Below are 230,686 nucleotides of genomic sequence, written 5' to 3' on the forward strand. Positions count from 1 at the left end.
CCGACCTCGATGACCTCGCCCATGTTCTCGTGGCCAAACGTGCGTCCAGTCTCGAAATTGGTGCGTCCTTCATACATGTGCAAGTCTGAACCGCAAATATTTGTCGCCGTGATGCGCACGAGAACGTCAGTGGGACGTTCGATCTTGGCATCCGGAACTTCTTCGACGTTGACCTCGTTGGGGCCTTTATAAACGACTGCTTTCATTTTTTTCACTCCCTGAATTTGTGACCGTGTAAGACGGAGGGTCCGTCTTCACTTTCGGAGGTATTGAATGGATGAATGCCCGACAGCCTCAGGCTGTGCAGAAAATGNGTACGAAAATTAATGCCCGGGCACTCTTAAGGCGCCCGCAGATTGCGCATGATTTATGTCTAACACCGTTCCATGTACACCGCCTCACCGCCGCAATTATTGCGACGCCCACGCCAGACATCACCTGCCAGTATCCGTCTCCTACGACGAGACCGGCAGCGCGCAGTCCGGATCAAGAGAACCCTCTCTGTCGACCTTGTATAGAGCGTGGGTGCGCTCGACACTGCTGATGAGGGCCCGCATCCCTGCCACCCAAAAACTAGGATCACCGCCGCCGTCGCGAAACCACCACGAGGTAAGGAGAGCGGCGCTGCGGCCTAATGACCACAAACGCGGTCACTCACGGCGGTCAGCAGCGCAGTGCTACTCGCAGTTGTTGCACGGTCACCTCATCTGCTGCAAGCAGGTCGATAGCGGCCGAAACACTGCCGACAGAGGCCATTCGCAGCGGATCACTCATAACGGTCACCTCAAACTTGTTACCGATTTGATATACCAGCGCAATCACCCTTGACTCTCCCGCGTCCGACTCGTGAACGACCATCCACTCCCCTTCTGCGCCAGCACTGACCGTGACCACACCACGCCACAGAACAGCGTTTCCCCACTGCCCGCTCATTGCAGAGTCACCGGTTGCGAGACGCTGTCGCTGTTATCCGCACCCGCTTCGGAGGCGGAAACGGCCATCCACACAGCGCCCAACGCGTTGCCCCGAGCAGGCAGGGTGAAGGTGATGAAATCCATCGCAGAAAGAAGGCTGCCAAAACTTGACTCCGTGAGCGGAGCAGAAACCGTTGTCACCTCGAAAGTGTTGCCGACGCGGACGATGAAACCAATAATTTTACTGCGCTGATCCGTCGGCCAGTCTTCAATACCCAGTGACCATCGACCGTCGACTAGGGGTCGCACCCACAGCGGCCCGCTGCACCATTCATCGCTCATAGCAAGCACTTCAGGCTCCGCTCAACAGATCCCAGTACACGAGCTAACCCAACTGTCATGGATTTTCTCATTCGACTTGTGACCTGCCGCGGATATGTCGTCACAAACAAACGGTAGCGCCACCACTCTTTCCCGCACCAGGTATCCAGCAAGGATGGTCGCGCGATTCTCACATCAACCCCGATGACGGCTCTCCACAAGATCTCGAATGAGCCAATCCTGCAGCCCGCCTGACCACCCCTTGGAAGTCACGAACGGAAACATAAAGGAACCACTTACGACTGCGAACCGCGGCGGCATTTAAGCCGTCCAGCGCGAACACCTGATCCCGCTCTGCAAGATAGCTTGCCAAGCGCTTCGAGAGTCGTGTCACTCCAAGTGGCCGAATTCCAGTGTGCGGTGTGCGGACCGTCACGAGTCGCATATGGGTCTTCCCGCAGTGTCAGGCTTGCACATCTCCGCGCCATCCGACATCGTCGATTCCTTTCGCCTCGATGAACTCCTTAAAGTTCTTGAGGTCTTTCTTGATGGCGTGGTCGTCGATACTGAGAGCGGCCCCAGCCTTCTCAAGCAGCCCTGTTGCCTCCCAATCAAGCTGAACCGTCACACGCGTCTCGTTCGCAGCTAACTTATGGAACGTGACAACGCCCGCGTGGTCGACTTGGCCGCCGGTGCTGTTCCAAGCAACGCGCTCGTCGGGGTGCTGCTCAGTTATCCGAGCCTCAAACGTGCGCTCCGCGGCGCCGATTTTAATCTTCCACTCGGTGAGAGTGTCCGTTATTTGAGTGATGGATTCAATAAAACTCAGAAACTTTGGAAACTCCTCGAATTTTGTCCACTGGTTGTACGCGACGGTAACGGGAACGTTGACGTCGACAGTCTCGATGGCGTTGGGCATGATGACCTCCTAATGCGAATCGGATGAAATAGTTTCTACAACCCCATTCACAGTACCGAAGGCGACTCCACGGTCAACCCGGGTAAAGAAAAACTCGCAGGAACAGGAAGGTATCTGTGCACGGAACCTCGGCAGCGTGAACAAGCGATGGGATGGGCTAAACGACGGGCGAGGGTGGGTCTTCAGAATCTCTCTCGGTGCCAGGGCGTAGCGCGACCAAAATGCGCTTCAGATCGATCACGATCGCGGCCGTGGGGCTGAGCGATGTCGTCCCGGCACCCAACTCTTGCATGCCGTGCAGAATCGCCTCGACTGCCACTACGGCAGCATCAAAGGGTGCGCTATCAGGCGGGCCGTCGTCCGTGGCACGCAAAGTTTCCGCGACCGCGTGCAGGGCAGCGCTCAGAACCGGCCGCAGCTCGGGCGGCAGCTCAAGGGGAATAGGTTTACCCCAGATCATGCCCGCAAAAACCTCAGTCAGGTTGCGCACGTGAAAAGTGACGTTCTCCAGAGCCGCGAGGTCCTCATAGTCGGCAACAAGATTTCTGCGGTTGAACCGAGCGCGAGGGTTCCCCTTNATTGAATGGATGAATGCCCGACAGCCTCAGGCTGTGCAGAAAATGAGCATGTCTCAGTAGTATCACGATCAGACGTGACCTGCCACTGTGCCCCAGCAGGGGGGCTGGAAGGGCGGTGACCACATTCAGCGCACTCCGCCTGGCCGGAGTGCGCTTCGGAGAAAAAAGTGGACGGCGTCACAGAATATCGAGCGGTTGTTTGCTGTGGGGCACCGGAAATGCGCTATCCAGTGACAGACAATCCGCGGCGTCGAGAACCACCGCGCCCGCGCCGACATTTTGCTGCACGTGCTCGAGGGACGAAGCTTTGGGGATCGCGATGACGCCCGGTTGCCGGATGACCCAGGCCAGCGCGATCTGGGCACCGGTCACTCCGTGCCGCTCTCCGATTTCGGCCAGCAGTGGATGCTCGAGCAGGGCCGGCCCCTGACCGAGTGGCGAATAGGCCATGAGCGGCATGCCCGCGCGTTGTTGCCAGGGCAGGAGATCAAATTCAATGCCCCGACTGCCGAGGTTGTAGAGCACCTGATTGGTGGCGCATCCGTCGGGCGCTTGCTTCAGATCATCCCGGTCGAAATTCGATAACCCCCAGCTTCGAATCTTGCCTGCCGCACGGAGGTGTTCGAACCCGTCGACGGTCTCGGACAGTGGAAAACTGCCGGACCAATGCAGTAGGTAGACATCGAGACGATCGGTGCCGAGCCGGCGCAGGCTGCGCTCGCACGCCGCCACGACGCCGCTCCGGCTCGCGTTGTGTGGGTAGACCTTGCTGACCAGCACGACGTCATCGCGTCGGCCGCGGATGGCCTCGCCGACCAGTTCTTCCGAGGCGCCATCGCCGTACATCTCGGCGGTGTCGATCACGGTCAGGCCGGCATCGATCCCCGCGCAGAGGGCCGACACCTCGGTTTTTCGCTTCGCGGCGTCCTCACCGAGATGCCAGGTTCCCTGGCCGATCACGGGCACCTGGACGCCGTTGAAGAAGTCGGTTTCGCGCATATAGTTCCCTACCTAGTGTGTATTTCCAGACGGTCTGGCTTACGTATTCAGAAGACTGAGAACGATCTTGCCCAGGTGCGAGTTGGCGGCCATGAGATCCTGCGCTTGTTGAACTTCGGTCCAGGGCAGGATCCGATCAATCGATGGGCGCAGCGCTTCGAAAGCCGGCTCGACGTCGGACAGCAGCGCGGCGACGATGGCGGCTTTTTCCGCAGCGTCACGGGTACGAAAGGTGACCCCGATGATGCTTATTCGTTTGAAGGCCAGTGCTTCCAGATCGAGATCACCGTGGGCACCGCCGAGGCGGCCCACACCGACTATGCGTCCCAGGAGCGCGGCGCAGCGAATATTCTCCGCAAGATAGGGGCCACCAACATGGTCGACGATGACGTCGACCCCGCGGCCATCCGTCAGTTCCAGAACCCGATCCGCAAAACCGGCCTCGCCAACCTCGATTACGTGATCGGCACCCGAAGAACGGAGCAGGTCCGTTGCCCGGTCCGTGCGAACGGTGGCAATGATCAGTCCAGCGCCCAGGTATTTTGCCAGCTGTACGCACTGAAGCCCCACCGTTGACGCAGCCGCATGAACGAGCACCGTGTCGCCCGGCTCAAGCTCACCCGCGGTGCGGAGCGCGTTGTGCTCAGTCATCAAGCCGAGGATGGCAGCAGCACCCTCCGCGTAGGTCCACGCCGGCGGAATCGGTATAACCAGCGCAGCGTCGACAACGACTTCCTCGCTCAAACCTCCACTGACGATGGCCATGACGCGGTCCCCGACGTGAACGCGCGTCACCTCGCTTCCCACCGTAACGACGTCGCCCGCGGCATCGAGCCCCACGACGACCGGAGCGCTGCCTGGGCTGGCCGGCTGGTGGGTTCCCGCGCGCTGACCCAGATCGGCACGGTTCACCGATGCATTCCGCACACGGATCTTCACCTGATGCGGGCCCGGTTCAGGGCTTGAGAGATCCCGCATGGACAACACGGATCCGCCCGGTTTCTGGTCTACAACAATTGCTCTCATATCTTTTAGTGTGCCCCTAAACGGTTACGTCCTGCTGAAATCCTGGCTTCGTGCCGGGTTTTTTCTCGTCGCGGGCGAGACGAATCTTCACTCGATCAAGGTCAATAATGACCACTCGGTGCCGGTGTCGCTCCCGGTGCCGGTAGCGGACACGGACTGCAACAGGGGCGTGAGTGCGGATCTGGTGCGGTTGGCGGATCGGGCTCGCGGCGGCTGGCGAATAGGATTGGAGCATCCACCCCAATGCGTATCGGAGCACCATGTCTGAAATCACGGCCGAGCAGGTTGCCCATTTGGCATACCTTGCTCGGATCGACCTCAGCCCCCTCGAGATCACCAGTCTCACCCGTGACCTCGGCCAGATCGTCGACTCGATCGCCAAAGTGTCTGAGGTTGCCACAGCCGATACACCGGCTACGAGCCACCCGATGCCGTTGACCAATGTGTTCCGCGACGACGTCGTCGTGCCCTCGCTGACGGTGGAGCAGGCCCTGTCTGGTGCGCCAGACCGCGCCGGGGACAAATTCCGCGTGCCCGCCATTCTGGACGAGGAGTAAACATGACCTATCTCACCAAGCTCTCCGCCGCTGCTCTCAGTGAACTGTTGGTCAGCAAGCAGGTCAGCGCCGTCGAAGCGACCCGCGCCCACCTCGACCACATCACGGCAGTCGACACCGACCTGCATGCTTTTCTGCACGTCGCCGGCGACGCCGCCCTTGACGCCGCCGCGAAGATCGATGCCCGCCGCGCTGCGGGTGAAGTGTTGAACCCGCTCGCTGGTGTTCCGATCGCGATCAAAGACGTGCTCGCCACCCAGGACATGCCCACCACCGCCGGGTCGAAAATTCTCGAGGGCTGGGTGCCGCCGTACGATGCGACCGTCGTCGCGCGCCTGCGTGCGGCCGGGCTGATTCCGCTCGGCAAGACCAACATGGACGAATTCGCCATGGGGTCCTCTACCGAGCACTCCGCCTATGGCGTCACCCGCAACCCCTGGGACCGCGACCGCATCCCCGGCGGCTCCGGTGGCGGTTCGGCCGCGGCCGTCGCTTCCTTTCAGGCGCCGCTCGCCCTCGGCAGCGACACCGGCGGATCGATTCGCCAGCCGGCCGCCGTGACCGGCTCGGTCGGCGTCAAGCCGACCTACGGCGGAGTCTCCCGCTATGGGGCTATCGCCCTCGCGTCGAGCCTCGACCAGGTCGGCCCGGTCTCCCGCACGGTCTACGACGCCGCCTTGCTGCACGACGTCATCGGTGGGCACGACCCGCTGGATTCCACGTCGCTGACCGACAGCTGGCCCTCGATGGCCGCCGCGGCCCAAGCCGGCCTCACGGACGGCGCCCTCAAGGGCGTGCGCGTGGGCGTCATCAAGGAACTCGCTGGCGATGGATTCCAGGCCGGTGTCACCCAGCGCTTCACGGAGACCCTTGCACTGCTCGTCGCCGCCGGCGCCGAGATCACCGAGGTCTCCGCCCCAAACTTCGAGTATGCCGTCGCGGCGTACTACCTGATTCTGCCGGCCGAGGCCTCGAGCAACCTGGCCCGCTTCGACTCGGTGCGCTTCGGCATCCGGGTCAACCCGGCCAGCGGCTCGCTCACGAGCGAGCACGTCATGAGCGCCACCCGTGAGGCGGGTTTCGGCGACGAGGTCAAGCGTCGCATCATCCTCGGCACCTACGCCCTGAGCGCTGGCTACTACGACGCGTACTACGGCAGCGCGCAGAAGGTGCGCACGCTCATTCAGCGTGACTTCGCCGCCGCGTTCAGCCAGGTCGACGTGCTCGTCTCGCCGAGTGCTCCGACCACCGCATTCAAGTTCGGTGAGAAGCTCGCCGACCCGATGGCCATGTATATCAACGACGTGACCACCATTCCGGCCAACCTCGCCGGCATACCCGGCATGAGCATCCCGATCGGTCTGGCGCCCGAAGACGGCCTGCCGGTCGGCCTGCAGATCATGGCCCCCGCCAAAGCGGATGCCCGCCTCTACACCGTCGGTGCCGCCATCGAGCAGCTGCTCGAAGCGCGCTGGGGGCGCACTATGCTCAGCCAGGCACCAGCCCTGACCCCGACCGAAATGTTTGCTAGTAAAGAGGGAGCCGTCTGATGCCCAACGCAGAAATGAAGAACCGGGCCGAATTGATGGACTTCGACAAAGCACTCGAACTGTTCGAGCCGGTGCTCGGCTTCGAGGTTCACGTCGAACTCAACACCAAAACCAAAATGTTCTGCGGTTGCGCCAACGAGTTCGGCTCCGGCGCCAACACGAACACCTGTCCCACCTGCCTCGGCCTGCCCGGCGGGCTGCCGCAGGTGAACAAAAAGGCGATCGAATCCAGCATCCGCTTGGGGCTGGCTTTGGGGTGTGAGATCGCGGAACACTCACGGTTCGCCCGCAAGAACTACTTCTACCCCGACACGGCGAAGAACTTTCAGACCAGCCAGTACGACGACCCGATCTGCCACGACGGTTCGATCACGATCGAACTTGAAAGCGGCCGTCTGGTCACCGTCGAGATCGAACGCGCCCACATGGAAGACGATGCGGGCAAGCTCACCCACATGGGTGGTGCCACCGGACGCATCCAGGGTGCCGACTACTCTCTTGTCGATTACAACCGCGGCGGAGTGCCGTTGGTGGAGATCGTCACCCAGATGATCGAGGGCGCCGAACACGACGCCCCCGAGATCGGCAAGACCTATGTCGCGGCCATTCGTGAGATCGCTAAGGCGCTCGGCGTCTCCAACGCCCGCATGGAAGAGGGCAATGTGCGCTGCGACGCCAACGTTTCCCTGCGTCCGCGCGGGTCGAACGTACTCGGCACCCGCACCGAAACGAAGAACGTCAACTCGCTGCGCTCGGTCGAACGCGCCGTGCGCTATGAGATCCAGCGCCAGGCCGCCGTGCTGGCCGGCGGTGGCACCATCACGCAGGAGACCCGGCACTGGCACGAAGACACCGGAGTCACGAGTGCCGGTCGGCCCAAGAGCGACGCCGATGACTATCGTTACTTTCCCGAGCCCGACCTGCTGCCGATGGCGCCGTCGCGCGAATGGGTCGAAGAACTTCGCCTGACCCTGCCCGAGCCGCCCGCGGCCCGCCGCAAGCGCCTGCAGGCAGCGTGGGGTTTTGCGAACCTCGAGTTTCAGGACGTCGTCAACTCCGACCTGCTCGACGCGGTCGAAGCGACCGTCGCTGCCGGGGCATCCGCTCACGCCGCACGCAAGTGGTGGACCGGCGAAATCGCCCGGCTCGCCAACGCGGCCGGGGTCGCCGCCGACTCGCTCGTGACACCGGCGCAGCTCGCTGCGCTGATCGAACTCGTCGAGGCTGGAACCCTCACCGACCGCCTGGCCCGCCAGGTACTCGAGGGAGTCATCGCCGGGGAGGGTACCCCGGCCGAGGTCGTCGACACCCGCGGCCTCGCCGTCGTCTCCGACGATGGTGCGCTCGTGGCGGCCATCGATGCCGCGCTGCTCGGCCAGCCCGACGTGCTCGCCAAGATTCGGGGCGGTAAGCAGCAAGCCGCCGGAGCGGTGATCGGCGCGGTCATGAAGGCCATGCGTGGACAAGCGGATGCCGCGCGCGTGCGCGAACTCGTGCTCGAACGAGCCCAGGCGATCGAGTAACGCATGAGTGGTCAGAGCGCTGTCTTCGGAGTGGGCGTGCAGGTCATCGTTCGGCTCGATCGCACCCGGTTTCCCGAGTCGCTCCTTGACGACCCGATCGGCGTGATCGTGGCGGCGGGGGAGTCGGAAGGCTCCGGGCTCTACGCTCCGACCGTCGTGCGGGAAAAATTCTGGGTCGTTCGATTCGAGGAACCATTCTTCGGCCTCGACGGCTCCGGCCCGCACGATTCCGCGCGCATCCCGCAGAGCTTTCTGGAAGCAGCGCCGGAAGCGTGAACGCGATCACTCCAGGGCCGGGCGAGCGCACCCCGTCGACCCGCGAGATACGTCGGTGGCGGCAGTACCTGGCTGACGAACAGGCCGAAGCCGCCGTGTATCGCGACCTCGCGAACCGTCGTGCGGGCGAGGAGCGCCAGATTTTGCTCGCCCTCGCCGATGCCGAAGGACGGCACGAAGAACACTGGCGGCAACTGCTCGGCAGCAATATCGGCTCACCGAGGCGCGGCGCGCTGCGCACTCGTTTTTTGGCGCTGCTCGCTCGACGGTTCGGGTCGGTGTTCGTGCTCGCCCTCGCTCAACGGGCCGAGGGCCGCTCGCCCTACAACGCGGATGCGGACGCGACCAACGCCATGGCCGCTGATGAGACCGTGCACGAAGAGGTCGTGCGTGGCCTCGCCGCCCGAGGCCGCAAACGCCTGTCGGGTACCTTTCGGGCCGCCGTGTTCGGTGTCAACGACGGGCTGGTGAGCAACCTCGCCCTCGTGCTTGGCATCGGGGCGACCGGGGTCCCGGCCGCGACGATTCTGTTCACCGGCATCGCCGGACTCCTGGCCGGGGCGCTCTCGATGGGTGCCGGCGAGTACGTCTCGGTGCGCTCCCAGCGAGAACTGCTCGAAGCTTCCACCCCCGCCGCGCCGGCCAAGAGCGTGCTCTCCCACCTGGATCTCGCTGCAAACGAGCTGACCCTTGTCTACCGGGCCCGGGGCATGTCCGAAGACGAGGCGGAGGCGCACGCCCGCGGGGTACTCGCTACCGCCTACGCGGCGACCGGACCGATCTCGGCGGTCAGCCCGCAGGCCCCCACGCATGACGAGCACGAGGCCATCGGCACCGGAACCGGAGCGGCCCTGTCGAGTTTCTGCTTCTTCGCCTCGGGCGCGCTGCTGCCGGTACTGCCCTACCTGTTCGGCATGAGCGGCTACGCGGCTATCATCGTCGCCACGATTCTTGTGGGCGTCGCCCTGTTGGCCACCGGCGCAGTCGTCGGCCTGCTCTCTGGCGGTCCGCCGCTGAAGCGTGCGCTGCGACAACTCGTGATCGGCCTGGGCGCGGCCGCGGTCACCTACCTGCTCGGGCTGGTTTTCGGCACGACGCTCGGCTAGCTGCCCGATAAAACGTGTCGTCCCGTCGCATAACTCCTGCAGATTGCGTGACGTGATTCACGGCTCCCGCGAAAAGACGCGGTCCCGACATCTTCCCGCAGTGATTTGCAGGAGTTATGCCGTGGAATTGTATTTTCCCTCTGTCAGTAGTGCATATGAGCCGGATCGGGTTAGGGTTTTTCGGTGGGCAGACAGGATGGCAGCGGGCGGCAGATTTCGGCGGACGACGTCGACGACCGTTCGGCGACGGTGCTGCACGTTGATCTGGACGCGTTCTTTGTTTCGGTCGAGTTGCTCTCTCACCCTGAATTCGCGCATCTGCCGGTGATCGTCGGCCACCGCGGCGGCCGTTCGGTCGTCACGGCGGCCAACTACATCGCTCGAAAATACGGTGTGAACTCGGCCATGCCCATGTCGCTCGCGTTGCGCCAGTGCCCGAACGCGATCGTACTCGAGCCGCACATGGGACAGTATCGAGACTTTTCCACCCGAGTGATGAGTATCTTCGACGACGTCACGCCACTGGTGGAACGGCTGGGCATCGACGAAGCGTTTCTTGACGTTGCCGGCGCGACTAATTTGTTCGGTTCACCGGCTGTGATCGGCGAACTCATTCGCGCCCGCGTGTTCGCCGAAACCGGCCTCGTCTGCTCCGTCGGCGCGGCGTCGACCAAGTTCGTCGCCAAACTTGCCTCCGGCCTGGCCAAACCCAACGGTCTGCTCGTCGTGCCGGCCGACAAGACGGTGGAGTTTCTGCATCCGCTGCCCGTGACCGCACTCTGGGGCGTGGGGTCCGCTACTGAGCAGATGCTGACGCGCCTCGGCCTGAAACTCATCGGCGATATTGCCCGCACGCCCTTGGACGTGCTGAAAAAAACACTGGGGGAGGCCTCCGGTGTGAAGCTGTTCGAGCTGTCCTGGGGGCGTGACCCACGCTCGGTAACGGTCGAGCGGGAAGAGAAGAGCGTCGGCCACGAGGTGACCTTTGAACACGACGTGACCGATATCGACCGACTGCACAGTGAGTTGCTGCGGCAGTGCGACCTTGTAGCGGCACGGCTGCGGCGCAGCGATCTCGTGGCACGGCGCGTGGCACTCAAGCTGCGCTACACAGACTTCAGTACCGTTACCCGGTCGCGCACCCTCGCTGAACCGAGCAATGTCGGCCGGCGAATCTATGAGGAAGCAGTCGCTGCCTTCGACCTGCTGGCCGCGTCGGGTATTCGGGTGCGACTGATCGGGGTGCGGGCCGAGCAGCTCGGTCCAGCGTCGGGATCGGTTGGCTTATGGGATCCCGACGAGGACTGGCGCGGGGCCGAGCTGGCAGTCGATTCCGTGACCGAGCGATTCGGGGCGGGAACAGTGCGTTCGGCCTCCTTCTTCAAGCCTCGCCCATAAGGCACGAGTCGGCTACCCTGTTGGAATGACCAGCCTCCCGGAAAAACTCGCAGAAACCTTCCGTTCCGCCGGTGTGAAATCGGCTTACGGTGATCCCGTGCAAATTGACGGCGTCACCCTCATACCGGTGGCGCTCAGCTATTACGGTTTCGGTGGCGGTGATGCCGGCGAAGGCGGTGCTGTCGGATCCGGTGGGGGCGGCGGTGGCGTATCGCTGCCGATCGGTGCCTATGTCAAGTCGGGCGGCACCGCTCGGTTTGAGCCGAACGTCATCGCCCTGCTCGCCGTCGGTGTGCCATTCCTTCTGGTCGCCGGGCGCGCCCTGGCCCGAATAATCCGAGCCCTCAAGAAGTAGCTTTGCTCTCTAGGCGGGGCCCGGGCCGCTGGCCCAGTCTATAAACTCAGCCCGGTTCCCCCATTTGGGCCCGGGCGCGCGCGGCGGGGGCGACGAGCAGAACGGATACGGCGGGGCCGGCGCGGCCGGCGCGCGAACCGACGGCGCGCCCACCGAGGCACCCTGGGCCGCAGCCAGGACGGAAAGTGCCACGGGCCGCTCACCGGCAATCCCTGGGCGATACGCCGACGCCGCATCAGGAACCGACGCATCAGCAGGAGATACAGCGCCGCCAACACGAGCAGGATGCTGATACTCATGTCGTGATTCCCATGCCGCAAGTCTAGGCGGGGCGCTAGAATTGGCGGTATCACGGGAGTCCGGTACACCGGGCTGAGAGGAAGCTGACCAAGCTTCGACCGTCGAACCTGATCTGGATCATGCCAGCGCAGGGAGGCTTCTCGATCCCGTGCCCTGTATTCACCTACGGAAAGGGCACGAACAGTGCACGCTACAACGTCTTCACTCCGTCAGTCCACTCGCCAGGCTTCGAGGGCGAAGAAGCCCCGCAACTTTCGCTGGCGCGTGGTCGACATCGTCGTCGCGAGTGTCATCGGCGTTGCGAGCGGCGTCATCTTCTGGGCCTGGGGCCTGGCCTGGTCCCCGCTCAGTGCGATCCTCGCGTTCACGCCCGGCCTCGAGGGTCTCCTCGCCGGTGGCTGGCTGTTCGCCGGAGTGCTCGGCGGTCTCATCATCCGAAAGCCCGGCGCAGCCGTGTACACCGAGGTCGTCGCCGCTGTCGTGTCGATGCTGATCGGCACCCAGTGGGGCTTCTCCACGCTCATCTGGGGCGTCGTCGAAGGCCTGGGCGCCGAAATCATCCTCGCGCTGTTCCTCTATAGCAACTGGCGACTCGGTGTCGCCCTTCTCGCTGGCGCGGGCGCCGGCGTGGCAGTAGGTCTGCTCGACACGACCTTCACGAGCTATGCGGCATTGGATTTCGGCTACAGGGTCGTCTATTTCGTATCCGCTGTCGTGTCGGGCACCGTGCTGGCCGGCCTGCTGTCCTGGCTGGCCGTGCGCGGCCTGGCCCGCACCGGTGCGCTGAGCCGGTTTGCTGCCGGTCGGGAAGGGTCGCGAGCACCCTCCGCCGCGATCAGCTAGCGGATGTTGGACACCCCGCCGTTCCCGGCCGGTCACGGCGCGCAGATCCGCGCCGTACAGATTCGAGCCCGCGACTGGGGCTGGCGCCACGCCGGGCGCCACAATCAGGCGGTGTCCGGGCTTGACCTGCAGGTCACGCCCGGCGAGCGGGTTTTGCTGCTCGGTGCCAGCGGTGCAGGCAAGAGTACCCTCATGCACGCGTTGGCCGGAGTGCTCGGCGATGCCGAAGACGGCGACGAGACCGGCAGCCTGCTCATCGACGGTCGCCGCGCGGCCGAGGCGCGCGGGCGGGTCGGACTCGTGCTGCAGGATCCGGACTCCCAGGTCGTGCTGGCCAGGGTCGGAGATGATGTCGCATTCGGCTGCGAGAACCTCGCCGTCCCGCGCGCCGAGATCTGGCCGCGGGTGCGGCAGGCTCTTGCCGAAGTCGGCCTGGACCTGCCCCTCGACCACCCCACCTCGAGCCTGAGCGGCGGGCAGAAGCAACGCCTGGCTCTGGCGGGCGTGCTCGCTATGCGGCCGGGGCTGTTGCTGCTCGACGAACCGACCGCGAACCTCGACCCCACTGGTGTCATCGAGGTGCGCGACGCCGTTGTGCGCTCCCTCGATCATTCCGGGGCCACCTTTGTGGTCATCGAGCATCGGGTCGAGGTCTGGCAGGACGTCGTCGACCGCGTCATCGTGCTCGACCCGGCCGGCGGCGTGCTGGCCGACGGCCCCACCCGCGAAATCCTGTCAAGGCAAGGTGAGCGATTGGCGCAGGCCGGCGTCTGGGTGCCAGCCCTGCCCCCCCGGTTTCCGGCGCGCTCTCCAATCACTTCGGTGCAGACCCTGCTGCGGGCCGAGGGGCTCGCGTTGGGTCGCGTTCCGTTTGGACGGCGTGCGGCATCCGTTGTCGCCGCTGGCATCACCCTCAACCTGCGGGCCGGCACCGCCACCGTTGTGACCGGCCCCAACGGCGCCGGAAAATCTACCCTCGCCCTCACGCTGGCCGGACTGCTGAAGCCGGCCGGGGGAACGCTGCAGGCAAGTGACACGTTTGCGGCCGGTATCGTTTCCGAGCCGCACCGCTGGCGTTCCCAGCAGCTGCTGACCCGCATTGGAACCGTCTTTCAAGACCCGGAACACCAATTCCTGGCCGCGACGGTGCGGGCCGACCTGCAGATCGGCCCGCGCGCCCTCGGGCTCAGCCAGGCCGAACAGACCAGCCGCGTCGACGAGCTGATGCACCGGCTGCGACTCGACCATCTCGCCGACGCCAACCCGTTCACCCTGTCGGGTGGCGAGAAGAGGCGGATGTCCGTCGCCACCGTTCTCGCGACCCGTCCCCGCCTGCTCGTGCTCGATGAGCCGACCTTCGGGCAGGATTCTCGTACCTGGCAGGAACTCGTGACCCTTCTGGCCGAGCTGCTCGATGAGGGCATCGCGCTCGTCGCGGTCACCCACGACGCCCAGTTCGTCAACGCTCTCGCGGACGAGGAATACCGGATTGGTATGCCTGACCCGATCCGGCTCGGGACGGGAGCGCCATGAGTCTGCTGACCCCGACGATCCGCCCGAGCGTCGTCGCCCGACTCAACCCGGTCGCCAAGCTCGCAGTTGCCCTGATCGTGAGCTGTGCGCTGCTGCTCTCGATCGACTGGGTCTCGGCCGGAGTCGCCCTGCTGCTCGAGGCCGGACTTTTGCTCTGGTGCGGCCTGAGCGCCCGACAATTTTGGCTGCGAACGGCACCGGTCTGGATTGCGGCCCCGATGGCTGCCATCACGACGGTGCTCTATGGCGAAGACTCCGGCGCGCTGCTGTGGCAGTTCGGATTCATCTCGGTGACCGAAGGCTCAGCCCAGCTCGGCCTGGCCATCGGGCTGCGGGTGCTCGCCATCGGTCTGCCCGGTATCGTGCTACTCGCCACGACGGATCCGACAGACCTCGCCGATGGCCTCGCCCAGGTGCTGCGGCTGCCCGCGCGGTTTGTGCTCGGCGGTTTGGCTGGTCTGCGACTCGTAGGTATGTTCATCGAAGACTGGCACTCGCTCACGCTTGCCCGTCGGGCCCGCGGGGTCGGCGATGGCGGTGGGCCGCGCGGCGCCGCTCGCCGGTTCTTCGGCCCGGCCTTTTCCCTGCTCGTCATTTCGGTGCGTCGGGGCAGTAAACTCGCCACGGCCATGGAGGCGCGCGGATTCGGCAGCGACGAGCCCCGCACCTGGGCACGACCGTCGCGGGTCCGAGCGGCCGACGCGGTCCTGGTCGGCATCGGATTCGCCATTGCCGGTATCGCCATTGGCGTTGCGGTGTGGGCTGAAACCTGGAGCTTCATTCTTGCCTGATACCGATAGCAGAGAGGCCGTACACGACGATATGGTCTTGCTGGCGCCGTTACTGCAGGCCGTGGCCGCTGCCGGCTCGAACCCCGTGGTGCTCATCGACGGTCCTAGCGGTGCGGGGAAGAGCACCCTCGCGGACGCATTGAGAAGGCACTGGCCTGGCCCGCACACCCCTCAACTGGTGCGGATGGACGACATCTATCCCGGCTGGGATGGCCTCGACGCGGCCGTCTGTCACCTGCACCGTTACGTTCTCCAGCCACGACACCGAGGTCTGCCGGCGGCGTGGCAGCGCTACGACTGGACTGCGAGTCAGGCGGCGGAGTGGAATCTGCTCGACGCGGCCCGCCCCTTGATCGTGGAGGGCTGCGGAACTCTCGCGGCCGCACACGAACCGCTCAGTCACGTGCGGGTCTGGCTCGCGGCCGACGACGCTCTGCGTAAACAACGTGCGCTCGATCGCGACGGAGAAGCATTTCGCACTCACTGGGACCAGTGGCAGCAGGAGTGGGCGACCTATCTCAAACAGGAGGGGCCTGAACCTCGCGCGACCGTTCGATTACGGGCGGGCAGCTCCGGCCGCAGAGGACTAGATTGTTTGCCATGAGCAATACTGACAGCGCAACCCCCACCCTGTACGTCGCCGAGTTCATCGATGGCCCGCTCGAGGGTCAGATCGATTCCCGGGCCCTCGTGCGCGGCAAACACGAGGCACGCATCAGCATGGTGGCCGCCGTCGCCGGACTGGAATCGGTGTTCTGGTACGACGAGGTCGATCAACGAGACGTGAGCGGGCAACTCCGCGTGCGCTACGCCTTCGACCAGGGCGAAAGCGATCCGGTTGACGCCGAGGTCGATCCGATCTAGTTACTGGTCGAGCAATGCCGAGATCATCATGACCGGATGGAGCAGCCGCCAGCCGACTCCAGGGTCGTTGATGGCCTGGTCGAGTTTCAAGGCCGCCGAGAGTTTCTCCCCGGCGACGCTGAGCTGTACCTGGCCGATGTTCGCACCGGTGCGGGCCGTGGTGAAATCCTTGAGCGTGACCGTTGCGGCCTCCGGGCTGGCGGCCTGCCAGGCATAGCGCGTGCGCGAGACGCCGACCACGGCCGAGGCGTCATCACCCCATGCGGATTCGAACGTCGCGTATGCGTCACCGGCGGCCAGCACCGGTAACGGGCCAACTCCAGTGCGCGCGCTCGCCATGAGCGCGGTCAGATCCGCAGTGAGCGCATCGTAAGAAGGTTCGCCGATGTAAGCACCCGAGAACGTGAAGCTCGAGGCACCGTCACTGATCTCGGCGGTGAACAGAAAACAGACGCCGGCTGCATCCGTGTAGCTGCGTGAAATGCCCGTGATGCCTTCCTCGGGCAGGTACGACGTGGTGTTCTGCACACCACGGCGGTTTGCCAAAGCGGATGCGGGACTCTCCAGCATTGCCGAAATGATCGGGTCGATTGCGGCGAGGCCGGCCAGGCGGGCCAGGTCGGTGGCGGTGCCGGCGCTGGCGTCGTGCAGCCCGGTCGCATCCACGACGGCGGTATCCGCTAGCCCGTTGTGCGCCAGCCAGGCGTTGGCGGCGACCACGTAGGCGTCGACCGACCCGAACGCCCAGCGGGCCAAACTGTCGGCGTGGTTGTTGCTCGATCCGAGCAGTAAGCCCTGCAACAATTCGAGCTCGGTCCACTGTTCGTCAGCGAACACAGTTACTGAGCGGGCACCGGCCTTGTCGTAATCGAGATAGCTCTGAAAGTCGGCGGCTGTGAGCGTCACAACCGGGCCGCTCTCGCCCGTCACGATCGGTTTTTCATCAAGAACGACCAGGGCGGTCACGACTTTGGCAATGGATGCCATGGGGAGCGCCTGAGTGGTTCCCGCGACCGCGAGGGGCTCGGGAATCGCCGTGCTGGTTGTAGCCGTGCTGGTTGTGGCCGTGCTGGTTGAGGCCGTGCCCGTGGAGATCGTGCCAGATGCGTCGCTGGTCGTCGCAGCGAGGACGGCGATGGCGCTTGCGCCGTTGGCGGACAGAACGGGGGGAGTAGGCGCTGCGGTTGTCGAGGCAGGGATGACGGTGGTGGCGGTGACGCGCGGAAGGGGGCCCAGCAAAGTGGCGGGGCCGTAAATGCCGAGGCTGAGGATGACCACCGTTCCGACCGAAATTCCGACGAGGCGGCCGGGACGGAAGGAACTCATGACCCAAGGTTAGACCTCTGGAGGCTAGCCCCAGCCGAGCTCGTGCAGCCTGTCGTCATCTATGCCATAGAAATGGGCGATTTCATGAACCAGGGTGATGTGAATTTCATCGTGTAGGTCGTCAAGGGTGTCGCAGATCGCCAGTAACGGTTCCCGATACAGCACAATGCGATCTGGCATCTCGCCAAAGCCGTACTGACCGCGCTCGGTGAGCGCGACCCCGTCATACAGGCCCAGAATGTCCAGGGTCCCGTCTTCGGGACGATCTTCGACCACGAAGATTATGTTGTCCAGTCCGTCGACCATGTCGTCCGGCAGCAGATCCAGTTCATCAACCACGAGGCGTTCGAAGGCGACCGCGTCGAGTTCTACCATGCGGCTTCGATCATCGCGGCCTGCTTTCACCGACACTGCAACGGTCAGAGACCGATGTGCAGTGTTTCATTGGGGTGAGTAACGGGGATTGAACCCGCGACCTCCTGGACCACAACCAGGCGCTCTGCCAACTGAGCTATACCCACCATGCGTCCCACGTCTACAACGCAGGGCAACTCCGCAATCCTATTACACCTCGGAGGAGAATAAGTGCACAACTTCGGCGGCGTGCAACTTGGCCTCGTCGCTGGTCGGACCGGGGTCGGCCACGAACACTGTCTGGCGGTAGTACGCAAGCTCGCGAATCGATTCGAGAATGTCGGCGAGGGCGCGGTGACCGCCGTCCTTGGCGGGGGCGTTGAAATATACCCGCGGGTACCAGCGTCGGGCCAGTTCCTTGATCGACGACACGTCGACATTGCGGTAGTGCAGCTGGTTGTCGAGGCGCGGCATGTAGCGGGTAAGGAAGGCGCGGTCGGTACCGATGGAGTTTCCGGCAAGCGGAGCCTTCTGATCGGCCGGGACGAACTTCAATACGTATTCGAGAACCTGAAACTCGGCTTCGGCGACGCTGACACCATTCGGAATCTCGGTGATGAGGCCCGATGAGGTGTGCATGGTGCGTACGAAGTCGCCCATGTTCTCGAGGGCCGAGTCGTTGGGCTTGATGATGATGTCGAGGCCCGGCCCCTGCACATTGAGGTCGTAGTCGGTGATAACGACGGCGATCTCGACGAGTTCGTCACGATCCAGGTCGAGTCCGGTCATTTCGCAGTCGATCCAAACCAGGCGGTCGGGACTCTTCGACGTCGGGGAAGGCGCGGGAGAGGTCGTCGGTGCTGTTTCCGTCGTGCTATTCGTCATTCTTTCAGTCTACCGGTGGGCTCAGACACGGCCTGTAAACTTATGGCCTACTGCTCATTCACGCGCGACCTGCGAGGCCCTCATGGAATTCACACTGTATTCGTCGTCATTCTGCGAGCCGTGCGTGCAAACGCGAGCGGTGCTCGCCGAGGCTAAGCGGTTGGTCCCCGGGGCGACCGTGCGCGAAATCGATGTTGCCGGTGAGCCGGAGCAGGCCGAGACGTTCCTCATTCGCAACACTCCCACGGTCATCATCACCAATGGTGCCGGCACGGAGGTTTTTCGTGCAGCCGGCGTTCCGACCCTGTCGCAGGTTCTCGTAGCAGCGGCCAAGGCGCTCTGACCGGGGGGCTGCCACGGGTTCTCGTCGCATGTCGATCAGAGCGCTGGAAGCGCCACGCCGCAGATCAGTTCGCGCAGATCAGTACGCGCAGATCTGCACGGTATTTTCCGCAGCACCTCTGGTCGGTCTTCGTCGGACCAGCCGAACCATAGGGGCACACACATGAGGTCATCCATCCGGCGCAACATGTTCGTCAGCATTGCGACAGTCATGGCCGCGTCCATGGCCCTGGTCGGTTGTTCCACCGGCTCGGGCACGACCGACGCGGAAGGTGGCACCGCGTTGACTGTTGGCCTGCTGGCCACGCCCGGAAACCTCGACTACACCACGACCGCCGGTGCGGCGATTCCGCAGGCCCTGCTCTACAACGTCTACGAGGGGCTGGTGAAACTCAACAATGACGGCACCATCATTCCCCTGCTCGCCAAATCCTGGACCGTCAGCGACGACGGACTGGTCTACGACTTTCTGCTGCGCGATGGAGTGACCTTCTCCGACGGTTCGCCATTCACTGCCGAGAGCGTCAAATTCAGCCTCGAACGCGTCAAGGACAACTGGACCGCCAACGGGCCCACCTACCTTGACCCGATCGCGAGTATTGAAGCCGTCAGCGATACCGAGGCACGCATCACCCTGTCGAAGTCGAGCAACAGCTGGCTCTTCAACATGAGCGGTCCGGTCGGCACGATGTTCACCGAATCCGGTATCGCTGACCTCGCCACCGCTCCGATTGGCACCGGACCGTACACGGTCAGCTCGTTCAAAACCGGCGACAGCCTCGTGCTCGCCGCCAACGCCGACTATTGGGGCGAGGCGCCCTATATGAGCGACGTCACCCTGCGTTACTTCACGGATGCGACGGCGCAGACCAACGCGTTGTTCAGTGGCGATATCAATCTCATCTCAGGCATCTCGCAGTTTCAGCTCGTCGATCAGTTCAAGGCCAATTCCGACTTCCAGGTGCTTGAAGGCGCCAGCACCGGCGAGGTCACGCTGTCGATGAACAATGCCAGCGATGCGTTCAGCGACATTCGGGTTCGACAGGCGGTCATGTATGCCATCGACCGCCAAGCCATCATGGACACAGCGAACAGCGGTTACGGCCTGCTGATCGGATCCATGGTGCCACCGACCGACCCCTGGTATGACGAGAGCCTGGCCGATCTCTACCCGTACGACCCCGACACGGCTATCGAACTTCTCGACGAGGCCGGGGTGAGCGACCTGACCGTTGACTTCAAAATTCCCAACCTTCCCTACGCCGTGGCCGGCGCCCAGGTGGTGAAAGACCAGCTCGCCAAGGTGGGCATCACCGCCGACGTGACGACGCTCGAATTTCCCGCCATCTGGCTGGACGAGGTCTTCTCCGGCCACGACTACGACATGTCGCTCATCATGCACAGCGAACCGCGCGACGTGAGTGTCTTCGCCGCCGCCACCTATTACGCGGGCTACGACTCGCCCGCGGTGATGGCTAAATTCGTTGAAGCGGATGCCGCCGACCCGACCAGCTACACCGAACTGATGAAGGAAGCCACGCGGACCATGGCGGAGGAAGCCGCCGCCGATTGGCTCTACCTGCAACCGGCCATCTCGATCGCGGACGCCGATCTGCTCGGTGTGCCGAGGAACACGCCGAGCCTCGCGTTGGACCTGTCGACGATCGCACGATAGGGCGGGAATAGCCGGAACGCGTACGGTTGTCGTTTGAGCGATTGCGCGGCGCTCGTCAGTGTCGTGCCAACCGTAAATCGGTCAGAGGCGTGAATCAGTCAGAGGAAAGTGTCGCTATGGTCCTTGTGGTTCTGCGGCGCATTCTAGTGTTCGCCACCACCGTCGTGGTGGCGTCGATCGCAACGTTCCTGATGCTGTCGATTCTGCCCGGCAATGCCGCCCGCATCGCGCTGGGGGTGCAGGCAACCGAAGCGGATGTCGCGGCGCAGGCCACGGCCATGGGGCTCGACCGCCCCGCGGTCGTACGCTACCTGGACTGGTTCGGGCACGTGCTCATCGGCGACTTCGGTGACTCTACGGTGTCGCGTCAGCCGATCGGCCCTGAAATAACGGATGCCCTCGGCATCACAGTGATCCTTGTGCTCACCAGCGTGGTGCTGGCACTGCTCTTCGCGGTCCCGTTCGGAATCCTGACTGCGGTGCGGCAGCGCAGACCCGACGGCGCCGTTTTGTCGGGCATCAGCCAGATCGGTGTTGCCGTGCCCGGTTTTCTGGCCGGGATGCTGCTCGTCACGGTGTTTGCAGTGACGTTGCGCTGGCTGCCAGCGGGCGGCTGGGTCGACCCGGGCGAGGACTTCGGCGGATTCCTGGAACATCTGATTTTGCCGGCGATCGCCCTCGGTAGTGTGCAGGGCGCTGTACTCAGCCGCTACGTGCGCTCCTCGGTTTTGGAAGTGATGCGGGAAGACTTCATCCGAACCGCCAGGGCCAAGGGCCTCGGCGCGGGGCGGGCCCTGCTCCGGCACGGGCTGCGTAACGCGGCTGTTCCGGTGATGACCGTGCTCGGCGTGCAGATTGCCACTCTTCTAGTCGGCGCGGTCGTGATCGAGCGGGTCTTTAGCATTCCCGGCCTCGGCAGCCTGCTGCTCGACAAGGTCGCTCTTCGCGACTTGCCCGCCGTGCAGGGAATCGTGCTCGTGCTGGTCGTCTTCGTGCTGGTGCTGAACTTTCTCGTTGATCTTGCCTTCACGGTGATCGATCCCCGACTTCGGAGGGCTGGATGACCACCATCGGTCCCGGGGTCGGCGCCCCCACCGGGCTACGCCCCGCACCGCGCCGCAGGAACGGCGGCGGCACGCTCAGGGCCGGCTGTGTGCTCATTGGACTCGTCGTGCTGGCGGCCGTCTTGTCCGCATTTTGGACTCCGTTCGACCCGGAGGGGGTCTTCTCGGATTCGATCCTGCGCCCACCGGATGCTGCGCATCTGCTGGGCACCGACAGCTTCGGGCGTGATGTGCTCAGTTCCATCCTGCGTGGCGCCCAGATCTCACTGCTCGTGGGCACGGTCGCCGTCGGGATCGCGGCGGTGCTCGGCGTGCCCTTCGGTATCGTCGCCGGTATGAATCCGGGCCGGCTCGACCAGTTCATGATGCGCGGCAATGACATTGCCCTCGCCTTTCCCGCCCTGCTGCTCGCGATCATTTTCGGCGCCATTTTCGGAGCCGGCACCGTCAGTGCGATGGTCGCGCTCGGTATCGGCACGGCACCCGCGTTCGCCCTCATCGCCCGCAGCGGAACCATGCAGATCATGAGCCGCGAGTACGTGCAGGCGGCCCGCGCCGCCGGCAAGAGCGGAGTCTTCGTCGGGGTGCGACACGTACTGCCCAATATCAGTGGCATGCTCATCGTGCAGGCGTCAGTCTCCTTCGGCATCGCGGTTCTGGCCGAGGCCGCACTTTCCTATTTGGGGCTCGGCACGCCGCCACCCACACCGTCCTGGGGGCGCATGCTGCAGGATGCCCAGGGGTACCTGTTCATCGAGCCGTTGCTCATCGTCTGGCCGGGAATCGCCATCGCCATTGCTGTGCTCGGGTTCAACCTGCTCGGTGACGGCCTCCGAGATCGTTTCGACCCGAGAATGCAGGTGCAACGATGACCATGAGCGCACCAACACCCACCCTCAGCGTGCGAGGCCTGCGGGTCGGTTCGCCCTTCACAGAGCTGCTGCACGGCATCAGTTTCGACATCGCGGCCGGTGAACGCGTCGGTCTGATCGGAGAGTCAGGGTCGGGAAAGTCGCTCACCGCGACAAGCGTCATGGGGCTGCTTCCGGAAACCCTGACCGCCACCGGCACTGTGTACTTGAACGGGGTCGCCGACGACCTGCTCACCGCACCCGAACGCCGCCTGAACCAGTTGCGTGGCAACACCATGGCGATGGTGTTTCAGGAACCGATGACCGCCCTGAACCCGCTGATGCGGGTCGGAGCGCAGGTAGCCGAGATCATGACGGCGCACCATACCGAAAACGGTCGACGCCGTGCCCGGCAACGCGCAGTCGAACTTCTGGCCCTCGTCAAATTATCGAACCCCGCCGAGACTGCCCTCGCCCTTCCACATCAACTCTCCGGCGGACAGCGTCAACGGGTCATGCTGGCCATGGCCATGGCCAACGACCCCGAGCTACTGCTCTGCGACGAACCGACCACTGCGCTCGATGTGACCGTGCAAGCCGAGGTGCTGAAGCTTATCGGCAACCTCGTCGCCGACCGTGGTACCGCGTTGCTGCTGATCACCCACGACATCGCGGTGGTCGCCGAGGTATGCCAGCGGGTTCTTGTGATGTACCAGGGCGAGATCGTCGAGGACGGGCCGGTCGGGCGCGTGCTGACCGCGCCGCAGCATCCGTATACGCAAAAACTGATCGCGGACTCGGATCTCTCCTCGGTCGACGACCGGGGCCGGCTGCACACCCGGCCTGTCATCGGCACCCCGCGTGTGGCAGATTCCCGGCTCAGCCGCGTGCATACGGATGCCACAGCCGTGCCGATCCTGCCGCCTCACCGCGCCGCTCACCAGCGCCTCGAATTGGGCGGTCCCCGGGTCATCTTCAATGAGGTGGCCGGGGCGCCCACCATTTCGGTACGTGACCTCAGCCGGCAGTATCGGCGACACGGCGGCGGCGTGTTCGCCCTGGCGCCGACCGTGCACGGTTTGCGTGACGTGTCCTTCGATATCGCCGCGGGGCAACGGTTTGGCATCGTGGGGGAGTCCGGTTCTGGTAAATCCACCCTCATGCGTATTCTCTGCGTCCTCGACCAGCCGACATCCGGCACGGTCGACGTGCTCGGCCAACCGATCAGGGGAGCGTCCGAACGACAACTGCGCGACTTTCGCAGCCGGGTGCAGATCGTGTTCCAAGACCCGATGGGGTCGCTGGATCCGCGCATGCGCGTGCGCGACATCGTCGCGGAACCACTGCGCCACGTCGGTCGGACCGAGACGCTGGCCCGGGTGGAAGCCCAACTGGCGGCAGTCGGGCTCGACGCTGACGTGATGCATCGGTATCCGCACCAATTCTCCGGTGGTCAGCGGCAACGCATTTCTATTGCGCGGGCGCTCATCACCAGGCCGCGGGTTCTGGTGGCAGACGAGGCGGTCAGCGCACTGGACGTGTCGGTGCGTGCCCAGGTCTTGAACCTGCTCGCCGACCTGGTCGACGAATACCAGCTCACCCTCGTGTTCGTCTCCCACGACCTCGCCGTCATTCGTCACCTCTGTGACACCGTTGCCGTCATCTCCGACGGACGCATCGTCGAATGCGGGCCGACCGCCGACGTCTACGACAGCCCGCTGCACCCGTATACGCAGCAACTGGTCAGCGCGACGCCGTCGGTGGACGCCTTGGCCCGGCGCAGTGTCACGTCATCTTCGTCCGCATCACGTGCCCCAGTAAAGAAGCCATGACCGAGACCGTGCCCATCGAATCGTTGCCGGCCACCGAACTCGTGGCGTGTCCCGGATTTTCGATCGTGGAGGCCGGCGCCGTTCCGCGCTGACACCCGAGCTGTAAGCGGTGGTGACCGGATCGCTGCCAGCGGCCTGTAACCTTGAGTAGTCCCGCCCCCGTAGCTCAGTGGATAGAGCACCGGCCTTCTAATCCGATTGTCGTAGGTTCGATTCCTACCGGGGGCACCGAAAGTAGACGACTGTAACGCGCTAGCCCGAGTGGGCGTTCCACAGTTGGGCTCCGCATCAATGCTGGTCACAGTCACAGTCACAGTCACAGTCACAGTCACAGTCACAGTCACAGTCACAGTCACAGCGCAACAGATGCTCGCCACATTTGACTGTCTTAGTTGCGCCAGTACGGTTCGGGGCTGGGGGTGTTGGCGCGGTGGCTGTGGGCGGGGCGCCAGGTTTGGGTGGGGTCCCACAAGATGGGCCCGCGTACTTGGGGTTTGNGAGGGTGCCTCGAAAAATAGTCAACCGCTCGACAGCCGTGCCGATAGCAAGAGGCGGCAAAATTAGTAGGTTGACCAAAAGTCCCACCACTATTCCCAGACAGACTTGGGCGAGATAACCGGCCGAGTAATCATCGGCTTCCGGGCCGCCGATGATGAGAACGAAAAGAGCGGTCAGGGGTACTTGTTCCCCGCCGACACCAAGCCATCGCATTCCTCCGATAAGAGAGCCGGTTGCAGCGAAGCTGTCGCTGGACGAACTATTCGACCAAGAGCTTGGCGAACTGTTCGACCAAGAGCTTGGCGAACTGTTCGACCAAGAGCTTGGCGAACTGTTCGACCAAGACCTTTCGATGGGTTTGTCCGGTACTGCTGCATCCACAGTGAAAGCGGTTCAATAGCCGGCAGCTATCGGCTGGCCAATTTCTGGTCTTGGACAGGCTGGAGCGGCGAGGCAGAAACTGGGTGAAGCGCATCAACCGGGCGCGACACCTGTCAGACCGGCGTCTCAGAAAGAGGCCACATGGCCAAGATTCTCCTCGTACTCTACCCGGACTCCGTTACCGGGTACCCGCCGCAATATGCGCGCGACACCCTCCCGGTGCTTGACGGTTACCCCGGCGGTCAGACGTTGCCAAGCCCTTCCGCCACTGATTTCACCCCGGGTGAACTCCTGGGTTCGGTCTCCGGTGAACTTGGCCTGCGCAAATTTCTTGAATCGGCCGGACATGAATTAGTTGTCACTTCGGACAAAGACGGTCCGGATTCGGTGTTCGAGCGGGAGCTTGCGACTGCAGACATCGTGATTTCCCAACCGTTCTGGCCGGCCTATTTGACGAAAGAGAGGATCGCGAAGGCACCGAACTTGAAGCTCGCGATCACGGCCGGCATTGGTTCAGATCACGTCGACCTGGACGCAGCAATCAACCAGGGGATCACCGTGGTCGAGGAGACGTACAGCAACAGCATCAGTGTCGCAGAGCACGCGGTCATGCAAATCCTCGCCCTCGTGCGCAACTACCTCCCGTCCCACGAATGGGTTGTCAATGGTGGCTGGAACATCGCCGACAGCGTCGAGCGCGCGTATGACCTCGAAGGAATGAACGTCGGTGTCATCGCGGCCGGCCGCATCGGGCGTGCCGTCTTGCGCCGACTCGCACCGTTCGACGTCCACTTGCACTACACCGACAAGAACCGGCTGTCGCCCGAGATTGAGCGTGAACTCGGCCTGACTTTCCACCCGGATGCTGCCTCTCTCGTGCAAGCCGTCGACGTTGTATCGATCCATGCACCGTTGCATCCGGAGACATATCACCTCTTCGACGACGCTCTGATCGCGTCGATGAAACGCGGCTCTTACATCGTCAACACGGCCCGCGCCGAGATCACAGACCGTGACGCGATCGTACGCGCGCTCGAGTCAGGGCAACTCGCCGGATATGCCGGCGACGTCTGGTACCCGCAGCCACCGGCGGCCGACCACCCCTGGCGCACGATGCCGCATAACGGCATGACCCCCCACGTTTCAGGTTCGACTCTTTCCGCTCAATCTCGTTACGCCGCGGGCACCCGGGAGATTCTCGAAGACTGGTTCGCCGGTCGACCTATTAGGAAAGAATATCTCATCGTCGACGGCGGGCAACTTGCTGGCGTTGGTGCCGCCTCCTACACGGCCGGCGGTGAATCGAGCCCTGGTAGTGGCGGCCAGTAAGGACAGTTGAAGTACTACTGGATGAAGGAGGTTGCGGTGACTGTAATGCCGCTGGCGGCCTGCTCCGCCCCCACCAGGCAGCCATGGCTGCTCTGCACATCACAACCGTAACAACGGAGTTTCCTTATGAGTCGCCTCGATCGAGAACGCACCATCGCCCCTCCCGGGTTCAACCGTTGACTGATCCCGCTGGCGGCCCCCGCAGTAGCCCCACGGCACCATCATGAACGGCTGTGAGTAGGTCTGCTGCACAGTTCCCGCATCCGGTTCGTCTCGGTCACGGTTGCCGTTCGACGCTGCCGGTAGAGCTGCGGGCAGCACGTGCGCGCGGGCAAAGAGTCCTAGAGGTGACGCTGCGGCTGCGAGTCTTACCGCTGATCCTGATCCGCTCCTTCACCTCACCCATTTCACTCTGCGATACGTCGTGCCATCATCCCCGTCGTCGACGCTATCGCCCAGCCACAAGCCGCGAATGACCCGCCCTGTGCAATCCACCGGATCCACAAGGACGGCGGGTAGCTGACCGCGAGGATTCACGCCGACGAGAACGAAAACCGGCCATCGCGCAAATCGGCGTCGTAATGTCACGATCATTTTACTCACACCGCTCCTTGAGCAACCAGGCCTTTTCCCAAGATTATGTAGCCCCCGAGGAACAGCAATACCCCCGTTCGGGCACTCGTATCTCTGACCAAGACAAAACACCAGCGAACGGGATCTCCCCCTCAACACCGCCATCTAAATCCGACAGCCCCAACCATCGGCTTGCTCTGGCTGCTTGACTATCACCATGAACGCCGCATCATTTTCTCCTACTTTCCTACTTAGGCCCTTGAGTTGGCGAGAGTAAATCATCACGGTTAGGACAGATTCCTTCTTGTACAGCCCCGCTCCTTCGGTAGATACCCCATAGGACTGCCCGCCTCCGACGTAAATGGGTGGCTATCCACGTGGAGAATTCCCGCGAGGGGAATGTAATTCCCCTGGGCAAGGCTCGTAGCATGGTCGTCTTCCCCGACCCGGTGGACCTCACAAACTCGAACGTCTCCCCCCGCCGCACGAGAAACGAGATGTCAGCTACCGGCGTGCCCGAAAAATTGATACGAAAATTCTCGGTATGGACAAGGGATTCATTTATGGCGACCATGCCACATCTCTGAGGCTGGACCTCCGTACGCTGCTACAGTAACGCCATGTCCGATATAAAGAAGATCACTCCGCAGTCGCTCTCCGGTGTCGTGCTGTTCGTCGTAATCCTAGGTGTCAGCATCGCGATTGCTCTCCTGTCGGACCTAAACCCCGTCGCTCGTGGTGTAATCGCAATTGCGGCCGGGATCGTTGCCGCAGCTGTGTCGTATGCGCTGCTCGCTTCGCGCCGGAAGAAGCTGGGCGGGTAGGCAGAGCCTTCAGCGCGGCTGCGTCAACGGGGCTCACATTTCTCTTTGCGTCAGGTGCATCTAGCTGTACGTAGCCGACACGTTGGTGACAGTCGGTAGTTGAAATAGGGAGAACCTCCGGTTGTGATGGTGATGTCAAAGTCGCCAACTAACACGGAGGTTCTCGTGTCCCACGCTAATGCCCGATTGAACCATCACGGAAGGGCCTTGCTCGTTCAGCGCGTCATCGGTGGTCGTTCGGCTGCTGGACCGTCGCGGGCCGTTGCGCATCGCCGCCACGACCGGGGTCCCCGCCCGGACGGTGTCTCGGATCGTGACCCGATAATCAGCTACCGCCGTTAGCGTGATTAAATCCGATGACCGGGGCCACGATCGGCGCCGGCCGCGCGGCGGTGATTCGGTTTGAACGCGCCACGCCGGGTGGACTCGTGCATGTTGACGTAAAGAAGCTGGGCCGAATTCCCGACGATGGTGGCTGGCGAGCCCACGGCGGCAGCGAAGCGGTCCGTGGTCGCCGGATCGGTTTCGACTACGTCCACGTCGTCATCGACGACGATTCCCGCTTGGCCTATGCAGAGATCCAGCCCGATGAAAAAGGTGCGACGGCCGCCGAAGTCCTCACCCGCGCTGCCAGTATTTCGCCGACCACGGCATCCGCCTTGAACGCGTCATCTCCGACAACGCATTCGCCCATCGAAAACTCAGGTCTTCAAAAACGCCGTCGCCGCGCTCGGAGCCGTGCAGAAGTTCATCAAACCGCACGGACCCTGGACCAACGGCAAAGTTGAACGACTCAACCGAACCCTCGCCGCGGAATGGGCCTACCGGCAGAAATACACCAGCAACAACCACCGCGCCCAAGCCCTTGCGCCCTGGCTCGAGTACTACAACACTGAACGCATTCACACCGCAATCAGAGCAGCCCCCACCAGCCGACTTTCACCAACGTCCTGACTCAGTACATCAGAGTCAAGGGCGGCTGGCTCAATTCCACGAGGCCAACGCGAACCGCTCGGATCAGCACGTGCAAACGCGTACGCGAACCCCACTTGGCCATTATCTTTGCTAAACGCATCTTGACTCCTGCCTCGGAGAGGTGCAGCCCCTGCGCGATTTCCGCATTCGACATGCCCTGGGCTAGCAGTCGCACGACCGACAACTCAAGGTCCGACAAGTGCTCGTCGGCCGACAGAGCATCAAAGTTCGTCTTTTCAGGAACAGCCAAGACGAACGCGATCAGATCAAGGGTGGCGCTCTGAGACAAGACGGTGTCACCGCCATGTACCTCGCGGATCCGAGAGAGCAAGGCTTCGGGCTCTTCGTCCCGCATCACGAACCCCCGGGTTCCGGCTCTCAACGCCATCACGGTGCAACCCGCTGAGGTCGTAACGCCAGTAGCCCCCGATCCGGAATTCGTTAGAGCGAGAACCCGGGCACCGGGATCTGTCTCCCGTATGCGGCGGATTGTCTCAACACCGTCCTCGCCTTCCACCAGACTAACGATGACGACGTCGGGTTTGAGTTGAGCATGCAAATGCACTGCGATCCCCCCTGTGCGCGCCTCGCCGACGACCGACATATCGTCGGCCCCGTTGACGAACGATTCCAGCGCCCTGCGCACCAGCGTCTCCTCGTCAGCAATTAGTACACGGATGTGGTGCGGTCGAATCAATTTTCCCCCCCCGAGTTCGCGAAGTGCCGTAAACGAAGTGAACGAAGAGGAATCGACGGCCGCCGGCCTCTTCCATGGCAGTTGAACCGTCCCATATCTGGAACGGCCCGGTTTCTTGCCCATCGTCCTCTATCGACCCCCTCGGTACAGCGTAGTGCTACATTCGCAATCCCTCAGGTGAATTCTGCTAGCGAGGACGACAGGGGACAATATCTGCGACCGCAGCAAGGGGCGTACGCGTGGGCATGCCAAGTCCACACGCACCCCAGGTGATCGCACCGCTCAAGAGCCCCCGCTGGTTGGCAGCGGGTCGAATGTATAGAGCCGAAGACCCAAAGGTTCTTCGAGCTCTATTCGCACGAAGGTTATGGCCGAACGGCTCGAAAAGTAGGTTAGCTAAGTCGGTAATAGACCGACAGGACCTTTATGGTTCTGAACTAACAGAACGGACTAGAAACATGGTTGGTATTGTCCTGAGATTCATTGCATATGTTTTCACCCTGGTGTGGAGGTGGGGCGTGTCGCGCGTCAACGCTATCGTTAGGTGGATCCGCGCGAACGCTAAGCTGGTCCAGCTTTGGCTTGAGCGCGGTGTAACATATGGCACCGTCATCGGTTGGATTCTTTCGTGGTTGGGACTCGGCTAAACCAGCTTTCAGGGCGAGCATATTCGTTTGAGAACGTGTATGCTCGCTTAGGCGCCGGCCATAGATCGTGAGGCTGCGGGCCATAGTCCGGAGCGTCGATCAGACTTTGGAGCGACCATGTCGAACTTCGCCGACAATTCTTCTCCTCGAGTGCGGGCATTTGGCGAGCCGGGCTCCGATCGCCTGCCGAACGAAGCGCTTCGGTACCTTAACGCGATCGACGCGGCAACGGCTCTGGTAACCGCTTCGGCCGTGAGCATTGTCGCATGGTTCGTCTTCGAGCCCCTTCGCGTGGTGATTCTCACCGTGATAATGCTGGGCGTCGCGGCGGCGATCGCCTTTGAAATACAAATCATGAACAGACTGCGCATGCGCAACACGTCATTCACCGTTACTGGTGACGAGATCTACATTGTGCGAGGGCTCTTCTTTCGCCGATTTACGTCCATCGCAACATCTCAGGTGCTCAATGTCGAGATCACCGAGGGGCCGGTCCTTCGAAAGTTCGGCCTAGTGAAAATACGCTTCACTTGTATCGTCGCCGTCGAGCCCCTAGGGCCAATCACGCCTGCCGTGGCGACTGCTATTCGCAGCACGGTCCTCCTCAAACAGACGCCGGCCTGTCGTGGCGTCTAGCACCAACGGCGTGCTTTCGACCAAGCTGCCGAACTCCTACGTGCTCGCCGCATACGTTCAAACGATTCCCCGAACGGCCGCACTCCTCCTATGCGGATTCGTGCTGTCCACTACTCCAGGAATATGGCCTGGAGTCTGGGTCTGGATTCTTGTCGGACCGCTTATCCTGGCCCACGTCGTCGCGCCCCTATATACGCGGGGAACCTATCACATCCTCGTCACACCCGACGAGGTTTCCATACGCACTGGCTTGTTCACCATTCATACGAGAACACTCGAATGGCAGTCGGTGAGCGCACTGGACGTAACTTCACCATGGGGATTGCGCCTATTCGGCCTGTCGCAGGTCACGCTCGGTCAAGCCGGAGACGGCGCGACGCGCTTCGAGTTCCCTGCCCTTGATGCAGCGACCTACGCGGAAGTCCGGCGCGCGTGGGATGCCGCAAAAGACCACGATCGTCTTCCTGCTATTGCGGCTGCGGAACTCTCGACCCACGAAGTCATCTATCGCTCGTCGATTGTGGATCTGCTCATCGCTAGCATCGTCTACGGACAGTTCGCGCTGGCAGGTGGTGCGCTCGCACTATCGGCATCTGACCTGCTCAACTCTGTCGGACTTAGTGCCGTCGCACAATCGGTAATTACCGTGTCGCCTGTCGTCTCCGCACTTGCCATCGCCGCCGTCGTCACAGCTGGCGGTCTCGTCGTCTCGGCGGTCCGGTTGCACGGCTTCATCGCGATCAAGAATCGCGAGGGCATCACCATTCGATATGGGTTGATCAACACCAAGGACCGCACCATTCATTCCGACGCAGTCTCTGGCGTCCTCCTAAAGCGCAACTTGGTCGAGAGCGTGATCGGGCGCGTTCGACTTTCGCTTCTCACCCGAGACTCGGCGACGGGGCTCGGGACAAACCTTATCCTTCCATCTCTGCCACACGCCATCGTCACCAGAGTCCTGACTGAGACGTTGATGCAAAATGCACCTACTCGCTACGCGCGGGTGTCAGGCGCGCAGGCCGCGACCTGTTCGCTCGTCTCGATGCTTCTCGTCGCAGTCCCGCCAATCGCCGTCGTCGTCTGGTCGCTATATGACCCCTCACTACCTCGCTACTTTCATCTCCTTTTTGGCGGCGCGCTCGCTGTCGTTCTCTACTCGATCGGCTGGCTGAGTACCGCGACGATTTCTCTCGCGCCGGACGGACGTGCATTCGCCGTGAGTTCTCCCTTCATTTCAGAGCGCGAATGGCATTTGGCGCCTTCCAGCATCCATGTGCTTTCAACGGTCACACTCGGCAGTACGCCACTTTTCTCCCGTCTTCACTACTACGCCGGAAAACCACGCTCGGCATGGTTCGCCCGTATTGGCATGACGGACTTGCATCGACTGGCCGCGAGCGCGAGCACGCGAGACGTCGCGCAGACTCAGCCCACAAAAAGAAACCTAGAGGCGAATTGATAGAAATCGTGAATGTAAGCAAGCATTTCGGAACGCGAGAGGTGCTCTCAGAGGTGAGCTTCACCGCGCGAGATGGGGAGGTTACGGGATTCGTCGGGCCGAATGGAGCGGGCAAGTCCACGCTTCTTAAAATCGTTGCCGGGACAATCATTCCAACCGCGGGCAGCGTCAAGATCGACGGCGGGAGGTACCGAGACGCCGTCCAACCCGGTGCTGTGTTAGGGGCATTCCTGTCGGCCGAGCTCGTTCCCGAACATCTGACCGCGTCGTCATATTTGGCATACATCTGCGACGTTCAAGGGCTTAGCCGCCGAAGCGTCAACGACGCACTCGAATTAGTCGGCCTGTCCGCTGCAAGGAAACAAAAGGTCCGAACCTTCTCTCTCGGAATGCGACAGCGGCTGGGCATCGCGTCGGTCGTCGTCGGCAACCCGCAGAATCTCATCCTCGACGAGCCCATCAACGGCCTCGATCCGGATGCCATCCTCTGGCTGCGCCACTTCGTCGCGAACGCCGCACAAAAGGGCAAGACCGTTCTGCTCTCGTCCCACCACATGGCCGAATTATCTATGGTCGCAGACAGCATCGTGCTCCTCAACGGCGGCCGTGTCACGCTTCAGGGAGCTCTTGAGGCATTCCTATCAGCTGATGCGAAACAGGTATATTTCGAGGCGTCGGATGTCACGGGAGCTGTAGCCGAATTGAACGCCTCAGGATTCCGTGCCACGCTCTTCGAATCGGGCGCGATCGTGACCGACGCAGAGGCTGGTGACGTCGGACGAGCCGTCTACCAGTCGGGGCGAGAGCTGGAACACTTGAGCGTAATCAAACAGACTCTCGAGGAGACGTACTTCAAGACGCTCAGCGCCGCTTCCGGCGCAGGCCAGAAAAACGAGGTTCAACAATGATTGACACGGCTGAACCGCAGAACATAACGACCGTCCCAGCGCAGTCTGTTTCCGTCGTTGCTCGGGCAGAGATCGGACGGCTAATCCGGCAAGGCGGGATGATTAGAGGGCTCATCGCAAGCGCTGTGGTCGGCATCGCCTCCGGAGCACTATCCATCTTGCTGCTCTCGTCCATCGCCGACGCAGCGGACTCTCAGGGCGTTTCGGTGACCGGCTCGCTTGAGGTCGCGGCGATCACGACCGCTCTAAGCGTCTCACTATGCATCTGCACCGCCGTCGGACGGGACATCTCGTCCGGCTTCTTGGAAACAATGGCCGTACTCGTTCCATCGCGCCGCCGACACCTCCTCGCTCGCTGGCTTGGTGTCAGCGCTGTGGTCGCGATGACTGCACTTGCGGCCACGGTTGTCACCTCAGTTCTGATCTTTGCCCGCGCCGGGTTCTCTGCGGAGGTGCTCGCGGTCGTCGTCGCCAGCCTGATTGTAGTGCCGTTGTGCACGGTACTATTCGGCTCGTTGGCATTCTTTATCGCGACTCTGACTCGACGTCCCCTGCTTTCGGTACTCGTACTTGTCGGTCTATATATCGTCTTCCCACTAGCCGCCGCCTTCCTGCAGGCCCCCCTTCCTGTCGCGCTGACGCCCGCGATCAACTGGCTTGTAGAAACGAGCCCCACGCTGCTGTTCCTCAAAGCGGTCGGAGTGTCAGCCGTTGAAGATGGCGGCATCTGGCCGATTTCATCGGGAGCGCTCGGACTGCTGGCCTGGGTAGGCACCTCGGCAGTCTTGGCCTCGTACGCTACCTTCCACCGAGAAAGATAGCGTCGCTATCTGACGGGTTGAGGGTTGCCGTGGTTCCTACGTGAAGTCGAAGTCAAGACCGGCAATCGGCGCTTTCGTTAGGGTCAATGCGTCGTCATTTGAACCCGACGTGTTTCCCGTGCCACACACGTGACCCGGCGACCCGTGACCTGATCGCAGGAGCTGCCCAGCGTCCCCCGGAATCTGGCCGGAATCGATTATGCACTCGAAGCGGCGAAGGTGTCCAGCACGAACTGGCCGTAAAGGGACAGTCCGCCGGAGCACAGCTGGAAACGCGCCATATTTCGAGGTTCCGGGCCGCGGCTGGAACCCACACTCCGGTATGCCCGCCCGAGAAGATGCCTGCGGGGAACATCTGGACAGAAAATCTACGTCGCTTCACGGTTTCATCATCCAAATTCCGACTTAGTACCCGACCTTCACGCTCCGAGTTGGGAGATCCTTAGATAGAGAATGGCGCGCGACATGCTCAGATCTCGAGCAACCTGGGTGGCGGATTCGCCGGCGTTGACTAGGCGACGGGCATTCAGGATCTGGCTTTCAGTGAATCGCGGGCGGCGCCCGCCAAGATCCTGCCCGGCAGCCCGGCGCTTGTTAACGCTGTCCACGATATGTTCGCGTTTGATGGCCAGCTCCATCTCGGCCAAAGCCGCCAAGACGGTGAACACCATGCTGCACATCGGCGCGCTCGTGTCCACGTCTCCCCCGCCCAGGTTCAGAACGCGAAGCGCGGCACCGCGCATGCGCAGTGAGTCCGCGAGATCCAGCATGTTGCTCGTCGACCGGCCCAACCGGTCAAGCGTCGTGACGACGAGGGTGTCACCCGCCTGCAATGCGTCCAGTGCCGCGTCGAATTCGGGCCGCCGCGCGCGACCTCCACTGACACCGTGATCGACATAGACGTCGTCGCGGCGAACGCCAGCAGCGAGCAGATCGCTGACCTGTCAATCCGTGGTCTGGCTCTTGGTCGAGACTCTCGCGTACCCAATCAGCTTCACCATTGACGCCTCCAGATGTCTCGCAACCATCCTTGCCTACCTGAATACTATTGACTGGAAAAGAAGACACGTTGCGAGACACACCGAGTCGCTCGTTGTCTTCGGACGACGATGGCTACACCACGGTCATAAACCGGGATATGGCATGCGATGCCCTAAAAAACTACGCCCGGCACTTCGATCTCGTCATACTGTCTCGCCGCCCACGGGTTGTGAGACGCGTGCTCAACCACCCTCGTGGCGATTGGCCATGGGCGCGGCCATCCAACCATGTCGGGATCGCCTTCCTCACACACGTGCATCGCCGCGCATAGCCTTTCCGCCGCATTCGTGGGGTAGCCTGCCCTTTAGAGTTTCAAGGTAGTCTTTACAAGTAATAGGCGGCCATCTTAGGAGAACCCATGAGGACCTCCCCGACGGTCGAAACAGCGGCACTGACCCGGGTGTTCTCACGAGGAGTCGTGCGGGAGCTGGGTGAGACCGGACAGTCACCACTGTTAGCCCGTTTGCTTCAGCAGTCAGGAATTCCTGATTCCCTTCCAGCAGATGCGAAATTGGCGGATGCATTTGATCTGGCGTTCTCGTCATTGCGCAGAATCGGTAATCGAGACGATTACGTCTATAGAGTCGCTGTGACTCAAAGGATCGCTCTCGGCCGCCACAACCTGCGGACTGCCACGATCGTAAATGAATTGCGTGCGAGAAAGTCTAAAGCCGATCTGGTTATCCTGAACGGGACGTCGACGGCATATGAAATCAAGTCAGAGCGAGACTCTTTTAGCCGACTCGCGGGGCAGATCGCCGACTACAGAGCAGTCTTCGCTAGCGTTTACGTGGTCACCAGTCCCATGCAGGCCTGCGCGGCCCTAAGCATTACTCCCAATGACGTGGGCGTTCTAGTATTGTCCTCAAGATTCCGACTTCAGGTCGAGCGTCAAGCGATTGATCAGCCAGAAAGGGTCGATCCACTCTCGATTCTCGACACGCTTCGCGTACAAGAAGCCATCGACGTAGCAAGTGATGCAGGGATCGATTTTCCTAACGTGCCAAATACACAGCGGTGGCACGTACTTCGGGAAATTTTCGCGAGCCTCGGCTCAAGGACAGTTCACGATGCGACGGTTCGAGTCCTACGGACTTCGAGGTCACGAGCCGAGTTGGAACCATACCTGAAAGAGCTGCCGTTGTCATTGCGTGCGGCCGCATTGGCTACCGACCTATCCGTCACTGCAAGACAGAACTTGACCGCAGCGGCGTGGCTCCCGCTCCGTACCGCCCTTGCCTGGAGTTAGGAGCAACATGTACTATCCGTTCTTTCGAGGGAAGCAGTTTGAGCTTCTTGCAATACGTGAATCGGCCGAAGTGATCTCTAACGCAGGCTTTATCCCGATAATTGAGCCCGTCCGCGAAGTCCTAAGCAGCCTAGACCGCGCGTTGCGAGAGCTCGTGTCGCGGGGGGCATCAGCAGCAGTCATCGTCAACCCCCGCTTGGGCGATCACCGGCACGACGGGGACGGGCTCGCTGCTTATTTAGAGGAAAGTTTTGGAGATAACGATGCTGTTCTCCCGGCCTTGCTCCTCACTAACCTTATGACGGTTGAGGACGCCATGAGAGCGATCTCGCCTTACGAAGATCGACCGTTGATGCTTGTCCACGCGGGATTTACAGATGGCAAAGGTCTTGCGGCCCAACTGACGGCGACTCAGCTGACGCATGTATTTTTGGATGCTCGCAACACTCTCTATCGTCGACCTTTTATAGGCGGCCACCGCATCTTGATCGAGGACGGTTTCGAGCGCAAGAAGAACGCTGATTACTCCCTCGTCGACCGATTCTCGGACCTTCACATAACCTATAGCGAGCTCGGTGCAAACGGTTACGGGGACTTTCTGACTGTCGGTGACTATTACGCGGAAGGTGGTGGACCCGCTTACGCAGTTGCTATCCACCTAACGTATATCGACACGGACCAAGACGATGCCATGTTTGTTTATCATTTTATTTCCGACTCGAACGACACACCAGTCGATCCGGCAGGCAAGTTTTCCCAGGCCCTCTCCAAGCTGATTGCACAGCTGGATAGCGCAGGGTCGTGTATTGAAGATACTTCGGCTGTCCAAGAGTTCCGCGAACTGCACGCGCGCGGCCATTTCCCTGGCCTCGGATACGTAAAAAAACTCTCCATCAAGCACCATCTAGAGACCCTCGCTGCTTTTCAATCCCCTGGCTGAGCGACGGTGCTGCGCCGCGTGTTTCGGTGATATTCAGATTCGTAACGAATACATCCCTCAGTGCGATCCTGTTCGGGCGACCTGCGGCTACTGCGGCGCTCCAAATGCGGAAAGCGTGCTTCCGGAACGCCTCGCACAGTGGTTCGAGGCGCTCATGGCCTCCTACGAAATCGTCGATGACGGGGAGTCAATCATCAAGTTGCTAACTGATGAGTGGAACTTCTTCGACGGCTCAGGATTGAAGCCAGCCAGCGCAAAGGAATTACTCGCTGACGTATTAGACGATGGCGAGCTGGTGAGAAAGTCATTCGCCCCGATTCAATACTCGGCGGGTGGGAATCTCCGTCGCTGGGAAGACCTGCGTGATGAGATGATGCACCGCAACCGTTGGTTCCTTGATGACCCAATGGATATGGATCGAATAGCCGAACTCCTCGGCCAGCTGATCGCAAGTTCAAAATCATTCGATCAGTCGACCTGGTACCGGGCGCGACTAATGAGCAGTGACGATCCATATCCGCTCAGCGAGATGAATGCACCTCCTCGGCATCTTGCTGGCCACGGACGAGCAAATCCTGCCGGAATTCCGTATCTTTACCTCGGCTCTACGCCAACGACGGCTGTCGCTGAATTGCGACCTCATACGGGGGAAAAAGCGTGCATTGCGGAGTTTGAATTGCCGGAGCTGAAGTTTGCCGATCTAAGGAATCCGCGAAAGCTAACGTCCCCTTTAGTCGGAGACGAGTCCGAAATTATTCGGCTGCGCGCCGACCTCCCCCTGCTAGAACGACTCGCCGACGAGCTCACCCGTCCTGTCCACCCGCGGGGCGCGCCCTATGAGTACATTCCCACTCAATACCTTTGCGAGTTCATCAAGTCGTGCGGATTCGACGGAGTCGTCTACCGCAGTTCCGTCAGCAGTGACAACGGGATCAATTTGGCCCTGTTCAACCCAGAAGCATTCGAAGCGTTGCGCGTCAGTCAGGTTTTAGTCGAGCGAGTAAGCGTTCAAATTGGCAAGTAGCTCGCCGTCGCTCTGCCCCCACCTTGGACTTCGCAGGTTGCACTACCCAACGGGTCAAAAGCTCCTTGGATTGAGTTGGGCCATCGCCGGGAGCCGAACGTACTCGGCCAGAGGGGAGGAGCCGACCATCCGTCTTGTCGTTCTCTCGTGACACAATCACGTTATGAGTTCCGAGCGATTCCTCCCCTTAGCGCTCAAGCACCTCGCGCTCATCGCCTCACTCGCGGCAGTCGCCCTTGCAGTCTTGCGTGTGTTCTTCTTTTCTGGGTTTAGCGTTCCCGTTGGCCTCGCGGTCTTGGGCGTTGCTGATCGCACTTCAATTCTCGCCTCCACCCTGCTACTCGTTGCGGTCGCATTCGTTCCGGCGTTTATGGGCTTGGAACAACCTCGAGCATGGGTCTTGGCGGGAAATGCAGATGGCGCGGCTCTTGCCGTTAAGTTTCGAACGGCTTTAATCTGGCTCCCACTCTCTCTTTTCATCATGAGTGTCGCTCCGGTGTTAGTATTCGCCGGAGTCTTGCTGGGCACCATCCTTGGCCATCTTCTTAGTCGTTGGTTGCGACGCGCGAAGAAGCAGGATCAGGCTCAGCGACGGGCACAAGCTGTGGCCAGGCGAGCTGGATGGGCTTGGGCAACGGTCACGGGTTTGCTCCTGACTCTCGTGCTCCAGCAGCCTTGGACGCCGGTCGAACGCATTCAGCTGTCAGGCTCGAGCACTGATTTTGTGGGCTACGTGGTGGGCGAACAACTCCAGTTCACCCTTTTACTAGACCAGAAAAAGAGACCGGAATGGACCGAGTCCGAAGACATTCTCAGGCGCGAGATCTGTATTCCGGGCTCTAGGAATTGGACCTCAATGACAGTCGTCGAATTGCTGAAATCTTCTGCTGGGCTGCGGCTGCCGACGTGCCCATCTGATGCACCCTAGGACCTGAGTGCTAAGGACCATAAGGATCTGCCCAATGGCGGCCACGGCAAATTCCCGCTGGTGGCTATGAAAACTGCCCGCTCATGGCCGACAGATCTGCCCACCAGGAGTTCGGCGGCGTTGGCCATTCTTGGAGCGAGTGTTAGCTCATAGGTGTCACGCCTTGCCCGGCTAGGGCCTCCGTGAGGTGGATCGATTCGCCCGACGCCTGAGACGTAAGCGTGGTGCAGGAGCACGTCGACGGTCGCTCTGGCGAGGGTTTTGGGCATGAGCTCGTCGAATCCGGCAGGATACAGATTCGACAAGACGGCGATAGTCCAGTTTTCATCGGCTGCGTCAATGAGGCGATAGGGTCCTTCGGCCGCGTCCGTCCCGACGGCGAGCAGCCCGATGTCACGATCACGATGAGGTCGGAGCGGAGGATGCGCGGACGACTCAGGTGATGCTGTCGTCCGCGCGGTGGGCGCGCATGAGCGCACCGAGGTCCTCGAGGCGGAACCACGCCACGCGCATGCCGGCCTCGACGACTTGCTGGTCGAGGGCTTCGAAGAAGAACGTTTTTCCGGTGCCGGAGTGCCCGTAAAAGACAAGGTTCTCTTTCCGGCTGATCTGGGCCGCTGTCGTTAGCTGGCCACTGCGGCGCTTCATCGCCAGGGCCTGACGTTGTCTACGGTCGGAACGCCCTGACCGACAGTGTCTCGCGCAGGATCTCTGGGAGCTCGGTGTCATCGACCGTGCCGCCAAGAAGTAAGGGTACGAATCGGGATAGGGCGTCGAAGCCGCCTTCCAGCGAAACCTCCGCAATGGGGGTGTGTAAGGGAGATGTTCCCCTCACCGCGTGAGGTCGCCACCTGGCGGCGGCCGCACCCGGTGTTGGCGGCTCGGTGGCATCGTCTCGGAGGACCTTGGGGCGACCTGTTGTGATGAGAACTATCAGCGCCACCAGCGGTGAACAGGACGAATGGGTGCCCCCGGCTCATTTCGCCAGCGTCGGCCAACAATCAGTTCATGCAGCTCCTTTCCGTCACCACCCTTCGAAACGACTCGCCGTTCGCCTGCCGGAGGCAGCGGAGGCACGTGCAACTTGCTCGTCAAGGTCATGCTTGGTCGTTCGAAGGCGTACCGGAACGCATTTCCGAGAATCGCTTGATTGAGGTCAAGAACCTCCGCAACAGTTAGCTCCTCAGATGCGTCCAAAAGAACTGGGACATCATGCCGGAACATTGCAAGAACAGCTGTCGGGGCTAAAGGCAGAACGATTATCGGAGCGTTGGCCGCTCCGAAGCTACCTGTATCTGCTCCGAGATAAGTGTCGAGGGCGACCACCGGCTCGTCGCACGTCACTAGCCTTGCAGGAGTGCGGTAGACGACCAGCTTTCGACTGGCTAGATACGGGATCAACGATGACGCCATACTCGCCGAGTGGGCGGGAGGAGAGTGGATCCAGCACAATCACTGACGATCCCGAGGTGAGGTCATGGGCAGCATCTACTCGTATCTGACGAAGGCCGGTAAGCGCTACCGAGTCGTTTATCGCAAGCCGGACCACGATCAAGCACAGAAACGCGGCTTTACGACGAAACGGGATGCCGCGCTCTTTCTCTCAACGGTCGAAGTCACCAAGGCGAACGGCGATTTCATCGAGGCCTCGGCTGGTCGATTGACCATTGCGACATTGGGTGCTCAATGGCTCCACCACCAGTCACATCTCAAGCCCTCCAGCCTTCGCCCGGTTGAAATCGCGTGGCGCCTCTACGTGAAGCCAGCTTGGGGCACCCGAACTGTGGGCGAAATTCGTCACAGTGACGTTCAGTCGTGGGTGACTGAACTTACCGCGGTAAAGGGCGCGACGACTGTCCTCCGCGCCTACGGCGTCCTCGCTTCCACCCTTGACGTTGCCGTCAAGGACAAGCGAATCACCTCGAATCCGGCGCGCGGCGTGAACCTGCCTCGCAAGATTGCCAAGGAGCACACCTACCTGTCACACAGACAGGTCGCAGCGCTGGCGACCGCCTCCGGCGACCGTGCAACTCTCGTTCTCATAATGGCGTATTGCGGCCTCCGCTGGGGCGAAGCCATCGGGCTTCAGGTCAAGGACATCGACTTTCTCAAACGCAGAATCAACGTCAATCGCAACGCTGTTGAGGTCGGTTCGCAGATAGAGGTCGGAACTCCGAAGTCCTACAAAGTGCGCTCGGTGCCCTTCCCCGCGTTCCTGGTCCCCGGACTGAGTGACGAATGTCGCGACAAGCCGGCAACGGCACTCGTCTTCGCCGATCGATTCGGAAACCACCTCAAACGCACCCGGGTAAGCCTGGGCACGCGGAGCTGGTTTCTGACGGCACTTACGACGGCAGGCATACCACGGATGACAATTCACGACCTCCGCCACACGGCCGCAAGTCTCGCTGTGAGCGTCGGCGCCAACGTCAAAGCGGTGCAACGGATGCTCGGTCATGCCTCCGCAGCGATGACCCTCGACACCTACGCGGACCTCTTCGATGACGACCTGGACGCCGTTGCAGACCGTTTGAATCAGGCCGCTATTTTTTCAAATGTTGCCAAAATGTTGCCAAAACAGAATTTTGGGGCAAAGAAAAACCCCTGACTCCCAGTGTTTATATGGGATTCAGGGGTTCGCATGGCTGCGGAGACGGTGGGATTTGAACCCACGGTACCCCGTAAAGGGTACTCCACCTTAGCAGGGTGGTGCACTAAGCCGAACTATGCGACGTCTCCTTGGCATCTGCTTGCGCAAACACACTCCCTCATCTTAGCCGTACCACGGGTATCCACTCTCACCATGACGACCGGGTCAGAAAAACGGATGCCGCGCCCGGCTACTGGTTCTCGAGCGTACGTCCCCTGGTGCAGGTATAGTCGCCGGCGGTCTGGCCGGTCACCGACTCCGATAGGACGACTCCGGGGGCTTCCGTGGCCACCGGCGCATCGGTCGCGGCTGGAACATCGGTCGCGATGGGGTCTGTGGTCGCAGCCGGGGCGGGAGCGGCTTCGACGGGAGCGTTGGGGTCGGCGACGGTGCCGCGGCCGGTGGTTCCGCTCAGCGCGAGGGGTTGATCGGCAGCAACCGCCTCGAATAGGTTGTCGAAAGATGGCTGGACGGCCTTGACCCCTCCGGTCGTGCTGCCGGTCGGCACCTGCGCGAAGACGACCTGGTCGAGGTCGATGTCTTTCAGTGCCACGGCGATCGACGCGAGGGTTGTCACGCTGTTGAGACTGTCGGAAAGCCGCATATTGCCTGTCACCGCCTTGGCCAAGGCGTACACCTTGGCTGGGTCCGAGAGGGTGTCAGCGCTCTTGATCGTGCGCACCAGCGAGGACATGAACAACTGCTGGTTGTTGATGCGGGTCAAGTCACCGCCGTCGCCGACGCCGTGGCGGGTGCGCAGAAACTGGAGTGCGTCGTAGCCGGCGAGCATGTGCTCGCCCGGGTCGAGGAACGTTCCCGTATATTCGTCTTCGATGCGGCTGGCCACGCAGACCGGCACGCCACCGACGGCGGAGGACATGGCCATGACTCCGCTGAACTGCACCTCGGCGGCGAACGGGATGGAGAGGCCGGTGAGCTTTTCAACGGTCAGCACCGTGCAGGCGAGCCCGCCGTAGGTGAGCGTGGTGTTGATCTTCTGGCTGCTCATGGCGCCGAAGGAGCCGCCCTCGGGGTCGGGGCAGGAGGGGATGGAGACGAACATGTCACGGGGAAAGCTGATGACCGACGCGTTGCTGTGATCTTCGGAGATGTGCAGCAGCATCGTCACGTCGTTGAGATCGCCGGTGGAGTCTTCCGGACCGAAGGCTGCGTCCTGCCCGACACGGCTGTCACTGCCGACGATGAGCATGTTCACGCCACCGTCGATGGCGCCGATCGATGGGACCGGACCGTTGGTCTCATTGGCAAGGTGCACGCTCGGCTGCACGCTCGCTGCAACGTCATAAGCTGCGATCGCGCCGACCGAAAAGCCGCTGACCAGGACGACGGCCAGGCTGCCGGCAAGAAACTTCGCGACCGTGACGGCAGCATTCGACTTCTTCAGGCGGCCGTGACGCGCAACGGTTTTGAGGTTCTGCGAACCGTTCGAGCGGGGGCGAAGTTGGTCGCTCACTCATGTCCTCTCATCGGGTTGCTGGCCGGACCGAACTGAAGCGACAGTCGCTGTACGCCGGTGGTTGTGCATTTCACAGGTGCTGCGGAGGGCGTGGGATTCGAACCCACGAGACATTTCTGCCCACCAGTTTTCAAGACTGGCTCCATCGGCCGCTCGGACAGCCCTCCCGGTTGCCCGTGCCCCCACGCAAAATGCAACGTAGAAACAATTGGGCGAACTGGCCCGATTCTAGCCGATGGCAGACTGCTCAGGCTGACAGAGCCGGCTGAAAAACGACTGGATGCCCGTCAGAGCGTGCGCAACACCGTAGCGAGGCCATCGATGGCCACGTTGCCGGTGACCTCCGATCCGGCGGCAAGAACGTCATCGGGTGACTCCCCCATGGCCACACCGCGACCGAATTCGCCGGCCCATTGCAGCATGTCGATGTCGTTGCGACCATCCCCGACGGCCATTACCCGGTCGCGGGGGACACCAACAGACACCCGCACCCGCTCCATCGCCGTGGACTTATTGACACCGTCGGGAGCGATGTCGAGCCAGGCAGTCCACCCGATGGCGTAGCTGACCCGGTTCAGCCCCATGCGCTCGACCACCTGGAGAAAATCCTCCATGTCGTGGTCGGGGGAGATGACGACCACGCGGGTTGCCTGGTGCTTCAGAAGCTCATCGAAATCGACCCGTTCGCTGTCCATGCCGATCGTGGCATCGGGGATCGGCTCGGTATAGCGGTAGAAGCCGTGCTCGTCTTCGACGGCGAACCGCGCCGACCCGAGGTGCGCCCGAATCGATATGAGCACGTCGCTGGGGTCGAAGGTTTCGACCCATTCACGGCGGTAGCCCATGGGCGCTGAGGCGTCGCGGTGCATGGTGATGGCGCCGTTGGAGCAGACGACGTAGCGCGGTGAGATGCCGAGTCGGTCGAGCACCGGCAGGGCTGCGGCGGCGGAACGCCCGGTGGCCAGCATGACCTCGTGTCCAGCGGCGGTGAGCCGGGCGACCTCGTCGATCACGGCCTGGCTGATCGAGCCGTCTTCGTGCATCGTGGTCCCGTCGATGTCGAGGGCGACGAGCCATCGCTCGGTCATGGACACCGCGGTCACTTCGTTCCTTTCACGGGGAGCGGCGTGAGTACCTCGAGGCCACCGAGGTAGGGCTGCAGCGCGCTCGGAACGAGCACCGAACCATCCGCTTGCTGGTGCGTTTCGAGCATGGCCACGAGCCAGCGAGTGGTCGCCAGCGTACCGTTCAGGGTGGCGACCGGCGTGGTCTTGCCCGATTCGGTTCGATAGCGGATGTCCAACCGGCGCGCCTGGTAGGTGGTGCAGTTGCTCGTGCTGGTGAGCTCGCGGTATGCATTCTGGGTGGGAACCCATGCCTCGATGTCGAACTTGCGGGCCGCGCTCGAGCCGAGGTCACCGGCAGCGACGTCGATGACCCGGTAGCTGAGGCCGAGCGACTGCAGCATGCCCTCCTGCAAGGCGACGAGGCGATCGTGCTCGGCCTCGGCGTTCTCGGGCAGAACGTAGGTGAACATTTCGAGTTTGTTGAACTGGTGCACGCGAATGATGCCACGGGTGTCTTTTCCGCCCGAGCCGGCCTCACGGCGGTAGCAGGTGGACCAGCCGGCATACCGTAGTGGCTCTTCGGAGAGGTCGAGGATCTCGTCTTTGTGGTACCCGGCGAGCGCGACCTCGCTCGTGCCGGTGAGGTAGAGGTCGTCGGCGGGCAGGTAGTAGACCTCATCATTGTGTTCGCCGAGAAAGCCGGTGCCGTCCATGATCTCGGGTCGCACCAGGGTGGGGGTGATGAGCGGCACGAAGCCGGCTTCGAGCGCCCGGTCGAGCGCCATGTTCATGAGGGCGATCTCGAGCCGGGCGCCGATGCCCTTCAAGAAATAGAAGCGGGTTCCGGAGACCTTGGCGCCGCGGGCCATGTCGATGGCCCCGAGCAGTTCGCCGAGCTCAAGGTGGTCGCGCGGCTCAAAGTCGAAAATCGGGGCTTCACCGTGGGTGCGCAGGGTCGCGAAGTTTTCTTCGGCGCCGACCGGTACGCCGTCGATGATCGGGTTCGCGATGGTCTTGACGACCGCGGTGAAGCGGGCGTCGGCCTCGCCGGCGATGACTCCAGCAGCCTTCACCTCGGCGGCGAGGCTTTGCGCTTCTGCAACGAGGGCTTTTTTCTCAGCGCCAGGCGCCGCAGCTACCCGCTTGCCGAACAGGTTTTGCGCGGCGCGCAGGTCTTCGAACGCCGTGATCGTTGACCGCCGTTCCGCGTCGGCAGCAAGCGCGGCATCGACCGCCTCAACGGAGTCGCCACGGGCCTCCTGCGAACGCTTGAAGAGGTCAGGGTTTTCGCGTAACAGCACCGGATCAATCACCCGGCCAGTCTACAAGCGACTCCCGTCGGGCAATCGCGAGGCCAACCCAGTAGCCTAGGCCTCGTGAGCGCCTCCGAAAACCTCGCCCAGCATGCTGCCGTCGTCTACAACCCCGTCAAGGTCGACCTCGCTAAGTTGCGGGCGAGCGTGGCCGAAGCGGAGCAGTCCGCCGGATGGGGTACGACGCAATGGTTTGAAACAACTGTCGACGATGTCGGCCAGGCCGCTACCAAACGGGCCCTCGATACCGGCGCCGCTATGGTGGTCTCGGCCGGCGGTGACGGCACGGTGCGGGCCGTCGCCGAGGCGCTGCGGGAGTCCGGCGTGCGCATGGCCATCGTGCCATCGGGTACCGGCAATCTGCTCGCCCGCAACCTGCTGCTCCCGCTCGGCAGCATCGACGCCGCGACATCGATCGCGTTCAGCGGTGTCGACAAGCCCATCGACCTCGGCGTCGCTATCGTGACCACCGATGCCGGCGCCGTGGAAGAGCACGTTTTTCTGGTCATGGCCGGGCTCGGGATCGACGCGCAGATGATCGCCCACACACGCGACGACCTCAAGAAGCAGATGGGCTGGCTCGCCTACGTCGACGGGGTGGCGCGGGCGCTGCCGAAAGCGCAGCCTTTTCGCATCCGCTACAGCGTTGCTGGACGCACGGACCGGCCGGCGCAGGTGAGCGCCATTCTCGTCGCCAACTGCGGGCTGCTGCCGGGCAACCTGCAGTTTTTACCGGACGCGCGCCTCGACGACGGCATTTTGGACATTGCCGTGCTGCAGCCCAAGGGCATGCTCGGCTGGCTCACCATCTGGCGGCGGGTGACCTGGGAGAACGGGGTATTGCGCCGCTCCGCGGTAGGGCGACGCATGATTGCGGCGACGGAGTCGTCAAATGAACGGGTGATGACGACCCTGCGCGGGCCCGACATTCGTATCGCGCTCGAGCACGCGCAGGATTTCGAACTCGACGGCGATGAGTTCGGTCTGGTGCAGAAGGTGCGCCTGCACGCCGATGCGGGCGCGCTCATCGTGCGCGTGCCGGCCTGAGCCAGATAGCGGAACTGACTATGGGCGCGACGATCGAAAACGCCACCGCAGGGCGTGGAAGAACAGCAGGCCCACAACGGTGACCAGCCCGGTGGAGATCATCGCGGGTGCGAAGGTGTAAATCAACTGCTGCGCCACCATCTCGATCGGCACCTCCGCGTTCGAGGATCCCGAGAAGCCGGAGCTGAAATAGGTGCTCGTAATCGTGCGCACCTGCAGGATCAGCCCGCCGATAATGAGGGCTGGCCCAATAATCCACAGGGCAATGATGAACGGATTACGCGGCTCGAATTGGTCGAGGGGCTCGTCGTCGTCAGCTGCACCGTCTGCAGGCACGGGGATCGCGCCCGAGTTGCGCGCGTCTGTTTCGACGGATGCTTCTGGCTGGTGGGAAGGGGTGGGCGCGAACAGCTCGGTCATCGCCGCGCTCGTGGAATCCGCCGAGTCACCGGGCTCATAGCCGCGCTGATAGCGGGCATCGTGCTCCGGGTCAAAGCGCGGCTCGGTCATTGGGCGGGCTCCCCCGCGATCAGCCCGCGCAACCAGTCGCGGGCCTCGATGAAGATGCCGTCGTCGTAGCGGGAGGTGAACTCGATCTTGCGCTGGTCTGCCCGCGGATAGGACCCGAGAAAGATCACCTTGGGGCTGAAGCGGCGAAGTCCGAGCAGTGCGTCAGCGACGCGCTCATCCAGAATATGGCCGTCGGCGTCGACCACGAAGCGGTACCGGCCGAGGGAATCCCCGATCGGCCGGGACTGGATGAGGCTGAGGTTCACGCCGCGGGTGGCAAACTGCTCGAGCATGTCGAGCAACGCGCCGGAGCGGTCGCTCGGCAGCTCGATGATGAGGCTGGTCTTGTCGGCTCCGGTCGGCGCGGTGAGCTCGTTGCCGCGGGCGACAAGCACGAACCGGGTCACCGCGTTGGGGTTGTCACCGATTTCTGACGCCAGGACAACGACGTCGTGGTGCTTGTCGATGCCGGGCGGGGCGATCGCGGCATCCGCTTGCGTGTTGTCCAGGAGGGACGACGCGGCGGCGACGTTGCTCGACGCAGGGATGTGGCCGTGGCTCGGCAGGGTGCGTTCGAGCCAATTGCGGCACTGCCCGTAGGCGACCGGATGCGCGTTGATGACGCGCACGTCATCCAACGTTGTGCCGGGGCGGGCGACCAGTACGAAGTTCACGGGCACCAGGTACTCGCCGATGATGCGCAGGTTAGGCACGCTCGCGAGGGCATCCTGCGTGGCCGTGACTCCGCCGTCGACGGAGTTCTCGATGGCGATCATTGCCGCCAGGCTGCGGCCACTCACGACATCGGCGAAGGCCTCACCGACGTTGTTGACCGGACGCCAGATCTGGCCGCGGGCGCCCGGCACCTGGGCGAGCGCCGCTTCGGTAAAGGTGCCGGCCGGGCCGAGATAGCTGTAAGTCTGGGCTTGGAGCGGATTCGGCGAGTCGGGCATGGCTGACAGCCTACCGGGGGTGCCAGACTGTGCTCATGAGCCAACGAGCAGGAACCCGCGCCCTGGAATCTGATTTGATCGACGTTGATGGGCTGGTCAAGGCCTATTACGACCTGAAACCGGATGTCACGGTGCCGGCCCAACGGGTCGTCTTCGGCACCTCCGGGCACCGTGGCAGTTCGCTGAACACCGCGTTCAACGAGGATCACATCAGTGCCACGACGCAGGCGATCGTGGAATATCGCGCCGGTCAGGGCATTACCGGCCCGCTCTTCATCGGCACCGACCCGCACGCCTTGAGCGGCCCGGCCTACACGACCGCCCTCGAAGTGCTCGTCGCCAACGGCGTGCGCGTGCTCGTGGACGAGTTCGACGACTACGTGCCGACCCCGTCCCTGTCGCACGCGATTTTGGCCTACAACCGCGCCGAGCACGGCGACCTGGCCGACGGCATCGTCGTCACCCCGAGCCACAACCCACCGATGGACGGCGGCTTCAAGTACAACCCGCCACACGGCGGTCCGGCCGACAGCGATGCCACCTCGTGGATCGCTAACCGGGCCAACGAACTCATCGCTCATGGTCTCGATGGCGTACTGATGAGCGAACCCAGCGCCCTGGAAACCTACGACTTTCGCGGCAACTACGTGAACGACCTCGAGAACATCATCGACATGCAGGCCATCCGCACCAGCGGAATCCGCATCGGGGCCGACCCCCTCGGCGGCGCAAGCGTGGGCTACTGGGGCGCCATCCGTGACCGTTATGAGATCGACTTGGTCGTGGTCAACCCGAAAGTCGACCCGACCTGGCGCTTCATGACCCTGGATTGGGACGAGAAGATCCGGATGGATCCCTCGAGTGCGTCGGTGATGGCATCCGTTGTCGCCCACAAGGATGAGTACGACATTCTCACCGGCAACGACGCTGACGCCGACCGGCACGGCATCGTGACGCCCGACGGTGGCCTGATGAACCCGAACCACTTTCTGGCCGTCGCCATCGACTACCTGTACAGCCACCGCGAAGGCTGGAAGCCCGACGCTGCGGTGGGTAAGACCCTCGTCTCGTCGACGATGATCGACCGGGTGACCGGCTTTCTCGGCCGCGACCTGTGGGAGGTGCCCGTTGGTTTCAAATGGTTCGTCCCCGGCCTCATCGACGGGTCTGTCGCTTTCGGCGGTGAAGAGAGCGCCGGAGCGAGTTTCGTGCGTTTCGACGGCAGCGTCTGGACCACCGACAAGGACGGTATTCTGCTCGCCCTGCTCGCCTCCGAGATTCTCGCGGTGACCGGCAAGACCCCGAGCCAGCGCTACGCGGAACTGACCGAGCACTTTGGTGCTCCGTCGTATGCCCGAGTGGATGCCGCCGCCACGCCCGCGCAGAAGGCCGCCCTGGCCAAACTCGACGGCTCGATGATCACGTCCACCGAGCTTGCTGGCGAGAAGATCACCGGAGCGTTCAGTGTCGCCCCCGGCAACGGCGCTGCCATCGGCGGCGTCAAGGTGACGACCGAGAATGCCTGGTTCGCGGCCCGGCCGAGCGGCACCGAAGACGTCTACAAAATCTACGCCGAGTCTTTCCTCGGCCCGGAGCACCTCGCCCTGGTGCAGGCCGAGGCCAAAGCCATAGTCGACGACGCGATCGCCTAGGGAACACTCCAGTAGTACGCAGTGCCGCCCGGGTGTTCCACCGTGATTGCTGTGTCGACCGAACGATAGTCGGAATCCAAGGTGTGCCCGGCAAAGAAGATCGAGACGGTGTCGCCTGCTTTTTCGACCTTGGTGACGATCCCGGTGTGATCGCGGTCGCCGGTGTTGTCCCAGTCGAATTGCGCGATGTCGCCGACCTTGACCTGGTCGCGCTGCTGATCGGTCAGGGCTACGGCCTTGCCGGTCGCCGCGATGTACTTCATGAAGGCGGTCGAGCTGCGCCAGGCCGCTGTGGAGTCGTACGCGTTGCCGTTCTTCGGACTCGACCAGACAGCGTCCATGGTCCAGCCGCGGGCGATCATGGCCTGGCTGGCGAAGTTGACGCAGTCATTCTCGCCGAGCACTCCCCACTCTGCGGAGTTGTAGTTTTCGAGCTTCCAGTGCGTGAGAAGGTAGTCCAGCTGGGCCGTTACGGCGGCGCCCACAGCCGGTGTTACCGCGACCGGCGCCGCGAGAGCAGACTCGGTGGGGGTGGGGCGAGCCGGTTGCTTTGTTCCGGCGGGAGTGGCGGCATCCGTGGCCTCGGCGGTCTTCGCAGAGTCGGCGGAACCCTCGAGGGCCTGCACGACGAGCGCGGTCGCGCCGACAGCGAGTACGGCTCCGACGGCCGCAGTGAGGCCGAGTAGCTGCCATCGGGTCAGCTGCACTGTGTACTCACTTCGATTTTTCTGGGAATGGTGGACTGCCTAGGCATTGAAAGCGGCACTCAGATAGAGCCCGATCGCCGCGAGGGCGACGAGCACTCCGACGATGATGACGCCGATCAAAAACCGGCGGCGGAGACGCCGCTGGTCGGCCTCCGTGGGTTCGTTGTTCTGCAGCATAATTCGAGCTTAGCTGCGACGTTTATCAGAGTTCTGGATACGGCGTGCACAACTGCGAAGAAATGTGGCAAGAATTCCTCTTCTACCCGCGTGCAGGCCTGTTTCGACCGGATGTCCGCGCTGAGGCACGCAGGCTTCGCAGGGAAGGTACAAAACGTTGGTCGGAGGCCGCGCGGCAGGATAGCGTGACGTCATGTCGCAGACCGCACCCACACCGTTCCCCTGGCCGCACGGATTTCTCTGGGGGTCGGCGACGGCCGCCGCGCAGATCGAGGGCGCCGGCCATGCCGGCGGCAAGGAAGACTCAATCTGGGACGCGTTCGCGCAGGTTCCCGGCGCCATCGCGGGCGGCGACGATTTGGAGACCGCCGTGGATCATTACCACCGGATGCCCGCCGACGTGGCGCTCATGGTCTCACTCGGCCTCGACTCCTACCGTTTTTCCACCAGCTGGGCGCGGGTACGTCCGGGCGACCGCGCCGTGAACCCGGAAGGGCTCGACTTCTATTCCCGGCTCGTCGACGAACTGCTCGGCGCGGGTATTCTGCCCTGGCTCACCCTGTATCACTGGGACCTGCCGCAGGCACTGGAGGAGAAGGGTGGCTGGGCCAACCGTGACACCGCCTACCGTTTCGTCGACTACGCCACGGATGTCTACTCCGCGCTCGGCGATCGAGTCACCCACTGGACCACCTTCAACGAACCGTTCTGCTCCTCGCTGCTCGGCTACGGATCGGGCGTTCACGCGCCCGGCCGCCAGGACGGCCGGGCGGCGATCGCCGCCGTGCACCACCAGCACCTCGCGCACGGGCTCGCGGTCAACGCGCTGCGCTCAGCGGGCGCCCAGAACCTCGGGATCACGCTCAACCTCACCAACGCCGTGCCGCGCGATGCCACCGACCCGGTCGACATCGAAGCGGCCCGGCGGCTCGACTCGCTGGCCAACCGCATCTTTCTCGACCCGCTGCTGCATGGTGCCTACCCTGAGGACACCCTGCGCGACCTCGAGCCGTTCGGCCTGGCCGAGATCATCCACTCGGACGACCTCGAGATCATCGCCGCCCCGCTCGATTTTCTCGGCGTCAACCACTATCACGACGACCTCGTGAGCGGGCACGCGGATGCCTCGGCGAGCGACTCGCACGCCGGCGGCGCTACGCGTTCGGTCGGGTCGCCGTGGATCGGGTCGGAGTACATCAGCTTTCCCAGCCGCGGACTGCCGCGCACCGCGATGGACTGGGAGGTCAACCCCGACGGACTGCGCCTGCTGCTCGTGCGGCTCGGCAAAGAATATGACCGGCTCCCGCCGCTCTATGTCACCGAGAACGGCGCCGCCTACGACGACGTGGTGAGCGCCGATGGCGCCGTGCACGACGCCGAGCGCACGGAGTACATCGTGGCGCACATCAACAAGGTGGGTGAGGCCATCGCGGCCGGCGCCGATGTGCGCGGATACTTCGTCTGGTCGCTGCTCGACAACTTCGAGTGGTCCTATGGCTACGAGAAGCGCTTCGGCATCGTGCGGGTCGACTACGACACCCTCGAGCGCACGGTGAAAGACAGCGGAAGCATGTTCGCGGCGCACATACGAGCGGCGCACGCGGGCTGAGCGGCCGCAGGCGAGCGGATGCCGCCCGTTGGCGGCATCCGCTTCTGGCGGCACTCGTCAGCCATAGCGGCACTCCTCAGCGATGGCGGCACTCGTCAGCCATGGCGGCACTCGTTTGCGATGGCGGCACTCGTCAGCGATGGCGGCACTCCTCAGCGACGGCGGCACGCTGAGGTAGGGGTGCCAGCATCTCTAACGAGTGCCGCGAGCGTTGCCGTCATGCGTTACACCCTGCCGGGGCTCGGTGAGACTGCGGCACCATAGTGGTTCTCCGCGGTTGTTTCAAGAAATTGAACGTCGGAAACCGGCGCGAACCGGGCGCGCATGACGCTGAACGCCTCCGGGTTCTGGTCGATGAGCACGAAGCGTCGGTCGAGCGCGGCAGCGACCGCTCCGGTGGTGCCGCTTCCGGCGAAGAAGTCGAGCACCCAATCCCCTTCGCGGCTGGACGCCTGGATGATGCGACGCAGAATTCCGATCGGTTTCTGCGTGGGGTAGCCGGTTTTCTCCTTGCCGGTGGGAGAGACGATCGTATGCCACCAGACATCCGTCGGCAGTTTTCCCTTGGCCACTTTTTCGGGCGTGACCAGGCCGGGCGCCATGTACGGCTCCCGGTCGACGGTCGTGGAGTCGAAGTAATACCGGGCCGGATTCTTCACGTAGACCAAAATCGTGTCGTGCTTGGTGGGCCACTTGTTCTTGGATTTCGCACCGTAGTCGTAAGCCCAGATGAGTTCGTTGAGAAAGCATTCCCGGCCGAACAGGGCGTCGAGCAGCACCTTGGCATAGTGCGCTTCGCGGTAGTCGAGGTGCAGATAGAGCGTGCCGTCGTCGGCGAGCAGGCGCCAGGCCTCGATCAGACGCGGTTCCAGAAAGGCCCAATAATCTTCGAACTGATCGTCGTAGCCCAGCAGGTCACCCTTGATGCGCTCGTAACGCTGGCCCTTGAACCCTGTGATCGTACCGACCGCGTGCGAGCCGTCGGCGGAGACCGACCGTACGGAGGTGGTGCTCTGCCGTTTCTGCGAGCGACCGGTGTTGAACGGCGGGTCGAGATAGATCAGGGTGAAGGCGCCATCGGGCAGGCCCGGCAGCACGTCGAGGTTGTTGGCGTGGATGACACGGCTCGGGCTGGTCGGTGTCCACGCGTTTGGCATGTACCCATTCTTTCAGCCTGCGCGCCGCTCATCGGTTTAGTCTGTCGGGATGACTGCTGAATCGACGACCATCCACTCGCAGAACCTGGCCGATGCCGGGACTGTGGAAGTACGCCACGACCCGGGGCAGAGCCGCTACACGGTGTGGCTCGACGACGAGGCCGTGGGACGGGCCGACTACACCACGACGTCAACGGCCGTGCACTTCACCCACACCGAGGTCGATCCGGCGCAACGCACGCACGGGCTCGCCAGCATTCTGGTCGAGCAGGCGCTGGGCGACGTGCGCGTTCGCACCACGCGAGCCGTCGTGCCGGACTGCTCGTACGTGGCGCACTGGATAGACACTCACGTTGACTACCAAGACCTGCTGACGCGCGGGCGTTAGTGGCGGGTGGATGCTGGCGGGCGCGCCGCGAGCATCCGTTCGTCGCGGTTCACGGAACCCGGGCCAACCAGGCCTCTGTGCTGAATTTGTTCGCGACGAGCTCGGTGGCCTTGGCGTATTCCTCGGCGGTGACGTCACCCTCGCTGGCGCCGTACAGGCCGGTGAAGGTTTCTTTCATACGGTCGATGATCGCAGCGCGGGTAAGACCGGTCTGGCTGCGTAGCGGGTCGACGCGTTTGGCGGCGCTCGTGATGCCCTTATCGCTGAGCTTTTCGCGGCCGATGCGCAGCACCTGCACCATTTTTTCGCCGTCCATGTCATAACTCATGGTGACGTGATGGAGCACGGCTCCGCTTCCCAGACGCTTCTGGGCAGCTCCGCCGATCTTGCCCCCGGGACTCGTGATGTCGTTGAGCGGCTCGTAGTGCGCGTCGATGCCGAGGGTTTTGAGAGCGGTGATGACCCACTCGTCGAGAAAAGCGTAGGAGTCGGCGAAGCTCATGCCCTGCACGAGGTCGGTCGGCGCGTAGATGGAATACGTGATGACCGAGCCGGCTTCCATGAACATGGCGCCGCCGCCGCTGATGCGCCGCACCACGGTGAAGCCATACTTGGCGGCATTCTCGGGGTCGACCTCGTTCTTGAGCGACTGAAAACTGCCGATCACGACGGCCGGTTCGTTCCACTCCCAGATACGGAGTGTGGGCTGTCGGCGTCCCTCCGCAACCTCGGTCGCGAGCACCTCGTCGAGGGCCATCTGCAGCACGGGTGCGACGGGCTGCTGCGAGTGGATGATCTGCCAGTCGTAGTCCCGCCAGGTGCTCGCCTGCGCAAGCGAACGGCGAATCGCCACGGCCACGGCCTCCGGGGAGAATCCGAGCAGAATGGCACCGCTGGGGAGCGCACCACGCACCGTAGCGGCGATCGTGGCCGTCGCACTGCCGACGGGGAGGCCGCTCACCGCGGAGTTGATGTCTTCGAGGGCATCGTCGGGCTCAAGAAAGAAGTCTCCGGCCAGACGAAAGTTGGTTATGACGTCATCGACGACATCGAGATCAACGACGACCAGTTTGCCGCCCGGAACCTTATATTCACCATGCATACAATCAGCCTACGGCGGTCAAGCGCTCGTCGAGCCAGTCCACGAGGTCGCCGATGACTTCGTCGCGGTTAATCTCGTTGAAAACTTCGTGCCGAGCGCCCGGGTACACGATCAGGCGCACGTCCCAAAGCCCAGAACGCTGAACGTAGGAGTTCACCAGCTTGAGCGCACTGCGTTCCCCGCCGACGGTATCGTCACCGCCGACGAGCACGAGCAGCGGCAGGTGACCGGGAAGGTCGCGGGCTGGGCGACCGAACAGGCGCGCGGCCTCGCGAATGCCGAACAGCTTGGCGAGCGGCGTCGCCGTGGTGAGTGGGTCGGCCACGAAGGTCGCGGCGACGGCCGGGTCACGGCTGAGCCACTCGACCCCGGTAGTACCCAGCGCCTTGTGCCTGCGGTTCAGGTCGCCGCCATCGAGGTAACCGGGCCAGCGGTAGGCGGTTCCGGAGAGCACGATGGCGTCGTACTCGGCCGCGTGCTCGTTGACGATCATCTGCACCATGAACGATCCCCAGCTGTGCCCGAGCAACACGAGGGGCAGGGCCGGCTGCTCTGAGCGGATGATTCCACTCAGCTGGTAGACGCCGGCTACTGCCGAGCGCAGCCCGCCGGCGCCGAGCCGACCAAGCTTGGTGTGATCGCCGCCGTGCTGAGCGAGTCCGGTCTGGCCGTGACCGAGGTGGTCGTCGGCATAGACCGTGTAACCGGCCCGATTGAGGTCGGCGGCGAGCGCCGCGTAGCGCTGGGCGTGTTCGCCGACACCGTGGGCGAGTTGAATCACGGCTCGGGGGGCAGGGACCGGCCAGACGTAGTAGGTGATAACCAGGCCGGAGGCATCCGTATATGTAGGCACGAGGCTAGTCTGCCCCGTTGTGCGGGGCACGCTCAAAGTAATAATGTACTTAGCAAGGCTAATTTGTTATGCTAATGATATATGGAATCGCGAATACACCCGAAAACCGCAGCCCTGGGAGTCGTCATGGCACTGCCGTCGGTAACCCCTGACCAGGCGGCGACAAACACCTCGGAGATCAGCCACGAATTTCGGCTGGCCAACGGGCGCTTAGCTCGCCGTCTGCGGCAGGAGACGGCCGAAAACGAGTTGGGCAGCGGCCAGTTTTCGGCACTCGGCGTGCTTTACGTGCACGGCCCGCTGACGCTCACCGAGCTGAGCGAATTCGAACGGGTCACCCCGCCATCGATGACCCGCACGGTCAAATGCCTCGTCGATGCCGGCCTCGTGACGCGCACCGATTCCGCGCTCGATGGCCGCAAGATCGTGCTCACCACAACGGATGCCGCGCGCGAGATGATGACCGAAACTCGCAAACGGCGAGACGCCTGGCTGGTGCAGCGCGTCGCGCGGCTCAGCCCTGAACAGCACCGCGCTCTCGCCGCCGCGACGCTGATAATGAAGGAGCTCGCCGACAGTTGAGTGCTATGTTCCGCTCGCTGAGCGTCGTCAATTACCGCATCTGGTTCGCCGGAGCTTTGGTGTCGAACATCGGCACCTGGATGCAGCGCACCGCCCAGGACTGGATCGTACTGACCGAGCTCACCAACTACAACGCGACCGCGGTCGGCATCACCATGGCTTTGCAACTCGGCCCGATGCTGCTGCTCATGCCCTGGTCCGGGCTGATCGCCGACCGGTTCAACCGGCGCAAGCTGCTCATTCTCACCCAGACGCTGATGGGGTTGCTGGCCCTCGGCCTGGGTATTCTGACCGTGCTCGAGGTGGCCGAGCTCTGGCACGTCTACCTCTTTGCCTTCGGCCTCGGCATCGTCGCCGCGATCGACGCGCCGGCCCGCCAAGCTTTCGTCTCCGAACTCGTCGCTGAAGACCAACTGTCCAACGCCGTCGCACTCAACTCCGCTTCATTCCACGGTGCACGCTTGATCGGTCCGGCCGCCGCCGGACTGCTCACGGTTGCCGTCGGGGCCGGCTGGGTGTTCATGATCAATGCGGTTACCTTCGCCGGGACCGTCTTCGCGATGACCCTGCTGCGCACGCACCAGCTGCGTCGCCAACCGACGATCTCCCGCGAGCGTGGGCAGCTCCTGGCTGGCTTTCGCTATGTGCGCGGTCGTTCCGACATCGTTGTCGTCATGATCGCGGTCTTTCTGATCGGCACGTTTGGCATGAACTTCGCCATCTTCACGTCGACCATGGCCACGATCGAGTTCGGCCGGGGGGCTGCGGAATTTGGCCTGCTCAGTTCGATCATGGCCATCGGCGCCGTCATCGGCGCTCTGCTCTCTGCCCGGCGGAGTCGCGCCCGGCTGCGCCTCATCGTGCTCGGCGCCGCTTTGTTCGGCATTGCGTGCGCACTGTCGGCGATCATGCAAACATATGCCACTTTCGCCATATCTCTCACGCTGGTCGGTCTATCCTCACTCACTCTGATGACGACCGCGAACGCGTACGTGCAGACCACGACGCGGCCCGAGATGCGCGGCCGGGTGATGGCGCTCTACATGGCCATTTTCGTCGGCGGCACTCCCCTCGGCGCGCCGCTCGTCGGTTGGGTAGCGGATGCCTTCGGCCCGCGTTGGGCGCTCGGCCTTGCAGCGATGTCCGGCTTGTTGGCGGCGGCCGTCATATTGTTCTGGATGGTGCGCTATCGGCGGTTGCGGGTGCAGCTGCATCCGTTCTCGTCACCCAGGGTGCGCGTGCGGCATTCCGGCGACGGGCGCGAGGTGCCTGCGACCAAGCACAGGGGCGCCAGGCCGACGCTGCGCGAGCACGAGGACGCCGCCCTGGATATTGCCCCAGACCTGGATCGCGAGCACGCCGCCGAACGCAACCGCGAAACCGCGACGCGAGAAATCGCCATCGTCGAGGCCACAGTGCCGCGTTAGAGCTAGGCGGGCACCATTGCCGGGTGCCGGCCCCGCACCGCCGATTTCGGCGAGCGGCAGCTAGCGCACCCCGCCCATCAGGCGCAGCACCGGGCGGGCGATCAGGGCGAGCATAAGCCCCAGCACGATCGCGATGCCGCCGAGAACGCCGAAATAGAGTCGCTCGGGCGCCGTCGCATACCAGGCGGCGAGCACCCCCGACACGGCAGAGCCGAGCGCGACCGAGAGAAAGAACAGCGCAACCATCTGCGTTTTGAACACCGCGGGCGCGAGTTTGGTCGCGATGGAGAGCCCGACCGGTGAGAGCAGAAGCTCCGCGACCGTGAAGACCAGCAAAATACCAATCATCGCCAGCAGCGGCGTCGAATTCGCCGCGCCGCCGGCAAACGGCAGAAACAACAGGAAAGCGGCCCCCATGACCGCGGTTCCGACCGCGAACTTCATCGGCGTAGACGGCTGCCTCGAGCTCCACTTGGTCCACACAGCGGCGAAGATGCCGGAGAGCACGATGATGAAGACGGGATTGATCGACTGCACCCACGACACCGGCATCTCCCAGCCGAACAGGGCCCGGTCAAGCCGCTCGTCGGAATAGATCGTGACGACCGTGAACTGCTGCTGGTACAGCGACCAGAACGCGGCGCTGGCCACGAAGAGCGGGATGAAGGCGTAGACACGTTTGCGTTCTACCGGAGTGATCTGCCGGTTCGTGAGTATCACCGCGAAATAAGCGACCGTGGCGATGACGGTCAACCCAATCACGATCGTGACCAGATTGCTCGCGGTGATCACACCGGTCAGCACGAGCACGACGATGACAACGATCATGAGTGTTGCCACGTAGGCATAGCCGCGCCACCGGGACTGCGGGAGGGGATCCGGCACCAATCGGGCAGTATCCGGCAGCCGTTTGCGGCCGAACGAGTATTGGGTCAACCCGATCGCCATGCCTACAGCAGCGAGTCCAAATCCATAGTGAAATCCGATCTTGGTCTGCAACAGCCCAGTGAGGATCGGACCGGCAAACGCGCCGAGGTTGATGCCGAGGTAGAACAACGAGAAACCGGCGTCGCGCCGGGGGTCATCCGGGGCGTAAAGCGAACCGACGACAGACGTCGCGTTGGCCTTGAGCCCACCGCTGCCGACGGCAACCAGGACGAGGCCGGTTACGAGACCGCCGACCCCTGGCACGACGGCCAGGGCGATGTGACCGAGCATGATGACGATGGCGCTGTAGAACAGCACCCGCTCGGAGCCGAGAAGACGATCGGCGATCCAGGCACCGAGAATGGTCGACAGGTAGACGCCACCACCGTACGCGCCCACGATGCCGGCTGCCGTGGTCTGGGCAATTCCGAGGCCGCCGTCGGCGGCCGAGAAGTACAGGTACAACAGCAGGATGCCCTGCATGCCATAGAACGAGAAACGCTCCCACATCTCGACGCCGAAGATGTTGGCGAGTGATCGCGGCTGCCCGAAAAAGGCTCGGTCCTCGTGGACAGCAGCGCGGCCAACGATTTTACTCATTAGGCAATGGTACCAACCACGCCGGCTACCGGCCGGAGACGAACACCCGAGAGGTGGCCGGCGCGCACGGGCGAAGTAGGCTCGGGGGATGAATCCATTGCTGGTCAGCCTGCCCGATTCCCTCCTGCGCAAGGCGGTCGGTGAACTGCCTGCCGGCGTCGAAGTCGTCGAATGGGCGCTCGACGGCCCCGCTCCCCGGCCGCGGTTCGACATCGTCGTCACGCCGTATATGGGCGGGACCGACCGACTCGCGCACCTCGCCGGTGTCGAGACCCGATTAGTACAGAGCCAGTCCATCGGCTACGACGGTGTCGATCAGGTCATCCCTGCCGGGCACGTCTTCGCCAATGCTGCGAGCGTGCACGAAGCCTCCACCGCCGAGCTCACCCTCGCCCTCATCCTGGCTTCCCAGCGCGGCATCCCCGATTTTGTGCGCGCCGCCGACGCCGGCGAATGGGCGCCGGCCCATCACCCGAGCCTCGCCGACCGCACGGTGTTACTACTCGGCTACGGCGGTGTCGGTCAGGCCATCGAGAGCCGGCTGCTCGCCTTCGAGACCACGGTCATCCGCGTTGCGCGCACGGCCCGCAACGATGAGCGCGGCGCGATCTACGGCTTCGATTCCCTCTCCGAGATGCTGCCACAGGCCGACATCGTCGTCGTCGGCGTTCCACTGACTGCAGAGACCACCCACCTGGTCGACGACGCGTTCCTGACCCAGATGCGTGACGATAGCCTGCTCGTGAACATTGCCCGCGGCCCGGTCGCCGATACCGCCGCGCTGCTCGCGCATGCGACGAGCGGCCGCCTCAGGCTCGCACTCGACGTGACCGAGCCGGAACCGTTGCCGGCGGGGCATCCGCTCTTCGCCCTGCCGAATGTGCTCATCTCACCACACGTCGGCGGCGCCTCGAGCGCCATGCTGCCTCGCATGGCTCGGCTGGTGCGCGAGCAGATAGACCGGATGCTGCGCGACGAGACCCCGCTCAACGTCGTGTTGAAGAGTTAGTCGCTGCATCAACCTGTTCAGCCGTCGATGGCCGCGTTCGCACTGGCTTGCGCGGTGCGCAGGGCCTGGTCGACTGGAATACGACCCAGGAACATTTCGGCGAAGATCGACTCGAACGCGTCGGAGGCCTCGGCCCATCTCGCGCCCTGCGGCGCCTGCACGGTGCCGTTCTCGAGCACATCGATGAACGCGGTCACGTCGATGCCCCGCTGCTGCCACGCCTCGACATAACTGGCCTGCGCACCGATGACAGCCGGCGATGCCGACCCGTCTTCGCCGATAGCCGCGCTGCCCGCGGTGCTGCCGAGCCACTCGAGTAGTTTGCGGGTCTGTCCCGGATGCTTCGAGTCGGCGTTGCCAGCGGCGATGACGCCGTTGGTGACGCTGATCGCGCCGGCCGGACCCGACGGAATCGCCGCGACACCCCACGTGAAGCCGGCGCCATCGCTCACGTTACTGAGGTTGTAGACGCCGCTCTGGAACATAGCCATCTTGCCCTGCAGAAACTGGTCGAGCGCGAAGTCGCCGTTGAGGTTGGTGTCGGCGGCCGACGGGGCCACGTGATATTTATTCATCAGGTCGATCACGTACTGGAACGACTCCTGCCCCTCAGCCGTGTCGAAGACGAACTCGTCGCCGTCTTGTAGGGCTGCGCCGTTCGATCCGAGGTAGTTGAGGTAGATGGCATTGAGGTCGTTGGCGGCGTTGTAGCCGTACTGCACGATTTGCGAAGGGTCGAACGCTGGACTGTCGGCGGTGTTGCCGTTGGCGTCGACGGTGAGCTTTTGCAGCACGGGCAGCAGGGTGTCTTCGCCGGTGGCCGGATTCCAGTGCAGGTCACCAACGCTGCTCGGGTCGATACCGGCTGCCGCGAGGAGTTCCTCGTTGTAATACAGTCCGATCCCGGGGTCAGCCAGCTGGGGTACTCCCCAGAGCGCACCATCGAGGGTGTACTGGTCGATGACGCTGGTTTGCCAGTTGACCTGAGCGTCGGAGCCGAGGGCATCCGTTATGTTCATCAGGCTGCCGTTGACGGCATAGTCGGCGAAGTTGCCGGCGTTCACCCAGAACACATCGTCGGCGGTCTCGCCCGCCACGTCGACGCGTAGTTTGGTGAAGTAGTCGGCCCACGGTACAACGTTGACGGCGACATCGATGCCCGGATTGGCTTTCTCGAACGCCGTGAACGACTTTTCGTAGGATTGCGCGACCTGTTCGTCCCAGACCCGCACGGTCAGCGTCGTGTCGGAGCCGGTTTGCGGAGTCAGCGCCAGCGCAGTGGCCGCACCGCCGATGGCGACAACGGATGCGACGGTGACCATGGCGATAATGGTTGAGCGTTTGGCGATGGTGTCCCCTGTTCTTGTTGGAGGCTACCAGTTGCAACCCGCTTCCAACACTATTGAGACGCCGCAAGGTGCTCGCCGAAAAACGCTTCGATGCGCCTCCAAGCTTCGGCGGCGGCCACCGGGTCGGGGCCGGCGCTGCCACCCGATCCGTCGGGCAGTCTCAGGTCGATGAGCTGGGACGCAGCGGTCATGGTCTCTCCCGGGTTGGCTGAAACTGTATCCCGCAAACCCCGCAAAGTCGTATAGTTTGTGGTCAGACCACAGCTCGTCGACCGAGAGGACCCCATGACCGCGATCAGCCTTCGCGCCTGGCAGGTCGTGCTCGATGCCGTCGAACTCGACCTGCTCGAGGGACGCCTCAGCCCAGGCGACCACCTGCCGCCCGAACGCACCCTCGCGGCCGACCTGGGTGTTGGTCGATCGAGCGTGCGGGAAGCACTGCGGGTGCTCGAGGTCTTGGGTCTCATTCGCACCGCCGTCGGCTCCGGACCCTCGGCCGGCGCGATCATCGTCGCTCGCCCCGGCGGCGGCATGTCGTCGCTCATGCGCCTGCAGGTCGCAGCCCAGGGGTTTCCGGTAGCCGACGTGGTGAAGACCCGTCTCGTGCTGGAAGGTTCCATCGTCGCCGAGCTGGCCGAGGCGTGCCGCACCAGCTCTCCTGATCTGACCAGCTCCGCGCAAATCCTCACCGCCATGGAAGACCATTCCCTTACCGAAGCCGAATTCCTCGCCCTCGACGCCCAGTTTCACCTCTCGCTCGCCGAAGCGAGCGGCAACCTGGTCATCACCGCGACCATGTCCGGCCTCCGCAGCGCCATCGAGGGGTACGCACGGGCGGGCGCGCTGGGTCTGGCGAGCTGGCCGAAAACATCCGCTCGTCTCATGCTCGAGCATCGCGGCATTCTTCGCGCCATCCTGACCGGTCAAGCCGATGCCGCCCGCCTCGCCGTGCAGTCCCACATTTCGGGGTACTACGCCGAGACCCAGCTCACCGCACACTAGATAAGGACGACCATGATTCAACGACGCATCCCCAAGATCACAGACCTCGCCCCGCTGATGAGGTTCAAGACCCCCGAGCTCAACGCGAAGAAGCGCCGCCTCGATGCGGCGCTCACGATCGCCGACCTGCGGGCCATCGCCAGGAAGCGCACGCCAAAGGCTGCCTTCGACTACACCGAGGGCGCAGCCGAAGCCGAGATCTCGCTGGGCCGGGCTCGCCAAGCCTTCGAAGACATCGAGTTTCACCCGTCGATTCTGCGCGACGTATCGAGCGTGTCGACCGGCTGGGACGTGCTCGGTGCCCCGGTTTCCCAGCCCTTTGGTATCGCACCCACCGGCTTCACCCGAATGATGCAGACCGAGGGAGAAATTGCCGGGGCGCATGCCGCGGCCCGGGCCGGCATCCCCTTCGCCCTGTCGACCATGGGCACGACCTCGATCGAAGACGTCAAAGCCGCCAACCCGAACGGGCGCAACTGGTTTCAGCTGTACATGTGGAAGGACCGCGACCGCTCGATGGCGCTCGTCGACCGGGCCGCCAAAGCCGGGTACGACACGCTTCTGGTGACCGTTGACGTGCCCGTCGCCGGCGCCCGCCTACGCGACAAGCGCAACGGCTTCTCGATTCCGCCAGCGCTCACCCTCGGTACCGTCGTCAACGCGTTACCGCGCCCGGAGTGGTGGATCAACTTTCTGACCACCGAGCCGCTCTCCTTTGCGAGCCTTGATCGCTGGAGCGGCACCGTCGCCGACCTGCTCGATTCGATGTTCGACCCGACCGTCGACTTTGAAGACCTCGCCTGGATCAAGGCGCAGTGGCCCGGCAAGGTCGTCGTCAAGGGTGTGCAGAACATCGACGACGCCAAGCGCCTCGTCGACCTCGGCGTTGATGGCATGATCCTTTCCAACCACGGCGGTCGCCAGCTCGACCGTGCGCCGATCCCGTTCCACTTGCTACCGCGGGTCGCCCGCGAGGTCGGCGCACACACCGAGGTGCACCTCGACACGGGCATCATGTCGGGGGCCGATATTGTCGCGTCGATCGCCCTCGGCGCCCGCTTCACGATGATCGGCCGCGCCTACCTCTACGGCCTCATGGCCGGCGGTGAGGCCGGAGTGGACCGCACGATTGCGATTCTGTCGGAGCAGGTGGCCCGCACCATGCGTCTGCTCGGCGTGAACGCGCTCGAAGAACTGAACCCCGGCCACGTGACCCAGCTCTCCCGGCTCCAGCCGGTGGCCGCGCCCCTGGTCGATGCCGCCCTGACGGTTCCGGCGCGCAGAGCTCCCGTGCGCACGGGCGCTCTGCCCAAGCAGACGGTCAGCGCATCCGCTGTCGTCACGAGCGCTCCGGTGAAGCGTGCGCCGAAGAAGGCGGCTCCGACAGAGTAGGCGAGACGGAGTGCATACGCCAGCAGGCCGGCATCTCGTACAGGGAACGCGCACCGCACGGTCACCTGACGTGCGTGGTCGACCTCCAGGTACTGGCGCACGCGTCAGGCGAGGCGCTCACTGAAGGCCCGCAGGGCGAGAGCGTCGTCTTCCCAGGCACCGCCCTCGTGCCCGTTGTACGGCCAGACCGTGATCTGCTTCGGTCCGGCGTAATTGTTGTAGGCAGCGAACACTGTTGACGGCGGGCAGATCGGGTCCATCAGCGCCGCCGTCATCGTCACCGCCGCGGTGGCGCGCTTGGCAAAGTTGACACCGTCGAAGTAGGCCAGTACGTCGTGTACCTGTGTCGCCCTCAGCCGATTGGTCGCGAGGTACTGGCCGAGCTCACGATACGGCAGCGCATCCGTGATGACGGATGCTCTCGGAAAGTCACAGAGAAACGGGACGCGCGCGACCACGGCGGCCAGGTCGGGCACGAGCCCAGCCACAGCGAGCGCAATACCGCCGCCCTGACTGCGGCCCACGACGCCCACTCGCGCAGAGTCGACCAGCTCGAGGCTGCGGGCCGCCGCGACGGCGCGCACCGCATCGGTGAACAACCGACGGTAATAGTAGGTTTCGCGGGACTCAATGCCGCGAGTCATAAAACCGGGTACCTGCGGTCCGCTGCCCGCATCGTCGTCCGTGTCTCCGGTACTGCCGCTGAATCCCTGACCGCGCAGGTCCATGTCGAAGTGCGCGTACCCGGCGGATGCCCACAGCAGGTTCTCGAACGCCTGCCCGCGCCCCCGGCCGTAGCCGTGAAACTGCACGACGGTCGGCAACGGAGCGCCAGTGCCAGCAGGCAAGCGCAACCAGGCTTTGATCGGCTGCCCGGCAAACCCCGCGAACGTCACGTCGAACACGTCGAGCGTGCTCAGCCCGCAATCGACCCGCGTGGCGATGGCATTGAGCGGATACCGGTCGGCCTCGGCGAGCGTGTCGGCCCAAAACGCGTCGAAATCAGCGGGGTCGACTTGTCCGCTGCGATAGGCGCGGAGTTCGGTTTCGGGCATGTCGGTGTACATGATTGCCAGCCTAGAGTGCCTGGCCGCCGCGCCCCGGCCAGTCGTCACATGCCGACACTCCCTGTCGGCCTCCCCGCCGCGTGGCCGGGCAGCAGCTGGCGCGGGGTGGGGCCTACTTCGCGGCGGCGAGGTCAGCGAGCACGAAGCGCAGCTGCTCGACGGCCCAGTCCACGTCCTCAGCAGACACCACGATCGGCGGCGCGAGTCGAATGGTCGACCCGTGCGTGTCCTTGGCGAGCACGCCGCGGGCAAGAAGGGCCTCGCACACCACCCGGCCCTGGGCCAGCGACGGGTCGATGTCGATGCCGGCCCAGAGCCCCACACCGCGCACGGCGATCACGCCGTGGCCGATCAGCACGCTGAGCCCTGCGTGCAGGCGCGCACCGAGTTCGGTCGCACGCTGTTGGTAGTCGCCGGTGGCCAGCAAGTTCACAACGGCCAGGCCGACGGCCGCGGCGAGTGGGTTGCCGCCGAAGGTCGAACCATGCTCGCCCGGGTGCAGCACTCCGAGAACGTCGGTGTTGCCGACCACGGCCGAGACGGGAACGATGCCGCCGCCGAGGGCCTTGCCGAGCAGGTACAGGTCGGGCACGACGCCCACGAGGTCGCAGGCAAAGGTCGATCCGGTGCGACCGAGGCCCGACTGAATCTCATCGGCGATGAACAGCACACCCAGGCGTTTGGTGATCTCGCGCACGGCCGGCAGATACGACGCTGGCGGTACAACGATGCCGGCCTCGCCCTGGATGGGTTCGAGCAGCACGGCCACCGTGTTCTCGTCGATCGCGGCCTCAAGGGCCACGGCATCGCCGTAGGGCACGGTGCGAAAACCGGGCGTGAACGGGCCAAAATCGGCGCGGGCAGACTCGTCATCGGAGAAACTGATGATGGTGGTGGTACGGCCGTGAAAGTTGCCGGCGGCCACGATGATGTTGGCCAGGTCGGGCGCGACGCCCTTCACCCGGTAGCCCCAGGCGCGGGCGACCTTGATGCCGGATTCAACGGCTTCGGCGCCGGTGTTCATCGGCAGCACCATGTCTTTACCGGCGAGTTTGGCAAGCGCGGTCACGAACGGGCCGAGCTGATCGTTGTAGAAGGCCCGGCTGGTCAGGGTGATGCGGCCCAGCTGAGTGCGGGCGGCGTCGAGCAGTACCGGGTTGGAGTGCCCGAAGTTCACGGCGGAGTACGCGGCCAGGCAGTCCAGGTAGCGGCGACCAGCGACATCCGTTACCCAGGCGCCGTCACCCGAGGCAACGACGACCTCGAGTGGGTGGTAGTTATGCGCGGCGTGCGCGCTCTCCTCTCTGATCAGGGCAGCGGCAGCAGGCGAAACGGATGCGGCGGCTTCAGTCTTCGCGTCGGTCAGGTTCGGGGTCATAACGTGCTCCTTCAGATTGACGTTTGCGGTGTTAAGGGGCGCAGTGTCATCGGCGCAGCTCGAGCGTGCAGCACTTGACGCCGCCGCCGCCCAGCAGCAGCTCGGACAGGTCGACGCCGATCGGGTTGTAACCGCGCGCGCGCAGCTGGCGTTCGAAGTCCTTGGCGCGGGCCGCGATGACGACGTTGTAGCCGTCGGAATACGAGTTGAGGCCCAAAATGGCGGCATCTTCTTCGGTGACGATGACCGCGTCGGGGTAACGCTCCTGCAGAATCGCGAGGCTCGGCGCGTCGAAGGCGCTCGGCAGGTAGGCGATGTTGGTGTCGTCGAGCACGGCGACGGCGGTGTCGAGGTGGTAGAAACTCGGATTGATCAGGCGCAGGGTGACGACCGGGCGCCCGGCGATGGCCGAGAGTTCGGCGTGGCTGTTGGAATCGCTGCGAAAGCCGGTGCCGGCCAGGATGACGTCGCCGACCAACAGAAAGTCGCCCTCGCCTTCATTGGTCTCGACCGGTACGCGCACGTCGAAGCCGTTGGCGGCGAACCAGCCCATGTAGGCGGGGCCCTCGGGCTGGCGCTCGACGTGCGTGAATTTGGCGCCGTAGGCCTGGTTGTCGATGACGAAGCCACCGTTGGCCGCGTAGACCATGTCGGGCAGGCCGTCGATCGGATCGATCAGCTGCACGTCGAAGCCGAGACCGACATAGGTGTCGTACAGGGTCTGCCACTGGGCGACGGCGAGCGAGGTGTCGGTGGGCAGGGCCGGGTCCATCCAGGGGTTGATGCGATACACCACGGTGAAGAACTGCGGCTTGCACATCAGCACGGTGCGCTTGGTGGCGATACGCAGGGGAACGGCCAGGTCTTCGGCAAGGATGGGGATGACTGAGTTGATCGACATGGGGCTCCTTCGGGGATCCGCGGGCCTGTCGACCCTCGGAACTCGGGTGAATGGCGGACCAGGTCGCTCACGTGAGCCCGGCACGAACAACAGCGATCGTTCCGGGACGCCGTTCTCAGTCTCACACAGCATGATTCGACGTTTCACGCTGATCTGCGCAAGAAATCTTCGAGATATACGGTATTGACGCAATTTTACGTATAACCGCCCCCTAGACTCGCCCCATGGACAACCTTGATCACAGTATTCTCGATCTGCTGCGCCAGAACGCGCGCGCGGGCTATGGTGACATCGGCTCGGTGGTGGGGCTGTCGGCATCCGCTGTGAAACGTCGCGTCGACCGCCTGGTGGCCGACAAGGTGATTCGCAGCTTTACCATCCAGGTCGACCCGGCGGTCGACGGCATGAGCACGGAAGCCTACGTCGAGCTGTTCTGCCGCGGCACGGTGGCTCCCGACGAATTGCTGCGTATTCTCTCGGGGGTGCCCGAGGTTGTCGATGCGGGAACCGTCACCGGCAGCGCCGACGCCATGGTGCACATTCGCGCCCGCGACATTCCCGGCCTGGAAGCGGCCCTTGAAAAGGTGCGCCTCGCCCCCAACGTCGACCACACCCGCAGCGCGATCGTGCTCTCCCGCCTGATCCATCGCTCAATCGAGTAGCCGGATTTTATCCGGGCAGCGGCTTCTGCTGCACCGGAGAGATCAGGTGAAGCAGGGTGACCGCGGCGATCGATCCGGCACAGAGGATTCCGGCGAGCACGACGATCTGAAACCGACCAGCCTCGAGCGGTGAGGCTCCCCCGAAGATCGCTCCGACGAACGCTCCCGGCAGCGTCACCAGCCCCGTGGTCTTGGTCTGGTCGGTGGACGGAATGATCGCGAAGTAGACCGCCCGCCTGGCCAGGTCGCGGGTGGACTGCCGTGGTGTGGCCCCGAGCGCAAGCCAGCCCTCAACCTCGTCCCAGTGATCACCGACCGCCTCCGAGAAGCGGCGCCCGCTGAGCGTCGCGATCGACATGGCGTTGCCGATGATGATCCCGCCGATCGCGAGCACGTAGCGCGGCGAGAACTCGATCGCCCCGGTAGTGAACACGATGGTCAGCGTGATGCCCACGCCGAGCGCCATCGCCGCAGCCACGCGCACCAGATGCGGGCGGCTGAAGCCGATGCGGCGAGTGACGGTCACGACGGCCGCTGCGAACATGACGAGCAGTCCGACGCCAACCCAGAGCGGATCGTTGATGATGCCGCTGAGAATGAGGCTGATCGCGGCCAGTTGCAGGGTTCCGCGCAGCAGTGCGAGTGCCGGGGCGAACGGATGCTGCGTGCGATAAACACCCAGCACCGTCACGACCACCGCGAGAAGCAGCACGACACCGACCAGGGTCGGCAGTAGCCCGGCCAATTCTGCGGGGAGGTCGGCCGGAAAAGTCATGGTTCGAGCCTACGCGGCCACGCGAGAGCGCAGAGATGGTTGTTTCGCTGATGCTGAAGCAACTCGTTACCCGATTCTGCGAAACATCTCGGGAGAACGTACCGTGGGTATGCTGTTGCAGCTTTCGTTGTAGCGAGGCAAAATTGCTCATGACGTCGAACGGAGGGTCCCATGCCCACATCCTTTATTGCCATCGATTCCCGATCGAGCACGCCGCCGTTTGAGCAGTTGCGCAGCCAGGTCGTTGCGGCCGTGCGCTCCGGCGAATTGGCCCACGATACCCGCCTGCCCACTGTGCGCGCCCTGGCCGCCGAGCTTGGTCTGGCCACGAACACCGTCGCGCGTGCCTATCGCGAGCTGGAGCGGGACAGTGTGATTGAAACGCGGGGCAGATTCGGATCTTTCGTCGCCCCCAATGTTGATTCGGCAGAACGACACGCGCAGGCTGCTGCCGACGCGTTCGCGGCACGGATCGAGCAGCTCGGCCTGAGCCCGGCCGCGGCGCTCGCCCTGGTCACCGATGCACTGAACCGCCGTTCCGACGCCTGACCAGCGGCCTTGTATCGCGCATTTTGTATTGCTACTCTGGTACAGAATTCACACAAAAGGGAGGTTTTGTGGACACGGTCGTACTGATTCTGGCGGCGCTGGTACTGGCGGGTCTTGGCATCCGTTTAATTCATAGCGCACGAGCCGAACCACGCAGGCGGATGCTGCAGGCGTACTCACGGCAGGTCGGGCTCGCGTTGGTTCCTGAGATCGTTCCCGAGCTGTCGGGCCGGATCCATCGCCGCGAACGCGCAGGGGTGCTCGGGTCGATGGTCGGACTCGTTTTGAGCGTCGCGGCGCTCGTCGTGACGGACGGCAACCAGAACTTGGGGAACGGGTTCCTGATCGTTGTAGCAATGACGGTCGGATCGACTGTCGCCCTCATCGGTGACGATTCCCGCTCGGCGTTCGCCCCTGTCGCTGAGGCGCCACGACTGGCGCGCAGCGCCTTTCCCGGGCTGACCGACTACGTCACCCGGCTGCACCGCGCGTTCTCACTGGGCCTGCTGGGCCTCGCCACCCTGAGCTACATCGCCGTGCTTGGGGTCATTGCGATCAACCCGGATCGGGTGTTCGACGACGTCTCGGTGCGCACGATTCTCTGGCCGGCCGGGCTGCTGTTAGCTCTCGCAACCGCTGCGAGCCTGGTGACCTGGGCGGCGGCGAACGCTCTGCTCGGCCGCGGCCAACCGGCCGACACGTACATCCAACTTGCCTGGAGTGATGCTTTTCGCAGCACCACCCTGCGCAGCCTCATCGAGATTCCCGGGATCATCGCCGCCACGAGCTCCTGCGTGTTGTTTCTCTCCTTGAGCGAGGCGATCAGCCTGCCGGTGCCCGGCTCGATCGACGAGATTCTGGCCGGCTCGTTCACGATTATGGGCCCGGTACTCATCGTCGTGCTGGTCAGCTGGAGCCTGACGAGCATGCGCAACCGCAGCACAATGCACTTTCTGCGCAGGCTGTGGCCCCAGACGGCCATCGAACTCGACCGTCGCCGCACGCGCGCCGCTCCCGGTGGTGGTGATCGGCCCGATGATAGGGCCGACGATCAGGCCGATGATCAGGCCGACGATCAGGCCGGTGATCGGCCCGATCCGGGCAACCGAACCCAGGCTTCCGCATGATGCTGCTGGTCGATCCGCGGTCTGCGACTCCGCCCTACGAACAGTTACGGGTGCAGGTACTCGCCGCGGTGCGCTCGGGTGATCTGGTCCCCGGTGACAAGCTGCCAACGGTGCGCAGGCTTGCCGAAGATTTGGGGCTCGCCGCCAACACGGTAGCCCGCGCCTACCGTGAACTCGAGCGTGACGAGGTCATCGAGACGCGGGGCCGGAACGGATCCTTCATCGCCGCGAGCGGAAATGCCGCCCAGCAACAGGTCCAGGTTGCCGCCGCCACCTTCGCCGGCAAGGCGCGACAGCTCGGCGTGGAGCCCGAGGAAGCGCTCGGGTTTGCGCGCGCGGCCCTCGGCATCCGTTTGTAGCGTGAGGCCCCCCCTTCGCGCGCACGAGACGCGCTAACCGGACGGGGCCCGGGCCCCGTCCGCAGTGGTGGGGGTGGTGGGGGCTAGGAGCCGGGCGGTAGTGGGCGGCCAGGCGGGCGAAGCCCTCGTCGAGCGACACCTCGGGGGTCCAGGCCAGGTCGGCGCGGGTGCGACGCTGGTCGAACCAGTGTGCGGTCGAAAGCTGCTCGGCCAGAAACCGCGTCATCGGGGGCTCATCCGTTCCCGGGCGAGCGCGCCAGATGGCCTCGATGAACGAGCCGGCGGCGCGGGCAGCGGATGCCGGCACCCGCCAGGCTGGCGCGGGTACGTTGGCCGCGCCGCAGATTCCCGCGAGGAGTTCCGCAATCGGGCGTGGTTCACCATTGGTGATCACATAGGACTGCCCGTGCACCCGCTCGGCGGCATCGAGCGCTGCGTGGATCGCGGAGGCTGCATTGTCGACGTAGGTCGTGTCGATGAGCGCCGCACCGTGTCCGAGCAGCGGCAGCCGCCCGTGGCGGGCACGATCGACGATCCGGTCGATCAGCTGGGTATCCCCGGGGCCCCAGACCAGGTGCGGACGCACGGCGACCACGCTGAATTCGGGAGCGTCGGCGGCGAGCGCGAGCAGTTCGGCGCGTGCCTTGGTGCGGGCATAGTCGCCGCGAGCCTGCCCGGGCGCGGCCGGCAGGGCGTCAGAACCCATGATCGAACGGCCGGCATGGGCAACGGACGGTGAGGAGACGTAGACGAAACGGGAGACGCCGGCATCCGCTGCGGCCTGCACGACGGTGCGCGTTCCTCCAACGTTCACCGCCTCGAACGCGGCCGGGTCGCCGGTGAGCGATACCTTTGCCGCGAGGTGCACGACCGCGTGCATACCGCTCACGGCGTAGGCGAGGCCGGCATAGGGGGTGTCGGCGGGCGTCGTGATCGAGCCGTGCACATCTTCGACGCCGGGCACGCCGGATGGCCGGCGTTGAAAGGTGCGTACCTCGTGCCCGGCCGCGCTGATACGGGCAGCGACGGCACGGCCGAGAAATCCGCTGGCACCTGTGACGAGCACTCTCATGGCTTGACCCAGCGACCGCCAGAGAGGATTCCGGTGGCCCAGCGCGACAATCGGCTGCGGTCGATCTTGGAGTTGTGCCGAATGTCGGTCGGCAGGCCCGGAACCACGAGCACTGCAGCGACCGGTGTGCCGACCATCGAGCGCACGGCAGCGGCGAGCGCCTCGGGTGCCCGGTGCGCGCGGCGGGCAGGCGGCACGGTTTCGAGCACGGCGACCTGCTGTTGGGTGCCGAGAGGGCCGACTCCGACGAACGCCGCACGAGAAACGTCGGGCAGGGTTTCGATCCGCTGCTCCGGACCGACCGGGGTGACCACGCCGTCGGCCGTCACGATGACGTGCGGCAGGCGGCCCTCGACCCAGAGGCGGCCTGCGCTGTCGAGGTGGCCGACGTCGCCGGTGCGGTGCCAACGTTCGCCCGGCACTCCGCCACGCCGCGAGCCGCGCTCGGTGAGCCAGAGGCGGTCGTAGTGGTCCTTCACGTGCGGCGCCGAGACCACGATCTCACCGGTCACGTCGGGTTCCTCCGAGAGGTCACCGACGGATGCCCCACTCGCGTCGAGCGCGCTGATACGGATGCGAGTGGTCGCGGTCGACCCGCCGACACAGACTCCCCCGGCCGGGTTCGCCGGGTCTGGCGGTGCCGGGACCGACTCGCCGTCGTGCGCTACGGCCTGCACCGACTTCGATTGTGCGACACTCGCAGCCGCGGCGCGGATGCCTTCGAGCGTGATGTCGGCCATGAGCAGGCCCTCGGTCATGCCGTATGGCGTGTGCGCGGTCGCTTCCGGCATGAGCGCCGCGGCCTGGGCGAGCAGGCTCTCAGAGATCGGCGCACCGGCCGAGAGAAAACGCTGCACCCCGGCGAGGGCAGCATGGTCGGCCGGCGTGAGCGCAGCGGCGGTCGCGACGACGTTCACGAGGGCCGCGGGCGAGAGAAAGACGACCGTCGCGTCGATCGCGGCGACGGCAGACGCGACGGCAGACGCGGTGAGGGTCTTCGGCGCGGTGACGTCCATGTCGGGGGTGACCGAGCGGGCACCGAGGGCCGGACCGAGCAGCGCGAACGGGGCGAATCCGGCGACGAGGCCGGTGCCGACACCGACGCCGTACTGCAGAAAGAGCGCACGGCTCACGGCCGAGAGCTGGCCGTGCGTGTAGACGACCCCCTTGGCCGGGCCGGTCGAACCCGACGTGAACAGCACGGCGGCCGCATCGCTCGGCGCGGGTTCGGGCGGAAGCCCGTCACCGGCACTGAGGCGGGCCTGGCCCAGGCTGATCAGTTCGGCGAGGGTGTGCTCGACGCCGATCAGCCGGGCCATCGGGGCCGGAAAGCCTGCGACCGAAATTTTACGTCCGGGCCAACCGAGCGCCCGGGCGGCCAGGAGGCCGGGAGCGGCCCCGATGACGAAGTCGGGGCGGGCGCCGCGCACGGCGCGAGTGAGGCCGGCCAGGCCGAGGCCGGCATCCGCTACGACGACGATGGCGCCGATGCGTACGCAGGCATAGAGCACCGCGGTGAGGGCGGCGCTTGGCGGCACGAGCAACGAGACTCGGTCGCCGGGTTTGACGCCGATGTGCACGAGTCCGGCGGCAATCTGCCGAACGCGCAGCGAGAGCAGTCGCCAGCTAACGGCGCGAGGGGCCGGCTGCATATCAACGAGGGCGGTGTCGTCGGAGGCCTGTAATTCGTCGAGGTAATGCCAGAGCGGATGCGTGCCCGCTGCCGCCCACGCGGCAAGGCTCCCCGAGACGGCCGTCTCGCTCGGCTCGACCGAGCCCGATACCGATACCGCGCCCGCGCCCGAGACCTCGAGGGGAGCGCTCACGAGCGCATCGCCCAGCCAGAGCAGCGCGGCGGCGGCGTAGTCCGCATCTTCGGCGAGCAGGTGGCCAGCGCCCTCGAACCGGTGCACGCGGGCGTGCGGCATCCGTTCGACCAGGTCGTCGAGGTAGCGGTCGCTGAAGATCGGATCGCGCGGACCCCACAGCAGCAGCGTGGGCACCGTGAGCGAGCGCACGCCCTCGGCGATGCGGTCGAGTTCAGCCCGGCTCTCGTGCGCGAGGGCTACCGGGATATCGGCGACGAAACCGCCGATACCGCCCCGGCGAGCGCTCGTTCGGTACGGCGCGCGGTAGCCGCGCTTCACCGCGGCAGACAGCGGCGGATGCGCCAGGGCCAGCGTCGTAGCGAGGAAGGCGGGCGTGGTCACGGTTGCCGGTCCGAGGATGCCGCGCCCGAGCGCGAGCCGCAGCGGCGACGGAATCGGATCGCCGGCCGGCTGGTGCACCGCGGTGTTCAGTAGCATGACGCCGGCCAGCAGCTCGGGATGGTCGACGGCCCAGCCGAGGGACACCACTCCGCCCCAGTCGTGGCCGAGAGTGATCACCGGACCAGCCAGTTCGAGGGCGTCTGTCAGGTCGGCGAGGTCCTGCACCCGGCGAGCGAGCGGGCGAAACCTCCCAATGCGTGCCGAGAAGCCCATATCGAGCTGGTCGACGGCGATCACGCGCCAGGCTGGCGCGCCCGACGCCGCGGCCTCCGTTGCCGAGGCCAGCAGACCGCGCCAGAGGTAGGACCAGGTCGGGTTGCCGTGCACACACAGAATCGTGCCGACCGGAATCACGCCGAGCGCGTCAAGCTCTGGGCCGTTGTCGAGCAGGTGCCAGCCGTGGGTCACACCGCCAGCACTGCCGCTCTCCGTGACCTCGATCAGTCGCGACCACACCGGGTTCAGCCCGGGCAGGCCTGCCGGTGGCAATGCGGCCGGGTCCGAGGTGGCGACGGGAAGGCGCCGGGGGCCCACCCTCACCAAACGAGTTCCATCATGGCGGTGTTCAGGCCAGAGCCGACGCCCATGAGCAGCACCCGGTTGCCCGATTTCAGCGTCGAGGCCTCCTGCGCGAGCGTGATCGGAATCGACGCCGGGCCGACGTTGCCGAGGGTGGGAAAGGTCAGCGGAATCTTGGTCTTGTCCATGCCGGTGGCCTTGATGATGGCGTTGGTGTGCACGCTTGAGACCTGGTGCAGGATGTAGCGATCCATATTCGACCAGCTCCAGTCCCGTTTGGCTTCGGTCCAGGCCGAAACGACGAGTTCCATACCGCCCCTGAGCAACGCTTTCGCGTCGGTGAACATGCCGTCGACACTGCCGACGCACAGGTCATTGAATTGGGTTGCCGCGCGGGTGACACCGCCGAGGATGCGGTGCCCGCCGGGGTGCGCGTCCGCCGGGCCGAGCACTGCGGCGGCTGCGCCGGAGCCGAGGGTGAGGCTCGCGAACTCGCTCATGAAGTCTTTGCGCTTGATGCCCGGGCGGCCGAGGCGTTCGATCGTGTTGGACTGGATCTCGTCGGCGTCTTCGCCGTCGATGATCACTGCGTACTTAATCTGGCCGGAGTCGATGAGCTGCGCTGCGAGGGTCATGCCGTTGACGAAACCGAGGCAGGCGTTTGCAATGTCAAAGTTGATCGCCGACGACGGCAGGCCGAGTCCGTGGTGGATCCGCACGGCGACCGAGGGCTCGAGGTGTTTGCGAGTGACCGAAGTGTTGATCAGCAGGCCAACGTCGCTGGGCTTGATGCCGGCCTCCCGCAACGCGATCTCGCCGGCCTTGACCGCGGCGTCGTCGAAGGTCTCGTTCGGGCCCCAGTTGCGTCGCTCGTAGACTCCGGCCACACGCTGCAGCAGCCCGGTGGGCAGCTTGAGGCGCGTCAGAACAGGCTTCAACCGTCGGTCGATTTCTTCGGACGTCGTGATGAGGGGCGCCATGAGACTGGCTACCGACAACAAAGCGACGTTTCGATGCGTCGTCGTCGCATTTCCGTTCAAGCGTCAACCCCTGTCGAATTGTGGACAGCGGTAATTATACGTCCCCTACCAGTTTGCCCCACTAATCACTATGCCAATAGCTCGTAGCCGGTGCGCCCACGCGAGCCGCACCGGCCGTTTTTCAGATCACGCCCTGCGAGAGCGTGCTCGGGTTGCCGAACCGATGCGCGGTGATCGAGATAGCCTGTTCGCGCAGGAACGGCAGCACTTCGATGCGACCGGCCTGGGTGACAGCGTTGGAATACACGGCAATGTCCGGGCTGCCGTTCGTGGCCTCAGCAAGAGCGGATGCCGCCTCCGCCGCGCCCAGCACCGGGTCGCTGCCGATGAGACGCACGCGGCTGGCCGTGATTTTGCCCGAGCGGGCCCGGTCGAGCCACTCCTCGTCACTCTCGATGACCACCAGGGTCTCGCGCTCGGCGAGGATATTGCGCACGGCGGGTGGTACCGGAATGGCGCTGGACACGTCGAAGCTCGATCGTGACAGGGTCGCGGCGGCGATCACGCGCAGCAGCTGGGCGAGCGTGCCGGTTTCCGTCAGGCGCACGGTGACCGGCAGCGCGCGGTAGCGGAACAGGTTACGCTCCACGCCGAGGTCGGTCGCGTCGCGCACGACGTTGAACTCTTCGCGCCAGGCCAGAGCGTCACTCACCGCCGAGCGGCGCAATACGTCGAAGTCGGTGTAGTCGAGAAAAGGCTGGCTGGCCTCGATGATGTCGGTGACGCGCTGCTCGAGGCCGCGCAAGTGCAGCGTCGAGCTGTTGCGGCCCGGTTCGCTGACCCAGCTGCCGAGGCCGAGCAGGTAGTTCGGTCCGCCGGCCTTGGTTCCGGCCCCCACCGCGGAGCGCTTCCACCCGCCGAACGGCTGGCGCTGCACGATGGCGCCGGTGATGCCGCGGTTGACGTAGAGGTTGCCGGCCTCAACAGAATCAAGCCAGAGGGCCAGTTCGTCGGCGTCGAGCGAGTGCAGCCCGGTGGTCAGCCCATAGTCGACGGCGTTTTGAAAGCGGATGGCTTCTTCCAGATTGCGCGCGTGCATCACGCCGAGAACCGGGCCAAAGAACTCGGTGAGGTGAAAGTACGATCCGGGCGCGACGCCGGTGCGGATGCCGGGTGACCAGAGTTTGCCGGTCTCATCGAGCTGCTTCGGCTCGACCAGCCATTTTTCTTCAGCGCCCAGGGTGGTCAGCGCATGCAGCAGTTTGCCGTCGGCCGGCGACATGATCGGGCCCATCTGGGTGACCGGATCGCTGGCCGGTCCCACCTGGATCGAGGTCGCCGCGTCGACCAGCTGGCCGAGGAACCTCTCCGATTTCGCGACCGATCCGACCAGGATCACCAGGCTCGCGGCCGAGCACTTCTGGCCGGCGTGGCCGAAAGCACTCTTGACGACGTCAGCGGCGGCCAGGTCGAAGTCAGCCGAGGGGGTGACGATGATGGCGTTCTTGCCGCTGGTTTCGGCGAGCAGCGGGAGGTCGTGGCGGAACGAGCGAAACAGCTCGGCCGTCTCGTAGCCGCCGGTGAGAATGACCCGGTCGACCGCGGGGTGCGCGATGAGCTTGGCGCCGAGGTCCCGGTCAGGCAGGTTAACGAGCGCGAGAAGTTCGCGCGGAATGCCTGCCTCCCACAGCGCCTCGACGACGACGGCACCGGTGCGTTGGGCTATCGTGGCGGGCTTGACGACGACGCCAGCACCGGAGGCGAGGGCGGCGAGCATGCCACCGGCCGGGATGGCGGTCGGAAAGTTCCACGGCGGGGTGACCACGATGAGTTTGGAGGGCACGAAGATGGCGCCCTGAACGCGGTCGAGGTCTTTGGCACGTTCGGCATAATAATTGGCGAAGTCGATGGCTTCGCTCACCTCGGCGTCACCCTCGGTGATCGTCTTGCCGCACTCGCTCGCCATGACCTCGATCAGGCGGTCGCGCCTGGAAGCGAGCGCCAGTCCGGCGCGATGCAGCACGGCGGCGCGCTCGGCGCCGGTCTTCTGGCCCCACGCTGCCCCGGCGGCCAGCACGCCGTCGATGATGGAATTGAGGGTGGCCTCATCGGGAACTGCAGCGGCCTCAATGGTGGCGGTGCCGAGAACGGATGCCTCGGCGCGGGCCAGGATGCCTCGGCCCCAGGCCCGGTTGGCCGGCAGTGACGGGTCGGTGTCGGGCTCATTGCGGAAGCTCGAGGGTGCTGGCACCGATCCGCGGGTGATGCCGAGCAGGGCTTCGGTCAGCTGCGGGTCGGAATCGGAGGCGGTCTCGCTGCTCTGGCGGCGAGCATCCGGGAGGGCGGCGGCGAGGCGATCGAGGTCATAGCTGCTCGAGCGGTCCTGTACGCGCCTGGGGGCAGGAACCCGGTCATCGAGCGCGTCGAGGGAGGCCTGAAAACGGGCCTTCTCGCGGTTGAACAGCTCCGGGCTGCTGGTCAGCTCGAACACGGCCGACATGAAGTTCTCCTGGCTCGCGTTTTCTTCGAGGCGGCGAATGAGGTAGCTGATCGCCACGTCGAAGTGCGCGGGGTCGACGACGGGGGTATAGAGCAGCAGTTGCCCGACGTCCTGCCGCACGGCCTGGGCCTGGGCGGTGGCCATGCCCAGCAGCATCTCGAAATCGACCCGGTCATCGACGCCACGGGCGACGCTGAGCAGGTGCGCCCAGGCCACGTCGAACAGGTTGTGGCCGGCGATGCCGAGCTTGACGGCGTCGGTATTCTGCGGGGTGAGCGCCCAGTTGAGCACCCGCTTGTAGTTGGTGTCGCTGTCCTGCTTGGTCGAGAACGTGGCGAGCGGCCAATCGTGCACGGCGGCGTCGACATGCTCCATGGCGAGGTTGGCGCCCTTGACGAGGCGCACCTTGATCGCAGCTCCCCCGGCCGCGCGGCGGTTCTGGGCCCAGTGGGTCAGGCCCTGGATGGCACTGAAGGCGTCGGGCAGGTACGCCTGCAGCACGATACCGGCCTCAAGCTGGGCGAGTTGCGGCTGGTCGAGCAGCCCCTCGAACACCGCGATGGTGAGATCGAGGTCGCGATATTCTTCCATGTCGAGGTTGATGAATTTCGGAGTAGCGGATGCCGCGGCGAACTCATACAGCGGCGTCAGCCGTTCGACCACCCGGGTGACGGTCTCATCAAAGGCCCACATCGACAGCTGGCTGGCGATCGACGACACCTTGATCGAGACGTAGTCGACGTCTGGGCGTTCGAGGATGCGCTTGGTGCCCTCGAGCCGTTCGCGCGCTTCCTTCTCGCCGAGCACCGATTCACCTAGCAGGTTGATGTTGAGGCGGTTGCCTCCTTCTTTCAGATGAGCCAGTGCGGGCCCCAGCTTGTCGGGGGTGGCGTCGACGACGAGGTGGCCGACCATCTGGCGAAGCACCATGCGGGCTGCCGGAATGACTACCCAAGGCAGTACCGGACCGAGAATGCCGCCGAGTCCGATGGCGGCGCGCATGGGCACCGGCAGAAAGCCGGGTGCCTTCTTGGCGACCCGCGCGAGGCTGTAACCGGCAACCATCTTGTCTTCGGGGCGCATGACGCCGTCCACGAAGCCGACAGTGAAGTCCAGGCCGTTGGGGTCCTTCAGCACGCCGGCGAGCCGCTCGGCCGCGGCATCCGCTGGGATGGTGGCGCTTTCGTCGAGCCATTTCTTGACGAGCGCGATGACCTCCGCACTGAAATCCTCGTTGGCGGGGCGGGTGGAGGCGTTGGTCATGGTCACGAGACTAGTCTTTCGTTCGCGGATGGGGTGCTCTGGTGTGTCAAGTCTGGGACCAGCCTATATTTAGCAAAAGCAATTGTTTATGCAGGGTATTCGTTATAATTTCTAATGGTTTGGTTTTTGGTGGGCTGATGGGTGTACGGAGTAGCACATGCTGGATGTCAGGCGGTTGCGGCTGCTGCGTGAACTGAAGATTCGCGGCACCCTGGCCGGGGTCGCCACGGCCCTCGCGTACAGCCCGTCCGCGGTGTCGCAACAGCTCGCGCTGCTCGAAAAAGAGGCCGGCGTCGTATTGCTCAAGAAAGTCGGTCGCCGCGTGCAGCTCACCCCGCAAGCCGAGATTCTGGTCGAGCACACCACGCATCTGCTGGAGCGGCTCGAGCTCGCTGAGGCCGACCTGCGTGCCAGCACGACGACCGTGTCTGGCACCGTGCGGGTGGCTGTGTTCCAGTCGGCAGCCCTGGCCGTGATTCCGCGGGCGCTCACCTTTCTCGCCGAGGAATTTCCAGCGCTGCGGGTCGAAGTGACCGAGCGTGAGCCCGAGCGTGGCCTGTTCGACGTCGCGGCACGGGACTTCGACCTCGTGCTGGCCGAGCAGTATCCCGGCCACACTCGCGCGCACTGGCCCGACCTCGACCGGGTGAACCTCGCGACGGACGCATTACGGCTCGCGGTGCCGCCCGCGGAGAACTCGCGCGTTGGCGCCGACAGGCTCGAGGACACCGCCGGCCTGCCCTGGGTGATGGAACCGGTCGGCACCGCCTCGCGCCAGTGGGCCACGCAGCTATGCCGTTCGGCCGGGTTCGAACCCGACGTTCGGTTTGAGACCGCCGACCTGATCGCGCACATCCGCTTGATTGAATCAGGCAATGCCGTGGGCATTCTGCCCGATTTGGTCTGGGCCGGTCGTATGCCGGCCGTGCAGCTGCACGATCTGCCGGGCACACCACATCGCACCCTATTTTCGGCCGCGCGTCGTTCGAGTGCCGGGCGCCCCGGCGTCGTCGCGGTGCGCGGCGCCCTCGACCGGGCGGTAAGCAAGGTGGCCAAGCCCACCGAGTCCGACCCGCTCGAGCCGCCACGCCCGTTCGAGCCGCTCGCGCCGGTGTGACACGCCCCTGCGATCACAGACGGATGCCCCGGGCACGACAGCCGGGGCATCGTGCGCCCCGACCGGGGTGTTGATCGGGATCACCGCCGAGAACGTGGCAATTCCAGCGGCGTTGGCCGCGAAGGTGCCGAGGTTCACCGGTGTGGAGTAGAGCGTGCCGGTGATCTTTTGCCCGGGGTTCAGCCCGGAGACCGTGACGGTGACCCGCTCGCCCGGGGTGAACCCGGCGTCGCCGACCGTGACACTGGCCCAGTCGGTGCCCGCCAGCACGGCGCGGCCAAGCGGTGCCGGGTCGACGAGCACGTGCTGCTCGAAGTACGAGACAGTGGCGGTGAGGTCGGCCTGGCCAGTATCCGTAGCGTTGATTCCGGCGGCGAAGGTCGTGAATTTATCACCGCCCGCGGCCAGGAACGAGTTCGTCGTGACGCGAAAGACTGCGGCCGGGGAGATCGCCACACCGTTCAGGGACATGCCGACGATGTGCTCGCCCTGTGCGGCGTCGGGCTCGTGGTTTCCCACAACGGATGCGTCCAGCTCGGCCGCGAGGAGGGCGTCGATGGTCGGTTCGTCCTGCTGCGAGAACGACGTGAAGGTGGAGGCGCCGATGTTGTCTCCCGCGGAGACGAACAGGGTGTTCGGGTTTTCGGTCTTCGGCTGCGCGACGGCTCCAGCGAGCACGGCAGCGCCGGCCTCCTGGTCCTGGCGTTGACTTCGAGGCGACCGTGAAAGTCGTTGATGCCGGGCACCTGGATCTCGGTGGTGACCGGAGCGACGATGGTATTGATCGAGAAGATCGTCGTGGTTCCGGATACCTCGTTGCCGACGGCGAGCATTGGCTCACCGGTGGGAGACTTCTCTGCGGAGATGAACGTGACACCTTCCGGGCCGAGGTCACCAGCCGCCGACAGGTCGGTGATGGCATCGCTGTGCGTGGAGTTGAAGTACGCGGGGTTCGCCGCGGCGGGGATGCGTTCGAAGTCGTCTCCGGAGCCGAAGGCCTGCGTGCCGTTCGTGTTCCAGATGGAGAACGAGCGCGAGCCGAAGGAGTAGAGCTCGTCCTAACAGCTTTTGGTGTGGCAAGGTCGACGATGGCGACGGCGTTGGCTTCCTGCAGGGCAACGTAGGCGGTGATTTCGTCAATCGCTACATATTCGGGTTCGAGGTTGGCCGAGATCGGGAACGCCGTATTGACCGTCGGGCCGAAGACGCGCACGTCCTCGTGCAACGTCCTGCCGCCATTGGCTTCGTAGGCGTGAAAATCAGCCGTCGTAACGGCAGACTGCGCCGGTGCGGCCAGCGTGCCGGGCAGTGTGACGACGCCCACGGAACCCTCGGGGTCGATCGTGTAGGCGTCGTTCGGCTCACCCTCGTTGGCCACGACGGCGTAGCTGCCGTCGGCCGAGATGCTGACCATGTCGGGCAGGGCTCCAACCCTGACGGCACCGAGAATTGTGGGCGCCGCGGCGGTGGCGTCGAAGAAGACGAGCCAGCCGGTATCCGTTTTGCTGGGCGATTCGATGGCCATCGCGCCGAGGCCATCGGCACCGCCGACACGAGGGGCGCGGCCGACACGAGGGGCGCGGCCGCGAGCGCGGCGCAGGCGACGACGGCCGCCATGGTGACTATGGGAACTCGGTGACTATGGGAACTCGGTGACTATGGGAACTCGGCGTCGGGCTGGGCGTCTCAAGGCGCTCATGCGGTGATCCTCCTGGGAACAGACATTGGATGCCTCTGCGTAGCGGTCCCAGGTGTCTGGCAGGCGAATACAAGGTGACTTCTCGCCCTCGATAGGATCTGGTCATGACGGATGCCGACGGTCACCCTCGCATCGAAACCCAAACCGGTGGGGCCGCTGCGGCGGGGTCAGCGGAGCGGGCGGCCACAACGCCGCCGTGTCCGTTCTGGAGGGCCTCTGACATATAGCCGAGGGGCGCAAAGTGGCCTAGCCTGAGGTAAGACTCGCGTTTCACTCACAGTGGAGGTCACCATGTCAGCCAAGCCCACCGGACGCCTCGTTCAGCGCGAGGACGGCCTGTATCTCATGCTGAATCGGTTGTTCAACGCGCCGATCGAAAAAGTGTGGGCGAGCCTGACCCGCCCGGCCGAACTCGAGAAGTGGATCGGCACCTACACCGGTTCGCCGGCCACCGGGGCCGTCAAATTCAGGATGACGGCGGAGCCGGACGCCAAGTGGGAGTACGTGAGCATTCGGCAGTGCCAGGCTCCGCACCGCTTCAGCGGCGATTTCGGCGAGGGCGAGGATTCTTGGCGCGCGCTGTTCCACCTGGTCGAGGGCGACGGCATGACCAACCTCACGTTCGGGCAACGCTTGCGTTCCCCCTCGGAGGTCGCCACGATGGGGCCGGGCTGGGACTTTTACCTCGATCGACTGGTCGCCTCCCGAGCCGGCCTGCCATTGCCCGAGTGGGAGCATTACTATCCAGCGCACGCGCAGTTCTACAAGGACCTCATCGTTCCGGTGCGCACCGCCTAATCGGTCACTTCGTGCTGCGGTAGCTCTTGGCAGTGGCGAGAAGCGCTCCGCAGAAGTTCCATAAGACGAACCCTCGCTGGGACGCCTGCTCGACGGGTTTCGGATCGTTTAGCGAACGCGAGCATTACGCCGAGGGTTTCAAGCCAGCCAGTCGGAGCACGGCTGAGAGCCCTTCGGGTGTTCCCGGCCAATGCCGCTTGACCGCATCGCTGCCCGCCCGGCGAGTCGCGAATCGTAGAGCGATCGCGACAACGATGGCGTCGTCGGCGTAACCGAGAACGGGTATGAAATCCGGAATCAAGTCGATCGGCGACAGCAGGTAGAGCAAAAGAACCGCGAGCCAGATTCGAACCCCGATCGACACGGTTCGATCGGCGGCGAGGCGTTTGAGTAGCCGGGCGACGTCGGGCGCGAGGCGCAGCAGATCACGAAGTGATGCTCCGCCAGGCTGCCGGCGTTGCTCGATCCAGAGAACGAGAACAAGAACCAGCCATAGCACCAGCAATCCGCCGAGCACGCTCAGGACAACGGTCCACCAGGTCGTCATAAGCTGCCCCCGTTCGAACAAAAGATTCTGAGACCCTCGCGAGCCACGTAATAGACGATGACGTAACCCGCGAGCGGGTCGGCCCACCACCATCCGAGTGCCAGATCGAGTACCAAGCCGAGGAGCACCGCGCTGGCAAGGAGACCGTCGATGAACGCCACCCGTCTTTCGGTAACCAGGACCACCACAGCCGCCACGGTCGCGAGGAAAGCCAGCACGATGACACCAATGAAGTTCCACCCCAGCGTGATCCATTCGAGGGCTTTCCCCCGCCCAACGAGTATCGCCGCACGATCGGTGGAAGTCATGCATTGATTCTCGCAGTCCGCGATCGGATTCGCCTGCTGACGAGACAGCCGCGGTCGCGCTGCAGCGAGGCATCACGGCCGTCAGAAAAACGACCGCGAGTGGAACCTTTCATCGAACTCGTAGGAATTGGGAGATCACCTAGACATCGACACCCCGACTTGCGGACGAATGATTTTGTGGGTCGACAGAAACCAAGTCGGACTCAGCCTCGCAATGGTCGTGCTCTGGTTGGCAAACGCAGTGATCCGGATAATCGTGATCGCCAACGCAGACGCGGGAACCAACGAACGGCATGTTTTTAACCTCGTTCTCGCATTATCGAAAGAGGCCATGAACTTTTACAGTCGCTCTCTCGCCGCCGAAGTCGGGCCGAAAGGCGTGCGGGTGGTCAACGTCTTGCCCGGCTTGATCGCCACTGTCGGCGCCATCGCGCACCACAATGCGATGGCCGCCGAGCGCTGCATTGGTTTTCTGTAAAACGAATCGGTGGTGTTGGACAGGTCCTTTGACGGTGACTTCGTTGGTCGTGGCGGGGTCAGGCGGCTAGCTCCACATCGATATCAGCTCGGTGAAGGCCCTGCTGGCTGCGCTCATGTACGCACCCTGCCTTCTGAGCAGGGCTGCGGTGCGGTGTGGAATAGCAGGCAGCACGGCAACCGGGTTGAGCCCGTGCTGTTCGCGGGCAATGGCTTCGGGCAGCACGGTGGCGAGCTGGCCACGACGAATGATTTCCATGATCGCGCTGACGGAGTTGACTTCGATCGCGATGCGGGGGGCAACGCCGTGGTCCCGAAAATGCAGGTCGATGTGGCGCCGGGTAGCAAAGTCATTACTGAGCAGCACAAGCTCCTCCTGTTCCAACTCCCGCAGGGTCATGGGTGCCTGCTGTCCGACGCGCAGATGGTTGTTGCCGACAACCAGGCTGAGAGTTTCGACGAACAAGGCCTGGGTCTCAATCTCGGACGAACGCACCTCGGCAAATGCGATGCCTAGGTCGAGGGTGTCCTCGGCCAGTGCCACCTCGATGCGGTCTTGGGTCATCTCCTGCAGGCTCAAGGTGATGCCGGGATAGCGGGTGCGGAAGCGTTCGACCAGTGGACCGATCAGGTACGCGGTGAACGTAGGCGTCATCGCCAACCGGAGCGATCCACGGCTCAGGTCCTGCACGTCGTGGATGGCCCGGGTTCCGGCGTCAAGTTCGCGCAGGGCGCGGCGGGTGTAGCGCAGGAAGGCCTCGCCAGCGTCTGTCAGCCGCACGGTCCGTCCGGACCGGTCCAAGAGCTGAACGTTTAACGAGTTCTCCAGTTGCTTGATCTGTTGCGACAGCGTCGGTTGGGAGACGCGGAGCGACTCGGCCGCGCGAGTGAAATTCTGGTGTTCCGCCACCGCGGTCAGGTAACGAATGTGGCGCAACATCACAATTCTCCAACTATAGAAATTACCTATTGATTCCATCATAAATAGGTCTTGGACACTATAGATAGTTTCCGTCATCATTGAGATATCCCCCCAAACATCGAGAGGACAGCCCATGCAAAACATCATTGAAGGCTTTCTGAAATTCCAACGGGAGGCCTTTCCGGCGCGTTCTGAACTCTTCAAGGAGCTGGCCACCGCCCAGAGCCCTGAGGCCCTGTTCATTGCCTGCTCGGACAGCCGGGTCGTGCCAGAGCTGCTGACCCAGCAGGAACCGGGTGACCTGTTCGTCATGCGCAACGCCGGCAACATCGTGCCCGCCTACGGCCCGGAGCCCGGCGGTGTCTCCGCGACAGTCGAGTACGCGGTCGCCGTCCTGGGCGTCACGGACATCATCATCTGTGGCCATTCCGACTGCGGAGCGATGACTGCCATCTCGACCGACATGAACCTGGACCACTTGCCGGCCGTGGCCAATTGGCTTGCCCACGCCGACGCGGCGAAGGCCGTCAATGCCGCCCGTACCCACGCATCGGCCCACGAGTCGTTGAAGGCCATGGTCCGCGGGAACGTCATCGCCCAGCTGACCAACATCAGGACCCATCCCTCCGTCGCCTTGGCCCTGGATCAGAACCGGCTAAACCTCCACGGCTGGGTCTACGACATCGAAACCGGCTCCATTGACACCCTGGACGGTGTCACCGGCCATTTTGTCCCACTCGCGGGCAATGCGCCGGACCATGCCACACCGGCCGTATCCGGCTTGGCCGCCTAACCACCTCGTATCACCAAAAGAAAAGGAAAACACCATGATTCATTCCCAGAACACCCCAGCTCCGCGCGAGGAACTGACCGCCGCCATCATCGACGCCAAGATGCGCAAGGACCTCTCCTGGCAGGAACTGACCGATGGCACCGGTTTGAGCCTAGTTTTCGTCACCGCCGCCCTGCTCGGTCAGCATCCGTTGCCCGAAGCCGCTGCGGAACTCGTCGCTGAGCGGCTGGGTCTAGGCAAGGACGCCGCAATGCTGCTGCAGACCATTCCGATGCGCGGCAGCATCCCCGGCGGCATCCCGACCGACCCCACCGTTTACCGGTTTTACGAAATGATGCAGGTCTACGGCTCCACTTTGAAGGCCCTGGTCCACGAACAGTTCGGCGACGGCATCATCAGCGCCATCAATTTCAAGCTAGACATCAAGAAAGTTGAAGACCCCGACGGCGGTTCACGTGCCGTGATCACCCTCGACGGAAAATACCTGCCCACCAAACCCTTCTGAACCCGGCCTCGCGGCGGCGCGATCGGGGCGCCTGCTGCCCCATGAAAAAACCCTCCAGACACGGACAAATCATGGACTTCATCACTCGGTCAGAATGTCGCGTTTGTACTTGGCGGTATAGGTCCGCCGCCGAACACCCTCGGGAACCTGGGAATCGGGAACTTCTTCCACCACTACAGCCTGCCCGGTCGAGTTGGCGGCCAAGAATTTCCCGCAACCGCACACCCGCACACATTGGCTCGAAGGCTGTACACGTGCCCGCAAGCCAAACCCCTTAGAGCGGCACCTTCCTCTCGATAGCGCTCAAACTCAACTGACGTGCGGCTGAAGAACGACGCAGCAGTGGGGACCCGCTCTGCCAACACCGCCAGCCTCGAACCACTTTGGCGCAGCTGACGCTGCTCGTGGCGCGGTTGGCGCAACCCGTTCAGCTAGTTCCAGATGCTCGGCGCGGGGGCTCGCGTGGCGGGAGCCGCGGCATTGCGGCTCCACTCAAGCAGCCACTCGGGCACCGTCACATCGTCGGGGGCGACACCGATCGCCTCGAGCAGCTCGTCGATCGTCACCACGCCGCCGGTGCGCTTGAGAAAGCGGCCGCGAATGTAGCCGTGGGAGTAGATTTCGGGTGAGCCATCGGCATCCGGTCGCACGAAACGCTGCTCGACGTATACGGCTTTCTCGTCGAAGCCGAGGATGCGCGACTCCACCGTGAACTTCTGGCCGACCGTGAGCGACTTGCGAAAGCTGATCGTCTCAGAAACCACAACCGGGTACCAGCCGCGCTCCTGGAAAATGGCCCAGACGCCGGTTCGGTGCAACATATCGAAGCGGGCCACGTCCATGATCGACAGGTAGACCCCGTTATTCATGTGCCGCAAAATATCCAGGTCGGTCGGCATTGTCACGAAGTTGGTGCGAGCGACGTCGAAGTGACCGAGCCGAGGGCCGAACTTCGACAGCAGGGCATGAAGGAGGGTTCTGAAGAACATATGCACGACTCGATGCTAACGACACCGGCGCTCAGGCACGGTGACTATTGTGGGTGAGCACCAGCATCCGATGCCCCAGCAGGGGGTGATCGCGGCGACCCATGCGTGGTCCTGACCTAGAGTGCAGCGACCGCGCGCGGCGCGACAGCACGCACGAATGCTCCGAGGCGACGGTAGACCTCCTGCGATTCCGGATGCGTGTCGTCTTGCTGCCAGGTGTGCTTGGTATTGACGCTCTGTCGGCCATAAATCAAGGTATCGACGCGAATCTTGCGCGCCCGCAGCGCCTCGATGAAGTTGAGGTTGGCGCGGTAAAAGTAATCGCGCTCCGATGTCGTGACAAAGACCGGCGGAAACCCGCGGTTGAGCCACTCGATCGGCGACATAAAACGTGCGGCCGTGCGCAGGTGCAGTCCCCGCCCCCGATCGGGCAACAGCATCCTGACGAAATTGAGGCTCAGTACAAACCCGCGGTCGAACAGCACCGAGAAATCGGCGATGCTGCAGTGCTGCACCAGGCCGCGCAGGTTTCGCGGGGCGACCGGGGGTGCGATGTCATAGTGTGTGGCGAGTTCTGGCTCGAACGCCGCCGCTGTGAGCAGCGCCGCAATGTGGCCGCCGGCGGAATCACCACCGAGCACGATGCGTGTCGGGTCTCCCCCGTAGGCGGCGATGTTGCGGGCCACCCAGTCGAGCACGGCGTTGCCATCCTGCAACATGTGCTTGAGCTGAAACCGCGTCGCCATTCGATAGTTGGCATTGACGACGATCATGCCTTCGGCGGCCTGGCTCGCGCAGTACTTGGTGAGCGGATCTTTGTCACCCGAGGTCCAGCCACCGCCGTGAAAGTACACGTAGACGGGCAGCGGTTCCGCACCATCCGCGCGTTTGGGAGCGAGTACGTCGAGCCGGTGAATCTTCTGGCCGTCGCCGATGTAATCCAGATCGAGGTCGTACTCAACGGAATCGATCGGGTGCAGGTTGAATTTATGCACCGGAGCCGCCCGTCGCAGCATGAGCGCGCGCCACGCCCAGACCGGCAGGCGGCGAATCCCGGTCTCTCGATGAGCCGACCGGTCGACAGTGACGCCATCAGTGTGTAGACGGATACCGTGCAGCCAGGCCGGTACCGGCGCGGCACTTTCTGGTGTGGTGCGGTTTGGCGTGCTGCGGTTCGGCGTGGTGCGTTCTGGCAATGATGGGGAACGGTGCGGGGGGATGCGACTATCCCTGTCGAACGTGGTGGTGACTTGACTCATTGATTGAGGATAAGTCGACTCCCCCGAATCCTCGCTGGGAACAATCCCATTTGGGGTTGATTTCCGGTTTCACGTGGGTCGAACGCCGGGCGTTCAGGCAGCGGATGCCCCACCCGCGACCCCGGTCGCCTCCAATACTGCACGCGCAAGCGTGTGAAAGTGCAGGTTGAAGCCCAGGACGCCCGGTGTGGACTGCGGGTCGAGGTCAAGCGTTGGCACGTCGAGCGCGTGAACGATGAACTGGTAGCGGTGGGTACCGGTTTCCGGCGGCGGTGCGGCGCCGGAAAATGAGGTGAGTCGCAGCTCATTAGGCAGTACGAGCGAGCCGGCCGGCAACGATTGAACTCCAGCGGAAAGCCCAGTCACGGAGACCGGCAGGTTGGCTACAGCCCAGTGCCAAAACCCCGAACCGGTCGGCGCGTCGGGGTCGAACACGGTAAGCGCGAAACTCAGGGTCTCGGCTGGAAAACCCCGCCAGGAGAGCTGGGGGGAAACATCCGCTCCCCCGGCATCGGCACCGTACTGCGCTGACCGCAACGGACCGCCATCGGTCATGTCGCTGCTAGTGAGTGAAAACTGGGGCACCTCGCCGAAGCGGGCGAGCGGGTCGTTGGTCACAATGGCCTCCTGAATGCGCGTCTGGTTGTGGCGCTCCGTCAGCCTACGCCGCCGGTTCCCGTGCACGCTCAAGAATGCCGCTAGCGAGGGGCATGAAACCGTGGTAGCTTCCGAGCAGTCACCGTTGGAAACGACTCCAGCGAGGGGTGGCGCTTTGCCGTGCGCTCGAACAATGCGCGCACTCTCGTAAAATGAGCCCATGGCCATTCCGAAGATTCTGCTCTTTTACATCTTCACACCACTGGCCGACCCCGATGCGGTGCGTCTTTGGCAACGCGACCTGTGTGCCGGGCTCGGCCTGCGCGGGCGCATCCTCATTTCGAAGGATGGCCTGAACGGCACGGTCGGCGGCGACCTGCCCGCGATCAAGAAGTACATCCGCAAGACGCGCGGCTACCCCGCGTTCAAGAACATCGATTTCAAGTGGAGCGAGGGCACCGGCCTCGACGAGGACGGCCAGAGTCTGGACTTTCCAAAACTCGTGGTCAAGGTGCGCGACGAGATCGTGAGCTTTGGCGCGCCCGGCGAGTTGCGCGTCGACAAAGCGGGAGTCGTCGGGGGCGGCACCAAGCTGCAGCCAGCCGAACTGAACGCTCTGGTCGCCGAGCGCGGCGACGAGGTGGTCTTCTTCGACGGGCGCAACCGGTTCGAGGCTGAAATCGGCCACTTTCGCGACGCGGTCGTACCCGACGTGGTGAACACGCGCGAGTTCGTGGCCGAACTCGACAGCGGCAAGTACGACCATCTCAAGGGCAAGCCGGTGGTGACCTACTGCACCGGTGGCATCCGGTGTGAGGTACTCAGCGGCCTGATGAAGTCCCGCGGGTTCGACGAGGTCTACCAACTCGATGGCGGCATTGTGCGCTACGGGGAGGCCTTCGGCAACGAAGGCCTGTGGTCTGGTTCGCTCTACGTCTTCGACCAGCGGATGTCCATCGACTTCGCTCCCGGCGCTGCCGTGCTGGGCGTCTGCCAAATCTGTGCCGCGCCGACCACGAACATGCCTAATTGTGGGGATCCTTCCTGCCGGGAACAACTCGTAATCTGCTCCGAGTGTGTAGCCCAGGCGTTGCCGGCCTGCGACGCACACGCCGGGTTGCGCCGGGTAGAGAGGGTCGCCGCGGTCAACGAGCTTTCCTTCACCGTTCTGCCGGGTCGGGTCTCTGGGTTTCTCTAGGCCTTGGTCCGACCCCGATCGGCTCTGCCGTGAGCTGCAAAAAAGACGTCACCCAGCCAGACTCCCCCATGAGGGGGGCGTTCCACCCCCGCATGGGGGAGTTTGCCCCTGAGAATCTCTCACTAAGCTCCGATCTGTGCGGTGGTTATCCGGCGGCTGCGAAGAAAGTCAAAGTGAGGCCTCTCTGGTGCGCGCAATAACGAATACCCGCAATTGGCTCTTGGCCATGGTTGCTTCTACGGCGCTCGTTGTGGGCGCTCTCGCAGTGCCACTGGCCGCCGTCGCTGACAGTCGCCCCACGGATGCCACTACTCCCGTGACAGTATCGGCCGACTCGCTCCCCACCGCGCAGATCAATGGGGTCGTCTGGGCACAACTCATTGTGGGCGACACCGTTTACGTCGGGGGGGAATTCACCCGCTCGCGACCCGCCGGCTCAGCCGACGGCGTGAACGAGGTCGTGCGCAACAACCTGTTGGCCTACAACCTCACCACCGGCGTTCTTGTGGCCTCCTTCAATCCCGATGTCAACGGCGCTGTCCGCGCCTTGACCGTCTCTAATGACGGGTCGCGGCTGTTCGCCGGAGGCTATTTCACGAACATCGGCGGCGTCAACCGGTATCGCGTTGCCGCTTTCGCCGTACAGAGTGGCGCTCTTATTCCCGACTGGGCGCCGGTTCTCAACGCGGGCGTCAAGGCACTCACCTTCGCGGGCGATAGCGTATACGTCGGCGGCACGTTCACGTCGGCTAGCGGTAAGTCTCGCGCCAGGATGGCAGCCTTCAACGGCTCCACCGGCGCTCTGCTGCCCTGGTCGGGCACGCCGGCCGGTGGTACCGTCAACGCCCTCGTCGCCTCACCCGACGGCAGCAAGGTCGTCATTGGCGGATCCTTCACGACCTATAACGATAGTTCCAACCCTGGATACGGCATGGCCGCAACGGATGCCACAACCGGCGCGTCACTGCCGTGGAAAGTCAACGGCCTGATTCGAAACGCCGGCAGCCAGGCGGCCATCCTCAGCCTGACCGGATCGGCCGAAGGGGTGTTCGGCACCGGCTACGTGTTCGGGGACGGCGGCAACCTCGAAGGAACATTCCGTGCCAGCTGGGAGGACGGCAGTCTGATTTGGGTCGAAGACTGCCATGGGGACACCTATTCTGCGGTGCCGGCTGGCGACAAGGTCTACACGACCGAGCATGCGCACTACTGCGGCAACATCGACGGCTTCGAACAAACTTCACCGTGGACCTACCATCGCACCCTTGCCTTCAGCATGGATGTCGGCGGCGTCATCACTGCCGACACGCACGGCTACTACAACTTCGAGGGCACACCTCGACCCGATCTGCTGGCGTTTTATCCCGACATCAACACCGGTAGCTTCACCGGGCAAGGCCAGGGTCCGTGGCACGTGACGGCTGATACCCAGTATCTGCTCTACGGCGGAGAGTTCACGATGGTGAATAACAAACGTCAACAGGGCCTGGCCCGATTCGCCGTGCCGAGCATAGCCCCGAATAACGAAGGACCGCGTGTTACCAACGCCTCGTTCGATCCATCGGCGTTCCTGCCGTCGGTCATGTCGTTCGCGAGCGGAACAGCGCGTCTGAGCTGGAAGTCGGCTTACGATCGCGACAACGAGAGCCTCACCTATGAGGTGCTGCGCGACGGCGTCCCCGTCACCAGCGTTCAGGGGCTCTCCTCCGACTGGAACCGGCCGGCACTGTCCTTTACCGACACTGGACTCACCCCGGGCCAGAGCTACTCCTATCGAATTCGGGTCACGGACCCGTTCGGCAATACGCAAACGGGTGGTTCGGCCAGTGTCACCATCACATCCGACACCCTCAGCGACTATTCCGCGAGTGTTTTTGCAGACTCCCCCAAGTCGTATTGGCCACTGAATGAGGCATCCGGTGCCCCGGCTTTCGACTGGACCGGCGGCGCAGACCTGACCCGGAACGCCGGGGTCAGCCCCGGCGTTCCCGGAGCAATCGTGGACGCTGCCATCACGGCAAGCCGTTTCGACGGCACGGCGACCGGATTCGCCGCGACCAACGACGCCCAGAGCTCCTCAAATTCGTTCAGTGTCGAGACCTGGGTGAAAACCGAGACCACACAGGGTGGCAAGATTATCGGGTTCGGCAACAGTGATAGCGGCCAAAGCACCGATTATGACCGGCATGTGTACATGGACACGGGCGGTCGTGTCTGGTTCGGTGTCCACCCCGGCGGAGTGCAGACGATCGCATCGTCCGCTTCGTACAACGATGGCCAGTGGCATCACATAGTGGCCAGTCTCGGCAGCTCCGGCATGTCGCTGTTGATCGACGGCAAGAAGGTCGCGCAGCGCGCCAGCATCACCTCGGGTCAGGACTACCAGGGCTTCTGGCGCGTAGGAGGAGACAACGTCACTGGCTGGCCCAGCCAGCCCACGAGCGCATTCATCGCCGCCGACATCGCCCAGGTCGCCGTCTACTCCGCCCCCCTCACGCAGAAGCAGATCGTGGCACACTTTGTCGCCTCCGGCCGGACGAGTCCCGTCCCTTCGGCTCCTACCGACGCCTACGGCGCGGCCGTCTACAGCGCTGAACCTGATCTGTATTGGCGTCTGGGTGAAGACACTGGAACGAAAGCGAACGACTCATCGGCCTCCGACCAGCCTGGAACCTATTCCGACCCGGTCACCCTGGGCGCTGCCGGACTGCTGAGCGGCACGAGCAACACGGCCGCGTCGTTTAGCGGCGGAATCGTCAGCAGTGACACCCTGATTGAGGCTCCCGGCATCTATGCGCTGGAGGCCTGGTTCAGCACGACGACAACGCAGGGTGGAAAGATCATCGGCTTCGGCAGCGCTTCGACTGGATTGTCGGACAGTTATGACCGGCACGTCTACCTGCAAGACGACGGTCGCCTGGTATTCGGCACCTGGACCGGGCAGGCCAACACCATCGTGACCGGGCTCTCCTATAACGATGGAGCCGCGCACCATGTGCTCGCGCAGCAGTCAGCTGATGGACTGGCGCTCTACGTTGATGGCGCTCTCATCGGCACGAATCCGCAAGCGGGCGCCCAGGCGTATTCCGGCTACTGGCGCATTGGCGGGGACAACACGTGGAACTCGTCGAGCCCGTGGTTCGTCGGCACGATCGACGATGTCGCCGTTTATCCGCGTCCACTCAGCGGCGACGTGATCTCGCAGCACTACTCACTGGGCTCCGCCACAAGCGTCCCGCAGAACGCAGCACCGACCGCTGCATTCACTGTCGCCACCGATCAGCTGGCGGTCTCAGCGGATGCTTCGCCATCGGCAGATTCCGATGGGACCGTCACCGGATTCGCCTGGTCGTGGGGTGACGATAGCGTCAGTGACGGCGTCACCGGGCAGCACACCTATGCCGAAGCCGGAACCTATTCGATCAGCTTGACCGTCACCGACAACGACGGCGCCACCGACACGACTACTCGATCCGTCACCGTCTCAGCGCCGATGCCGGTGCCAACGGGCATCGCGACGGATGCCTTCACTCGCGACGTCAGTTCAGGACTCGGCTCAGCCGATGTCGGAGGTGCGTGGACCACGACCGGCAGAGTCAGCAACTATGCGGTGACCGCTGGCGCCGCTCACATGAGCGTGGCCGCCGGAGGGACGGCGAACGGCTATCTGGTCGGCGTCTCGTCGGAGAGCACCGATGTCACGGTCACCACGTCACTGCAACAGGCGACGACGGGAGCCGGCACCTACGTTTCACTGATCGGCCGACGCGTTGGCACCGACGACTACCGGGCGCGGGTCAAAGTTCTCGCAACGGGCGCCGTGCAGCTGCAGCTCATGCGCGGCGGCACCACTCTGCAAGCGAGCACTATCGACGGGCTGAGCTACGCCACCAATGATCAGTTGCACGTGCGATTGCAGGTTTTCGGGACGGCACCGACGACGATTCGGGCCAAAGTGTGGGCAGCGGGCACCACGGAACCCACGACCTGGCCGCTGAGCCGCACAGACGCAACAGCCACCCTGCAGCAGGCCGGATCGATTGGGCTCGCCGCGTACACCAGCGGATCAGCCACGACACCCATGACGGTCTCCTTCGATGATCTCTCTGCGATCGCGGTGGCGGAACCGTAACCGCAGCGTCGGCTGCCGAATCAGGCCGACAGCTTGAGCGAGTCGATGAGGTCGGTCGCGTGCTGGCTGGTGAGAATGACGCGGGCGAATTCTTCGTCGACGAGGTCAATCACCACGGCGGGGCGGTGACGTTTGATCGACACGAAATCCTTGCCGCCATGAAATTTCCAGGTTCCCGCGGCAAGGACGAGCGGAACGATCGAACCGAGGGCACGAATTCCGCGCAACCAGATCCAGGGATCTTCGGTGATGATCACCGAACGGATATTCTCCCGCTGCACCACGATCGACTCCCTTCGCAGCGCGAGGGTTCTTTCTGCGCGCGTCAGGTGGATCTCGAGCCGGTCAGAATGCACGCTCAGGGAAGCCATTGTTCCAGTCTGCCCGGTTAGGGCCGCAAATCTGTTGTTTGAATCTCACAAAGCAATAACGTCCCAGCGCAGGATCTCTCCAACGGCAGCGGATGTGCCCAGTCGGCCACGCTCATCCGCTCGCCCGGGTCAGCCCCGCGGTGTCGCGGCAGCGGCGGCCTTCGCCGCCGCGGGCAGTGCCTCGAAGATGCGTCCGATGGCGCTCTGGTCGTGCGCGTCGGAAACGAACCAGGCCTCGAACACACTCGGCGGCAGCGACACGCCACCATCGAGCATGGCGTGGAAGAACGGTGCGTAGCGAAAAGCCTCCTGGCGTTGCACGTCGGCGTAGGTGCGCGGGGCCGACCCCTGTGCCTCGTCGCCGAAGACGAAGCTGAACAGGTTGCCGGCTCGTTGCACCCGGTGGGCGACGCCCTCAGCGGTGAGCGAGGCGGAAACGGCCTCCGAGAGGATTATGGCGGTGGCGTTGAGACGGTCATACACGCCCGCGTCGAGCAGGTTGAGGGTTGCGATGCCCGCCGCGACGGCGACCGGGTTTCCCGACAGAGTGCCGGCCTGGTACACCGGGCCGGTCGGTGCGAGAAAGTCCATCACGTCGGCGCGGCCGCCGAGCGCGGCGACGGGCAGTCCGCCACCGATGATCTTGCCGAAGGTGAGCAGGTCGGGCGTGTAGAACTCTTCACCGGCCGACTCCAGGCTTCTGGTTTCCAGCCCCCAGAAACCCGCGCGGCTCACCCGAAAACCGGTAAGCACCTCGTCGAGGATGAGCAGGGCGCCGTTCGCGTGCGCGATCGAGGCTAAGGCCGCGTTGAAGCCGGCATCCGGGGCGACAACTCCCATGTTGGCGGCCGCGGCCTCGGTGATAATGGCGGCGATACGGCCAGGATGAGCCTCGAAGGCGGCCCGCACGGCCTCCAGATCGTTATAGGGCAGCACGAGGGTTTGCGCGGCGGTAGCCGCGGTAACGCCGGCCGAACCGGGCAAGGCGAGCGTGGCGAGCCCGGAGCCAGCCTGGGCGAGCAGGCCGTCGGAGTGGCCGTGGTAGTGCCCGGCGAACTTGATCAGCAGGTCACGATTGGTGAAGCCGCGGGCCAGGCGAATGGCAGTCATGGTCGCCTCTGTGCCGGTCGACACGAGGCGCAGCTTTTCAACCGCGCCGACCCGTTCGGCGACGAGTTCGGCCAGTTCGGTCTCGGCGGGAGTCGAGGCGCCAAAGGACAGGCCGAGCGCGGCAGCATCCTGCACGGCCTTCACGACCTCGGGATGAGCGTGGCCCAGAACTGCCGGGCCCCAGGAATTGACGAGGTCGACATACTCTCGGCCGTCGGAGTCCGTGACATAGGCGCCAGCAGCCTTGACGAGAAACAGCGGAGTGCCGCCGACTGAGCCGAAGGCACGCACCGGCGAGTTGACGCCCCCGGGAATCACCCGGCGGGCACGGTCGAAGAGTTCGTCATTGTGGGTGGCGACGTTCTCCACCGAAGTTGACATCGTGCCGGTCATGCGCGCTCCTCCTTGAGCCAGGTGGCCAGTTCAACGGCCCAGTAGGTAAGTACGGCATCGGCGCCGGCCCGGCGGATGCTCAACACCGACTCTTCGACGGCACGGCGACGGTCAATCCAGCCCTGAGCGGCGGCGGCTTCGATCATGGCATATTCGCCGGATACTTGATATGCCCAAACGGGAATATCACTCATGGCGGCAACTTCGGCGAGCACGTCGAGGTAGCCGCCAGCCGGCTTGACCATGACGATGTCAGCGCCCTCGTCGATATCGAGCTGCGCTTCACGCACGCCCTCACGCCGGTTGGCCGGGTCGAGCTGGTAGGTGCGGCGGTCGCCGACCAGGGTTGAGGCGACGGCCTCACGGAACGGACCGTAGAACGCGGACGCGTACTTGGCCGAGTAGGCGAGCACGGCGGTGTCTTCGAAACCGTTGACGTCGAGGGTTTCGCGCACGGCAGCGACCTGGCCGTCCATCATGCCTGAAAGACCAAGCAGCGCGGAACCGGCCGTGGCTTGGGCGAGGGCCATATCGCGGTAGCGTTCGAGGGTGGCGTCATTGTCGACATGGCCATCGGCCGCGAGCACGCCGCAGTGGCCATGGTCGGTGAATTCGTCGAGGCACAGGTCGGTCTGCACGACGAGCGCGTCGCCGATCTCGTCGACGAGAGCGCGAGTGGCGACGTTGAGAATGCCCGCGGGATCGGTCGCTCCGGTTCCGATCGCATCACGCACCTCGGGTACCCCGAACAGCATGATGCCTCCGATGCCGGCCTCCGCCGCCTCCACGACGGCCCGGCGTGCACTGTCGATGCTGTGCTGCACAACGCCGGGCATCGACGTAATCGGGCGGGCATCATCGCCTTCGCGCACGAACATGGGGAGCACGAGCTCGGCCGGGTGGACACGAATTTCACTGGCCAGACGACGGAGCGCGCCGCTGGTGCGCAAGCGTCGTGGGCGAATAACGGGGTTGGTCACTCCTGTACCCTACGCCGCTCGGCTGTGCGTTTCGTTATCCGGTCGTGACCTGCATGATCAGAGCGCCGGTGCCGCTCCGGCCAGTGCTGTATCGACGAGCGCCTCGATGAGGGACTCGGCGCTGCGCTCGGAGGCGACCACGTCAACGCGCAGTCCGAGAGCCCGGGAGTCCTTGGCGGTCTGCGGGCCGATGCACGCCACCAGGGTGCGTTCGGGAATGTCTCCAAACTGTTCGCGCACCTGACGTGCAACGCTGCCGCTGGTCACGAGTACGGCGTGCACGAGACCGGCTTTGACGTCGGCGACAACCTGGTCGCTGACCGGAACCCCGATGGTGCGGTAGGCGACGACCGACTCCACATCGTGGCCAATGCGGCGCAGTCCCTCACTCAGCAATGGCTTGGCGATCTCACTGCGTAGTGTGAGTACGCGCAGCGGGATGACGCCAGCGGTCGCCGTCTCCCATTCCTCCAGCAGGCCGCGGGCTGAATTGTCTTCGGAGGGAATGATGTCTACGTGGTAGCCGGCCGCGACCAGCGCGGCAGCGGTGGTTTCACCGACCGCTGCGATGCGGGTCCCCGGCGCCACCACAGCGCGGTGCGACGACAAAACGTCGACGGTCGTCGCGCTCGTGATGGTCATCCAGTCGAAATCGCCGGCGGCGAGACGGGCCAGCGCCGCGTCGAGGGCCGGGGCGTCGTCGGTTGCGGCGAAGTTGATCATGGGGGCGACGATTGGATGCGCGCCCTTGGCGCGCAGGTTGGCTGCCACCTGGTCACCCCAGGGTCCGCCGCGCGGAACGAGAACTCGCCAGCCCGCGAGGGGCTTGGTCAGTCGATTGATCACGTGGTCACTCAGTCACTTTCAGGGGAGCGAACTCGGCCGCGCCACCGGCCAGAAGATCTATGGATACTCGTTCGGCCACGTCGAGCGCAGCTTGGGTGAGGTGGAGGGCAGAGTGGGAATCGGGCGTTGCCGCGTGCGAGCTGGTGATCCTGCGCGAGCCGTCCGGGCTGTACACGGTAGCGGTGAGAAACAGCAAGCCATCGTCGACGACCGCGGTCGCACCGATCGGTGCGGCGCAGCCGGCCTCGAGGCGGGCCAATACCGTGCGTTCGGCGGTGGTCGTCGCCTCGGTCGAGGAATGGTTCATGGTCGCCAGCGCCACGCCGAGCAGACGATCGGGTTTGCCATCGCGCACTTCGATCGCGAGCGCGCCCTGGGCGGGTGCGGTCGGCCAGCCGGACAGATCGAGAAATTCGGGCGCCAGGGAATCGAGCCGGCCGAGGCGTCCGAGGCCGGCAGCAGCCAGAACGACGGCGTCGAGGTCCCCTTCGGCGACGCGCCCGACTCGGGTGTCGATGTTGCCCCGAATGTCAACGATCGTGAGGTCGGGCCGACGCTCACGCAGCTGCGCGACCCGACGAGGCGAACCGGTGCCGACTCGGGCGCCCTCGGGCAGGGTGTCCAGAGTGAAGCCGGCTCGTGCCACCAGCACGTCCCGGGCATCCGCTCTCTTGGGCGTTGCACCGATGCGCAAGCCAGGGTGAGGCGCGGTAGGGAGGTCCTTGAAGGAGTGCACGATGACGTCGCACTCGTCGTTCAGCAGGGCTTCGCGCAGGGCGCTCGCGAAGACACCGGTACCGCCGAGGCTCGAGAGCGGCTCGGTCGAGGTGTCGCCGTGCGTGGTGACGCGCACGATTTCCACCTCGACGCCAGCCGAGGCCGCGATGCGGTTGACGATCGTCTGGGTCTGCGCGAGCGCAAGGGCGCTCGCGCGGGTACCCACGCGGATCACGGTCATGGCGCCATTCCCGCGACGGCCGGCTTGAAGCCCAGGCGCACGTTTTCGCAGCAGCCGGGGCGGCACACGTCGTACCAGGGGCCGAGCGTGGTCTTCGCCGGGCGATCTTCAACCGGGGTATCGTTCAGGCGTTCCTCGATCAGGTCGACGAGGCCGTTCACGAAATCGGGCGAGACCCCGGGGGTCGGCACCCGCACGGCGTGGATCCCGAACTTCTCGCTGGTCTCCATCGCCTCGTTGTCGAGGTCCCACATGACCTCCATGTGATCGCTCACGAAACCGAGCGGCACGATGATGACGGCACGGATGCCGCGGGCTGGCAGCAGGGCGATCGCATCGTTGATGTCAGGCTCGAGCCACGGCATGGTGGGTGGGCCGCTGCGGGACTGGTAGACGAGCTGCCACTGGGTCTTCAGCGGCGCCTCGGTAGCGTCCGGTTCCACGAGGGAATCCATGATGACCTGGGCGACGGCGCGGTGCTGCGCCTCATAGGCGCCACCCTCGCCGAAACCACGCTCTGCCGGGCCACTCTTGTTGGCATCCGTCATGGGGATCGAGTGGGTTGAGAACAGAATCTCGACCTCGGTGTCCATATCGATGCCGGGAATGGCTCGTTGAACGTCTTGCAGGCCCTTGGTCACACCGGTGATGAAGGGGGTGACGAAGCCGGGGTGGTCGAAGAACTGGCGAATCTTGTCGATGTGCACCGTGTCGTTCAGGCCGGTGGCGGTCAGCGCCGCAGCGAAGTCCTCACGGTACTGGCGGCATCCACTGTAGGAACTGTAGGCGCTTGTCGCGATCGCGAGCAGACGATTCTGGCCGGCGTCATGAGCGTCCGAAATTGTATCTTTCAGGTACGGTGCCCAGTTGCGGTTGCCCCAGATCACGGGCAGGTCGATGCCGCGACGGGTGAGTTCGACCTGAAGCGCAGCTTTCAGTACGCGGTTCTGGTCGTTGATCGGGCTGACGCCGCCGAAGTGGCGATAGTGGGTCGCGACCTCTTCGAGGCGTTCCTCGGGGATTCCGCGGCCTCCGGTCACGTTGCGCAGAAACGGAATCACGTCGTCCTGGCCCTCTGGTCCGCCGAAACCGGCCAACAGAACGGCGTCGTACTGTGCCATTACTGCAGCACCTCGACGACCTCGGCGGTCGAGATACGGCGTCCGGTGTAGAACGGGATCTCCTCGCGCACGTGGCGGCGCGCTTCGGTTTCACGCAGGCCCCGCATCAGGTCGACCAACTCGGTGAGTTCGTCACTCTCGATCGGCAGCAGCCACTCGTAGTCGCCGAGGGCGAAGGCCGAGACGGTGTTGGCGAGGGCTCCGCGGAAGGCGGCACCCTTGCGGCCGTGGTCGGCAAGCATCTTGCTGCGCTCGTCGTCGGGCAACAGGTACCACTCAAAGCTGCGCACGAAGGGGTAAATCGTGAGCCAGGCCTTGGGGTCGACGCCGCGGAGGAATCCGGGCACGTGGCTCTTGTTGAACTCGGCGTCGCGGTGCACGCCCATGGCATTCCAAGTGGGCAGCAGGCTTTTGAGCAGGCGACTGCGGCGCAATTCACGGTTGGCCCATTGCAGGGTCTCGGCCTCGTCGGCGTGGGTCCAGATCATGACATCGGCGTCAGCCTTCAGGCCGGAGACATCGTAGAAACCGCGCACGGTGACGCCCTCGGCTTCGATCAAGGCCACTACGTCGTCGAGCTCATTGACCGCGTGCGGAACATCGCGGCCATCGAGGTCATCTGGGTTGTGCGGATCTTTTCGCAGAACGGTAAAGAGAGTGAAACCTTGCGGCGAGGCAGCGGGTACCTCGGGATCGGTGGGAGTGGTGGGCTGAACGCTGGGTACTGCCTCTCCGGCAGCCGGGTGAGTCATGGCTCTAGTGTGCTCTTTATTGCGCCCGGCACCAAAATGAACCCTGTGGTTCCTGTGAACCGACCCGGCTCGGTTTGATCGGAACTAGCGGTTCTTAACCACCGCGGAAGCACCGAACCAGACGATAACGCCGACAACGGTCGCCGCACCCAGCGCAATTCCCACGAGGGCGGACGGGCTATCCTCGCCGAGCTGGCGCAGGGCATGGGTCAGGCGACGGCGATTGATGCGCAACTGCTTGGGCACATTGAACTTGTACTCGATAGCATCGAGGGTCGAAGCGAGCTCGGCGCGCGCGTGCCGCGCTTCGGCCCGCAGATCACCGATGCCGCGCTTGTCGCCGCCAGCCCCGGTGAGCTCGAGGTTATTTGTGGTCATATTCGCCAACTCCCTTGAACGCATCAACGTCGTGACGGATGCTCGCGTGCACACCCTCCGGATCGGGTTTCGTAGCCGCCTTCACCCGGTTGACTCCGATGAGCAGAAGGATGACGGCGATGAGCACCAGCGCGACCGCCACGATGAGTGTGGCGAGCCACAGCGGCAGCACCAGGGCCAGGGCGATCACGGCCAGGGCGACGAATACCCCGAGGGCAAAAAAGAGGATAGCAGCGGCCACGATGAAGAGGGCCGCACCGACCCCGAAGTTCTTGGCCTTGGCGGCGAACTCGGCCTTGAAGGCGTCCAGTTCGGCCTTGACGAGGGCGCTGATCTGACCGGGCAGCTCCCCGATCAGTGCGAGCAATGGGCGCTTGCTCTTCGGGTTGAATCCACTGCTAGTCACGGATTGCCTTCCCTGTGCTCGGGTATCGGTGTTTCAGATGTCTGAATTCTACGAGCTGTTGTGTGCTTACTGCGCCGTGAAATCATCGCCCGCCGCGGGGGTCGGCTTGGGCTTGGGCTGCGCTGCACTAGTGCGGCTCGTGGTGGTGCTGGCCTTCGCGGCCGGCGTCGCGGCGGCGGTATCCGTTTTGCTGGCGGCCTGCCTCTTCTTCGCTGCAGCCTGCGAGACAGCTTTTTTACCGACCTTGTACAGGTTGGCGGGAATGTCGCCGACCAGTTCGAGGGCGGCATCGCGCACCTGCGTCACCCGGCGCTGCACGGGCTTGGCGTTCCAGAGATCATTGGCAGCGGCGGCGATCTGGTCATAGCGTTTACGGCCAGCGCGTGCACCGAGCACATAGCCGACGAGTCCGCCCGTGATGAACAGAAGCTTTCCGCGCATTGAGTCTCCACTTTCGTAAGGTTCCCCCAGAGTAACCCGGTTCGCCGTTTCGGTATCAGGCGCTCCGGCATGTCCCCGTGCGATCGTACCAATACAGGAAGTGCACAGTTTGGGTTAGAGGTCGGGAGCGGTGATGGTGAGGCCGAGGGCGGCGTGCCGAATACGGTCGCCGGCCTGGAGTGCATGCGGGATGACGGAGGCAAGGCCGGTTCCGGCCAACCAGGCTCCGGTGATCTCCAGCCCGGGGGTTGCGGCGACGGCCTCGCGCACCCGCCGCGTGCGTTCGGGCGCACCGAGAGTGGCAGGCGACAGGGCGTCGCGCCACTCGGTGCGGGCAAAGGCTCGCACGCAGCCGGCCGGCAGAGGAACGCCGAGCAGCGCAGATGCGTCGTGCAGCGCAAGGGCCTGAAGTTCATCGTCGGTCAGGTCGTCGGTCGGGTTAGGCGCTCCTGCCCGCCCGTAAGAGAGGCGCACGACATGGCGGCCGGGGCCGGCGGCTTCGGCGACCCAGGCCCATTTCGCTGTGACGTGGGTGAGTGCCTTCGCGGTGACGTCGGGAGCATCAATCGACACGAGCACCCCGGTGCCGCGCGGGTTCACATCGAGTGCGGGTGCGTCGAGCACGAGCGAGGTGAGGGTGACGGCGGTCGGGGCCGGCCAGTCGAGTTCGGCGAGCGCGTCGAACTGGGTGCCGAGCGAATTGACCAGTCGCAAGGCCTGCGCCCCCTGGGTCGCGACGATGACATACCGGGCGGTGAAGGTGTCGGTCGTGGACTCAGCCTGTGCAGCGTCTCGGCGGGCGGGGTCGGCATCCGCTCGCCGGGTGACGGTGACGGCCCAGGTGGGCTCGTTGTCGGTGCCGGAACGAGCCAGGCTCCGGGCCGTGGTGCCGGTGACAATGGTCACGTTGTGGTGTTCGAGGGCGGCAACGATGGCGGCGGGCAGGCTGGCCATGCCGCCGAGCAGTCCGCCCACGTTGGAACCGGCGGGTGCGCCGGATCGCAGGGCCGAGACCGCACCGGAGAGCGAGCCGGCCGTGGTGAGGGCTCGGTTGAGTCCGGGGGCGACAACGTCGATTTCGAGGTCGACGGCGCTCGTCGTGTAGACGCCGGAGGCGACGGGTTCGACGAGGCGGTCCAGCACACGCTGGCCCATGCGCTTCTTCACGAGGTCGCCGAGGCTGTGCTCTCGGCCGATCGTGAGGACGGGCATGAGCCGGTCGAGGTAGGCGCGCAGCGCCCCCTTCCAGCCGATGACGCGGCGCACGTCGTCGGCGAGCGGGGAGCCGGGAATTCCGAGCACGCCGGCCTTGGGCAGCGGAACGCTGACCGAGGCATCCGCTTTGCTGTGGGACTGCACTGGGGAACCCGGTTTGAGAGCGGGAAGGTGCAACCAGGCGCCGGCGACGTTCGGAGCGACGACCTGGTCGGTGAGGCCGAGGTCCTCGATGAATGAGGCCACGGTGCCGCCGCGCACGGCGAAGCTTTCGGCTCCGCTGTCGAGGCTGAGTCCGTCGAGAACGTGGCCGGCTACCGGGCCGCCGACAGCGTCGGTGGCCTCAATGATGGTGACACTCAGCCCCACCTGCGCGCATTCGCGGGCGGCGACCAGGCCGGCCACTCCGGCGCCAATCACGAGTACGTCGATCGGTGTGGTCATGTTGCTGCTCCTACTCGGCCGCGCTCACGTCGTGCACGAGGCTGACCAGCCGGGTCAACACATCGGGGTTGGTGTCGGGCGGAACGCCGTGGCCAAGGTTGAGTACGTGCGACGGCGCGGTGCGTCCACGTTCGAGCACGTCGCGCACGTGCGCTTCGAGCACCGGCCACGGCGCCGCGAGCAGCGCGGGGTCGACGTTGCCTTGCAGCGGGACTGCACCGCCCAGCCGGCGGTTGGCCTCGTCGAGCGGCACCCGGTAGTCCACGCCCACGACGTCGGCGCCGATGTTGTGCATTTCTTTGAGCAGTTCGCCGGTTCCCACGCCGAAGTGCACGATGGGCACGTTACGGTCGGTCAGTTCTTCTCCTTGGCCCGGCACTGTGTAGGTCAGGTCGCGCACGTGGGCGATCGCCGCGATCGACGCCGGGGCAACGGATTCCGCATAGTCGACTAATGAGAGAGCTCCGGCCCACGAGTCGAACAGTTGGGCAGCACTCGCCCCGGCGAGCACCTGGGCGCGCAGGAATCGGCCGGTGACGTCGGCGGTCCAGGCCATGAGCTTGGCCCAAGCTTCCGGTTCGGCATGCATGAGGGTACGGGCGTGGATGTGATCCTTCGACGGACCGCCCTCGACCAGGTATGCGGCGAGCGTAAAAGGAGCACCGGCGAAGCCGATCAGCGGGGTCGATCCCAGCTGGGAAACCGCCAGCCCCACGGCCGCGCTGATCGGTGCGAGGGCCGTATCGAGCAGGGCGGGATCGAGGGCGGTGAGTTCATCGACATCCGCTGGCGTGCGCACGGCCTTGCCGAGAACGGGGCCCTTACCGGCCACGATCGACACGTCGACCCCGACGAGCTTTAACGGCACGACGATGTCGCTGAAGAAGATTCCGGCATCGACCTGGTGCCGACGCACCGGCTGCAGCGAGATTTCGCTCGCTAATTCGGGGTCGAGACACACGTCGAGCATGCGCGTTCCGACGCGTAACTCGCGGTATTCGGGTAGCGATCGGCCGGCCTGACGCATGAACCACACCGGCGTCACGGCGGGCCGGGTGCCCTGATAGGCCTGGATCAGGCGGGAGTCGGCGGTGAGGCCGGAGGAGAGTGGATGCTGCGCGTCGAGGATCATCTCGATCATTCTCTCAAACATCTCTGGCGTCGCGCGCCGGAAGCGTACAGCATTGAGTCGTAGAATTGCGTAGTGCTAATTCTTTTGTCCGCAAGTCATAAAAACTCCACCTTCGATGTGTTGGAGAAGTTGTCTGTGGGCGGGGGCTCTTCGGCTACCCGCATGGTGGCACAGCACGGACCGCTCAGCGGTGCCGTCGTCGTTGCGACCTGCAACCGATTCGAGGCCTACCTTGACCTCAATGAGCCCTACGGCGTGTCGCCTCTTCCCGCCGTCTACGCCGCCATTGAGGCCGTGAGCGCCAGCAGCGGTCTCGACGCAGACCTCCTGCGCGACAATCTCACCCTCGTGCACGGCAACGGCGTCGCCGAACACCTGTTCGCCGTGACGAGCGGCCTCGAATCCGTCGTCGTCGGTGAGGTCGAAATTGCCGGCCAGGTGCGCCGCGCACTCGAGCAGGCTCGCTCCAACGGCACCACGAGCCCCGAGCTCGAGCGCCTCTTTCAGCGGGCTTCCCAGACATCGCGCGGTGTGAAGAACCGCACCGGAATCGGCTCGGCCGGTCGCTCGATCGTGCGCCTTGCCCTCGAACTGGCCGAAAGCCGGGTCAGTGACTGGTCGACCGCCCGCGTGCTTTTGGTCGGCACTGGCCGTTATGCCGGGGCCTCCCTCGCCGCCCTGCGTGACCGCGGAGCCGAGAACGTGCGGGTCTACTCGCCCTCCGGTCGCGCCGTCGGATTCGCAACGTCACACGGTATCGAAGCTGTTCCCACCGAGGATTTCGCCGCCGAGGTCGCTCGCGCCGACGTGGTCGTCACCTGCACCCTGCGCGATGACCACGTCATCGATGCAGCCCTGATCACCCGCGGGCGCACCGAAATTGGTATAAACCCGTTCGAGATTTCCGGCGCTACCGCCGATGCCCCGGCCCGCCTGTGCCCGGCCGATGCCGGCCCCGCAGCGCCACCACAGCTCATCATCGACCTGGGCCTGCCCCGCAACGTGGCACCCGATGTCACCCTGGTACCCGGTGTCGAACTGCTCGACCTCGAGACGATCAGCATCCATGCGCCGCTCGAAGAGCTCAATGCCACATCCGATGCCCGCGAGATCGTGGGCAAGGCCGCCCGCAAGTTCTCCGACGTCGCCGAAGAGCAAAGCCTCACCCCGGCCGTCGTCGCTCTGCGCAGCTATGTGTTTGAGCTGCGCGACGCCGAGATCGCCCGGGCTCGCAGCCGCGGCGACTCGAGCGAAGCCACCGAGGCAGCCCTGCGTCACCTGGCCGGTGTACTGCTGCACGCCCCCATGGTCCGTGCCCGCGAACTGGCCCGCGCCGGCGAGCAGGATGCCTACCTCACCGGGCTGGACGCCCTGTTCGGTATCGATGTGACGCTGCCCGCTGCTGGCGCGGCGGATGCCGCCGGCACCGGTGCGATCGCCTCTTAGCCCAGCTCGATCAGGGTGACGCCGGCGGGTGCACCGGAAGTCGACATAGCGGCAAGGGCTGCGGGCGCTTCGGCCAGGGTGATGCGGCGGCTGATCAGGTCTTGCGGGCGCAGCCGACCGCTCAGCACCAGGTCGAGCAGGGCCGGATAGTCGTGAGCGGGCATGCCGTGGCTGCCGAGTACGGTCAGTTCCCGCGCGATCACCGTGCCCAGCGGCACCCGCGGGTCGTCGGCCAGCAAGCCGATCTGCACGTGTCGCCCACGGGTAGCCAGCGAGCGGATGCCGATGGCCACCGTGTTCTCCCGGCCGAGCGCCTCGAGACTCACCTGGGCGCCGTCGGTTGTCAGGGCCCGAATGTGTCCGACCACCTCGTCGTCGCCGAGCCCGGCTGAGTTGACCACGTGCGCCGCCCCGACGCGGGTCGCCGCATCGAGCGCGTCCGCGCTGATATCGACGGCGATGACCGTGGCGCCGAGCGCCTGCCCGATCATCACCGCGCTGAGGCCTACTCCACGGCAGCCGACGACCACGAGCGTTTCGCCTGCCTGAAGGCCGGCCTGGTGTACGAGCCCGCGATACGAGGTCGCGAAACGACAGCCGAGCAGCGCCGCGGCGCCCGCGTTGAGGGCGTCGCCGATGGCGATGAGGTTCACGTCGGCGTTGTGCAACGCCACCCGTTGCGCGTAGGAGCCCCAGTGGGTGAAGCCGGGCTGGGTCTGGTTGCGGCAGACCTGTCCGTTGCCGGCGTCACATTCCGCACAGTCGCCACAGGCGCAGACAAACGGCACGGTCACCCGCTGGCCCACCCGAAACCGGCGAACCAGCGGCCCGACCGCATCAATCACGCCGACCAATTCGTGACCGGGAACGTGTGGCAGGGCGATGTCGGTGTCATGGCCCTGCCAACCGTGCCAGTCGCTGCGGCAGAGACCGGTGGCCTCCACCCGCACGATCACACCGGCCGCGCTGAGCTGCGGCTCGGGCACCTCGCGCAGCACCGGAAGAACACCGAACTCTTCGAAATAGACCGCTTTCATGGTCACAGTCTGCACGACGAGCGCCCGGGCAGGCGTTTTTCTGCCGTTAGGCCCCGCGCAAGCGCACCGCGAGGTAGGCCTCGAGGTCGACGAGCGGCACACGCTCCTGCGCCATCGTGTCGCGGTCGCGCACGGTGACAGCCTGATCGTCGAGGGAGTCGAAGTCGACTGTGATGCAGAACGGGGTACCGATTTCGTCCTGGCGGCGGTAACGACGGCCGATGGCTCCGGCGTCGTCGAAGTCGACGTTCCACAGCTGGCGCAGGGTCGCAGCAAGCTCGCGCGCCATCGGGGACAACTTCTCGTTGCGCGAGAGGGGCAGGATCGCGGCCTTCACCGGTGACAGGCGCGGGTCGAGCTTGAGCACGGTGCGCTTGTCGACACCGCCCTTGGCGTTCGGAACTTCTTCTTCGACGTAGGCGTCGACCAAGAAGGCCATGAGTGAACGGGTCAGGCCGGCGGCGGGCTCGATCACCCAGGGCGTCCAGCGCTCGTTCTTGGTCTGGTCGAAGTACGTCAGGTCTTTACCGGATGCCTTGGCGTGCGTTGACAGGTCGAAGTCACCACGGTTCGCCACACCCTCGAGCTCACCGAACTCGGTGCCGGTGAAGCCGAAGCGGTATTCGATGTCGACGGTGCGCTTGGAATAGTGCGAGAGCTTTTCGGCCGGGTGCTCGAACAGGCGCAGGTTCTCGGGGTTGATGCCGAGGTCGGTGTACCACTTCATGCGGGTGTCGATCCAGTACTGGTGCCAGGTCTCATCGGTGCCGGGTTCGACGAAGAATTCCATCTCCATCTGCTCGAACTCGCGCGTGCGAAAGATGAAATTGCCCGGTGTGATCTCGTTGCGAAAGCTCTTGCCGATCTGGCCGATACCGAACGGCGGCTTCGAGCGCGACGCCTGCAGCACGTTGGCGAAGTTGACGAAGATGCCCTGGGCGGTTTCAGGGCGCAGGTAATGCATGCCGGCCTCGTCATCGACCGGGCCGAGGTAGGTCTTGAGCAGGCCGGAGAAGGCGCGCGGCTCGGTCCAGATGTGGCGGTTACCACAGTTGGGGCACGCGATGTCATCGAGCCCGTTCTCGGGCGGGCGGCCCTTCTTCTCCTCATACTGCTCTTCGAGGTGGTCGGCGCGAAAACGCTTGTGGCAGCTCGTGCACTCGATCAGCGGGTCGCTGAAGACCTCGACGTGACCAGATGCCTCCCAGACCTGGCGCGGCAGAATCACGGACGAGTCAAGGCCCACGACGTCGTCGCGGCTCGTGACCATGGAACGCCACCACTGCTTCTTGATGTTCTCTTTGAGCTCGACGCCGAGGGGGCCGTAGTCCCAGGCGGAGCGGGAGCCGCCGTAGATCTCACCGGCCTGAAAGACGAAGCCGCGATGACGGGCGAGGGCGATGACGGAATCAAGATGAGTGGGCGTCGCCACGGTGGCTCCAATGGTCGAGGGCGCAAAATTTGGGCGAGTGCCCAATTGTCTATTTTACGTGCTCGATCCATGCCCAGTTCCCGCTCGGGGTTTGAGCCATTCTCGCGTCGCGGTAACGTACAGAAGCAGGTTCACAGCATCTGCCTTGGCTCAAGGAGGAGAAATGGGCGCAGCGTCCACCATGTCAGAAGGCACGACCCAAGAACCGACCGCTCTGAAACGGATTCCGCACGACCTCGCGGTCGCCTTGGATCCCCAGGAGCTCGACGCCCACGATCGCCAGTGGACACCCCTCAAAATTATCATCTGGTCTGCTATTTCGCTGCTCGGTGGCCTCAGCTGGGTCATGCTCGCCGTGGTGCGCGGCGAGACCGTCAACGCCATCTGGTTCGTCTTCGCTGCGATTTGCACCTACCTCATCGGCTACCGCTTCTACTCAAAGTTCATCGAGAAGCACATCGTTCGCCCCGACGACCGCCGGGCCACGCCGGCCGAGTACAAGGCAGACGGCAAGGACTTTGCCGCCACCGATCGCCGCGTCTTGTTCGGCCACCACTTCGCCGCCATTGCCGGCGCCGGGCCACTGGTCGGCCCCGTACTGGCCGCCCAGCTGGGCTACCTGCCCGGCACCATTTGGATCATCGTCGGTGTCGTACTCGCCGGCGCCGTGCAGGACTACCTCATTCTGCACTTCTCCATGCGACGTGGGGGCCGTTCGCTCGGCCAGATGGCCCGCGACGAACTCGGCGTGATCGGTGGCACCGCCGCCCTCATCGCGACCCTCGTGATCATGGTCATCATCGTGGCCATCCTGGCCCTTGTCGTCACGAACGCCCTCGCCGAAAGCCCGTGGGGCGTCTTCTCGGTCGGAATGACCATCCCGATCGCGCTGTTCATGGGCTGCTACCTGCGCTTCTTCCGCCCGGGCAAGATCACCGAGATCTCCATCATCGGCTTCGTGCTGCTCATCGCCGCCATCGTCGGCGGCGGCATGGTCAACGGCACCGAATGGGGCCAGACCTACCTGCTGCTCGACAAGGTCACCATCGCCTGGGGCATCATCATCTACGGCTTCATCGCCGCAATCCTGCCCGTGTGGCTACTGCTGGCACCGCGCGACTACCTGTCGACCTTCATGAAGATCGGCACGATCGGCATGCTCGCCGTGGCGATCGTCATCATCCGCCCCGAGATCAACGTGCCGGCAGTCAGCGGCTTCGCCACCACCGGAACCGGCCCCGTCGTCGCCGGAACGCTGTTTCCGTTCCTGTTCGTCACGATCGCCTGCGGCGCCCTCAGCGGTTTCCACGCCCTCATCGCCTCGGGCACCACGCCCAAGCTCATTCAGAAGGAACGCCAGACCCGGTTCATCGGCTACGGCGGCATGCTCATGGAGTCGCTCGTGGCCATCATGGCCCTCGTCGCCGCGCTGTCGATCGATCGTGGCATCTACTTCGCCATGAACGCCTCCCCCGCCCTCACCGGCGGCACCGTGCAGGGCGCGGTCGCGTTCGTGAACGGCCTCGGCCTCACCGGCGTCAACCTCACCCCGAGCATGTTGACCGACATGGCCACCAACGTCGGCGAAGAGTCGATCGTTTCCCGCACCGGCGGCGCACCCACGCTGGCCGTCGGGCTCTCGCACATCATGCAGCAGCTCATTGGCGGTACATCGATGATGAGTTTCTGGTATCACTTCGCCATCATGTTCGAGGCGCTGTTCATCCTCACCGCAGTGGATGCCGGTACCCGCGTCGCCCGCTTCATGCTGCAGGACAGCCTCGGCAACTTCTTCCCGAAGTTCAAGAACACCTCCTGGCGCCCCGGCGCCTGGGCTGCCACGGCTATCATGGTCGCGGCCTGGGGAGCCGTGCTGCTGATGGGAGTGACCGATCCGCTCGGGGGCATCAACACGCTGTTTCCGCTGTTCGGCATCGCCAACCAGCTGCTCGCGGCCATCGCCCTGGCCGTGTGTATGGCCATTGTCGCCAAACGTGGTTTGTTCAAATACCTCTGGGTGGTGGCGCTGCCGCTGGGTTTCGCATCCGTGGTCACCATTTCGGCTTCGTTCCTGAAGATCTTCTCGACCACGCCCGGCATCGGCTACTTCGCCCAGAACCGTGCGTTCGCCAACGCACTGGCCGCCGGCGAAACGAGCTTCGGCACCGCGCCGAACGTGCTGGCGATGGAGGCGGTCGTGCGCAACACGATGGTGCAGGGTGTGCTGTCGATCATTTTCGTCGTGCTCTCGATCATCGTTATCCTGACCGCGATCCAGGCCACCGTGCGCGCGTACCGCCAGCGCTCGAACGCCACGAGCGAGGATGACGCCGTGCAGTCGCAAACCTATGCCCCGGCCGGGTTCATCATGACCCCGCCCGAAAAGGTGCTGCAGGCGCAGTGGGATGCCCTGCCGGCCGAGAAAAAAATTAAGGTCACGGGCCACTAATGACCCTGTGGGCGGGCGTCCGCGCGGGCGCCCGCGGCGTGACCTGGTACCTCAAAGGCCTCCTCGGCGAGGATGCCTACGAGAAGTACGTGGCGCACCACGCCGCCTCCTGCGAAACGGATGCTGCCGGCCTCGACCGCGCGCCGCATCCGCTACTCACCGAGCGCGAATTCTGGCGGGACCAGACCGACCGCCAGGATAAGAACCCGCAGGGGCGCTGCTGCTAGCTCCGTCACGGGCAGCTCGTCTGGGGCGATGACGAACGCGGCGGGGCGGGACGGTTGAGCGCGCTCCGCTCTCACCTCGACCGCCTGCCGCCGTGGGGCCTGGTGCTGGTGATCTGGGCGGTGTCTCGAGTGCTCGTGGCCACCCTGCTCGGCGCTCTGGCCCCCCTCGCGCTGTACCGCCTGCTGGTATCTCGGGTGGGTGTTCACTCGGCGCTGTGGGCGGTCGCCCTGTTCTGTTTTGGGCCGTAGTCGTTCATTTTGCAGGCGGCCTGTGAAGCGGGTCTCTCAGACCCCGTAGATGAGTGCGCGTTGCTCCGCGTAGCGTGCGCGTACGTCGATGGCCCAGTCTCTCGTGGTCGAGGGCTCGAGTTCAGTGGCGATCTCGCGTTTCCACAGCGGGAAGTCACCGTCGAGCGCCCAGGCTGCCTGCCGGGCAGCCCCGAGGGCCACGTATTCGCCGGGGGCTGGCAGCACGACCGGCACACCGAAAACATCCGCGACAATTTTCTGCACGGCGGGCGATTGCGAGCCACCACCGATCAGAATGACCTGCCGCACGGGCACGCCCTGGCCGCGCAACGAGTCGAGCGCGTCAGCGAGGCTGCAGACCAGACCCAGAACGGATGCCTGGGCCAGGTTTTCGGGGCGCATATTGGCTCGGCGCATTCCGGTGAGCGAACCGGTGGCATCCGGCAGATTCGGGGTGCGTTCGCCATCGAGGTAGGGCAGCAGGAGCAGGCCGTCGGCGTCGATCGGGGCGGCGAGGGCGAGCGCGCCGAACCGCTCGATGTCGACGCCGAGCAGGCCGGCCGTCGCCACGAGGGTGCGGGCACCGTTGATGGTCGCGAGCAGGGGAAGCTGGCCGCCGGCAGCGTCGGCGAACCCGGCGACCGAGCCGGAGGGATCCACTATGCGGGCGGCAGTGCTGGCGAATACGGTGCCGCTCGTACCGATCGATACAACAACGTCGCCCTCCTCGGCGCCAAGGCCGAGGGCTGCGGCTGCGTTGTCGCCGGCGCCGGCCGACACGATGACGCCGCTTTGAGTCAGTCCAGCTCGCTCCGACGGCCCGAGCACGCGCGGTACCCGGGTGGCACGGCCGAGGGCGGCCTCAAGCAGATCGAGACGGTACTCATTGCTCTGCACCGAGAAATACCCGGTGCCGGAGGCGTCGCTGCGGTCGGTCGTGGCTTCGGCGGGCCGCCCGAGAATGTTCCAGGTGAGCCAGTCGTGCGGCAACATCACCTGCTCGACGCGCGCGGCGAGTTCGGGCCGGTGCTCGTGCAGCCAGGCCAGCTTCGTAATGGTGAACGAGGCGACCGGCACGACGCCGACCTCCTCGGCCCACATCGAGGCGCCATACTTTTCGGTGAGCGCTGCGGCCTGCGGGGCGCTGCGCACATCATTCCAGAGCAGGGCGTCATGAACGGGCGTGTCTTCGCGGTCGAGGGCGACCATTCCGTGCTGCTGCGCGCTCACGCCGAGGGCGAGCACATTGCCTGCACCCTCAGCGGCTGCGCCACCGCCGGCTTGCTCGAAAGCCTCCCACCAGCGTTCGGGGTTGATGCTCGTGCCATCGGGGTGGGGTGCGCTGCGCAGCTGTAACAGCTCTCCGGTGTCGGCGTCGACACTGACTACCTTGCAACTTTGGGTCGAGGAATCTACTCCGACAACCACGCGACGATTCAGTGCCAACGTATCTCCTTTGAAACTTACGTGTGATCAGCCTAATCGCCAGCAGCATCCTCGACCCCCGAGGTCGGCTATTCGTGCAGCTCCGAACAGCTAGCCCCCGAGCGGCTCACCGAGTTGACGCTGCCCGCAGTAGCGCCGTCTAAACCGGACAGGCGAAAATCGCTGCTGTCGTGATCATGCGGGTTGCTGGTCATCATGATTCGACCGGGCCTTTCTGTAAGTGGTCGTGCACGGTGGCGGAAAAAAGTTGCCAGTGGGCCGCTTGGTCGGAGAGCTCTTGCTGTCCGTCGTCGGTGAGCGAGAAGTATTTGCGGCCCGGTCCCCCTGCGCCCGGTCGCCATTCGCCGGCGATCCAGCCGGCCGCCTCGAAGCGGGTGAGCAGCGGATAGAGCGTGCCACCCTTGATGGCACCCAAGCCCGCCGCCTCGAGCGCCGACGCGATCGCGTAGCCGTAGGTCGGGCCCGGCGCGAGCGTGCGCAGCACGCACAGGCTCAGCGCTGCACGCATCCAATCGGCTGGCCAGGGTTTGGGTTGCATAACTACATAGTCTTACTAGCTAGCCAAACTGTCTACTCGGGATTCCATCCCGCCCTCGTCGAATCCAGCCGCGTCAGGCCAGGGTGCCGTCGACCAGTTTCACGATCATGGAGCAGTCCTTACCGCCGTGGCCCTGGTCGATCAGGCGTTGAAACAGCTGCTGCACATGCTGGCCGATCTCCAGCGGCGTGTCGGTGGCAGCGGCAGCGGCGACCGCCAGGCCGATGTCCTTATTGGCGAGGTCGGTCGTAAAGGTCGGCGCGAAGTCGCGGTTCACGGCCGCCGATGGCACGACGCCGGCAATTGGATACCAGGTGCGCAGCGCCCAGCTATCGCCCGACGAAACAGATGCGATATCCCAAAACACCTGCGCGTCCAGTCCCAACCGATCCGCCAGCACCGCCCCTTCAGCGGTCGCAGCGAGACTGATGAACAGCATCAGGTTATTGCAGATCTTCGCGGCCTGACCGGTCGTCGCGCCACCGGTCGGAATGATATTCGCGGCCATCGGCTTGATGTATTCGGTAGCGTCGCCGACGGCATCCGCAGCGCCTCCGATCATGAAGGTGAGCGTGCCATTCTCTGCACCGGTGATGCCGCCAGAGACCGGGGCGTCTACCAGGCGAAAGCCCGCAGCCGCCGCGGCATCGTGCAGGGCCTGGGACGATTCAATGTCGATCGTCGAGGACTCCACGAGCAGGGTTTTCGGGTCGGCGTGGGCGAACACTCCTTCGTCACCGAAGTACACCGCGCGGGCATGCTCGCCCTTGGGCAATATGGTGAAAACCACGTCGGCGCCTTCTACGGCCTCTTGGATGCTCGTCGCGCGCGTGACGCCGGCGGCCACCGCAGCGTCGAGGGCTTCGACGCTCAGGTCGAAGCCGCGCACGCTGTGCCCGGCCTTCACCAGGTTTGCCGTCATGGGGCCGCCCATGTGGCCCAGCCCAATCCATCCGATGACCGCCATGGCGTAGCTCCTTCGCGTCGGTGTCGGGCGTCACTGCCCGTCACCTCCACGATGGCACAACTTACCCCCAGTTAGTGCACGTACTCCAGCAGGTCGGCCCCCACCGAGCGCATGCCGTCGAGCACCGCGAGCCGGGTCATATGCCGAGCATCGTCGAACACCATCGACACCGCGTACGTCACTCCGGCCCGCGGACCGCGGAGGATTCCCACCTCGCTGCGAACGCCCGTAGTCGTTCCCGTCTTGTTGACCATGAGCAGACCGTGGTCGCTCTCCCGGTGCGCGAGCGGATCCAGGCCGAAGGCACTGGCCACGAGCGACAGGTCGGTGTTGAGCGACAGCCAGCCAATCACCCGCGCGCTGGTCTCAGCATTCACGATCTCACCGCGGGCGAGCGCCGTGAACAGCCAGGTGAGCTCCTTCGCGCTGCCCACTGAGAGCTGCGGCGCGTCGTCGGGGCCGCGTGTGTCGCGCACCAGATCGAGCAGCGCCGTGCGGCTGAGTCCGAGCTGTTCGGTACGGGCGCGCACCGAGTGCAGCCCGACGGCACGAATGAGCACGTTCGTGGCGAGGTTGTCACTCGTCGCGCCAACGAGGGCGGCAAGATCAGCGACACCGAGTCGTGAAGTCTGCAGGTGCTGCCAGACACCGGAATCACTCACGGCATCCGCGCCGGATCGTTCGAGCATCGTGGCCAGCCCGAATTCGGCGTCGTTCAGGCGCGCTGCCACCTCGATCAGCAGCAGCACCTTGCCAACGCTCGCCGTTGGCATCGACACGTGGTCGTCGACCGAGAAGAGCACGCGTCCGGTCGAAAGATCGGTTGCCCGGGCCGAGACCTGCACACCGTTGAGGGCGAGTTCGCCGAGGCACGCAAAGCCACGGGCGAAATTCTCAGGCGAGTCTGTTGTGCGGTGTTTGCCGCCAGGCACTGCCGCGTGGCGGGAACGGCCAGGCACGGCATCCGCCCGGCTGGAAGCAGCACTGGCGCCGTCGGCGTCGCGCCCGGAAACGATCACTCGGTTCGATCCTTTCCTCGGCATACGCCCCGCGCCTGCCTCATCCCCAGCTCAGAAGAGCTTGTTCCTACAGTAACCCGGACGGGGGGACGATCGCGCTACCAGATGGTGACGCGCTGGTCGGGGGCGAGGTAGAGGGCATCCGCTTCGCTAACCTCGAACGCCTCATAGAACGCAGGGATATTGCTGACGATCTGGTTGCAGCGAAACTCGTTCGGGGAGTGCGGGTCGATAGCCAGCAAGCGGATGGCCTCAGCGTCGCGCAATTTCATCTGCCAGGCCTGGGCCCAGGAGAGAAAGAATCGTTCGGCACCGGTGAGTCCGTCGATGACGGGGCTTTCTGCACCGTTCAGCGAGAGCAGATAGGCCTTCCAAGCGATGGAGAGCCCGCCGAGGTCGCCGATGTTCTCGCCGATCGTGAGTGCGCCGTTGACGGTGTGGCCGGGGATGGCCTGCGGCGTAAGGCCCTCGAATTGCGCGATGAGCGCGGTCGTGCGCAGCTCGAACGCGGCCTTGTCCTCGGCGGTCCACCAGTCGGTGAGGCGGCCATCGCCATCGTACTTGGAGCCCTGGTCGTCGAAGCCGTGTCCGATCTCGTGGCCGATGACCGCACCGATCGCGCCGTAATTGGCGGCCGGGTCACGCGCATCGTCGAAGAACGGAAACTGCAAGATGGCGGCCGGAAAGACGATTTCGTTGAATCCGGGGTTGTAGTAGGCGTTGATGGTCTGCGGCGTCATGAACCATTCGTCGCGGTCGAGCGGCTTGCCGATCTTGCCGAGCTCGCGCTGAAACTCGAACTCGCCAGCGGCCTTGACGTTGCTGATGAGGTCGTCGGCTGCGATCTCGAGGCTGGAATAGTCGCGCCACTTCACCGGGTAGCCGATCTTCGGCGTGAATTTGCGCAGCTTTTCGAGGGCTCTTGTGCGTGTCTCCTCGGTCATCCAGTCGAGGGTGCTGATGCTGTTTTCGTAGGCTTGCACGAGGTTGGCCACGAGCACGTCCATGCTCTCCTTGGCGCTCGGCTTGAAGTGACGCTCCACGTAGATGCGGCCCACGGCCTCGCCGAGAGCGCCCTCCACGAGTGAGACGCCGCGCTTCCAGCGGTCACGCAGCTGCGGGGTGCCGCTCAGGGTGCGCCCGTAGAAGTCGAAGTTCGCCTCCACGAATTCACCCGACAGGTACGCAGCACTCGAGCGGATGACCTGCCAGCGCAGCCAGTCCTGCCACGATTCGAGGCGGTCGTCTGACAGGGCGGTCGCGAGCCCCGCAATGAAGCTGGGTTCACGAACGACGACCTCCTCGAAGCCGCCGGCCGGGGCGTCGAGGCCCGCAAGCCAGAGGTCGACGTCGGCACCCGCTGCGAGCGCCGAGACCTGGCCCCAGGTGCGCAGGTTGTAGGTTTTCTCACTGTCGCGGGTGGCTACCTTGTCCCAGTGGTGCGAGGCGAGTTCGGTTTCGAGGTCGAAGACGCGCGCTGCGCGTTCGGCGGCGCCATCGAAACCGGCGAGGGTGAACATCCGCTCGAGAAATTCCTGGTACTTGGTGCGAATCTCGGCGAACTTTTCTTCGCGGTAATAGGACTCGTCTGGCAAGCCGATACCACCCTGCGCGATGAAGACCAGGTAGCGTTCGGGGTTGCCTGGGTCGTTGTCGACGTAGAGGTGGAAGGCTCCGGCGACGCCACCGCGCTCGAGGCGGCCGAGGGTCGAGAGAAGTTCGGAGATGCTGGTGACCGCGTCGACCGCGGCAAGGTCGTCGCGCAGCGGGCTGGACCCGAGCGCTTCGATGCGCTCTTCGTCGAGAAAGCTCGTGTAGAGGTCGCCGAACTTGCGCTCCAGGCTGCCCGCTGGCGCGGCCTGCGCCTCGACGATAATCTCACGCACGGCCTTCTCGGCGTCTTCGGCAAGCATCGTGAAGGAACCCCAGCGGGCCTTGTCGGCGGGGATCTCGCTACGTGCGATCCACTTGCCGTTCACGTGCCGAAAGAGATCGTCTTGTGGGCGCACCTCCGGGTCAAGTTCGTTCTCGTTGATTCCGGATGCACTCGCCAGCTCAGTCATGAGCCCAGCCTATCTGGGCGGAGTCGGTGGAAGCCGAGTGTGCGAATCAATATTCGATACTAAAAAAATGTTGCCCGCCAGCGCCGCATCACTTCGAATAGGTATCTGGGTTCGATTGTTGCGAACGAGACGGCCAAACCGACCCCTCGACGAAATACAATAAGGGATCGTTTATTCGGAGTTGTGAGGAGATAGTCGTGCCAGATTCCCGCGGCAGGCGGGCAGGCGGCTTGCAACACGGGAGTCGACACCGGGGTGCGTCCGCGTGTTGCAGAACTACGCCCTGTTCCCTACTGATGACCGCAAACCACCGGCGTTGCAACAACCCACGGCGCGCACCCGAGAACGGGAACACGATCTCGGGTGCGTGCTGTCGTGGTCAGTCAGATGTCGCTGGCAGTCTCAAACATTGAGACTTGGGGGGCGCTGGCTAGCAATGAGCCCAGTTCGGTCGCACCCGCACCCGCACGCCACTCACGGTAGGCCGCGTCAGCGTCGGCCGACGCCCACCGCTCCAGCAAGATCATGTGGGCGGGATCATCACAATCAAGCAACACGTCAACACCCAAACACCCCTCAAATGCTCGGGTCCCGGTAAGGATGTCTCGCAGCATGGCCGGCGCACCGAGAACGGCTTCCGGTTTCAAGCGAAGGTCAAGAAGTACTGTCAGGGCCATGAAAACTCCAATTCATGCAAGGGAACGGGGGCGGACGTGGTGCTTAGAAGTTGAGGATCTGGTAGCCCTGGACGACGAGAGAACGGATACTCGCTTCGCCTTTGTACTCAGCAAGTAGCGGCCAGCCGCCGGACTCGACAGCGTCGGTAACCCCGTGGGATGCGACGCAGAATGCGCAGGCGCCCCGGATGTTGTCGTGCAGGGCAACGGCGAGCGGGTTCATTTTGTGCTTAGGGTCTGAGATGGCGGCGAGGGATTCAACACCCGATCCGTCGAAAACGACGACGACATCATCGCCAGCATCCTTGAATTCGAGGGCGGTTTTGAGACCGCGATAGACGCGTGAGGTGTCGGAGCCGATGGGCTCATAAATGACGACGGCGATCTTAAATTCAGACATGAATAGTTACCTCCTAGTTAGACCGATCTGGTCACTCTTAACTGTACCGATCGGTCTGGTAATATCAAAGTATGCATTCGTCGACCATCACCCCGATAGTGAGCGCCAAAGAGCGCCTACTCGCGTCCGCGGGCCGCCTGTTCCACGAACACGGCATCAATGCAACGGGAATCGACCTTGTCGTGCGTAACGCGGGCGTCGCCAAAGCCAGCCTCTATAACAACTTCGCCAACAAAGAAGCTCTCGTCGTGGCCTACCTGGAGCAGGAACTAGACGGCTGGATCCGAAACGCCCACGTACTGGACAATCCGCTCTCACCACGCCGGGAGCGGGTCGCCGCCCTATTTGAGGCCGTCGCCCGCTCAGTCGAATTGAACACGTTCCACGGCTGCCCATTCACCAACGCTGTGATCGAACTGCCGGAATGCGCGGCGGTACGCACGGTCGCGCAAGACTACCGCGCCGTCGTTCGCACACACCTGGCCAACCTCCTCGGTGCAGACACTATGTCCACGGCAGTATCCCGCCTCGTCTTGCTCTACGACGCGGCTATCACCGCAGCGAAGGTCGGCCGCGACGCTGCTCTCGTTCGCGAAGCAAGCACCATGGCACAAGAACTCGTCGACGCTCACAAACACGAGGAAACGCAGCCGCCCGCTACCAAGGGAGAACTAACGAAACGTGACGCAGCTGCCCGTTAGCCGGCGGTGGTCAGCGCTTGGTCACTGCCTTCTGACTACCGGTCAGATCCGGCTCGGGTGGTGACCGGCAAAGATTCGGAAACCTCATCGGACGATAGGTCTTTGCGCGCCCAGTAGCTGGCGAGCACCGAACCCGATACGTTGTGCCAGACCGAGAATATCGCTGCTGGCAGCGCGGCCACCGGGTTGAAATGCGCCACGGCCAGGGCGGCGGCGAGGCCGGAATTCTGCATGCCCACCTCAAAGCTGAGAGCTCGGCGACTAGCGACGGGAAGCCCGAACAGACGCCCGATGTAGTACCCCAACGTCAGCCCGAGGGAGTTGTGCAAGATCACGGCGACGACCACGAGCACGCCAATCGATAACAGCGTAGAGGCACTCGCGGCGATGACGGCCGCAACCACGACGGTGATGCCGGCCACCGACAGCAGCGGCAAAACATCGAGAAACCGCTCCACCAGGCGCGGCACGATCATGCGCAGCACGAGCCCGAGCACCACCGGAACCAGCACGATCTGCACAATCGACACGAATAAAGCGCCAGCATTTACGGGCAAGGACTCTCCCACGAGCACCAAGACCAGCAGCGGCGTCAGCACAGGCGCCAACAACGTCGAAACGGACGTCATCGCCACAGACAATGCGGTATCGCCCTTAGAGAGGTAAACCATCACGTTGGACGCTGTACCTCCGGGCACCGAACCGACCAAAATCATGCCGGCCGTCAGCATCGGCGAAAGCCCCAACGCGACGGCAATCCCAAAGCCAAGCAGCGGCATCACAAAAAACTGGACGGCAACGCCGAGCAGTAGCGCCCACGGCCGCCTGGCAATAATCGCAAAGTCAACGGGACGCAGCGTCATACCCATTCCCAGCATGATCACGGCAAGTAACCACGGGATCGCCACGGTCAGGCCTGAAAATGCGTCGGGCACAGCAAGCGCCAACGCCCCCGCAGCCAAAACAATAACGGCAAACCAACGACCGACGAATGCGCTGACAATTCTGATGCGGTACATGATGAAACCATACCCACAATGAACAGGGACCTCGTGGCCGGCACCTGCTGGTTAGGCAGCATCCCCGAGGCACTGCCACTGAGTCTTCGGATTCAACACCGCCAAATCTACCAACTCCCGGAATCGGCGCGAACGCACAGGAACGCTGCCAGTCTCCGGCGCAACGCAACGCTTAATAAGTCAGGCGGCAGCGCGGCTCAGAACTGACCGGCGCGCCCCCGTAGAGTCGAACCATCAATATTTTGCGGGCACAGCCCATCGACCGCGACATTCTGCGGCTCGCCGTGCCCGCGCTCGGCGCCCTCATGGCCGAACCGCTGTTTCTGCTGGCGGATTCGGCCATGGTCGGCCACCTCGGCACCACCCCTCTGGCCGGACTCGGCCTGGCGAGCGCGGTGCTGCAAACCATCATCGGCCTCATGGTGTTTCTCGCCTACAGCACCACCCCGGCCGTGGCCCGCTGGCTCGGCGCCGGCGATACGCGCAAGGCAGTCTCCGTCGGCATCGACGGGCTCTGGCTCGCCGTCGGCCTCGGAATCGTTCTCGCGGCCGGTGGCCTGCTCGCGGTTCCGGTGCTCGTCGGCGCGTTCGGCGCCGAACCGGCCGTGACAGCGGATGCCGCCACCTACCTCAGCATCTCAATGTTCGGCCTGCCCGCCATGCTGCTGGTGTTCGCCGCTACCGGACTGCTGCGCGGCCTGCAGGACACCCGCACCCCGCTCTACGTCGCCGGAATCGGCTTCGGTGTGAACATCGCGCTCAACTATGTCTTCATCTACCTGCTCGGCTGGGGCATTGCCGGATCGGCCATCGGCACCGTCGTGGCGCAGTGGGGCATGGCCCTGGTCTACCTCGTGGTGGTCGCCACGCACGCCAGGCGCCAGAGCGCTACGCTGCGCCCGCACCGAGCCGGATTACTACTCGGCGCCCGCAGCGGAGGCTGGCTGTTTGTGCGCACGCTCAGCCTGCGCGCTGCCATGCTGCTCGCCGTGTTCGTGGCCACCCAGCTCGGCTCCCCCGAGCTCGCGGCCTTTCAGATTGCCATGACCCTGTTCGCGACGCTCGCCTTTGCCCTCGACGCCCTCGCGATCGCCGCCCAGGCTCTCGTCGGTCGCGGCCTCGGTGCCGGAGACGTGGCGCAGGTGCGCGCCGTGCTGCGCCGCTGCCTGGAATGGGGCGTGCTGGCCGGCCTCGTGCTCGCCGCGGTCGTGATCGGCACGAGCGGCGTGCTCGGGCACGCGTTCACGAACTCTGACGCGGTGACCTCACTGCTGCCGCTGACGTTGATCGTGCTGGGGGCATCCGTTCCCCTCGGCGCGGTGGTGTTCGTGCTCGATGGCGTGCTCATCGGCGCCGGCGACGCTCGCTACCTAGCCTTGACCGGGCTGCTCAACTTCGCAGCCTTCGTGCCATTGGCCGCCGCCGTGTTGATCTTTGCGCCGGCGGGCCCAGTTGGTCTCGCATTGCTCATGGCGGCGTTCGCCCTCGGCTACCTCGGCGCCCGCGCCCTAACGTTGAGTTTGCGCGCCCGCAGTCTGGCCTGGATGATCGTCGGCGCGCGCTGACTTCGCGCCGCAGATGCAGGACCGGCCGCGCATCGGCATCCACTGCCTGAACGGCACTAGTGCGGATCGACCGGATGCTCGATGTAGCGGGGGCTTTTCGGGTTCATGACGGAGTTGTGGCGACCGTAGAAGAAGTAGATGACCAGGCCGATGACGAGCCAGATGCCGAAGCGCAGCCAGGTCTCCCAGTGCAGCTGCGTGATGAGAAAGACAGAAGACAGCACCCCGAACACGGGCACCCAGGGCATGAAGGGCAGCTTGAAGGTGCGGGGAACATCGGGGCGGGTGCGTCGCAACACAATCACGGCGACGCACACCACGACGAAGGCGGCGAGAATTCCGATATTGGTAAGGTCGGCAATCAGCCGGATCGGGAAGACCCCGGCCAGTAGCGCCGCGGCAAGGCCGGCAATCCATGTGACCCGGGCGGGAGTTCCCTTCCGGTCGGTGCCGGAGAACCACTTGGGAAGCAGGCCGTCGCGGCTCATCGAGAACCAGACCCGGCTGACGCCGAGGAGGAAGGTCAGCATAACGGTGAGGATCGAGATAACGGCGAAGGCCGAGAGCACGGTCGCGACGATCGGAAGCCCGACGGACTGGAATGCGACGGCGAAGGCGGCGGTCGGGTCGATATCCTGCCAATTCTGCATGCCGGTGAGCACGAGAGTGGCCAGCACGTAGAGCACCATGGCGATGGCGAGCGAGAGCAAAATCGCCTTCGGCATGTGCTTCTTGCCATCTTTGGCCTCTTCGGCGGCGGTGCTCATAGCGTCATAACCAAAGACGGCGAAGAAGACCGTGGCCGCGCCGGTGAAGACCGCGCCGAACCCATTCGGCACGAATGGAACGTAGTTCTGGGTGTTGATGTAAAAGAACCCAAGAACGATGATTGCGAGGATCAGCAACACCTTGAGCCCGACGGCGACGAGCTCAAAGCGGCCGAAGGTCTGCGTTCCGCGGCTGAGGATGAAGGTCACGAGCACGCAGACCACGATGGCGGGCAGGTTGATCAGGCCACCGTCGAGAGTGTCGGGGGTGCCCTGCATCCAGGTCGGAACGTCGATGCCGATGCCGCTCATGAACTCGGTGAAGTACCCCGAGATGCCGATCGCGACAACGGCGACGATCGCGATGTACTCCAGCAGCAGGTCCCAGCCGATGAACCAGCCAATAATCTCACCGAGGGCGACATAACCGTAGGTGTACGCCGAGCCCGCGCGGGGGATCATCCCGGCGAACTCTGCGTAGCTGAGGGCGGCGGCCGCGCTCGCGAGTCCGGCGATGAGGAAGGAGATGAGCACGGCCGGACCGGCGCCTTCGCCGTCCGGGCCGCCGTTTGCAACGAGTCCAGCGAGAGTGAAAATACCGATTCCGATGATGCCGCCGACGCCGATCGCGGTGAGCTGCCAGAGTCCGAGGCTCTTGAAAAGACCGTTCTTGGCGGTCTCGTCGCCGATGTCGGTAATGGGTTTGCGCCTCATGACCGAATTGGAATTGCGCTCGTTCATTTAGCCTCCATTGGCTAGGCTACAACCGTTTCATGCGCGCTTGCACATGATTTCGGGAGGGCTTCGTGCGCACGGCTCGGAGCTCTCACCAGTCCCAAGGGTGGCACATGCGTGAGCTAACGTCATGCAACTCGCGCAAAGAGTAACTTTACGGACTGACTGCCGCACGGGTCAGCGGATGCAGCAGTGCGGCAAGTGAGAGGCTTTCAGACCTGCCGGTAGGAACTCGGGACCGCGGCCAAATCACGCGCCCAGCGGGTAGGCGAGAGCATTCTGGCGCACCCCAAGGGTTAGCCGGTCGCCGATGCGGGGCAGGTCGGGGGCCGCCACTCGGGCTCGCACGGTGAGGCCTGCCGGGAGGGCGAAGCTCACCAGGGCGTCGTGGCCGGCGTAGGCGATGGCCGTGGTGACGGCACCCGTTTGTCGTTCGGTCGATGGCAGAGCCAGGGTCAGCCATTCCGGGCGGAGCAGCACGAGCACCGGCGTTCCGTCGGCGGGGGCGGATGCCGCGCCCATCCAGTCCGCCGGGAGAGAGCCGAGGGCGCACTCCACCTGGCCGTCCCGCCACTGGCCGTCGAGTTCGACGGTGTCGCCGACGAATCCAGCGACCCAGGGGTCGACCGGGCGCTCATAGACATCCGCTGGGGTGCCGAATTGCAAAATCTTCCCGCCGCGCATCACGGCCACGAAGTCGGCAAGGGAGAGCGCCTCTTCCTGGTCGTGTGTCACGATCACGCTCGTGTTGTGCTGGCCACGCAGCAGGGCAGCGACCTCGGTGCGCAGGGCCGAACGCAGCAGCGGGTCGAGGGCCGCGAACGGTTCGTCGAGCAGTATGAGGTCGGGGCGAGGAGCGAGCGCCCGGGCCAGCGACACGCGCTGGGCCTGGCCACCGGACAGCTGCGAGGGGGCGCGATCCACGAGTTCGGCCAGGCCCACGAGGGTAGCGAGCTCCGCGATGCGGGCCGCGCGGCTGGTCTGGCGGCCGCGGTCGGGGCTGATCGGTACTGCAGTGAGGGGGTTCGCGTGCGCCGCTGTACCGGCCAGAACGGACACCGGTCGGGCGCGGTTGGCGCGACCACGCCGGGTGAGTCCGGCCAGCAGTCCGCCGACTCCGCCGGAAGTCTCGCCGGGTTCGCAGTAGAGGTCGTCGTTCTGCTTCGTGCGCGGCAGACCGAAGCCGATGTTTTCGCCCACCGACAGGTGCGGAAACAGGGAGGCATCTTGCGGAACCCAGCCCATGCCGCGCTTCTCCGGAGCTCGCAGCACGCCGGGGCCGGTCACGAGGCGCCCACCAACGGTGATCGTGCCCGAGTCGACCGGCAACAGACCCGCAACCGCGCGCAGGAGCGTGGTCTTGCCGCATCCGCTGGGACCGAGGACGGCCACGAGCGAGCCGCGCGGAATGTGCAGGCTGACGTCGTCAAGCACACGCGTGTCACCATAGGAGACGCTCAGCGCCTCGATCGTTACCCAGCCCACTAGTTCTCCCTTGCCGTGCCGCGAATGCCGGACAGCAGCACCGCGGGCACCATCGCCACGAGCACGAGCGCCGCCGCGTATGGCGCCGCAGCGCCGAACTCGAACAGGGCCGTGCGACTCCACAACTCGGTCGCGAGCGTCGAAATGCCCGTCGGCCGCAGCAGCAGCGTCGCTGGCAATTCTTTCATAGCTGAGATGGCCACGAGCAGTGCGCCGATCGCGATGCCAGGCAGGGCGAGGCGTGCGGTCACCCGCCACCAGGCCTGAAACGGTGACAGGCCGAGCATGCGCGACACGTCGCCGAGGCTGGTCGGTACCGCCGCAATGCCGCTGCGCACGCTGCCGATGGCGCGCGGCATGAACAGAACAACGTAGGCGAAAACGAGCACGAGCGAGGTTTGGTAAAACATTGGAACCGCAGCGAGCGCGAAGAACACGAGGGAGAGGCCCACGACGATACCGGGCAGGGCATGGCCGAGAAAGCCGACGGCCTCGATTGCCGCGACGAGCCTTCCGCGGTACCGGGCGGCGAGCGCGGCGATCGGCAGCGCCACGAGCACCGCGATCACGGCAGCCGCCAGGGCCAGCCCGAGGGTCGCGCCGATCGCCTCGACCAAACGCGACACGTCGATTGCGCGCAGGGTTTCAGCCTCGAGCAGGCGACTGAGCAATCCGACCACCGGAACCGCGACCCCGGCGAGCGGCGCGGCGAGGAGCAGCGCGACATAGACGGGCCAGGTACGGCCGGGCGAGCGCATCGGCATGGTACTGCGACCGGGAACACTGGAGACTTGGCGGCGGCTGCGACGTTCGCCGGCCACAACCACGAGGGCGAGCACGACCAGCACGAGGGCGAGCAGCGCGGCCTGGTTGCGGTCGAAACTCGCACCATACGCGGCATTGATTCCCCAGGTGAGCGTCTGAAACCGTAGCATCGCGACGAGCCCGAAATCGCTCAGCGAGTAGAGGCATACCAGTAGCGCCCCGGCGATCGCGGCCGGGCGAATCTGCGGCCAGGTCGCGGCCGCGAACGCGCGAAACGGGCCACGACCGAGGGTGCGGGCCACCGATTCCAGATCTGCGGATGCGCCGCGCAGCGCCGCCGCGACCGGCAGCGTCACGTAGGGGGTGCAGACCGCGGTCATGACGAACCAGCTGGCCCAAAACCCGTTGAGGTGCGGAAACCAGACCAGCCAGCCGTAAGCGGCCAGGTAGCTTGGAACCGCCAGTGGCAGCGCGGAAACCAGCAATAACGTGCGCTGCAGAGGCAAGCGGATGCGCGTGAGAACCCACGCGCAGACCGTGCCGAGCACGAGGCACGACAGGGTGACGGCCGAAGCGAGCAGCACCGTGTTGATCGTGAGCTGCAGCACGCGCTGGCGCATCAGGGTATCGAGCAATTCGGTGAGCCCTGCCTCGGTCGTGCGCGCCACGAGGTAGACCAGCGGTATGGCGGCAGTCGCCGCGCAGAGCGCGGCGAGCACCAGCAGCCAGGGCGGCGCGCCGAAGCGATGTCGGCCGGGCGCGCGCGGTGGCAGTGGCGCATCCGTTTCGAGCGGTGGAATGAGCAGCTCGGTCACGAGAGACTCCCGGCGCAGGGTAGGGCGCAGCCACCGACCCGAGCCCACAACCGCGCCTTCACTGCTGCAATGTTAGATCAGGCCGTGTTTGCCGAGCAGGGCCTGGGTGTCGGCGAGGGTGTCCAGGTCGGCCAGGTCGAGGTCGGGGTTGACGAGTGAGTCGAGCACGGGCAGTCCGGCCGGGGCGTCGATGCCGGCGATGAGCGGGTACTCGTAGGTCTCATCGACGAAATACTGCTGGGCATCGGTGCCGACGAGATAGTCGATGAACTCGAGCGCGTCGGCATCCGCTGTGGCACCTGCGAGCAGTCCGGCCCCCGTGACGTTCACGATCGATCCGGCATCGCCAGCCTCGGGATAGGAGAGCTGCGCGCGCATGTTGGCCTCGCCGGTTTCGGCGGCCTGGGCGAACCAGTAATAGTGGTTGATGAGTCCGGCCTCGATGACCCCGTCGTTGACGGCGGCGAGGATCGCGCGGTTGTTGTCGAAGATGACCGGGTCATTGGCGGCGACGGCGGCAACCCACTTGTCTGCGGCCTCTTCGCCGTTCAGCACCCGATAGGCGGTGACAAAGGCTTGAAAGCTCGCGTTGGCCGGCGCGATGCCGAACTTTCCAGCCCAGGCGGGGTCGGTGAATGCATCAACGCTTGAAGGCACCTCGGCCGCACTCATCACTTCGCTGTCATAGGTGATCACGCGAGCACGGCCGGTGACGCCAACCCAGGTGTCGTCGGTCGAGGTGAATCCGGCTGGGACCTTGTCGGTGGTTGTTGCTGGCAACGTCGCGAACAGGTCGGCGTTGCTCAGCGCTCCGAGCGCTCCGGCGTCTTGCGCGAGAAACACCTGGGCTGGAGTGGCCTCGCCCTCTTCGAGCAGCAGGGCGCCGAGCTCGGCGGTGTTGCCGTAGCGCACCTCGACGCTGATGCCGCTTTGCTCCTCGAATTGGTCGATGAGCGGCTGGATGAGCGCTTCGTCGCGCCCCGAGTAGAGGGTGAAGGCACCGTCTGCGGAGCTTGCTGCCGGCTCGGCGGCCTGCGTGCATCCGGCGAGGGCGAAAACGGTGGCGCCGGCAACGAGTGCGGCGACAGAGATGGGAATGCGCATGGGACTCCAGAGACGTGGCGAACGATTGCTAAGGTAAGGCTACGCTAACTTTGTCGACGGAGCGAATCGTGTGTCCATGTGTCCATTCGACAAGGGCAAGCCGAGGCCTGGCTGGCTGCGACGCCGGATGCGCGGCGGAGCGCGCGGGGAATAGCCCGAGTCAGCAGACCGTTGGCCCCAATGATCATGCAAGTCGAGTACTCGCTGCCCGTCTCGCCTAATTCGAAGGAATGACTATTGTGGATCTAACTAACCGATACGGCATCATCACCGGAGCAGGGCAGGGAATAGGGCGTGCCCTGGCTGTCGAATTCGGATCGAGAGGCGCCCACCTGCTCCTGGTCGGCCGGAAAGAGTCAACGCTCGTCGCGACAGCCCGGCTGGTCGAAGCCGCCGGCGGCACGGCCGAAGTTTTTACGCAGGATCTCACCCTGCCCAATAGTGTTGACCGAGTAGCTGAGGCCGTAGGGTCATGGGCCACCGTGGACCTACTTGTGAACAATGCCGGCAACGTGCGCGCCGGCCGGCTCGAATTGACCAGCGAGGCCGACATTCGGTCCATGATCGAACTCAACCTCGTTGCCCCCGTGCTTCTGACCCGGGCTCTGTTGCCGCGTCTTCGTACCGGCGCCGACCGAGACAGCATTGTCTTGAACATATCCAGCGGAATCGCCCTCGTCGGCATGCCATTTTATACGGTCTACGCCGCGACTAAGGCCGGCCTCGCTCGTTTCGGAGAATCCCTGCGGCGCGAATTGACCGGAGTGAAAGTGCACGTGACGACCGTCTACCCGGGCGCGACGGATACCGACATGATGTCATCTCAGAACGCCGGCGCCGACTTGGGCTGGGAGCGTCGATCCCTCGACGACGTCATTGCCGATGTGCTGGCCGGACTGGAGGCTGGCGACCACGAAATCAACACGGTCCCCGAAGACCGGCGCGGCATGCAGGAGCTCAACATCTCCGACCCCATGGCCGTCGATGCCGCGATGGCCCCCGGACTCGCAGATTTGGAATCCGCGGTACGAGACCACCGCAGCATCTAGGCAAATCGTTCGGGTGGCACTCGTTGTACCTTTGACCTGTCCGCCCGTCTCGAGTCGAGGCCGTCCGCCCCCATCCAGGAACCGTGATGCCGATTATGGCTAACCCCGCTGACTCCAGCGTCGCTATTGACGCCGTCGGCAGTGCGCGCCCCGCCCTGCTCGGCTGGCGCAATGCCGTCTTCGCGGCGTTCTTTGTGTCAGGCCTCGGCCTCGCGAGCTGGATGTCGCGGGTTCCCGCCGTGCGCGACGGCCTCAGGCTCGACACTGCTCAGGTCGGCGTGCTCATCTTTGGACTCTCCGCCGGCTCGGTCGTCGGCCTGTTGATCGCCGCGGGCCTGCTCAATCGCCTCGGCGCCCGCCGGGCCATGCTGCTCAGCGTCTCGTTGTCGGCCTCCGGGCTCGTGCTCATGGGCGTCGGTGTCAGCGTCGTGCCCTCGGCACCGTTCGTGTTCGCCGCCCTCGCCGTCTTCGGAATCGGCATGGGATCCGTCGACGTCATGATGAACGTCGAGGGCGCCGCAGCTGAACGTGCCATCGGTCGCACGCTCATGCCGCTCATGCACGCCTGCTTCAGCCTCGGCACGGTGGTCGGCGCACTCGGTGGCGCCGCCGCATCCGCTTGGCAGGTTTCGGTGTTCTGGCACCTGATGATCGTGGCGGTGCTCGTTCTGAGCACGATCGTCGTGGCCGTGCGTTTTCTTCCGGCGCCCGTCAACACCACTGAAGCGGATGTCCCCGCGCCAGCCTGGCGCAACCGCCTGCGAGATAGTCTCGCCGTTTGGCGCGACCGTAAACTGCTTCTGATCGGCGTCATCGTGCTCGGCATGACCTTTGCCGAGGGCTCGGCCAACGACTGGCTCGCCCTCGCCTCGGTCGATGGTCACGGCCTCAGCAACACCGACGGTGCAATCGTCTTCGGCGTGTTCGTGGCCGCGATGACCGTGGGGCGCGTCATTGGCGGGCCCGTGCTCGATCGCTTTGGCCGGGTTCTCGTATTGCGCGCCTGCGCGGGAATCGGCATTGCGGGGCTCGCGCTGTTCATCCTCGCGCCGAACACTCCGCTCGTGATCGCGGGCACGATTCTCTGGGGCATCGGCGCGTCGCTCGGTTTTCCGGTGGGCATGTCCGCGGCCGCCGACGACACCAAGAACGCCGCGGCCCGGGTGAGTGCCGTTGCCATCATCGGCTACTTCGCCTTCCTGGTCGGGCCTCCCGTGCTCGGCCTGCTCGGCGAGGCCTGGGGTATCCTCAATGCCCTCTACCTGATCTTGGCGCTGATGGTACTGGCCGGGCTGGCGGCTCCGGCTGCGCGGCCGGTGGCATCCGCCCCGGTTTGACCGAGCGTCTCCCAATAAACCAACTGACGGCCGCGCGTGCGGGTCACCAAGCTGGACCGATGGCCAGATCCGGACTGTCACGAACGACCTGAGGCCGTAAACTCGACCAGTGCGCCTTGTAATTGCGAAATGCTCCGTTGACTATGCCGGGCGTCTCAGTGCGCATCTGCCGCTGGCCACCCGCCTGCTGATGATCAAGTCCGACGGGAGTGTGCTCGTGCACTCCGACGGCGGCTCCTACAAGCCGCTCAACTGGATGAGCCCGCCCTGTTCGGTCACCATCTCCGAACCCGACAGTGATCAAGCGGATGCCGGCATCACCGCCCTCTGGACGGTCACCCACGCCAAGACCGCCGACCAACTCGTGGTCAGCGTCTACGACGTTCAGCACGACTCCGCGCACGAGCTCGGCATCGACCCCGGCCTGATCAAGGACGGCGCCGAATCGCACCTGCAGAAGTTGCTGGCCGAGCATATCCATCTGCTCGGTGAGGGATTCACCTGTGTACGCCGCGAATACATGACGGCGATCGGGCCGGTCGATATTCTCGCGCAGGACGCGAGCGGCCGATCGGTCGCCGTCGAACTCAAACGCAACGGTGACATCGACGGCGTCGAACAGCTCACGCGCTACCTCGAATTAATGAACCGTGACCCGCATTTGGCGCCGGTCAGCGGGGTTTTCGCCGCGCAGACGATCAAGCCGCAGGCCCGCAGACTGGCCGAAGATCGCGGTATTCGCTGCTTGCTGCTCGACTACGACGCCATGCGCGGACTCGACGACACGGCCTCGAAGCTCTTCTAACTCGCCGCGCAGCCCAAGCCGACACATACTAACCGGGCAAAAGCTGAGAAAAAATGGGTAAATGGGGTAACTATACGGTGATCGCCTAGGCTATTTTAAGTGAATCCCACTCTAACGCGCACCTGGAGCGCCATCCTCTTCGACCTCGACGGAACCATCACCGATTCCGCCCCGGCTATCACCAGCTCTCTGGCCCGCACCTTCACGTTGCTCGGCCGCCCCGTTCCCTCGGCTGCCGAACTGCTCGCCTACGTGGGCCCGCCCATGCTCGACGCCTTCCAAGAATACGCAGGCATGACCCCCGACGAAGCCCACGAGGCCATCGCGGTCTACCGGGCCGAGTACCACGGTGCCGCCGCACTGGATACAGCTGTCTTTCCCGGCATTGCGGGCCTGCTCGAGCGCATCCACGCTGCGGGCATCCCCCTCGCCCTGGCCACCAGCAAGCCCGAACTGAGTGCGATCGCCATTCTCACGCACTTCGATCTTGCGAAGTACTTCACGGCAACGGTCGGTGCCTCCGCTGACGAGACCCGCAGCCACAAGTCCGACATCGTCGCCGAAGCCCTGGCACGTCTCGCTGCGACCGGCGTCGACACCAGCGGCGCGGTCATGGTCGGCGACCGCAGCTATGACGCCATCGGCGCTCAGGCCAACGGCATTCCCGCCATTCTCGTGGAGTGGGGCTACGGCTCTCCCGCCGAAGCCGCAGCCGCGACAGCCGTGGTGTATTCGTCCGACCAGCTGGGTCGGTTACTGCTGGGCTGAGACCTCGCCCCTAGAAGTCGAAGCCGAGCCTCCGCGCGTCGAAGCTCGTGAGTAAGACATTATGTTTTTCCCGGTTGTGGTCGGCGCGGTTGAGCGCCCACCGGGTGGCCTGAATTCCAGCGGATGCGATCGGCTCGGCGGAAACGAAAGTGGACGCCCCGCACCATAGCCAGTTCAGTGCGTTCCGTGGTGCGGCCAGCCAGCTGATCGAGTACCACCCGGCGGCGAAGTGCGCCGCGCCGCCGCCAAGACCGGTGAATCCGGCGGCGTAGCTGATGCGCCCGCCGCGAGCCTGCCCGAAAAAGGCGCAAAACCAGGTTGAGGTGTCGATGGCACCGGCCCATTTGTGGCGGAACCGCACCCCGGCGAGATTGGTTGACGACGCTACCGCGGCCTGTACGGCCGTCGCATCGAGACACACCGTATTCTCGTCGGTGCTCTCCTCGTGCAACCACTGACCCTGGTGTTCCTCGATGGCCAGGTCGATGGTTCCGGTGCACTCAAACTGAGCAGTCAAGTCCGAGGTCGGCCACCGCCAGCTCAATGTCGTCGAGGTTTTCCTGACCGAGTTCGATCAGCCGGTCGATCTCCTGCGGCCAACGGCGGCGCCCGTTCTCTTCACCGCGCGTGTTGCGCACGAATGCATTGCGCCGGTTCGCCAGTTCGCCGGTTCGCCAGTTCGTCAGTTCGCCAGTTCGCCAGTTCGCCGGTTCGTCAGTTCGTCAGTTCGCCAGTTCGCCAGTTCGCCAGTTCGTCTCCGGACGGGGCCCGGGCCCCGTCCGGGCTTGAAGGCGGGTGTGGACCTCCGCTTAACGCGACAGTGCCGCCCAGCAGAAGCGGGACGGCACCAGATTAAACGCTGGGACTAGATGATCGCGGCGCGCAGGGCGGCAGCAGCAGCGGCCGGGTCCTCGGCGCCGTAGATTGCTCCGCCGGCAACGGCGACCGTTGCTCCGGCGCGCTGCACCGAAGAGATGGTCGACAGGTTCACGCCACCCGCGAGGGAGAAGGGAACCTTGGCGGTCTCGCCCTGGTTGAGCAGTGTTGCGAGCGAGAAGCCGGGCTCGGCCTGCTCGTCGAGACCGGCGTGCATCTCTACGAACTGCGCGCCGAGCGCGGTGACCTCGCGGGCACGGGTGACCTTGTCGGCGACGCCGATGAGGTCGACGACGATGCCCTTGCCGTGCTTGGTCGCGGCGGCGACCGCTCCGATAATGGTGCTGTCACCAGCCGTGCCGAGTACGGTCACGAGGTCGGCGCCGGCGGCGAACGCGATGTCGGCTTCGAGCTCGCCGGCATCCATCGTCTTGAGGTCGGCGAAGACGATCTTGTCGGGGTGAGCGGCCTTGATCGCAGTGACGGCGCGCAGGCCCTCTGCCTTGATCAGCGGGGTGCCGAGCTCGATGATGTCGACGTGCGGGGCAACCTGGGCAGCCAGCTTGAGTGCTGCTTCGGTGGTCAATACGTCCATTGCTACCTGGAGCTTCATGGGTTTCTGCTTTCTTTTAGTGACTAAGAGTGGAAAGTTTTTGGAAGGGTTCGCGCCCTATTCGAGGTTGGCGTGACGCGGCCAAAGCTGTTCGGCCGTGGCCCCGCTCGCTTGCCAGAGCGTGTGAAACAGGGCATCGCCAACGAGCAACAGGGCCTGCTCGAACAAACCGCCCGAATACTGGGCCGATACCTGTCCGGCATGGTCCTGCTTGGCCGCGGCCGGAATAACCACGGTCACCGCAGCGAGGCGCCCGAGCGGCGACTCGGGAGCCGTGGTGAGCGCGAGAATGTTCGCGCCCACACTCTGCGCCGTCTCGGCGGCTCGCACAATGGCGCCCGTCGTCCCGGAGCCACTCGCGACCAGCAACAGGTCGCCAGAAGCGATCGCCGGGCTGGTCACCTCGCCGACAACGTGCACGTCGAGTCCGAGATGCATCAGCCGCATCGCGGTCATCTTCAGCGCCAGTCCGGAGCGACCGGCACCCAGCACGAATATGCGGGGAGCCGCAGCGAGTGCGGTGGCCGCCTCGTCGAGCGAGGAAGCGGATGCAGACCGCAGCGCGTTCACGACGTGACTGTTCTCGGCAAAAATGAGGCCAAGAGCATCCGCTGCAGAGGGGGTGGTTGTCATTTCGGTCATAGGTCAATACTCCACTCCTTCGAGCGGGAGTGCTGCCCACCAAAAGGACGGTTTAACTATCCAAACGGATAGCTATGAGCGGGCATCAGGGATGGCCCGGGTAGGCTGGACCTATGACGATCTACGCAACCTCCCGAGAGCCCGGCACTCACGCCGCCGGTTCCTCCGGGCAAACCGCGCAGACCTCGCGCACCGCGGCGGCCGAACGCTCCAAACTCATCGCCGACCTAACCGACGCGCACGCAACCACGCTGGAAACCCTGCTGGCCGTGCTGCGCTCGAAAAGCACGAGTGACACGGCCGCCCGCCAGAAAGCCACCGAGCTGGCCGCCGCGGCGATGGTCGCATTGCGCGCGGTGAGTGACCTCGATCGCAGCCTGACCGAGGAACCCGTCGCGCAGGCCTTCGAACGCCTGCGCGACGATCTACGCCCGCTCGTACGTTTCGGCGACCTCGACGTACAGTTCATCGAGCCACCGGTGAATGGGCGCGCCCTTCCCGGTGAGGTCGCCCATGAAGCCCGCGCCATCGTGCGCGGTGCCGTGCTCGCCCTGGTCGAGCAGGCCGGGGTCGCCCGGGTTCGTGTGCAATGGGACTGCGACGGCAGCAACCTGCTCATTCGCATTCGCGACGACGGACCGGGCGATCTCAACGGGGAGGTTCCCAGTGTGCGTCAGCTCGCCGCCCGTGTCGTCGCGCTCAGCGGAACCCTGAACGTCGAGGCGACCGCCGGCTGGGGGTCCGAGCTAGCGGTGTCACTTCCGCTCGACGCGCCCACGGCATCCGTTTCTGCCGCTGCGACCTGGGGGCTCAGCCCGCGCGAACGCGGCGTGCTCGAGCTCGTGGCGTCTGGCGCACGCAATAAAGCGATCGCCGAGGCGCTGACTATTAGCGAGAACACCGTGAAGTTTCACGTGGCCAATCTGCTGCGCAAGGTGGGCGCCTCGACCCGCGCCGAGTTGGCCGCTCTCGCTCGCTGAGCGATTCCCCGCGCTCGTTCATTGCGCCAGCTATCGCTCCTCGCGCCCTCTGAAACTGGCGCCCACCCGTATCTGGCGCCGCGATCAGCGTTATGGTGATGATCGAGGGACCCGGCCAAACAGCATCCCCGTGCCCAGGAACGCGATGACGCTCTCTGCCGGGCCCGGTTCGAGTTCCGTTGGACCGACCCGTTCGCGCTCTCTCTCGACCCAGACACCGCGCAGAGCTTCCACGACGAAACGCTTCCGGCTGGCCCGGCCAAGGCCGCCCACTTCTGCAGCAGGTGCGGTCCCAACTTCTGTTCCATGCGCATTTCAGCGGATGTGCGTGTCTACGCCGAAGAGAACGGCCCTACCAGCCTCGAGGCCATCGAGGCCATCGATGCCGGCGTGGCCGAGAAATCGGCCGAGTTTGCCCGACTGGGCAGCTCGGTATACCTGCCACTCCGGGTGCTGACGACGCGCCAAAACTGATGCTGGCTGGAGGCTGATCGCGCGAGCAAGAGCACGCGCATCCGCCTCCGCCTCCGCGTGCGCATGCGCACGCGCATGCGCATGCTGCTCGGGCTCACCGGGACACGTTTATCTCGTGGAACCGGGCACCACACGGCGCTCTGAGAAAACCTCCCTCAAATTGGGGGTAAACGCCTACTCCACACGCGGCTACCCCGCTCATCGACAAGCGGGCACCATGGTCGTATTCCAACAGTGGAGGTCGTAATGACAACCGGATTCGACATACGAAAACAGCCAACCGCGACAACTGTGATCCACCTGAACGTGCACGTGTTTGGAAACCTCAGCGTTCGACGGGGGCCGGTCGTACTGCACGCTCACCAGCTGGGCGGACCCAAACCCCGCCAGATCTTCGAAATTCTGCTCGTTCACCTCGGGCTGCCCGTTTCCAAAGACCGCCTGATTGAAATGCTCTGGGGCGCGAATGCTCCGGTCGAGGCGCTGCCCACCCTCGAAAGCTACGTGAGTGTTCTGCGTCGGCATCTGCAGCCGGGCGCGGGAAAATTCGGTCCGCTAAAAACCACCACTGGCGGCTACGTATTGGACCGTGACCTGGTCGACGTCGACCTGGACCAGTTCGACGTACTGTTGCAGCGAGCGCAGAGGACCGAACCCACCCTCGCCTACCCTCTGTTGTTGCGGGCGTTGAACCTCGCCGACGCACCGCTTCTCGGCGACGAACTCATTCCGGCCTGGGCGTCAGAAGCCCGAAACCTGCACGCCGCTCGCCTAACCAGCGCCCGCATTCTCACCTCGGAAATCGCCGCCGTCCTGCACCGCATCGATGACGCCCTCGTTTTCGCGAATCTCGCGCTGATCGACGAACCACTGAACGAGCGGGCATGGACGGCCCTTATCCTGGGATTAGAGACCAGCGGGCGTCACGCCGAAGGGCTTCAGGCCTATCACCGGTGTCGTCGTGCGATGCAGGACGAGTTGGGCTGCGCTCCCGGCCCGATTCTGCGCGCCGCCCAGCTGCGGCTGCTGCACGCGACAGCCGATGGGGACGGCGACCTGGCCGACGTGCTTTCCGCCCTGATCACGTTGCACGACCAACTCCGAGTGTCATCCGCCAGCGGCTCGGCCTTGCGCCGTGCCACCACTAATCATCCTCGCCCAGAGCCGGTCGAGGATTCCCTCCAGGAGGCTACTGATGTTGTCACGTCATTTCTGCGACGCGCCGTCGCTCGCGCTTGAGCTGGCCGCGCCTGCGCGCGCCGACCTACCATATGGGGGGGCAAAGAGTAAGCCCTCGACAAAAACTGCGCTTCTCCTGATACTGACTTCGTCAATTGGAAAAGTACGGCGTCTTCCCACGCTACGGAAGCTCACGAACGGGCAGAGAGGTCTCCGCACATGACCGCGCAGATGTCCCCGATCGAACCCAGCGCGCAGGGGACTACCGCTACCGCATCCCTGACCGGTTCCATCCCGGTGGTTGAAACGACGACGGGACAAATCCGCATACTCATCGTCGACGACCACACTACGTTCGCCGAACTGCTCATCGGGTCCCTTAATCGCGAACCCGATTTGTGCAGCGTAGGTTCGGCCAACAGCGTGGCCAGCGGCATCGCCGCCTGTTTAGAGCTGCTCCCCGACGTCGTCGTCATGGACTACCACCTGCCCGACGGCAGTGGCCTCGTTGCGGCCGCCGCCATTCTCGCCCGCGCGCCGAATACCCGCATCGTCATCCTCACAGGCGACCCTGCCCTCGAGGCCCTTGAGCAGTCCGCCGCGATCGGGGTGTGCGCGTTCCTGCCCAAGGACGGATCGCTCGCGACGGTGCTTGACACCCTGCGGCACGCACGTAACGGTGGCTTCATCGTGCATCCGTCCCTTGTCGGGCTGCTCAGCGCCCGACGCCGCCAGCGCAGCGAAGAGATCCCCTTTCCCGAGCTGACCAAGCGCGAGTTCGCCGTGCTTCGGCTCATGGGCGAAGGCTCCGACGTGCGCGCCAACGCCAAAGTTCTTGGCATCTCGGAGAACACCTGCCGTGGCTATGTCAAGGCAATCCTGGGCAAGCTCGGCGCACACTCGCAATTGGAGGCCGTTGTGATCGCGACCAGACTCGGCTTGGTACCGGCCCAGCATGTCTAAACGGCGGCCGGGCTCGTCGCTGCCCAATTGGCACGACGACGCTCAGGCCGCCGAAGGCTCCGGGGTTCGCGCCGCGGTTCAGCGATTTCTGCTCATGGGGCTCATCGCGATGGTGCTGGTCGCTGTGCCGGTATCGCTCTGGGTACGCGCGCAGTCCGCACATAACGCCATGGCCAACGCGGTGCTGCTCACCCACCGGCTGGCCGACTACTCGATCGGGCCGCTGATCACTGATGCCGTCATTGACGGCGACCCCGGTGCGCGTCGACAGCTCGACGAACGGCTCGCCCCGCGCATCGCCGACGGTTCTATGGTGCGCGTCAAAGTGTGGGATACCAACGGCACCATCGTCTATTCCGATCTGCCGCGGTTGATCGGTCAGACCTTCCCCCTGCCCAGCTGGACCTTCGAAATGCTGGCCGATGGCAAGGGTCGGGCCACTCTGGAAACGCAGACATCTCCCGATGACCGACATGAAGCCGATTCGGGCGAACTCGTCGAGGTCTACGTGCCGACAATCGCCTCCACTGGTGAAACGTTTGTTCTTGAGGCCTATTTCAACGTCGATGGTGTGCGTCAGGAACAGAATTCCGCACTGCTCGGGCTCATCCCGGCGTTCCTGCTTGCGCTGGGTGCCCTCCAACTCGCCCAGCTCGTTCCGGCAGTGCAGCTGGCTCGCCGCATCCAAAAGCATCAATCGACCAAGCGTAAATTGTTGCAGCATGCGATCGACGCCTCTGATCTCGAACGCCAGCGTATTGCGCGCGACCTGCACGACGAAGTCATTCAAGATCTGGCCGGTTTGTCTTATGCCCTCGAGGCTGAGGAGATGCACTCCTCGCCCGAGAATCGTCCATTGTTCAGCCAGGCGAAGGCCATCCTCCAGAAGAACGTGCGCACCCTCCGAGCCATGACGACCGAACTGTATCCCCCCGACCTGGAAGAACTTGGGCTGCCCGAAGCACTGGCCCGCCTCACCGCACCGTTGCTCGAGCAAGGGATTCAGGTGAAGCTAACCGTGCCGCCCAATTGCGACCTCGACCGCGACCGGTCAGCGATGTTCTACCGAGTGGCCAGGGAGGTGCTCGCCAACACCGTCAAACATGCCAGGGCCAGCACTCTCGAGCTCACCCTGATGCAAGACGATGACTGCACCATTTTGCTCATTCATGACAATGGCTGCGGCTTTGATTTGAGTGCCGATCCCCCCGACAACCATCTGGGCCTGCGCATCATGCGCGACACCGTCTATGTTGCCGGCGGCTCGCTTGAGGTTCGCTCCTGGGCAGGCCGCGGTACCTCCGTCATGGCTACTCTCGATCGTGCAGCTCCGGTTCGCTCGCGTTAGTCGACCGCCCGGCGCCGCCTCGCAGAAAGCATGACCCCGACCAGCGACGGCTATCGCGGCCGGCTCGGGCTCTGTGGCCATGTCCACGCGGCCTCCACCCGGCGTTCCGGCACCGATCAAGCTGCCATAGTCACCGAGATCATCCATTTCGATCAGACCAAGCACACCGAATGCGCCCAGCTGGAGAGCGTTCCTGCGTGACGTCATGACCTCTCCGCAAGGCTTTCCACTGATGTTCGTTGTACTGCAGAACATGGGGAAAGCCGGCCGGCGACTGAGATCCAATCGCCGGCCGGCTTCGAGTTGTTGCTGGTGTTCGGTTAGAGCGCTGCGCCGGTCGTGAAGGTCCACGTACTCGTTACCAGGGGGTTACCCGCCAGGTCCCGAACGCTCGTGTTGCCGCCGGTAATTGTGACCCGGTATTGAACGTTGGAGCTGAGGCTCACCGAGGGATTGATGGTCAACACGTTGGTGGTGGCATTGAACGCTGCCACCGATGTGACGACCGCCCCGGTGGAGACCTGCGTAATACGAACCGTGGTGGCGTTGACTCCGGTGATGTCTTCACTGAAGGTTGTAATGACGTTGGCGTTTCGGCGTACCGCGACAGCTCCGGGTGCGGGAGTCCTATTCTGGATCCTCGGAGCCGGGCCTGTGATGAAGGTCCACGAGCTAGCCACCATCGTGTTGCCCGCCACGTCACGGATCCCCGAGAGGGTGGCCGTGTAGGTGCGGTCGGCGAGCAGGGTCGCGCTCGGGTTCAGCGTCGCGACCTGAGTCGTGGCGTTGTACGACACCGAGGCGGAGACCGCCGTGGCGCCAAGCCGAAGCACGAACGTCGTGCGGCTGACGCCCGTGACCGGTTCGCTGAACGTTGCCGTCAGGTTGCCGGTCTGGCTGACCGAACGAGTACCCGCTGCCGGGGTGCGCGTTGTCACGGTCGGCAGCACAAACTCCGTGCGCGGCGTGACGACAATCGAGCGAGCCGAGGCTGCTCCGGTACCGACCGCGTTGATCGCGGCAACATCGAAGGTGTACCCGGTTCCGTTCGTCAGTGACCCGATCACCGCGGCGGTCACGTTCGCCACCGTTGTGGTGCCCGTGGCCGTGGCGCCAGCACCGATGAAGGTGCGAACCCGGTACCCCGTGATCGGTTCCGCATTGGCGACCGGTGCCGGGGCAGCCCAGTTCACGGTGACCGACGCATTCCCCGCGACCGAGGTTCCGATCGTCGGAGCTCCAGCCACCTCCTGCACGACCGGCGCGGTCGGTGTGACGACCTCCGAACGAGCCGAGGGCGCTCCGGTACCGACCTCGTTGATCGCGGCGACATCAAAGGTGTAGCCGGTTCCGTTGGTAAGCGACTCGATCACCGTGCTCGTGACATCAGCCACGGTCGTGGTGCCGGTAGCCGTCGAGCCCGCTCCGATGAAAGTGCGAACGACGTAGCCGGTGACCGGCGGGGCATTGGGAACCGCGCCCGGTGCCAACCAGTTCACGGTGACCTCGGCATTACCAGCGACCGAGGTACCGATCGTTGGCGCGCCGGGCACGACCGGCACGACCGGCGCCGACGGTGTCACTACGTTGGACGAAGCCGAGAATGCGCTTGTTCCTTCCGCGTTGGTCGCCGACACTTGGAAGGTGTAGCTGGAACCGTTGGTCAACCCGGTGACAATAAGGTCGACTGCGGTTGCCGGTGCGGAACGCAGCGCACCCACCTCGACTCCGGCCGAATCGAGCACCTTCACCGAGAAGCTGGTGGGGATACCGGTCGGGGAGGATACCCAGTCGACAGTCGCCTCACCGTTGCCGGCGACCGCAGAGACTGTAGTGGGGGTTCCCGGGGCCACGGTGTCACTGAACTGCAGGCGTTCGATGTTGCGCAGGGTGTCGGTACCGTCGGTACCGCGGTTGTCGAGCACGGTCGTGGTCGATCCGGCCGAGCCGAGCGTGCCATCGCCACCGGTGGTGGTGATCGCATAGTCACTGGTCAGTCCAGAGAACCGAGCCGTGTCAATGCCCCCAGATCCATAAAGGATCTCGCGTACCGCCACGATGTCACCCGGGTCGACCGAGCCAGCGAAGACAGCTTGCTGCAGGGTCGGACCGAAGAATCCACCAGCGCCGTCGGAGAGGTACTGGCTGGCCATTGCACTCTGGTTCGTGCCGGTGATGCTGGCACTGCCGATCTCCGTCGCCGAGTCGCTCGGGTTGGTCCGAACGCTCAGGCGAAGGCTGAGGAACGCGTCACCGTCAATGATGTCATCGGCTCCTCGTCCCTCGATCAGGTCACTGCCCCCGCCGCCGAGGAGCACGTTGCCGGCGCCCCAGACGTTTGGACCGGTCAGGATCGGGCAGTCGCCCTGTGCCGACACCGCAACAACGGATGCCAGCGTGGTCGTGAATTCTGGAATCAGCGCGTCGAGGCCCGCGATGCGGTCTACTCCGGCCTGGTCCACAACGTCACAGCCGATAAAGCCGCCGCCGCCCACGGCGCTGGGAACCCGGTCGTCACCGCGAAGGGTGTCATTCAGCTTCCAGCCCGAAAGTGCCTCGACTTCGTTGTACTTGTCGCGGACGCCGACCTGCAGGATGTCCAGCGGAGCGATCGGTAGAGCCAGATCGGAGTCCTGAGCCTGGGGGTCACCCTGGCCAGTCGACCAGTCGTAGCCGGAACCGCCCGCGACCTTTTCAATGCCGGGACCACCGACGCCAATGTCGTCGCCGCCCTCCATGTCGTAGTCGTCGTCGCCGCCCTGACCGATCATGAAGTCGTTCCCCGGCTTCTGTGAGTCGTCCAGGAAGAACAGGTTGCTGCTGTCTCCGATCATGAGGTCAGGCTGATTGCCGCCCTCTTCCCAGTCGTCGCCACCGTCTCCCAAGGCTGCATCAAGGCTTTCACCGAGCATGATGAAGTCGTCATCGGCGCCGCCGAAGGTTGTGTTGGCATTGGCTCCACCGTTCGTGAAGTCCTTGCCTTCGCCACCCATAATGATGTCGAGCCCGGGGCCGGCATCGATCGCGTCGTTGCCAGGACCGCCCTTGGGTACATCGTCTCCGGCGACGTCGGTGATGATGTCACTGCCTTCACCGCCAAGAGCCACATCGGCACCGCCTCCGCCCTCGATGAGGTCGTTACCGAGACCACCCCAGAAGGTGTCGTTGTCGTTGCCGCCGTAGATCCGATCCACCTGGCCCGTGCCGTTATAGACGGCCTGGCCGTTGATGCCGGCGGGGTCGACCGTGTTGCGGGCACGGTACTTGATCGTGCCGTCAGGCATGCGAATCAGAAGCGCCGTCTCGTTACACTCAGATTGCGGATCGTTCGCGACGGTGTTGCCCGAAGCCGCGAACCCTTCGACGGTTCCCGCCAGGTTTTTCAGCTCGAACTTGCAGTCGGCCGTGGCGAAGGGGTCAGCCTTGAGGGTGTGCGCCGTGGTGTTGCGCATCATGAGTTCGGCAAACGAGTTGCCCTCCAGCTGGGTGCGGAGGTTCATGCCGGGCGTGCGGGCGAGGTAATACAACCGGTCTCCGTTTTGCAGGTCGGTCATCTGTTTCTCGAACACATAGTTGAACGTCGTGCCGAGCAGGCCACCGAACGGGGTCGTCATCTCAGCGAGGCCGCCGACCCAGAGGTCGACGTCGTCGAGACCGGTGATCGAGTGCGTGCCCGAGTTCACCCACGCTCCCGTGCTGTTCATGAAGTCCATGGCACCGTCCGGAGAAAACTCTCCGGCCAGGGCGTCGGGACTGACGATCAGTCGGGCAGCATCACGCTTGCCGTCGAGCGTGGTCGCACCGGTAATGGTGGGGAACTGACCATAGGCGGCCACGAAGTTGATCAGCGATTCCGGGTGCTTGAGGTTTTCACCGAAGTCGATCCAGTTTGTGTACGGCCTGAGCGCGCCGTCGTTGGTCTTGTTGAACAGATCGCGACGAAAAACGTTCAACCGCGGCACACCTTCCGAACGTGCACGGGCCATATTGACCGATGCCAGGTCGAGCGGCAGGCCGAGCAGGTTGTTGCGCAGGGTGTCAGTGACGAACTCGTCGAGTTCGTTGCCGACCTGATCACTCATGCCCATGATGACGCTGCCCGCCGCCTCTTCAGAGGTCAGTTGACCATCGGGTCCACCGTCGGTATAGGCGGGTGGGTTAAGGAACCCTTTGAGCAGCGAGACATCGTTCTGGGTGCCCAGAACGTCGTCACTCGTGCCGAACACTCCGTCAGTTCCAGGCTTGTCCTCGTTGCGACGCGAGATGGTTTCGGTCAGCATGGAGTGACCGAAGCGATACACCGCGTGAGCGAATTCAGCCGTGATTGCCGGATTGATTTCGGTCTGCGTGAATGCGAAGGGTTCGAACGGGTTGATACCGGGCTGCACCTTGCGCGCAAACTCCTCGAACACGAGGTGCTGGTACTCCATCTCGGTGACGAAGCGGGCAGCCTGAAACAGGCGGTCGCCGTTCCATCCGGCCGCTCCGCTGGCCAGTTTCCACTCGGCCAAGGCTGCAATGCCCTTGGCGGAGGTGTCGTTGGTCAGGGTTTTCTCAATGTCGCCGATCAGGCGGTCATGCTCCGAGTGGAATACCTGGTGAATGGCGGTCAGTCCGATGTTCTCGTTGACACGACCATCACCGGCGATGAAGTGAGTATCGAGCATCTCATCGTCGTAGGTCCCGGCCGGCTGGCTGGCGAAGTCCGCGGAGGCCGTGGTGTTGCTGTCCGGGGTCAGTCCAGCCTTCGGCTCCGCGTTGTGCGCGATGTCGGTCAGAAATGGGGTTTTGAAATACAGCGCGTTAGCCGGAACGGGCACGGGGCTGGCCGTGTCACCCTCGACCAGACCGGTCGCGGTGGCGTATTGCGGCATACCGCGCGCGGGCCCGGGGATGAACTTGCCGTAGGCATCCGCTGCGAGCATCGGCACGTTGAGCACGTCTTGATCGGTCAGCAGAAGGCCAAGAACATTGGCAGCCTGGGCCTTCGTTGTAGCCCAGGTGGCCATGCCTCCGGCGGAGGGTCCGGTAGGCCCGCCGAGCATCTTGCCAGTGGCAACGGGATGACCACCCTCGGTCACGTACTCGCGCAGGAACACTTGGTGCGAAGGGTGTGAAGTATAGGTCTGGCTTTGGTCGACCCAGGGCGAATCCGTGTTGAGGGCATCCTGCACATCATCGGCACTCTCGTCGGCCGCGGTGGCCGGGTCGTCACCGGTGACGCCGTCGGGGCCAGGCTGGTTCTGTCCCCGAGTCAGCACCATGAAAGCCTGACTTGCGAGTACTTCATCGCCGTTGCCGGCGATGCCGTCGGGGCCGGAAACGCGCAGCGGGTCATCCGCCTTGAGGGGCACGAAGACCGTGCCGCCGCCCTTGACCGTCTGGTCGATACCGTGGTCGAAGAACTGGCCGAAGAGGGTGAACAAAGAGTTGTACGGCGGAGACAGGCCTACATCCGTCGTCACGTTCGGCATGAACAACGTCTCATTAGACGGGATACAGCCTGCGGGAACGCCGAACGGCACGTCCGGGCTCGGGTCGGTCGTGCAGGCCACGACACCCTCATTGCCCTGGGTGCGCACCGGGTTTCCGGCGGCAGCGATGGCGGCTGGGTTGGTCGAGGTTTGGTCGACGATCAGGTTGCTGACAGTGCGCGGTTCACTGTCGAAGATCAGGCCTTTCTTCTGGGTATAAGAGGTCGGGTTTGGCGGTCCGAAGCTGGAAGGAGTGACATCCGCTGGAGAGAAGGTCGGCTTCGCGAGGCGCGGGAAGACCTGGTCTGCGGCACCGAACTGATCCTGGCCAGGCTGCAGATTGTTGCAGGAACCGTCCACGGTGCGCAGTCCGAGCGAGAGCAGCGGGCTGCCGATTTGATTGGCACCGGTACCAACGAGGGCGCCGCACGGGCCGGTAGCCGAGGTGGTGTTGGCCACGTGGGCTTCGGCGATCTTGATCTGTTTGAGAATGTAGGCGAGGTCCGAGGTCGTCACGGTAAAGCCCTGGCCGACCGGCGCGACGACCGCGCTAGCACTGATCGCGGACCCGAGCCCGAGTCCGGCGTAGAGCACGACGGCCATCCCCGCAGCGACGACGCGGGTAGTCGTGCGAAAAGCGCCCTGGGGGGCAGGGGTGGGTCTTTCAACGCCTGGCGAAGATGGACTACCACGCATTCCGGTTATGCCTCTTGTGCTGCGCACGATTTCTTTTATTTTGAACCTGCTCATGACGCACCTATCTCTTCAGGGTGAGTAAACGCTGTAAGAGTGCGATGTAGACCCTATGGAAACCTTGGGCATTCGCCAGTCGGGCTGCCCGTTGATTCCCCCGTTGATTCCGTGCTAATTTCGCCTGATAATGCCTGATCCGTCCGCAGCATCCGCGCGCCCCAACCTCATCCTCCCGCCGGTCGCTCGGCTAGCGGAGGCCCGCAGCCGCGTCGACGTGGCCGACATCGCTGTTCGCCTGTTTCAGGCCCAGGGCTACGAAGCCACGAGCACCACTCAAATCGCCGCTGCCGCCGGAGTGTCCCGAAGTACCTTCTTTCGTCAGTTCCGGTCGAAAGACGACGTGATCTTCGCCGACCACGACGAACTCCTGGAACAGATCGACAGGTACTTCGCGGTCGAGCACGATGATCCTTGGCTGGCCGTCTGCGACGCGGCCGCGCTCGTGTTCGAGCGGTTTCGGGAGCGTCTCGAGATCGTGCGGGTGCGCGATCTGCTCGTGCGCCAGACATCCGTTCTGCGTGACCGCGAAACCGTCATGGTGTCGCGGTACGAAAAAATATTCTCGGCTTACCTGCGGCGCTCGCTGCTCGGGGTCGACCCGGTCATCGCGATTCAATTTGCGGCAGCCGTCACCGCCACGCACAATTTTGAACTGCGCCGCATGATTCGCGCCGCCGACTCAAGTCAGCTGCTCGACACGGCCGGGCTTGCGGCCGAGCTCCACGCGGTGCGCCATCGCTTCGATCCCTCCGCGAGCTCGCGGACCACAGACACGGTACCGGCGGCCAGCGAGCTGCTGGTCGCCGTGTTTCCCGCCTCGGCCCTGCCGGAAGACGTCGCCCGCGTGATCGAGAAGAGGCTTCGATCCACGGTTATTTGACACTTCGTGTCACTTGACCTGAGACTCAGTGTCAGATAGAACTGATGTCACCCCCGCTACCGCGAAAGGCACTGATGCCCGATTACGATGTCTCGGCCCCCCTCGACACCGATTACTACGGCGTTTTTGCCGATGTACCCGAAGCTGATCGAGCGTTCTGGAGCCGGGCCCGTACCTTTGCAGTGGAGACCCTCGACGAGCTGAGCGAAGCCTGGGACAAAGCGGAGTACCCGCTGCACCTGGCTCGCCGCCTGGGCGAACTCGACCTACTCACCGACGGCGTCGAGGGGCCTGGGCTCACCCCCATGTCACCGCTCGCCGCCGGCCTGGTGAACATGGAGATCTCGCGCGGTGACGGTTCAATGGGCACCGTCGTGGCCGTGCAGGGCGGACTCGCCCTGCGCAGCATCGCCATGTTCGGTAGCGATGAACAGAAAGCCACCTGGCTGGTGCCGCTGGCCCGCGCCGAGAAGCTCGGCGCCTTCGCCCTGACCGAGCCGGATCACGGGTCGGATTCGGTGGGCCTCGAGACCACCGCCCATCGCGACGGCGACGAATGGGTCATCAACGGCGAGAAAAAGTGGATCGGCAACGGCTCAGTCGGCGACCTGACCGTAGTCTGGGCACGCGACAACGACGACAACGTGCGCGGCTTTCTGGTGGACCAGTCCCTGCCGGGGTACCACGGCGAGACAATGCTGGGCAAGGGCTCCCTGCGCGCGGTACATCAGGCCCGCATCACGTTGACCGACGTGCGGATTCCGCTCGATGCTGTACTGCCCGGCACCCACACTTTCAAAGACACGGCCGCCATTCTGTTCGCCACCCGGCTCGGTGTGGCGTGGTCGGCACTTGGACACGCCACCGCGGTCTTCGAAGCAGCCCTCAACTATGCGCAGCAACGTGTGCAGTTCGGTAAGCCGATCGCCGGTTTTCAGATCGTGCAGGAACGCCTCACCCTCATGCTTTCTGAGCTCACGTCGATGCAGTTGCACTGCATGCGCTTGGCCGAACTCGACGCGGCCGGAACCCTGCGGCCCATCCAGGCCAGCCTCGCCAAATTTCACAACACCCGCGCGGCCCGGTCCCTCGCCTCTCTCGCCCGCGACATGCTTGGCGGCAACGGAATCCTGCTCGAAAACCACGTCATTCGGCACCTGGCCGATATTGAATCCATCCACACTTACGAGGGCACGGAGAGCATCCAGTCTCTGCTCATCGGTCGCGATCTGACCGGGGTCAGCGCCTTCCACTAGATTCGACGTGTTTTCGCTAAACCCGACACGCTTTTCAGAGAAATCACTTTGCCGGCGGTGTCTGGGTGAAGTTTCTGACAGGGCGTCTGACGTGCTCCCTCTGTATGACGACAGGCGGGTCGAGAACCAGACCTGAATTTGATTCTCCTATACCCAAGCGGCACACCACCGAACGAACTACTCTTACTTGGATGCTGATGGAAGAGACGAATGATCCGGCTCCGGCCGCCCTGCCCGGCAATGGTTTCGTGCGCGTGCGCGGGGCCCGCGAGAATAACCTGCGTAATGTGAACGTCGACGTACCACGGGACGCCATCGTGGCCTTCACCGGGGTCTCTGGGTCGGGCAAGTCCTCGCTCGCCTTCGGCACCATCTTCGCGGAGGCGCAGCGCCGTTTCTTCGAGTCGGTCGCGCCATATGCGCGCCGATTGATACAACAAGGGCATACCCCGCACGTTGACGAGATCACCGGGCTGCCACCGGCCGTCGCCCTGCAGCAACGCCGCGGAACGCCGAGTTCGCGCTCGAGCGTTGGCACAGTCACGACGCTCTCCAATTCCCTGCGCATGATGTATTCTCGTGCCGGCATATACCCGGCAGATGCAGACGGTCGCCTCGAATCGGATTCGTTTTCGCCCAATACCGCTATGGGAGCTTGCCCGCGGTGCCACGGCCTGGGTATGGCCCACACCGTCAGCGAGGAGTCGATGGTGCTTGACGCCACGCTAAGCATTCGTGATGGCGCAATCACTGCCTGGCCAGGAGCCTGGCAGGGCAAGAATTTGCGTGACATCGTAGCCGTGCTCGGCTACGACATCGATGTACCGTGGCAGGAATTGTCCCGCGCCGACCGGGACTGGATTCTGTTCACCGAAGAGCAGCCGGTAGTCGAGGTCGTACCGCAGCGCGATCGTATCGCCAAGCCCTATCAGGGCCGTTTCTGGAGTGCGAAGAGCTTCGTGCTGCACACGCTCGCCGACAGCAAAAGCCCCAACGTCCGGCAACGTGTGTTGCGCTACGTCGACACCGGCCCCTGTCCGGTCTGCGGCGGCAGCGGGCTGAAGCCCGACGCTCTCGCCGTCACCGTGGCCGGGCACTCGATTGCCGTACTGAACACCCTGCCGATGACTGCCCTCGCCGACATTCTGCGGCCGATCGTAGCGGGTGATACGGCGTCGGAGGTGGCCATGACCCTGGCCAGCGACCTGCTGCGCCGTATCGACGTGCTGCTCGAGCTCGGTCTTGGCTATTTGGCCCTCGGCCGGTCGACCCCCACGCTCTCGCCGGGAGAAATGCAGCGGCTGCGCATCGCCACACAACTGCGCTCGGGCCTGTTCGGCGTCATCTATGTGCTCGATGAGCCCTCCGCCGGCCTGCACCCAGCCGACGCGGAGCCCCTGCTTCTCGTGCTCGAGCAGCTCAAGCTGTCGGGCAACTCGGTCTTCGTGGTCGAACACAATATGGACGTGGTCAGCCGCGCCGACTGGGTCGTCGACGTGGGTCCACGGGCCGGTGAAGGTGGCGGCGACGTGCTCTATAGCGGGCCGACCGCTGGACTGGCCGAGGTAGAGACTTCCGTGACGCGGCGGTACCTGTTTGCGGAACACCGCGATCTGGCGCCACGAGCAAAGTTGCGGCATCCGCTGGGGTGGCTGGGCCTGACGAATATCACCCGGCACAACCTGCAAGGGCTGGACGCGCAGATTCCGCTCGGGGTACTCACTGCCGTCACCGGCGTTTCGGGGTCAGGCAAGTCGACCTTGGTCAGCCACGTTCTCGCCGAGGCCGTGGGCCTGCATTTGCATCCGGCTCTCGACGATGAGCCAGCGCTCGACCTCGGCGACCCGGATGCCGCTGGAGAAGCCGCAGCAGAAGCGGCTGCTGATGCGGCGTCCGGTGAGCGAATTTCCATCGCACAGGTCACCGGACTGGAGACCATCGACCGTTTGGTGCAGGTCGATCAAAAACCGATCGGGCGCACACCGCGGTCAAACCTCGCCACCTACACCGGGCTGTTCGATGCCGTTCGGGCGACCTTTGCCGCCACGGACGAAGCGCGTCAGCGCGGTTTCAACGCCGGTCGATTTTCTTTCAATGTCGCTGGCGGTCGCTGTGAAACCTGCCTCGGTGAGGGCTTCGTGGCCGTCGGGTTGCTGTTTCTACCGGGAAGCTATGCCCCCTGCCCCACCTGCGGCGGGTCACGCTACAACCTCGAAACCCTCCAGGTCACCTACCATGGCAAGAACGTCGCCGAGGTGCTCAGCCTCACAGTGGATGCCGCGCTGGTCTTCCTCGCCGACGTCGCCGTCGCCGCACGCAGCCTAGAGACCCTGCGCGAGGTGGGACTGGGCTATCTGCGTCTCGGCCAACCGGCCACCGAGCTTTCCGGCGGCGAGGCGCAGCGCATCAAGCTTGCGACCGAACTGCAACGCGCACGGCGCGGCCACACGCTCTACCTGCTCGACGAGCCGACAACCGGGCTGCATCCGGCCGACGTGGAGCTGCTCATGCAGCAGCTCGGGCGCCTGGTCGACGCGGGCAACACCGTCGTCGTGGTCGAACACGAGATGGACGTGATCGCCGCCGCCGACTGGGTGATCGACCTCGGCCCCTCCGGTGGTGACCAGGGCGGCCGCATCATCTCCGCTGGAACTCCGGCAACGGTAGCGGCCCATCCCACCAGCCGCACCGGACCGTACCTGGCCCGCCGCCTCACCTGACCTCCCCGCACCTCATTGGTTTTCCCGAGGCTAATTCCAATGAATAGTGCCTGAACGAGCGGCGGCTCGGTCAATGCTGGTGCGGCGAATTAATTCACACCCTGCACAACGCTTCACCTGGAGGCGCCCACAGCGAGCCGTCACGGGGCGCTCACGGGGCGGGCCACCCGCTCATTTTCGCACTTCCCCCTTTCGCACGACCCCCTTTCGCACGACCCCCTTTTGCACGACCGTCAGGATCCGTTATGACCACGACAGCAAGCGCGCCCACCACCAAGGCCGACCTGCACCCGGACGCCCAGCGCAACCAGCTGGTGATCCGACTCCTATTGGTCTCGGCCTTCGTTGTAATTTTGAACGAAACCATCATGGGTGTGGCGCTGCCGCACCTCATGGACGACCTCGACATCACGGCGACCGCGGCGCAGTGGCTGACCACAGCGTTCATGCTCACCATGGCCGTCGTTATTCCGATCACCGGTTTTCTGATTCAGCGCTTCAATACGCGGCCGATCTTCATCGCCGCGATGACACTGTTCAGCACCGGCACCCTGATCGCCGCTGTCGCACCCGGCTTCGAGGTGCTTCTGGTTGGCCGCATCGTGCAGGCCACCGGAACAGCCATCATGATGCCGCTGCTCATGACCACCGTCATGACGCTCGTCGCACCCGCTTCCCGCGGCAAGACGATGGGAAACATCTCCATCGTCATCTCGGTTGCCCCAGCCATCGGCCCCACCATCTCCGGCATCATCCTGAGCCTGCTGGACTGGCGCTGGATGTTCCTGATCGTGCTGCCGATCGCTGTCGGCGCGCTCATTCTCGGTGCCTCGCGCATGCAGAACGTGACAACGCCGCGCACGGTTCCCCTCGACGTGCTCTCCGTCATCCTCTCCGCCTTCGGCTTTGGCGGCTTCGTCTACGGACTCAGCAACCTCGGCACTGATCCCGCGACCGGATGGCTGCCGCTTGGCATCGGCGTGTTCGCCCTGTTCGTGTTCGTGTTGCGCCAGCTGCAGTTGCAGCGCACCGATCGCGCCCTCCTCGATCTGCGCGTGTTCACCTCGCGCACGTTCACCCTCTCGATCTCGATGCTCAGCATCAGCATGATCGCCCTGTTCGGCACCATCATTCTGCTGCCGCTCTACATGCAGAACGTGCTCGGCATGACCGCACTCTCCACCGGGCTGTTGCTGCTTCCGGGAGGGCTGACCATGGGCCTGTTCGCGCCGTTCGTCGGCCGCATCTACGACCGCCGCGGCCCGACCATTCTGCTCGTTCCCGGGTCGATCATCGTCAGCGGCGCCTTCTGGGCGATGACCATGATGGGCCAGACCACACAACCGTGGATGCTCATGGTCAGCCACATTGGCATGAGTGTCGGCCTGTCGATGCTGTTCACGCCGCTATTCACGTCGGGCCTCGGATCGCTCCCGCCGGAGCTGTATTCCCACGGCAGCGCAGTTGTCGGCACCATCCAGCAGCTGGCCGGCGCCATCGGCACCGCACTGTTCATCGCCGTGATGACCTCACAGTCGGCCGCTCTCATGAGCCAGGGTGCCTCCGAGGTCCCCGCGACGGCATCCGGTATTCACGATGCGTTCCTGTGCGGCGCGATCATCTCGCTGTTCGCGATTCCAGCGGCGTTCCTGGTGCGGCGTGCACCGCTCGGTGCGCCGGCACCCATCGGGCACTAGCCCGCGCAGCTGCACGGCACAGCACGCCGGTTCAGCGGATGCGCTGGGCCAGCACTGCAGGGTGGTCCGCGGGCAGTCCGTGGCGCCGTCCGTTCCGCAGCAGCGCGACGTTCTTCTTCTCCCAGTCGCGCAGCGCCTGGCGCAGGGGGTCGATCGCGGCGCTCTCGGCGCAGCTGCCGGCCGTGCGCCCGCAGGAACACTTCTGCGTCGCTGAGTCGTGGTGCAGCGTTTCGATGCGCCAGATGCCGGCCATGGCCCAATCGATCTGGCGCCGGGCCAGATCGGTGTTGCGTTCAGCCCGCTTGACCAGGTCGTTCTGCAGCAGACCGCGCACCCCATCGATGCCGGCCGTGAACTGGCCCGCCACAACGGCGCTGAGCTCAGCGACCTGATCGCGCAGTGCGGTCAGGTCGACGTCGCGGGCGACGAGCAGGGCATCCGTTTCGGAGACGAAGTCGGCGTGGCCGGTCTCGGACGCCGCCCACCGAGCGGCCCACAGTCGAACATGCTCGAGATCGCGACGTTCTGATTTCTCGGCCCCCAGATGGTGCACGCACAGCGCGCAGACCACCTGGTCACTCAGCGAGGTGAAGTGAAAGGGCTGCGGCGCGAGGCAGCACAGGCACGGCACCTCGAGGTCGACATGCAGCCGGTGCGCGTGCGTCACGACTGCCCCCTCTCACTGTTGTTCCCTCGAGAATACCGGGTACAGGGCACGGAACCGAGGCACGCACCGGAACATCGGAACGCTACGGTCACTCCGTCCCGCCGCCGGCTCGCAGCGTGGGCCGCCGAAATCACCGACACCCCCGGGGCGACACGGGCGGTTCACGGCAGCCCGGCCTGGCAGACCTCGCGCTAGGGTTTTAGGGTGCCGCCTTCGACGAGTCCCAGCGCCTCACGCGAATTCTTCGCCGGGGCCGGTTTTCTCGGTCGCGGCCTCAAAATGTGGATCACGTCACCACGCCTCATGCTGCTCGGCGCACTTCCGGCGTTCATCGTCGGCATTGCCTACCTCGCCGGCATCGTGGTACTGCTCATCAACCTCGAAGCCATCGCCGTGGCCATCAGTCCGTTCGCAAGCGGCTGGGGGGAACCGTGGCGCACGGGTATGCGGGTCGTAGCCGCCGCGGCGGTCACGGCCGCCGGCATCCTCTTGTTGGCGTACACGTTCGTGGCCGTGACCCTCGTCGTCGGCGACCCGTTCTATGAGCGCATCTGGCGCGCGGTCGAAACCAACCTCGGCGACGCGCCGGTCGAAACCCCGCGCGGCCTGCTGCGTTCCATGGTCGACGCCCTGAAACTGGTCGGCCTCGCCGTTCTGGGCGCTCTCACACTGCTGCTCTGCGGCCTGATCCCCGGGCTCGGCCAACTGCTCGCGCTCGTTCTCGGGGCGCTGTTTGGCGGCTGGATCCTCTGTCTCGAACTCACCGGCTTCGCCTTCGATGCGCGCGGCTTCACCCTGAAACAACGACGACGGATGCTCCGCGCCCGCCGCGCCCGCACCCTCGGTTTTGGGGTGCTCACCTACCTGTTGTTCCTGATTCCCGGCGCCGCCGTCATCGTGATGCCCGCAGCGGCGGCCGGCGCGGCCATGCTCAGCCGGGACCTGCTCGCGTCGAGACGTGCCGCGGGTTAACGCTTCCGGTGAATGATGCGGCCGCTGCGAGCCGCGATTGCACGCACGACCGCCGGACGCACGCCCGCCCAAATTCCGGCCGTGACCAGCAGCGCGGCCACGACGACCCAGACGCCGGTCCATCCGTCATCATTGCGCGCGGCATACATATGGTTGAGGTTTGCACGGGCACCGGTCGTGAGCACGAGCGTCACGTGAATGACAATGAACGCCACAAAGAAGATCAGTACCGCAAAGTGCAGTTTGCGCGCAACAGGCAGAGGAAAGACGCGATCCAGCCGGCGAAACCGGGCGGACAGGCCCGGGGACATGCGCAGGCCGGTCACGAGCGCGATCGGCGCCGCAATGAACACCACGACGAAGTAGCTGAGCATCTGCAGGGCATTGTAGTGCACCCAGCCGGTGCCGGTCGGCCAATTGAGCGAGGCATATTGCAGGCCGGCCGACACCGCGTTGGGAAAGACGTCCCAGTTGGTGGGCACCAGGCGCAGCCATTGACCGGTCGCAAACAGCAGAACATAGAAGAGTATGCCGTTGACAGCCCAGAGGGTGTCGAAGACGATGTGCTGCCAGAGGTTGAGGGTGATTCGAATCGGGGGATTCTTCGTGCGAAACAACCCGGTGTTCGTACGCGTCCAAAAAATGGACGGACGTTTAGTCGTACGCACCTGCCAGCCGGTACGAATGACGAACAGAATGAAGAAGGCATTGAGACCGTGTTGCCAGGCCAGCCAGGCCGGTATTCCAACCGGGGTCGCGGCGAGGTGCGTCGAGACACCGGGGTAGCTACGCATAAACGATTCGACTTGCGGAAGGCCACGAATCCCATTTGCCGCGAGCACAACGAGTGCCAGAGTGACGAGCACGGCAGGCACAACCCAGGCGAGCCAAAACCACCGGTTCGGCCGAACCAGGCTCAGCCGAGAGGCACCCGTCGTCATGGTGATCCGTTCCGCGCTCGGGCGGATTCCCACAGCGTCCTCGTAAGGTTACTTGCCCGTCTGCCTCCGGTGTCGATCACTGACGCGGTAGGTCATATTGTCGGCGACGAGGGCTCTTTGCACGGGGACTGATGGTTCCTTAACGACACAGGGCCTCCGATTTCTCGAAGGCCCTGACTGTTCGCATGGATTGTGCAGCTATCCGCACCCACCCGCAGTGGGTGTTTCAGCTTATTCGGGAGGACGCGCAAACATTGGCCACTTTTCTCACTGCCGAAGCACCGTTCCAGGCTTAGGACGAAATCGTTCCAGCGCTACGACGTGGCGAGGTCGAGTACGTGCGTGGAGCCGACCATTGTTGTCCGGCAGACCCCCGTCGAATCAGGCAGGAGTTCTCCGACGAACTGCGCGTCATGGTCGGAATTGGGCATCGGGGTTCCTCTGCTTTGGGTGTGGCTCGCGCAATAGCAGGAAAGCACGGTGGCCACTCTGACAAGCCGATCCGCCCCGTTTGCTGCGATCACGCGACCGTAGCGAGGTCCTGACCGCGCCGTTCCCGTGAAGGGACAAATCAGAGCCCGAAACTCAGATCTGGAGGCGAGGGCGTGCTGAACGTGAACGTGGTGATGCCGGTTAGGAACTGTAAAGCATTCGCAATCCCGTATGAGTTCATAATGATCGCTCTTAGCTTCACTTGCGACGCATGGGTGGGGCCAAGCCCTGTCTGCGCAACACGTAGGTGATCTGCGTCGCTCAACGTCCGGGTTACGGCTGGCCGGCCGGGTCCGCGTTCAGCACGGTGTAGCGGACGTTCTCAGCGCGCTCATCGTTCACCACGACGCCTTCCTTCCACGTGGCACCTTCGGCACTCGTCGTTGCGATGATCGTTGGTGTTGCGAGACGTTGATCCACAGCGAGAGGGCTTGGAGGCACGAGGGTTCACTGTCGTCGGCCGATCTTGGAGTGCCCGGCTTGAACTGGCGGATCCACCAAATCTGTCGAACTTCCGCCAGGCGCTCTCGCGAGTTCAGGCTGCCGGACTGAGCGTTTCCGAATTGACTGTGACCTCCGCGGCCGATCTGTATGAGCTGGAAAATACAAACAACGCCGACTACCCATTCACGCCAGCCACCCCGCACGAGCTGTTGGATGCCGATGCCACTCGAGACCTCTGGAACCACGGCTTTCGCGTGTTTGGCGCGTACGGCCGCGACGAACTGGTCGGGGCGACCCTCAACACACATCGCGATCGCCACGCGGAGACGGAATGCACGTCGGTGTTGGCCAGTTAGCGAGGCCGCGAAAGCCCTAGCTATGGCGATGGCTGTGCACTTACGTGCGGGCTCCGGCGTGCAGGGCGATCGAGTCGCCGGCGCCCACGGTAGCAGTGAAGGTTCCGTCAGCGGCGACGAAGTAGCTTGGGCCCGAGCAGGAGCCGCCCGCGCCGGGGTCGCCGTGCTGGACGTCGCAGTAGCTTCCTGCGGGCAGGGAGGTCTTGAACGTCTGCCTGATCGCGCCACCCTCGTGGTTGATCACGACGAAGCCCCCACTCCCCCGACCGAAGGCGATCGCGTTGTTGCCGTTAGACCACCAGTTCGTCACCGCGGTGCCCGTCACGGTATTGCGGAAGGCGACCATGTTTGCGATCTGCCGCCAGGCGTGCTGGCACTTCCAGCCGTCGCTGTAGCAGGCGTTGACCGTGCCGCCATTCGGCGGGCCAGCATCCGTGTTGCTGAATTCATAGCCCGAGTACACGTTCGGCGAGCCGTAGGGCCAGGCGAGCATGAAGATGTTCGCAAGCGTGTAAGTGTTGCCGTCCTTGTAGCTGAGGGTCGAGCCGTTGCGCTCGGTGTCCCAGTTGTCCACGAAGACCCGCGCCTTGTTGCTCGCGAGGTAGCCCCAGGACTCGCCCCATGTGTTCAGGTAGGCGATCTTGTCGCTGGTGAACATGCGTTTGAGGTCGAAGGCCCCACGGAATTCGTCGACATCGCCGGTCGAGGTGTATTCGCCCGGCTGGACCGCCTCGTTCCCACCGGCGATGACCTCCTGCGCCCAGTAGACGCTCGGGTTGGTCAGCTTTGCCTTGATGGCGGAGAGGTCGGCCGCGGCCATGTGCTTGGCGCCGTCGATCCGGAAACCGTCGACGCCGAGGGTGCTGAGGTGGTTGAGGTACGCCGCGATGGTGGACTGCACGTAGGTGCTCGCCGTGTTGAGATCGGCGAGGCCGACGAGCTCGCAGTTCTGCACGTTGGAGCGGTCGCTGTAGTTGGTGATCGGGGTCCGGCAGGAGTGGAAGTCCTGGTTCTGGTAGTAGCCCGGGTAGTCGTACTTGCTGTAGACGGTGCCCCCCGTTCCCGTGCCGGAACCCGCACTCATATGGTTGATCACCGCGTCGGCCACGACCTTGACACCGGCGGTGTGGCACGTGCTGACCATGCTCGAAAAGGCAGCCTCGTCGCCGAGTCGCCCGGCGATCTTGTAGCTGACCGGCTGGTAGGAGGTCCACCACTGCGAGCCCTGGATGTGCTCCTGGGCCGGCGAGACCTCGACGAATCCATACCCCTTGGGACCAAGGGTATCCGTGCAGGCCCGGGCGACCGATGCGAAGGACCACTCGAAGAGCGTCGCCGTGACGTCCTTGGCACCCGGCGGACTCGCATCCGCCCGGGGCGTTGTCACTCCCACATCGAGGCCCAGGGTCAGGACGAGGGCCAGGCCGGCCACCGCTGCAAACAACGGACGGGTAGATCTGCGCACGATGAAACTCCTTGTCGCGCGCGCCAGCGGACCACGCCAACGCACTCCATTGGGAACGGGCGATTGCGAGCGGGCCGCGGAAGCGGAACTCGGCAAACGAGGTACTAAACCCCCGGGTCACGCTACTGCAAGCGTTTGCAATGGGGCAAGCGCATGCCGAGGAATTGTGCGCCAGCCCCTCAACACGCGCCCGAGGGCTGGTGGAATCCTTCCGGAACGCCGGCGAGGGGTGCTCTCACCCTCGTCGGAAGTCGCCTGAAAGACGAGTCCGGGGGCGATGAAGCCGAAAGGCCGACCAGACAAAAACGGATTCCAGCGCTTCATCTATCCCACACCCGGCACCTACATGGCCATTGACCGCGCTAACGGGAAGCGAGTGAAACCCCAGACCCCAGCGAGCATCACCATTCCGCAGGATGCTGGAGCACCCGCCGCGAGGAATCAGGACCCGCGATTGGCGCTGAAGCACCTCCAGAAATTCGCGTTCAACGGGACTCCGGGGAGAACCTCTGCCGAGAACGCAGGCGCAAGGAAGCCGCAGGAACACTCTTGATCAGGCACATTGCTCTCCCGGCGCTGGCGCCGCCGCAGTAGCGGCCGCCGTCCCCACATTCCGCTCGAAACCCCCGCACTCGGAACGCTTCAGCCTGCCCACAAGCAGGCTGATTGGCGTTTAGCGGGCCGAGTCCTCACCCAAAGGCCAAATCAGGACCGCGCGAGACCTTAAATGAAGAAGGCCGGCTAGGCATTTCTGCTCAACCGGCCTGTCCACTTGGATTCATGAAAACCATTCCTGGATTTCCTGGAACACCCACAGTGCGCGAGAGGGGACTTGAACCCCTACGTCCTTTCGAACACTGGCACCTGAAGCCAGCGCGTCTGCCAATTCCGCCACTCGCGCGAACTTAGGAATGCTAACACTACGAGAGGGGTCAGCGCCATTCGGGCACCCGTCGCTCGCCCCTGCGGGCCGTATCCGGCGTGAGCGCGCCCGATGCCGGTGGCCGCGCCACCTATACCTGGCGCCCCTGCCCGTAGCTGGCGCGCCGACACCATCGCCGCCAACGGATGCCCGTGCGGCCACGCCCGCCCCCCACAAAAAAGTCCCGCGGAATGCCCCGAACACACGCGGAATTCGGTCAGAGACGCTCCGCGGGTAGTATGACTGTTCGTGCCGTTTGCGCCCCCAAGGTGGGTTGTCACCCGAGACAAGTAACATGCTCATAGCCAAACGGACCGGATCGGGAGACCTGTGGGCATACTGGATAACTTTGAAAAGGGCTTGGAACGCGCCGTCAACGGAGCATTCGCCAAGACCTTTCGATCGGGCTTGCAGCCGGTGGAAATCACCTCCGCGCTGCGTCGTGAGCTCGACACCAAGGCCGCAGTAGTCTCGCGGGATCGCATCCTCGCGCCTAATCGCTTCACCGTGCGTATGTCCCACGCGGACTACGCCCGCATGAGCGCGCTCGGCGTCACCCTTCTCGACGAGCTCACCGCCCTCGTGCAAAAACACGGTGCCGAACAGCGCTACCAGTTCACCGGCGGCATCACGATCACCCTGCAAGACGACCGTAGCCTCAGCGAGGGCATGGTGCAGATCGACTCCAGCTCGGTCAAGAGCAGCGTCACCTGGACCCCGGTCCTCGACATCAACGGCACCAGGCACCCGCTGGTCAAGTCCCGAACCGTGATCGGGCGCGGCTCTGACGCCGATATCACCGTCGAAGATACCGGCACCTCGCGCCGCCACGTCGAAATCCTCTGGGACGGCGCCCGCGCGCAGGTGCGCGACCTCGGCAGCACCAACGGTTCCCAGCTCAACGGCGCTCCCGTCAGCCAAGCCATTCTCGAGCCCGACTCGATCGTGACGATCGGTCGCACCCGCATCGTGTTTCGCGTCCTCGCCCAGGCTTCGCCAGACTCCCATGAGTACCCGCGGGCCGCACCATCGGTCGATCCGGCCACCGAACGCCACGACATGGGCGGATTCTGGGGGCCGACGACATGAACGTCAGTGAACTCACCCTGCTGGTGCTGCGCTTCGGCTTCCTCCTGCTGCTCTGGATGTTCATCTTCGGCATCGTCTACGCCCTGCGCAGCGACCTGTTCGGGCAGCGCGTGCGCAAGTTGAAAACAGATGCCACCCCCGCGCCTGCTTTCCCACTGTCCGCTGTTCCCGCTGCAGTCCCCGTTCCCTCCGCCGCCTTCACTGCGCCGGTGGCGCGCGCCAGTCCGGCTACCGGCGCTGAATTGGCTACCGCACACAACACCACCCGTCTGGTCATCACGAGCGGCCCGAAAGCCGGTACCGAGTTTCCGTTGGGCACCGACACCATTACGATCGGGCGCTCGAGCGACTCCAGCCTGGTGATCCGCGATGACTACACCTCCACACACCACGCGCGCCTCATGCTCTGGAACGATGAGTGGATGTTGCAAGACCTCGACTCCACCAATGGAACCTTCCTGGCCGGCTCCCGCGTCACCGTTCCGACCAAAATTCCCCTGAACGCCACCGTGAAGATCGGCGCCACCAGCTTCGAGCTTCGGCGGTAGGTCATGGCGACGGTAAGTCACAGCGCAGCCGCGTCCCACGTCGGCAAGATTCGCTCCAACAACCAGGACTCCGGCTACGCCGGACGCTCCCTGTTCGTGGTTGCTGACGGCATGGGCGGCCACGCCGGCGGTGACGTCGCGTCGGCGATCGCCACCAAGCGCATCATCGAGGCCGACAAGCCATACGCGAGCGCCCAAGACGCCGAGTTTGCCCTGCAGGCCGCCCTCATCGGCGCCAACGCCCAGCTGGCAGAGACCGTGTTCGAGCACGCCGAACTCACCGGCATGGGCACCACCGTCAGTGCTATCGTCGTCCTCGAAAACGAGGTCGCGATCGCGCACATCGGCGACTCGCGCATCTATCTGCTGCGCGATAACGAGTTGTCCCAGATCACCGTCGATCACACCTTCGTGCAGCGTCTGGTCGACAGCGGACGCATCACCGAGGCTGAAGCCATGGTGCACCCGCGCCGCTCCGTGCTCATGCGCGTTCTCGGCGACGTGGAGGCGAGCCCCGAGATCGACACGTCCATCCTCGCCACCATCGCCGGCGACCGCTGGATGCTGTGCTCCGACGGCCTCACCGGCGTCGTCTCCCACAACGCCATGGCCTCAGCTCTGGCGAGCCGGGCGAATGCGCAGGATGTCACCGACCTTCTCGTTAAAGAAAGCCTCGACGGCGGCGCTCCCGACAATGTGACCGTCGTCATCGTCGACATCGGTGCGGGCGTCGCGCGCACCGATAGCCCGGTCGTTGTCGGCTCCGCGGCGAATCCGCTCGCGTTCGGTGAGGAGCCCAGCCGCAATCGGGCCCTGCGCATCCCGGCCCTCCGCCTCCACCCGGTGCGTGAAACGCATTTTGAGCCCGATTCTCAGGACTACCTGTCCGAGCTGATCGAAGAGGATGCCCGCCGCGCCCGCCGCCGCAAGGGCACCTGGCTGGTCGCTGTCATTCTGCTGGTGCTCAGCATCGTCACGACCACCGTTCTCGGCTACCAATGGACCCAGACCCGCTACTACGTGGGCGCTGACGGTTCCAACGTCGCTATTTATCAGGGTGTGCAGCAGGACATCGGCCCGATCAAACTCTCTGGTGTCTACGAACATACCGACCTCAATCTCTCTGACCTGCGCGTCTACGACCGCCAGCAGGTCGAGCAAACCATCAACGCCGGCTCCCTGGCCGACGCCCTGGACATCATTGAACGATTGAAGGGTGCAATCGTTGAGTAAGGCATCCGCTCTTTCAGCACAACCGGCGACCGAGCCGGTACGTCGCCTGCGCCTGCCGCAGAAGCTGCGCAACCTTGAACTGTTTTTGCTCCTGATCGCGTGCTTCATCAACGCGAGCGCGGTCGTGCTCGTGCAACTCGGTGCGCTCGGCGAACTCGACCCGACCCTCGTGCTGCTCGGCGCAGGCCTGTCCATTCTGGTCATCAGCCTGCACGTCGTGCTGCGGTTCGTCGCCCGCGATGCCGACCCGTTCATTTTGCCGATCGCAACGGTGCTCAACGGCATCGGTATTGCCATGATCTATCGCATCGACATTGCCGACCAGCAGGGCGGCTGGGCGAGTGCCGCCGTGCGCCAGACGGTGTGGAGCGCCCTGGCTATTTTCAGCGCCATCGTCGTGCTGCTGGTTATTCGAAACCACCGAGTGCTGTTTCGGTACACCTACATCGCCGGCCTCGTCGGTGTGCTCCTTCTTTTTCTCCCGCTCATTCCCGGCCTCGGCCAGGAGATCAGCGGTGCCAGGGTGTGGATCCGCTTCGGCGGTTTCGCTACCTTCCAGCCCGGTGAGATCGCCAAAATCGCCCTCGCCGTGTTCTTCGCCGGCTACCTCGTGCGCAACCGCGACAGTCTCTCAATGGTGGGCAAGAAGATTCTCGGTGCCCGCTTTCCCCGCTTCCGTGACCTCGGCCCGATCCTCGTCGTCTGGGCCCTGTCGATGTCGGTCATCATCTTTCAGCGTGACCTCGGCACCGCCCTGCTCTACTTCGGACTGTTCCTGGTCATGCTCTACCTCGCCACCGGCCGCCTCAGCTGGGTCATCATTGGTCTGGGCCTGTTCCTGGGTGGCGCCATCATTGCCAGCCAGACCCTGAACTACGTCAATGGACGCTTCACCAACTGGCTCGATGCGCTCAACCCGGATGTCTACAACGCCAAGGGCGGCAGCTTCCAGCTGGTGCAGGGCCTGTTCGGCCTCGCCAAGGGCGGCCTGCTCGGCACCGGTTGGGGCCAGGGACGCCCGGAGCTCACCCCGGTACCTCAGAGTGACTACATCATCGCGAGCCTCGGCGAGGAGCTTGGCCTCGCCGGTCTGTTTGCCATCCTCGCCCTGTACCTTTTGTTCGTCGCCCGCGGGTTCCGCATCGGCTTCGCCGGACAGGATGACTTCGGCAAGCTGCTCGCTGTCGGCCTCGCCTTCGTCGTGGCCCTCCAATGCTTCATTGTCATCGGCGGTGTCACCCGGGTCATTCCCCTCACCGGCCTGACCACCCCGTTCCTGGCCGCCGGCGGCTCATCGCTCGTAGCCAACTGGATCATCGCAGCCCTCTTGCTGCGGCTCTCCGACACCGTGCGCAATCAACCCAGGCTGGTGGTCTAAGTGAACCGTGAACTCAAGCGTGTCAGCATCGTCGTGATGCTGATGTTCGTCACTCTTCTCGGCTCAACCTCGGTCGTGCAGGCTTTCCAGTCCGACAACTTGTCGGCCGACCCACGCAACACCCGCACGCTCTACGACAGCTACCAGGTCGAACGCGGTGCCATCCTCGTCAAAGGCGAGCCGATCGCGCAGTCGATGCCGGCCGATGATGATTTCAAGTTTCTGCGCACCTATACCAACCCCGAGCTCTACGCGCCGATCACCGGTTATATTCCAATCAATGGCCAACCGACCGGGCTTGAGTTCGCCCTCAATAGCGAGCTCACCGGCACGTCAAACTCCCAATTCTTCGACAAGATCAGCGCCCTTGTCACCGGCCAGGACCCGAAGGGTGCCGCCGTCGAGGTGACCATCGATCCAATCGCCCAGCAAGCGGCGTGGGATGCCCTCGGCGATTACACCGGATCCGTCGTCGTCACCGAGCCCGCCACCGGTCGCATCCTGGCGATGGTCTCCAAACCGGGTTTCAACCCGAACCTGCTCACGGTGCACAACAACGCCGAGGTCACTGCGAGCTACGACGCCCTGGTGGCCGACCCGAACGATCCGCTGATCAACCGGGCGATCAATTCGCTCAACCCTCCCGGTTCAATATTCAAACTCGTCGTCACCACGGCCGCGCTCGAATCGGGCAACTACACCCCGGAGAGTACTTTTTTGAACCCATCCGTCTATATGGCCCCCGGCACAACGAGTGTGATCGAGAACTCCAGCGGAGGAACCTGTGGCGCCGGCGAGACGGTTACCCTCGCGACCGCACTGCGGCTGTCCTGCAACATTCCCTTCGCTGAACTCGGTGTCCAGCTGGGCGACACGACCATTCGTGAGACCGCCGAGAAATTCGGTTTCAACAGCACCCACAGCATTCCCATGACCGTCTCCAAGAGCACGTACCCACGCGGGCTCGATGACCCTCAGACCGCGCAGTCGGCGTTTGGCCAGTTCGACGTGACGGCGACACCGCTGCAAATGGCCATGGTCAGCGGCGCCATCGCCAATGGCGGTGTTGTGATGGCTCCCAACCTGGTGCAGGAGATTCTCGCCCCCAACCTCAGCGCCATCCAAACCTTTGAAGCAACCGAACTCGGGCGGGTGATGAGCGAAGAAACCGCCGCGACGATCACCGCGATGATGGTCAACGGCGTTCAGGATGGTGCGGCAAGCAATGCAAGAATAGATGGGGTTGACGTGGCGGGAAAAACAGGCACGGCGCAAAACGGGTCAACGGATCCGTTCACACTGTGGTTCACCGGTTTCGCACCGGCGAACGATCCGCAATACGCCATCACCGTTCTCGTAGAGAACGGCGGGGGAGAAGGACAAACGGGGTTCGGCAACAAACTTGCCGCGCCTGTCGCAAAGAAAGTACTAGAGGCGGTGCTTAACAAATGAGACCCACAGCAGGCCTCACCTTCGGGGGACGATACGAGCTGCAGTCGCGCATTGCGATTGGCGGCATGGGCGAGGTGTGGAAGTCCACCGACCTCGTCATCGGACGAAGCGTCGCCATCAAGATTTTGAAAGACGAGTACCTCGGTGACCCCGGTTTTCTGGAGCGTTTCCGCGCCGAAGCCCGCCACGCCGCGCTCGTCAACCACGAGGGCATTGCGAATGTCTTCGACTACGGCGAGGAAGATGGCAGCGCCTTCCTCGTTATGGAACTTGTTCCCGGCGAAGCCCTGTCCACCATTCTCGAACGCGAACACGTATTGCCGACCGACAAGGTGCTCGACATTGTCGCGCAGACCTCGGCCGCACTGCACGCCGCCCACGCCGCGGGACTCGTGCACCGTGACATTAAGCCCGGCAACCTGCTCATCACGCCAGAGGGACGGGTGAAGATCACCGACTTCGGCATCGCCCGCATCGCCGACCAGGTGCCACTCACCGCGACCGGGCAGGTCATGGGTACCGTGCAGTACCTCTCGCCCGAGCAGGCCAGCGGCCACCCGGCCTCGCCGACCACCGACATCTACTCGATCGGTATCGTCGCGTACGAGTCCCTCGCCGGCCGACGTCCGTTCACGGGCGAGTCGCAGGTCGCCATCGCCATGGCACAGATCAATGAGATCGCGCCCGACCTGCCGGTAACCGTGTCCGAACCGGTGCGCAATCTGGTCTTCGCCTGCCTGGCCAAGAACCCGGCCGACCGACCGGCATCAGCGGCCCACCTGGCGCGCGCGGCATCCGCTCTGCGCCGTGGTGATGTGGCCGCGGCCGCCGTGGCCGTGCCCTCCATTTTGGGCGGCCTCACGGCCACCAGTGCCACCATGCTCATGCCCGGTGCCGGCGCTGATTCGGCCACGACCATTCTTCCGGCCAACGGTGCCCCCACCACGCGCGCCTCCGCTGCTGCTGCAGAGGCACAGGAAAAGAAGCGCAGCAAGTGGACCTGGCCGCTCATCGCTCTCGTCGCGCTGCTGGTGATCGTACTCACCGGCACGCTCATCGCCCTGTTCACCCAGAACAATGAGACCCCGGTTCCTGCCGAGACGTCGGCGACGCCGTCGCCGACACCCACGCCATCGCCCACGCCGACACCGAGCCCAACGCCGACACCGACACCGACACCGACGAATACGTCGGTCAATCCCGACGACTTCATCGGAAAGCCGAGCGCCGAGGCCGCCGCCTTGCTCGTCGACATGGGATTTGCAGCTGACGTCGAACCTGGCAACGCGGCTGCGACCGAGGAAGACGTTGACCGGGTGTACCTGGTCAATCCCAGAGGCCCCGTTCCGGCCGGCTCGACGATCACCCTCACCACCTACGGGCCGGTTGCCACACCGAGCACGCCAACATCAGCCCCGACCGTCACATCCACGCCCCCAGTGCTCGAAGGAGACTCAGTAACCATAAATTGGGGCGCGCAGACGTGTCCCACAGGCCAGACTATGTCGGGCTACAAGGTCGTTGCTGAAGGTGGCGGAGCAATCGTCGCCGCCGACGGTCTCACCACAGCGACGACCACGTCGACGACCGTAACCGCGGGGAGCGCAAACTTCACGGTGAAGTTCAGCTACTTCTGCGGCCAGGTCAACTCGGAGTTCTCGCCGTCGTCCGAATCTGTAACCGTCACGCCGACCACAGTCGGGTAACCGCCAATTCCGTGCGGTAAAGTAGCGGTCACTGTGTCCAACCCGAATACGGTGTCTGATTGTGGGGGAGTGCGTACGTGGCTGACTCTGGTCGTTTGATCGCCGGTCGCTATCGTGTCGGGGCCCTGCTGGGCCGTGGCGGCATGTCCGATGTGCACATCGGCACCGATTCCCGGCTCGGTCGCACGGTAGCGATCAAACTGCTCAAGTCGACCCTCGCGGCCGATCCCGCGTTTCGCACTCGCTTCCGCCAGGAAGCGCAGGCTGCCGCGCGGATGGCGCACCCCACGATTGTGCGCGTGTTCGATGCCGGTGAGGAGACCGTCACCGATGAGTCGGGCCACGACTCGCAGATTCCGTTCATCGTCATGGAACACGTCGACGGCCGGCTGCTCAAGGACATCATCCGTGAGGGTGCGATCGAACCCGCAGAGGCTGTGCGCATCATCGACGGGGTTCTGACCGCTCTCGAATACTCGCACCGGGCAGGCGTCGTACACCGCGATATCAAACCAGGCAACATCATGATCACCAAGTCCGGTCAAGTGAAGGTGATGGACTTCGGCATCGCCCGCGCTATCTCCGACTCGGCCACGACGGTCGCCCAGACCACGGCAATCCTTGGCACCGCTGCCTATTTCTCCCCCGAGCAGGCCAAGGGTGAGTCCGTCGATGCGCGCACCGACCTTTATTCGACCGGTGTGGTGCTGTTCGAAATGCTCACCGGTCGACCGCCGTTTCGCGGTGACACGCCCGTCGCAGTCGCCTACCAGCACGTCAGTGAGATGCCGGTCAAACCGTCTGCGCTCAACCCGAGAGTGTCGCCGGCCCTCGACTCGGTCGTGCTGCACGCCCTGGCCAAGGACCGATTCGCCCGATATCAGAGCGCCGTTGAGTTTCGGGGCGATGTCGAGACCGCCGGATCCGGCCAGATTCCACTCCATCACGCCGGCGAAGAGGTCGGCGCCGGACTCTTCGGCGCCGCGCCCACCGCCGTCACCGGTTCGGCCCTGGCCCTCAAGCAGCTCTCCGAAGATCCCACTATGGTGCGCACGCAGCGGCGCCCTCCGGTGATCTGGGTGTGGGCTGGAATCGTCTGCGTCGTCGTCATCGTCGTAGCGGTCATGATCTGGGTGGCGAACCTGCAACCGTCGGTGGAACTGCCCGACAGCTCACGAAAGGTGCCCTCACTCACTAGCCAGAGCTACGATGAGGCCCAAAACGCGCTTCTCGACCTGGATCTCGCGGCTACCCGTGCCGAAGAGTCGAGTACCACGGTGCCCGCCGATCAGGTGATTCGCACCGACCCTCCGGCCGACACCATCGTCAACCCCTCGGACGTGATCAAGATCTTCGTCTCCACAGGCCCGGTACCCGTTGTGGTTCCCGACGTCACCAACCAACCCATAGCAGATGCCCAGGCCGCGATCGAAGGGCTCGGTTTCGTTTCCGGATCGGTCACCTCCGAGAATTCGCCAACCGTGGCCGTCGACGTGGTCATCCGCACCGATCCGGCGGCCGCCGCATCCGAGTTCTCCGGCGTCATCGTGAACTACACCGTCTCAAGCGGGCTCGTCACCCTCGGCGACCTGACCGGCCAGTCCCTCGTGGCCGCGATCGACCTCGTCAGCAATGAAAGCCTCATGCCGGATTCGCAGGCAGATTACACCTGCGCCCAGCAATCCGGTTCCCCGATCAAAACCCAGTCGCTGGCGCCCGGTGACGTCCCGCAACGTTCCGAGATCACCTTGACCTACTGCGCCGGCACCTAGCACCTAGTGGACGGGGCCCGGGCCCCGTCCACGGGCCCAGTTTATAAACTGGGCCCGTGGTTATAGGGTGGGCCCCGCAGCCTGGTCCGTCGCCGATACCACTCTATCGGCGTCCAGCGTCTTTCCTGCCTGGGTCAGGGCCAAAACCCATGGGTGCCCGGATCAGGGCTCAAACGCGTGGGGTGGACTCAGGTGAGGCGTAACAGCGGGTGCAGAGACTTCGCGGCCTCCCGCGCACCCTCCAGGCCGGCCAAGGCGAGCCAGTTGCCGAGCATGAGGTAGCCGCCCTCAGTGAGCACCGACTCCGGGTGAAATTGCACGCCCAGAATGGGAGCGGATGCGTGCCGCAGTCCCATAATGACGCCGCCCTGTGTGCGTGACGTCACGATGAGGTCACTCGGAACAGTCGACGCGACGACGGCGAGCGAGTGGTACCGGGTAGCCGTGAATGGCTGCGGTACACCGCCGTAGAAGTCGCTGCCGTCGTGCGTGATGAGCGATGTTTTGCCGTGCATGAGCTCTTCGGCATTGGTCACCGTGGCCCCGAATGCTTCAGCGATGGCCTGATGGCCCAGGCACACGCCGAACAGGGGCACGTCGGTGGTCAGTGCCGCTTCGACGACGGCAATGGACACACCAGCGTCCGACGGCTTACCAGGACCCGGCGAGATCAAAACACCGTCAAAGTCGGCGATGCGGGAGATGGCATCCACTTTTTCGAAGGAGTCGTTGCGCACGACTTCGGTCTCCGCGCCGAGTTCCATCAGATAGCCGTTGAGCGTATAGACAAAACTGTCGTAGTTGTCGATCACGAGAATACGGGTCATGAGCCGCCCACCGTTGCTTCCTGGTTGTTGAGAATGCCGTCGATCCACGGGTACGTCCAAGTGGCGAGTACGGCGAGTACGGCCAACAGCAGGATCAGAACAAGAATAATGCGCATCCAGATTGGTCCGGGAAGAACACGCCACAGTGCTGCGTAGATGGGAGCCTCCTAGCCCTGTGCTGCGATGATCGGTGCGAGTTCGGCGGGAGCGCCGAACGCGAGCGGCTGCCACGATTCGAACACGCCGTAAGCGATGATACGTTCCGCGGTGGAATAGAGCGGGTTGCAGCTGGTCAGGGTGATGATGCGGTCGACGGCGCTCGCGTCGGGACGGTTCGGAACGGATGCCAGCACCTGTACCTGCGAGGGTGCCACGTACTCGGTATCGCGATACCGGTAGGTGTAGTAACCGTCGGCAGTCTGAACGTATATGGCGTCCCCGAGCTGCAGTTCATGGATCAGATGCATACCACCGCCGAAAGCGCTGCGGTGGGCGGCAAGGGCGAAGTTGCCCACCTCCCCCGGCATTTGCGTGCCCGCATAGTGCCCAATGCCCAGTCGATTGCTGTTCAAGACGTCGTGGCCGGTGCCCTCGGCAATGGTGCGGTGATAGTCAGCTCCGAAACGGGGAACGTACAGCACCGCGAAAGCTGTGGCGTTAGCTGGAACGACAGACACGACCGGCTCTCCGTTGTCGCCCGGGACCGGTACGGTACTCGGCTCGGCCGGATCGACGATGGGAACGGGTGTCGGTGTTGACGTGTTCTGCTCGATCCAGTCCTGGCTGATCTCACTTGCAGCCGAGGTCTGTGAGTTCGCCATGATCATGTCATTCCACCAAAGCTGCCAGCCCAGAAAGAGCAACACGAGTATACCTGCGGTGATGAGAAGTTCGCCCAGCACGCCGATGACGGTGATCTTGCCCGATTTGGCGCGGCGTGGGCGCTTGCTGACGATCTCGATGGGATCATCTGCCACAGGACACATGCACCGAGTCTACCGACCTGATTGGCATCCAGCCCCCGCGTCACGTCCACTCAAACAGGCGAAGACGCTAGGATCGCAGAATGGCACGTAAGAATCCTCGCACCCGGTCCGCCCGCACCGATGTTGCCCGCTCGAACGAGGACGCGCCCAACGCCGTCTGGTTCAAGCCGGTCATGTTCGGTTTCATGCTGCTCGGTCTAGCTTGGATCATCGTGTTCTACGTCAGTGGCAGCCAGCTTCCTATCGCGGGGCTCGGTGCCATGAATATCCTGGTCGGGTTTGGAATCGCCTTCATCGGCTTCCTCATGACCACCCGCTGGCGCTAACTCTTCGACTCGACCGACCACCGTTCGCGAACTGTTCATCGAACGCTAATCGCCGGGTCACCGAGGCCATGTATTGGCGGTAATGACACCGGTGTAATTATCCCCATGTGGATAAACCTGTGGATAACTCAAGGTGAAACGGCGAGCTCCCGCCGCCAGCTATCCCACCGGTGCGAGCAGGCTCAAAATTCTGAGTGCGGCAATAGCCACAAAGAGAACGGCAACTGCCGCGATCAAAACAATCTGCACGCCTTTTTGGTTTGGTCGACGGGTGCGCATGAGCACAAACCCGATCAGCGCGCCCCCGACGATGCCGCCGAGGTGGGCTTGCCATGCGATACCGGGAATGAAGCTCACGACAACGTTGATACCGAGGAGCACCAGTAGTTGCTTCGAATTTCCACCCAGACCGCGTTGAATGATCAGGAACGCACCCATGAGCCCGAATAGAGCCCCTGATGCTCCAACGACGGAGGTGAACGGCGCCAGAACCAGAACACCGACCGAACCCGCGAACCCGCTGATCAGATACAGGGCCAGAAAACGTCCGCGGCCAAGCATTCCCTCCAGCATCGGACCGAATAACCACAGCGCGTACATGTTCAGCAGCACGTGAAACGGCAGCCCGCCCTGCGAATGCAGAAAGATACTGGTCAACATGCGCCAGGGCTCAACGATGGTGAGGGCTGGTACGTAGGCGAATCGCTGGGTGATCCCGAGACCCGGGATCCACTGCAGCACGAACATGAATACGGTCAGCGCGATGAGGGCATACGTGACCGTCGGCTGGCCACTGCCGGTCAATCTGGTGAGCACGGCTGGTTTGGTGCGGGGAGCGTTCTTACGCTGGATCTTCATGCACTCAGGGCAGATAACCCCGACAGCAGCCTGAGTTTGGCACTCGGTACAGATGGTGCGGCCGCAACGTTGACACAGAATGAAGCTCTGCCGCCCCGGATGGCGGTAACAAAAATTCGCCGCCGAGACCGGCAGATCATTCATTCTCTGGACGGGGATACTGGTTAGACGGACTCGACAGAAACGCTCTGAATGGAAACATCTTCGAGGGGGCGGTCGCGCCCATCCGTGGCGACGGTGGCGAGCTTGGCGACGATTGCGCGACTGTCTTCGTCTTCGACAGCACCAAAGATGGTGTGCTTACCCTGCAGCCAAGTGGTCGGAACGACGGTGATGAAGAACTGCGAGCCGTTCGTGCCGTGGCCCCCCTGGATTCCAGCGTTTGCCATGGCGAGCACGTAGGGCTGGGTGAAGTCGAGGTCGGGGCTGATTTCGTCATCGAACTGGTAGCCCGGGCCACCGGTGCCCTGGCCGAGCGGGTCACCGGCCTGGATCATAAAGTCTTTGATGATGCGGTGAAAGATGGTTCCGTCATAGAGCGGCGCAGAGGAGGCGGCGCCCGTTGCGGGGTGCTTCCACTCGATTTCGCCGGTTGCAAGACCGACGAAATTCTTCACCGTTTTCGGCGCGTGATTGCCGAAGAGGTTGACCTTGATGGGTCCGAGGGTGGTATTCAGGGTGGCGACAGCGGTGTGCTTAGACATACCCCGATTCTTGCACAGCAATCTCCACCGAATCTGACTCCCTGCGTGCGCTCCCAGTGCATTCGCTGGTAAGACGAAGATTGAGTAGCATGATGGGCACTCAGTGGCAAGATGGATACACATTCGCCACACGACATCGATGGAGGGTCTAGATGAGCCTGTCACGCAAGCGCCGCAAGGAACTCACTCGGCTGCGCAAAAGCGCAGACGAATTATGGAGCCACCAACAAGAGGTTTTAGAGCGGGCCAATGTTCTCGCTCGCCAAGCCGGTCACCACGCCGGCGTTCTCGCGCGCGAAGAGGTAGGTCCGCGCGTTCGCGAGGGCTATGACCACTACGTTCGCCCGAGCGTGAACGCCACCCACGACGCCGCCGACGGGGTACGACGACGCGTGGTCAACGACGTCCTACCCGGAATCGGAACCGCGATCGGAACGGTCATGTCCGTCGGCGACGTTGCACGCGACGCCCGCGTACGGGCTGCGCTCGGCCGCATCCGCTTTCAGAAGCCCGTTGTGGTCGAACCGAAGGGCCCTGGTGCCGGGACGTACTTCGCCCTCGGCCTGGCCGTCGTCGCCGCCGTAGGCGTCGCCTACGCCGTCTGGCAGACTTTTCGCGCCGACGACGAGCTCTGGGTCACCGATGATGAGGTCGAACCGGGTACGCAGGAAGACTAGGCGAACGCCACCAGCTCAAGTAGAGCCCGCATCCATCGGATGTGGGCTCTACCGCGTTAAGCGCTGTATCAGCCAACACGGCTCTGCTGCGGGCTGAAGAGATGCACTACAGGTGGCTGCCCACCGTTGGCGAACGACACCGCGACGCCGCACGGTACACGAAAGGCCCGTCCGAAGACGAGCCTTGTGCCTGAACTGTGGAGCCACGGGGAATCGTTATCTCTAGGTGCGTAGGCACTTTGGACTACATGCGTGACAGAAACCTGAACGAGGTCTATTGTCCGTCGTAGAACATTATCCGTGAGGAGTTCTACGACATCATGCCAATGGTGGCCAAGGCGGTCGAGTTCGACACTCGATCAGGGCGTCGAAGCTGGACCGTCGTGGGCCCCGACGGAATCCCTATTGATGACCTCGAGGCCTACTTGGGCGCGATTCGATCATCAGGACGGGCCAACAACACTGTCAAGTCGTATGCCCGCCATCTAAGCCTGTTCTGGCGCTGGCTCAACGCCGCAAAGGTCGATTGGGAAGAGCTGACGTTCCCCGATCTAACCGACTTCCTCCACGTATACCGCCGAGGGGTCTACCCTCTCGAGCGCGTCGACGGCCGTGAACGAACGCAGTCGTCGACCAGGGCTGTCGCAGCAGCCGTGAAAGAGTTCATCGACTTCCAGAGAACAGAGGGTCGAGGGCCGACCCAACTGATTCTCACCCGAGCGTCGCGCTACTCAGCGCGTCCATCCAGTGCCTTCTTAGCTCACATTCAGAAAAGAGCACCAGGTACACGCAATCGTCTATTGGAAGGCTTCAAGGACACCGCCCACCGGCCAGGGACGATCGATTTTGAGATCGATTTCGAGAAGCTCCTTCAGGCCTGTGAAACATTCAGGGACCGGCTGTTGCTCTCCGCCATGTATGACGGCGGAATAAGGGTCGGGCAGGCCCTGGGGCTCCGTCATGGTGACCTGCTCATCCCTGAGAAGCATATTTTGGTTGAGCGGCGGGACAACAACCTGAACGGAGCGACGTCCAAGACGCCCGACCTTCTTAACCTGAAGATGCCCCGGCGGTTCTTCGACCTCTACACGAACTACCTTCTCAGGGAACTCTTGCCGCGCCAGATAGACAGCGATTACCTGTTCGTCAACATCAACCAAGAACCGCTTGGCGCCCCTTGCAGCTACTCGAACATCTACCAACAGGTGGCATCAATCGGGTCCCGAGCTGGTTTCCCGTCGTTGACCCCACACGTGCTGCGCCACACGCACGCGACCTATTTGGCAAAGGAGGGCTGGACCTCAGCCCAGATCGCCGCCCGGCTCGGTCAACGACATGCCGCAAGTGCGGACGTATATATCCACATTACTGAGGACGATATCGACCAGAAGCTGGCCGAGACGTCTCATCTCATCTGGAACGGAAGCGAGGAGCGACCCGATGCCGAGTAGCCACATTCCCGAGGTTCCATCGCGACAGGCCCCCGGTCCGGGTGCGGAGCAGCGGCCGCCGCTTCCCCTTATTAACGGCCCTTGGTCGCAGGACGAATGGGCGATCCTGGACATCCCCGGACGACGACTGCGGATGTCCAGCGGTGTGTGTGCCGTCGTGGATTGTTTAGGTCCGCGCTACGCAGGAGATGGGCAAGTGTCTCTATGCCATGGCCACTTCTGGCGATGGAAACGAGACAATGAGCCCCCGGTCGGTGACTGGGCCGTGCGCCCTCACCGACCGGTAATGAAGAAGAACCTTCCCTTATCCGTCCGCTCGGTGAAATTTAGTGACCTGCCGCCGGCGGCCGCCGAAGAGATCCGTTATGTCTTCGGGTTCAAGCTCACGAACGGAGACTGGACTCCGATACCGGCGCTTCGAAAATGCCTTGAGCTCCTTTTCCAGCTAATCCTGACCAAAGACGCATGGTCATTCACGGATCGACGTTTCGAGGACTGGATCCTGATCGCCCGCCAGCTGTATCCCGGCGCCAACATCACCTTTGAACGAAGCATTGCACCGTACCTGCGGACTTTCTTCTCGACACTGAACCGAGGGCTGATTACCGATCCCTGGGCTGAGGATGTCTGGCTGTGGAAGGGCATGTTTGACCGTGTGATGGGTGCAGAAGCGTACACGACCCACATGAACATCAACTGGTCTCGGATTACGCAGGACTGGCTACGCGAGCCACTGAAGGCGCATGCACGCCAGAGTCTGCAGGCTTCGACCAGAACTTGGGGAACGATCGGCACTTGGTGCGACGGCTTCTCCAAATTGTCCAGTCACTTGGCGTTGATGAATTTAGCAGAACCCGAACTATTAACGAGGACGGTATTCCTCGGCTTCCTGGAAGAGCAGCGAGCCCGATACGGTGACTCAGGAAATTTGCGGCAGCGCGTCAATACGACCGCGCAGGTGCTCATGAATTTGAAGCTCGAAGGTTTCCAACCGCGCCTCGCTAGTGAGATCTATTTAAGAAGCGGTGAGAACCCCGCGATCCGGATACGCAGCCCGAGGCCATGGCCCAAGGACACAATCACGCAGATCGAGTCGCGCATCTTGGAGAGCGACCGCACCGACCCTCAGATACGGCTCATGCTCCGTTTCTGCCGCTGGGCTGGCCCGCGAGTGAGCGAGCTCGTTTCCCTGCCGATCGATTCTCTGATGGAGAACGGCAAGGGTGGTTACTGGGTCGAATATTGGATGCCTAAAGTCAGTAGAGTTCGTCGTTTTCCGATCGTCCAAGAGCTGGGACAAGAGCTTGCCACGGAAGCGTTGGCTGTCCGATCTCTGTTTGGGCCGACGACGACGCTGCTCTTCCCGAGCCTCAGTCGGTCCAACTTGAGCGCCGGCGTCGCGAGGCCTTGGTCCGCGAGTGGATTTCGAATAAACGTTCGGTCGATCTTCATTGAAAACGGAATCCTGAGTTCGGCAATAACCGGCGAACTCATTTCGGGCGCCGACATCCACAGGTTTCGTCACAACATCGGCACGGAGCTACTCGACGCCGGATGGACCCAAGGGCAGGTTATGGAGTTCTTGGGCCACGACTCGCCAACGATGACGTCCGCATACGCAAAGATCCTTGACGAGACGCTCAACAGGAAAACTGATGAGTTCCACCGAATGGTCCAGGCCGAACGCGCCGCTGCAGGGATCGCTCATACAGATCCACGAGTAGAGCGCCTTAGAGAAATGCTGACAGCGGTGCTGCCAGCTGGATACTGCGCTCTCCCCGCCAACAAAGCGTGCGTGGTCAGAGAGAACCCTTGCCTCACCTGTTCGTTCCATGTGCCAGGCAACGGCGAGTTCGACGCGTCACGAAGCACCTACCGCGCGCAGCTGGAACGCAGGATCGTTGAAGCAACGGATGCAGGTCAGGATGCGATCAAGGAGATCAACACTCGGATTCTTTCAGCGCTGGATGGCTCTGCCCCCTCAATCGACCGAAGCAATCCATGAGTGACGACCGACTTAAACGAGTTTCGAGACTCACCGACGCTGCCAAAGCAAGATCTGTCACGACGTACGCTGCGGCTCAGCGTGCGATCACTTCCCTCGACGCTCGCGGACGACAGGTGACCTTCACTGCTGTGGCCGCCGAAGCGAAGGTCTCGCTGAGCTACCTCTACAAGACCGCAGCGCTCTCAGATCGAATTACAGAACTTCGTGGAAACCGGCGAACGACTCGTTCGCAATTAGAGGCGCCATCCAGCGACAAGAGCTTGCTGACCAAGCTGAACGTCGTAGCCCAAAGAGTGGCTCAGCTGGAGGCAGAAAATGCACAGCTACGACGAGAGAACAGAAGCCTTTTGTCGAAGCTAATGAACAAGCCGTAGACCATTAGATCCACGAAGACCGGCGCTCTCTAGGGTTTTTATCCCATCGATTGGGACGGTGAGCGACGCGTTTGACAATGCGGGCGCAGAGACCGTCCTGGTCCAGTACGAGAACAAAGCCTTTGCAAATAACGCATTCTTCATGACACGGCCGGTCAAGACCCTCAATGACCTTGAAAAACTGACTCTCGACTCGCTGAACTGGTACAAGATGCGGCGGCTCCAAGGCGCCCTAGGAGGCACGAAACCTGGGACGGTTGAGAATCGGTTTTCGCGTGTCCGATCTCATTGGAGGTCTTGAACCTGACCAACCATCTGCCCAGAGTCGCGGCTCCCTGGTGACTGTGCGGATAAGTCGTATGCCGACTGGCAGACAGTCCGCGACGCCGCGAAATCGCCGACGCCTAAACTGCCTCACACTCTCGAAGGACACGAACTGGCACTGCATCGTCAGGCAGCGCGTCGGCGCCAATGACGCCCCAGTCGTCTCCAAGTACCCCATGAAAGCCGAACAGGCAGATGATGCTCACCCAGCGCTTGATGGCGTCCGCGACGGCCGATCGCAGCTCCAGCTCGAAAGGATCGAAGTCGGCCCCATCGAGCACTCGTTGCTCGTGGGCCGAGAGTGATTCGTTGCTGTCAATCGCGACTCGCTCCACCTCTTCCCACATCTCGCGTGATGATCGGGATTTGACCTCTCTGCCGCGGATCTGGTCCAGGTGGTGATAGCGACCGGCAGCCGCGTAGTTCCTCAAAGTGCGAATCACAGCGGCCCAGACCGGGTCGCTGTCCAGAGTGCAGGTCCAAGTCCCAAGGAGCCGCTTGTGCTCCCAGTCTCCCGTGGCCACTGCTTCTCTGAGCGTGGCGCGCAGCCGAGCATCCATCTCGTCCAGCGCGTGGCCCCACCCCGCTCCAGTGGAACCCATGGTCTTCGGCCAGCCCTCACCTCTGGACACCGCTACGGTCCCGAGTGCAAGCTTCATCAGTCGTTCGACTCCGATCGAGTAGGTAGCCAGCACGGCGTCAAGATCGCGCTCCAGGGTGCCGTCCTGACGGAGCAAACGGTCGGCGGATGCGAGCACCCTGCGCGCCGATGTTACTTCGGGAAGCAGCCCGCTTAGCCACTGTTGACTGGTGAACATTGATCCCTCGCGCATGAGACCGAGCCTATCGGCGGGTGCTCGCAGCCGCGTACACCCCCTACCCGCCTCCGCCCATCAAGGTATACCCAAATGAGCAGTTCAAGAATGCATCAAAGTCACGTCAATCAGGGTGGGTTGCCGTGTGACTGTTGGCGCTCTTTGGTGGGGTTCTGTGATCGCTATTTGGCGTTGTCGCTGGTCAGGGTCTCGCCATCAGATTGATCTGGGAGCAGTCCCAAGGCGCGCGCTCGACGGTAGAACGTAGCTCGGGACATTCCGAGGTCGAGCGCGACCTGGGCCGTTGCCTCTCCGCCTTCGATGAGTCGGCGGGCGTTTCGAATTTGGCTGTCGGTAATGATCCGCGGGCGACCACCAAGATCTTTGCCGGCCGCGCGGCGTTTGGCGATGGAGTCGACAACACGCTCGCGCTTGATTTCGCTCTCCATCTGCCCGAGCGCCGCCATAATCGTGAACAGCATGGACCCCATCGGTGTCGCTGTGTCGACGTCGCCGCCGCCCAGGTTCAGCACGCGGAGGCCGGCTCCGCGGCCGCGGAGCTCCTTGGCGAAGTCGAGCATGTTCTGCGTCGATCGACCCAGCCGGTCCAGAGTCGTGATGACGATCGTGTCGCCATCCTCGAGAGCGTCCAACGCGCGATCGAAGTGAGGCCGCGTTGCTTTAGTGCCAGAGACCCCATGGTCGATATAGAGGTCGTCGCGCCGGACGCCTGCGGCCAAGATGTCGGCTTCTTGCCGGTCGGTGGATTGTTGGCGCGTCGATACACGCGCGTAGCCGATCAGCTTCGACACTCTGCTCCTGGGTGTTTCATAACTAACGGTGAGTACCGCCATCCAACGAGTAGGTTATGCGACGTAGTTATGCGAATAACCGTACCCCGAGATTCCGGTACATTCCTTCGATCTGCAAATGGAAAAAACCTACAGTCGTGATACGCCTCATATCCCTAGGGTTTCGATACACATCTTGATCTGGTTGCGGTGCGGTCATGTAAGGCGTCGGTGGCAGGAGTGCTCCCGACGCAGACACTATAACGAGCGAGCTACGGCCCGACAGTCCCAATGGGATACCCCTTGTCGTGCTCCCTCGGCGTACCGAGTTCCGTTCGCCAAAGCACTCGATCGCGGACGTAGTGATAGTTGAAGGCTGGAACGGAAAGGTTCCGAATATCGATCGCTCCTAGCAGCCCGGTGCTCCGGGGCTTGGGTCGACGGCGCTCCTCCTCGTCACGATGCTCGGCCTCCCAGATCAGCTTCGACTTGGGCATCTCCAGAAGCACCGTTTGGCCTCCTTCGATGACCTCGAGACTCGCCTCCTCGATCTCGTTGCCTACGGTGATCTGGATCCAGACCTTGTATGCCGATTGCTTGCCTTCATTTCGGACGGCGTACATGCCGGGAGCCTTCCAGTCGCAATCCCATGTCACGTCGTGCTGCTCGGTGGCCCGTACTTCACCTGCCCGCGCGATGTCGTTAGCTTCACGGGCGATCGTGTTGGCCTCGGTCGAGAGTGTGTTCGCGCCCTTCGCGATGCTGTTGGCGTCCTTCGCGATGAAGTTCGCGCCCGCAGCTGCTTCCTTCGCCTTGTTCGCGTGGTTCAGCCCAACCAATCCCACGACGAATCCAGAGATGCCGAACAGCGCCGCGACGATGACCCCGGCAACTGTTGCGGCGGCCACTACCTCGTCCGGGGTCACTCGAGCATCCGAGACTCGGCGTACGTCAGATCGCGGCGATGGTCATTGGAGCAAACCCATTCATCGAAGGCATAGGGAATCATCGTCGGTCGCTCGTTCTTCGGCAGCGGCGTCCAGCGTTCGCGAGGCTTGACAGCCAGCGTCATCGCCTCCCCGCAGACGTTGCAATCGATCGGCATCATGGTCCGTACCTCCCTTAGTTCAGACTATCGACGGGTGCCGACACCAAGGCTCATCCGTCGACGACAACTCCGTCGACCTTGCTGTCGTAGTCGATGTCCATCGGAATGAAGCTGCCGTGGAAGAACAGACCGGACTTGCGAGGTTCGGTGGTGCCATCGGGTGGGAGGGTCACCGCCTCCCGGTACCCGAGGGGTCGTCCGCCAATCACCTGCTCCGGGAGTCGTCCGATGGCGAGCGTGGGATACGGGGCTACACCCTCCGGCATCTCATCACCGAAGTGGCGCTTCGCCCGAGCGTGGAACATCGCGGCGTAGACGTTCGCGATCATCCAAGCCTCGGCGAGGACCACCGGCACATCTACCCGCAGCGAGATGGCCTCCAGCCCTTGCTTGGGCCTCACATGCGGGCGACTGAGATACGTCAGCATGGGGCGATCGAAGATCGGCACCGATTTTCCTTCTCCGAACGCACTCAGGGGGATCTGCCCAAGTTCGTCCGGCGGGGTGGTTATGAATTCGATGCGGACGTCTCCGCGGGTGCTCACCGCGAGGCCGTGCTTCACCTTGTTGTGCGCCGCGTTCACAGACAGCTCGTCGCCGGTCAGCAGCGAACTCGCGTAGTTCATCCATGCCACGGCGGTCTCTGCTGCGGCGGCCACGTTCTCGTCGACGCGCGTCCCAGGTGTGAAGAGGCATCGCAGGAACAGCTCGTTGCCGGCGCCCAGGGCAGCGACGGTCTTCTGGACTACGTCGATGAGGGCATTGGGGCTATCAGCAATCGCCAGCCACGTGCTTGGTGCGTCACCTTCCTTCGGCTTCGCCGCCGTCACGGCGTACATGAACCGGAGCAGCGCCTCGGCGGCCTGGTGGCGCAGGCTGAGCGCCTCGACCGCTACCTGAAGCCGACGATCCTGCTCCTCGAACACCAGTAAGTGGTCCGTCTTGGTCAGTCCGAGCGCGGCAAAGAACTCGGGCTCGTCAGCCGGCGTAGCGACCGCCAAACTGCGCTCCGCGGTAAGTAGCGATGAGATCCGCGAGGCGAAGTACGCTGCCGGATGGGAAAGAAAGAACTCGTCATCGAGGGCCTCGGCGCGGCCCTCGCTCAGATGGATGCTATCGGCGCGTAGGTAAAGGTGCATCGGATTCCCTCCAAGGGCTCCTCACTATTCTGGCCGCGTCGGGCGACAAGACATTCAGGAGTCGCGGGCTACCGCGGCGTCGGACTCTCGGACCGCCGGAACTAACGTTGGGAGCATGTAGTCCGGTCGAAGTGGCGAGCACGTCAGCGCAGCGAGACTGGTTGCCCGTGGGGTCACGTCCCTTGACTTGGGGGAACTCGTCGGAGGCGGCGATCCGTGCTTTGTCACTAACAGCCCCATTTGGGCTCAAATACCGATTTCAGGGACAGTAGTGCTGAATCATGCGACTCGTGGTGTTCAGTTACACCGATTGCGCCGTCTTGCAATTGCGCCCAAGTGCACCAGACGTGGTGCTTACGGAACCGAATATTCATCTGCCGATACGAACGGTTTCCATCCCTGGCCGGGTCGCTGCCAAGCGAATGTGAGCATCAAAAGTGGCGACGCCCCTCGCCACGCATTCAATCGGAGTGTATTACTATAACCAGAAAAACCGAACCAAGCCCCTAGCCCACAGCTAATAGATGTCGACACCCACCCAGATAGAAGGGTCATCAAGTGCATGAACCTGAGGAAGTCAACCAACTAACCGGCACTGAATCTGGCTGTTGGCGCGTGTTCACACGCGACAGCATTCATCTCTTCGATTTCGACGCACAGACTGTTAAACGCATACCTGGCCCGAATGCGTGGCCCACGTTCAACGACAGGGCACGGCCTTTGCGCTCAATTGACGCGTGCGCAGTTGGTGCCCGCGGTCATTGGACGATGTTCGAGGATGGGTGGTCGGAAACGGTTGAGTTCTACTGGCATGACACGAGCATCATTCAACGCATCGAACAGGTGCAGGTCGAAGCCGATGAACCTGAATAAGCCTGGCGCCGATATTTTGGGGCTCCCTGCGACGTCAATCCTGCACGTGCTCAACGGTCCGACCGCCGAACTGTCGAGAGACCAAGTGGCAGGCGCCGTCCAACCTACGAAGCAGCATACTGAAACTGCCATCCGCCACCTTATTTTGATCGGGCTGATCGCAACGAAGACCCGTGGGAACGCGGCCGTCTACCGGCTGAACCGCGAGCATGTGCTTTGGTCTGCGATCAACGACATTCTGAATGCCCCGGCACGTGTTCAGGCCCGCATCGTGGGCATCGTGAACGCTTTTAGTGCCACGGATGTGACTGTCGCCATGACTATCAACGCGTCAGATGGCGAGCAACTGTCACTGGATGAATGGCTGGGACTCATGATCGTCTTCGCCGACGGAGTGCGGGCCGACCCACGCAAAGCATTCCTGACCGCCATCCGACAAAACCTTCAGGTGTTCACGGGCAATGAGGTGCGGATCTTCGAGACCACGCGAACTGGCCTGAAGGACTTGATTCAACACGACTACGCCGCTGTGCAGTCGATCACTGAGAAGACGATGGCAGCGGCCGGCCCCGACATTACAACACTCCTCGCGTACGCCGCCAGCTCCGGCCCGAAGCCCACGGACTCGTCAGAGATGGATCCGGGGAGTACTTGGGAGACGTCGGGCGAGGCTGACGTCTGGGATGTCCTGGTGAGACAGGACCTTTCTCTTGACGAGGACGTTGAGTCGGGCGCGATCTCGCCCGTCCTCGAAGCGGTTAGCACCGAGCTCACTGACGAACTGATCGCGTTCATCGCCGGTGTCAGCGACGCTCGCATCGCATTTCGGTGGCGGCAAGGGACCCTCGTCCCGAGCGCGTCCGCGCAAGGAAAGCTGCGCTGTGCTCGGAAGGTCGTGACGTTGTTCGAAGAGTTTGACGCCCTTGACGCGGTGGAAAGCTGGCTTGAAGATCTGAACCCAGAAGTTGGCGGCCTTTCACCAGCGCGCCTCATTAGAGAACATGAATCGCCAGAAGTGGAAGGCCTCGTCCTGGCGGCGGCACGGAAATCGCTTGAGGACTTCCTGCGGCCGTGACAATCGCAAGTTCATCATTCATGAAATCAACTCAAATCGATCAATTCGGAGCCCTGAACCTGTCGCAGTTGACGCACCTAAGCGGGATTTCCTTACGCGACAGGTCAAACGGGACGAATTCGCTCAGACGGGGTGCGCGACCCTGTCTTTGCGGGGGCGTTCCCGCATGACGTCCGGCTTATGGGACGTGAAATGTCAGGACCGCGAGCACTGCCGCAGTGAAGGCCGTCGTCGTTCAGAATTCGTAGATCGTGGCGAGCTCATCCGACAGCAGCACCGTGTGCGGAAGTTCGCGCAGTGCCTCGGCGTCAACCGAGATTCCCCTCAGTTGTGCGGCCTCCGCGTACGCTTCCCACGGAAAGGAATCGGGTTTCGCTTCGTCATCCCCCCGCACCTCCATGAGAACTTCCGCGATCACGTCGGCTGCAGAGCGTTTCCAGGAGATGGTCCCGCTGTGCCCATGTTTGAACGAGGACACTCCACGATCCATGTCGAGACGAATCATCGATTCGTCGGATAGGCGCAAATATTGGGTCATTTTCATGCTCATGGTTGGCCTGGAGTTTCCCGGGGCCGGATCATCGAGTTCGCAGATGATGACCAGACCGGTCACTGACAGGCTGGAAATGTCGAACGGCAGGCGTTGAGCGCGCTGACTACCGACCGATCCTCGTTGCATCGGTGCGTATCGACCCCGCTCATTGCTATCCGTCATGCTGGCAGCTTAGGTCCTTCGCTGTTCACGGACGACGCAGCTGGCGAGCCACCCTGTGACCCTTCAATGCGACGTTAACCTGTTCCGCTCATCGTTCCCCTCTGACACGGCCTCAGCGTTGGTTGATCAGGCCACGATCTGTCGCGTTCAAGGTCCGGCTTGCGGGCGTGATCCGGCTCACTGCTGAGACAGTACGGCGTTGGTCAGATGTCGACCGGGCGTGCCAGTTCGGGAGGGCTGCCGATCTCGTCGATCTGGTGGCCGGTGCACGGATGACGGGTGGCCGTTGCGCTCTGGATCCTGGTCAGGTCGAACCAACGGACGCCGTCGCGCAATCTGCACCAGGCGACAAGCATCCACCGTCGACGGGTGAGGGCGAAGATCATCGGCTCAACCTCGCGCCGAGTGCTCTCGCCCTTCGCGTCGGTGTAGGTGAGGTTTATGGTGACCTGGTCGACGGTGGCTTGCTCGAGCACGGACATCACTCGACGGTGAGCTGCCGGACCGACGTCGACCCATACGCGGTTGGACAGTTCAGCGGCTCGGCGGCGGGTCACCGGATCGAGCACGTCGAGCACCTTTCGGATCGCGGCGCGCGCCGAATCGGAGAACGGCGCCTGAGTGCTCGCCGACACTGCCGCGCTGAGGGCCAGCGCTTGCGCTGCTGTGAGATTAACAGGGGGGAGCGAGGACATCTCCGTCAGCCCGTAGCCGCCACCGGGACCGGTTCGTCCCCAGACCGGCAGGCCGCCCGCCTCGAGCGCGGCAAGGTCACGCTTGATCGTGCGGATGGCCACTTCGAACTCGTCGGCGAGCTGCTGGGCAGTGCGGCCAAGAGTGCCCGCTCGACGCAACGACTCGGTGAGGGAATGAAGGCGCTCGGTTCGATTCACTTTGTAACTATCTCAGAATTAGTGACAGAAATAGTGACAAGCTCTTGCCATACGTCCGCAGGAGCATGAATACATGGAACCAATCACACCAACTCTCAGGTCAATCGTACTCGTCCCTGGCTACTGGCTAGGCGGATGGGCGTGGGATGCCGTCGCGGCCGATCTGCGCGACCGGGGCCACCGCGTCATCGCCGTGACGCTGCCGGGCCTCGATCCCGATGACCTTCATCGTGCATCAAGGAGTCTGGCCGACCAGGTGGATTCTCTGCGCTCGGCCGTGAGTGCTGCGGGCGTCGACGGTTCATCCGTCGTGCTCGTTGTTCACAGCGGCGCCGGATTCCCTTCCTCCGTGCTCCTGGACCAAGACCCCACCGCAGTAGCTCGAATCATCTACGTCGACAGCGGGCCATCCACTGATGGCTCTGCCTTCGACGCGTCGCTACCCCACGATCAACGGGAGGTGGTGCTTCCGCCGTTCGAGCAGTTGGCCGCCAGCCTCGACGGGCTGAGCGTGGAAGACCTCGAACTGTTCCGTCGGCGAGCGGTGCCGGAGCCCGGAACCGTCATGCGCGCTCCAGTGCACCTCAAGAACGAGTCCCGACGACACGTTCCCTCGACGATCATTGCCTGCTCCTACCCCTCCGAGGTAATGATGCAGATGGCTCGCGAAGGGAACCCGATGATGGCAGAAGTCGCCACCCTCCGCTACCTCGAACTTGTCGACCTCCCGACCGGGCACTGGCCGATGTGGAGTCGACCAGCAGACCTCGCCGTCGCCATCGCCGACGCAGCAGGCCGCTGAGTGGCGCATCCTTCCCGAGCGCATCTTTCCTGACGCCAGAACACGGCATCACACGGCCCGTCCCGCAGAGGGTTCCCGTGCGGAACATGGACGGGATCTCCAGCCACTCGACCGTCTCGCTACACGAGTGCCATGAGACGTACCTCATCCGTCCTCACACATGGATTTCCCGAACGTGGGGGTGTTCAGAGGTGAGCGCGCACCGATAGCTTTGCGTCGGATTGCCAACTGCACTTGCTGGGCAACATCACGCAGAGACGGACGCCCCATGAAGACCAGACCATTCTCGACCCCGACTTGGCCAGGCTCCCGCCTCATGGGGCTGATCGCCCTCGCGACCGGTCTGGCGCTGGTGTCCACGGCGCTTCCAGCCGTGACCGCCCCGGCCTTCGCTTTGTCGTGCACGATCACGGGGACCGCTGGCAATGATGTTCTCCGTGGTACCAGCGGTGACGACGTCATCTGCGGCGGCAACGGTTCCGACACGATCGACGGCAGTGGCGGAAACGACACGCTCTATGGGGGCGGTGGCAGCGATGTCCTCTCCGGCGGTGACGGGGATGACGTTCTTTCGGGCGAGAACGAGCACGACGTTCTCTTCGGTCAGGCTGGCAATGACACGCTGAGTGGCGGTAGCAGTGCAGACAAGCTTGATGGCGGTGAGGGCGACGATAGTCTCGACGGCGGAAATGACGTTGACACGCTGCAGGGCGGGGCGGGCAATGACGTTGTCAACGGAAGGCTGGGCGACGATGTTCTCGATGGTGGGCCGGGCACTGACCAGCTGATCGGTGAGAACGGCGCCGACAGCATGTATGGCGGCTTTGGGAACGACTCCCTCCTCGGTGGGCTCGGAAACGACGCTCTTTATGGCGGCCCCGGCAACGACAACCTCAACGGCGACAAGGGTAAGAACACCTGTGACGGCGGGGCCGGCATCAACGTCTTCGCAGGCTGCTCGACGACGGTGAACCCGGGCGGCCCGGATCCGGCCGGGGAATGGGCTGACACTGACGCCGACGGAGTCGTTGACGCGATTGAGATCCGGGCTGGTACCGACCTTCTCAAGGCGGACACGGATACTGACGGTCTTGCAGATGGCGCCGAGCTCCAGAGCATCACGGACCCGACGAAGGCTGACACCGATAGGAACGGGATCTCCGACGCAGCCGATGACCCCGATGCCGATGGGCTGACGACGGCGGATGAACTGGGCCGCGGCACTAAGGCCGGCGAACCCGACACGGACGGTGACTCGCTGACTGACGGACAAGAGGTCGCGGGAGGGAGCAATCCGCTCGCGGTCGACTCCGACCTTGACGGCCTCTCTGATTCCGAGGAAGTCGCCTTGGGATCGAACCCGACCGTCGTCGACTCGGACGAAAACGGCATCGCTGACGGTGATGACAGCTTTGCGAAGAATGTCCTTGCCGCCGAATCCGCTGCAAGCTATGAAGCCCGCGGACTCGGCAAGGCCGTGCTGTCTGTGAGCCTAAGCGTCTCTGACGACGAGCGGCTCAATGACGTGCCGGGCCAGCGAGCCCCGCCGATCGAGATCGATGCCCCCCTGGCGCTGGAGCCGGGCACACTCACGATCCCGTTCGACACGGCGGACCTCGACCCGGGAGCCAACCTGGCGGTACTTCGGTTCAACAATGGCACCCAAACATTCGAGTTCCCGGCCGATCAGGCCGTCGACCTTGAGCGGGGAATCGCGACAGTTCAGACCCCCGATGGCGGGATCATCTCGGCGCAACGCTCCGCTCAGACGCGTCCCGCCGACTGGGCCGAGCTCGATAGCGGAGCCGGGATCCCCGAAGCCGAAGCAGTTTCGGGCTCGCGCTTCTCTCAGACGTTGGCGACTGCTGCTCCAGCCACACCGACTTCACAATTCGTCATTGTCGATGTCGACGAGTTCGACGCCATCTGGGCTAGCGAGATAGCGACCCCACGCGGAGGCAATGCGTCAGGGAATATCGACGTAGTCCTCACACTCGACTCCTCGGGATCGATGTCGTGGAATGACCCTGGCGGGGCCCGCAAGACGGCCTCGAAGTCCTTCGTCGATTCCCTGCGGACCGGGGATCAGGCTGCTGTGGTGGACTTCGACTACTCAGCGTCCGTGTATCAATCGATGACCACAGACTTCGACGCAGTGAAGGCCGCGATCGACCGGGTCGACGACAGCGGTGGCACCAACCTCTCAGCCGGCATGGACGCGGCCCTGAACGAACTCGACACTAACAGCGACTCCACACACCAACGGGTCATCGTTTTCCTGACCGATGGGGACGGCTATTACGACGAATCGTCAACGATGCGAGCCGCGGCCAGCGACACCACCGTCTACACGGTGGGCCTCGGGTACGGGACCAACACCGCCCTGCTGAGCTCGATCGCGGCCTCGACCGGCGGCAAGTTCTACTACGTGCCCGACGCGAGCGGGCTTACCGACGTGTTCGCAGGCATCGGCAGTGACACCGGCGAACCCGACGCCGACGGAGATGGGCTCGCCGACACCGCAGAGACCAGTGGATGGCGCGACGGCAGTGGACGCGTCTTCCACACAGACCCGAACGACGCAGACACCGACAACGACGGACTCAGCGACGGCGAAGAAGCCGGGCAGCTCACGACCGGCGGCGCCTTCGGCCGGGGAACGTACTACGGCGCGTTCTCGGACCCCACCCGGGCAGACACCGACGGCGACACCCTCAGCGACCTGTACGAGCGGGCGGAAGGACTCTCGGCGTGGAAAGCCGACCTCGACCATGACGGCCTGAACGACGCCCAGGAAACGCAGACCCACAGCACCGAGGCGTTCAGCGACGACACGGACGTCGACGGTTACACCGACACCTGGGAGATCGATCACGCCAGCGAGGGATTCGATCCCCTCATCCTCGACTACCAGACGAGCATTCTCGAGTACATCGGCGAATTCTCGCGCGGTGCGCTGTGCGGCGACATCACTAATGTGGGCCCCTTCTGTGAGGGACAAAGCCTCGCCTACCTCGCCGGGAACATCTCCAGCGGAGTGGTCTTCATCGGGGACATCCGTGATGCCCTCGCCGGTGTTGTGAACCTGGACTTCATCTCCACCGCGTTCAGCGTCGCCGCACTCATCCCCATCGGTGGCGACATCGCAGCGGGAATCAAGAAGACCGAGAAATTCATCAAGGTCGCGGACGAGATTCCGTCGGGGGCCGCGCTGCGCTCCAGCATGAAAGACCTCGGCAAGTCGACCGCCGACAAGATGGACCTGCTGCGGAAAGTCTCACCGACCGCGGTGACGAAACTCACCACGGCGGGACTTCCTGATGCCGATATCGTCCGCCTCGCCTCGAGGATGATCAGCGCCAAACATTTCGACGACATGGTCAAAGCGGCGAACGATGTCAAGAAGGCGCCGAACACCTACCGGCTCGAAAAAGACGCCGAGAATTTCCTTCGCAGCATTACGCCCGGAGCCCTGCCGAGGCAGATCAGGTCGACCGCTTCCACTGGAGAAATACGCTATTACGACGTTCTGGATCCCGCGACCGGACGCGCGATGGAAATCAAGCATGGTCGAGCACGGGACGTCGGACGGGCCGCCAGCCAGGCGGAGCGAGAAACCATCATGAAGAGCGATTCGAAGAGTGGTGTTGAAATAGTCGAGTGGCAATTCTTCACGAGCTACAACAACACCGTCGGGCCCGACGTCGCTCTGTTAGAGCGGCTTGAGCGTTTGGGAATCCCTTTTACTCTTTGGGTAGCCTGAGATCATGTGGGACACTATGAGCGCCAGTCGCGAAAAACGTGAGGAACTACACGAGCTATACCTCCGGGCACTTAAACCGGCGCAGGCGCATCTTCGGAGTCGGTTGAACGGGCCGCGCGATCCGCAACTCGACGGCAGCGTCGAAAGCCTGGACGCCGTGAACGAGTGGTTCCTGGCCCATATCCAGGAGCGTCACGAAACGCAGCGCGCAGAACTGCCATCCTGGTGGGACCCCTCGAGACCCACTTCCGAGAGCGGTGCCCCGGGGAGCGGCCCGTTCACGTCAGCGCAGCTTGCCCTGATCGATGAGGTGCAGGCTTACTTTGCGGAAGTCCTGACTGCGACCTTCCCCGATGCGGAATGGGTGATCTATAAAGGCCACAAGAATGACTTCCGGAGCGGTTTGACAATGCTCCAGATCGGTAAAGGACGTCCCTTTCCGGTGCGTGACGTGGTTTACAAGGAAGCTCTTGGCGTTGTTCTCTCCGGGCGCGACGTGGCGGTGGACACCTTGTCCCGCTTGGTGCGCGAAGAGTCAGCCGCGCGGGCATGAGCCCGTGCGGAACACAATGAGCGTCGGCCCCGAGAAGGCCGCGGAGCTGCACAACGCCAACCACCAGAACTATAGCCGCCACACCACCACCGCTTTTGGGCCCGCTTGACCGGGCCGAACAACCCGCGACTCGACGGCGGCGTTGAGAGCCTGGACACCATGCATGACCGGGTTCCTACCCGCATCCTGTAACAACCAAGACCCCTCACCTGTGAACAAACTCTCAGGAGTTAGCGCCCGTTGAGGGTTCGGCTTCCGGGATTGCAGCGACAGAAGGTGCGGCGGCAGTGTGAGCGTGAGTGTGAATCGCATTGATAGGTAGCCGTCCTGGCCGGCGCGACCTGGCCGAATTTGCTGGATTGGTACGTTCGCCCGGCGGTAATGAAGCACCGCGCTTGAGAACGTCTGAGTCTCAACAAACACAAGGGTCTTCGCAGTTAATCGCCCGAACTAACGGGCAGGATATCTCGCGCGTGCACGATCGACACGGTGTCTAGGCGTACGTCGTTCACCAGGTGCCGGTAGACGTCGACATCCGCAGCAATGATCACCGAATCGGGATACAAAAATGTGCCCCACGCAAACCGGCCCGCGTCATCCTGGGCAAACTCAGGTACACGATCGTCGCGACTGGATTGGATGAACTTGCCGACGGAGAGGTCGAAGGGATCGTAATCTTCCTTGAGTCGCCGCGTCAGCAGGCCTGAGCTCGTATAGGGCGCATATCCCGCCCAGCGCAGACAATGCAGCACGGTGGTTGGACCAAGCTGATGCAGTGCTTCGTTGACTGCCTGCGCCGTCAACGGGTCGACGTGGCCTCGAGACGGTTCTGGCGGGCTGGCAGACGCTCCCAGCTCATCCGCATACCGATCCCAGACCTCAAACCAACTGATGGAGCCGGTCAATTCGGTTCCATTGACGAGAAATGACGACCACCGCTGGGCACGCCCATTTGCGTCAAAGAAGGGGAGAAACAAGCGCAACATGGGCAACGCACGGTATTGCGGCGGAACGAGATCACGCGCCAGCATCGCTTCACTCATTGAAGTCCCCCTCGCTCAGTAGCCGTGCCACTGACGCTATCGCTCCGAGACCGGTCGCCAATCTTTGAATGCTGCGAGGCCTCCGTCAATTCCCGTAAGGGGTTCCCCTTGCGGACGTCCCGTCTATCGCGAACATTGCGTTCCACTGCAGACCGGGGCGGCCGTGGGACAGAATTGGAATGTCGATGCCCCGCGATCAGCGCAGTAGCCTGCTTTGGTAGGCGTGAGCGACGATTTGTGCCCGGGAAGTGAATCCGAGTTTGGTGAGGATACTGCTGAGGTGAGTTTTGACCGTTGACTCGCCGATGTGAGCGCTGTGGGCGATATCGCTGTTGCTCAGCCCGCGGGCGGCCAGGAGGAATATTTCCCGTTCGCGTGACGATAGGGCGGCGATCGACTTCCAACTAGCGGAATCTGGGTGCGGGCGATCGGGATCAGGGGCGTAGATCTGTGTATCGGCCGCGGCCGCACCCGTGGGAAGTTCGCTGGATGATTCCTGTTCGGGACGCATGGCTGGCACTCGAAGTCGCGATCCGATATGCCAGGCACCCAGCGTCAGCAGAATGCCCACCACCGACCAGGTGACAAATCCTTGAACGACTTCGATGCTGACCGCTTCCTTGCCGTTGATGGTGCCCCACACGCCGGACATCGACAGAAACGGAACGTTCAGTAACGCGCTCACGGCAACGCTGCAAACGATCGACAGGCCCAACAATACCCGGCGTGTGTTGACCCGGCTAAAGGCGCTGATGCCAACAACAAGGAGAACAAGGGCAAGATAGGCAACCCAGCTGACCTGGCTGAAGCGCGCCGGCCAAAACAAGAGTTGCAAGACCAGCAGACCCCCAGTCAATGACAGCGCGGTGCCGGGTCGAACCCGGCAGAGCGCGATGGCCAGTCCGAAGCCCGCCGCAATCAAAACCGCGTACGGATTCGTCAGGAACGTGTCCGTTCGCGACGGCACGTACCCGACAATGCGGTTTGACGACTGCACAAACCACGCAGTGAAGAACAACGCCCCGAGCGCCGGCTCACGGAAACGGACCAACTGTGCACGAATCTTCGTCATGCCTTGACAGTAGATGCCGCAGCAGCGCTTCGACGCACAGGGGCGAGGCTTTCCTCACTCTGGGAGATGCCTCTCCTCCTTCTGGGGGATCCCTCTCCGCCGAAGGAACGAGAGACCGAGGCCTTCCCGTCCCACAGGGGGTTCCCGGGAGTGCAGACGCCTGATGTATCACCAGGCCACAACCGGTGGCGGCCTCAACTGCGCCTCGTTGCTCTTGCTCTTGGTCAGGGCATGGCGTAGGCGGAGCCGGGCGGCACGTGCGGCATAGTGCTGGACATCACCGTACCGTCGGTCAACCAGGTTGCCGTCAGATCGAGAAGTACCGGCGGCCCGGTCTCGTCGACGCCGAGAGCGCCCCAAACCACGGTGTTGAGGCGCAGTCCCTCTTGGGCGATCACGTTGGCTCCCGCGCAGATACTGGACGCGGTCCGGTCGACGTGTTGGATGACGAGACAATATTGACTGGTACCGCGTTGGGCCAGGTAAATTCCGTAGGTCCCCCGCGGCGGGAGTCCCGCCACCCGTACGGTGTTGTAGGCGGGTCCGAGGTCAGCCAGCTCGCCAGCTTGAGGGTCTGCCGGTTGGTCGAAGATCGCGGTGACTGTCTGGATAGCTGCCGCGTCCGGCAATGGGGCGGGAGACGAGGCGGCATTCGCGAAAGTCGCCGTGAAGCTGTGCTGCAAGGCCTGGGCGCCTAAAGTTCCCAGTACCCCGATGGTGATCCCGATGGCCAACACAATTGTGCGCCAACGCACTCGGGACGTTGGCCGAGAGCTATAGATCCCCGTAGCAGCGGATGAGTCAGTCGGTGCGGGGGGTGAGGGTGAACTCACTCCGGCGGTGAGGTCCTCGTCGACCGGCACCACAGCATCCGTCGATTGGGCCAGACCGCGACCGAACCGCGTCACCAGCTGATCGACGGCTGCCGCGCGGGCGGCGAGATGGAGCGTGAGCTGCCGCAGCCGGTGCTCACTTGCAGTGGCACGCACGATCAATCCCGCCTCTATGCGTTCGACCGGCGGCTCGGGTACTGCCGCCCGTGAGAAGACCGCGGCCTGCAGCTCGATGAGGTACACGGCCGGGTCTGTATGGCCGATAGGTGTCGGCTGCAATGGATGCGCCGCCCACCAGAGAGCGTCCAACACGTCCTGGGTACCCCGGCTGGAGCCGTTCAGGTCGGCAAATTCTTGGTCGAGTGCCGCATGAAGGGCATCGTCGCGTTCAGCGGCCGCACGCAATTGGAGCGCAAGATTGTCCATACGCCCCGTCGAATTGTCATCCTCACCCTACCGCGGCTCGACCGCCCAACCTGATGGGTTTGGTCGGCTTGGCGAAGTTGTCTCCGCCGTACTTGGTGTTAGCGACGCTCATCACATCGGGCCACATGCGGTGCCGGGCGGTGGCGGCCTGAAGACCTGAGAAGAACGTGTTGCGCTGGCTGCGGGCGATACCGCTCACATTGACCACCCCGGCGACGGTAGCGACCTTGGTACTGGCACCGGTCATCCAGGTATCTTCGCTTGCGTCGGTGGTTCCGGTCTTGCCGATCATCGGCACCTTCGGAAACGTTGACCTGTTCGACGCGGTGGCGGTACCCCCGGTCATCACGCGTTGCATGGCATAGATCATGCGAGCGACAACCTCCGGCTTGACGGACTGCGTCACCTTGGATGCGGGAATTGGCAGTTCGACGCCGTCGGAGCCGATGATCTTGTCGATGGCCACGGCACTGTGGGTCTCGCCGTTGTTGGCGATGCCAGCGAAGGCGACGGCCATGCTCAACGGGGCAATCTCGTTGGTACCGAGCACGGAGCTGGCGCCTTGCTGCAGGGCGTTGCCATCGGCCCGGTGAATACCGAAGGCCTCGGCGGTTTTGCGGATGCCGCAGAGGTCGAGTTTCTTGGCCATGCCGATGAAGCCGGTGTTGATGGAGCCGAGGGTTGACTGGAGGGCGCTGTAGTTGGTGCCGGACTCATTCGCGTCATTGCGCGGGTTAAAGGGTGGTGTGTCGTGGTCCCAGTTTTGCCTGCCGAGGCAGCTGTCCTGAAAGTTGCCCCAGTTCGCCTTGCGGCGTGAGTCGACGCGCTCATTGAGAGAGTGGCCCTCTTTCAACCACTCGGCGAGGGTGAAGACCTTATACGTCGATCCGGGCTGAAACCCGAGGGAGCCACCGTAGTTCTGGTCAGTGTTGTAGTTGATGCCCGTGTACTTAGTACCAGACGAGGCCAGCAGGGGGTCCTGGCTGTATTCCTTGTTCTGGGCCATGGTCAACACGCGCCCGGTGCCGACCTCAACGCTCGTGACGACTGCGCCCACATCCCAGCCGGCGTAGGTCTGCGGCACGTTCTCGGCCAGCGTTTTGACGGCAGCATCCTGCAGCTCGAGGTCGATACTGGTGTACACGTCGTAGCCGCCCTGGCGAAACGCAGCGAGGCGGGTTTCGGCATCCGCTCCGAAGATCTCATTGTTGAGTAAAACCTTGGTCACGTAGTCGCAGAAGTACGCGTTCGCGCCGGCCGTCTGGCATCCAGTACTCGGCGCGGTGATGGTGGGTTCGATGACTGAGGCGACGGCAGTGTCGTGCTCATCCTGGCTGATGTTCTTGTACTCAAGCATCTCGCCGAGGATGTAGTCGCGGCGCTCTTTGTTGGCCGCATAACCGTTGGCCGTCCCGTTGGTCTCACTGTCGGGGCGGTCCAGCTGATACGCCACCGGGTTGTTCACGGTAGCGACCAAGCTCGCGGCCTGCGGCAGGGTGAGGTTCGCCGCGGTGGTGTTGAAGTAATAGTTGGCGGCGGATTCGATGCCGTAGACGGTGCCTCCGTAGCCGGCAATGTTCAGATAGCCGCGCAAGATCTCGTCCTTTTCGTAGTTCTTCTCGACACCGATCGCGAGGCGCATCTCCTTGAGCTTGCGGTCAACGGTCTCGGTGATCGCGGCCTCATAACAAACGTCCAACTCGGTTTCATCGGAGAGCTCTTCACACTTCTGCACCAACACGTTCTTCACGTACTGCTGGGTGATCGACGAGCCGCCGCCGCCACTGCCCAGGCCCGGGGCAAGCAGGCCAATCGCGGCGCGGGAGGTGCCCTGCAAGTCGATGCCGCCGTGCTCGTAGAAACGCGGATCTTCACCCGAGATCGCGGCGTTTTTGGCATAGTCGCTGATCTGGTCGAAAGCGACCTCCACGCGGTTCTGCTGGTAGAACGACGCCAGCAGCACCCGGCTGCCCACCGGGTCTTCGCGGTTGGTCGAGGCCCAAATATTGCTCTTTTGCGATAGCTGATCGATCGAGAGGTACTCCGGCAGCGTCTCGAAAACGTTGATGGTGTTCGTTACAGCTATGCCGGAAACGGCGACGGCCGGGGTAAGCGCAGCGGCAACGAGCACGCCGGCGACGACGCTCAGGCCGATGAAGCCAGCGAGTCCCCCCAGCGCCCCGATCGTTGTTCGTTGTTTAGTAGACACTGTGGCGAGACTATCGGGTACAACAGCAACGCTAGAAAACATTCCCTGTGCTCGCGAGTGGGAAGCATGTGCAACTGCGCAGGACCACGTCGAGGCCCCATCGAGCTGACAGTAAAATCTGGCAAGGACCGCAAAAACCATGCATACCGCGGAGCGAGACTTTTGCTTGTCGTGAGCCGAGTCCTCCTGTGCTGTTTCATTCACGGTGATCCGGACCGATATCTTCGGATCACCAGCGGGCCCGTCCCGTTCAGCAACTTCGGTATCGGACCTTTCCAGCTCTATTTATACGCCGGTCTGGTCATTTCAGGCAGCCTTCTTATTACGACCGTCTTGGTCGCCAAGAGACGCCGACGCGTCCTGCAACCGCCTCCGCGCTAACGGTCGCAGTTTCGGCCGCGCCTACAACAGCACGACACGAAATGAACTAACCAAAGTCAGCCACGGTCCGGGGGCCATCAGCGAAAGGCCCGAAGTTCGAGTGTCCCGTATGGCGTTCGGCTTACGGCGATTGTTTGGTGCCGTTCTAACTTGCAGAGGACCCACCCGGACGCGAGCGATTTGCCCTGCGTGCCGTCACCAGCGTGATCACCGCAACTATCGCAATCGCGCCGAGCCATATCCATAGGTTCGTGTCGATCCCAACGAGTGACCTTTGATACGAGCCGCAGATCGACGTGCCGCCAGCGGGTGCGTCTGCACACCAGCCTCCGCTGACAATCGGCGCTAGGAAGACGGAGATGCCCAAGCAGGCGAGTGTGCCTAGCCACATTGTGGCGACAACGGTTCTCCGGCGGTGAATCATGCCTACAGCCAATCATTACTCGAGCCCGAGCACCCCCATCGATACTCTTTTGTGATCCCACGAGTCGCAGAGAGGCTCCGCTGCGGCACCGTCCCGTTGACCGTTCGCCTTACGGAGTGAGGCCGTTGTGAAATCAGGCGGCCCAGCCGACGATGCGACGCAATTATTGGAGGGAGAATTCCCTCGTGGTCAAGGAATGCCGAAGGCCCAGGCGCACGGCTGGCCATTCACTTGCAGTGATGGAAAATATGACGGTGTCGCGGAGAGCGCCGTCCGGTCCAACTGAGTGGCTGCGCAGCACTCCATCTTCCTTTGCGCCCAAAGCAGCTATTGCCTTTCGTGATTGGCGGTTGTGCCAGTGAGTACGAAACTCGACGGCAATGCAGTCCAAAACGTCGAAGGCGTACGTCAGTTGGAGGAGCTTGGCCTCTCGGTTCGCGCCCGTACCTTCAGCGCTTCTCGCCAGCCAAGTGGAGCCGATTTCTAATCGCTGCGCATCGGCGCTCGGGTTCATAAAGGTCGTCATGCCGACGATCCGCCCCGTTGACGCGAGCCGAGTGGCCCATGGCAGCATTTTTCCCTGCTCGTGGAGGCTGAGTCGGCGTTCAACCTCCGTGGTCATCGCCTCGGGGTGCGGTATTGATGTGTACCAAGCACGCCAGAGTTCTGCTTCGTTCGCAGCTTCACGGAGCTCGGCTACGTGATCGAATGACAGGGGCTCAAGGGTTACGAGCGATCCTGCGAGCGTGGGCGATTCTGTGAGCTGCATGCTCCGACACTATGGCACCCGGAAACCTCGTGCGCTTCGGGCGGTATGCGCCGCACCAGGGACTGAACCCGGAGGAGGTTCTCTCCTAAGTCTCGATCATCCGTGGAGCGACGGTCACTCGGCTTGCGTCCCGTCTTCAGTTCCGATTCAGTGGAGTCATGACGAATGCTTCTTACCGGTTCTCTGCACGTGCTGGCGATATGGACCGCGAGCAGATCCACGCGTGGTTGAGCCGCGAGGCATACTGGGCGACGGGGCGACCCCGTGCCCTTCAGGATGCCGCAATCGACGCATCCACCAATTTCGGCATGTTCGACTCAGCCAGCGGACGGCAGGTAGCTTATGCCCGAGTCGTGACCGACTCGGTAACATTCGCGTGGCTCTGCGACGTCTTCGTGGACCCAAAGGTCCGCGGACACGGCGTGGGGGTCGCACTCATGGAGAACGTCTGCGCGCTACTCGACGATCTGCATCTGAAGCGTGTCGTACTTTCCACCGGGGACGCCCACGGTCTCTACGAGAAGTTCGGTTTCGAGCCCCTCGCTCAGCCCGAAAAATGGATGGCAAGGACTGCAGCGACACCAGAAACCTGAACTGAGGGCAATCCCGTAGAAGGTTCCCCTGCGACACAGCATCGGTCCACCCGACCGCCGGGTAGTTTGGCCCCAGATGTGTCGCTCTGGTCGTCAGATTTGCGGGCGACAATCATCGGCCCGCCCACGCCGGCACTCCTTGGATCTTGACCGATTTAGGCAGGTGACTCTCCCGATGGGATTCGTAGTTCAGGCTCTAGTACTTCAACGGCTCGAATGAGCTCTGCCACGGTTTCATATCGCGCTGCGACGTTGCTGTCAGTTGATCGCTGCACTACGCCACTGACCGCGCCAACGGCACTCCCAAGCGCAATCCGTCCGGAGAAAATGTAAGAGACAAGGACACCAGCTGCATAGATATCGTTGGTGACCGCAAAGTCCTTGAAGGAATCGAGCGCCGGGTCGATTATCGATCCCTTTAGCTCGGTCGTGACGGCCGTGAATTCAGAGTCGGGATGTTTATGGAGACCGAAGTCCGAGAGCTTGACGAGAACAGCGCCGCGATCGAAGTGCTGCACCAGCACGTTGTTTCGGCTGATGTCGCGATGGAGGATGCTCTTGGTGTGCAAGTAGTTCAGTCCGTAAAGAAACTGGAGAGCGATTCGCTTCCGCGAACTCCAAGAGAGGGTCTGATTGACTCGCTGTATGTAGTTGCCGAGTGTTTCGTCACAGAACTCCATCGTGAAGCTCTCACGGGTGGCGTCATAAGCATAAGCGCGGACGATGTACGGGAAGTCAAGTTCTTTCATCACTTCGAACTCCTTGCGGAACCGCACCAGGTCACGGTCTGCGATGCCGGGTTTTGCACTCTTGACAGCGACCCTTATCCCATAGGTGTCATCGACGTAGCGGTGCACGAACCCAAAGGAACCCTCCCCCACGAGTACAAGCTGCTGAGGGGCTGGGGCGACAGCTGACTTGGGCGCCCACTCGGTCGTACCAAAGATCGGCTCGAATCGCTCAGTATCGATCTCGGACATGTCATCAGGTATCGGGCTACCACCCGACGAGAGAAGAAACGCACGACACGTATCGAGCAACTTGGCGTAGTCCTCGCGAAGGGCCATTTGAACGCGCGCGCGCTTGAGGTCGCGACGCATCTCGTTGATGGATTTGATGAGCTGGAGGAGCTGCCGGCTGTCCTCTGCGTTGAAGTGACGACCCATCCGCATCTTCGAGTTCATAAACTTGAAATGCTCGTTAAGTTGTTCCTGCAGCGTGGCGAAGACTCCTCCAAGTTGGCTCGGATAGCCCTCATAGAGGCTCTCGTACTCTGGAGACGCGGTATCGAATTCACTTGCGTATCTAGCAATAACCTCATCCGGTGTCACCATGACTTGATACTACGGTGAGGCGTAATCTCACGAAGCGACAATGTGCAGGGCCGCCCTAGCGATCTGACATCCAATGGATGAAGAGCCGATATACCCGACCAGAAGCAGGCTGGAAGCACGCGGCTAGCAGCCTGTTTGATATAGCCGTTCCGCCGAGCGTTCGCTGAGCGCTGAGCCGTTGGATTAGCAGCATGGATCTCGTCTGGCTTCTGGTCGTTGCGAGCAGCAGCATTACCGGTGCATTGCGATTTATCCTAACGGCCACCGAAAAGGCTGCCGCTGATCTGAGAGCTTTTCTGGGTTGAGTCCAGAAGGCCGACATACGTCCGTAGAGCTGTTCCTCTATTGGTGCAGTCGTGCTTCAACAGCAAAGTCGTCGAGGGCTACCGCGACGTCTCCAGCCACCCAGATCCGGTTGCGTCGCCCTTCCGTGATCTGAGTCAGGATGCCGGCGTCAACAAGCCGATCGATGGCGATCTGGGCATTGACGGTTGACACGCCAAGCTCGCCCGCGGCCGCCGCAGCGCCGACCACGGGCTGGCGAAGAAGAATGTCCAAGAGCCGGTGTACTGCTGAGCCGTGCCTTGCGGTGATGCGCCCTTGCCATTCGAGCTGCACGGCTTGCAGATCTTTCAGGAGGGCGTGACAAAGGTTCATCGAGGCAAATGCTCCATGCGCGACGCAGGCAATTATCGGGGCGATATTCCCTGCCCGGTACTCACTCAGCGCATCGAAATAATGGCCAGTGTCGTGAAGGAGACCGGCCGAGATCGGAACAGGAGCGTTTCGCGTGAGTCTTCCACCCCGCCACATCGATTGGATGACGGCGCGACCAACCCTTCCGTTCCCGTCAGGGAACGGGTGGATGGTTTCAAACTGAGCGTGCACGACGGCTGTTTGTGCGAGCAGAGGAAGATCGGTGCGATTGGCGAACCCAACAAGGTCGTGCATCAGCGCGGGCACACGATCATGATGCGGGGGCACGAAACGGGCGAGGTGGGGCCCTCGGCTCCCTCCCCCGATCCAAACTTGCTCCTGCCGCCAGCGACCAGCGATCTGTGGGCTACTGCGCTCGAGTAGAGCGCGATGTATTTCTAGGATGGCGTGGCCGCCGATGGACTCGGACTGTGCCTGAGCTTCGTGCATTGCTCGGATGTTTGCAGCGATGAGCTGCGCATCGTCCGATGCCCGACCGCCGAGTTCAGCCATAGCGATCTCCCGTGCGCCGCTGCGGAGGTTCTCAATTTCTGCGCTTGCAGCGCTCTCAGCACGCAGCAGGACCAACGCAAATGGTGCAGGAAGATGACCGACTTCCGCATCAAAGCGCGCCATCTCGCTCGCAACATCTTCCGTGAGCGCGTTTAGGTCACCATTCAACGAGATGTCGAGATCCGCGATGAAAGCGGGCACCGAGGCTGAGTACGGCCCCAAAGCCCGCCGGCTCTGTGGGCGTGGGCCGAATTCATCTTGGACGCTGTGCCATGGCAGTGCTTCGTAGCCGACCGCCGGCCAAGGCGACTTCAACCCTACGGTGGTCATGGGGTGAGCATACCAATGCTTATCTGCATAGGCATGGGCATGTCTCCTCATTATTCTGACTTATCGCATAGGCCGGCCGGGCTAGGCAACCACGCCCAATAGCCAGCGCTGCATCACTCAGCCTCGTGAGAAGAAACGAATCTTGCTCCAATCCTCAGAATTCCCCTCGGGTCGTACCTTCAAGGCGTACGTAGAGAATGTATTCGTTGACGATGTCAACGGCGATCCACCGCCCACGAGCGAGGCCATCCAGCTCGGCGCCAGTCAGCGTCAATGCGTGGGCGTCGTAGCGTCGACCAAAGAGGAAAAGGCCGTCCCTGTCGAGTCTCGGGCGGCGAACAGTGATCCTCTTCGCCTCACCCCTCGAGTGCATCCCGGCGCGGTCCTTGTTTGCTTCGCTAGGCATCACGAGTCCCCAGCGGTCGGGCCCGCAGTGTCCGAAAACGGTTCAATCGCCGTCACGTCCGTGGATCGACGGGTTGTGCGCATCACCCCAGACACGTGCAGATCGATGATCAAGTTCATAGGCCGGCCAATTGAGCATTCAACAAGAGAAATGAGGTCGACGGACTGGCCATCGCGGCGCAGGGACCTGTCCGCACTCATATCCATCGCAGGCAGCCTGCTCATCATCAACCGGTCGAGGTCAACCAAGTACACCGATCCGGACTCGGTGGACACAAAGTACCGGCCCGCTGTCTCGCCGTTCAAAGTCCACATTTTGGCCGCCTGTTCCACTCGGTAAGATTTTCTCTGCGGTTATACTAATACGCGTCTCGGGTCTACGGTCGGCGAGAGGCGAGGACCCGAACATCGGTTTGACCACTCAGCAGGCGTAAGCGTCGTTCGCACCACGCTGCGGAGGAAAGACAGCCGCCACAGCGGCTCAGAGACCCGCTCAAAGCCAGATAGGGCATTCCTGACACAGGCGCATCGAAACGACAATCCGGCGGGGAGCCGGCGCGAGCCGCTGGAATACAGGCATGAATACATGCGGTCTGCGTGCACGACCAGCGGACGTCACAATCGCAGAGGGCAGGTAAGCATCTTTCTGCTGGCCCCGTCGACCGCATAATGAAGGCGAACTCCCGCATCCTCAGCGTGAGAAGCACGGTGACGAAGGACTAGACCCCCGGCGGGACGTGATCATCGGAGCGGCATTGACCTCGGCTCTCCCCGAGATCCGAGCTCATCGACCTTTCACCAGAGGGCCTCAAACTCGTCTCGCGCCGAAGCCAGCACGGCTTCCGGTTCGCCAACAAGATGATCAACCGGCCGGCCTTCAGCCTCGAAGGACGTATTAGGCCCCATGAGCCACAGTGACAGATCCTCGTTCGACCACTCGTTTTCTCGGGCCAGCGCGAGGAGCTGCTTGATCACGATGAGAATAGTTCCTGACGCGAACTGGAACCCAGGGTAAACGGTGGTCCCACCACGCGTCACGCCGAGGAGCTCGCGATCCATCTCCACCAAGGAGACAGCGCTGGTAGCCCTCAGGAGCGCTTTGACTGCATTGCTGTCGAGCAGGCCAAACTCACCCTCTAAACGGTTCCAGGCCGCTGCAGTGGCTTGCCTGCTGTAAAGGAGAGCGGACGATACCTCTGTTGAGTCCATCCCGGCCACGGGAACCACCGGAAGCAGCGTCTCGTCCTCGTTTTGCCCTGTGCCGCCGTGACCCGTCATGCCCTAATCCTGCACCGCCTCAGCGAACAGGACAATGAGCCAAAGACCATCTCTGCCCCTTGTCACATTCTGCTCTCGGAGCAACACATCGAGGTGCCCGGGCTGAGGGTGTCCAAGATGACTTGGCCCCGCGTCACCAAGGCAACACGAAGCCTGCCCGGAGATTCGACGGCCTCAGTCGGGTCGCCGCTTTGTCCGCTGCAGAAGGTCAGGGATCTCTTCCTCGTGCTCACGTAGCAAGAGCAGCTTCTGCATCCCCAGAACGATATCGGGATCGTCGTTAGGGAGCTCACTATCCGGGAATTCTAAGTCGTTGTTCATTAACAACGTCCTCCATCAGTCAACCCAGTGAGACGTCCGAGGTCCGTTCCGTCAGAACAGAATACTCAAGGTCAGTTCAACCCTCAGTGAGGCGTCTCAATATAGCGATATGCACTCTCGAACGGCTCCCCAGTCAATGTCAGCCTGAATCTCCTGAAGACTTTCAGCAAGCTTTTCGCACCTCGTGCTTGCCGTCGTCTTTGATCTTCTACCCGGGGTACGACACCTCGATGACAATCCGGTCAATTTCGGTGTCGACGTCACCGATGTGAGGGTTCGACAGCCGGTCCAGGCCGTCGACGCCGTCTTCATCCTCAGCGTGTTCAGCATCCTTCACGTCTTTGGCCAGGGTGGACAGCTCACGGACTTATTCAATTGAGTCTCGGGCTAGCCACGTTCGATCTCCTGGCGGCTCAAGTATCGCACCAGACCGACGTGCCCTGCTCGAGACGACGACTGGACACATAAGTTATCGTGCTTTCGTTCGTGAACTATTGAGATCAACCAAGAAAAGCACGCACCTGGGCCATGTGATCGGGCGTCAGACCAATATTCGTGAGGGGCCTCAATCGGAGGACGGGAATGCCAAGACGTACCGTAAGTTCAGGCCGCGGCTCATCGTCTTGTTCCCACTCGTCCTCCTCATCGCACATATCGTCGAGCCAAACGATTCGATCAATGTGGTTGCCCGCTCGATTCTGACTCTCAACGTCCTCAACCAGTGCGTGGAGCTTCATCGACCCGCTGTCCATGTTCCGTTCTCGAAGTGGAAGGACAGGCCAGTCGCCTGCATGCAACCCTGTCACTGGGGCGAGATCGGATGCCGCGTAGTCCTCCCACGAGGTAAGCCACACCGGCTGCACATCGTCGCGAGCCGTGATCAAGTTCAGCTCAGCGATGAGCCCTGGTGCCCAGATCACGTGGAATCCAAAGGCACGGCCGCTTCCCCACTCAGCCCACCCACTGCCCTGCGGAGGGCTTGTTCCGATGGGGCTGACGGTGCCGTCGACATCCAAGTAAAGGCGGGTGGTTTTTTTCACCGGAACTTGCAATCTACGGTGAGGTTGAGGTTGCCCAGCCTGCGGGTATTGAACGCGCTGCGGAGCACAAACCTCGGTGCACTCAGGCGCGCGACCCCTACGTCGATACGAGCTACGTCGCACACCGCAAACAGATGCGGTACCACGCCGATGCGGGCACGAAGGCCCGCTCGGGGCGGCTTCGTCTCACAGAAATGCGGGCCCAAGTCGCGAGACACTATGGGGTCAGGTTCAATCATGAGTAGATGTTCTCACGAGCCTCAGACACTGATCCTGTCGGCTTACGTCGGCGCCGGTTCGACTGCGCTAAGAGTCACATCATCCGGCCACGTTCGACGGATTTGGAACACTTCGGTGGGTATCGGCGAACCAAGCCGCATCCTCCCGGTCCGCGATGCCCTCCACCATCAATAGTGCGTTTCAACGTACTGATACGCGCTCTCGAACGGTTCGCCATGTAATGGCAGCCGGAACTTCTTGAACACCTTGAGCAGGCTCTTCCGCACCTCTCGTTTGCCGTCGTCTTTAATCTCCCAACCGGGGTACGACACCTCAATGACAATCCGGTCAATCTCTGTGACGACATCGCCGATGAGCACCGGCACGTTCTCCGGTTTGAACTCCTCGAAGATTTGAGTGAGGGCACCGATGTTCGGGTTTGGCAGCAGGTCTAGGCCGTCGACGCCATCCTCATCCTCAGCGTGTTCAGCGTCTTTCACGTCTTTGGCCAGTGTGAACAGTTCACGCAGGTATTCGATGGAGTCTTTGGCCCGTGCTAGTTCTGACGCGCGCAGCCGTTCTAGGCGTTCCGCGAGCCCTTTGTAGACGGTGTGATTTCCGTTGGCACCTGCGAGGCGCCGTTTCAAGCGCGCTGCGATCCCATCGATTACCTCGGAGGCGGGCTTCACCACAGTTTCTTTGTCGTCCGGGTCGATCAACCCCGCATCGATGAGTGACTGCACCGTCGTGGAGTCAGCGATCTGAACCGTGAGCCTTGGGTTCCGGACGTTGATCCCGGTGATGTTCAGGTACACGAGTTCTCGTGTTTTGGCGCCGACGCGGTCCCACAGGAGTGCGGAGTTGTCGTTTGGTGTGACAGCTTCGTAGATTTTCGCGACCCACCGGTAGTCGCTTCGCCGTGGTTCCAGCTCTGGGACCGGGGCGATCGTCTCCCAGATGCTCTGCGCGAGCATGAACTGGAGACCGAACCTGTCGCGTGACTCACCTAGCGGCACTCGTTCCAACGCGGATTGGAACGAGTCCATGCCCACGTCAGTGCGGTCAATGCCCGCGAACCGGTCGAGGAGAGCGTCGAGTTCCTCACCGAAGGCTTCGATCAACCCTTCAAGATCGAGCTCACGCTGCTTCGCGTCCGGGTTGTTTGGGGTCATCGCCCGTGCAAACCCGTTGCCAAGTCCGATGTAGTCGACGATCAGACCGAAAGCCTTCTTCTGACCGGTAACAGGGTTTGACCATGGTCGGTTCGTCCGCGTGATCACCTGAAAGAGCGTGTGCAGTTTCATCGGCTTGTCGAGGTAGAGCGCTCCCTCGATAGGAGCGTTGAATCCGGTGCCGAGTTTCGATGTGACGATCAGGAATTTCAGCGGATCGCCGAAAGCGCGGAAACGGTTCAACGCCGCTTCCTCCTGCTGCTCCGTCAGCTGGTGCTGGTTCCAGGAGGCTGGGTCGTCCTTGCCCGCGGCGCTCATCACAACGGTGGCTTCGTCCTCGATCCCACGTTCAGCCAAGATCGCTGTCAACTGCTCGTAGTACGCGACGCACATTTCGCGGTTGTACACGACGATCTGGGCTTTCATCCCGAGCGGGTCGATGGTCGGGTAGAAGTGGTCGAGGATGTCCTCGCACACCTTCCGGATCCGTTCCGGGTTGGCTAGGAGCGTGGCGACGTTCGAGATTTTCGCCGCGATCTTCTCCTGTTCCTCTTCGCTCAGGTTCTCGGCTTTGGCGAGTTCATCAGCGGCAGCGTCGAGGGCTTCCTGGTTGATGTGGAAGTCAACCATCCGCGACGAGACCCGCATCGGAACGGTGGTGCCGTCAGCAATCGAACGGTTCGAGTTGTACGTGTTCAGTGCGTAATCCGGGTCGTTTTCGTCGCCGAACATCTTGAACGTGTTCCGGTCAAGGTCAGCGATCGGCGTGCCCGTGAACCCGAAGAGAAAAGCGTTCGGCAGTGCCGTGCGCATCTGCTGACCGAGGGAGCCCTCTTGGGTACGGTGCGCTTCATCGACGAGGACGATGATGTTGTCGCGGTCACTGAGGTGGCCTGCGTCTTTGAACTTGTGGATCGTTGTGAAGATCACACCGCGCTGATTCGCTTTCAGCAGAGAGCGGAGTTCTGAGGAGCTGGACACTTCGTTGAGTCGCGGCGTGCCCGCAGCCAAGAACTGGTTGTAGGTCTGACGCACAAGCTGGGCCCGGTCGGCAATCGCGATGATCGTCGGGTTCTTCAACCGTGGTTCATGGATGAGCCGCGCTGCCGCCCATGACATCGCCAACGTCTTCCCTGAACCCTGCGTGTGATAAATCAGTCCTCTGCGCGGCGTGCCGGCGACGGCTCTGTCAACGATCGCCTCGACGGTTTCATGCTGGAAGTAACGGGGCACGATCTTGGTGACCGACGGCAGGCCGTTTCGTTCGCCACGTTCAAACACGGTGTAATCGGCGAGGACCGACAGGAGCGTCTTCTGGTCAAGCAACTCGTCGATAGCCAGCTTTACTCGAGGCCACCCGCTGAGATTCGCGTCGGTCTTCGTATCGCCCCACTGCTCCCAGTAATCGAGCGGCGTGCGAATAGCGGCGTACCGAAATTCACGCCCTTCCGTGGCGAACGAAAGCAGGTTAGGGACGAAGAAATGCGGCCGTTCGACCTCATACCGGTCCCGAATATCCTTGGCTCCATGCAACCAGCTCTTCTTGTGATCGACAGGCGTTTTCGTCTCACCGACGACGAGCGGGATGCCGTTGACCCACAACACGACGTCGAACCGTGCTTTGCTTCCAGGAACGCCGTACGTGACTTCGTCCGAGACAATGAAGCTGTTGTTCGACGGGGTCTCGAAGTCGATAAGGTGCACGGGTTCGTCATGGTTCGTGTCGTTCAGTGTGATCGTCCGACGACCACGAAGCCAGGCCGTGAACTCCTCATTCGCCCCCATCATCCCGGTATCACCCGAGTTGACGAGGACGAGACGCAGGCTCGACACAACCATGTCGACCCGATCAGGGTCATCGGCGAGGAGCGGGTTCAGACGCTGAATCGCGGCGACAAGTTCGTCTTCGATCAAAACTGAGTCGTGCGAGCGGTCTAATTGCGTACCGGGAACGTACCTCCAGTGATTCGCAACCAACCGGTCGATAATTGCGGCCTGCACCGTCGACGACTCAGAAAAACTCATTATGCAACTACCCCCAAGTGCTCATCGTACGATGACGGAATTTCATGCTCGCCGCTGAGCAATGCGGTGAGAAGGTTGGTGCGCAGGATACGTAGGGCTGATTCAACAGCTGCGCATTCTCCTGCTACGTCCTTCTGAGCGAGCAGAAGTTCCTCATCCTGCGGGACGCGGTCATCTACCCGAACGCGGATTTGGTCGAGCATTCCCTTGTTTAGCTTGGGACGGGTGCCTTTGTTGACCAAAAGGCTGATGTCGTAGTGCATCAGCGTGAGGGCGAGCCAGTCAGTCGACACGGAAGTTGCGCGAAGAACATGTGCGTGGTTGTTCACCCAAGATGCCCCATCAATTCGATAGGCAATTGGTCTGGTCTTCCAGTGCAAAAGCCCCGCGCCGTCCTCACCAAGACAGACAAGAGGTTCATCGAAGAGCGCTTCGTTGATCCATCCAGTCCGTCCGGAGGCGCCATAGTAGGGAATTTGACCGGGCCTTGTGGAGCGCACGGTTTTCGAAATCGGTATGCGCGAATTATCGAGATTTTCGGAAACTTCCGGCAGAGACCGTGAACCCTGACGGGGCTGGCAGAGTTGTGCACGCGATTCCCTGAACGCCCGATCTGACTCTTCCTGGGCTATTGACGCGGCCTCAATCGTCTCATCAAGTGCACCGATGAGGTCAACGATACGTCGCTGCTCTGCGAGAGACGGAAGCAAAATCGTGTGCCTCTCGAAGTCAGCTTCCTTCCATCGCGCGCGCCCCTCAGAACCGGCGGCCCTGAGCGCACCGAGCACTGTCTCCTGTTGGAAGTGCAGCCAGAGGTATTCGCTCAGAAGTTGACTCTGGTCACACACATAGGCGGGGAACTCGTTGCTGGCGACGGCTCCGCTCATCTTGGAATCCACGACACCGAATGCACCCTTATCAGTATCAATCCTGTTGAATACGAAGTCCCCTTGGCGCATGCGGTACATTGACTTGGCTTTGACGGTCTCAGTCGTGCCAACGTCTCGCTCATACGGACCAAGGTTCTTCCAGCGAACACCCATCAGTCTGTAGATTTTGCCGAGGACGAGAGGTACCTGTTCGCTCCTTCGACGCGCTACTTGGCCGAGACGAACTTCAGCCCAAGGTTTAGACATCAAGTCCAGCTGCTTTCAGCTTCTCGTCGAGCACGTCCTGCGCAGTGGCAAGCCGCTCCTGCGCCTCTCGCATGAGGATCAACGCTTCCCCGACATTTGCCTCGGCCGCCGCTTCGCCTTTGATATACCGGCCGATGTTGAGGTCAAACCCGTTTTCCTCGATCTCAGCCAAACCAATAAGGCGCAGGCTCAGGCCACCATCGCCATCGATCTCCGTCCCATCCCGATATGCCGCGTGGATGACGTCAATGTCCTCGTCGGACATCGTGTTCTGGTTCTTTCCTGCTGCGAATCGCTTCGTGGCGTCGACGAACAGAACATGGTTCCGGCGTTCTGCCGGCTTCTTCTTTCTGAAGATCAACAGGCAGACAGGAATCGACGTCGAGTAGAACAAATTGTTCGGCAGGCTGATGATCGCCTCGAGCATGTCAGAACGAACAAGCTGCTCGCGGATCACGCCTTCCTTACCACCACGAAACAATACGCCGTGGGGCATGACGATGCCAGCGCGACCGTCGTCCTCAGCCATTGTGGAGACGATCTGCTGAATCCAGGCGTAATCTCCGTTCTTCACCGGTGGGACCTCACCCCCGAACGCACGAGAGTATGGATCGTGGGCCCAGGAATCGGCACCCCAGTTCTGGAGGCTGAAAGGCGGATTGGCCGCGATCACCGAATAGGTACGGAGACTTCCGTCTTTGTTGAGGAGCTTAGGTTCGCGGAACGTGTCACCGCGGACAACCTGGAAGTCTTCGAGCCCGTGGAGGTAAAGGTTCATCTTGGCCATCGCTGCGGTCGTCAGGTTGACCTCTTGGCCGTAGAGGCTGAGGGTGCGGGCGTCGCCGCCGTTTGCGTTGACCGCGTTCACCGTTTCGACGAGCATCCCTGCGGAGCCACAGGCCGGGTCGCATACGGAGTCACCTGGCTGTGGGTTGAGAATGCGCACGAGTAGGTGGACGACGTGACGTGGTGTGAAGAACTCGCCGGCTTTCTTGCCGCTGGCCTCTGCGAATTCCCGGAGTAGGTACTCGTAGGCTGCGCCCAGCATGTCCCCGTTGATGTGAGCCGGGTCCAAGGTCAGCTTGTCGAAGGCGTCGAGCAGATCAGCGAGAGCTGATTCAGGGAGACGTTCCTTGTTCGCCCAGTTCACGTCGCCGAACACCCCGTCGAGCTTTCCGGGGTTCGCCTCCTGAATGCGGAGCAACGTCTTGCCGAGTTTCGAACCGATGTTGACGGTGTTCCCAAAGACATCAGCCCAATGGCACTCCGTGGGCAGGGCGAAGGGTTGGTACGTAGCTTCGATCTCGTCGGTGAGGTCATCCCCGAAGTCGGCGACCGCCTGAACATGGTTGTGGTCCCAGGTGTCGGAGATCCACTTGAAGAACATGACCGGAAACACGTAGGACTTGAAATCACCCGGATCGACGGGGCCACGCAAGGCATTAGCAGCCGCCCACAGCGTGCTTTCCAGCTGGCTTTGGGTCAGGTGATGAGATTCGGCTGAGGCAAGTGCCATTCTGTTTTCTTCCTGAGGTTCGTTCGGGAGCAGTGCTTCGCTTGGCATCTGGGACTTTCAGATGCAGCAAAGTGGCCAACCGACTCGACCTGTGCCCCCCAGTGTCATGGTATCGCGGGTGCGCGTCTCGTGACCCGACTGAGCGACAAGCAGGAATTAGCAAGGTCTGCATGGAAGACAGGTCTCGGTGAAAGCGAAAGAATGACCGCCTCGAGGGATGAGATGATTGCTGCCGTACAGGAAGCGTGCGTCCCAATGGGAGTGGTAGTTGACCCCACGCGAGGAAGAAAGGGCTTCGGTGATGACTACAACCCCGACTCCTGACGAGGGCGTTCCGAGCGTCGAATCGTCCACGTCGAATCATTTCAGTCAGCTTTTAGACGAGGCAGGCGAGCGAGCGGATCAGATGATCGCCGATTTCATGGTCCAGGTCCCGGGACGAGCGATCTCACGGGGCGAGTCAGGTGGCTACCGGGCAAATTAAGGCTGCCTCGATAGCCGTTCCTGGATTGCGATTCTGCCTGGCCATAGGTCAACCCCAAAGCCCAACTCCAGGCGAGCGATGGTCGCCAGGTCTGGCCATGTCCGCCCCTGCAAGACGGCCATTATCGTCGAGTGGTCGACTCCAGCGTCGTTGGCGGCGGCCCGAATGCTCCGATCACCAATTGCTTCTCGAAGATTCTCTGCAAAAAGGCGCGCGACCTCGCCTATGGGGTCTAAAGACACCACATGCGGCCAATCTTCCATGAGGTCCCTCGGATGAGGGCGAGCTGGTCTGGACATTCTTTGAGCGTAGACGACGACAGTTCTTTCTCTGCGCGAAATACGCCGCTAGGTGGGCAGTGCGTCAAGAGCATGTGGTTATAGTAATACACAATTATAGAAGTGCGGACCTGATCGAGCGGTTATCAAAGACAGCGGCGGCGTCAGGTGGACCCAGGACCCGACTTGACGTGCCGGCAACGGCGGCCACAACGAGGTGGTCGCTCCCAATCAAAAACCAGGCACTCAGACTTGCACGTAGGCCCACGTCCAGACAAGCACTGGTGAGGCCTGAGTTCAGCCGCGTGGGTCGCGTCCCGCCGGGTGGTGTAGTTCATCGTCACTGCGCGGGTCAGCTGATTTGATCATGCAGCAACCAGCTCGGGAATAGGAATCACTCTGTCAGAGCGCTCGCGTCAGGGCTGGTGAGGGCCGTATTGAAAGCCTCCACGTGCCGCATGGAGGCCTCGGAGAGGTTGCGGCGAACGCCAGCCTCCCTCTCGTCGTGTTGCTCGACGAGCACGGCTCCTGTGAGGCGAAGCAGGGGAGGGGGTTGGGGAACACGACAACCACATCGGTCCGCCTCTTGACCCCTTTGTTCAATCATTCAACTAACCTGCCCTCGCCGTTGGTTCAAGGAGATCAGCATTTTCGATGTCACAGTCGAACTCGCGGACGTGACTGGTGAGAGCAGCCGCAGTTGTGGCGTCTCTGGCTATTTCACCGTCCCAGCCGCGTTGTATGGCATCTGCTTTGACCGCTTGAATGTCGGCCAGTTGCTCCGGTGAGAACGTCAGTGAAGTCGAGGCCAGTCGCGACGTTGGAGCAGTTCTCGCAGATGTTCGCGTAAGAGCAGGCGCCGGAACTTTCTGACATGACCGGGCGTCTCGGTATTAGAGTGCTCCAAGCCGTATCAGCCGTGTACCACCCGATCACAAGGCGGCTTCATGGGCAGGCCTAGGCGGGCCGCGTCATTCCAGAAGAGACTTAGGTTTCGCCCGTCTGCCCTGGTTTTGTGGGACGGGGGCTCAGGCTCCGGCTTCCTCGCCCCGATTCTGCTCGGCGAGCAAGGTTCCGTGGGGCTCGTGTGACGTGGCGTGCCAATCGCTGGTGACGCGAGCTAAGGCCGATATCCCTGCTGGCGTTTCCACGCCGATCTTTCGGTCCGCGGCGACGCGAGTCCGGGCAATGGCGATGAGTGTCCCGAGCGTACGAACTCTTGACTCGTCCATTTCTCAAGCATCACGCCGATCGGCAGTCTTGTAAAGCACGATACTTGTCAGATCCTCACAATCGGGACCTGGAACATGCGGTGTTATATACCTGCACCTCGGAGGATCCCGGCTTCCGCTGAGCGATGGCTCGATCGCGCCGGGTAAGGCTTTTGTCATGTCCCGTCGCGTAAGCGCGATCAGCTGCCGCGGTCCTCGGCCCACGAGGCAACAACGCCTGTGCAGCGCCCCGGATGCACAGAATCGCCATTGGCAATTCCCACGCTTGCGGTTATTCTAATCAGCACTAGCGAACCCTGATCGGTCTCACCTCGGCCGCGCTTAGTTGCCGATTCCTTCGGAATGAAGCCCAGGTCTGGGGCCCTGCAGCACGGTTGCGGCACGAAGCGTAGGTGGCTCTCGTTCGCTAGGTTCACTGCTCACCCTTTCCCGGAGGAGGACCAACGTGCTCCTTGCTCTTACTCTTCTCGCTTTACTTCGATTGGACCCGCAGAGCCCACCCCTCGAACGCGGCGCTGCCCCCGAGACCGGCAGCGGTCAGGCCGCAGCCCGACCAAGCGCAACCTAAGGCCGGGACTCAAATGTCCGCATCCACACGCCTGGGCCCGCTGGAACGCGCGATTCAAGCACGCGACAGCAAATTGGTAATTAGCACAATCCGACACCGATGCACGATCATCTCGTCCCCTGCCGGTGTCTGTTGGATTTGGCAGGGAGCAAAGCGGACGGATGGCTATCCCTACACCGGACGGGCTCGCACCAACCGGCTGACGCACAGGGTGGTCGCTTGGGCGAATGCTGGGTGCGTCGGCGCGATAGCCGAATATCCCCACGTCCACCACGTATGTGGGATCACGACCTGCGTCAACCCGGAACACTTGGTTCCGACAACGGCTCTGATCAACAACATGGAACGATCGACACGCAACGCCTTGCTGCACCGGATCAAGCAACTGACAGATGCCCTGAGAGAAATCGAACCGGAACATGCGCTGCTTGCCGGTGGCTGGGGGGCCGCCGAGGCGGGTCCGAACCTAAGAATTAAATTTGGCGCGACCTATCAATCCCCACGCAATCAACTTCGCCGCATGACGAGCAAGAACGCCTATGAGAACAGCCGGAGCGAGAACCAAGCCCGCAGGTTCAAGCAAGTCATCGAGGTCGACAGCCTAGTTGCACGAGGGCACGCGAAAGCGGCAGCTCTTGCAGAGATAGGCATCGATAGGACGGCGTATTACGAATGGCGGTCACGGATGCGGGACGTGTTTGGCTAATAAGGCACGCCTCGAGCCCTGACGTGGAGGACGGAACTACCGGTAATCGTTCGCCCTACGGGACTGTGCTGGATTGATCTACGGGCTCGGGCATCTTCTACATGGTCAGCACGGCGGACGCTGTTGCATTACACGGGCCGCCGGCAGCACAGATCAACAGTCCAGTTCCGACGCAGTATCCAGTGAGAGTCCAGGGACCCGAAACTCAGTGAACACCGCTACAGAAACCTGGAAAAGAGGAATTCCGCGGACCAACTCGGGCGGGAGACATTCAGTTGCGCGAGAATGCAGAAACCTCGTGCCAAGGCTATGAAACATAGCCTCATTATTACCATAAATGGCGTCTGATCAGGGATTTGTGGAGCCACGGGGAATCGAACCCCGGACCTCCTGCTTGCAAAGCAGGCGCTCTACCAATTGAGCTATGGCCCCATGTCATGGAAAATTCTATGACAGCTTATCGCTGTATTTATATGTGATTCCCACCCGTGCCTGAAGATAAGAATCGAACCCCGGACCTCCTGCTTGCAAAGCAGGCGCTCTACCAATTGAGCTATGGCCCCGATTTCTCAGGCCGAACATCAAGCGCAAGCGCTGAATTCGGAGTGAATCTGGTACTGCGTGGGGATACCGGGATTTGAACCTGGGACCTCTTCATTATCAGTGAAGCGCTCTAACCAACTGAGCTATATCCCCCTCTTGAGCAGATTGAAGACTACCGGAATCTGGCCGGAACCTGAAATCGAGCCATCCTCCCGAAGGAGAAACGACGTGAATTCGGCTTACGAGGGCTGTTTTAGGGTGAAAACAGCCCTCAATCGCGCAAAAAGTGATTAGTTATTGGTGAAGCCAACGAGGAGGCCGCCAGTGATTTTGACACTCAAGTTGTATAGAACGGCGTAGATGGCACCGAGGGCGGTGATCACGACAATGTTCAGCACGCCCACGACGACGGCGAAGCCCATGACATTGCCGATCGAGAGGATGGCGGCCAGATCGGCCGATTCTCCCGCGACGGTTGCGTACAGCTCGTCGACCGTGGTCAACACCTCGGTCTGCACCAGAACGGTGTAGGTGAGGAAGGTCGCCACGATCGTGACGATGGCAAGGCAGATCGCCACCAGGAATGATAGTTTTACGCTCGACCAGAAGTCGACGTAGACCAGTTTGAGGCGAACCTGCTTGCTCGCGGTCTTGCGAGTGGACTTTTTGGCGAGTTTTTCGGCAACGCTACTCATTCGGTGTCTCTACTTTCCCTGAATCCGCGTTTGGAACAGCGTCCTCCGCAGCAGTGGTGCCGATGGCACCAGCTGGTGCATCGGCATCCGTAACGCCTTCTTCGTCGGTGGCGACCAGATTACGTTCGATGTTTTTCGCGATGGAGATGATTCGGTCGTCATCCGCGAACTTCGCGAATACAACACCCATCGTGTCCCGACCCTTGGCCGGAACCTCAGCGACGTCAGAGCGTACCACCTTGCCACTGGCAAGAACCACAAGGACCTCATCCTCGGGGTTCACAATCAACGAACCGACCAGGTCACCACGATCGTCGTTGAGCTTTGCCACCTTGATCCCGAGGCCTCCACGATTTTGCAGGCGGTATTGGTCAGCGGCGGTGCGTTTGGCGTAACCACCCTCTGTCACCACGAAGACATAGCCATCGTCGTTGATAACGGATGCGTCCAGCAGGTTGTCCTCACCGCGAAAGTGCATTCCGATCACGCCGGACGTGCTGCGACCCATCGGGCGCAATGCGTCGTCGGTCGCGGTGAAACGAATCGACATGCCCTTACGAGAGACGAGCAGCAGGTCGGAGTCATCTTCAACCAGCAGGGCGGACACGAGCTCGTCGCCTTCCCGCAGCTTGATCGCGATGATGCCGCCGGTGCGATTCGTGTCGTACTCACTGAGCGCAGTCTTCTTGATCAAGCCGTCGCGGGTAGCGAGGGTCAGATACTGGGCCACCTCGTAGTCGCGAATATCGAGGATCTGCGCGATTTCCTCCCCGGGCTGCAGCGCGAGCAGATTGGCCACGTGCTGGCCTTTAGCGTCGCGGCCGGATTCCTGGGCTTCATAGGCCTTGGCCCGGTAAACCCGACCGGTGTTGGTGAAGAACAACAACCAGTGGTGCGTAGTGGTGACGAAGAAGTGTTCGACCACGTCGTCCGCGCGCAACTGGGCGCCCTTGACTCCCTTGCCGCCGCGGTGCTGGTTGCGGTAGTTGTCGCTGCGGGTGCGCTTGATGTAGCCGCCGCGCGTGACGGTAACGACCATCTCCTCTTCGGGGATGAGGTCTTCGACCGACATATCGCCGTCGAAACCGAACATGATCTCGGTGCGACGGTCGTCGCCGAACTTTGCGGTGATCTCGGCGAGTTCTTCACTGATGATCGTTCGCTGACGCTCGGGGCTGGCCAGAATCGACTTGAATTCTGCGATCTGCAGTTCGAGTTCGGCAGCCTGGTCGATGATCTTCTGGCGCTCGAGGGCGGCGAGGCGACGCAGCTGCATGGTGAGAATCGCGTCGGCCTGCAACTTGTCGACGTCGAGCAGGGCCATGAGGCCTTCGCGGGCGTCGTCGACCGTGTTCGATCGACGGATGAGCGCGATCACCTCATCGAGGGCGTCCAGCGCCTTGAGGTAGCCGCGCAGAATGTGCGCATCAGCCTCGGCTTTGTTCAGCCGAAACTGGGTGCGCCGAACGATTACCTCGACCTGGTGAGCGACCCAGGCCGAGATGAAACCATCGAGGGCGAGCGTACGCGGTACGCCGTCGACGATGGCGAGCATATTCGCGCCGAAGTTCTCCTGCAACTGCGTGTGCTTGTAGAGGTTGTTCAGCACGACCTTGGCGACGGCATCGCGCTTGAGCACGATGACAAGGCGCTGGCCGGTGCGACCACTGGTCTCATCGCGGATGTCCGCAATGCCGGTGACTTTGGCGTCCTTGACCAGGTCAGCGATCTTGATCGCGAGGTTGTCGGGGTTCACTTGGTAGGGCAGTTCGGTGATGACGAGGCAGGTGCGGCCCTGCAACTCTTCGATACTCACGACCGCCCGCATGGTGATCGAGCCACGCCCGGTGCGATAGGCGTCCTGAATACCCTTGACACCCAGAATCTGGGCGCCGGTGGGAAAGTCAGGTCCCTTGATGCGGGCAATCAGCGCTTCAAGCAGCTCATCGCGCGTAGCGCCGGGATTCTCGAGATACCACTGAGCACCGGCGGCAACCTCACGCAGGTTGTGCGGTGGAATGTTGGTGGCCATACCGACTGCGATTCCAACCGAGCCGTTGACCAACAAGTTCGGAAAGCGGGCAGGCAGCACGGTCGGTTCGAGGGTACGGCCGTCGTAGTTGTCCTGAAAATCGACGGTGTCCTCGTCGATGTCCCGAACCATTTCCATGGCCAGCGGGGCCATTTTGGTCTCGGTATACCGCGGGGCTGCAGCACCATCGTTGCCGGGGGAACCGAAGTTGCCCTGGCCGAGGGCGAGCGGATACCGCAGGCTCCACGGCTGAACGAGACGCACGAGCGCGTCATAAATCGACGAGTCACCGTGCGGATGGAATTGCCCCATGACGTCTCCGACGACGCGGGCGCACTTGGAGAATGCTTTGTCCGGCCGGTAGCCGCCGTCGAACATGGCGTAAATCACACGTCGGTGCACAGGCTTCATACCGTCGCGCACGTCGGGCAGCGCGCGCCCAACGATGACACTCATCGCATAGTCGAGGTAGGAACGCTGCATTTCCAGCTGAAGGTCGACCTGGTCGATCTTGCCGTGCTGCACGAGGTGGGCTGCCGCAGCGGCCGCGGTTGCAGCCATCGCGTCCGGGTTGGTTGAGTCGGGGTTGCCCGTGGTGTCGTCAGATGTCAAGGAAACGCACGTCCTTCGCGTTTTTCTGAATGAAGTTACGTCGTGATTCGACGTCTTCACCCATCAGGGTGGAGAAGATCTCGTCGGCAGATGCCGCGTCGTCCAGGGTGACCTGCAGCAGGGTGCGGGATTCGGGGGCCATGGTGGTCTCCCACAGTTCCTTGTAGTCCATCTCGCCGAGGCCCTTGTAGCGCTGGATGCCGTTGTCTTTCGGGATGCGCTTGCCGGACGCTGCTCCGTCGGCCAGGAGCGCATCGCGCTCCACGTCGGAGTACACGTACTGGTGCGCAGAGTTGCTCCACTTGAGACGGTACAGCGGCGGTTGAGCGAGGTACACATAGCCAAGGTCGATCAGCGGGCGCATGTAGCGAAACAGCAGGGTGAGAAGCAGGGTGGTGATGTGCTGGCCGTCGACGTCGGCGTCGGCCATCAAAACAATTTTGTGGTACCGAACCTTGTCGGGGTTGAATTCTTCCCCCATGCCGGCGCCGAAGGCCGTGATCATCGCTTGAACCTCATTGTTACCGAGGGCACGGTCGAGGCGCGCCTTCTCTACGTTGAGGATCTTGCCGCGAAGGGGCAGGATGGCCTGGAATTCGGGGTTACGTCCCTGCACGGCCGAGCCGCCGGCCGAGTCTCCCTCCACAATGAAAATTTCGGAGAGCGACGGGTCCTTACTCTGGCAGTCCTTGAGCTTGCCTGGCATACCCCCACCCTCGAGCAATCCTTTGCGGCGCGCGGTTTCGCGGGCCTTTCGGGCTGCCATTCGAGCGTTTGATGCCTGCAGGGACTTGCGGATGATTTCGCGGGCCGGGTTCGGATTGCGGTTGAACCAGTCGGTGAGCTGATCGTTGGCGACCTTCTGCACGAACGATTTCGCCTCGGTATTGCCGAGCTTGGTCTTGGTCTGGCCTTCGAACTGTGGTTCGGCGAGCTTGATCGATACGACCGCTGTCAAACCCTCGCGAACATCATCGCCGGTGAGGTTGTCATCTTTCTCTTTCAGGATGCCTTTCTCACGGGCATACTTGTTCACCAGCGTGGTCAGTGCGGCGCGGAAACCTTCTTCGTGCGTTCCGCCCTCATGCGTGTTGATCGTGTTCGCGTAGGTGTGCACGCTCTCGGTGTAGGCGGTGGTCCACTGCATGGCCACTTCAAGGGCCATCTTGCGTTCATGGTCTTCCCACTCGAACGAGATGATCTCATCGTTGACGAGGTCGGCCTTCTTGGCGCGATTGAGGTATTCGACGTAATCGACGAGCCCCTGGTCGTACTTGAAGGTGTTGCTCACGGCTTTGCCATCATCGGTCTGGTGGTCTTCACGCTCGTCGGTGAGGGTGAGGCGCAGGCCTTTATTGAGAAAGCCCATCTGCTGAAAGCGCGCGCGCAGAGTTTCGTAGTCGAACTCGATGGTCTCGAAAGTTTCAGCACTCGGCCAGAACGTGATGGTCGTTCCGGTTTCGTCGTTGGCTTCGCCCTGTTCGAGGGGAGCGTTCGGAACACCGTTAGCGAAGCTCTGACGCCAGATATATCCCTGGCGGCGAACCTCGACCTCGAGACGGCTTGACAGGGCATTGACGACAGAACTTCCCACGCCGTGCAGACCACCGGAGACGGAATAGCCACCGCCGCCGAACTTACCGCCAGCGTGGAGCACGGTGAGTACTACCTCGACGGTCGAGCGTCCCTCTGCCTTATGGATGTCGACTGGAATGCCGCGGCCGTTGTCCTCGACGCGGATCGCGCCATCGGCCAGGATTCGAATGTCGATGGTGTCACAGTGGCCCGCAAGAGCCTCATCGACTGAGTTGTCGACGATCTCATACACGAGATGGTGTAGCCCGCGTGGCCCAGTGGACCCGATGTACATTCCGGGTCGCTTACGAACGGCCTCCAGGCCTTCAAGCACCTGGATATCATCGGCACCGTATTCATGTTCCGCTTCCCGCTCCCCCTGTTGCTGGGAAATGACTGGGGATATATCTGGGGACGGGCGTTCGGGCGTCGGTTCAACTGTCATCTGAAATTAGGCTCCTGACCATCGCACGGGCGACCCTTCAGTCTACCAAACGGGGGAAGACGAACAGGCCACAATCGCCGTTTGACGCGTTTTGTTCAAGAGGTTGACCTTAAATGTGGGGTTACCCGTAGGTATCGCGTGGACCACGCCCTGGAATTGATCTGGGGCCCTTTTTCCAGGACGGCGCGTTGGGCCCTTGGAAACGAATTGATTGGATACCAGCATCCGGGTACCGATTCGCAATATGTTCCATGATCACATTGCGCATGAGTCGGAGTTGGGTCGCCCAGGCGGTGGATTCACAGCGCACCGTGAGCACACCGTCGTCAATGCCGGCCGGGGTCGAGTGGTTGGCAGTTTCTTCGCCTGCAAGCTCTGCCCACGTTGCGAGGAGTTCAGACTGGGCCAACGGAGAGTTCCACCCCAACTGCAGGGTCAGCGAATTGATCGTGTCACCGAGACCTCGCGGGTCGCGTCCGATCCCGAACGGGACACTCGAGCCGGCAACCGGCGCAATTCGCTTACGACCGCGCGCACGCCTGGCATTGGGATCGCCGAAAATGCTCTTGAAGCGCAGGTAGACGTTGGCAGCTTCACTGGTACTGAATTCCACGGAATCGTCGACGTTGGTTGTTTCACGTGGAACATTTTCGTCAACCATTGGTGACGACTCCGGCGTGAATGTGGATGGTGTGCGCGACAAGCGCTGCGGGAACGTCTTCGAGAACCGCGGCCGTAATCAAAACCTGCTCGTACGACTCGATCGCGGCGGCCAACCTGGCCCGGCGGTCCAGATCCAGCTCGGCAAAAACGTCATCGAGGATCAACACCGGGTCGCCGCTGGCTGACTCTTGCCGCAACAACGAAGCGGATGCAAGTTTCAACGACAGCGCGAACGACCACGATTCCCCATGGCTGGCATATCCCTTGGCCGGCAAGGCATTGAGCATGAAAACCAGGTCATCGCGGTGCGGTCCAGCAAGAGTGATGCCTCGTTCCAGCTCGCGTTTTCGCAGGCCGACCAGCGCTGCGCGAAAGATCTCATTGGTGGATGATTCCACCGACACCGCCGGTCGAGAGGCGAGGGGCGTGATCACGCCGAGATCGGCGTCTTCATCAGCACCGAGAATGCTCAAGCTCGCCACCAGGGCCGGACCATGGTCTTCATTGACGACGGCTCGATACGCCGCGCGCAACGGCTCACCGAGCTGCCGCACAAGTTTGGCGCGCTCGTCGATGATCTCAGAACCGAACTCCACGAGCCTTTCATCCCAGATTTCGAGGGTCGAGAGCTGGTTACCACGCACTCCCGATGCTCGGGCCGATTTGAGTAAGGTATTGCGTTGCTTGAGCACACGGTCATAATCGCTGAGCACTGCAGCCAGGCGCGGATTGCGAAGCACCAAAAGTTGGTCGAGAAACTTACGCCGCCCCGATGGGTCGCCCCGTACGAGGGCAAGATCCTCCGGTGCAAAGACCACACTCGAAAAATACCGGGGCAAATCACGGGTCTTGATAACCGACCGATTAACCTGCGCCCGGTTTTGACCGGAGCGGTTGAGCTGTACCTCGGCCAGGATATCGCGGCCGTTGTATTCGAGCCTGGCTCGGATTATGCCGGCGTCCTGGCCGGCTCGAATCATGGCCTTATCCGTGGAGACTCGGTGCGACCCCAGTGTGCTCAGAAAGCCGAGTGCCTCGACCAGGTTGGTTTTGCCCTGTCCATTGCGCCCGACGATGAGGTTCGGACCCGGAACAAAAGCAACCTCGGCGTTCGAATAGTTTCGAAAGTCGGTTAGTGAGAGGTGGGTAACCCGCACCGGCGTTAGCGCAGCAGCAGGTTGGGCTGGAGCAGATACTTGTAGCTGTCCACTCCGGCTTGCTCGCGCGAGGTCTGGCTGGTGATCAACACCGGCCCGGGCTTATTCGGATTGTCTGTTTTCGTGAAAGAAATCCGCACAAATTCGGAGTGGACAGCGCTGAGCCCATCCAGAAGAAACTGTGGCTTGAGCGAGACGACGGTCTCGGTCCCGGAAAGGATGGCATCGATGGTTTCCGAGGCCTGTGCCTGCTCGGAGCCGACGGCTTCCAAAGTGACCCCGTCAGTGGCAAAGGTGAAACGCAGTGCGGCTTCACGTTCGAGTACAAGTTGCACGCGCCGTGTGGCTTCGATGAGGTCAGCCGTGTTCATCACCGCATAGTTGTCAACGGTTGCGGGGAATAATCGGCGAACCGGAGGGAAATTGCCTTTGATGAGCAACGAGGTCACGGTCTTTTTGTTCGCGGTGAACGCGATCAATTCGCGGTCGTCGCTGTTGGTGATGGAGACCGAAATGGTTCCGCTGTGGCCGAAAGTCTTACCGACTTCCTGCAGTGTACGAGCCGGTACGAGGGCCGTGACAGTACCTTGCCCGTTGTCCTCGGTGTTACTGCCCGGGTCCCAGTCGATTTCTCGAACCGCAACGCGGTACCGGTCGGTGGCGACCAGGCTCAGGCTGTTTTCGGTGACCTCAAGCTGTACGCCGGTAATAACAGGGGTGACGTCATCTCGCGACGCCGCCACAGCGACCTGGGCAACAGCCGCAGCGAATTCTTCAGCCGGCACCAGTCCGGATTGGGTCGTGACGATAGGGATACTGGGGTATTCCTCAACCGGCATAGACAGGAGGGTGAAGCTTGCAGAGCCGCAGCTGACCTTGATGCGGGAATCTTCCGTGGAAAAACGTACCGGTGCGTTGGGCAGACGACTGGCAATTTCGGCGAGTAAACGCCCCGAGACGAGAACCTTGCCGGTTTCTTCAACCTCGGCCAAGATCTCCGTTTGAGCAGAGACCTCATAGTCGAACGAGGAGAGAATCAAGCCGGTGGCGGTGGCTTCGATGAGGACACCACTCAGGATTGGCAGGGTGGTGCGTTGAGGCAGAAGTTTGACCGCGAAGGACACTGCTTCGCTGAAGACATCCCGGTTGGCCTGAAATCTCACGAAACATTCCTTGCGTTCGACGGGCGGATGGGTGGTCCTCAATGCTAGCTGTGTTCATGGGCTGGTTCGTTACCGTCGTGATTGATCGGCGTCAGCCGTCAAGGTTGTCGGCTAGATCAAGGTTAAGAAATTCTTGTTAATCTTCTTAACCGTTGTGGAAACTGTGGATAACTCTGTGAAAACCGCTCAGGCATTGGGAATTACACGTTTGTAAGTTGTGGGCGAGCTGTGGAAGTTTGTCATTCGTTTGGGCAAGCGCGGCACGGAGGAATTACACGTTTCCACAGGGTGCATCCGAGTTTCTACAGGCGATGACCGGTTGTGTGAGTTAATTCCACAGGGTTATCCACAGGTGTGAAAACTAAAAAAAATTCGGCCCCTCCGGGCCTAAGCACGTTGAACTTGCTTAAAACGTCCGGAAGGACCGCTCATATTTCCCCGTCACAACGAGGGTCGTGACCTGCACGCATGGCTGTGACCTACTTGTACCGGTGGTCCTGCTTGATGCGGTTGGTCAGCTCGGTGACCTGGTTGTAGATCGAGCGACGTTCCTTCATCAGTTCACTGATCTTCTTGTTCGCGTACATCACGGTCGTATGGTCGCGATTACCGAACAGTTGCCCGATTTTGGGAAGAGAGAGATTCGTGAGTTCGCGGCACAGGTACATGGCGATTTGGCGGGCGGTAGCTATGGCCTGTGACCGGCTCGATCCGTAGAGGTCGTCAACGGATAGTTTGAAGTAATTGGCCGTATTCGTAATGATGTCAACCGGAGCGATGACGTTGTCCTCGTCCAAGGTGATCAGGTCTTTCAACACCGTCTGAACCAGATCCATATCCACCGGCGTGCGATTGAGGCTAGCGAAAGCGGTGACCCGGATCAAAGTGCCTTCAAGCTCACGAATGTTGGACGAAACCTTCGACGCCATGAACTCGAGAATGTCGTGTGGCACCTGCAGTTTCTCGCTCTGGGCCTTTTTCCGCAGGATAGCGATGCGGGTTTCCAAGTCCGGAGCCTGGACATCCGTGATCAGGCCCCACTCAAAGCGGCTGCGCATGCGGTCTTCAAAACCGGTGAGGTGCTTGGGAGGTAGATCGCTTGTGATCACTACCTGCTTGTTGTGGTCGTGCAAGGTGTTGAAAGTATGAAAAAAAGCTTCCTGGGTCTCCGCTTTGTTTTGAAGAAACTGGATGTCATCGATCATGAGGATGTCGATGTTTCGATATCGAGCCTGAAAAGCCGAGCCGCGGTTGTTCGCAATGGAGTTGATGAAGTCGTTGGTGAACTCCTCCGAACTGACGTAACGAACGCGGATCCCGGGGTACAGGCTCATGGCGTAGTGGCCGATCGCGTGCAAGAGATGTGTCTTGCCGAGGCCCGATGATCCGTAGATAAAAAGCGGGTTGTAAGCCTTGGCCGGTGCTTCAGCTACCGCGACGGCTGCGGCATGGGCGAATCTGTTTGATTGCCCGATCACGAAGTTGTCAAAACTGTATTTGGGGTTGAGTCGGGTTTCGTGGGGCTGTGCCGCGACTGCGCCCTCAAAAACCGATTGCGCGGGGGCGGGAGTGATGACGTCTGGCGGGGTCATCGTTTGTTGCACCGGTCGCAACGATTCCTGCTCAAGTTCGGGGTTGACGACCACATAGAAAGTTGAAACAGCAGTCGCTTCATCGAGCTGGCCCATTGCCGTCAGCAGGGGAACCCGTATCCGCTGGTTGAGCATGCTTGCCGTGAACTCGTTGGGGACCTCCAGGTAGAAGGTGCCGGCCGCGATGCCCTTCGGCTCGACCAGGCTGAGAAATCCGTACAGCATCGGTGTGATGGTGGCGTCGGATTCCAACGTGGTCAGAACAGACCGCCATGTTTCAGCAATCGGCGCTTCTACGTCTGCCATTGTTCCTACAATCTGTGCATTTCGAGTTTTCACTGTTGGGCGACCGGCGGATGCGGGTGGCCTTATGCCGGACACCGGCCGCCGACCCTATCGGCCCGCGTGAGGCGAGTTTTGGAGGCCCGTGTGAGTTCTTGGTCCGAACTCATCGTTAAAGTTATCCACTGCCTGTGTATAAAATCAGCCGAATTCTCAGATTGGTGCGACCAACCTGTGGATAACTTGACTTTACGGTAGTCACTGCCGCGCAACGAGGCGAATTCATCGGGCGCTACGCATCCTCTCTTCGGCATTTACGTTGGAGTCATTATTGTGCAGAATCCCCTGATTCGGGCTCTGAGTTTGACCAGACGTGGCCGAGGCCGTAGTTTTAATCAGTTGACCCCATCCCGCGGGCTTCCATATTCTGTGCGTGCTGCTGTTTTGGCCGAAGGAAATTTGGCCAGCGGTGATTCAAATACGTGGAGATTGAATTATGAGCAAGAGAACTTTCCAGCCGAACAACCGCCGTCGCGCCAAGGTGCACGGCTTCCGCCTGCGCATGCGCACCCGTGCGGGCCGCGCCATTCTCGGTGCTCGCCGTCGCAAGGGTCGCACCGAACTCTCAGCGTAGGTTTTCATGGTCGCCAGGTTCTCGTGCTCGCTCACGTAAATCGCATTACGAGCGGCAGTGACTATCAAGGCGTCGTTCGGCGCGGTGTGCGGATCGTTGGTGCGCATACCGTTCTTTATGTGCGAAAAAGCGCTGGAGATCAATCTGGTGTCGCCGGTGTTCCGGTTCGTTTCGGCTTTATCGTCGCAAAGAATGTGGGTGACGCTGTGAAGCGCAATCTCGTTCGGCGTCGCCTCAAGGCGGTCACGTTCGAACTGCTCCCACTCGTTCCGGCAGGAACGGATGTTGTCATCCGGGCTTTACCGGGAGCGAGCAGTATCGCGTGGCAGGCGCTGCGCGACGAAGTTCACCGTTCCCTCTCCCGCCCGCAATCTGCGCGGAAGAACAGCGTGGGCCGATGAACCCGGTACTCGCGACGATTATCCTGATACCCCGCAACGTCGGTGTCGTGGTTCTTCGCGTGTATCGAGCCGTGATTTCTCCACTCTATGGAGATGTGTGCCGGTTTTACCCGTCTTGTTCGGCCTACGCATTGGGGGCCGTTCAGGAACACGGACTAGCGTGGGGCTGCGCTCTTGCTGTGCGCAGGCTGAGCCGTTGTCATCCGTGGTCACCAGGCGGCATTGATGATGTACCACTCAAAAGCAATCGTCGCTTTCGTCTGACGTCGTTCGGTTTTGTTGTCGCACCTAGCCACGGAAAGGGCTAACCCACAGTATGGACCTCATAGGTACGATCCTCTGGCCTCTGAAATGGGTCGTCGAACTGCTGCTCGTCGCCTTCCACGGGCTCTTTTCCAGCTTGGGGATGGGCTACAACGACGGCATCACGTGGGTGCTGTCCATTGTCGGCCTCGTCTTGGTCGTGCGTGCCGCCCTGATTCCCGTTTTTGTACGGCAAATCAAGAGCCAGCGCAAGATGCTCGAGGTCGCTCCGCAGCTCAAGAAGATCCAGGACAAGTACAAGGGGAAGAAAGACCAGTTCTCCCGCGAGGCGATGTCCCGCGAGACCATGGCCATGTACAAAAAGACCGGGACCAACCCGCTCAGTTCCTGCCTGCCACTTCTCTTGCAGATGCCGATTTTCTTCGCCCTGTTCTCGGTGCTGAACGACGCCCAGAAGTCCAACGCCGGTGTCGGGCCGCTTGACCAGAGCCTTGCCGAGAGCTTCGGTAACGCCAAACTGTTCGGCAATGCGCCGCTGCACGACACTTTCGCCTCCCAGTGGTCGCTGTGGACCGCCGGTAACCCATTCAATGGCACCGTCATGATCATTGCCGCCACCATGGTGGTGCTGATGACCGCGTCGCAGTTCATCACGCAGTTGCAGATCGTGTCCAAGAACATGTCGCCGGAAACCAAGGCGAGTCCGATGTTCAAGCAGCAGCGCATCATGCTCTATCTCCTCCCCCTCGTCTTTGCCTTTTCCGGTGTTGCTTTCCCGCTCGGCGTGATGTTCTACTGGCTTACCTCCAATATCTGGACCATGATTCAGCAGTTCCTGGTCATTCGAAACATGCCGACTCCTGGCAGTGAAGCCGCCAAGGCTCGCGAAGAGCGTTTGGCGCGTAAAGGCAAGCTCATCGCGACCGATGGTGACATCATTGTGGTGGAGGAACCTGCCAAGCCCGTTCAGCGCCAGCAGCCGGTCGGCAGGGCCCGCGCCAAAAAACAAACCGGCCCGAAGAAGTAGTGGAGATCACCGTGACGGACAAAACTGGCCTCACCGAAGTGGGCACTGTCACTGCTGACAGTGCAGATGTCATTGCTCACACAACGGATCCCTCATCCGACGCTTCCGAATCCGGGAGCGTTACTGAGGCCCCCCTTACGACCGACCAGCTTGAGCGTGAGGGTGACATTGCCGCGGACTACATCGAGGAATTTCTCGATATATGCGACCTCGATGGCGATATTGACATCGATGCCCGCAATGGACGGGCCTACCTGGCGGTCAAAGCGTCGGACGCCGACAATCTGCGAGTGCTTTCCAAACCAGATACGGTCAACGCACTGCAGGAACTGACTCGCCTCGCGGTGCAGAATAAAACAGGTTCTTTCTCCCGCCTGATCTTGGACATCGGTGGATCTCGCGAGACGCGCGAAGCTGAGCTCGCCACCCTCGTAGGCCACGCTATCGAGCGGATTGAGGGCGGCGCGACCGCGGCCGACCTGCCGGCCATGTCCTCCTACGAGCGCAAACTCGTGCACGACATCGTGGCAGCCAGTAATGGGTACCGGTCGGAGTCGTCCGGTGAAGGCCGCGACCGCCACACCGTCATTACCGCAGCGTAGCCTCGTTGGTCATGTCGCAATCCGTCACGCCGGACCCGATCCGTGCTGCTTCGAACATTCCGGGATCCACGCCGGCGTCACGGAGCGCGTCCGATCCGGTCACACTGGAGATTGAACCGTTAGCGGCGGTAAGCCTTCTGGGTCCCCAAATCGATCTTATGCGAGCGTTTACCAACAATTTGGCTGATCAGGGCGAATTATTGGGCTTGATTGGTCCACTAGAACTCCCGCGTCTATGGTCACGACACATTCTCAATTGCGCCATTGTGGCGCCGCTGTTACGCCCCGGTCTCGTGGGGGACGTTGGTTCCGGTGCTGGTCTTCCCGGTGTCGTGCTGGCCATCGCCCGGCCCGACGTGAACTTCGTGCTGATCGAACCGATGGAACGTCGGGTTGCCTGGCTGAATGACCAGGTCGCTGCCCTGCACTTGCCGAATGTTACCGTGGTGCGTGCTCGCGCCGAAGACACACGCTTGGCGCACCCACTTGATCAGGTGACTGCTCGAGCGGTGAGTGCGTTCAGCAAGCTGATTCCGCTGACTGCTCCCCTGCTGCGCAGTGGTGGTGAACTCATTCTTATGAAAGGTGAGGGCGCCGAGCGTGAGATCCAGGCGGCAGCCAAGCCGATTCGCAAGTATCGCCTGAGCAAGGTTGAGGTAATCACCCTCGGCGCTGGCGTGCTGCCTGAGGTAACCCGGGTCATCAGAGCTACAGTGGAGTAGTCCCGAATGTCACTGGATTTGGTGTTCGGGGGTCCCTTTCGGGTGGCTCATCAACCGTCGAGCGTAAAGGTTTCACGTGAAACATCCTGCTGAAGATCAGCACACCGGCAAAGCGGCAGGCTTCGACGGGACAACACCGCTGGCCCGCGAAATTGCCGAACTGACGCGCCGCCGCCAGGTGATTGCTGCCGGCGAGTTGCCAAAACCCGATCAGACCCGGGTATTGACGATTTCCAATCAAAAAGGTGGCGTCGGCAAAACAACGACCGCGGTCAACCTGGCCGCCGCCCTCGCTCGCCAGGGCGCGCGTGTTCTGGTCATCGACCTGGATCCGCAGGGCAACGCCTCTACTGCCCTCGGTGTTGAGCACCGTGCCGAGACACCAAGCGTCTACGACGTCATCATCAACGACATGCCCATGGATGAAGTCGTACAGAAGAGCCCCGAATTCGGTGCCTTGTTTTGTGTTCCCGCTACGATCCATCTGGCGGGTGCGGAGATTGAACTGGTGTCGCTCGTCGCGCGCGAGCAACGACTCCGTCGTGCGCTTGATCTGTACCTCTCCGAGGCGGTCGAACCGTACGATTACGTCTTCATTGACTGTCCACCGTCGCTCGGTCTACTGACGATCAATGCTTTCGTCGCCGCTCGCGAAGTTCTCATTCCCATTCAGTGCGAGTACTACGCACTCGAGGGGCTGAGTCAGCTGCTCAAGAACATCGCTCTCATCGAAAAGCATCTCAACCCCGAGCTCGTCGTCTCGACCATTCTGCTCACCATGTACGATAGCCGCACCAATCTGGCCACCCAGGTTGCCAAAGAAGTGCGCGATCACTTTCCAGAACAGGTCCTTAACACCGCTATTCCGCGCTCTGTGCGCGTTTCTGAGGCCCCGAGCTACGGTCAGAGCGTTGTGAGTTACGATCTCAACTCGGCAGGATCGCTCTCATACCTTGAAGCAGCAGCAGAAATGGCCCATCGTGGGGCACCGCGAACAGAAAATAGGCCCCAAACGAAAGAAAAGCACTAATGGCGAAAAGAACCGGCCTCGGCCGCGGTATCGGCGCACTCATCCCGGTGCAGGGTGACGCGTCTGCGCCCCGCCCGGTCGACGTATTTTTTCCGCGCGGCGTAACCGATGTGGCGGATACCTCCCCCGAAGTTCTTTCCGACGTCCCGCTGATAGCGGGCGCCCGGCTGGCGCAGCTGAATCCTCAGGACATTGTTCCCAATCGGGCCCAGCCGCGTACTATTTTCGACGAGGATGACCTTGCTGAGCTGGTGCACAGCATTCGCGAGGTTGGGGTACTGCAGCCAATCGTTGTGAGGCCATTGGCCGATGAACCGGGCAAGTATGAGCTTGTTATGGGTGAGCGCCGACTGCGTGCCACCAAGGAGGTTGGGCTCGACACTATTCCGGCTGTTGTACGCGAAACAGCGGACGTGGATATGCTGCGTGACGCGTTGCTGGAGAACCTGCACCGTGCGCAGCTGAATCCGCTGGAAGAAGCGTCCGCATATCAGCAGTTGCTTGCCGACTTTGGCATTACTCAGGAGGAACTGGCAAAACGTATCGGTCGATCGCGTCCGCAGATCACCAACACCCTGCGTCTCTTGAAGCTGCCGGAACCGGTGCAGGTACGTGTAGCCGCTGGTGTTTTGTCTGCCGGTCACGCGCGAGCGATTCTGTCGGTGGGTGACCCGGCCGGCATGCTGCGCCTGGCCGATAAAATCGTCGAGGAAGATTTGTCCGTTCGCGCCGCTGAGGCCGCGGCGGTTGCGGTTCCGCGGGCCATGAAAGCGAAACCGCTGCCGGGTCGACGCCAGGGGCATCTTGACGAGATCGCAGAGCATCTTGGAGATCGCCTTGATACTCGCGTCAAGATCAATCTGGGGGTAAGAAAAGGCCAGATCACAGTTGATTTCGCGACCATTGGTGATCTGAATCGCATTCTGACGGTTCTCGGTGAACCGGGTTTTAGCGCCAGCTGACCAGAGACTCCTTCGACGTCGCGTTTCACGTGAAACGGTGGACTGAGGTAGCGGCACGGTGTTTGACCGGGCTGCCGATCTCGGTGGCCCTCCCTAAAGGCTCGCCTTCTGCTGGGGTTTGGTTTGGGGCTGGGGTTTGGTTTGGGACCGTGGCTATGAGTTGGTCATGATTGCTCGTGCGCATCGGTTACGGTGTGTTTCACGTGAAACATGAAGCGTGGGACACGGTGGCAGAGGGTCGAGAGCGTTTCACGTGAAACATGTGGAACGTGCTGTTGGGGCGGGACGGTGTTTCACGTGAAACACCAGGATCGCCCAGTGAAACTGCGATGGTGTTTCACGTGAAACGGCACACTACTGAGTGGCTAGGGCGTTTACCGCCAAGGCCGAGTAGGTGGCGCCGAGAGTACGGCGGTCGGCTTCGATGGCCTGCGGAACCAGGGATGTTTCGGTCAGGCCGGGGAGTACGTTGGCCTCGAGAAACCACGGGGTGCCGGCGGCGTCGACAATGAGGTCGATTCGGCTGAGGTGGCGTAGCCCCAGGAGAGTGTGAATGGCGACTGCGGCCGTGGCGACGGTAACGGAGATGTCGTCAGAGAGACGGGCGGGGGTGTAGAAGTCCGTCTCACCCGCGTTATATCGGGCCTCGAAGCTGTACACGCCGTCGAGGGGGACGATTTCCACGATTGGCAGAGCCGTTGGCCCGTCCCCGGTGTCGAGTACGGCGACCGTAACTTCGGTCCCGTCAATGTAGGCCTCGACCAGGGCGGTGTCGGCGTAGGTATACGCGTCGACCATGGCGCGTGGGAGGTCGGCGGGAGTGCGCACGATCGTGACGCCCTGGGACGAACCACCCTGGGCTGGTTTGACGACGAGCGGTAAGCCGATAGCGCTCACCAGATGCTCGAGCACGCTCGCGGCGCCGAGGTCGCGAAAGGTTTCGGTCGATAGGGCAATGGCTGGGGGAGTAGCGAAACCAGCCCGCAGAACCAGTTCTTTAGCGATGGCTTTGTTCCAGGCGAGAGCGGCGGCGGGGCCGCGCGAGCCAAGAAAAGGAAGTCCGGTGGTTTCCAGCAGGGACAGCAGTGCGCCATCCTCTCCGGTGGCGCCGTGCAGGGTGGGCCAGATGAGGTCAGGAACCTGCTCTGCCAGTGTGCCCAGCAAGTTGGCGCCAGGGTCGAGCACGGTGACGAAGTGGCCTTCATCGGTGAGGGCATCCGCTATGCGTCGGCCAGAACGCAGCGACACGTCACGTTCATGGGAGATGCCGCCGGCCAGCACAATAATTTTAAGTGCGGAGAATTCACTCATGATCAGGTTTTTTCCTAGCTGGGTGTGGGTAGTAAAGCGAATTTAGGAGATATTTGCTGGCGGACCGCCGAAACGCGGATTGTGGATACCAGGTCGATCTGGGGCAGCTCCGAGTGATCCTGTGCCCGCGAAAGTATCCAGTAGGTCGAGTTCGCCGCGAATGACAGTAGCCAGTCGGCGTATGCCAAGTCGAATGCTGTCGGGGGTGGGATAGCAGAACGCGAGACGTAAGTTCTGGCGTCCATCACCGTCAGCGTAGAACGCGGTCCCGGGCGTGTATGCGACAAGTTCCTTGACCGCACGAGGAAGCATCGCTTTGGAATCGAGTTGTTTGGGTAGGGTCACCCAGACGTAGAAACCACCGGTCGGATTGGTCCAGCTCAGGTCGGGGAGATACTCATCCAGGGCAGCCAGCATGGCATTCTTGCGTTCGTGGTAGACACCACGAAACGTGTTGATTTGCGCTTTCCAGTCGGCCGTAGAGAGGTATTCCGAGATGACCATCTGGGTGAAGGAACTGGGAGAGAGCACGGCCGCCTCGTTGGCGAGCACGAGTTTCTCGCGGATCGCGTGCGGGGCGAGTGCCCAGCCCACCCGGAAGCCGGGGGCGAGCGTCTTGGAAAAGGTGCCCAAGTAGACGACGCCGTCGCGCTCGAGCGAGCGGATGGCGTCTGGTGCAGGCTTGTCGAAATAAAGCAGCCCGTAGGGGTTGTCCTCGAGCACCAAGATGTTGTTCGAGCGGCAAATCTGTAGAATTTCCAGGCGCCGGGCCCAACTGAGGGTTACGCCCGCCGGGTTGTGAAAGCTGGGGATGGTATACAGAAACTTGATGGTGCGTCCGGCTGCCTTGAGGGCGGCAATGTGCTCGGTCAGTGCTGCGGGGATCAGGCCATTCTCGTCCATCGGCACGTGGTCGATCTCGGCTTGATACGACTTGAAGATGACCATGGCGGTGACATAGCTGGGGCCTTCGGAGATAACGACGTCACCGGGGTTCAGGAACAATTTGCTCACCAATTCCAGGGCGTGCTGGGAGCCGGTCGTGACGACCACGTCGTCAGCATTGGCCTTGATGCCTTCGAGTGCCATGACGTCGAGAATCTGCTCTCGTAACAAGGGAACTCCCTGACCAGAGCCATATTGCAGGGCGGTGGCACCCTTTTCCCGCATGACGCGGTCCATGGCGTTGATGACGAGATCCTGTGGCAGGGCGGCAACGTACGGCATGCCGCCGGCGAGTGAGACCACCTCGGGGCGGGAAGCCACGGCAAAGAGTGCGCGCACTTCGGATGCCTTGAGCCCGGCGGCTCGGTCGGCGTAGTGGTGGTACCACGGGTCGAGGTTGTTGCCGCCCTGCGCAGTACTTGTCTGCACAGCGCC

The 230,686-nt window shown here is 63.0% G+C and carries 207 protein-coding genes, 7 tRNA genes, 6 pseudogenes and 1 riboswitch (1 of these 221 cut by a window edge); of the genes and pseudogenes, 101 read left to right on the forward strand and 119 right to left on the reverse strand.

Annotated elements, in window-relative coordinates:
- The 6 genes from E3T27_RS00960 to E3T27_RS00985 all read right to left on the reverse strand — a co-directional run.
- Positions 1-206 (reverse strand): alcohol dehydrogenase catalytic domain-containing protein (locus E3T27_RS00960; RefSeq protein ID WP_166786047.1); only part of this gene is annotated, 206 nt, incomplete at its 3' end.
- A 723-nt stretch (positions 207-929) separates the two neighbouring features.
- Complete coding sequence (locus E3T27_RS00965) at positions 930-1,256, reverse strand: hypothetical protein (protein ID WP_134571301.1); 327 nt, start codon at positions 1,254-1,256, stop codon at positions 930-932.
- A 442-nt stretch (positions 1,257-1,698) separates the two neighbouring features.
- Positions 1,699-2,154 (reverse strand): SRPBCC family protein, encoded by a 456-nt coding sequence (locus tag E3T27_RS00970; RefSeq protein ID WP_134571302.1) that lies wholly within the window; start codon positions 2,152-2,154, stop codon positions 1,699-1,701.
- Positions 2,155-2,311: 157 nt separating this feature from the next.
- Positions 2,312-2,644: a hypothetical protein gene (locus tag E3T27_RS00975; protein WP_134571303.1), complete on the reverse strand. Its 333-nt coding sequence runs from the start codon at positions 2,642-2,644 to the stop codon at positions 2,312-2,314.
- Positions 2,645-2,909: 265 nt separating this feature from the next.
- Positions 2,910-3,731, reverse strand: coding sequence for an aldo/keto reductase (locus E3T27_RS00980; RefSeq protein ID WP_134571304.1), 822 nt, complete (start codon positions 3,729-3,731; stop codon positions 2,910-2,912).
- Positions 3,732-3,770: 39 nt separating this feature from the next.
- Entirely contained in the window at positions 3,771-4,757 is a 987-nt protein-coding gene (locus E3T27_RS00985; RefSeq protein ID WP_104197732.1) for a zinc-binding dehydrogenase, read from the reverse strand.
- A 260-nt stretch (positions 4,758-5,017) separates the two neighbouring features.
- On the opposite strand from E3T27_RS00985, the gene gatC reads away from it, so the two are divergent.
- From gatC to E3T27_RS01045, 12 genes are all read left to right on the forward strand, one after another.
- Positions 5,018-5,314 (forward strand): Asp-tRNA(Asn)/Glu-tRNA(Gln) amidotransferase subunit GatC, encoded by a 297-nt coding sequence (gene gatC / locus E3T27_RS00990; protein ID WP_104126006.1) that lies wholly within the window; start codon positions 5,018-5,020, stop codon positions 5,312-5,314.
- A 2-nt stretch (positions 5,315-5,316) separates the two neighbouring features.
- Positions 5,317-6,864 (forward strand): Asp-tRNA(Asn)/Glu-tRNA(Gln) amidotransferase subunit GatA, encoded by a 1,548-nt coding sequence (gene gatA, locus E3T27_RS00995; protein WP_134571305.1) that lies wholly within the window; start codon positions 5,317-5,319, stop codon positions 6,862-6,864.
- A complete protein-coding gene (gatB, locus tag E3T27_RS01000) occupies positions 6,864-8,387 on the forward strand; it encodes an Asp-tRNA(Asn)/Glu-tRNA(Gln) amidotransferase subunit GatB (RefSeq protein ID WP_233200899.1) in 1,524 nt (507 codons plus the stop codon). Before gatA ends, gatB begins: the two co-directional genes overlap by 1 nt.
- Before the next feature lie 3 nt (positions 8,388-8,390).
- Positions 8,391-8,663, forward strand: a complete 273-nt coding sequence (locus E3T27_RS01005) for a hypothetical protein (RefSeq protein ID WP_104197734.1) — start codon at positions 8,391-8,393, stop codon at positions 8,661-8,663.
- The gene (locus E3T27_RS01010) at positions 8,660-9,769 is read left to right on the forward strand and encodes a VIT1/CCC1 transporter family protein (RefSeq protein ID WP_233200901.1); all 1,110 of its coding nucleotides are present in this window, start codon (positions 8,660-8,662) and stop codon (positions 9,767-9,769) included. The genes E3T27_RS01005 and E3T27_RS01010 overlap by 4 nt, the downstream gene beginning before the upstream one ends.
- A 183-nt stretch (positions 9,770-9,952) precedes the next feature.
- Complete coding sequence (dinB, locus tag E3T27_RS01015; protein WP_104197735.1) at positions 9,953-11,167, forward strand: DNA polymerase IV; 1,215 nt, start codon at positions 9,953-9,955, stop codon at positions 11,165-11,167.
- Positions 11,168-11,192: 25 nt separating this feature from the next.
- A complete protein-coding gene (locus E3T27_RS01020; RefSeq protein ID WP_104197736.1) occupies positions 11,193-11,522 on the forward strand; it encodes a hypothetical protein in 330 nt (109 codons plus the stop codon).
- 341 nt (positions 11,523-11,863) lie between these two features.
- A riboswitch (TPP riboswitch) is annotated at positions 11,864-11,974 on the forward strand.
- Positions 11,975-12,005: 31 nt separating this feature from the next.
- On the forward strand, positions 12,006-12,665 hold the full coding sequence (locus tag E3T27_RS01025; protein ID WP_104197737.1) for an ECF transporter S component: 660 nt from the start codon (positions 12,006-12,008) through the stop codon (positions 12,663-12,665).
- Between the two features lie 3 nt (positions 12,666-12,668).
- Entirely contained in the window at positions 12,669-14,198 is a 1,530-nt protein-coding gene (locus tag E3T27_RS01030) for an ABC transporter ATP-binding protein (RefSeq protein ID WP_166786048.1), read from the forward strand.
- On the forward strand, positions 14,195-14,989 hold the full coding sequence (locus tag E3T27_RS01035) for an energy-coupling factor transporter transmembrane component T family protein (protein WP_104197738.1): 795 nt from the start codon (positions 14,195-14,197) through the stop codon (positions 14,987-14,989). The genes E3T27_RS01030 and E3T27_RS01035 overlap by 4 nt, the downstream gene beginning before the upstream one ends.
- Complete coding sequence (locus E3T27_RS01040) at positions 14,982-15,593, forward strand: AAA family ATPase (RefSeq protein WP_241992061.1); 612 nt, start codon at positions 14,982-14,984, stop codon at positions 15,591-15,593. The genes E3T27_RS01035 and E3T27_RS01040 overlap by 8 nt, the downstream gene beginning before the upstream one ends.
- Positions 15,590-15,853, forward strand: coding sequence for a hypothetical protein (locus E3T27_RS01045; RefSeq protein ID WP_104197740.1), 264 nt, complete (start codon positions 15,590-15,592; stop codon positions 15,851-15,853). Before E3T27_RS01040 ends, E3T27_RS01045 begins: the two co-directional genes overlap by 4 nt.
- Here E3T27_RS01045 and E3T27_RS01050 read toward each other — a convergent pair whose 3' ends face one another.
- From E3T27_RS01050 to orn, 4 genes are all read right to left on the reverse strand, one after another.
- Entirely contained in the window at positions 15,854-17,179 is a 1,326-nt protein-coding gene (locus tag E3T27_RS01050) for a D-alanyl-D-alanine carboxypeptidase family protein (protein WP_134571306.1), read from the reverse strand. It lies immediately after the preceding gene.
- A gap of 24 nt (positions 17,180-17,203) precedes the next feature.
- On the reverse strand, positions 17,204-17,554 hold the full coding sequence (locus tag E3T27_RS01055) for a metallopeptidase family protein (protein WP_104197742.1): 351 nt from the start codon (positions 17,552-17,554) through the stop codon (positions 17,204-17,206).
- A 70-nt stretch (positions 17,555-17,624) separates the two neighbouring features.
- Positions 17,625-17,700 (reverse strand) — tRNA-His (locus E3T27_RS01060).
- A gap of 43 nt (positions 17,701-17,743) precedes the next feature.
- Positions 17,744-18,418 (reverse strand): oligoribonuclease, encoded by a 675-nt coding sequence (gene orn / locus E3T27_RS01065; protein WP_104197743.1) that lies wholly within the window; start codon positions 18,416-18,418, stop codon positions 17,744-17,746.
- A gap of 82 nt (positions 18,419-18,500) precedes the next feature.
- Between orn and E3T27_RS01070 the strand changes: the two genes are divergently transcribed.
- From E3T27_RS01070 to E3T27_RS01115, 10 genes and pseudogenes are all read left to right on the forward strand, one after another.
- Positions 18,501-18,761 (forward strand): YbbN family protein, encoded by a 261-nt coding sequence (locus E3T27_RS01070; protein WP_134571307.1) that lies wholly within the window; start codon positions 18,501-18,503, stop codon positions 18,759-18,761.
- Positions 18,762-18,923: 162 nt separating this feature from the next.
- Entirely contained in the window at positions 18,924-20,435 is a 1,512-nt protein-coding gene (locus E3T27_RS01075; protein ID WP_198416452.1) for an ABC transporter substrate-binding protein, read from the forward strand.
- 116 nt (positions 20,436-20,551) lie between these two features.
- On the forward strand, positions 20,552-21,499 hold the full coding sequence (locus E3T27_RS01080) for an ABC transporter permease (RefSeq protein WP_104197745.1): 948 nt from the start codon (positions 20,552-20,554) through the stop codon (positions 21,497-21,499).
- Positions 21,496-22,371 (forward strand): ABC transporter permease, encoded by an 876-nt coding sequence (locus tag E3T27_RS01085; RefSeq protein ID WP_134571308.1) that lies wholly within the window; start codon positions 21,496-21,498, stop codon positions 22,369-22,371. Before E3T27_RS01080 ends, E3T27_RS01085 begins: the two co-directional genes overlap by 4 nt.
- 2 nt (positions 22,372-22,373) lie before the next feature.
- Positions 22,374-24,182, forward strand: coding sequence for a dipeptide ABC transporter ATP-binding protein (locus E3T27_RS01090; RefSeq protein WP_166786049.1), 1,809 nt, complete (start codon positions 22,374-22,376; stop codon positions 24,180-24,182).
- Positions 24,183-24,337: 155 nt separating this feature from the next.
- Positions 24,338-24,410 (forward strand) — tRNA-Arg (locus E3T27_RS01095).
- 421 nt (positions 24,411-24,831) lie between these two features.
- Positions 24,832-25,080, forward strand: a complete 249-nt coding sequence (locus E3T27_RS16370) for a hypothetical protein (protein ID WP_166786050.1) — start codon at positions 24,832-24,834, stop codon at positions 25,078-25,080.
- A gap of 122 nt (positions 25,081-25,202) precedes the next feature.
- Positions 25,203-26,390: an NAD-dependent formate dehydrogenase gene (locus E3T27_RS01105; protein ID WP_134571310.1), complete on the forward strand. Its 1,188-nt coding sequence runs from the start codon at positions 25,203-25,205 to the stop codon at positions 26,388-26,390.
- 1,193 nt (positions 26,391-27,583) lie between these two features.
- The gene (locus E3T27_RS01110) at positions 27,584-27,787 is read left to right on the forward strand and encodes a hypothetical protein (protein WP_134571311.1); all 204 of its coding nucleotides are present in this window, start codon (positions 27,584-27,586) and stop codon (positions 27,785-27,787) included.
- Positions 27,788-28,016: 229 nt separating this feature from the next.
- A pseudogene (locus E3T27_RS01115) lies at positions 28,017-28,741 on the forward strand (integrase core domain-containing protein); the annotation flags it as partial.
- Between the two features lies 1 nt (position 28,742).
- On the opposite strand, the gene E3T27_RS01120 reads toward E3T27_RS01115, so the two are convergent.
- A complete protein-coding gene (locus tag E3T27_RS01120) occupies positions 28,743-29,582 on the reverse strand; it encodes a response regulator (RefSeq protein ID WP_134571312.1) in 840 nt (279 codons plus the stop codon).
- Between the two features lie 641 nt (positions 29,583-30,223).
- Here E3T27_RS01120 and E3T27_RS01125 point away from each other — a divergent pair.
- The 4 genes from E3T27_RS01125 to E3T27_RS01140 all read left to right on the forward strand — a co-directional run bounded on the left by E3T27_RS01125 (position 30,224) and on the right by E3T27_RS01140 (position 33,930).
- Positions 30,224-30,742 (forward strand): PH domain-containing protein, encoded by a 519-nt coding sequence (locus E3T27_RS01125; protein WP_134571313.1) that lies wholly within the window; start codon positions 30,224-30,226, stop codon positions 30,740-30,742.
- Positions 30,743-30,752: 10 nt separating this feature from the next.
- A complete protein-coding gene (locus E3T27_RS01130; protein WP_206750142.1) occupies positions 30,753-32,201 on the forward strand; it encodes a PH domain-containing protein in 1,449 nt (482 codons plus the stop codon).
- A complete protein-coding gene (locus E3T27_RS01135) occupies positions 32,093-33,109 on the forward strand; it encodes an ATP-binding cassette domain-containing protein (RefSeq protein WP_241992062.1) in 1,017 nt (338 codons plus the stop codon). The genes E3T27_RS01130 and E3T27_RS01135 overlap by 109 nt, the downstream gene beginning before the upstream one ends.
- Positions 33,110-33,207: 98 nt before the next feature.
- The gene (locus tag E3T27_RS01140; RefSeq protein WP_134571315.1) at positions 33,208-33,930 is read left to right on the forward strand and encodes a hypothetical protein; all 723 of its coding nucleotides are present in this window, start codon (positions 33,208-33,210) and stop codon (positions 33,928-33,930) included.
- Between the two features lie 419 nt (positions 33,931-34,349).
- Here E3T27_RS01140 and E3T27_RS01145 read toward each other — a convergent pair.
- Positions 34,350-34,931: pseudogene (locus E3T27_RS01145) on the reverse strand (recombinase family protein).
- A 398-nt stretch (positions 34,932-35,329) separates the two neighbouring features.
- Here E3T27_RS01145 and E3T27_RS17240 point away from each other — a divergent pair.
- The 4 genes from E3T27_RS17240 to E3T27_RS01160 all read left to right on the forward strand — a co-directional run bounded on the left by E3T27_RS17240 (position 35,330) and on the right by E3T27_RS01160 (position 39,112).
- Positions 35,330-36,220, forward strand: a complete 891-nt coding sequence (locus E3T27_RS17240; RefSeq protein WP_420898027.1) for a sce7726 family protein — start codon at positions 35,330-35,332, stop codon at positions 36,218-36,220.
- Positions 36,221-36,227: 7 nt separating this feature from the next.
- Positions 36,228-37,160, forward strand: a complete 933-nt coding sequence (locus E3T27_RS01150; RefSeq protein ID WP_134571316.1) for a sce7725 family protein — start codon at positions 36,228-36,230, stop codon at positions 37,158-37,160.
- 115 nt (positions 37,161-37,275) lie between these two features.
- Positions 37,276-38,184: an RES family NAD+ phosphorylase gene (locus E3T27_RS01155; protein ID WP_241992063.1), complete on the forward strand. Its 909-nt coding sequence runs from the start codon at positions 37,276-37,278 to the stop codon at positions 38,182-38,184.
- A 163-nt stretch (positions 38,185-38,347) separates the two neighbouring features.
- Complete coding sequence (locus E3T27_RS01160; protein WP_134571317.1) at positions 38,348-39,112, forward strand: hypothetical protein; 765 nt, start codon at positions 38,348-38,350, stop codon at positions 39,110-39,112.
- Between the two features lie 435 nt (positions 39,113-39,547).
- Here E3T27_RS01160 and E3T27_RS17120 read toward each other — a convergent pair whose 3' ends face one another.
- The gene (locus E3T27_RS17120) at positions 39,548-39,760 is read right to left on the reverse strand and encodes an ATP-binding protein (protein WP_277612380.1); all 213 of its coding nucleotides are present in this window, start codon (positions 39,758-39,760) and stop codon (positions 39,548-39,550) included.
- A 285-nt stretch (positions 39,761-40,045) separates the two neighbouring features.
- Positions 40,046-40,525: a DUF4238 domain-containing protein gene (locus tag E3T27_RS17245; protein ID WP_420898028.1), complete on the reverse strand. Its 480-nt coding sequence runs from the start codon at positions 40,523-40,525 to the stop codon at positions 40,046-40,048.
- Positions 40,526-40,589: 64 nt separating this feature from the next.
- Between E3T27_RS17245 and E3T27_RS01170 the strand changes: the two genes are divergently transcribed.
- Positions 40,590-41,720, forward strand: a complete 1,131-nt coding sequence (locus E3T27_RS01170) for a tyrosine-type recombinase/integrase (RefSeq protein WP_134571318.1) — start codon at positions 40,590-40,592, stop codon at positions 41,718-41,720.
- Positions 41,721-41,760: 40 nt separating this feature from the next.
- On the opposite strand, the gene E3T27_RS01175 is transcribed toward E3T27_RS01170, so the two are convergent.
- From E3T27_RS01175 to serS, 5 genes are all read right to left on the reverse strand, one after another.
- A tRNA-Ser gene (locus E3T27_RS01175) sits at positions 41,761-41,851 on the reverse strand.
- Between the two features lie 101 nt (positions 41,852-41,952).
- Complete coding sequence (locus E3T27_RS01180; RefSeq protein WP_134571319.1) at positions 41,953-43,236, reverse strand: LCP family protein; 1,284 nt, start codon at positions 43,234-43,236, stop codon at positions 41,953-41,955.
- Between the two features lie 85 nt (positions 43,237-43,321).
- Positions 43,322-43,406: transfer RNA gene (locus tag E3T27_RS01185), tRNA-Ser, on the reverse strand.
- 120 nt (positions 43,407-43,526) lie between these two features.
- Entirely contained in the window at positions 43,527-44,342 is an 816-nt protein-coding gene (locus tag E3T27_RS01190) for an HAD family hydrolase (RefSeq protein ID WP_233200494.1), read from the reverse strand.
- On the reverse strand, positions 44,339-45,619 hold the full coding sequence (serS, locus tag E3T27_RS01195) for a serine--tRNA ligase (RefSeq protein WP_134571320.1): 1,281 nt from the start codon (positions 45,617-45,619) through the stop codon (positions 44,339-44,341). Before serS ends, E3T27_RS01190 begins: the two co-directional genes overlap by 4 nt.
- Before the next feature lie 63 nt (positions 45,620-45,682).
- On the opposite strand from serS, the gene E3T27_RS01200 reads away from it, so the two are divergent.
- A complete protein-coding gene (locus E3T27_RS01200) occupies positions 45,683-46,666 on the forward strand; it encodes a diacylglycerol/lipid kinase family protein (RefSeq protein WP_104195512.1) in 984 nt (327 codons plus the stop codon).
- 18 nt (positions 46,667-46,684) lie between these two features.
- Here E3T27_RS01200 and E3T27_RS01205 read toward each other — a convergent pair whose 3' ends face one another.
- Positions 46,685-47,176, reverse strand: a complete 492-nt coding sequence (locus tag E3T27_RS01205) for a hypothetical protein (protein ID WP_134571321.1) — start codon at positions 47,174-47,176, stop codon at positions 46,685-46,687.
- On the reverse strand, positions 47,173-48,129 hold the full coding sequence (gene pheA / locus E3T27_RS01210; protein ID WP_104195510.1) for a prephenate dehydratase: 957 nt from the start codon (positions 48,127-48,129) through the stop codon (positions 47,173-47,175). Before pheA ends, E3T27_RS01205 begins: the two co-directional genes overlap by 4 nt.
- A 35-nt stretch (positions 48,130-48,164) precedes the next feature.
- Between pheA and pgm the strand changes: the two genes are divergently transcribed.
- Positions 48,165-49,781, forward strand: coding sequence for a phosphoglucomutase (alpha-D-glucose-1,6-bisphosphate-dependent) (gene pgm, locus E3T27_RS01215; RefSeq protein ID WP_134571322.1), 1,617 nt, complete (start codon positions 48,165-48,167; stop codon positions 49,779-49,781).
- Here pgm and E3T27_RS01220 read toward each other — a convergent pair.
- Both E3T27_RS01220 and E3T27_RS16380 read right to left on the reverse strand, forming a co-directional pair.
- Complete coding sequence (locus E3T27_RS01220) at positions 49,778-50,488, reverse strand: amidase domain-containing protein (protein WP_134571323.1); 711 nt, start codon at positions 50,486-50,488, stop codon at positions 49,778-49,780. The two genes, pgm and E3T27_RS01220, sit on opposite strands and share 4 nt — an antisense overlap.
- A gap of 39 nt (positions 50,489-50,527) precedes the next feature.
- Positions 50,528-50,665, reverse strand: a complete 138-nt coding sequence (locus tag E3T27_RS16380; RefSeq protein ID WP_158251779.1) for a hypothetical protein — start codon at positions 50,663-50,665, stop codon at positions 50,528-50,530.
- A 193-nt stretch (positions 50,666-50,858) separates the two neighbouring features.
- Here E3T27_RS16380 and E3T27_RS01225 point away from each other — a divergent pair, with 193 nt between their 5' ends.
- Complete coding sequence (locus E3T27_RS01225; protein WP_134571324.1) at positions 50,859-52,274, forward strand: GH1 family beta-glucosidase; 1,416 nt, start codon at positions 50,859-50,861, stop codon at positions 52,272-52,274.
- A 224-nt stretch (positions 52,275-52,498) separates the two neighbouring features.
- On the opposite strand, the gene E3T27_RS01230 is transcribed toward E3T27_RS01225, so the two are convergent.
- Entirely contained in the window at positions 52,499-53,431 is a 933-nt protein-coding gene (locus E3T27_RS01230) for a DNA-methyltransferase (RefSeq protein ID WP_134571325.1), read from the reverse strand.
- A gap of 49 nt (positions 53,432-53,480) precedes the next feature.
- On the opposite strand from E3T27_RS01230, the gene E3T27_RS01235 reads away from it, so the two are divergent.
- Positions 53,481-53,819 (forward strand): GNAT family N-acetyltransferase, encoded by a 339-nt coding sequence (locus tag E3T27_RS01235; RefSeq protein WP_104195505.1) that lies wholly within the window; start codon positions 53,481-53,483, stop codon positions 53,817-53,819.
- 49 nt (positions 53,820-53,868) lie between these two features.
- Here the strand turns inward: E3T27_RS01235 and E3T27_RS01240 are convergent, their stop codons facing one another.
- Both E3T27_RS01240 and E3T27_RS01245 read right to left on the reverse strand, forming a co-directional pair.
- The gene (locus E3T27_RS01240) at positions 53,869-54,921 is read right to left on the reverse strand and encodes a lipoate-protein ligase LplAB (protein ID WP_104195504.1); all 1,053 of its coding nucleotides are present in this window, start codon (positions 54,919-54,921) and stop codon (positions 53,869-53,871) included.
- A gap of 4 nt (positions 54,922-54,925) precedes the next feature.
- Complete coding sequence (locus tag E3T27_RS01245; protein WP_104195503.1) at positions 54,926-55,774, reverse strand: alpha/beta fold hydrolase; 849 nt, start codon at positions 55,772-55,774, stop codon at positions 54,926-54,928.
- A 126-nt stretch (positions 55,775-55,900) separates the two neighbouring features.
- On the opposite strand from E3T27_RS01245, the gene E3T27_RS01250 reads away from it, so the two are divergent.
- Entirely contained in the window at positions 55,901-56,356 is a 456-nt protein-coding gene (locus E3T27_RS01250; RefSeq protein ID WP_104195502.1) for a MarR family winged helix-turn-helix transcriptional regulator, read from the forward strand.
- Positions 56,353-57,783 (forward strand): MFS transporter, encoded by a 1,431-nt coding sequence (locus E3T27_RS01255; RefSeq protein ID WP_104195501.1) that lies wholly within the window; start codon positions 56,353-56,355, stop codon positions 57,781-57,783. Before E3T27_RS01250 ends, E3T27_RS01255 begins: the two co-directional genes overlap by 4 nt.
- 60 nt (positions 57,784-57,843) lie before the next feature.
- Here E3T27_RS01255 and E3T27_RS01260 read toward each other — a convergent pair whose 3' ends face one another.
- Positions 57,844-59,310, reverse strand: coding sequence for a peptide MFS transporter (locus E3T27_RS01260; protein WP_134571326.1), 1,467 nt, complete (start codon positions 59,308-59,310; stop codon positions 57,844-57,846).
- An 88-nt stretch (positions 59,311-59,398) separates the two neighbouring features.
- Here E3T27_RS01260 and E3T27_RS01265 point away from each other — a divergent pair, with 88 nt between their 5' ends.
- On the forward strand, positions 59,399-60,319 hold the full coding sequence (locus E3T27_RS01265; RefSeq protein WP_134571327.1) for a 2-hydroxyacid dehydrogenase: 921 nt from the start codon (positions 59,399-59,401) through the stop codon (positions 60,317-60,319).
- 17 nt (positions 60,320-60,336) lie between these two features.
- Here the strand turns inward: E3T27_RS01265 and E3T27_RS01270 are convergent, their stop codons facing one another.
- Positions 60,337-61,641 (reverse strand): ABC transporter substrate-binding protein, encoded by a 1,305-nt coding sequence (locus E3T27_RS01270; RefSeq protein ID WP_241992064.1) that lies wholly within the window; start codon positions 61,639-61,641, stop codon positions 60,337-60,339.
- Positions 61,642-61,718: 77 nt separating this feature from the next.
- Positions 61,719-61,859: a hypothetical protein gene (locus E3T27_RS16385; RefSeq protein WP_166786054.1), complete on the reverse strand. Its 141-nt coding sequence runs from the start codon at positions 61,857-61,859 to the stop codon at positions 61,719-61,721.
- Positions 61,860-61,953: 94 nt separating this feature from the next.
- On the opposite strand from E3T27_RS16385, the gene E3T27_RS01275 reads away from it, so the two are divergent.
- Entirely contained in the window at positions 61,954-62,670 is a 717-nt protein-coding gene (locus tag E3T27_RS01275; RefSeq protein ID WP_134571329.1) for a FadR/GntR family transcriptional regulator, read from the forward strand.
- Between the two features lie 12 nt (positions 62,671-62,682).
- Entirely contained in the window at positions 62,683-64,062 is a 1,380-nt protein-coding gene (locus tag E3T27_RS01280) for an alpha-hydroxy acid oxidase (RefSeq protein WP_134571330.1), read from the forward strand.
- A gap of 104 nt (positions 64,063-64,166) precedes the next feature.
- Here the strand turns inward: E3T27_RS01280 and E3T27_RS01285 are convergent, their stop codons facing one another.
- From E3T27_RS01285 to ddaH, 3 genes are all read right to left on the reverse strand, one after another.
- Complete coding sequence (locus E3T27_RS01285; protein ID WP_134571331.1) at positions 64,167-65,129, reverse strand: acetylxylan esterase; 963 nt, start codon at positions 65,127-65,129, stop codon at positions 64,167-64,169.
- Positions 65,130-65,241: 112 nt separating this feature from the next.
- Positions 65,242-66,507 (reverse strand): ornithine--oxo-acid transaminase, encoded by a 1,266-nt coding sequence (gene rocD, locus E3T27_RS01290; protein ID WP_134571332.1) that lies wholly within the window; start codon positions 66,505-66,507, stop codon positions 65,242-65,244.
- Positions 66,508-66,553: 46 nt separating this feature from the next.
- Complete coding sequence (gene ddaH, locus E3T27_RS01295) at positions 66,554-67,408, reverse strand: dimethylargininase (RefSeq protein ID WP_134571333.1); 855 nt, start codon at positions 67,406-67,408, stop codon at positions 66,554-66,556.
- 224 nt (positions 67,409-67,632) lie between these two features.
- Between ddaH and E3T27_RS01300 the strand changes: the two genes are divergently transcribed.
- On the forward strand, positions 67,633-68,070 hold the full coding sequence (locus tag E3T27_RS01300; RefSeq protein ID WP_092106650.1) for an Lrp/AsnC family transcriptional regulator: 438 nt from the start codon (positions 67,633-67,635) through the stop codon (positions 68,068-68,070).
- A 7-nt stretch (positions 68,071-68,077) separates the two neighbouring features.
- On the opposite strand, the gene E3T27_RS01305 is transcribed toward E3T27_RS01300, so the two are convergent.
- Positions 68,078-68,845, reverse strand: a complete 768-nt coding sequence (locus E3T27_RS01305; protein WP_134571334.1) for an ABC transporter permease — start codon at positions 68,843-68,845, stop codon at positions 68,078-68,080.
- A 171-nt stretch (positions 68,846-69,016) separates the two neighbouring features.
- Here E3T27_RS01305 and E3T27_RS01310 point away from each other — a divergent pair, with 171 nt between their 5' ends.
- From E3T27_RS01310 to E3T27_RS01320, 3 genes are all read left to right on the forward strand, one after another.
- Positions 69,017-69,394 carry a GntR family transcriptional regulator gene (locus E3T27_RS01310; protein ID WP_104197180.1) on the forward strand — a complete coding sequence of 126 codons (378 nt, stop codon included), beginning with the start codon at positions 69,017-69,019 and terminating at the stop codon, positions 69,392-69,394.
- 68 nt (positions 69,395-69,462) lie between these two features.
- A complete protein-coding gene (locus tag E3T27_RS01315; protein ID WP_134571335.1) occupies positions 69,463-70,521 on the forward strand; it encodes a hypothetical protein in 1,059 nt (352 codons plus the stop codon).
- Positions 70,521-70,880, forward strand: coding sequence for a GntR family transcriptional regulator (locus tag E3T27_RS01320; protein ID WP_134571525.1), 360 nt, complete (start codon positions 70,521-70,523; stop codon positions 70,878-70,880). Before E3T27_RS01315 ends, E3T27_RS01320 begins: the two co-directional genes overlap by 1 nt.
- Before the next feature lie 97 nt (positions 70,881-70,977).
- Here the strand turns inward: E3T27_RS01320 and E3T27_RS01325 are convergent.
- From E3T27_RS01325 to E3T27_RS01340, 4 genes and pseudogenes are all read right to left on the reverse strand, one after another.
- A pseudogene (locus E3T27_RS01325) lies at positions 70,978-71,952 on the reverse strand (NAD-dependent epimerase/dehydratase family protein); the annotation flags it as partial.
- Entirely contained in the window at positions 71,949-74,756 is a 2,808-nt protein-coding gene (locus E3T27_RS01330; protein WP_134571526.1) for an alpha/beta fold hydrolase, read from the reverse strand. The pseudogene E3T27_RS01325 and the gene E3T27_RS01330, both read right to left, overlap by 4 nt.
- A gap of 2 nt (positions 74,757-74,758) precedes the next feature.
- Positions 74,759-75,721 carry a 3-oxoacyl-ACP synthase III gene (locus tag E3T27_RS01335; RefSeq protein ID WP_233193205.1) on the reverse strand — a complete coding sequence of 321 codons (963 nt, stop codon included), beginning with the start codon at positions 75,719-75,721 and terminating at the stop codon, positions 74,759-74,761.
- A 181-nt stretch (positions 75,722-75,902) separates the two neighbouring features.
- Complete coding sequence (locus tag E3T27_RS01340; protein ID WP_134571336.1) at positions 75,903-79,484, reverse strand: proline dehydrogenase family protein; 3,582 nt, start codon at positions 79,482-79,484, stop codon at positions 75,903-75,905.
- Positions 79,485-79,641: 157 nt separating this feature from the next.
- On the opposite strand from E3T27_RS01340, the gene E3T27_RS16690 reads away from it, so the two are divergent.
- Positions 79,642-80,601 carry a LysR family transcriptional regulator gene (locus E3T27_RS16690; protein ID WP_104197184.1) on the forward strand — a complete coding sequence of 320 codons (960 nt, stop codon included), beginning with the start codon at positions 79,642-79,644 and terminating at the stop codon, positions 80,599-80,601.
- Positions 80,602-81,336: 735 nt separating this feature from the next.
- On the forward strand, positions 81,337-81,651 hold the full coding sequence (locus E3T27_RS17215; protein WP_206750148.1) for a hypothetical protein: 315 nt from the start codon (positions 81,337-81,339) through the stop codon (positions 81,649-81,651).
- 76 nt (positions 81,652-81,727) lie between these two features.
- Here E3T27_RS17215 and E3T27_RS17250 read toward each other — a convergent pair.
- Positions 81,728-82,126 (reverse strand): annotated as a pseudogene (locus E3T27_RS17250) (choice-of-anchor I domain-containing protein); the annotation flags it as partial.
- Positions 82,127-82,591: 465 nt separating this feature from the next.
- Between E3T27_RS17250 and E3T27_RS01365 the strand changes: the two are divergent.
- Positions 82,592-83,098 carry an SRPBCC domain-containing protein gene (locus tag E3T27_RS01365; RefSeq protein ID WP_104197187.1) on the forward strand — a complete coding sequence of 169 codons (507 nt, stop codon included), beginning with the start codon at positions 82,592-82,594 and terminating at the stop codon, positions 83,096-83,098.
- A gap of 124 nt (positions 83,099-83,222) precedes the next feature.
- Here the strand turns inward: E3T27_RS01365 and E3T27_RS01370 are convergent, their stop codons facing one another.
- Positions 83,223-83,645, reverse strand: coding sequence for a YkvA family protein (locus E3T27_RS01370; protein ID WP_104197188.1), 423 nt, complete (start codon positions 83,643-83,645; stop codon positions 83,223-83,225).
- A complete protein-coding gene (locus tag E3T27_RS01375; protein ID WP_134571339.1) occupies positions 83,642-83,953 on the reverse strand; it encodes a hypothetical protein in 312 nt (103 codons plus the stop codon). The genes E3T27_RS01370 and E3T27_RS01375 overlap by 4 nt, the downstream gene beginning before the upstream one ends.
- Positions 83,954-84,167: 214 nt before the next feature.
- Between E3T27_RS01375 and E3T27_RS01380 the strand changes: the two genes are divergently transcribed.
- A complete protein-coding gene (locus E3T27_RS01380; RefSeq protein WP_198416453.1) occupies positions 84,168-84,431 on the forward strand; it encodes an SDR family oxidoreductase in 264 nt (87 codons plus the stop codon).
- Between the two features lie 66 nt (positions 84,432-84,497).
- Here E3T27_RS01380 and cynR read toward each other — a convergent pair whose 3' ends face one another.
- Positions 84,498-85,370, reverse strand: coding sequence for a transcriptional regulator CynR (cynR, locus tag E3T27_RS01385; protein ID WP_206750143.1), 873 nt, complete (start codon positions 85,368-85,370; stop codon positions 84,498-84,500).
- Between the two features lie 115 nt (positions 85,371-85,485).
- Here cynR and E3T27_RS01390 point away from each other — a divergent pair, with 115 nt between their 5' ends.
- The gene (locus E3T27_RS01390) at positions 85,486-86,145 is read left to right on the forward strand and encodes a carbonic anhydrase (protein WP_134571342.1); all 660 of its coding nucleotides are present in this window, start codon (positions 85,486-85,488) and stop codon (positions 86,143-86,145) included.
- 34 nt (positions 86,146-86,179) lie between these two features.
- Positions 86,180-86,650 carry a cyanase gene (gene cynS / locus E3T27_RS01395; RefSeq protein ID WP_104197192.1) on the forward strand — a complete coding sequence of 157 codons (471 nt, stop codon included), beginning with the start codon at positions 86,180-86,182 and terminating at the stop codon, positions 86,648-86,650.
- An 81-nt stretch (positions 86,651-86,731) separates the two neighbouring features.
- Here cynS and E3T27_RS17125 read toward each other — a convergent pair whose 3' ends face one another.
- The 4 genes from E3T27_RS17125 to E3T27_RS01410 form a co-directional block, all read right to left on the reverse strand.
- Positions 86,732-86,854: a hypothetical protein gene (locus E3T27_RS17125; RefSeq protein WP_277612381.1), complete on the reverse strand. Its 123-nt coding sequence runs from the start codon at positions 86,852-86,854 to the stop codon at positions 86,732-86,734.
- A gap of 227 nt (positions 86,855-87,081) precedes the next feature.
- Entirely contained in the window at positions 87,082-87,639 is a 558-nt protein-coding gene (locus E3T27_RS01400) for an acyl-CoA thioesterase (RefSeq protein ID WP_104197193.1), read from the reverse strand.
- A gap of 116 nt (positions 87,640-87,755) precedes the next feature.
- Entirely contained in the window at positions 87,756-88,898 is a 1,143-nt protein-coding gene (locus E3T27_RS01405; RefSeq protein ID WP_241992065.1) for an alpha/beta hydrolase, read from the reverse strand.
- 93 nt (positions 88,899-88,991) lie between these two features.
- On the reverse strand, positions 88,992-89,516 hold the full coding sequence (locus E3T27_RS01410; protein WP_241992066.1) for a YbhB/YbcL family Raf kinase inhibitor-like protein: 525 nt from the start codon (positions 89,514-89,516) through the stop codon (positions 88,992-88,994).
- 199 nt (positions 89,517-89,715) lie between these two features.
- Here E3T27_RS01410 and trhO point away from each other — a divergent pair, with 199 nt between their 5' ends.
- Entirely contained in the window at positions 89,716-90,693 is a 978-nt protein-coding gene (gene trhO, locus E3T27_RS01415) for an oxygen-dependent tRNA uridine(34) hydroxylase TrhO (RefSeq protein WP_134571343.1), read from the forward strand.
- 187 nt (positions 90,694-90,880) lie between these two features.
- The gene (locus E3T27_RS01420; RefSeq protein WP_241992067.1) at positions 90,881-94,825 is read left to right on the forward strand and encodes a LamG-like jellyroll fold domain-containing protein; all 3,945 of its coding nucleotides are present in this window, start codon (positions 90,881-90,883) and stop codon (positions 94,823-94,825) included.
- 20 nt (positions 94,826-94,845) lie between these two features.
- On the opposite strand, the gene E3T27_RS01425 is transcribed toward E3T27_RS01420, so the two are convergent.
- The 12 genes from E3T27_RS01425 to hemE all read right to left on the reverse strand — a co-directional run bounded on the left by E3T27_RS01425 (position 94,846) and on the right by hemE (position 105,372).
- Positions 94,846-95,196, reverse strand: a complete 351-nt coding sequence (locus E3T27_RS01425; protein WP_104197196.1) for a hypothetical protein — start codon at positions 95,194-95,196, stop codon at positions 94,846-94,848.
- Positions 95,197-95,325: 129 nt separating this feature from the next.
- The gene (hemL, locus tag E3T27_RS01430; RefSeq protein WP_241992068.1) at positions 95,326-96,699 is read right to left on the reverse strand and encodes a glutamate-1-semialdehyde 2,1-aminomutase; all 1,374 of its coding nucleotides are present in this window, start codon (positions 96,697-96,699) and stop codon (positions 95,326-95,328) included.
- Positions 96,696-97,679 carry a porphobilinogen synthase gene (gene hemB, locus E3T27_RS01435; protein WP_104197197.1) on the reverse strand — a complete coding sequence of 328 codons (984 nt, stop codon included), beginning with the start codon at positions 97,677-97,679 and terminating at the stop codon, positions 96,696-96,698. The genes hemL and hemB overlap by 4 nt, the downstream gene beginning before the upstream one ends.
- Positions 97,680-97,736: 57 nt before the next feature.
- Positions 97,737-98,525 carry a uroporphyrinogen-III synthase gene (locus tag E3T27_RS01440; RefSeq protein WP_104197198.1) on the reverse strand — a complete coding sequence of 263 codons (789 nt, stop codon included), beginning with the start codon at positions 98,523-98,525 and terminating at the stop codon, positions 97,737-97,739.
- A 4-nt stretch (positions 98,526-98,529) separates the two neighbouring features.
- Entirely contained in the window at positions 98,530-99,483 is a 954-nt protein-coding gene (gene hemC, locus E3T27_RS01445; RefSeq protein ID WP_104197199.1) for a hydroxymethylbilane synthase, read from the reverse strand.
- Positions 99,480-100,604, reverse strand: coding sequence for a ferrochelatase (locus E3T27_RS01450; protein ID WP_134571345.1), 1,125 nt, complete (start codon positions 100,602-100,604; stop codon positions 99,480-99,482). The genes hemC and E3T27_RS01450 overlap by 4 nt, the downstream gene beginning before the upstream one ends.
- Positions 100,604-101,356: a hydrogen peroxide-dependent heme synthase gene (gene hemQ, locus E3T27_RS01455; RefSeq protein WP_134571346.1), complete on the reverse strand. Its 753-nt coding sequence runs from the start codon at positions 101,354-101,356 to the stop codon at positions 100,604-100,606. The genes E3T27_RS01450 and hemQ overlap by 1 nt, the downstream gene beginning before the upstream one ends.
- An 84-nt stretch (positions 101,357-101,440) precedes the next feature.
- Positions 101,441-101,734 (reverse strand): DUF3618 domain-containing protein, encoded by a 294-nt coding sequence (locus E3T27_RS01460; protein ID WP_233200773.1) that lies wholly within the window; start codon positions 101,732-101,734, stop codon positions 101,441-101,443.
- Positions 101,721-102,140 (reverse strand): phage holin family protein, encoded by a 420-nt coding sequence (locus tag E3T27_RS01465; protein ID WP_104197202.1) that lies wholly within the window; start codon positions 102,138-102,140, stop codon positions 101,721-101,723. Before E3T27_RS01465 ends, E3T27_RS01460 begins: the two co-directional genes overlap by 14 nt.
- A 66-nt stretch (positions 102,141-102,206) precedes the next feature.
- Positions 102,207-102,581: a hypothetical protein gene (locus E3T27_RS01470; protein WP_134571347.1), complete on the reverse strand. Its 375-nt coding sequence runs from the start codon at positions 102,579-102,581 to the stop codon at positions 102,207-102,209.
- A gap of 114 nt (positions 102,582-102,695) precedes the next feature.
- Complete coding sequence (locus tag E3T27_RS01475) at positions 102,696-104,240, reverse strand: protoporphyrinogen/coproporphyrinogen oxidase (RefSeq protein WP_134571348.1); 1,545 nt, start codon at positions 104,238-104,240, stop codon at positions 102,696-102,698.
- 10 nt (positions 104,241-104,250) lie between these two features.
- Complete coding sequence (gene hemE / locus E3T27_RS01480) at positions 104,251-105,372, reverse strand: uroporphyrinogen decarboxylase (protein ID WP_134571529.1); 1,122 nt, start codon at positions 105,370-105,372, stop codon at positions 104,251-104,253.
- Between the two features lie 72 nt (positions 105,373-105,444).
- Between hemE and E3T27_RS01485 the strand changes: the two genes are divergently transcribed.
- Positions 105,445-106,818: a glutamyl-tRNA reductase gene (locus E3T27_RS01485; protein WP_104197205.1), complete on the forward strand. Its 1,374-nt coding sequence runs from the start codon at positions 105,445-105,447 to the stop codon at positions 106,816-106,818.
- On the opposite strand, the gene E3T27_RS01490 is transcribed toward E3T27_RS01485, so the two are convergent.
- Together E3T27_RS01490 and E3T27_RS01495 are read right to left on the reverse strand one after the other, a co-directional pair.
- Complete coding sequence (locus E3T27_RS01490) at positions 106,815-107,855, reverse strand: zinc-binding dehydrogenase (protein ID WP_134571349.1); 1,041 nt, start codon at positions 107,853-107,855, stop codon at positions 106,815-106,817. The genes E3T27_RS01485 and E3T27_RS01490 overlap by 4 nt on opposite strands.
- A 46-nt stretch (positions 107,856-107,901) precedes the next feature.
- Positions 107,902-109,287, reverse strand: coding sequence for a glycine--tRNA ligase (locus tag E3T27_RS01495; RefSeq protein ID WP_104197206.1), 1,386 nt, complete (start codon positions 109,285-109,287; stop codon positions 107,902-107,904).
- Positions 109,288-109,450: 163 nt separating this feature from the next.
- Here E3T27_RS01495 and E3T27_RS01500 point away from each other — a divergent pair, with 163 nt between their 5' ends.
- Genes E3T27_RS01500 through E3T27_RS01510 form a run of 3 tightly spaced genes read left to right on the forward strand, consistent with a single transcriptional unit; the run spans position 109,451 to position 112,212 of the window.
- Positions 109,451-111,736, forward strand: coding sequence for a carbon starvation CstA family protein (locus E3T27_RS01500; protein ID WP_233200775.1), 2,286 nt, complete (start codon positions 109,451-109,453; stop codon positions 111,734-111,736).
- The gene (locus E3T27_RS01505) at positions 111,736-111,963 is read left to right on the forward strand and encodes a YbdD/YjiX family protein (RefSeq protein ID WP_104197207.1); all 228 of its coding nucleotides are present in this window, start codon (positions 111,736-111,738) and stop codon (positions 111,961-111,963) included. Before E3T27_RS01500 ends, E3T27_RS01505 begins: the two co-directional genes overlap by 1 nt.
- 54 nt (positions 111,964-112,017) lie before the next feature.
- Complete coding sequence (locus tag E3T27_RS01510) at positions 112,018-112,212, forward strand: hypothetical protein (protein ID WP_134571350.1); 195 nt, start codon at positions 112,018-112,020, stop codon at positions 112,210-112,212.
- 36 nt (positions 112,213-112,248) lie between these two features.
- On the opposite strand, the gene xylB is transcribed toward E3T27_RS01510, so the two are convergent.
- From xylB to E3T27_RS01545, 7 genes are all read right to left on the reverse strand, one after another.
- A complete protein-coding gene (xylB, locus tag E3T27_RS01515) occupies positions 112,249-113,658 on the reverse strand; it encodes a xylulokinase (protein ID WP_338144880.1) in 1,410 nt (469 codons plus the stop codon).
- Between the two features lie 193 nt (positions 113,659-113,851).
- On the reverse strand, positions 113,852-114,196 hold the full coding sequence (locus E3T27_RS01520) for a PadR family transcriptional regulator (protein WP_104197208.1): 345 nt from the start codon (positions 114,194-114,196) through the stop codon (positions 113,852-113,854).
- A gap of 73 nt (positions 114,197-114,269) precedes the next feature.
- Positions 114,270-115,163: a 3-hydroxyisobutyrate dehydrogenase gene (gene mmsB / locus E3T27_RS01525; protein ID WP_104197209.1), complete on the reverse strand. Its 894-nt coding sequence runs from the start codon at positions 115,161-115,163 to the stop codon at positions 114,270-114,272.
- 71 nt (positions 115,164-115,234) lie between these two features.
- A complete protein-coding gene (locus E3T27_RS01530) occupies positions 115,235-116,182 on the reverse strand; it encodes a serine hydrolase (protein ID WP_241992069.1) in 948 nt (315 codons plus the stop codon).
- A 98-nt stretch (positions 116,183-116,280) separates the two neighbouring features.
- Positions 116,281-118,245 carry a M13 family metallopeptidase gene (locus E3T27_RS01535; RefSeq protein ID WP_134571352.1) on the reverse strand — a complete coding sequence of 655 codons (1,965 nt, stop codon included), beginning with the start codon at positions 118,243-118,245 and terminating at the stop codon, positions 116,281-116,283.
- A 383-nt stretch (positions 118,246-118,628) separates the two neighbouring features.
- Entirely contained in the window at positions 118,629-118,922 is a 294-nt protein-coding gene (locus tag E3T27_RS01540; RefSeq protein ID WP_104197212.1) for a putative quinol monooxygenase, read from the reverse strand.
- Between the two features lie 43 nt (positions 118,923-118,965).
- Positions 118,966-119,322, reverse strand: coding sequence for a DsrE family protein (locus E3T27_RS01545; RefSeq protein WP_134571353.1), 357 nt, complete (start codon positions 119,320-119,322; stop codon positions 118,966-118,968).
- A 71-nt stretch (positions 119,323-119,393) separates the two neighbouring features.
- Here E3T27_RS01545 and E3T27_RS01550 point away from each other — a divergent pair, with 71 nt between their 5' ends.
- Positions 119,394-120,023: a TetR/AcrR family transcriptional regulator gene (locus tag E3T27_RS01550; RefSeq protein WP_134571354.1), complete on the forward strand. Its 630-nt coding sequence runs from the start codon at positions 119,394-119,396 to the stop codon at positions 120,021-120,023.
- Positions 120,024-120,058: 35 nt separating this feature from the next.
- On the opposite strand, the gene E3T27_RS01555 is transcribed toward E3T27_RS01550, so the two are convergent.
- Positions 120,059-121,042: a bile acid:sodium symporter family protein gene (locus tag E3T27_RS01555; RefSeq protein ID WP_104197215.1), complete on the reverse strand. Its 984-nt coding sequence runs from the start codon at positions 121,040-121,042 to the stop codon at positions 120,059-120,061.
- A gap of 242 nt (positions 121,043-121,284) precedes the next feature.
- Here E3T27_RS01555 and E3T27_RS01560 point away from each other — a divergent pair, with 242 nt between their 5' ends.
- The gene (locus E3T27_RS01560; protein WP_134571355.1) at positions 121,285-122,607 is read left to right on the forward strand and encodes an MATE family efflux transporter; all 1,323 of its coding nucleotides are present in this window, start codon (positions 121,285-121,287) and stop codon (positions 122,605-122,607) included.
- Positions 122,608-122,663: 56 nt separating this feature from the next.
- On the opposite strand, the gene E3T27_RS01565 is transcribed toward E3T27_RS01560, so the two are convergent.
- The 4 genes from E3T27_RS01565 to E3T27_RS01580 all read right to left on the reverse strand — a co-directional run bounded on the left by E3T27_RS01565 (position 122,664) and on the right by E3T27_RS01580 (position 128,278).
- Positions 122,664-124,115 (reverse strand): amino acid permease, encoded by a 1,452-nt coding sequence (locus E3T27_RS01565; RefSeq protein ID WP_104197217.1) that lies wholly within the window; start codon positions 124,113-124,115, stop codon positions 122,664-122,666.
- A 243-nt stretch (positions 124,116-124,358) separates the two neighbouring features.
- The gene (locus E3T27_RS01570) at positions 124,359-125,594 is read right to left on the reverse strand and encodes an ABC transporter ATP-binding protein (RefSeq protein WP_198416454.1); all 1,236 of its coding nucleotides are present in this window, start codon (positions 125,592-125,594) and stop codon (positions 124,359-124,361) included.
- Positions 125,594-127,222 (reverse strand): ABC transporter permease, encoded by a 1,629-nt coding sequence (locus tag E3T27_RS16755; RefSeq protein ID WP_198416455.1) that lies wholly within the window; start codon positions 127,220-127,222, stop codon positions 125,594-125,596. The genes E3T27_RS01570 and E3T27_RS16755 overlap by 1 nt, the downstream gene beginning before the upstream one ends.
- A 24-nt stretch (positions 127,223-127,246) precedes the next feature.
- Complete coding sequence (locus E3T27_RS01580) at positions 127,247-128,278, reverse strand: extracellular solute-binding protein (protein WP_134571357.1); 1,032 nt, start codon at positions 128,276-128,278, stop codon at positions 127,247-127,249.
- A 230-nt stretch (positions 128,279-128,508) separates the two neighbouring features.
- Between E3T27_RS01580 and E3T27_RS01585 the strand changes: the two genes are divergently transcribed.
- From E3T27_RS01585 to E3T27_RS01600, 4 genes are all read left to right on the forward strand, one after another.
- Complete coding sequence (locus E3T27_RS01585) at positions 128,509-129,327, forward strand: SDR family NAD(P)-dependent oxidoreductase (protein ID WP_104197219.1); 819 nt, start codon at positions 128,509-128,511, stop codon at positions 129,325-129,327.
- Positions 129,328-129,422: 95 nt separating this feature from the next.
- Positions 129,423-130,664: an MFS transporter gene (locus E3T27_RS01590; RefSeq protein WP_134571358.1), complete on the forward strand. Its 1,242-nt coding sequence runs from the start codon at positions 129,423-129,425 to the stop codon at positions 130,662-130,664.
- Between the two features lie 109 nt (positions 130,665-130,773).
- Entirely contained in the window at positions 130,774-131,469 is a 696-nt protein-coding gene (gene nucS / locus E3T27_RS01595; RefSeq protein WP_104197220.1) for an endonuclease NucS, read from the forward strand.
- 99 nt (positions 131,470-131,568) lie between these two features.
- Positions 131,569-132,237, forward strand: a complete 669-nt coding sequence (locus E3T27_RS01600; protein WP_104197221.1) for an HAD hydrolase-like protein — start codon at positions 131,569-131,571, stop codon at positions 132,235-132,237.
- Positions 132,238-132,247: 10 nt separating this feature from the next.
- Here E3T27_RS01600 and E3T27_RS01605 read toward each other — a convergent pair whose 3' ends face one another.
- From E3T27_RS01605 to hxlB, 4 genes are all read right to left on the reverse strand, one after another.
- Positions 132,248-132,754, reverse strand: a complete 507-nt coding sequence (locus tag E3T27_RS01605) for a hypothetical protein (RefSeq protein ID WP_134571359.1) — start codon at positions 132,752-132,754, stop codon at positions 132,248-132,250.
- Entirely contained in the window at positions 132,738-132,875 is a 138-nt protein-coding gene (locus E3T27_RS16395) for a hypothetical protein (protein WP_166786056.1), read from the reverse strand. Before E3T27_RS16395 ends, E3T27_RS01605 begins: the two co-directional genes overlap by 17 nt.
- A gap of 227 nt (positions 132,876-133,102) precedes the next feature.
- Positions 133,103-133,726 (reverse strand): 3-hexulose-6-phosphate synthase, encoded by a 624-nt coding sequence (gene hxlA / locus E3T27_RS01615; protein WP_104197223.1) that lies wholly within the window; start codon positions 133,724-133,726, stop codon positions 133,103-133,105.
- 57 nt (positions 133,727-133,783) lie between these two features.
- Entirely contained in the window at positions 133,784-134,368 is a 585-nt protein-coding gene (gene hxlB / locus E3T27_RS01620) for a 6-phospho-3-hexuloisomerase (protein ID WP_420898029.1), read from the reverse strand.
- A gap of 113 nt (positions 134,369-134,481) precedes the next feature.
- Between hxlB and E3T27_RS01625 the strand changes: the two genes are divergently transcribed.
- From E3T27_RS01625 to E3T27_RS16400, 6 genes and pseudogenes are all read left to right on the forward strand, one after another.
- Positions 134,482-135,348, forward strand: a complete 867-nt coding sequence (locus E3T27_RS01625; RefSeq protein ID WP_134571360.1) for a helix-turn-helix transcriptional regulator — start codon at positions 134,482-134,484, stop codon at positions 135,346-135,348.
- 108 nt (positions 135,349-135,456) lie between these two features.
- A pseudogene (locus E3T27_RS01630) lies at positions 135,457-135,822 on the forward strand (phosphomethylpyrimidine synthase ThiC); the annotation flags it as partial.
- Between the two features lie 246 nt (positions 135,823-136,068).
- Entirely contained in the window at positions 136,069-137,061 is a 993-nt protein-coding gene (locus E3T27_RS01635) for an AfsR/SARP family transcriptional regulator (protein ID WP_134571361.1), read from the forward strand.
- 159 nt (positions 137,062-137,220) lie between these two features.
- Positions 137,221-137,964 carry a response regulator transcription factor gene (locus tag E3T27_RS01640; protein WP_104197227.1) on the forward strand — a complete coding sequence of 248 codons (744 nt, stop codon included), beginning with the start codon at positions 137,221-137,223 and terminating at the stop codon, positions 137,962-137,964.
- On the forward strand, positions 137,957-139,312 hold the full coding sequence (locus tag E3T27_RS01645; RefSeq protein ID WP_134571362.1) for a sensor histidine kinase: 1,356 nt from the start codon (positions 137,957-137,959) through the stop codon (positions 139,310-139,312). Before E3T27_RS01640 ends, E3T27_RS01645 begins: the two co-directional genes overlap by 8 nt.
- A 30-nt stretch (positions 139,313-139,342) precedes the next feature.
- Positions 139,343-139,513: a hypothetical protein gene (locus E3T27_RS16400; RefSeq protein ID WP_166786057.1), complete on the forward strand. Its 171-nt coding sequence runs from the start codon at positions 139,343-139,345 to the stop codon at positions 139,511-139,513.
- A 119-nt stretch (positions 139,514-139,632) separates the two neighbouring features.
- Here E3T27_RS16400 and E3T27_RS01650 read toward each other — a convergent pair whose 3' ends face one another.
- Positions 139,633-145,482: a peroxidase family protein gene (locus E3T27_RS01650; RefSeq protein WP_166786058.1), complete on the reverse strand. Its 5,850-nt coding sequence runs from the start codon at positions 145,480-145,482 to the stop codon at positions 139,633-139,635.
- Between the two features lie 184 nt (positions 145,483-145,666).
- Between E3T27_RS01650 and E3T27_RS01655 the strand changes: the two genes are divergently transcribed.
- The 4 genes from E3T27_RS01655 to E3T27_RS01670 all read left to right on the forward strand — a co-directional run bounded on the left by E3T27_RS01655 (position 145,667) and on the right by E3T27_RS01670 (position 152,092).
- Entirely contained in the window at positions 145,667-146,419 is a 753-nt protein-coding gene (locus E3T27_RS01655; RefSeq protein ID WP_104197230.1) for a TetR/AcrR family transcriptional regulator, read from the forward strand.
- 74 nt (positions 146,420-146,493) lie between these two features.
- On the forward strand, positions 146,494-147,675 hold the full coding sequence (locus E3T27_RS01660) for an acyl-CoA dehydrogenase family protein (protein WP_104197231.1): 1,182 nt from the start codon (positions 146,494-146,496) through the stop codon (positions 147,673-147,675).
- A 191-nt stretch (positions 147,676-147,866) separates the two neighbouring features.
- Positions 147,867-150,395 carry an excinuclease ABC subunit UvrA gene (locus tag E3T27_RS01665; protein ID WP_174722162.1) on the forward strand — a complete coding sequence of 843 codons (2,529 nt, stop codon included), beginning with the start codon at positions 147,867-147,869 and terminating at the stop codon, positions 150,393-150,395.
- Positions 150,396-150,640: 245 nt separating this feature from the next.
- Positions 150,641-152,092, forward strand: a complete 1,452-nt coding sequence (locus E3T27_RS01670; protein ID WP_134571366.1) for an MDR family MFS transporter — start codon at positions 150,641-150,643, stop codon at positions 152,090-152,092.
- Between the two features lie 31 nt (positions 152,093-152,123).
- Here E3T27_RS01670 and E3T27_RS01675 read toward each other — a convergent pair whose 3' ends face one another.
- On the reverse strand, positions 152,124-152,759 hold the full coding sequence (locus E3T27_RS01675) for a hypothetical protein (RefSeq protein WP_104197234.1): 636 nt from the start codon (positions 152,757-152,759) through the stop codon (positions 152,124-152,126).
- Positions 152,760-152,963: 204 nt separating this feature from the next.
- Here E3T27_RS01675 and E3T27_RS01680 point away from each other — a divergent pair, with 204 nt between their 5' ends.
- Positions 152,964-153,731, forward strand: coding sequence for an EI24 domain-containing protein (locus E3T27_RS01680; protein WP_198416456.1), 768 nt, complete (start codon positions 152,964-152,966; stop codon positions 153,729-153,731).
- Here E3T27_RS01680 and E3T27_RS01685 read toward each other — a convergent pair.
- A complete protein-coding gene (locus tag E3T27_RS01685) occupies positions 153,728-154,672 on the reverse strand; it encodes a cytochrome b/b6 domain-containing protein (protein ID WP_134571367.1) in 945 nt (314 codons plus the stop codon). The genes E3T27_RS01680 and E3T27_RS01685 overlap by 4 nt on opposite strands.
- A 765-nt stretch (positions 154,673-155,437) precedes the next feature.
- Positions 155,438-155,584 (reverse strand): hypothetical protein, encoded by a 147-nt coding sequence (locus E3T27_RS16405; RefSeq protein WP_166786059.1) that lies wholly within the window; start codon positions 155,582-155,584, stop codon positions 155,438-155,440.
- Between the two features lie 143 nt (positions 155,585-155,727).
- Here E3T27_RS16405 and E3T27_RS01690 point away from each other — a divergent pair, with 143 nt between their 5' ends.
- Positions 155,728-155,964 carry a hypothetical protein gene (locus tag E3T27_RS01690; RefSeq protein WP_134571368.1) on the forward strand — a complete coding sequence of 79 codons (237 nt, stop codon included), beginning with the start codon at positions 155,728-155,730 and terminating at the stop codon, positions 155,962-155,964.
- 40 nt (positions 155,965-156,004) lie between these two features.
- On the opposite strand, the gene E3T27_RS01695 is transcribed toward E3T27_RS01690, so the two are convergent.
- Both E3T27_RS01695 and E3T27_RS01700 read right to left on the reverse strand, forming a co-directional pair.
- A complete protein-coding gene (locus E3T27_RS01695; RefSeq protein ID WP_241992070.1) occupies positions 156,005-157,429 on the reverse strand; it encodes an alpha-amylase in 1,425 nt (474 codons plus the stop codon).
- Positions 157,430-158,246: 817 nt separating this feature from the next.
- Positions 158,247-158,330, reverse strand: a tRNA-Leu gene (locus E3T27_RS01700).
- Positions 158,331-158,681: 351 nt separating this feature from the next.
- Between E3T27_RS01700 and E3T27_RS01705 the strand changes: the two genes are divergently transcribed.
- The 7 genes from E3T27_RS01705 to pknB all read left to right on the forward strand — a co-directional run bounded on the left by E3T27_RS01705 (position 158,682) and on the right by pknB (position 167,529).
- On the forward strand, positions 158,682-159,440 hold the full coding sequence (locus E3T27_RS01705; RefSeq protein WP_104197267.1) for an FhaA domain-containing protein: 759 nt from the start codon (positions 158,682-158,684) through the stop codon (positions 159,438-159,440).
- Positions 159,437-159,988, forward strand: a complete 552-nt coding sequence (locus tag E3T27_RS01710; RefSeq protein ID WP_104197268.1) for an FHA domain-containing protein FhaB/FipA — start codon at positions 159,437-159,439, stop codon at positions 159,986-159,988. Before E3T27_RS01705 ends, E3T27_RS01710 begins: the two co-directional genes overlap by 4 nt.
- 3 nt (positions 159,989-159,991) lie before the next feature.
- Positions 159,992-161,221, forward strand: coding sequence for a PP2C family protein-serine/threonine phosphatase (locus E3T27_RS01715; protein ID WP_134571369.1), 1,230 nt, complete (start codon positions 159,992-159,994; stop codon positions 161,219-161,221).
- The gene (locus E3T27_RS01720) at positions 161,214-162,599 is read left to right on the forward strand and encodes an FtsW/RodA/SpoVE family cell cycle protein (protein WP_233200831.1); all 1,386 of its coding nucleotides are present in this window, start codon (positions 161,214-161,216) and stop codon (positions 162,597-162,599) included. The genes E3T27_RS01715 and E3T27_RS01720 overlap by 8 nt, the downstream gene beginning before the upstream one ends.
- Positions 162,600-164,051 carry a peptidoglycan D,D-transpeptidase FtsI family protein gene (locus tag E3T27_RS01725; protein ID WP_134571370.1) on the forward strand — a complete coding sequence of 484 codons (1,452 nt, stop codon included), beginning with the start codon at positions 162,600-162,602 and terminating at the stop codon, positions 164,049-164,051.
- Complete coding sequence (locus tag E3T27_RS01730; RefSeq protein ID WP_134571371.1) at positions 164,048-165,757, forward strand: protein kinase domain-containing protein; 1,710 nt, start codon at positions 164,048-164,050, stop codon at positions 165,755-165,757. The genes E3T27_RS01725 and E3T27_RS01730 overlap by 4 nt, the downstream gene beginning before the upstream one ends.
- Before the next feature lie 77 nt (positions 165,758-165,834).
- The gene (gene pknB / locus E3T27_RS01735; protein WP_104197272.1) at positions 165,835-167,529 is read left to right on the forward strand and encodes a Stk1 family PASTA domain-containing Ser/Thr kinase; all 1,695 of its coding nucleotides are present in this window, start codon (positions 165,835-165,837) and stop codon (positions 167,527-167,529) included.
- Between the two features lie 188 nt (positions 167,530-167,717).
- Here pknB and E3T27_RS01740 read toward each other — a convergent pair whose 3' ends face one another.
- Together E3T27_RS01740 and E3T27_RS01745 are read right to left on the reverse strand one after the other, a co-directional pair.
- Complete coding sequence (locus E3T27_RS01740; RefSeq protein ID WP_104197273.1) at positions 167,718-168,356, reverse strand: anthranilate synthase component II; 639 nt, start codon at positions 168,354-168,356, stop codon at positions 167,718-167,720.
- Between the two features lie 167 nt (positions 168,357-168,523).
- Positions 168,524-169,342, reverse strand: a complete 819-nt coding sequence (locus E3T27_RS01745; RefSeq protein WP_134571372.1) for a class E sortase — start codon at positions 169,340-169,342, stop codon at positions 168,524-168,526.
- A gap of 80 nt (positions 169,343-169,422) precedes the next feature.
- Between E3T27_RS01745 and E3T27_RS01750 the strand changes: the two genes are divergently transcribed.
- The gene (locus E3T27_RS01750; protein ID WP_104197275.1) at positions 169,423-169,668 is read left to right on the forward strand and encodes a cell division protein CrgA; all 246 of its coding nucleotides are present in this window, start codon (positions 169,423-169,425) and stop codon (positions 169,666-169,668) included.
- Between the two features lie 159 nt (positions 169,669-169,827).
- On the opposite strand, the gene E3T27_RS01755 is transcribed toward E3T27_RS01750, so the two are convergent.
- On the reverse strand, positions 169,828-170,526 hold the full coding sequence (locus tag E3T27_RS01755; RefSeq protein WP_338144881.1) for a rhomboid family intramembrane serine protease: 699 nt from the start codon (positions 170,524-170,526) through the stop codon (positions 169,828-169,830).
- A 164-nt stretch (positions 170,527-170,690) separates the two neighbouring features.
- The gene (locus E3T27_RS01760) at positions 170,691-171,230 is read right to left on the reverse strand and encodes a peptidylprolyl isomerase (RefSeq protein ID WP_104128760.1); all 540 of its coding nucleotides are present in this window, start codon (positions 171,228-171,230) and stop codon (positions 170,691-170,693) included.
- Between the two features lie 152 nt (positions 171,231-171,382).
- Here E3T27_RS01760 and E3T27_RS01765 point away from each other — a divergent pair, with 152 nt between their 5' ends.
- The 4 genes from E3T27_RS01765 to E3T27_RS01780 all read left to right on the forward strand — a co-directional run bounded on the left by E3T27_RS01765 (position 171,383) and on the right by E3T27_RS01780 (position 175,740).
- Positions 171,383-171,907: a hypothetical protein gene (locus tag E3T27_RS01765; protein WP_104197277.1), complete on the forward strand. Its 525-nt coding sequence runs from the start codon at positions 171,383-171,385 to the stop codon at positions 171,905-171,907.
- Between the two features lie 320 nt (positions 171,908-172,227).
- Positions 172,228-173,358 (forward strand): tyrosine-type recombinase/integrase, encoded by a 1,131-nt coding sequence (locus E3T27_RS01770; protein ID WP_198416457.1) that lies wholly within the window; start codon positions 172,228-172,230, stop codon positions 173,356-173,358.
- 286 nt (positions 173,359-173,644) lie between these two features.
- Positions 173,645-175,363, forward strand: coding sequence for a tyrosine-type recombinase/integrase (locus E3T27_RS01775; RefSeq protein WP_166786060.1), 1,719 nt, complete (start codon positions 173,645-173,647; stop codon positions 175,361-175,363).
- Positions 175,360-175,740: a DUF6262 family protein gene (locus tag E3T27_RS01780; RefSeq protein WP_166786061.1), complete on the forward strand. Its 381-nt coding sequence runs from the start codon at positions 175,360-175,362 to the stop codon at positions 175,738-175,740. The genes E3T27_RS01775 and E3T27_RS01780 overlap by 4 nt, the downstream gene beginning before the upstream one ends.
- A 404-nt stretch (positions 175,741-176,144) precedes the next feature.
- On the opposite strand, the gene E3T27_RS01785 is transcribed toward E3T27_RS01780, so the two are convergent.
- The 5 genes from E3T27_RS01785 to E3T27_RS01805 form a co-directional block, all read right to left on the reverse strand.
- Positions 176,145-176,882 carry a hypothetical protein gene (locus tag E3T27_RS01785; protein WP_206750144.1) on the reverse strand — a complete coding sequence of 246 codons (738 nt, stop codon included), beginning with the start codon at positions 176,880-176,882 and terminating at the stop codon, positions 176,145-176,147.
- A 179-nt stretch (positions 176,883-177,061) separates the two neighbouring features.
- On the reverse strand, positions 177,062-177,691 hold the full coding sequence (locus E3T27_RS01790; protein WP_134571377.1) for a recombinase family protein: 630 nt from the start codon (positions 177,689-177,691) through the stop codon (positions 177,062-177,064).
- 251 nt (positions 177,692-177,942) lie between these two features.
- Positions 177,943-178,578 carry a hypothetical protein gene (locus tag E3T27_RS01795; protein ID WP_206750145.1) on the reverse strand — a complete coding sequence of 212 codons (636 nt, stop codon included), beginning with the start codon at positions 178,576-178,578 and terminating at the stop codon, positions 177,943-177,945.
- 14 nt (positions 178,579-178,592) lie between these two features.
- Positions 178,593-178,778, reverse strand: coding sequence for a hypothetical protein (locus tag E3T27_RS01800; RefSeq protein WP_134571379.1), 186 nt, complete (start codon positions 178,776-178,778; stop codon positions 178,593-178,595).
- Between the two features lie 50 nt (positions 178,779-178,828).
- On the reverse strand, positions 178,829-179,917 hold the full coding sequence (locus E3T27_RS01805; RefSeq protein WP_134571380.1) for a hypothetical protein: 1,089 nt from the start codon (positions 179,915-179,917) through the stop codon (positions 178,829-178,831).
- 558 nt (positions 179,918-180,475) lie between these two features.
- On the opposite strand from E3T27_RS01805, the gene E3T27_RS01810 reads away from it, so the two are divergent.
- Positions 180,476-180,790 carry a hypothetical protein gene (locus E3T27_RS01810; protein WP_134571381.1) on the forward strand — a complete coding sequence of 105 codons (315 nt, stop codon included), beginning with the start codon at positions 180,476-180,478 and terminating at the stop codon, positions 180,788-180,790.
- The gene (locus E3T27_RS01815; RefSeq protein ID WP_134571382.1) at positions 180,777-181,865 is read left to right on the forward strand and encodes a hypothetical protein; all 1,089 of its coding nucleotides are present in this window, start codon (positions 180,777-180,779) and stop codon (positions 181,863-181,865) included. Before E3T27_RS01810 ends, E3T27_RS01815 begins: the two co-directional genes overlap by 14 nt.
- Positions 181,866-182,100: 235 nt before the next feature.
- Here the strand turns inward: E3T27_RS01815 and E3T27_RS01820 are convergent, their stop codons facing one another.
- Positions 182,101-182,580: a hypothetical protein gene (locus tag E3T27_RS01820; RefSeq protein WP_134571383.1), complete on the reverse strand. Its 480-nt coding sequence runs from the start codon at positions 182,578-182,580 to the stop codon at positions 182,101-182,103.
- A gap of 203 nt (positions 182,581-182,783) precedes the next feature.
- Complete coding sequence (locus tag E3T27_RS01825; protein ID WP_134571384.1) at positions 182,784-183,473, reverse strand: helix-turn-helix transcriptional regulator; 690 nt, start codon at positions 183,471-183,473, stop codon at positions 182,784-182,786.
- 73 nt (positions 183,474-183,546) lie between these two features.
- Between E3T27_RS01825 and E3T27_RS01830 the strand changes: the two genes are divergently transcribed.
- From E3T27_RS01830 to E3T27_RS01840, 3 genes are all read left to right on the forward strand, one after another.
- On the forward strand, positions 183,547-184,275 hold the full coding sequence (locus tag E3T27_RS01830; RefSeq protein ID WP_134571385.1) for an alpha/beta fold hydrolase: 729 nt from the start codon (positions 183,547-183,549) through the stop codon (positions 184,273-184,275).
- 268 nt (positions 184,276-184,543) lie between these two features.
- Positions 184,544-188,038, forward strand: coding sequence for a VWA domain-containing protein (locus tag E3T27_RS01835; protein WP_194087727.1), 3,495 nt, complete (start codon positions 184,544-184,546; stop codon positions 188,036-188,038).
- A 4-nt stretch (positions 188,039-188,042) separates the two neighbouring features.
- Complete coding sequence (locus E3T27_RS01840; RefSeq protein ID WP_134571387.1) at positions 188,043-188,591, forward strand: hypothetical protein; 549 nt, start codon at positions 188,043-188,045, stop codon at positions 188,589-188,591.
- Between the two features lie 437 nt (positions 188,592-189,028).
- Here E3T27_RS01840 and E3T27_RS01845 read toward each other — a convergent pair whose 3' ends face one another.
- From E3T27_RS01845 to E3T27_RS01865, 5 genes are all read right to left on the reverse strand, one after another.
- The gene (locus tag E3T27_RS01845) at positions 189,029-189,634 is read right to left on the reverse strand and encodes a hypothetical protein (protein ID WP_134571388.1); all 606 of its coding nucleotides are present in this window, start codon (positions 189,632-189,634) and stop codon (positions 189,029-189,031) included.
- Positions 189,635-189,830: 196 nt separating this feature from the next.
- Positions 189,831-190,706: a helix-turn-helix transcriptional regulator gene (locus E3T27_RS16850; RefSeq protein ID WP_241992071.1), complete on the reverse strand. Its 876-nt coding sequence runs from the start codon at positions 190,704-190,706 to the stop codon at positions 189,831-189,833.
- 224 nt (positions 190,707-190,930) lie between these two features.
- Complete coding sequence (locus tag E3T27_RS01855) at positions 190,931-191,965, reverse strand: hypothetical protein (protein WP_134571389.1); 1,035 nt, start codon at positions 191,963-191,965, stop codon at positions 190,931-190,933.
- Positions 191,966-191,987: 22 nt separating this feature from the next.
- The gene (locus E3T27_RS01860) at positions 191,988-194,174 is read right to left on the reverse strand and encodes a transglycosylase domain-containing protein (RefSeq protein ID WP_166786062.1); all 2,187 of its coding nucleotides are present in this window, start codon (positions 194,172-194,174) and stop codon (positions 191,988-191,990) included.
- A gap of 968 nt (positions 194,175-195,142) precedes the next feature.
- Positions 195,143-195,748, reverse strand: coding sequence for a GNAT family N-acetyltransferase (locus E3T27_RS01865; protein ID WP_134571391.1), 606 nt, complete (start codon positions 195,746-195,748; stop codon positions 195,143-195,145).
- 158 nt (positions 195,749-195,906) lie between these two features.
- Between E3T27_RS01865 and E3T27_RS01870 the strand changes: the two genes are divergently transcribed.
- Complete coding sequence (locus E3T27_RS01870; RefSeq protein WP_134550636.1) at positions 195,907-196,341, forward strand: GNAT family N-acetyltransferase; 435 nt, start codon at positions 195,907-195,909, stop codon at positions 196,339-196,341.
- Positions 196,342-196,496: 155 nt separating this feature from the next.
- Here E3T27_RS01870 and E3T27_RS01875 read toward each other — a convergent pair whose 3' ends face one another.
- The 11 genes and pseudogenes from E3T27_RS01875 to E3T27_RS16805 form a co-directional block, all read right to left on the reverse strand.
- Positions 196,497-197,675 (reverse strand): protein kinase family protein, encoded by a 1,179-nt coding sequence (locus E3T27_RS01875; protein WP_134571392.1) that lies wholly within the window; start codon positions 197,673-197,675, stop codon positions 196,497-196,499.
- A gap of 342 nt (positions 197,676-198,017) precedes the next feature.
- Positions 198,018-199,214, reverse strand: a complete 1,197-nt coding sequence (locus E3T27_RS01880) for a Fic family protein (protein ID WP_134571393.1) — start codon at positions 199,212-199,214, stop codon at positions 198,018-198,020.
- A gap of 1,200 nt (positions 199,215-200,414) precedes the next feature.
- Complete coding sequence (locus E3T27_RS01885; protein WP_134571394.1) at positions 200,415-200,897, reverse strand: hypothetical protein; 483 nt, start codon at positions 200,895-200,897, stop codon at positions 200,415-200,417.
- Between the two features lie 174 nt (positions 200,898-201,071).
- Positions 201,072-201,218 (reverse strand): hypothetical protein, encoded by a 147-nt coding sequence (locus tag E3T27_RS16800; protein ID WP_206750146.1) that lies wholly within the window; start codon positions 201,216-201,218, stop codon positions 201,072-201,074.
- Between the two features lie 208 nt (positions 201,219-201,426).
- Complete coding sequence (locus tag E3T27_RS17130; RefSeq protein WP_277612382.1) at positions 201,427-201,555, reverse strand: hypothetical protein; 129 nt, start codon at positions 201,553-201,555, stop codon at positions 201,427-201,429.
- Positions 201,556-201,718: 163 nt separating this feature from the next.
- Positions 201,719-202,258, reverse strand: a complete 540-nt coding sequence (locus E3T27_RS01890) for a hypothetical protein (protein WP_134571395.1) — start codon at positions 202,256-202,258, stop codon at positions 201,719-201,721.
- 407 nt (positions 202,259-202,665) lie between these two features.
- On the reverse strand, positions 202,666-205,674 hold the full coding sequence (locus tag E3T27_RS01895) for a type I restriction endonuclease subunit R (RefSeq protein ID WP_134571396.1): 3,009 nt from the start codon (positions 205,672-205,674) through the stop codon (positions 202,666-202,668).
- The gene (locus tag E3T27_RS01900) at positions 205,674-206,642 is read right to left on the reverse strand and encodes a restriction endonuclease subunit S (protein WP_166786063.1); all 969 of its coding nucleotides are present in this window, start codon (positions 206,640-206,642) and stop codon (positions 205,674-205,676) included. Before E3T27_RS01900 ends, E3T27_RS01895 begins: the two co-directional genes overlap by 1 nt.
- Before the next feature lie 160 nt (positions 206,643-206,802).
- Entirely contained in the window at positions 206,803-208,326 is a 1,524-nt protein-coding gene (locus E3T27_RS01905; protein ID WP_134571398.1) for a type I restriction-modification system subunit M, read from the reverse strand.
- A gap of 1,127 nt (positions 208,327-209,453) precedes the next feature.
- A pseudogene (locus E3T27_RS17255) lies at positions 209,454-209,691 on the reverse strand (transposase); the annotation flags it as partial.
- 425 nt (positions 209,692-210,116) lie between these two features.
- On the reverse strand, positions 210,117-210,320 hold the full coding sequence (locus E3T27_RS16805) for a hypothetical protein (RefSeq protein ID WP_134571399.1): 204 nt from the start codon (positions 210,318-210,320) through the stop codon (positions 210,117-210,119).
- Between the two features lie 878 nt (positions 210,321-211,198).
- Between E3T27_RS16805 and E3T27_RS17260 the strand changes: the two genes are divergently transcribed.
- A complete protein-coding gene (locus E3T27_RS17260; protein WP_241992072.1) occupies positions 211,199-211,594 on the forward strand; it encodes a hypothetical protein in 396 nt (131 codons plus the stop codon).
- 359 nt (positions 211,595-211,953) lie between these two features.
- Here E3T27_RS17260 and E3T27_RS01930 read toward each other — a convergent pair.
- The 9 genes from E3T27_RS01930 to dnaA all read right to left on the reverse strand — a co-directional run bounded on the left by E3T27_RS01930 (position 211,954) and on the right by dnaA (position 222,377).
- Positions 211,954-212,026 (reverse strand) — tRNA-Ala (locus tag E3T27_RS01930).
- Between the two features lie 190 nt (positions 212,027-212,216).
- A tRNA-Ile gene (locus E3T27_RS01935) sits at positions 212,217-212,290 on the reverse strand.
- 137 nt (positions 212,291-212,427) lie between these two features.
- On the reverse strand, positions 212,428-212,832 hold the full coding sequence (locus tag E3T27_RS01940; RefSeq protein ID WP_104197278.1) for a DUF3566 domain-containing protein: 405 nt from the start codon (positions 212,830-212,832) through the stop codon (positions 212,428-212,430).
- Positions 212,825-215,425, reverse strand: a complete 2,601-nt coding sequence (gene gyrA, locus E3T27_RS01945; RefSeq protein WP_134571536.1) for a DNA gyrase subunit A — start codon at positions 215,423-215,425, stop codon at positions 212,825-212,827. Before gyrA ends, E3T27_RS01940 begins: the two co-directional genes overlap by 8 nt.
- 40 nt (positions 215,426-215,465) lie before the next feature.
- A complete protein-coding gene (gene gyrB, locus E3T27_RS01950) occupies positions 215,466-217,496 on the reverse strand; it encodes a DNA topoisomerase (ATP-hydrolyzing) subunit B (RefSeq protein WP_104197279.1) in 2,031 nt (676 codons plus the stop codon).
- 121 nt (positions 217,497-217,617) lie between these two features.
- A complete protein-coding gene (locus E3T27_RS01955; protein WP_134571401.1) occupies positions 217,618-218,157 on the reverse strand; it encodes a DciA family protein in 540 nt (179 codons plus the stop codon).
- Positions 218,150-219,316 carry a DNA replication/repair protein RecF gene (recF, locus tag E3T27_RS01960; RefSeq protein WP_104197281.1) on the reverse strand — a complete coding sequence of 389 codons (1,167 nt, stop codon included), beginning with the start codon at positions 219,314-219,316 and terminating at the stop codon, positions 218,150-218,152. Before recF ends, E3T27_RS01955 begins: the two co-directional genes overlap by 8 nt.
- A 5-nt stretch (positions 219,317-219,321) precedes the next feature.
- Positions 219,322-220,479, reverse strand: coding sequence for a DNA polymerase III subunit beta (gene dnaN / locus E3T27_RS01965; protein ID WP_104197282.1), 1,158 nt, complete (start codon positions 220,477-220,479; stop codon positions 219,322-219,324).
- Between the two features lie 479 nt (positions 220,480-220,958).
- On the reverse strand, positions 220,959-222,377 hold the full coding sequence (gene dnaA / locus E3T27_RS01970) for a chromosomal replication initiator protein DnaA (RefSeq protein ID WP_134571402.1): 1,419 nt from the start codon (positions 222,375-222,377) through the stop codon (positions 220,959-220,961).
- Between the two features lie 472 nt (positions 222,378-222,849).
- Here dnaA and rpmH point away from each other — a divergent pair, with 472 nt between their 5' ends.
- From rpmH to E3T27_RS02010, 8 genes are all read left to right on the forward strand, one after another.
- Positions 222,850-222,987, forward strand: a complete 138-nt coding sequence (rpmH, locus tag E3T27_RS01975) for a 50S ribosomal protein L34 (RefSeq protein ID WP_010204566.1) — start codon at positions 222,850-222,852, stop codon at positions 222,985-222,987.
- Positions 222,988-223,073: 86 nt separating this feature from the next.
- Positions 223,074-223,388, forward strand: coding sequence for a ribonuclease P protein component (gene rnpA, locus E3T27_RS01980; protein WP_369831154.1), 315 nt, complete (start codon positions 223,074-223,076; stop codon positions 223,386-223,388).
- On the forward strand, positions 223,385-223,696 hold the full coding sequence (gene yidD, locus E3T27_RS01985; RefSeq protein ID WP_104197285.1) for a membrane protein insertion efficiency factor YidD: 312 nt from the start codon (positions 223,385-223,387) through the stop codon (positions 223,694-223,696). Before rnpA ends, yidD begins: the two co-directional genes overlap by 4 nt.
- An 8-nt stretch (positions 223,697-223,704) precedes the next feature.
- Positions 223,705-224,679, forward strand: coding sequence for a membrane protein insertase YidC (gene yidC / locus E3T27_RS01990; protein ID WP_104197286.1), 975 nt, complete (start codon positions 223,705-223,707; stop codon positions 224,677-224,679).
- A gap of 38 nt (positions 224,680-224,717) precedes the next feature.
- On the forward strand, positions 224,718-225,281 hold the full coding sequence (locus tag E3T27_RS01995; protein ID WP_420898031.1) for a Jag family protein: 564 nt from the start codon (positions 224,718-224,720) through the stop codon (positions 225,279-225,281).
- A gap of 56 nt (positions 225,282-225,337) precedes the next feature.
- Positions 225,338-226,003, forward strand: a complete 666-nt coding sequence (rsmG, locus tag E3T27_RS02000) for a 16S rRNA (guanine(527)-N(7))-methyltransferase RsmG (protein ID WP_233200832.1) — start codon at positions 225,338-225,340, stop codon at positions 226,001-226,003.
- Between the two features lie 76 nt (positions 226,004-226,079).
- Positions 226,080-227,033: a ParA family protein gene (locus E3T27_RS02005; protein WP_104197288.1), complete on the forward strand. Its 954-nt coding sequence runs from the start codon at positions 226,080-226,082 to the stop codon at positions 227,031-227,033.
- Positions 227,033-227,995 (forward strand): ParB/RepB/Spo0J family partition protein, encoded by a 963-nt coding sequence (locus E3T27_RS02010; RefSeq protein WP_104197289.1) that lies wholly within the window; start codon positions 227,033-227,035, stop codon positions 227,993-227,995. The genes E3T27_RS02005 and E3T27_RS02010 overlap by 1 nt, the downstream gene beginning before the upstream one ends.
- Positions 227,996-228,349: 354 nt before the next feature.
- Here the strand turns inward: E3T27_RS02010 and E3T27_RS02015 are convergent, their stop codons facing one another.
- The gene (locus E3T27_RS02015; RefSeq protein WP_104197290.1) at positions 228,350-229,306 is read right to left on the reverse strand and encodes a D-alanine--D-alanine ligase family protein; all 957 of its coding nucleotides are present in this window, start codon (positions 229,304-229,306) and stop codon (positions 228,350-228,352) included.
- Positions 229,307-229,348: 42 nt separating this feature from the next.
- Positions 229,349-230,686, reverse strand: the 3' portion of a protein-coding gene (locus E3T27_RS02020) for an aminotransferase-like domain-containing protein (protein WP_369831151.1). Its footprint extends 27 nt past the window's final position; only the last 1,338 of its 1,365 coding nucleotides appear in the window; its start codon lies off the right edge, out of view — the gene reads right to left on this strand; it ends in the stop codon at positions 229,349-229,351.

The organism is Cryobacterium lyxosi (assembly GCF_004403345.1).
Taxonomy (GTDB): Bacteria; Actinomycetota; Actinomycetes; order Actinomycetales; family Microbacteriaceae; genus Cryobacterium; species Cryobacterium lyxosi.

Coding starts and splice junctions, on each gene's coding strand:
- pheA (WP_104195510.1), bottom strand. CDS start 48,129: ATGCCCGACTCGCCGAATCCGCTCCAAGCCCAGACTTACAGCTATCTC.
- E3T27_RS17120 (WP_277612380.1), bottom strand. CDS start 39,760: ATGAAGCGCCGCAGTGGCCAGCTAACGACAGCGGCCCAGATCAGCCGG.
- E3T27_RS01900 (WP_166786063.1), bottom strand. CDS start 206,642: ATGTACCGCATGCGCCAAGGGGACTTCGTATTCAACAGGATTGATACT.
- E3T27_RS01085 (WP_134571308.1), top strand. CDS start 21,496: ATGACCACCATCGGTCCCGGGGTCGGCGCCCCCACCGGGCTACGCCCC.
- E3T27_RS01125 (WP_134571313.1), top strand. CDS start 30,224: ATGTCGAACTTCGCCGACAATTCTTCTCCTCGAGTGCGGGCATTTGGC.
- E3T27_RS01370 (WP_104197188.1), bottom strand. CDS start 83,645: ATGACGACCTGGTGGACCGTTGTCCTGAGCGTGCTCGGCGGATTGCTG.
- E3T27_RS01135 (WP_241992062.1), top strand. CDS start 32,093: ATGGTTCGCCCGTATTGGCATGACGGACTTGCATCGACTGGCCGCGAG.
- E3T27_RS01590 (WP_134571358.1), top strand. CDS start 129,423: ATGGCTAACCCCGCTGACTCCAGCGTCGCTATTGACGCCGTCGGCAGT.
- E3T27_RS01880 (WP_134571393.1), bottom strand. CDS start 199,214: ATGACCACCGTAGGGTTGAAGTCGCCTTGGCCGGCGGTCGGCTACGAA.
- E3T27_RS16385 (WP_166786054.1), bottom strand. CDS start 61,859: ATGACCGCTGCGTCCCAGCTCATCGACCTGAGACTGCCCGACGGATCG.
- E3T27_RS01740 (WP_104197273.1), bottom strand. CDS start 168,356: ATGACCCGTATTCTCGTGATCGACAACTACGACAGTTTTGTCTATACG.
- E3T27_RS01635 (WP_134571361.1), top strand. CDS start 136,069: ATGACAACCGGATTCGACATACGAAAACAGCCAACCGCGACAACTGTG.
- E3T27_RS01375 (WP_134571339.1), bottom strand. CDS start 83,953: ATGACTTCCACCGATCGTGCGGCGATACTCGTTGGGCGGGGGAAAGCC.
- E3T27_RS01895 (WP_134571396.1), bottom strand. CDS start 205,674: ATGAGTTTTTCTGAGTCGTCGACGGTGCAGGCCGCAATTATCGACCGG.
- hxlA (WP_104197223.1), bottom strand. CDS start 133,726: ATGAAGCTCCAGGTAGCAATGGACGTATTGACCACCGAAGCAGCACTC.
- gyrA (WP_134571536.1), bottom strand. CDS start 215,425: ATGGCTGCAACCGCGGCCGCTGCGGCAGCCCACCTCGTGCAGCACGGC.
- E3T27_RS01170 (WP_134571318.1), top strand. CDS start 40,590: ATGGGCAGCATCTACTCGTATCTGACGAAGGCCGGTAAGCGCTACCGA.
- E3T27_RS01335 (WP_233193205.1), bottom strand. CDS start 75,721: ATGGCGCCCCTCATCACGACGTCCGAAGAAATCGACCGACGGTTGAAG.
- E3T27_RS01225 (WP_134571324.1), top strand. CDS start 50,859: ATGTCGCAGACCGCACCCACACCGTTCCCCTGGCCGCACGGATTTCTC.
- E3T27_RS01540 (WP_104197212.1), bottom strand. CDS start 118,922: ATGGCCCTGACAGTACTTCTTGACCTTCGCTTGAAACCGGAAGCCGTT.
- E3T27_RS01875 (WP_134571392.1), bottom strand. CDS start 197,675: ATGGTGACACCGGATGAGGTTATTGCTAGATACGCAAGTGAATTCGAT.
- E3T27_RS01045 (WP_104197740.1), top strand. CDS start 15,590: ATGAGCAATACTGACAGCGCAACCCCCACCCTGTACGTCGCCGAGTTC.
- E3T27_RS01670 (WP_134571366.1), top strand. CDS start 150,641: ATGACCACGACAGCAAGCGCGCCCACCACCAAGGCCGACCTGCACCCG.
- E3T27_RS01760 (WP_104128760.1), bottom strand. CDS start 171,230: ATGTCTAAGCACACCGCTGTCGCCACCCTGAATACCACCCTCGGACCC.
- E3T27_RS01090 (WP_166786049.1), top strand. CDS start 22,374: ATGAGCGCACCAACACCCACCCTCAGCGTGCGAGGCCTGCGGGTCGGT.
- E3T27_RS01685 (WP_134571367.1), bottom strand. CDS start 154,672: ATGACGACGGGTGCCTCTCGGCTGAGCCTGGTTCGGCCGAACCGGTGG.
- E3T27_RS01425 (WP_104197196.1), bottom strand. CDS start 95,196: ATGGCTTCCCTGAGCGTGCATTCTGACCGGCTCGAGATCCACCTGACG.
- E3T27_RS01205 (WP_134571321.1), bottom strand. CDS start 47,176: ATGACCGAGCCGCGCTTTGACCCGGAGCACGATGCCCGCTATCAGCGC.
- E3T27_RS01745 (WP_134571372.1), bottom strand. CDS start 169,342: ATGTGTCCTGTGGCAGATGATCCCATCGAGATCGTCAGCAAGCGCCCA.
- E3T27_RS01140 (WP_134571315.1), top strand. CDS start 33,208: ATGATTAGAGGGCTCATCGCAAGCGCTGTGGTCGGCATCGCCTCCGGA.
- E3T27_RS01955 (WP_134571401.1), bottom strand. CDS start 218,157: ATGGTTGACGAAAATGTTCCACGTGAAACAACCAACGTCGACGATTCC.
- E3T27_RS01280 (WP_134571330.1), top strand. CDS start 62,683: ATGATTCAACGACGCATCCCCAAGATCACAGACCTCGCCCCGCTGATG.
- E3T27_RS01870 (WP_134550636.1), top strand. CDS start 195,907: ATGACGAATGCTTCTTACCGGTTCTCTGCACGTGCTGGCGATATGGAC.
- E3T27_RS01270 (WP_241992064.1), bottom strand. CDS start 61,641: ATGGTCACCGTCGCATCCGTTGTCGCCATCGGCGGTGCGGCCACTGCG.
- E3T27_RS00980 (WP_134571304.1), bottom strand. CDS start 3,731: ATGCGCGAAACCGACTTCTTCAACGGCGTCCAGGTGCCCGTGATCGGC.
- orn (WP_104197743.1), bottom strand. CDS start 18,418: ATGACGAATAGCACGACGGAAACAGCACCGACGACCTCTCCCGCGCCT.
- E3T27_RS01640 (WP_104197227.1), top strand. CDS start 137,221: ATGACCGCGCAGATGTCCCCGATCGAACCCAGCGCGCAGGGGACTACC.
- E3T27_RS01470 (WP_134571347.1), bottom strand. CDS start 102,581: ATGCGCGGAAAGCTTCTGTTCATCACGGGCGGACTCGTCGGCTATGTG.
- E3T27_RS01035 (WP_104197738.1), top strand. CDS start 14,195: ATGAGTCTGCTGACCCCGACGATCCGCCCGAGCGTCGTCGCCCGACTC.
- E3T27_RS17215 (WP_206750148.1), top strand. CDS start 81,337: ATGCCGGGCACCTGGATCTCGGTGGTGACCGGAGCGACGATGGTATTG.
- E3T27_RS02010 (WP_104197289.1), top strand. CDS start 227,033: ATGGCGAAAAGAACCGGCCTCGGCCGCGGTATCGGCGCACTCATCCCG.
- E3T27_RS01340 (WP_134571336.1), bottom strand. CDS start 79,484: ATGACCAACGCCTCCACCCGCCCCGCCAACGAGGATTTCAGTGCGGAG.
- E3T27_RS01785 (WP_206750144.1), bottom strand. CDS start 176,882: ATGTTCACCAGTCAACAGTGGCTAAGCGGGCTGCTTCCCGAAGTAACA.
- E3T27_RS16380 (WP_158251779.1), bottom strand. CDS start 50,665: ATGCTGCAGAACAACGAACCCACGGAGGCCGACCAGCGGCGTCTCCGC.
- E3T27_RS01550 (WP_134571354.1), top strand. CDS start 119,394: ATGCATTCGTCGACCATCACCCCGATAGTGAGCGCCAAAGAGCGCCTA.
- E3T27_RS01230 (WP_134571325.1), bottom strand. CDS start 53,431: ATGCCAAACGCGTGGACACCGACCAGCCCGAGCCGTGTCATCCACGCC.
- E3T27_RS01305 (WP_134571334.1), bottom strand. CDS start 68,845: ATGACTTTTCCGGCCGACCTCCCCGCAGAATTGGCCGGGCTACTGCCG.
- gatB (WP_233200899.1), top strand. CDS start 6,864: ATGCCCAACGCAGAAATGAAGAACCGGGCCGAATTGATGGACTTCGAC.
- E3T27_RS01905 (WP_134571398.1), bottom strand. CDS start 208,326: ATGGCACTTGCCTCAGCCGAATCTCATCACCTGACCCAAAGCCAGCTG.
- E3T27_RS00985 (WP_104197732.1), bottom strand. CDS start 4,757: ATGAGAGCAATTGTTGTAGACCAGAAACCGGGCGGATCCGTGTTGTCC.
- E3T27_RS01800 (WP_134571379.1), bottom strand. CDS start 178,778: ATGATGCCGATCGATTGCAACGTCTGCGGGGAGGCGATGACGCTGGCT.
- E3T27_RS01805 (WP_134571380.1), bottom strand. CDS start 179,917: ATGCACCTTTACCTACGCGCCGATAGCATCCATCTGAGCGAGGGCCGC.
- E3T27_RS01365 (WP_104197187.1), top strand. CDS start 82,592: ATGTCAGCCAAGCCCACCGGACGCCTCGTTCAGCGCGAGGACGGCCTG.
- E3T27_RS01075 (WP_198416452.1), top strand. CDS start 18,924: ATGAGGTCATCCATCCGGCGCAACATGTTCGTCAGCATTGCGACAGTC.
- hemE (WP_134571529.1), bottom strand. CDS start 105,372: ATGATCCTCGACGCGCAGCATCCACTCTCCTCCGGCCTCACCGCCGAC.
- E3T27_RS01475 (WP_134571348.1), bottom strand. CDS start 104,240: ATGACCACACCGATCGACGTACTCGTGATTGGCGCCGGAGTGGCCGGC.
- pgm (WP_134571322.1), top strand. CDS start 48,165: ATGAGCCAACGAGCAGGAACCCGCGCCCTGGAATCTGATTTGATCGAC.
- E3T27_RS01405 (WP_241992065.1), bottom strand. CDS start 88,898: ATGAGTCAAGTCACCACCACGTTCGACAGGGATAGTCGCATCCCCCCG.
- E3T27_RS01730 (WP_134571371.1), top strand. CDS start 164,048: ATGAGACCCACAGCAGGCCTCACCTTCGGGGGACGATACGAGCTGCAG.
- E3T27_RS01625 (WP_134571360.1), top strand. CDS start 134,482: ATGACGATCTACGCAACCTCCCGAGAGCCCGGCACTCACGCCGCCGGT.
- E3T27_RS01545 (WP_134571353.1), bottom strand. CDS start 119,322: ATGTCTGAATTTAAGATCGCCGTCGTCATTTATGAGCCCATCGGCTCC.
- E3T27_RS01645 (WP_134571362.1), top strand. CDS start 137,957: ATGTCTAAACGGCGGCCGGGCTCGTCGCTGCCCAATTGGCACGACGAC.
- E3T27_RS01390 (WP_134571342.1), top strand. CDS start 85,486: ATGCAAAACATCATTGAAGGCTTTCTGAAATTCCAACGGGAGGCCTTT.
- E3T27_RS01450 (WP_134571345.1), bottom strand. CDS start 100,604: ATGGCACAGTACGACGCCGTTCTGTTGGCCGGTTTCGGCGGACCAGAG.
- E3T27_RS01830 (WP_134571385.1), top strand. CDS start 183,547: ATGGAACCAATCACACCAACTCTCAGGTCAATCGTACTCGTCCCTGGC.
- ddaH (WP_134571333.1), bottom strand. CDS start 67,408: ATGTCGATCAACTCAGTCATCCCCATCCTTGCCGAAGACCTGGCCGTT.
- E3T27_RS01840 (WP_134571387.1), top strand. CDS start 188,043: ATGTGGGACACTATGAGCGCCAGTCGCGAAAAACGTGAGGAACTACAC.
- E3T27_RS01715 (WP_134571369.1), top strand. CDS start 159,992: ATGGCGACGGTAAGTCACAGCGCAGCCGCGTCCCACGTCGGCAAGATT.
- E3T27_RS01020 (WP_104197736.1), top strand. CDS start 11,193: ATGACCAGCCTCCCGGAAAAACTCGCAGAAACCTTCCGTTCCGCCGGT.
- E3T27_RS17240 (WP_420898027.1), top strand. CDS start 35,330: ATGAGGACCTCCCCGACGGTCGAAACAGCGGCACTGACCCGGGTGTTC.
- E3T27_RS01585 (WP_104197219.1), top strand. CDS start 128,509: ATGACTATTGTGGATCTAACTAACCGATACGGCATCATCACCGGAGCA.
- dnaA (WP_134571402.1), bottom strand. CDS start 222,377: ATGGCAGACGTAGAAGCGCCGATTGCTGAAACATGGCGGTCTGTTCTG.
- E3T27_RS01565 (WP_104197217.1), bottom strand. CDS start 124,115: ATGAACGAGCGCAATTCCAATTCGGTCATGAGGCGCAAACCCATTACC.
- E3T27_RS01160 (WP_134571317.1), top strand. CDS start 38,348: ATGAGTTCCGAGCGATTCCTCCCCTTAGCGCTCAAGCACCTCGCGCTC.
- hemL (WP_241992068.1), bottom strand. CDS start 96,699: ATGACCGGCACGATGTCAACTTCGGTGGAGAACGTCGCCACCCACAAT.
- E3T27_RS17245 (WP_420898028.1), bottom strand. CDS start 40,525: ATGGCGTCATCGTTGATCCCGTATCTAGCCAGTCGAAAGCTGGTCGTC.
- E3T27_RS01580 (WP_134571357.1), bottom strand. CDS start 128,278: ATGCGCATTCCCATCTCTGTCGCCGCACTCGTTGCCGGCGCCACCGTT.
- E3T27_RS01535 (WP_134571352.1), bottom strand. CDS start 118,245: ATGACTGAGCTGGCGAGTGCATCCGGAATCAACGAGAACGAACTTGAC.
- E3T27_RS01775 (WP_166786060.1), top strand. CDS start 173,645: ATGAAGAAGAACCTTCCCTTATCCGTCCGCTCGGTGAAATTTAGTGAC.
- E3T27_RS01275 (WP_134571329.1), top strand. CDS start 61,954: ATGACCGCGATCAGCCTTCGCGCCTGGCAGGTCGTGCTCGATGCCGTC.
- E3T27_RS01150 (WP_134571316.1), top strand. CDS start 36,228: ATGTACTATCCGTTCTTTCGAGGGAAGCAGTTTGAGCTTCTTGCAATA.
- yidD (WP_104197285.1), top strand. CDS start 223,385: ATGAACCCGGTACTCGCGACGATTATCCTGATACCCCGCAACGTCGGT.
- E3T27_RS01865 (WP_134571391.1), bottom strand. CDS start 195,748: ATGCAGCTCACAGAATCGCCCACGCTCGCAGGATCGCTCGTAACCCTT.
- cynR (WP_206750143.1), bottom strand. CDS start 85,370: ATGTTGCGCCACATTCGTTACCTGACCGCGGTGGCGGAACACCAGAAT.
- E3T27_RS00965 (WP_134571301.1), bottom strand. CDS start 1,256: ATGAGCGATGAATGGTGCAGCGGGCCGCTGTGGGTGCGACCCCTAGTC.
- E3T27_RS01260 (WP_134571326.1), bottom strand. CDS start 59,310: ATGAGTAAAATCGTTGGCCGCGCTGCTGTCCACGAGGACCGAGCCTTT.
- E3T27_RS01505 (WP_104197207.1), top strand. CDS start 111,736: ATGACCCTGTGGGCGGGCGTCCGCGCGGGCGCCCGCGGCGTGACCTGG.
- E3T27_RS01005 (WP_104197734.1), top strand. CDS start 8,391: ATGAGTGGTCAGAGCGCTGTCTTCGGAGTGGGCGTGCAGGTCATCGTT.
- E3T27_RS00970 (WP_134571302.1), bottom strand. CDS start 2,154: ATGCCCAACGCCATCGAGACTGTCGACGTCAACGTTCCCGTTACCGTC.
- E3T27_RS01310 (WP_104197180.1), top strand. CDS start 69,017: ATGCCCACATCCTTTATTGCCATCGATTCCCGATCGAGCACGCCGCCG.
- E3T27_RS01655 (WP_104197230.1), top strand. CDS start 145,667: ATGCCTGATCCGTCCGCAGCATCCGCGCGCCCCAACCTCATCCTCCCG.
- E3T27_RS01460 (WP_233200773.1), bottom strand. CDS start 101,734: ATGACCACAAATAACCTCGAGCTCACCGGGGCTGGCGGCGACAAGCGC.
- hxlB (WP_420898029.1), bottom strand. CDS start 134,368: ATGACCGAAATGACAACCACCCCCTCTGCAGCGGATGCTCTTGGCCTC.
- trhO (WP_134571343.1), top strand. CDS start 89,716: ATGGCCATTCCGAAGATTCTGCTCTTTTACATCTTCACACCACTGGCC.
- E3T27_RS16400 (WP_166786057.1), top strand. CDS start 139,343: ATGACCCCGACCAGCGACGGCTATCGCGGCCGGCTCGGGCTCTGTGGC.
- mmsB (WP_104197209.1), bottom strand. CDS start 115,163: ATGGCGGTCATCGGATGGATTGGGCTGGGCCACATGGGCGGCCCCATG.
- E3T27_RS01845 (WP_134571388.1), bottom strand. CDS start 189,634: ATGAGTGAAGCGATGCTGGCGCGTGATCTCGTTCCGCCGCAATACCGT.
- cynS (WP_104197192.1), top strand. CDS start 86,180: ATGATTCATTCCCAGAACACCCCAGCTCCGCGCGAGGAACTGACCGCC.
- E3T27_RS01070 (WP_134571307.1), top strand. CDS start 18,501: ATGGAATTCACACTGTATTCGTCGTCATTCTGCGAGCCGTGCGTGCAA.
- E3T27_RS01055 (WP_104197742.1), bottom strand. CDS start 17,554: ATGGTAGAACTCGACGCGGTCGCCTTCGAACGCCTCGTGGTTGATGAA.
- E3T27_RS16850 (WP_241992071.1), bottom strand. CDS start 190,706: ATGACGAAGATTCGTGCACAGTTGGTCCGTTTCCGTGAGCCGGCGCTC.
- E3T27_RS01650 (WP_166786058.1), bottom strand. CDS start 145,482: ATGCGTGGTAGTCCATCTTCGCCAGGCGTTGAAAGACCCACCCCTGCC.
- E3T27_RS16690 (WP_104197184.1), top strand. CDS start 79,642: ATGCTGGATGTCAGGCGGTTGCGGCTGCTGCGTGAACTGAAGATTCGC.
- E3T27_RS01820 (WP_134571383.1), bottom strand. CDS start 182,580: ATGACGGATAGCAATGAGCGGGGTCGATACGCACCGATGCAACGAGGA.
- E3T27_RS01555 (WP_104197215.1), bottom strand. CDS start 121,042: ATGTACCGCATCAGAATTGTCAGCGCATTCGTCGGTCGTTGGTTTGCC.
- E3T27_RS01520 (WP_104197208.1), bottom strand. CDS start 114,196: ATGCAACCCAAACCCTGGCCAGCCGATTGGATGCGTGCAGCGCTGAGC.
- E3T27_RS01105 (WP_134571310.1), top strand. CDS start 25,203: ATGGCCAAGATTCTCCTCGTACTCTACCCGGACTCCGTTACCGGGTAC.
- yidC (WP_104197286.1), top strand. CDS start 223,705: ATGGACCTCATAGGTACGATCCTCTGGCCTCTGAAATGGGTCGTCGAA.
- hemQ (WP_134571346.1), bottom strand. CDS start 101,356: ATGACTCACCCGGCTGCCGGAGAGGCAGTACCCAGCGTTCAGCCCACC.
- E3T27_RS01710 (WP_104197268.1), top strand. CDS start 159,437: ATGAACGTCAGTGAACTCACCCTGCTGGTGCTGCGCTTCGGCTTCCTC.
- E3T27_RS01940 (WP_104197278.1), bottom strand. CDS start 212,832: ATGAGTAGCGTTGCCGAAAAACTCGCCAAAAAGTCCACTCGCAAGACC.
- E3T27_RS01120 (WP_134571312.1), bottom strand. CDS start 29,582: ATGGGCAAGAAACCGGGCCGTTCCAGATATGGGACGGTTCAACTGCCA.
- E3T27_RS01235 (WP_104195505.1), top strand. CDS start 53,481: ATGACTGCTGAATCGACGACCATCCACTCGCAGAACCTGGCCGATGCC.
- E3T27_RS16370 (WP_166786050.1), top strand. CDS start 24,832: ATGATGAGAACGAAAAGAGCGGTCAGGGGTACTTGTTCCCCGCCGACA.
- gyrB (WP_104197279.1), bottom strand. CDS start 217,496: ATGACAGTTGAACCGACGCCCGAACGCCCGTCCCCAGATATATCCCCA.
- E3T27_RS01855 (WP_134571389.1), bottom strand. CDS start 191,965: ATGGACAATCTTGCGCTCCAATTGCGTGCGGCCGCTGAACGCGACGAT.
- E3T27_RS16800 (WP_206750146.1), bottom strand. CDS start 201,218: ATGAACAACGACTTAGAATTCCCGGATAGTGAGCTCCCTAACGACGAT.
- E3T27_RS01050 (WP_134571306.1), bottom strand. CDS start 17,179: ATGAGTTCCTTCCGTCCCGGCCGCCTCGTCGGAATTTCGGTCGGAACG.
- rocD (WP_134571332.1), bottom strand. CDS start 66,507: ATGACCCCGAACCTGACCGACGCGAAGACTGAAGCCGCCGCATCCGTT.
- E3T27_RS01665 (WP_174722162.1), top strand. CDS start 147,867: ATGCTGATGGAAGAGACGAATGATCCGGCTCCGGCCGCCCTGCCCGGC.
- E3T27_RS01380 (WP_198416453.1), top strand. CDS start 84,168: ATGGTCGTGCTCTGGTTGGCAAACGCAGTGATCCGGATAATCGTGATC.
- E3T27_RS01080 (WP_104197745.1), top strand. CDS start 20,552: ATGGTCCTTGTGGTTCTGCGGCGCATTCTAGTGTTCGCCACCACCGTC.
- E3T27_RS16805 (WP_134571399.1), bottom strand. CDS start 210,320: ATGGACGAGTCAAGAGTTCGTACGCTCGGGACACTCATCGCCATTGCC.
- E3T27_RS01660 (WP_104197231.1), top strand. CDS start 146,494: ATGCCCGATTACGATGTCTCGGCCCCCCTCGACACCGATTACTACGGC.
- E3T27_RS01250 (WP_104195502.1), top strand. CDS start 55,901: ATGGCACTGCCGTCGGTAACCCCTGACCAGGCGGCGACAAACACCTCG.
- E3T27_RS01030 (WP_166786048.1), top strand. CDS start 12,669: ATGTTGGACACCCCGCCGTTCCCGGCCGGTCACGGCGCGCAGATCCGC.
- E3T27_RS01320 (WP_134571525.1), top strand. CDS start 70,521: ATGCTGCTGGTCGATCCGCGGTCTGCGACTCCGCCCTACGAACAGTTA.
- hemC (WP_104197199.1), bottom strand. CDS start 99,483: ATGACCGTGATCCGCGTGGGTACCCGCGCGAGCGCCCTTGCGCTCGCG.
- E3T27_RS02015 (WP_104197290.1), bottom strand. CDS start 229,306: ATGAGTGAATTCTCCGCACTTAAAATTATTGTGCTGGCCGGCGGCATC.
- gatA (WP_134571305.1), top strand. CDS start 5,317: ATGACCTATCTCACCAAGCTCTCCGCCGCTGCTCTCAGTGAACTGTTG.
- E3T27_RS01755 (WP_338144881.1), bottom strand. CDS start 170,526: ATGAAGATCCAGCGTAAGAACGCTCCCCGCACCAAACCAGCCGTGCTC.
- E3T27_RS01400 (WP_104197193.1), bottom strand. CDS start 87,639: ATGTTCTTCAGAACCCTCCTTCATGCCCTGCTGTCGAAGTTCGGCCCT.
- E3T27_RS01815 (WP_134571382.1), top strand. CDS start 180,777: ATGAACCTGAATAAGCCTGGCGCCGATATTTTGGGGCTCCCTGCGACG.
- E3T27_RS01265 (WP_134571327.1), top strand. CDS start 59,399: ATGAATCCATTGCTGGTCAGCCTGCCCGATTCCCTCCTGCGCAAGGCG.
- E3T27_RS01780 (WP_166786061.1), top strand. CDS start 175,360: ATGAGTGACGACCGACTTAAACGAGTTTCGAGACTCACCGACGCTGCC.
- E3T27_RS01490 (WP_134571349.1), bottom strand. CDS start 107,855: ATGAAAGCGGTCTATTTCGAAGAGTTCGGTGTTCTTCCGGTGCTGCGC.
- E3T27_RS01240 (WP_104195504.1), bottom strand. CDS start 54,921: ATGCATGGTGAATATAAGGTTCCGGGCGGCAAACTGGTCGTCGTTGAT.
- E3T27_RS01765 (WP_104197277.1), top strand. CDS start 171,383: ATGAGCCTGTCACGCAAGCGCCGCAAGGAACTCACTCGGCTGCGCAAA.
- E3T27_RS01835 (WP_194087727.1), top strand. CDS start 184,544: ATGAAGACCAGACCATTCTCGACCCCGACTTGGCCAGGCTCCCGCCTC.
- E3T27_RS01750 (WP_104197275.1), top strand. CDS start 169,423: ATGGCACGTAAGAATCCTCGCACCCGGTCCGCCCGCACCGATGTTGCC.
- E3T27_RS01300 (WP_092106650.1), top strand. CDS start 67,633: ATGGACAACCTTGATCACAGTATTCTCGATCTGCTGCGCCAGAACGCG.
- E3T27_RS01885 (WP_134571394.1), bottom strand. CDS start 200,897: ATGACGGGTCACGGCGGCACAGGGCAAAACGAGGACGAGACGCTGCTT.
- E3T27_RS01285 (WP_134571331.1), bottom strand. CDS start 65,129: ATGTACACCGACATGCCCGAAACCGAACTCCGCGCCTATCGCAGCGGA.
- E3T27_RS01110 (WP_134571311.1), top strand. CDS start 27,584: ATGTCCGATATAAAGAAGATCACTCCGCAGTCGCTCTCCGGTGTCGTG.
- gatC (WP_104126006.1), top strand. CDS start 5,018: ATGTCTGAAATCACGGCCGAGCAGGTTGCCCATTTGGCATACCTTGCT.
- E3T27_RS01770 (WP_198416457.1), top strand. CDS start 172,228: ATGCCAATGGTGGCCAAGGCGGTCGAGTTCGACACTCGATCAGGGCGT.
- rpmH (WP_010204566.1), top strand. CDS start 222,850: ATGAGCAAGAGAACTTTCCAGCCGAACAACCGCCGTCGCGCCAAGGTG.
- E3T27_RS01500 (WP_233200775.1), top strand. CDS start 109,451: ATGGGCGCAGCGTCCACCATGTCAGAAGGCACGACCCAAGAACCGACC.